This is a genomic window from Streptomyces sp. NPDC046308, from assembly GCF_055588065.1.
In genome coordinates this window covers 431,264-658,525 of record NZ_JBVJFB010000002.1, presented here as the reverse complement: position 1 = coordinate 658,525, position 227,262 = coordinate 431,264, and the positions used below count along the sequence as shown (strand labels likewise).

Below are 227,262 nucleotides of genomic sequence, written 5' to 3'. Positions count from 1 at the left end.
CAGTTGACGAACCTCGCCCGGCAGCTGGGGGTGACCCTGCTGGAGGCCGAGGGCCGGCGGGTCCGCCTCACCGACGCGGCCCATCTCGTACTGCGGCACGCGGAGGCGGTGTTCGCGCAGTTGGAGGCGGCCGACGCGGAGCTGGCCGGATATCTGGCCGGGGACGCGGGCGAGGTACGGGTCGGCGCCTTCTCCACGGCCGTGCCGGCGCTCGTGGTCCCGGCGGTGGCGGCCCTGCGCGAGACCCGTCCGGGGGTGGAGGTACGGGTCCGGGAGGCCGAGGCGGCGGAGTCGTACGAGCTCCTGTCCGCCGGGGGAGTGGACCTGGCCCTGTCGCTGGCCGCGCACGCGCCGACCGCGCGGGACGCCCGGTTCACCCGGGTGACGCTCATGGAGGACCCGCTGGACGTGGCACTCCCGCCGGGGCATCCGCTGGCGGGCGCGGCGGGGCTCCGGCTGGCGGACCTGTCCGGCGACCGGTGGATCTACGGGGGCAGCGGCCCCTGGTCGGAGATCACCCGCAGCGCGTGCGAGGCCGCGGGCTTCGTCCCGGAACAGGCGCACTCGGCGTCCGGGTGGACGGCGATCCTGGCGATGGTGGAGGCGGGGATGGGGGTGGCGCTGGTTCCGCGCATGGTGTCGAGCCGGGCGTCGGGTGTGGCGGTGCGGGTGCTGTCGCGGGACCGGCCGACGCGGCACGTGATCGCCGCGGTGCGGCGGGGCGCCGAGTCCGCGCCCGCGCTGTCCCACGTCCTGGCCGCACTGCGCGCCGTCGCCGCGCAACGCTGACCGCCGCCGCCCGCGCCGCAAACGCCGGCAAATCCAGCCCCTCCGGCGTGTGAGGAGCGGGGTTCGGGGCGGAGCCCCGGTCTTTGAGCCTCTCCGGCGTTTGAGGAGCGGGGTCTGGGGCGGAGCCCCAGCAGGGGTGCCGCACCCGCGGGAGGCGGTGCTTCCGCGGGTGCGGGCGGAGCCCGGAGGCCCTTAGACCTGAGCGGCAGCGGCGTCGGCCGCCTGGGCCTTCAGCGCGCGCTCGACGCCCGCGCGGGACTCCGAGACGAGACGGCGCAGCGCGGCGTTCGGCTCGGCGGAGGTCAGCCACGCGTCCGTCGCGTCCAGCGTGTCCGCGGAGACCTGGAGCGTCGGGTACAGCCCCACGGCGATCTGCTGGGCGATCTCGTGGCTGCGGGTGTCCCAGACCTCCTTGACCGCCGCGAAGTACTTCGCGGTGTACGGGGCCAGCAGCTCGCGCTGGTCGGTCTGGACGAAGCCGCCGATCACGGCCTCCTGCACCGCGTTGGGCAGGTCCGCGGACTCCACGACCGAGGCCCACGCCTGAGCCTTGGCCTCGGCCGTCGGGCGCGCCGCCCGCGCGGTGGCCGCGTGGCGCTCACCGGCCGCGGTGGGGTCGCGCTCCAGCTCCGCCGCGATGGCATCCTCCCCGGCGACGCCCGTCGCGGCGAGCCGCTCCAGGAACGTCCAGCGCAGCTCGGTGTCGACGGCCAGGCCCTCGATCTCCGCCGTGCCGTCGAGCAGGGCCGACAGGTAGCCGAGCTGGTCCTCGGTGCGGGCCGTGGCCGCGAAGGCCCGGGCCCAGGCGAGCTGGTGGTCGCTGCCCGGCGCCGCCGCACGCAGGTGCTCCAGCGTGGCCTCGGTCCAGGCCGCGAGGCCCTGCTCCCGCCACGCCGGGTCGGCGTACAGGTCCACGGCCAGCTTCACCTGGCGGTGCAGCGACTGGACGACGCCGATGTCGGACTCCTTGCCGATGCCCGACAGGACCAGCGCGAGGTAGTCGCGGGTGGCGAGCTCGCCGTCGCGCGTCATGTCCCAGGCGGAGGCCCAGCACAGGGCGCGCGGCAGGGACTCCGAGAAGTCGCCGATGTGCGCCGTGACGGTGGCGAGGGACTCCTCGTCGAGGCGGACCTTCGCGTACGACAGGTCGTCGTCGTTCAGCAGGACGACCGCCGGGCGGGCCCGGCCGGCCAGCTCGGGCACCGTGGTGAGCGCGCCCTCGATGTCCAGCTCGATCCGGTCGGTGCGCACCAGGGCGCCGTCCTGGAGCTCGTACAGGCCGACCGCGATGCGGTGCGGGCGCAGGGTGGACTCGCCCTTGGCGCCGGCGGGCAGCGCGGGCGCCTCCTGGCGGATGCCGAAGGTGGTGATCAGGCCGTCCGCGTCGGTGGTGATCTCCGGGCGCAGGATGTTGATGCCGGCGGTCTCCAGCCACGCCTTCGACCAGGCGGTCAGGTCGCGGCCGGAGGTCTCCTCCAGGGCGCCCAGCAGGTCGGAAAGGCGCGTGTTGCCGAAGGCGTGCGCCTTGAAGTACGCCTGCACGCCCTTGAAGAAGGCGTCCTGGCCGACGTAGGCGACGAGCTGCTTGAGCACCGAGGCGCCCTTGGCGTACGTGATGCCGTCGAAGTTGACGAGGACGTCGTCCAGGTCACGGATGTCGGCCATGATCGGGTGCGTGGAGGGCAGCTGGTCCTGCCGGTACGCCCACGTCTTCATGGAGTTGGCGAAGGTCGTCCACGCGTGCGGCCACTTCGAGCCCTCGGCGTAGGCCTGGCAGGCGATCGACGTGTAGGTGGCGAACGACTCGTTCAGCCACAGGTCGTTCCACCACTCCATGGTGACCAGGTCACCGAACCACATGTGCGCGAGCTCGTGGAGGATCGTCTCCGCGCGCACCTCGTACGCCGCGTCCGTCACCTTCGAGCGGAAGACGTACTGGTCACGGATGGTGACCGCGCCCGCGTTCTCCATCGCGCCCGCGTTGAACTCCGGGACGAAGAGCTGGTCGTACTTGGCGAAGGGGTAGTCGTAGGCGAACTTCTCCTGGAACCAGTCGAAGCCCTGCCGGGTCACGTCGAAGATCGCGTCCGCGTCGAGGAACTCGGCGAGCGAGGGCCGGCAGTAGATGCCGAGCGGCACGGACTGGCCGTCCTTGCCCTCGTACGAGCTGTGCACCGCGTGGTACGGGCCGACGATGAGCGCCGTGATGTACGTGGAGATGCGCGGGGTCGGCTCGAAGCGCCAGACGTTGTCCTTGACGTCCGCGGCTGCGGGCGTCGGGGAGTTCGAGATGACCGTCCAGCCCTCGGGAGCCGTCACGGTGAACTGGAACGTGGCCTTCAGGTCGGGCTGCTCGAAGCTGGCGAAGACCCGCCGCGCGTCCGGCACCTCGAACTGGGTGTAGAGGTAGGCCTGCTGGTCGACCGGGTCGACGAAGCGGTGGAGGCCCTCACCGGTGTTGGTGTACGCGCAGTCCGCGACGACCCGCAGCTCGTTGGCTCCGGGGGCGAGGTGCGTCAGGGCGATCCGCGAGTCGCGGAAGACGGCCGCGACGTCGAGCGACTTGCCGTTGAGGACGACCTCGTGCACCGCGGGGGCGACCAGGTCGATGAAGGTCTCCGCCCCGGCCTCGGCCGACTGGAAGCGCACGGTGGTCACGGACGGGTAGGTGCCACCTTCCTGCGCTCCGCTGAGATCGAGTTCGACCTCGTAGGAGTCGACGGTGAGCAGCTTTGCCCGCTGCTGAGCCTCTTCACGGGTGAGATTCGTGCCTGGCACGCGGTCATCTCCTTTGATGGTGACGTTGCCCCGTCATCCTTCCACGAGGCGGGCGTCACCGGCGCGGAGTAATCCACCGGCGAACACGACGTCGGAAACCTGCCGGATTGCGGCGGTCGACTGCGCCATGCTGAGGGGCATGAACAGCGCATACCGGGCGATGCCCATTGCAGAGACGGCGCTCAAGGAGCTCCGCGACCGCGACGACGCAGGGCGGGACTGCGTCCCGTTCACCGACGACGAGGGCGGGGCACCGCTGCGGTGCTGCCTGCGCCCCGGCACGGCCGGTGAGCTGATCGCGCTCGTCTCGTACGCACCGCTGCGGCGCTGGGCCGCCGCCACGGGGGTGGATCCGGGTGCCTACGACGAGCAGGGGCCCGTCTTCGTCCACGCCGAGGACTGCGGCGGACCGTCGGACGGGCCGGGCCACCCGTTCGCCCGCCCCGGCGTGCGGCGCACCCTGCGGCGGTACGACGCCCGCGGGCACATCCTCGGCGGTCAGGTCCTGGAACTGGGCACGGATCCCGATGGGATGATCGAGCGGGCCCTCGACGAGGCCTTCGCGGACCCCGCCGTGGTCCTCGTGCACGTGCGCGCCGCCGAGTTCGGCTGCTTCCTGTTCGAGGTCCGCAGGCCGTGACGTGCGGGAGGGGCGGGCGCCGTCGGGCACCCGCCCCTCAGTCGTACGCACGCCGTGATCAGCCCTGGCGGAGCTCCTCCGCGACGAGCTCCGCGATCTGGACCGCGTTCAGGGCCGCGCCCTTGCGGAGGTTGTCGTTCGAGACGAACAGCGCGAGGCCGTTCTCCACCGTCTCGTCGACGCGGATGCGGCCCACGTACGAGGCGTCCTTGCCGGCGGCCTGCAGGGGGGTCGGGATCTCCGAGAGCTCGACGCCCGGGGCGTCCTTCAGCAGCTCGTACGCGCGCTCTACGCTGATCGGGTTCGCGAACCGGGCGTTGACCTGGAGGGAGTGGCCGGAGAAGACGGGCACGCGCACGCAGGTGCCGGAGACCTTGAGGTCCGGGATCTCCAGGATCTTGCGGGACTCGTTGCGCAGCTTCTGCTCCTCGTCGGTCTCGAAGGAGCCGTCATCGACGATCGAGCCCGCGAGGGGGAGCACGTTGAAGGCGATCGGACGCTTGTAGACACCCGGCTCGGGGTACGCCACGGCCTCGCCGTCGTGGACGAGCGCGGTCGCCTCGCCGGCGACGGCCTTGATCTGGCCGTCGAGCTCCGCGACGCCGGCCAGGCCCGAGCCGGACACGGCCTGGTAGGTGGTGGCGACCAGCGCGGACAGGCCGGCCTCCTCGTGCAGCGGACGCAGCACGGGCATGGCGGCCATGGTGGTGCAGTTCGGGTTCGCGATGATGCCCTTCGGGCGGTTCTTGATCGCGTGCGGGTTGACCTCGGAGACGACCAGGGGGACCTCGGGGTCCCTGCGCCAGGCGGAGGAGTTGTCGATCACGACGGCGCCCTGGGCGGCGACCTTCTCGGCGAGGGCCTTGGAGGTCGCGCCGCCCGCGGAGAAGAGGACGATGTCCAGCCCGGAGTAGTCGGCCGTGGAGGCGTCCTCGATGGTGATCTCCTTGCCCCCCCACTCCAGGGTCGAGCCCGCGGAACGGGCCGAGGCGAACAGCCGCAGCTCGTCCACCGGGAACTTCCGCTCGGCGAGGATGCCGCGCATGACTCCGCCGACCTGTCCGGTGGCTCCGACGATTCCGACCCTCACGGTGACTCCTTTGGTACGTACGACGCGGGCGCGCGTGGAGCCATCATGCGTTCGACCCCACGAGCCTTGTCCAATCCATTGTCCGAGGAACGGACGGTGTCCTGATCGTGAACGCGTGTGACGAGTGCGTGGCGGGCCTGTTGCAGAGCCTCTGAACATCCGTTTTGCCAGGTCAGAGCGGGTTAGCGTCCGATCTGCCATGACCCGCATTCCGGACGTGGCCGACCGCAGAACGAACATCCGACTCGGGGAGATCCACCGTGCGCGCCATCCGCCACCGCCGCCGGTCCATACCGGCGCTCGCCGCCCTCGCGGCCGCCGCCGTCGCCGCACCCGTCCTGCTGACCGCCACTCCGGCGGCCGCCCACCCGCGGGAGGGCAGGCTGGCCAAGGAGCTGGTGGAGGAGGTCACCGCCCGCGGCGCCTACCGCCACCTGGCGAGGTTCCAGCAGATCGCCGACGCCAACGGCGGCAACCGCGCCGCCGGCACGCCCGGCCACGCCGCCTCCGCCGCCTACGTGCACGACACGCTGAAGAAGGCCGGGTACCAGGTCTCGTACCAGGACTTCGACATCCACGAGGCGCACACCAAGACCGAGAGGACCACGGTCCTCGGAGCGGAGGGCCGCGAGCTGGCCACCGCCGCCTTCACCTTCACCAAGTCCACCCCGACAGGCGGCCTGGCCGCCCCGCTCGCCCTCGCACGCGTCGACGAGACCCCCGGCTGCACGGCGGACGATTACCAGCCCGGCGCCTTCACCGGGAAGATCGCCCTGGTCAAGCGCGGTGCCTGCACCTTCGTCGAGAAGCAGCGGGCGGCCGCCGCGGCGGGCGCCGTCGGCGTCATCGTCTACAACCACAGCGGCACCACCCCGGTGCGCGGCGGGTTCTCCTCGCCCGACGAGGGCGTCATCCCCAGCGCCGGCATCTCGCTCGCCGACGGCGAGGCGCTCACCGCGGCCGCGGCCCGGGGCGAGGTGAGCGTACGCCTGGACCTGGACCAGGAGCACGTGAAGAAGACCACCCGCAACGTGATCGCCGAGACCCGCGGCGGGCGTTCCGACCGTGTGGTGAGCCTCGGCGCGCACCTGGACTCGGTCCCCGAGGGCCCGGGCATCAACGACAACGGTTCCGGCTCGGCCGGTCTGCTGGAGGTGGCGCTGAAGCTGGCCGACGAGGGCGCCAACAAGAAGGGCAAGGGGCCCGCCAACAAGGTCCGCTTCGCCTGGTGGTCGGCGGAGGAGCTGGGCCTGCTGGGCTCGGAGCACTACGTCGCGCAGCTGTCGGAGCAGCAGAAGAAGGACATCGCGCTCTACCTGAACTTCGACATGATCGCCTCGCCGAACCCGGTGCAGTTCGTCTACGACGGCGACGACTCCGACAAGACGGGCGCGGGCGCCGGCCCGGCGGGCTCGGCGCAGATCGAGGCGCTGATCAACGGCTTCCTCGACAAGAAGGGCAAGCCGCACGAGGGCAGTGACTTCGACGGCCGCTCCGACTACGGCCCCTTCATCGCGAACGGCATCCCGGCCGGCGGCACCTTCACCGGCGCCGAGGGCGTCAAGACCGCCGAGCAGGCCGGGCGTTACGGCGGCACCGCGGGGGCCCCGTACGACCCGAACTACCACGGCGCGGGCGACACCCTGAAGAACCTGGACCTCAAGGTCTTCGACACCAACCTGGACGTGATCGCCCACGCGGTCGGCACCTACGCCGAGTCGCTGCGCTCGCTGGGCAGGTAGGCCTCTCGCGCGGCCGGGGGAAACAGGCGGGGGCGGTGCTCGTACGAGCACCGCCCCCGCTGTCGTCTCAGGTGCCTACCGGGTTACGGGAGGACCTTCTCGATCTGCACGCTGCCGGTGCCGGCGGCGGTGCCGCGGGCGTTGAGCAGCTGGACCTGGCCGAAGAACTGACGGCCCTCGGGGGCCGCGCTGTTGACCAGGACGTTCGCCGAGACGGACGCGGAGGCGCCGTTGGCGAGGTTCACCGAGGCGCTCTCGTCGACCTGGACGGAGCCCAGGGCGGCGGAGAAGAACACGTCGCGGTAGTCGTACGTGGTGGTGCCGGCCGGGATCGCGTAGCCGATGACCTTGACGCTGTAGGTGCCCGCGGCCGGGTTGAGCAGGCTCACGGCCTCCTCGGAGTCGCCGTCGGCGGAGGAGCCGACCTTGACGCCGTCCTTGTAGACCTCGAGGTCGAGGTCCGCACCGGTGTCGGAGACCTTGCCGATGGCGACGTCGAGGCGGGAGACGCCCTCGCCGATGGTGACCTCGGAGGTCTGGGTCTCACCGTTCGCGATGGTCGGCTTGGCGACCTTCGCGGAGCCGAGCGGGCCACCCTTGAGCTTGCCGCCGGAGATGGCCGCGGCGTCGTTCTTGACGGTCCACTGGACCGGCGCCGGGGTGCCCTGCTTGACCTCGGGGAGGACCTTGACCGCCGGGTCGAAGCCCGCGCCGAGGACGGAGACGTCCAGCTTGAACGGGTTGTCGAGCAGCGGCGACGTACGGCGCGACTCGACCTCGATCTCCCAGACGCCCGGCTGCGGCTCGGCGTACGACCGCAGGTCGGGGCGGCACTTGTTCGCCGGGTTGTCGTAGTTCGGGTAGCACTGGGTGGTCGCGCTGTCCTCGACGCCCACACCGTACGGGTGGATCGAGATGAAGCGCGTCTGGCTGCCCGCCGCGAGACCACCCAGGGCGACCTCGAGGGTCTTCGCGCCCTGCGGCACGGTGACGAAGTACGACTTGTGGCTGTTGCGCTGCACCGAGGAGGTGTCCGAGAACGTGAACGACGGCTTCGCCAGCGGGGCGGAGGCGACGACGGTCGTCAGGATCTGCTTGTCGATGCCCTCGGTGGTCTCGTCGTCCAGCTGCAGGATGCCGCTGTGGACGCCGGCCGACTTGACGTTGGCCTCGACCTTGATGGTGACGGGCTTGTTCAGCGGCAGGGTGACGTAGTCGTAGCCGCCGACGACCTTGAAGGTGCCGTCGTTGTTGCGCCAGCTCAGGTCGTGCCGGGTGCCGTACTTGACGCCCGTGGTGCGGGTGACGACGACGTCGTAGACCTTCTTCTGGCCGACCTTCAGGCCGCCCTCGCGGTCGTAGAGGCCGGTGCCGAAGCCCGGGGTCTTCAGGAACTGGTCGATCGCGGTGTCGACCGGCGCCTTGACGGTGAACTCGTTGGCCTTCGCGTCGCGCTGGATGGACTCCCACGCGGCGGGGACGTTGATCAGACCGGCGCCCTGGGCGTGCGCCGGGACGTCGTCGATCTTCTTCGCGGTGCTGGTGAGCGCCACGCGCAGGCTCGCCGGGGTCAGCTTGATGTTCTGCTGCTTGGCGGCAGAGATCAGCAGGGCGCCGGCGCCCGCCGCCTGCGGCGAGGACATCGAGGTGCCCTGGAGCATGCCGTAACCGGCCGGCAGGGTGTAGCCGGCCTCCTTCACGGGCGCGCCGGGCAGCCAGGTCTGGATGGTGTTGATGGCCGCGCCGGGGGCGGTGATGGTCGGCGTGAACCCGCCGTCCTCACGCGGACCGCGCGAGGAGAAGGGGAACATGTTGTACTTCTTGGTCACGCCGGAGCCGTAGTTGGCGGCCCAGGTCTCCTTGGAGACCGCGGCACCCACGGAGATGACCTTGTCCGCGAGACCGGGGTCGCCGATGGTGTTGACACCGGGGCCCTCGTTGCCCGCCGAGATGACGAGCTGGACACCGTAGGTGTCGATGAGGTTCTTGTAGAGCTCCGAGCGGGCGTTGTTGCCGTCGTTCAGCGCCGGCAGACCGCCGATGGACATGTTGACGATGTCCACGCCGCGGTTGACGACCAGGTCGATCATGCCCTCGGTCAGCGCGATGTTGGTGCAGCCGCCGGACCAGGAGCAGGCGCGCGAGGAGACGAGCTTCGCGCCGGGCGCCTCGCCGTTCATCGCGCCGCCGAAGAGGCCGTTGGCGGAGGTGATGCCGGCGACGTGCGTGCCGTGCTCGGACTCGATGATGCCGACGTTGACGAAGTCGGCCTTCTTGCCGACCCAATCACCGCCCAGCGGGTCCATCGGGACGTCCTTGCGGATCTCGATCACGAACGGGATGCGCTCGGCGACCTCGGTCGCCGGGTTGTCCGTGCCGAACCAGCCGATCTGGTAGCCGTCCTTGTACGGCTTCATCGGCTCGTTGTTCGTGAAGTCGCCGTCCTGGTCGGTGTCGACGCGGACGGTGCCGGCGGCGACGTCGTAGAGCAGGCCGAACCGGTCGGTGGTGTCCCCGTCCCGGTTGACGTCGCCCTTCATGTCGCCGTTGGCGGTGATCGACTCGCTGAACCGGCTCCACTGGAAGGCGCCCTCGGGGGCCTTCCAGCTCTGGCCGCCCGCGGTGAAGGTGCCGCCGGAGGAGGTGACCGGGGTGATCTGGGCGCGCCAGGTGGCGTCGCCGTCGGTGATCGGGTCGGTCGCCGTGACCCAGTCGACGATCTTGCGCTCGCCGGTGGTGGTCTTCTGCAGGGCCGGGTGACCGAGGTCGACGCCCGAGTCCATGATGCCGATGGTCACGCCGCGGCCGTCGGCCTGCGGGTTCTGCTGCACGAATTCAACGGCGCCCGTCTCGAAGGACGGGTTGTACGGGTTCTTCGCCGGGGTGTTCTTGTCCGGCGCCGGGTAGGTCTCGGCGGCGGTCTTCTTGACCTGGCCCGCCTCGCCCTTGGCGTCGGGACGGGGGTCCGGCAGCTGGATCTCGTGCCGCAGGTCGATTCCGTGCACCGAGGACAGCTTGGCGGCCGCCTTCAGCGCGGCCTCCGCCTTGCCGGTGGGCACGGTGGCCCGCACGTAACCGAGGTTGTCGTACGTCCGGCCCACCGAGGCGCCCTGGACGGCGCCCAGCTGGTCGGAGACCTGCTTGGTCTGCCCGGGGGCGGTCGCGACCATGACGGTGACGTTCGCGTCACCCTTGGCCTTGGCCTCCTGGAGCAGCTCGGCGTCGGCCGAACCGAGCTTCTGGTCGGCGGACTTGACCGCGGGCGTGGTGCCCGGGGTGTCGGCGCCGGTGGCCGCGAACACGGGCCCGGCGCCGGTGGCCGCGAGGGCGGCGACCAGGCCGGCCGCGGCCGCGACGCGTGCGACGCGTCTGGCCCCGGGTATGGAGCTGGGGGATTCGAGGGTCATCAGCATCCCTGGTAAGTGAAAGATACGGTCCGGATTTCGGTGCCGGATGACCGGTCAGCTTTCCTCACGCGACAGCTCTTTGGGGAGAGTTGTCATTGACCGAGACCTGACATGGCGGACTCTCGCCAGTGCGGAGAAAGCGCCAGCGCGGCCGTACCGGGGCACAGTGGGGCGAACCAAGGGTGCTGAAGAGTAGATTTGTAGACTTTCCCGCCTTGCCGTGAGGAACGGCCCCAGAGCGGGTGTGACAGATTCGGGCGTCTCAGCGCTCGCGCGTGCGCGCGTAGTGGCGCGAGGCCTTCGCCCGGTTTCCGCAGGCGGCCATGGAGCACCAGCGCCGGGTGCCGTTGCGCGAGGTGTCCTGGAAGTGCAGGACGCACGTCCCGGAGGCGCACTTGCGGATCCGGCCGGGCGGACCGGCGAGCAGTTCCAGGTAGTCCCGGGCCGCGGTCCAGGCCGGACCCCAGGTCGGATCGTCGAATTCGGTGCGCTCGCCCGGGCCCTCGGCGGTCAGGGTGGCACGGATCCGTCCGTGTTCCAGCACGGCGTCGACCAGCGCACGGGCGCTCTCGTCGGCCGGGTCCGCGACCGCGCGGGCCAGTGCCTCGCGCGCGGTCAGCAGGTGCACGAGGGTCGCCGCGTCGGCGCGGAAGCGCGCCGCGAGACCGGTGCTCTCCAGCCAGACGGCGAGTCCCTGGACCCGGGTCAGCCCGGCCGCCCCGGCGAAGAGGTCCTGCGGTTCCCCGTCGGCCATCCAGCGGGTGTTGAGCAGGTCGAGGGAGACCGGCTCCCCGGTCAGGGGGCGTGGGTCCGCCACCGTCATGTCCGTCTCGTCTCCTGGGCGCGGGTCACTAACCCCTCAAGAGTACGTGAACGGTTGACGCCTCTCGATCTAACCCTTAACGTCAATTTAGAAGGTTAGAAATCTTCGTACGCCTCTTCGGGGAAGGACCCCTCATGACGACCCCCATCAGCACGCTCCGCACCGGACACGTGGGCCTCAACGTCACCGATCTCGACCGCTCGCTCGCCTTCTACCGGGACGCCCTCGACTTCCGGGTGCTGGGCGAGGGCAAGGAGCAGGACCGCCGCTTCGCCTTCCTGGGCCGGGACGGCGAGCTCGTCCTCACCCTGTGGCAGCAGGCCGACGGGGCGTACGCACCGACCGCGGCCGGACTGCACCACCTGGCGTTCTCCGCCGGCGCGATCGAGGAGGTACGGGCGTACGAGACGCGGTTGCGCGACCTGGGCGTCGAGTTCGCCTACGAGGGAGTCGTCGCCCACCGCGAGGGAGCGGCCTCCGGCGGGATCTTCTTCCACGACCCCGACGGGACCCGCCTGGAGATCTCCGTACCGGCCGGGGTCGAGGGCGCGCCCGCCCCCGTGGAGTCCGCGCCGACCTGCGGGTTCTTCTGATGTCCGGGGCCTACCACGCGGGCGCGCTGGCCGTGCAGGAGCGGGTCGGCGTACGGGAGCTCGCCGAGCACGTCGGCCGCTCGATCGGCTCGGGGATCCGGGACGTCGCCGCGGCCTTCCTCGGACTCCAGCCGCACCTCGTCGTCGGCGCGGCCGACGGCTCCGGGCGGATGTGGGCCTCCCTGCTCACCGGTCCGCCGGGCTTCGTACGGGCCACCGGGCCGGACCGGATCGCGGTCACCGGCGGACTGCCGACGGGCGATCCGCTCGCCGGCGCGCTGGCCACGGACGGGACCCGGGTCGGCACCATCGCGCTCGACCCGCGCACCCGGCGCCGGATGCGGCTGAACGGGACCCTGGAGCCGACCGGGCGGGGGTTCGCGGTCCGGGCCGAGCAGGTCTTCGCCAACTGCCCCAAGTACCTCCAGCAACGGCAGCCCCTGGAGCTCGCCGCGCAAGGAGCCGGTGTCGTGCGGCGCGGGCACGCGCTCACCCCCGGCCAGGAACGGGCCGTCCGCGCCGCCGACACCTTCTTCGTCGCCACCACCGCAGACGCGGACGGGGTCGACGCCAGTCACCGGGGTGGGCTCCCCGGCTTCGTCGAGGTGCTGTCGCCGACCGAGCTGGCCTGGCCGGACTACGCCGGCAACGCGATGTTCCTGACCCTGGGGAACCTGACGGCCGATCCCCGGGCGGGGCTGCTCTTCCCGGACTGGGAGAGCGGGGCGGTCCTCCAGCTGAGCGGCCGGGCCGAGACGGAGTTCGGGGCCGACGGGAGCCGCCGCACCCGCTTCCGGGTCGAGTCGGTGGTGGAGGGACTGCATCCGGGGCGGCTGCTCTGGAGCACCCCGGAGTACTCGCCTCACCTGGGGAGCACCACCAGATAAGCGGCGGGCTCGCGGTCGCCGGACGCCGTCAGGGCCGTGCGGACCACCGCGGCCTGCTGCTCGGGCCAGTCACGGAGCTTGCGCGGGGTGATGTGGATGACGGTCACCCCGAGCCGCTCCAGCGTCTCCCGCTTGCGGACGGACTCCGACCACTCCTCGTCCTCGCCCTGGCGCGGGGCGCGCGTGTCGATCTCCAGGGCCACGGACTGCTCGGGCCAGAACGCGTCCACCCCGCCGAGGTGCGGGCCGCCGGGCAGCCGCAGGTCCACGTTCCACACGGGCTCGGGCAGCTCGTAGCCCCGTACGAGGTGGTACAGCCGGTCCTCGGCGATGGCGCGGCCCTCGGCGAGGAGCGACTCGACCGCGTCGACCACGTGCGGGCGGTTCAGCAGCCGGGCCACCGTCAGCTCCCGGACGACGGCGGCCGGTTCGCAGTGCCCGCCGCGCACGGCCTCGCTGAGCAGGCGGCGTACGGTGCCGGCGTCGGAGAGCTGGGAGACCGCGTCGGCGACGGCCCGCGCCACGGGCGCCACCGGCAGGCCGGTCACCTCCTGCGATCGGGGCGGGGTGTGCGTCCGCACGATCCGCACGTCCCCGGTGGAGCGCAGCCGCCGGGTGCCGGGCACCAGGACGTCGATGTGCGAGAGGGCGAGCAGCGCGGGCGCGGAGGCGAACCGGTACAGGGCGAGCGCCGCCAGTCCGGTGATCATGGCCTCGCCCGCGCCGCGCCGTCCCGCGTACAGCAGCGCGGCGTGCAGCCGCTCCTCGCTGGTCGCGGGCCCCGAGTGGAGCAGGAACACCCCCGGCAGGATCTGCTGCCAGGGCCGCTCGGCGGCGTCGGAGGCGGTGACGCCGTGCTCGCGCAGCTGGGCGAGGGTGAGCACGCGGGGGCGGCTGCCGGTGAGGTGGGCGAGGGGGAGGGGTGCGTTGTGGTTCATGACGCGGTGATTCCCTCAGGCCATGGCCTTGCTAACCCCTGTTACACGCTCGTCGACAAATCCGGACAAGGTGGGGCTAAAGTACGGGCGTTCGACTGCCGATGGGCTCCGCCGGTCAGGGGGCGCGGTGCGGCCCTGCCGCGGGTGCCCGGGCGCGGCGCCGTTGCGGAGGCGCTGCCCCCGGGCCCCCGCGCCTCACACGCCGGCGGGGCTGTACTTCGCCGGCGTGTGAGGGGCGGGGTCTGGGGCGGAGCCCCGGCAGCGGCGCCGCGGGCTAGTTGCCGGCCGCCGCGTCGCAGGCCTGGGCGCGCAGGGCCCTGGCCAGGTCGTCGCGGGACTCCAGCACCAGGCGCCGCAGCGCCGGCGGAGCCGAGACGTGCGCGGCGAGCCACGCGTCAGTGGCGTCGAGCGTGGCCGAGTCGCCCTGCAGCGACGGGTACAGCCCCTTCACCACGTCCATCGCGATCTGGATCGACCGGTCCGCCCACACCCGCTCGATCACCTCGAAGTAGCGCCCCGCGTAGGCCGCCAGCAGGCTCCGCTGCGAGGGCTGCTGCATGCCCGAGATCGTCGCCTCCACCAGCGCGTTGGACAGCGCGTCCGATTCGACGACCGCCACCCACGCCTGGTCCTTCACGGCCTCCGACGGCCGCGCCGCCAGGCACCGCACCTGGTGCCGCTTGCCCGACGCCGTGTCGTCGCGCGCCAGTTCGGCGGTGAGCACGGCCTCGTCCACCGCCCCGTGCGCGGCCAGCGGCAGCAGGAAGTCCCAGCGCAGCTCCTGGTCCACGTCCAGCCCGTCGATCCGGGCCGAGCCCTCCAGCAGCCCCAGCAGGAGCTGGAAGTCGCCCTCCGTGGCCGCGCTCGCGGCGAAGAAGCGGGCCCAGGTCAGCTGGTGCTCCGACCCCGGCGCCGCCAGCCGCAGCTCGCGCAGCGCGCCCGCCGCCAGGTCCCGGCCGCCCTGCTCGCGCCAGTCCGGTGCCGCGTAGTGGGTGACCGAGGTCAGGGCCTGCGCGTGCAACTGCTGCAGGACGCCGACGTCCGTCTCCCGGCCCGCGTGCGCCAGGACCAGCTGGACGAAGTCGCGCGCCGGCATCAGGCCGTCCCGCGTCAGGTTCCACAGCGCCGACCAGCTGAGCGCGCGGGCGAGCGGGTCGGTCAGGTCGCCCAGGTGGGCCCGCAGCGTGACCAGCGAACCCTCGTCGAAGCGGATCTTGCAGTAGGTGAGGTCCTCGTCGTTGACCAGGACCAGGTCGGGCCGCTCCGCGCCCGCCAGCTCGGTGATCACGGTCCGCGCGCCCGAGACGTCCGCGTCGGCCCGCGCGGAGCGGACCAGGGACCCGTCGGACTCCAGCCGGTACAGGCCCACCGCGACCCGGTGCGGGCGCAGCTCCTCGCCCTCCTGCACGACCGCCAGCTCCGTTACGCGCCCGCCGGCGTCGTACGTCACCACCGGGGTGAGCGCGTTCACGCCCGCCGTCTGCAGCCAGGCCCGCGACCACTCGGCCATGTCCCGCCCGGAGACCTCGGCGAGCACCGACAGCAGGTCGGCGAGGGTGGTGTTCCCGTACGCGTTGGCCTTGAAGTAGCGGCGCGCGCCCTCCAGGAACGCCTCCCGGCCCACGTACGCCACGAGCTGCTTCAGCACCGCCGCGCCCTTGGCGTAGGTGATGCCGTCGAAGTTCAGCTTGGCGTCCTCCAGGTCACGGATGTCGGCCGTGATCGGGTGCGTGGACGGCAGCTGGTCGGCGCGGTAGGCCCACGCCTTGCGGTTGTTGGCGAAGGTGACCCACGCCTGGTCGAAGCGGGTGGCCTCGACGAGCCCGAAGGAGCCCATGAAGTCCGCGAAGGACTCCTTCAGCCACAGGTCGTCCCACCACTTCATGGTGACGAGGTCGCCGAACCACATGTGCGCCATCTCGTGCAGGATGACGTTCGCGCGCCGCTCGTACGAGGCCTGCGTGACCTTGCCGCGGAAGATGTACTCCTCCCGGAAGGTCACCATCCCCGGGTTCTCCATCGCGCCCAGGTTGTACTCCGGGACGAAGGCCTGGTCGTACTTCCCGAAGGGGTACGGGTAGTCGAAGATCTCGTGGAAGAGGTCGAAGCCCTGCTTGGTGACCAGGAAGACGTCGTCCGCGTCGAAGTGCTTCGCCAGGCCCTTGCGGCACATCGCGCCCAGCGGGATGGTCAGGTCCCCGCGCGTGTAGGTGTCCGTGACGTAGTGGTAGGGGCCCGCCACCACGCACGTGATGTACGTGGAGATCGGCCGGGTCTCGGCGAACCGCCAGACCCCGGCCTCGCACGACTCCTGCGCGCCGTTGCTCCACACCTGCCAGCCCTCGGGGGCGGCCACCTCGAAGCGGTAGGGCGCCTTCAGGTCGGGCTGTTCGAAGTTCGCGTACACCCGCCGGGCGTCGGCCGGCTCGTACTGGGTGTAGAGGTAGACCTCGCCGTCCTCCGGGTCCACGAAACGGTGGAGGCCCTCGCCGGTCCGGCTGTACGCGCAGTTCGCGTCGACCACCAGGACGTTCTCGGCGGCCAGGTCGTCCAGGGCGATCCGCGCGCCGTCGAAGACGGTGGCCACGTCCAGCGCCCGCCCGTTCAGGGTGACGGAGTTCACCGAGGGGGCGATGAGGTCCGCGAAGGTGGAGCTGCCGGTGGCCGCGGCCCGGAAGCGGATCGTCGTCACCGAACGGAAGGTCCGTGGGCCCTCGGCCGGTTCGGCCTCGTCCACCGCGGAGGTGATGTCGAGGACCACCTCGTACCCGTCGACGGACAGCAGTTCGGCCCGCTCACGGGCCTCGTCGCGGGACAGATTCTCACCGGGCACGTGCACTCCTTCGTGCGTGATCGCGTTCTTGAGTCGAATCCTCGCACGAGGGGAATGCGGGCGGAGGCGTCCTGGTTGGCCACGGTGAACATGCGCCAGTGATGCCCTTTTTCCGACTGAGACGAGACCGAGGAGAGACATGACCGAGACCCAGGTGCGCGAGAAGACCCCGGTCGACTTCTGGTTCGACCCGCTCTGCCCTTGGGCCTGGATGACGTCCCGCTGGATGGTCGAGGTCGAGAAGGTTCGCGACGTCGAGGTCCGCTGGCACGTGATGAGCCTTGCCGTTCTCAACGAGAACAAGCTCGACGAGCTGCCCGAGACCTACCGCGAGCTGCTCGGCCCCAAGGGCTGGGCTCCGGTGCGCGTGGTCGTGGCCGCCCAGCAGAAGCACGGTGACGAGGTCACCGGCAAGCTGTACACCGCGCTCGGCACCCGTATACACAACGAGGAGAAGGGCCCGACCCGCGAGGTGATCGCCGAGGCGCTGGCCGAGGTCGGCCTGCCGGCCGAGCTGCTCGCGTACGCCGACTCCGACGAGTACGACGAGGTGCTGCGGGCCTCCCACAACGACGGCATCGACCGCGTGGGCCAGGAGGTCGGCACCCCGGTGATCTCCGTTCCGGGCGCCGAGGGAGACGTGGCCTTCTTCGGCCCGGTCGTCACCCCGACCCCGCGCGGCGACGCCGCCGCCCGGCTGTGGGACGGCACCCTGCTCGTCGCCTCCACGCCCGGCTTCTACGAGATCAAGCGGACCCGCACCAAGGGCCCGTCCTTCGAGTAGCCCGTACGGCCGGAACACACAGAAGACCCCCGTGAGTCACGTCCTCACGGGGGTCTTCCGCTCTACATGCCCCGCAGGTGATGTGTGAGAAGACGATCACGAGGCAGGGGCCACCTCCCGGCCGAAGGCTGGGGGAGGGCTCGGGTGCGATCAGCCCTTGGCGGGGATCAGCAGCGGGGTGTTCGCCTTGGCGTCGGCGTAGCGCCTGGCCACGTCCTGCCAGTTGACGACGTTCCACATCGCCTCGATGAAGTCCACCTTCTGGTTCTTGTACTGCAGGTAGAAGGCGTGCTCCCAGGCGTCGAAGACCAGGATCGGGGTGCTGGCCACGCCCACGTTGCCCTGGTGGTCGTAGACCTGCTCGACGACCAGGCGGCCGCTGACGGGCTCGTACGCGAGCACGCCCCAGCCGGAGCCCTGGGTGGCGGAGGCGGCGAAGGTCAGCTGCTTCTTGAACTTCGCGAACGAGCCGAAGGACTCGGTGATGGCGTCGGTCAGGTCGCCCAGGCCGTCGGCCGCGCTGGGCTCGCCGCCGCCCTCACCGGTCTTCGGGCTGGCCATGTTGTGCCAATAGATGCTGTGCAGGATGTGGCCGGAGAGGTGGAACGCGAGGTTCTTCTCGAGGCCGTTGAGGGCGCCCCAGTTCTCCTTGTCGCGCGCCTCCGCCAGCTGCTCCAGCGTGTTGTTCGCGCCGGTGACGTAGGCCGCGTGGTGCTTGTCGTGGTGCAGCTCGATGATCTGCGGGTTGATCACCGGCTCCAGCGCCGCGTAGTCGTACGGAAGCTCAGGAAGCGTGTAGATGGCCATGCGTGTTATCCGGTCCCCTCAGCGTGCCAACTGCTTATTGCAATCAATGCGCAACTGCACGCTAGCAGTATCTATTCCACCGCACACGTAAGGGTTACCTCTGTAAAAACAGGTCGGCCCCGTGCGAACGCACGGGGCCGACCTGGGGCGCAGCGGGTGTCAGCGGGCGGCCGCCGTCCGGCGCTGCATCACGCAGCCGGTCACCGCGAGGGCGACGGTCAGGCCGCCGGTGAAGACGACCTGGACCCGGGTGTCCTCGCCCAGGGCCATCAGGACCAGTACCCCGGCCACCCCGGCCAGGGCCACCCAGGTCAGGTACGGGAAGCCCCACATCTTCACGACGAGCTTCTCGGGGGCCTCCCGCTCCAGCCGCCGGCGCAGCACGAACTGCGAGACGGCGATGAAGCCCCAGACGATGAGGATGACCCCGCCGACCATGTTCAGCAGCCAGGCGAACAGGGTGTCCGGGTACCAGTACGACAGCAGCACGGTGACGAAGCCGAAGCCGCAGGAGGCGAGCACCGCCCGGCGCGGCACCCCGCCGGAGACCTTGCCCAGCGCCTTGGGGCCCTGGCCGCGGGAGACCAGCGAGTGGGCCATGCGCGAGGAGCCGTAGATGTTGGCGTTCATCGCGGACATCAGGGCGATCAGGATGACCACGTTCATGATCTCGCCGGCGGCCGGGATGCCCAGGTGGTGCAGGGTGGCGGCGTACGGGCCGTCCTGGGTGACGGCCGGGTCGTTCCACGGCAGCAGGGTGACGATGACCAGCATCGAGCCGACGTAGACGATCGCGATCCGCCACATGGTGGTCCTGACGGCCTTGGCCACGCCCGCCACGGGGTTCTCGGACTCGGCGGCCGCGATGGTCACCGTCTCCAGGCCGCCGTACGCGACGACCGAGGCCAGCAGTCCGACCAGCAGGCCGTCCACCCCGTTGGGCAGGAACCCGCCGTCGTCCAGCAGGTTGCCGGTGCCGGGGGAGGAGGTGCCGGGCAGCACGCCGAGGACGGCGAGGACGCCCAGGCCCAGGAAGAGCGCGATGGCGCCGATCTTGAGGGCGGCGAACCAGAACTCGAACTCGCCGAAGTGCGACACGGCGGCCAGATTGGCGCCGCAGAACAGCGCCATGAAGGCCAGCACCCACATCCAGGAGGGTGTGCCCGGGAACCAGCCGGTCATGATGTGCGCCGCGCCGATGGCCTCGATGGCCACGCCCACGCACAGCAGGATCCAGAACATCCAGCCGGCAGTGAACCCCGCCCAGGGGCCGATCGCCCGCTCCGCGTGGACGGAGAAGGACCCGGAGGCGGGGTTGGCGGCGGACATCTCGCCGAGCATCCGCATCACGAACATCACGAGCAGCCCGGACGCGGCGTACGCGAGCACGATGGAGGGGCCGGCGGCGGCGATGCCGGCTCCGGAGCCGACGAAGAGTCCGGCGCCGATGACCCCGCCGAGGGCGATCATCGAGAGGTGGCGCTGCTTGAGTCCGTTGCCGAGGGGGGATCCGGATCCGGCGTCGGTCCGCGGCGGTTCGGGGGGTGCGACGGTGCTGGCGTGGCTCATGGAGGGGGGGCCTGTCAGGTGCGGGGCTGGAGCGGGCCCCAGTGTGCCGAGTGTCCGATCACCGGATATTTGATGTCCGATATTCGGACGTCACCCTGACCGGCCGTGATCACCCCCGTACGCTGCCCGGAACTGGCCGCCACGGGCCGGGGCGGGTCAGGCCTTCGGGGTGCGCCGCTCCCGGACGAAGGCCACCACGAGGACGAGGACCGCCGCACCGGTGGACCACAGCAGCTGCGGCCGGGCCGAGTCGTCGAACAGCATCAGGACCAGCACCGCCGCCATCCCGATCAGCGCCGCCCAGGTCGCGTACGGGAACAGCCACATCGGCAGGGTCAGCCGCTCCGGCATGTCCCGCTCGATGATCCGGCGCAGCCTCAGCTGGGAGACCGCGATCAGCGCCCACACGAACAACAGCACCGCGCCGACCGCGTTGAGCATGTAGAGGAAGATCGTGTCCGGCCACAGCAGGTTCAGCACCACCGACACGAAGCCGAAGGCCACCGAGGCGAACACCGCGCGCTGCGGCACGCCGCCGCCCGACACCTTCAGCAGCGACTTCGGCGCCTCGCCGCGTTCGGCCAGCGAGAACACCATGCGCGAGGACCCGTACAGGTTCGCGTTCAGCGCCGACAGCAGGGCCACGAACACCACGACGTTCATGATCTGCCCGGCCCCCGGGATGCCGATCGAGTCGAGGACGGCCACGTACGGGCTCTGGCCCGGCTCCAGCGAGTCCCACGGCAGCAGGGTGACGATGACCAGCATCGAGCCGACGTAGAAGAAGAGGATGCGCCACACCGCGCTGCGCACCGCCCGGGACACCGAGCGCGCCGGGTCGTCGGACTCCGCGGCCGCGATGGTGACGACCTCCAGGCCGCCGAAGGCGAAGATGACGGCGAGCATGCCGGCGACGACTCCGCCGAAGCCCTCGGGGAAGAAGCCGCCGTGTCCGGTGAGGTTGGCCATGCCGACCGGCTCCGTGTCCGGGAGGACGCCGAAGATCGCGAGGGTGGCGAGGACCAGGAAGAGGACGATCGCGCCGACCTTGAGCGCGGCGAACCAGAACTCGAACTCGCCGAAGTTCTTCACCGCGGCCAGGTTGCTCACGGTGAAGACCACCATGAAGAGCAGCACCCAGACCCACTGGTCGACGGCGGGCACCCAGCCGTTGGCGATCTTCGCCGCGCCGGTGGCCTCCACGGCCAGCACCACGACCAGCAGGAACCAGTACAGCCAGCCCGCCGAGAAACCGGCCCAGCGGCCGAGCGCCTTCTCCGCGTAGACCGAGAAGGAGCCGGAGGCGGGCATCGCGGCCGACATCTCGCCCAGCGCCCGCATCACGAGCATCGCGAGGACGCCCGCGAGCAGGTAGGAGCAGATGATCGCGGGGCCGGCGATGCCGATGCCGGCCCCGGAACCGACGAAGAGGCCGGCGCCGATCACGCCGCCCAGCCCCAGCATGGTCAGGTGGCGCTGCTTGAGGCTGTGGCTGAGGGGTTCCGCGGGCAGGTCGCCCGTCGTGGGAGGTGCTTCTGGCAGGCGCTCACGCATGAGGAGTGCTCGTACTCTCGTTCGGCCCAGCGGTGATGGGACTCCGCCTTTGGCTTGGCGGGATCCAACAGTCTCGCTGAGCGGCGGGCGTCCGTGCAAAACGGACGTGTTGTCGGATGTTGCTCGTGACGAGGATCACGTCGACCCGGCGGGGGGAGTGGGCTTTGTCCGGTCCCCACCAATGGGGGGAGCGGGGCTTTGTTCCGGGCGGCGGTGGGGCGGCCCCGGGCCGCGCACTAACGTCGGTGATCGTCCCCACCCCCACCACCTCGCGGAGCCCCCTCATGAGCACTGCTTCCGTCTCCCTCCGGCCCGGCGCCGTCCTCGCCGACCTGCTGCCCGCGAGCCGCGTGCGCGACATCGCGCTCGTCGTCGGCGGCGCCGCCCTGACCGGGATCGCCGCGCAGATCGCGGTGCCCGTCCCCGGCTCCCCGGTCCCCGTCACGGGCCAGACCTTCGCCGCGCTGCTCGTCGGCACCGCATTCGGCGCCCGCCGCGGCTTCCTCTCGCTGGCGCTGTACGCCCTCGTCGGGATGGCAGGCGTGCCGTGGTTCGCGGGCGGCACCTCCGGCGCCGGCGGCGCCTCCTTCGGCTACGTCCTCGGCATGCTGCTCGCCGCCACGGTCGTCGGCGCCCTCGCGCGGCGCGGCGCCGACCGCTCGGTCCTGCGTACGGCCGGCACGATGGTGCTCGGCTCCGCGGTGATCTACGCGGTGGGCGTGCCGTACCTCATGGCCGCCACCGGGATGTCCCTGAGCGCCGCCGTCGCGGCGGGCCTGACCCCGTTCCTGATCGGCGACGCCCTCAAGGCGGCCCTCGCGATGGGCGCCCTGCCGGCCGCCTGGAAGCTGGTGGGCCGCCGCGGCTGACGCCGCCCCCCCGTATCGGCCGGAGCCCGGCCCGCCTGACGAGGCGGGCCGGGCTCCGGCGTGCGTACGGGGTTTCTCCGGGCTGTCAGCCCTGGACGGCGGCGCGCTTGCGGCGGAAGTCCAGGACCACACCGACGAGCACGACGACACCGGCGACCAGCGTGGACAGGGTGACGACCTCGCGGTTGGCGTCGTCCACGAACATGTAGCCGATCACGAACATGATCAGTGCGGCGGTGGCCCAGGTCAGCCACGGGAAGAGCCACATCTTCACGGTCAGCTTCTCCGGGGCCTCGCGGACCAGGATCCCGCGCATCCGCAGCTGGGTGAAGCAGATCACCAGCCAGACGAAGAGCGCGATGGCACCCGAGGAGTTCAGGAGGAAGTTGAAGACCGTGTCCTTGAACGCGTAGTTGAAGTAGACGGCGACGAAGCCGAAGACCGTGGAGCCGAGGATCGCGGCCACCGGGACGCCCCGGGAGTTGACCTTGGCGAACGCCTTGGGGGCGTCGCCGCGCTCACCGAGCGAGAAGGCCATGCGGGAGGCGGTGTAGAGGCCCGAGTTCAGGCAGGACAGCACGGCGGTCAGGACGATGACCTCCATGATCGTGCCGGCGTGCGCGATGCCGATCGAGTCCAGGGCGGCGACGTACGAGCCCTTCTCGGTGATCGACTTGTCGTTCCACGGGAGCAGGGTCAGCACGATGAAGATCGAGCCCAGGTAGAAGACGCCGATCCGCCAGATGACGGAGTTGGTGGCCTGCGTGACCGCCTTGCGGGGGTTCTCCGACTCGCCGGCCGCCAGGGTGACGATCTCGCTGCCCATGAAGGAGAAGACGACCATCAGCACACCGGTGAGGACCGCGCCGTAGCCGTTGGGGAAGAAGCCCCCGGCGTCGGTCAGGTGCGCGAAGCCCGCGCCCGGGTTGTCCGAGCCCGGCAGCAGGCCGAAGACGGCCAGCATGCCGACGATCACGAAGGCGCCGATGGCGACGACCTTGATGCCCGCGAACCAGAACTCGAACTCACCGTAGGAGGCGACCGAGCCGAGGTTGGTGGCGGTCAGGACCGCCATCACGATCAGCGCCCAGCCCCACTGCGGGACGGCCGGGATCCAGCTCTCCAGGATGGCGGCACCGGCGGTGGCCTCCACGGCGAGCACGACGACCCAGAAGAACCAGTAGAGCCAGCCGATGGAGAAGCCGGCCCAGCGGCCGAGCGCGCGGTCGGCGTAGGCGGAGAAGGAGCCCGAGTTCGGACTGGCGGCCGCCATCTCGCCCAGCATCCGCATCACGAAGACGACCATCGCGCCGACCAGCGCGTAGGAGATCAGGATGGCGGGACCGGCCTTGGCGATACCGCCACCGGAGCCGACGAAGAGACCGGCGCCGATGACGCCGCCGATGGCGATCATGGACAGGTGGCGGTTCTTGAGACCGGCCTTCAGACCGTCGGAGGGCTGGCCCTCACCGGAGTTACCGGTGGGGTTGCCTTCCTTCTGGAGGGTCGTCGTGGAGCTCATGGACGGATCCTTAGGTTCTCGGGTTGCGAGCCCCGGCATTCAAACCTGAGATGAACGCAGGACGGAAGACCTCAATCCGGATCGTTGCCTTTGGAGGAACGTCCGGGACCGACGTCCCGCCGTGTCCCATCTGCGCTCTTTGGGTTTACTTGAGCTTTAGAAGTGACTTACGCGACACCCCCTGCGGGCCGTCGGAGCCCTTCGTGCCACACTCGTCCCATGCGCGTGTACCTCGGATCCGACCATGCCGGCTTTGAGCTCAAGAACCACCTGGTGGACTGGCTCAAGAACAACGGCCACGAGCCCGTCGACTGCGGGCCCCACATCTACGACGAGGTCGACGACTACCCGCCGTTCTGCCTGCGTGCCGCCGAGCGGACCGCCGCGGACGAGGGCAGCCTCGGCATCGTGATCGGCGGCTCCGGCAACGGCGAGCAGATCGCCGCCAACAAGGTCAAGGGCATCCGCGCCATCCTCGCGTGGAGCGTCCAGACCGCCGAGCTGGGCCGCGAGCACAACAACGCCAACGTCATCTCCGTCGGCGGCCGCATGCACACCCAGGACGAGGTCGTCAGCTTCATCGACACCTTCCTGAAGACCCCGTACTCCGGGGCGGAGCGGCACACCCGCCGCATCGACATGCTCACCGCCTACGAGCAGACCGGCGAGCTGCCCCCCATCCCGGCCCACCACCCGCAGGGCTGATCCCGCTTCCGGCCGTGCCGCTCCCTGCGGGGGTGGCACGGCCGTTTCGTTCTTCTCAGGAGTCCGCCGTGCCCGAGGGGCATACGATCCACCGCCTCGCCCAGGACCACACCGAGCGGTTCGCCGCCCGCCCGGTCCGCGTGAGCAGCCCCCAGGGCCGCTTCGCCGAGAGCGCGGCCCTGCTCGACGGGCGCGCACTGGAGGGCGCGGAGGCGCACGGCAAGCACCTCTTCCTCGAACTGGGCGACGCCTGGATCCACATCCACCTCGGACTCTTCGGCAAGCTCGGCTTCGGCCCCGCCCCGGCCCCGCCCGCGACCGACACGGTCCGGCTGCGCCTGGTGAACGAGGAGCACTACGCCGACCTGCGCGGACCCACCGCCTGCGCACTGATCGGCGAGGGCGAGAAGAAGGCGATACACGAACGGCTCGGCCCCGACCCGCTGCGCCCGGACGACGACCCCGAGCGGGCCTGGAAGCGGATCTCCCGCTCCCGCACCACCGTCGCCGCCCTGCTGATGGACCAGAGGATCGTCGCGGGCGTCGGCAACGTCTACCGCGCCGAGGTCCTCTTCCGGCACGGCATCGACCCGTACCGCGCGGGCAGGGACCTCACCCGCGCCGAATGGGACGCCATGTGGACGGACCTGGCCGCCCTGATGCGCGAGGGCGTACGGAACAACCGCATCGACACCGTCCGCGACGAGCACCTGCCCGAGGCGATGGGCCGGCCGCCGCGCGTGGACGACCACGGCGGCGAGGTCTACGTCTACCGCAGGGCCCACCTGCCCTGCCACATCTGCGGAAGCGAGATCCGCACCGCCGATCTCGCCGCCCGCAACCTCTTCTGGTGCCCGACCTGCCAGCAGCGCTAGAGCCGCCCCGGTACTAGAACCCGTGCGGGAGCCAGGGGGCCACGTCCCCGGCGAAGGCGCGCGAGGCCTCCGTCAGCGGGCCCGGACGCAGCTCGCGCACGAAGCCGGCCGCGGCGAGCGAGGCGAGGGTGAACCCGCCCAGGTACGCCGACCCGAGCTCCCGGACCGACAGCTCCAGGTCCGCCGGCTCCCCGGTCCGCGTGCAGCGGGCGGCGCCCTTGGCGTCGGCGACCAGCCGCCACCGCCCCGCGTTCCACGGGCAGAAGGCGTCCCCGACCTCCAGGACCACGTCCATCGGAGCCCCGTACGTCCGCGCCTCCAACGCCGCCGCCAGGTCCACCAGCCGCAGGTGCAGCGAGTCCCGGACCCGCGCCTGCGACCGACGCACGTCCGTGACCAGGTGCAGCACCGGATCGTCCACCGGCCGCCGCGACGCCCGTACGCTCCAGGTCAGGTCGATCGAGAAGAGGTAGCGCCACAACGCCGCGTACGCCGCCGGATCCAGCGCGTCGAGGTCGCTCACCTCGACCTTGCCGTCCGAACCGGACCGGCTCCAGTCGGCCCTCACCCGGTAGCGCGCGTACCCGACCACCTCGCCGTCCGCCCGCTCGGCGACCACGCACTTCAGCGGTGACGCGCCGGAACGCGAGTCGGCCGGGTCCAGCAGCGGCTGCGCCTCCCAGCCCGGCTGCCGGGCCGGCATGCCCGGCCGCCGCGGGACCAGCGCCGCGTACACCCGCTCGCAGTCGGCCAGCGCCGCCGACGGGTCGACGAGGCGCAGCCGCACCTCGTCCGTGCCCGGCGGCACGGAAAGCCGTACCCGGGTCGTGTCGACGTCCACGTCCAGGGCGTACGTCGCGGTGCCGTAGCCGAACCGTCCGTAGATCGCCGGATCCGAGGCCGTCAGCACGGCGATCGGCTCGCCACCCGCCCGTATGTCGTCCAGCTGCCGCCGCATCAGGGAGCCGAGCACCCCGCGCCGGCGGTGGGTGGGGGAGACGCCCACCATCGTCACCCCGGCCGCGGGGACGACCGCCCCGCCCGGCACCGAGACGCGGAAGCTGAACGCACCGGCCGAGCCGACGCACGTGGCGCCGTCCCAGACACCGAGCGAGCGCTCCGCCTCCGTCAGCGACTTGTAGAGGTTCCGCTCTTCGGGGGACTCGGGCACACCGCCGAACGCCAGTTCCAGGTGGTCGTACCAGACATCCCACTCATCAGCCTGTAATACGCGCATCTCAAGAGCCATACGGCCATCCCTATCAGGGCGATCCGTCCCGGTCGAAGTGTTTTCCGGCGCCGACGGGCCCCCGGTCCGGGGGTACCCCTGCGCATCCACAGCCAGGATGGATAAGGTCCCGAAGCAATGGCCGGAGCACGCGTGGAATCCCTCATGGCCCGGATGCGCATGCTGTCGCACCGGGGCCGCACCGCCCTGCGCAAATCCGCGGTCGACTACTTCCGCGGCGACGCCTCGGACTGGCTCGCCTTCGCCATGCTGCTCCTCACCGTCCCCGCCATCGCCTGCGGCACGATGATGCTGCCCGTCTGGTTCTCGCCCTCGGCGCTCGTCCTGCCGATCGTGGCCGGCGGACTGCTGCTGCGCCCCGCCAGCCTCCTCGGCCTGTACGCCGCCTCCGCGGCCGCCCTGATCGTCGAGGCCCTCGTACTCGGCCCCTACACCCAGGGCCCGGCCCGCGTCACCCCCGGAACCGTCCTCGTCGTCGCCGCCTGCGGGTTCTTCGGACTGGTCATCGCCCAGTTCCGCAGCCGCGTCGGCGTGCCCTGGCGACGCGGCGGCACCATGCTCTTCGACCTGCGCGAACGGATCCGCGTCCAGAGCAAACTGCCCGCCCTGCCGCGCGGCTGGCACCGCGAGATGGCCCTGCGCCCCGCCGGCGGCCAGTCCTTCTCCGGCGACTTCGTCGTCGCCGCCCGCACCAACGGCGGCCGCACCCTGGAAGTCGTCCTCACCGACGTCTCCGGCAAGGGCATGGAGGCCGGCTCCCGCGCCCTCCTCCTCTCCGGTGCCTTCGGCGGACTCCTCGGCGCCCTGCCCCCGCACGGCTTCCTGCCCGCCGCCAACGGCTACCTGCTCCGCCAGGACTGGGACGAGGGCTTCGCCACCTCCATCCACCTCGTCCTCGACCTGCAGACCGGCGACTACGAACTCCTCTCGGCCGGCCACCTCCCCGCCCTCCAGCTCTGCGCCGGCACCGGCCGCTGGCAGGAGAAGTCCGGCGAGGGCCCGCTGCTCGGCGTCTACGACGGCGCCGAATTCACCCCCGCCCGCGGCAACCTCCGCCCCGGCGACGTCCTCATGCTCTTCACCGACGGCCTCGTCGAGACCTCCGACCGCGAGATCAGCGAGGGCATCGACCGCCTCACCGGCGAGGCCGACCGCTACGTCGCCGCCGGCTGGGAGGGCGCCGCCTGGCACCTCATCGAGAAGGTCGCCAAGGACGTCAACGACGACCGCGCCCTGCTCCTCATCCGCCGCTCCGCCTGAACGGGGTGGGGTTTGCGCCGGGTGGGGTTTGCCCCACCCCCGGTGCGCCGGGCCGCGCCATGGCCGGCCTCCCCTGGTCGTCCGTAGCGTCGCAACCACGATCAAGGCGAGGCGACGACGAAGGGCGGCACGGCATGGGACTGCGACGGAGCGGGCGGCGGCGACACGACAGCACGCGGAGCGGCTACGGCGAACCGGCCGTGGAACTGCGCGGCGTACGACGCGCGTACGGCCGGGGAGCCGCCACCGTCCACGCACTGCGCGGGATCGACCTCAGCCTGCCGCGCGGCAGCTTCACCGCCGTGATGGGCCCCTCCGGCTCCGGCAAGTCCACCTTCCTGCAGTGCGCCGCCGGACTCGACCTGCCCACCGAGGGCTCCGTCCGCCTCGGCGGCACCGAGATCACCGGCATGAACGAGAACGAGCTCACCGAGCTCCGCCGCAGCCGCCTCGGCTTCGTCTTCCAGGCCTTCAACCTGCTGCCGTCGCTGACCGTCGAGCAGAACGTGCTGCTCCCGATGCGTCTCGCCGGCGGCCGGTCCGCACACCAGGGCCGGGCCCGCGCCGCCGACCTGCTCGCCCGCGTAGGCCTGGAGGGCAAGGGCGGTCGGCGCCCCGCCGAACTGTCCGGCGGCCAACAGCAGCGCGTGGCCCTCGCCCGGGCCCTCGTCACCCGGCCCGACGTGATCTTCGCCGACGAACCCACCGGAGCCCTCGACCCCACCACCGCGGCGGAGGTCCTGGGGCTGCTGCGGACCTTCGTCGACTCCCTCGACGCCACCGTCGTCATGGTCACCCACGACCCGGCCGCCGCCGCCCACGCCGACCAGGTGCTCTTCCTGGCCGACGGCCTCATCGCAGCCCACCTCCCCCGCAGCCCCGCCACCACGATCGCCGCCCGCATGACGACCCTCACGCGGGCCGGTGCCGTTGCTCCTGCGGCGGCCTAGCCGATCGGCTGCGCCGGTCGGCTGCGCCGCTTGGGCGGGGTCGGGGTGGGGGTCGGTTGGGCCGGGGCGTCTCCTCGGGCGCCGGACGTGACGAGGGATCGGAAAGCTCGGCCCCGATGCGTTCGGCCCCCTGCGGGGATCACCCCGACACCCACCCACCCCCACCCCAACCGCCCCGGCTCGCCGCACAAATTCACCCTCGCCGGCGTTTGAGGCGCGGGGCCCGGGGCGGAGCCCCGATCTTCAAGCCGCACGCTCCAGCTGCGCCGCACCACTCCAGCCTCCGCCGCAGCAATCCAGCCCCTCCGGCGTTTGAGGAGCGGGGTGCGGGGCGGAGCCCCGGTCTTTGAGCCGCACGCTCCAGCTGGCCCGCACCACTCCGGCCTCCGCCGCACCAATTCAGCCTCGCCGGCGTTTGAGGCGCGGGGCGGAGCCCCGATCCCACGGCCCCGCCGCGACACCGGCAAACAGACGACCTAGTCGAAGCGGATGTGCCGCACCCCGATCACCGCACGCCGAATCCGCCCCCGCAACACCCCATCGGTGTTCGCGACCAGCTCCAGCCCCGCCGAGGCGGCAACCCGCTCGGCGACCTCCGACACGGCCAGCCGGTCGGTGGTCACGTGCTGCGCGAACTCGGGCGCCCGCAGCGCCTCCAGGCACCCGTCCAGCCGCGCCACCGCGAAGCTGTCCCGCTTCAGCCCGCGCCCGCGCCCCAGCCCCCGCTCCCGCAACCGCCGCAGCACCGTCTCCCGCTGGGCCAGCAGCGCGAAATGCCGTACGTCGTGCCCCTGTTCGCGCAGCCGCCCCACCGTCTGCGCGAAATAGGCCGGCTCCGTGACCGTCATCGGCACCAGCACCACGCCCGGATGCCGCCGCGCCGCGAGATCCAGCACCTCGAACACCCCCTGGCGCCAAGCCGGAAGGTCCTGGAAGTCGCCGCGCAGCGCGGGCGGCAGCATCCGGTGCAGCCCGAACCCGACGTGCTCGGGATCGCACACGACGCTTCCCGGTAGCCGCCGGTGCACCTCGTACGCCGTCTGCGTCTTGCCGCCCCCGAAGGGCCCGTTCAGCCAGATGATCACCGGGCCGCCGCCGTCCACGGTCCGATCCCCAGCTTGCCGGTGTTCCCGAGGTCGAACGGCCGGGCCAGCCGGAGCCACAACCGGGGCGCTCCGGGGCGAGGCGCGATCTCGAGCACCGGCACCGTCGTGGCCGTCACCGTCGCGTCGGTGACGAGGTTGCGCCACACCACCCACCACGACGCGGCCTGGCCCGGCGCCAGCGTCACCCGTGCCGGCGCCGCGTCGACGTTCGGCACGCCCGTGGTGATCCCCTCCGCGCCGTGCTCCACCGTGACCTCCAGCGGATCGTTGCGGCTGTCCCGCAGCGACACCTCCGGGTAGCCCTCCAGCACGTAGGGCTCCGTACCGCAGTTGACCAGCTGGAAGCCCTCCACCCGGAGGCCCATCGCCGCGTCCCCGCCCGTCTCGACGAGCCGCACCCCGCCCTCGGGGCACTTGTCGTCAGGCGCGGGGGAGTTCCGGTTCGGCCGCGCCTCCGTTCCCTGCGGCGTGGGCCTGACCTGCGGCCCGGAGGTCGGCCCCGGTGCCGCCGATGGCGCCGGCGGCGTACTGCACCCCGCCAACACCCCCGCGACGACCACGCCCCCGACAACGCCACCCACCCACCGCTTCGCGACCATCCGCCGACCCTACGACGCCCCACCCCCCAATCCGGCCTGCTCGGCCCGGCCCCCCCGGCCCCCCGGCCAGCCCGGCCAGCCCCCCCCCCCCCCCCCGCGGGGCCGGCGCGCGGGCCGGGGCCCGCAGTTCGGGCGGCGGGGGCCCGGTGCGGCGGTGGGTGGGCCAATGCGTGCGGATTGGCCCGCCCCGGCAGGGGCGCGGCGCGCCTACCGTGCCCCCATGGACCGCACGCTCGCCGCCGATCTCGCCCGGCTCCCCGACCTGCTCGACGCCACCCGCCGCGCCGCCGCCGAGGCCCTCGGGTCCCTGGACGTGCGTCCCGTCGTACCGCCCGTCGTACCGCCCGGCGGTCAGCCCCTCGGCCCCGGCTCCGGCCCCGCGCCCCTCCCCGAGCAGGGGACCGGCACGGGCGCCGCCCTCGCGGCCTTCCGTGCGCGCTGGGAGCCGCGGCTCTCGGCCTCCGCCGGCCCCCGCTACCTCGGCTTCGTCACCGGCGGAGCCACCCCCGCCGCCCTCGCCGGGGACTGGCTCACCGCCGCCTACGACCAGAACTCCAACTCCGCCCTCGACGGCGCCGGCCAGGACCTCGAACGCGAGACCGTCGGCTGGCTGCGCGAGCTCTTCCACCTCTCCGCCGTCCACACCGGCACCTTCGTCAGCGGCGCCACCATGTCCAACACCACCGGCCTCGCCATCGCCCGCGAATGGCTCGGCGAACGCCTCGGCGTCTCCCCGGCCGATGACGGCGCCGCCGCCCTCGGCCCGGTCCGCGTGCTCTCCGGCGCCCCGCACTCCTCGATCGGCAAGGCCCTCTCGGTCCTCGGCCTGGGCCGCCGCTCCCTCGTCACGGTCCCGACCCTGCCCGGCCGCGAGGCCGTGGACCCGGCCGCCCTGGACCGCGCGCTCGCCGACACCCCCGGCCCGGCCGTGGTCGTCGCCAACGCGGGCACCGTCAACACCGTCGACTTCGATGACCTCCCCGCCATCGCCGCCCTGCGCGAACGCCACGACTTCTGGTTGCACACCGACGCCGCGTTCGGCGCCTTCGCCGCCCTGTCCCCGGACCACGCGCACCTCGCCGCCGGCCTCGACGCCTCCGACTCCCTCTGCGTCGACCTGCACAAGTGGCTCAACGTCCCCTACGACAGCGCCGTCCAGTTCACCCGCCGCCAAGACCTCCAGGCCCGCGTCTTCCAGAACTCCGCCGCCTACCTCGGCCCCCTCGGCGACCACCCCGACCTCGTCCACCTCACCCCCGAGAACTCCCACCGGCTGCGCGCCCTCGCCGCCTGGTTCACGCTCCGCGCGTACGGCCGCCAAGGCCACCGCGAGATCGTCGAACGCGACATCGCCTGCGCCCGCGCCCTGGGCGCCGCGCTGGAGGAGGACCCGGCCTTCACCCTCCTCGCCCCGGTCCGCCTCAACGTCGTCTGCTTCACCCTCGCCGCCGATCCCACCCCCGCCCGGCTGACCGCCCTGCGCGAGGCCGCGGCCGCCGAGGTCTTCGTCACCCCGACCGTCTACGGTGGAACTCCCGCCCTGCGCGCCGCGTTCTCCAACTGGCGTACCACGCAGGCGGACGTACGCCGGGCCGTCGAGGCCCTCGGCACAGCAGCGAGGGAGATCGCATGACCAGCCGTCCCCTGACACTCGTGGAGGTCGAGGCCCTGGCGCGCACGGCGCACGAGGGCCAGACCGACAAGGCCGGCCGGCCGTACGCCGAGCACCTCGCGGCCGTCGCCGAGGGGGTCCGCCTGCGCGGCGGCACCCCCGAACAGCAGGCGGCGGCCTGGCTCCACGACGCGATCGAGGACGAGGCCCTCAGCCTCACCTGGCTTGCTTCCGCCGCCCTGCCGCAGCACGTGAAGGACATGGTCCTCGCGGTCACCAAGCGCCCCGGCGAACCGGTCGAGCAGTACACGGCCCGGATCCTCGCCACCCCCGGCGCCCTCCTCGTCAAGGAGGCCGACCTGGCGCACAACGCCGACCCCGTACGTCTCTCCGTACTGGACGGCCCCACGCGCGAGCGGCTGTCCGCGAAGTACGCGTATGTCCGGTCCTTGCTCGGTCTCACCACCCCTTGACCCGGGCCCCGCGCCCGAAACATGCCCCGCGCACATGTGGTTGGCGGAAACGGAACCACGGCGATTCGCCACGGGGCGGATAGCCGGGGCCGGTTGGTGGGAGGATGGTCCATGTGGGGGTGTGCGCGGCCGTGCGCCCCGGGCCGACCAGGGGACGACCGAAGGTGTGATCAGTAGTGGCCATTTCGCTGTCAGTGGTGGTTCTGTTGGCGGTCATCCTGGTGGTGCTGATCCGCGGCAACCACATCAAGACGGGCCCCGCCATCGTCGCGGCCCTCTTCGGTTTCTTCCTGGCGTCCAGCTCGATCGCGGACGACGTGAACCGTTTCCTCAACTCCCTCGCGACGATGATCGCCAACATCAAGCTCTGAGCCGCCCGGCCACCCCTGCCCGTCCCCCGCCGCGATGGCCGGGGCTCAGCAGCGTGGCAGCCGCGGTGATGAAGGCGGCGGACGCTTCCTTGGCCTCGCGCCGCCGCGCGTCCAGCTCGGCCCTGTCGGTGGCCTTCCGCAGCGCGTACGTGGCATCCGCGGCCACCTGGGCGGGGCCGGCCAGCTCGGGGACCAGGACCTGAAGACGGACGTGGGGCGCGGTGATCGCCGCCCGGGTGTCGTGGGACCTCGTCTGAGCCTCCAGCCGGTGTTCGGCGCCGGCCTCGGTCATGGTCAGCCGCTCCCGATGGAACATAGCCGAGCGGTGCGCGTCCAGGGCGGCCGCGAAGTCGGTGACGGCGCCGAGCTGGTCCCGGCGGTGGCTGACGGCGCGCTCCTCGGCGCGCGCGGTGCGTGCCGAACGGTGCTGGAGGAGTCCGGCGGTCAGGGCGCCGGCGAGGGTACCGAGTACGGCGACGACGGAAGGCCATAGGGACATCGGGTGCGGGATCCTCTCGGGTGGTCTGTTCCGGCGGTGAGGCCGCTGGAGGAGGTCGGCACAGGAAGCCGATCGAACCTCAGGGCCACGCCAGCCGGCACAGTCGATTCCCCAGTTCGCCGATCGGATGGACGGCCAAGGGCACGGCATCCCGGTCCGTCACGGATCGGCATCGTCGCACATGGCTCAACTCGCCTTGCAAAAACGGCACTTGACCGATCCGACAGCCGGGGCGGGCACCGGCACCGCGCGGCTGCTCCACGACCCGCTCCCCAAGCCCCGCCCGGAGCCGCCCTCTCGCCCGGAGCCCCCGGGAAAGACGAAGGGCCAGGTCGAGGAAACCTCCTCTGACCTGGCCCTTCGTACCTCTGAGCGGGTGACGGGAATCGAACCCGCGTAGCTAGTTTGGAAGACTAGTGCTCTACCATTGAGCTACACCCGCAAGCGCGCGCCGGCAGTACGGGACTGCGGCACGGACAGCATCCTAGCGGGTCGCGCAGGGGGAGCGCACACCACATTTCGCGCCCGCGCGCCGGACGAGCCCGAAACATTTCGCGCCCGCGCGCCGGACGAGCCCGAAACGCATCGTGAAACCCCGCACATCAGAGGGTCTCCGGGCATGTACCCTACGTGTCGCACCGACGGGGTGTGGCGCAGCTTGGTAGCGCGTCCGCTTTGGGAGCGGAAGGTCGTCGGTTCGAATCCGGCCACCCCGACCAACAGCAGTGTCTCCACAAGATCGCGTTGTGGGCTGATTGCCGCTTGCGGCTACTATGCAAGCTGCGTGCCCGTGTGTCTGATGTACCGGGCCGAAGTCCGCTGAACCGCTGAATCGCAGCGAGACGGCAGATCCCCCAGAAGTCAGCCACAAGGAGACCGAACCGTGAAGAGCGCCGTGGAGACCCTGAACCCGACTCGGGTTCGGCTCACTGTTGAGGTGCCCTTCGAGGAGCTCAAGGACAGCCTCGACGCGGCGTACAAGAAGATCAACCAGCAGGTCACGGTGAAGGGCTTCCGCAAGGGCAAGATCCCGGCCCGCGTCATCGACCAGCGCTTCGGCCGCGGTGCGGTGCTGGAGGAGGCCGTCAACGACGCCCTCCCGAAGTTCTACACCGAGGCCGTCAACGAGGCCGACCTGAACCCGCTGGGCCAGCCCGAGGTGGACATCACGGAGCTGAAGGACGGCGAGCTGCTGGCCTTCACCGCCGAGGTCGACGTCCGTCCCGAGATCGAGATCCCGGACTACTCCGGCATCGAGGTCGAGGTCGACGCCATCGAGGTCTCCGACGAGGACGTCGAGAAGTCCGTCGAGCAGCTGCGCGGCCGTTTCGGCTCCACCAAGGACGTCGAGCGCGCCGCCGCCGAGGGTGACCTCGTCACCATCGACCTGGAGGCCAAGGTCGACGGCGAGGTGCTGCCCGACGGCGTCGCCTCCGACGTCTCGTACACCATCGGCTCGGGCGAGCTGCTCGAGGGCATCGACGAGGCCGTCACGGGCCTGGAGGCCGGTGGCGAGGCCACCTTCACCTCCCAGCTGAAGGGCGGCTCCGCCGAGGGCAAGGACGCCGAGGTCACCGTCAAGGTCACCAAGGTCTCCGCCAAGGAGCTCCCGGAGCTGGACGACGAGTTCGCGCAGATGGCGAGCGAGTTCGACACCCTCGAGGAGCTCAAGGCGGACAGCCGCAAGCGCCTCGAGAACATGAAGCAGTACGACCAGGCCACGCAGGCCCAGGAGCGCGTCCTGGAGAAGCTGCTGGAGCTCGTCGAGGTCCCGATCCCCGAGAAGCTCCTCGCGGACGAGGTCCAGACCCGCAAGCACAACCTGGAGCACCACCAGCTCGGCCAGATGGGTCTGACCCTCGAGAAGTACCTGGAGTTCCAGGGCAAGACGGTCGAGGAGTTCGACGCCGAGACCTCCGAGCAGGCGATCAAGGGCATCAAGACCCAGTTCGTCCTCGACGCGCTGGTCAACAAGGAGAAGCTGGGCGTCAACCAGGAGGAGCTCACCGAGCACCTCATGCGCCGTGCCCAGTCCTCCGGCATGTCCCCCGACCAGTTCGCCCAGGCGGTCGTCGAGGGTGGCCAGGTTCCGATGCTCGTCGGCGAGGTCGCCCGCGGCAAGGCCCTCGCGGTCGTCGTCGAGGCCGCCAAGGTCGTCGACACCAACGGTGACGTCGTGGACCTGTCCGACGAGGACGAGGAGACGGCCGTCGAGACCGCCGAGGCCGCCGTCGACGGTGACGACGAGGTCAAGGCCGACGAGGCCGAGTAACACCCCGGGCCAAGCCCACTGAGCAGTGCCCCGAAGGGCCCGGACGCAGCCGCGTCCGGGCCCTTCGCCATGGCGCCCGGACAGCCCCGGTACCTTGCGCTCCGAGCGAACAGTTCGGGAAGCGGGATGGCGTTGTCCGACCTGCGCGTTAGGGTCCATGAATACGAGGGCACGTGAGTACCCGGACGCCGGCGGACTCGTCCGCACCGGCCGGACCGCGCCCCAGAACGAGACGCTGAGACGGCACATGGCCGTCGGAGACGAGCAGGTGGATACGTGACGAATCTGAAGCCTTACGCCGCGGGTGAGCCGTCCATCGGTGGCGGCCTCGGCGACCATGTCTACAACCGGCTGCTCGGCGAGCGCATCATCTTCCTCGGCCAGCAGGTTGACGACGACATCGCGAACAAGATCACCGCGCAGCTCCTGCTCCTGGCCGCCGAGCCGGAGAAGGACATCTACCTCTACATCAACAGCCCCGGTGGCTCCGTGACGGCCGGTATGGCCGTCTACGACACCATGCAGTACATCCCCAACGACGTCGTGACCATCGGCATGGGCATGGCGGCCTCGATGGGGCAGTTCCTGCTCACCGGTGGCGCCAAGGGCAAGCGCTTCGCCCTGCCGAACACCGACATCCTGATGCACCAGGGCTCCGCCGGCATCGGTGGCACCGCGTCGGACATCAAGATCCAGGCCCAGTACCTGCTGCGCACCAAGCAGCGGATGGCCGAGATCACCGCGTTCCACTCGGGCCAGACCGTCGAGGCGATCATCCGCGACGGTGACCGTGACCGCTGGTTCACGTCCGAGGAGGCCAAGGAGTACGGCCTCATCGACGAGATCATCTCGGCCGCGTCCAACGTTCCGGGCGGCGGCGGCACCGGGGCCTGATCCCGGCACCACCGTCAGTACCCCGCAGCCGACAGCCCGCAGAACGCCACCAGGATGGTGAACACCCAGATGCAGAACAACTTCTCCGCGAGCGGCCTCTACACCGGCCCGCAGGTGGACAACCGCTACGTGATCCCGCGCTTCGTCGAGCGCACCTCGCAGGGCGTGCGCGAGTACGACCCGTACGCGAAGCTCTTCGAGGAGCGCGTGATCTTCCTCGGCGTGCAGATCGACGACGCCTCCGCCAACGACGTCATGGCGCAGCTGCTGTGCCTGGAGTCGATGGACCCCGACCGCGACATCTCGATCTACATCAACAGCCCCGGTGGCTCCTTCACCGCGCTGACGGCGATCTACGACACGATGCAGTTCGTGAAGCCGGACATCCAGACGGTCTGCATGGGCCAGGCGGCCTCCGCCGCCGCGGTCCTGCTCGCCGCCGGCACCCCCGGCAAGCGCATGGCCCTGCCGAACGCCCGCGTGCTGATCCACCAGCCCTCCGGCGGCACCGGCCGTGAGCAGCTCTCGGACCTCGAGATCGCGGCCAACGAGATCCTGCGCATGCGCGACCAGCTGGAGACCATGCTGGCCAAGCACTCGACGACGCCGATCGAGAAGATCCGCGACGACATCGAGCGCGACAAGATCCTGACGGCCGAGGACGCGCTCGCGTACGGCCTGATCGACCAGATCATCTCCACCCGCAAGAGTTCCCACTGATCCTTGCCGCCAGTTGGCGTGGAACCGCAGCCGGATTCGGCGATGTGAACCACGTCAAGGGGGCCCCGCACGGGGCCCCCGGCAAGGTACCGTCGGATATGAGGCACCAGGAGCGCTGAACCAGGCGTCTCCCAGGCGAAGGGGAAGCACCTCGTGGCACGCATCGGTGACGGCGGCGACCTGCTCAAGTGCTCGTTCTGCGGAAAGAGCCAGAAGCAGGTGAAGAAGCTCATCGCAGGACCCGGTGTGTACATCTGCGACGAGTGCATCGACCTCTGCAACGAGATCATCGAAGAAGAACTCGCGGAGACCTCCGAGGTCCGGTGGGAGGAACTCCCCAAGCCCCGTGAGATCTACGAGTTCCTGGAGAGCTACGTCGTCGGCCAGGAGCCGGCGAAGAAGGCCCTCTCCGTGGCGGTCTACAACCACTACAAGCGGGTCCAGGCCGGCGAGAACGGCGGCGCGCAGGGCCGGGACGACGCGATCGAGCTCGCGAAGTCCAACATCCTGCTGCTGGGACCCACCGGTTCCGGCAAGACGCTGCTCGCGCAGACCCTCGCCCGCATGCTGAACGTCCCGTTCGCCATCGCCGACGCGACGGCGCTGACGGAGGCCGGGTACGTCGGCGAGGACGTCGAGAACATCCTGCTCAAGCTGATCCAGGCCGCCGACTACGACGTCAAGAAGGCCGAGACCGGGATCATCTACATCGACGAGATCGACAAGGTGGCCCGCAAGAGCGAGAACCCGTCGATCACGCGCGACGTGAGCGGTGAGGGCGTACAGCAGGCCCTCCTGAAGATCCTCGAAGGCACCACCGCCTCCGTCCCGCCGCAGGGCGGCCGCAAGCACCCGCACCAGGAGTTCATCCAGATCGACACGACGAACGTGCTCTTCATCGTGGGCGGCGCCTTCGCCGGCCTGGAGAAGATCATCGAGTCGCGTGCGGGCGCCAAGGGCATCGGCTTCGGGGCGACGATCCGCTCGAAGCGCGAGATCGAGGCCAGCGACCAGTTCCAGGAGGTCATGCCGGAGGACCTGGTGAAGTTCGGGATGATCCCCGAGTTCATCGGCCGCCTCCCCGTGCTGACCTCCGTGCACAACCTGGACCGCGAGGCCCTGCTCCAGATCCTGATCGAGCCGCGCAACGCCCTGGTGAAGCAGTACCAGCGGCTGTTCGAACTCGACGGCGTCGAGCTGGACTTCGAGCGCGAGGCCCTCGAGGCCATCGCCGACCAGGCGATCCTCCGCCAGACCGGCGCGCGCGGCCTGCGCGCCATCATGGAAGAGGTCCTCATGTCGGTGATGTACGAGGTCCCGTCCCGCAAGGACGTGGCCCGTGTGGTCATCACCGCCGACGTGGTCCGCTCCAACGTCAACCCGACGCTGGTCCCGAGGATCGTCCCGAAGGACCAGGGCCCGCACGAGAAGTCCGCGTAGCCCGCGAAGCGGCAAGCGGCAAGCAGAAGGGGCGCCCCCGGCCGGGGGCGCCCCTTCTGCATGTCCTGCCGCGCCGCTACTTCTTGACGCGCGCGGTGTTGTAGAGCTTCACGGCGAGCTCCGCGGCCTGCTCCTGGGTGTAGCCCGGCTTGCCGGCGAGGATGGACGCCACGTCCGAGGCGCTGACCATGGCCAGGGTGCTGTAGTCACCCCAGATGCAGAGCGGCAGGGTGGCCTCCTTGGGCCCCTTGGTGCTGGTGTCCTTCGAGGTGAACTTGATGTCCTGGCACTTCATGACGGCGCCCTTGAACCCCGCGGGGTTCATCGTCTTGGGGCTGCCGACGAGTTGCACCTCCGACTTGCCGTCCTTGGAGGCGTTCAGCTTGGCCATGGCGAAGTATCCGTCCACCGCCTTCTCCGGGTCGCTGATCTCGCCGTAGACACCGGAGAAGTTGAGGCCCTTGGCCGACAGCGGGTTCTTCGGGTCGCCGGCCTGGTAGTTCATGCCCACCTGGGTCGCGTCCTTGACGCCGACCGCCTCGGCTTCCTTCTTGTCCTTGTCGGTGAAGGACTTCTCCTGGAACTTCGGGTCCTTCTTGAAGTCGTCCACCGATTCCGGGGCGACCAGCTTGTAGCCCTTGGTGTCGGCCGCGATGGCGCCGCCCGCGCCGCCGCCCTTCGTGAAGTACCACCCGGCGCCCGCGACGACCGCGACCGCGACGACCACGGCGATGATCACCCCGGCCTTGGACTTCTTCGGCGGCTGCCCGCCGTACGGGGCCTGCTGGGGGTAGCCGTACGCCGGCGTCGGGGGCTGCTGGGGGTAGCCCTGCGGGGGAACGCCCGGCTGCTGCGGGTAGCCGTAGCCCGGCTGCGGGGCGGGCTGGCCGTACGGTCCGGGCTGGGGGGCGGGCTGGCCGTAGGGACCCGGCTGCGGCGGCTGCTGCCCGTACGGTCCCGGCTGCTGCGGCTGCTGCCCGTAGGGCCCTGGCTGGTTGTAACTCATCCCGCGTCCCCCAATGAGGTTGGCTATCCGTTTTGCTTATCCGTTCCACACATCCTGGCGGAAGCGGATGGCGCCCGGGGCGGCGGGCCCCCTCATTACCGGTTTCATGACTGGACTGTTACGGCCGTAAACTGTGGCCCGTGACCGAGAACACGCAGACACCCAGCAGCCCCAACTCCGAATTGCCGACCGCGTACACGCCGGCCGAGGTAGAGGGGAAGCTCTACGAGCGCTGGGTAGAGCGTGGGTATTTCGAGGCCGACGCGAAGAGCGAGAAGCCGCCCTACACCATCGTCATCCCGCCGCCGAACGTCACGGGCTCGCTCCACCTGGGCCACGCCTTCGAGCACACGCTCATCGACGCCCTGACCCGCCGCAAGCGCATGCAGGGCTTCGAGACGCTGTGGCAGCCCGGCATGGACCACGCCGGCATCGCCACCCAGAACGTCGTCGAGCGCGAGCTCGCCAAGGAGGGCAAGTCCCGCCACGACCTGGGCCGTGAGGCGTTCGTCGAGCGCGTCTGGCAGTGGAAGGGCGAGTCCGGCGGGCAGATCTCCGGCCAGATGCGCCGCCTCGGTGACGGTGTCGACTGGTCGCGCGAGCGCTTCACCATGGACGAGGGCCTCTCCGAGGCCGTCCAGACCATCTTCAAGAAGCTCTACGACGACGAGCTCATCTACCGGGCCGAGCGCATCATCAACTGGTGTCCGCGCTGCCTCACCGCGATCTCCGACATCGAGGTCGAGTACCAGGACGACGAGGGCGAGCTCGTCTCCATCCGGTACGGGGACGGCGACGCCTCCATCGTCGTGGCGACCACCCGCGCCGAGACGATGCTCGGCGACACCGCCGTCGCCGTCCACCCCGAGGACGAGCGCTACAAGCACCTCGTCGGCACCGAGATCGAGCTGCCGCTGACCGGCCGCCGCATCCCGGTCGTCGCGGACGAGCACGTCGACCCGGAGTTCGGCACCGGCGCCGTCAAGGTGACCCCGGCGCACGACCCGAACGACTTCGAGATCGGCCAGCGCCACGGCCTGCCGAACCTCGCCGTCATGGACGAGCACGCCATCATCACGGCCCACGGCCCCTTCCAGGGCCTGGACCGGCTGGAGGCCCGCTCCGCCATCGTCGCCGCGCTGCGCGCCGAGGGCCGGATCGTCGCCGAGAAGCGCCCGTACACCCACTCCGTCGGCCACTGCTCGCGCTGCAAGACCACCATCGAGCCGCGTCTGTCCATGCAGTGGTGGGTCAAGGTCGGCCCGCTCGCGAAGGCCGCCGGTGACGCGGTCCGCGACGGCCGGGTCAAGATCCACCCGCAGGAGATGGAGAAGCGCTACTTCGACTGGGTCGACAACCTCCACGACTGGTGCATCTCGCGCCAGCTGTGGTGGGGCCACCGCATCCCCGTCTGGTACGGCCCGAACGGCGAGGTCGTCTGCGTCGGACCGGACGAGCAGCCGCCCGCGGGCGAGGGCTGGACCCAGGACACCGACGTCCTCGACACGTGGTTCTCGTCGGGCCTGTGGCCCTTCTCCACCCTCGGCTGGCCGCACCAGACCGAGAGCCTGGCGAAGTTCTACCCGAACTCCGTCCTGGTCACCGGCTACGACATCCTCTTCTTCTGGGTCGCCCGGATGATGATGTTCGGCCTGTACGCGATGGACGGCACCCCGCCGTTCCACACCATCGCCCTGCACGGCATGGTCCGTGACGAACGCGGCAAGAAGATGTCGAAGTCGTTCGGCAACGCGGTGAACCCGCTGGACTGGATGGACCGGTACGGCTCCGACGCCGTCCGCTTCACCCTGGCCCGCGGCGCCAACCCGGGCGTCGACGTCCCGATCGGCGAGGACTGGGTCCAGGCCTCCAGCAAGTTCGCCAACAAGATCTGGAACGCCACGCGCTTCGCGCTGATGAACGGCGCCACGATCGAGGGCGAGCTGCCGGCCGTCGAGGAGATGTCGGCGACCGACCGCTGGATCCTGTCGCGGCTCAACAAGACCGTGGCCGAGGTCGACGCGTTCTACGACGACTACCAGTTCTCGAAGCTGTCGGACTCCCTCTACCACTTCGCGTGGGACGAGGTCTTCGACTGGTACGTGGAGCTGTCGAAGACGACCTTCTTCGCGGGCGGCGAGCAGGCCAAGGCCTCCGCGCGGGTCCTCGGCGAGGTCCTCGACGTCATGCTGCGCCTGCTGCACCCGGTGGTCCCGTTCGTCACCGAGACCCTGTGGACCACGCTGACCGGGGGCGAGTCCCTCGTGATCGCCGACTGGCCGAAGGACAGCGGCTTCCGCGACGCGGCCGCCGAGGCCGAGATCGAGGCCGTCCAGAGCCTGGTCCGTGAGGTCCGCCGGTTCCGCAGGGAGCAGAACCTCGACGACAAGCAGAAGGTCCCGGGCCGCCTGGACCTGTCGGGTACGACGCTGGGCCTGCACGAGGCCGCCATCCGCCAGCTGCTGCGCCTGCAGCCGGAGGGCGAGGGCTTCGAGGCCACCGCGAGCCTGCCGGTGGGCGGCGCCACCGTCGAGCTGGACCTGTCGGGCACGATCGACATCCCGGCCGAGCGCAAGCGGCTGAGCAAGGACCTGGCCGCCGCCGAGAAGGAGAAGCAGCAGGCCGAGGCGAAGCTGGGGAACGAGGCGTTCATCGCCAAGGCCCCCGACAACGTCGTGGACAAGATCAAGGGCCGGCTGGCCAAGGCCGAGGCGGACATCGCGCGCCTCCAGGCCCAGCTGGCCGCGCTGCCCGCCGCCTGACGGTCCGCAGGCAACAGGCACAGGGCGAAGGCCCCCGCACCGTCGGTCGACGCGGGGGCCTTCGCCTTACGTGTTCCCCGTCCGGGGGACGGTCTCACAGGAGGCGGGTGCGGCAGGGCCCGCAGCCGGACCTCCGGCCTGTCCGAAGTGCCCTAGATCACTGCGTTTTCGGTCTCCGTCGATCCGATCCGATCCGCTGACCACGGATGATGGAGGGCATGCGCGTCCAGCCCCTCGTCTCGGTGTACCACCGGTGCGTGGCCTCCGGCCGCCGGCTCACCGAGAGCTGGGCCGGGTCACCGCGCGCGCTGGACGTGCTCACGGCACTGAGCTGTCTCGGCCTGATGGCGCTCGACCTGCCGGGACTGGCCGCCGCCGACAACTCGCTGAGCGGGCCCGCCGCAGCCGTCGTGCTCGCCGTGGGGTGCACGAGCCTGCTGGTGCGCCGCCGGACGCCCTGGATCTCGTACGCGGCCGCGCTGCTGTTCATCGGATGGCTGCACGAGCTGACCCTGATCCAGTTCGCGCTGTACTCGGTGGGCCGCTACCGGGGCCGGCGGGCCGCGGTCCTGGCCACGACCGGGTACGTCGGCTTCGCGCTGCTCCTGTTCTCCTGCGTGCCGGGCTGGGCGGCGGACAAGGCGGAGACGCTCAGCGGCTTCCTCGGCCTGTTCGTGCCCATCGGGGTGCTGGCGGCGGCGGTGGGCATCGCCGCCTACCGGCACGACCTGGTGGGGGAGCTCACCGCCCGGCGGGCCGAGTCCGCCGTGCTGCAGGCCGTCCAGCAGGAGCGCACCTCCGTCGCCCGTGACGTCCACGACTTCGTCGGGCGGGAGCTGACCCTGCTGACGGTGCGCTCCGAGGTGCTGTCGGTGCGGGCGCGGGAGACCACGCACGCGAAGGACTTCGAGGAGCTGGCCGACACCGCGCGCCGCGCCCACCTGGTGCTCAACGAGATCATCGTGCAGCGCGGGGAGCGGGCCGCCACGCCGGGCGTGGACGGGCTGCCCGCGCTGGCCGAGGAGAGCGGGCGGGCGGGATCGCCCGTGCGGCTTGCCATGGACCGGGAGGTGCACGGGCTGTCGCCGCTGCGGCAGGCGGCGGTCTACCGGGTGGTGCAGGAGTGCCTGACCAACGCCGCCAAGCACGCGCGCGGGGAGACCATCGACGTGTCGATCGCGGCCGACGGACCGCGGCTGCGGATCGCCGTGAGCAACGCGCTGCCGACCCGCACCCCGGGCCGGGCCCCCGTCTCGGCGGGCTCCGGCACGGCGAGCATGGCCGAGCGCGTGCGCAGCCTGGGCGGGACCCTGACGGCGCGCCGCACGCAGGACGCGTACGAGGTCGTGGCCACGCTGCCGCGCGGCTGACGCGGGCCCTCCCGGGGCGGCGCCTCAGGCCTTCGCGGGGACCAGCAGGCTGCCGAGCGCGTCCAGGTCCTCCACGCACCGGCCGGAGCCGAGCGCCACGCAGTCCAGCGGGTTGTCCGCCACGAAGACGGGGATGCCGGTCGCGGAGGCCATCCGCAGGTCCAGGCCGGGGAGCAGGGCGCCGCCGCCGGTCAGGACGATGCCGTGCTCCATCACGTCGCCGGACAGTTCGGGCGGGCACTCCTCCAGGGTGGTGCGCACGGCGGCGATGATCGCCTCGACCGGCTCGTCGAGGGCCGCTCGGACGTCCGCGGCGCCCAGCTCCAGCGTCCTGGGCATGCCGCCGACCTTCTCGCGGCCGCGGACGGTGAAGGTGCGCGTCTCCAGTTCCGGCCGGTCCGGCACCGGCCAGGCCGAGCCGATGGCGAGCTTGACGTCCTCGGCGGTGCGCTCCCCGATGAGCAGCGCGTGCCGCTTGCGCACGTGGTCGGTGATCGCCGCGTCGAGCCGGTCCCCGCCGACGCGCAACGACCGGGAGGTGACGATGCCTCCCAGGGAGATGACGGCGACCTCGCAGGTCCCGCCGCCGATGTCCACGACCATGGAGCCGCGCGGTTCGGCCACGGGCAGTCCGGCGCCGATCGCCGCCGCCATCGGTTCCTCGATCAGGTGGACGGCCTTGGCGCCGGCCCGGGTGGAGGCGTGGACGATGGCCCGCCGCTCGACGGGGGTGACCCCGGACGGTACGCAGATCACCATCCGGGTGCGGGGTCGGCGTCCGGGGACGGCCTTGCGCACGAAGTGCCGGATCATCTCCTCGGCGGCCTCGTAGTCGCAGATCACGCCGCCCCTGAGGGGGCGGATCGCGGTGATGGAGCCGGGGGTGCGGCCGATGGTCTCCTTGGCGTCCGCCCCGACGGCCAGGGCGTTGGTGGTGCCGGCTCTGACGGCCACCACGGACGGCTCATTGAGGACGATCCCGTGGCCCCGTGCGTAGACGAGGGTGTTCGCGGTCCCCAGGTCCATCCCTATGTCCCGGCTGGAACCCGTCTTGCTGGTGCTGCCCTGCGGCATTTGTTCCCCTATCTGCTGCCCGCAAGGCTTGCATAACGATCCGGTCGCCCTCGCCGCCGAAGGTCCTCAGACGGCCGGGCCGAAAGTCCTCGGGGTCCCCGTCCGTAGACTGGCCCTGTGAGTGAGCAGCAGCCCGAGAGCCACGACCGCGACGACAACGACGACCTCGCCGGTACCTTCGACGAGTTCGACCAGATCGTGGCGGAAGAGTCCGACCGCGACCCCGACCTGGCGGTGATCGAGGCCGGCAGCCGCACCCTGCGCGCCCAGGCCGGACCGCCCCAGGGCGACCCGGTACCCGCCCCGCCCGTCGACCCCGAGGTCGCGAAGGCGCTGCTGGAGGTGGAACAGGAGCTTTCCACCCGCTGGGGCGAGACCAAGCTGGAACCGTCGGTGTCGCGCATCGCGGCGCTGATGGACGTCCTGGGCGAGCCGCAGCGGGCGTACCCCTCCATCCACATCACCGGCACCAACGGCAAGACGAGCACGGCCCGCATGATCGAGTGCCTGCTGAACGCCTTCGAGCTGCGCACCGGGCGCTACACCAGCCCGCACGTGCAGTCGATCACCGAGCGGATCAGCCTCGACGGGGCGCCGATCGGCGCCGAGCGGTTCGTCGAGACGTACCACGACATCAAGCCGTACGTGGAGATGGTCGACGCCGCCGAGGAGTACCGGCTGTCGTTCTTCGAGGTGCTCACCGGAATGGCCTACGCGGCCTTCGCGGACGCGCCCGTGGATGTGGCGGTGGTCGAGGTCGGCATGGGCGGCAGCTGGGACGCGACGAACGTCATCGACGCCTCGGTCGCGGTGGTCACCCCGATCAGCCTGGACCACACCGACAGGCTCGGCTCCACGCCCGGCGAGATCGCCGTGGAGAAGGGCGGCATCATCAAGCAGGACGCGACCGTGATCCTGGCACAGCAGCCGGTGGACGCGGCGCAGGTGCTGCTGAAGAAGGCCGTGGAGGTCGACGCCACGGTGGCCCGCGAGGGCATGGAGTTCGGCGTCGTCTCGCGCGAGGTCGCCGTCGGCGGCCAGCACCTGACGCTGCGCGGTGTGGGCGGGGAGTACGACGGCATCTTCCTGCCCCTGTACGGCGCCCACATGGCGCACAACGCGGCGGTGGCGCTGGCGGCGGTCGAGGCGTTCTTCGGGATCGGCCAGGAGCACGCGCGGGTGCTGGACCTGGAGACCGTGCGGCGGGCCTTCGCCTCGGTGACCTCGCCGGGCCGCATGGAGGTCGTGCGGCGCAGTCCGACGGTGGTCCTGGACGCGGCGCACAACCCGGCGGGCGCCGCGGCCACGGCGGGCGCGGTGACCGAGTCCTTCGGCTTCAGCCGGCTGATCGGGGTCGTGGCCGCGAGCGAGGGCAAGGACGTCCGCGGGGTGCTGGAGGCCTTCGAGCCGATCTTCGCGGAGGTGGTGGTCACGGAGAACTCCAGCCACCGCTCGATGGGCGCGGACGAGCTGGCGGCCGTCGCGGTCGAGGTCTTCGGTGTGGACCGGGTGCAGGTGGAGCCGCGGCTGGACGACGCGCTGGAGGCGGCGATCACCCTGGCGGAGGAAGAGGCCGAGTACGGAGGGGCCGGGGTCCTGGTGACCGGTTCCGTGATCACGGTGGGCGAGGCCCGCCTGCTGCTGAAGAGGGGCTGAGGGATGCGCACGCTGTGTGCGAGCACGCTGATCGGCGAGTTCTTCGTGATCGGCTTCGCGGGGCTGGTGGCGATGAAGGACCCCGACCTGACCCAGGCCACGGTCTGGACGGTCTGCGGTGTCGCGATGCTGCTGTCGGTGCTGCTGTGCGGGATGCTGTCGCGTCCCGGGGCGGTCCAGCTGGGCTGGGCGCTGCAGGTCGGCCTGGTCGTGAGCGGCTTCGTCGTCCCGACGATGTTCTTCCTCGGCGCGGTGTTCGCGGGCCTGTGGTGGTGCTCGGTGCACTACGGCCGGAAGATCGACACGATCAAGGCGAGGTGGGCGGCGGCGCAGGAGGCGTCCGGAGCGTCCGGGGCGTCCGCGGCGCCCGACACCGCGTGACGGGTCCCCTCCGGGTCCGGCCGGGCACCGGCCGGACCGCCCCTGACGGCCCTGTAGATTCGTCCCACCGCACCCGTTTGCCGCAAGGAGCCCGAACATGACCCAGCGCACCCTCGTCCTGCTCAAGCCCGACGCCGTACGTCGTGGTCTGGTCGGCGAGATCATCGGCCGCATCGAGCGGAAGGCCGGCTGGACGATTCCCGCACTGGAGCTGCGCACGCTGGACCAGGAGACCCTGGAGACGCACTACGGGGAGCACAAGGGCAAGCCGTTCTACGAGCCCCTGATGGGCTTCATGGCGAGCGGTCCCGTGGTCGCCCTGGTCGTCGAAGGGGAACGCGTGATCGAGGGTGTCCGCCAGCTGGCCGGACCCACCGACCCGATCGCCGCGGCGCCGGGCTCCATCCGGGGCGACTTCGGCACCGTCACCCGGGAGAACCTGATCCACGCCTCGGACTCCGAGGAGTCCGCGGAGCGCGAGCTGAAGCTGTTCTTTCCCGCTCTCTGACACTTTCGGAGCACTCTTTCCTGACGAGACATCAGCCAAATAGCGCTCATGACCTGGGGCGACCGAAGTAATTTCGGTCGCCCTTCGGTATTTCCGGCCGCGAGCGGGAACGCCTGGGCAGGACACGTCGTCACCACTAAGGGGGCGGGTATCCATTCCGGCGGGATTGCCGGAGTCCCGTCGCGCGGTCTGCGTACAACCGTGACTACGATGGGGCCTCCACCCACACACCCACCTCGCCGACCTGACAGCAGCCGCTATCAACTGGAAGGCCAGACGCTCCTCATGGGGAACAAGGGGAACAACATGTCGTTCATCGGCCGTGACATGGCGATCGACCTCGGGACCGCCAACACGCTGGTGTACGTGAGGGGCCGGGGGATCGTCCTGAACGAGCCGTCCGTGGTCGCCATCAACACGAACACCGGCGGCATTCTGGCGGTCGGCTCCGAGGCGAAGAAGATGATCGGGCGCACGCCCGGCAACATCGTCGCCGTACGACCCCTCAAGGACGGCGTCATCGCCGACTTCGAGATCACCGAGCGTATGCTCCGGTACTTCATCCTCAAGATCCACAAGCGCCGCTACCTGGCACGCCCGCGCGTCGTGGTCTGTGTTCCCTCCGGCATCACCGGGGTGGAGCGACGCGCCGTCATCGAGGCGTCCACGCAGGCCGGCGCCCGGCAGGTGCACATCATCGAGGAGCCCATGGCCGCCGCCATCGGCTCGGGCCTGCCCGTCCACGAGGCCACCGGCAACATGGTCGTGGACATCGGCGGCGGCACCACGGAGGTCGCCGTCATCTCCCTCGGCGGAATCGTCACGGCACAGTCCATCCGGGTGGCCGGCGACGAGCTCGACAACGCGATCATCCAGCACATCAAGAAGGAGTACTCGCTCCTCCTCGGTGAGCGGACGGCCGAGCAGATCAAGATCACCATCGGTTCGGCGTACGACCTCGACAAGGACGAGCACACCGAGATCCGAGGACGCGACCTGGTCTCCGGCCTGCCCAAGACGGTCGTCATCTCGGCCGCCGAGGTCCGCAAGGCCATCGAGGAGCCGGTCAACGCCATCGTCGACGCGGTCAAGACCACGCTCGACAAGTGTCCTCCGGAGCTCTCCGGCGACATCATGGACCGCGGCATCGTCCTGACCGGTGGCGGCGCCCTGCTGCGCGGCCTCGACGAGCGGCTGCGCCGGGAGACCGGCATGCCGATCCACATCGCCGAGGACCCGCTCGACTCCGTGGCGCTCGGCTCCGGCAAGTGCGTCGAGGAGTTCGAGGCGCTCCAGCAGGTCCTGGACGCCCAGCCCCGTCGCTGACAGACACCCCTCCCTGCCGGAGGGGCCATGCGGACACACAAGGATCCGCCGTACGGGTGCTACCGGGCCCGTGCGGCGGATCGTTGATATACAGGCAAAAGAGAATTCCGACGAGGAAGGCACGGCCGCCGCACGTGAGGGACACACGAGAAAGCCGGCTGCTCCTGGTGCTTCTGATCGCCATCGCGTTCGCGTTGATCACGGTGGACATCAGGGCAGGCGAGGAGTCGCCGGTCGACGGTGCCCGGCAGGCCGCGGCAGCGGTCTTCGGGCCGGTCGAGGAGGGTGTGGCGACCGCTGTCGATCCGGTCGCCAACGCCATAGGGGCGGTAAGGGACTCGGGCGAGCGGCACAACCGCATCGCCGCGCTGGAGCGCGAGAACGCCGCCCTGAAGGCCAAACTGGGCAGCGACGAGCAGACCCGCAGCCGCATCCACGAGCTCGACGAGATGCTCAAGCGGGCGGGCGCCGGCCAGTACGGCATCAAGGGCGCCGAGGTCATCGCGATAGGAGCGGCCCAGGGCTTCTCCTGGACCGTCACCATCGACGCCGGCAGCAAGGACGGCATCGAACGCGACATGACCGTCCTCAACGGGGACGGCCTCGTCGGCCGGGTCAGCACCGTCGGCCCGGACACCGCCACCGTCGTCCTCGCCAACGACCCCGACTTCACCGTCGGCACCCGGCTGGAGAAGACCGGCGAACTCGGCTTCGCCACCGGCCAGGGCGACCGCCCGATGTCCGTGCAGATGCTCAACGGCAAGGCCAAGATCAACCCCGGGGACCGGCTCGTCACCTTCGGCTCGCGCGGCAACAAGCCGTTCGTGCCCGGCGTGCCGATCGGCGAGGTCGTCAAGGTCGACCCCTCGCGCGGAGACCTGACCCGCACCGTATGGGTCAACCCGGCCGTCGCGTTCTCCCGCCTCGACATCGTCGGCGTCGTCGTGATGCCGCCGCGCGAGGACCCGCGCGACGCCGTCCTGCCGCCCAAGCCCGAGGCCCCCAAGCCCACGCCGACGGTCACCGTCACGGTGACTCCGTCCGGGTCCGCCAGCGTGCCCGGCAAGCCGGCCGACGAGTAGGAGCAGACCGCCCATGCGCTTCAACCGGATCCTGCTCTCGGCCACGCTCGTCGTGGTCGCCCTCGTCATCCAGGTCACCGTCCTGGGCCGGCTCCAACTGCCCGGCGCCGTCCCCGACCTGCTGCTCCTCACCGTCGTCGCCCTCGCACTCGTGTACGGGCACGTCAGCGGAGCCCTGATCGGCTTCGCCGCCGGTCTGCTCGCCGACCTGGCGCCGCCCGCCGACCACGCCGCCGGCCGGTACGCGCTCGTGCTGTGCGTCATCGGCTACGTCTGCGGGCTGGTCCGTCCCGACGGCGGGCGGTTCCGCTCCGCCTGGGGCCCCATGCTCACCGTCGTCGCCGCCGCGATCGGCTCCACCCTGCTCTACGCCGGTGTCGGCGCCCTCGTCGGCGACACCGCCGCCCGCCACGTGGGCCTGGCCGGGCTGCTGTTCACGGCGACCCTCTACGACCTGCTGCTCGCGCCCTTCACGGTGCCGTTCATCATGGCCCTCGCCCGGCGCGCCGAGAACGACCCGATGGCCGTCGAGGCCGGCGGCGGCCCCACGAACAAGGCCGCCGACGTCTCCGCCGGCTGGCTCGCCGGCGGCACGGGTCTGCGCATCGGCAGCCAGCGCGGCGGCCTGCGACTGAGGACCGCGCGCTCGCGCGCCAACAAGGCCGTCCGCATAAAGGGCGTCAAGGCAGTCAAGGGTGTGAAGAGCGTCAAGAAGCTGTGAGGGAGGAGCAGGCGTGACGAACGTTCCGGAGACCGGCCGCACCTCCCGGGTGCAGATCAGGCTCGTCATCATGCAGGTGCTCATCATCTCGATGCTGGTCACCCTCGGCGGCCGGCTCTGGTTCCTCCAGATCCGCAACGGCGCGGAGTACTACCACGAGGCCAAGAGCAACCACGTGCAGCGGGTGGTCCAGCCGGCCGTGCGCGGCTCGATCCTCGACGCCCGCGGAGTCCCCCTCGCCGACAACGAGACCCGGCTCGTCGTCTCCGCCAGCCGCACCGCGCTGATGAAGATGAAGGACCGGGGCAAGGGCGTCATGACCCGCCTCGCCGACGTCCTGGACATGACCCCCAAGGAGGTCATGGAGAAGGTCCGGCTCTGTGACTCCCAGACCCCCGCGCCCTGCTGGAACGGCTCCCCGTACCAGCCGATCCCGGTCACCATGGAGGCCACCACGCAGCAGGCGCTCCAGCTGCGCGAACGCCCCGAGGACTTCCCCGGCATCACCGCGGAGCCCACCGCCGTCCGCCGCTACCCGGCCCCCGGCGGGGCCCGTACCGCGCAGGTGCTCGGCTACCTCTCGCCGGTCACCGACGACGAGATCCAGAAGGCCAAGGACACCGACTCCCCGCACCTGCGCTCCGACCAGGTCGGCCGCTCCGGCATCGAACGGACCTATGACCGGCAGCTGCGCGGCAAGGCGGAGGTCACCTCGTACGAGGTCGACAACCTCGGCCGGGTCATGGGCCAGACCAAGTCCGACCCGGGCGTGGCCGGGTCCACCCTCATCACGAGCATCGACGCCCGGGTCCAGGCCGTGGCCGAGTTCGAGCTCCAGCAGGCGATGAAGGTCGTCCGCAACGAGACCGACAACATCACGGGCCGCAAGTACGAGGCCGACTCCGGCGCCGTCGTCGTCATGGAGGCCAAGACCGGCCGCGTCGTCGCGATGGCATCCCAGCCCGACTACGACCCCAACGCCTGGGTCGGCGGCATCTCCGGCAAGGACTACGCCAGGCTCACCAGCAAGAACTCCAACTACCCGCTGCTCAACCGGGCGATCCAGGGCCAGGCCCCCGCGGGCTCCATCTTCAAGGTGGTCTCCGCGAGCGCGGCCGTGCGGGCCGGCTACGACTTCGACGACAAGTACAACTGCAGCGCCTCCTACAACATGGGCGGCCGGAGCTTCGCGAACTTCGAGTCCAAGGGGCACGGCCCCATCACCCTCGGCGACGCGCTCAAGTTCTCCTGCAACACCGTCTTCTACGCCCTCGGCCACAAGGAGTGGCAGCGCGACGGCGGACTCAAGCCCAAGAAGAACGCCCACGACTGGTTCTACCGGACCGCCCGCGAGTTCGGCCTCGGCTCCGAGACCCACATCGACCTGCCGAACGAGGTCAAAGGCCGCATCCCCGACCGCAAATGGAAGCAGAGCTTCTGGGCGGCCAACAAGGACTCCTGGTGCAAGCAGGGCAAGCGGGGCGGCAGCTACGTCGAGCAGATCGCCTATGAGAGCTGCCTCGAAGGCAACCAGCTGAAGGCCTACGACAGCATCAACTTCGCCATCGGCCAGGGGGACGTCCTCGTCACCCCCATCCAGATGGCCACCGCGTACTCCGCCATCAGCAACGGCGGCACGCTCTTCAACCCCACGGTCGGCAAGGCCCTGGTCAGCCCCGACGGCAAGCACATCGAGATGATCAAGCCGCAGTCCCACGGCCGGCTGCCGATCGACGCCAAGACCATCGGCGACCTCGACAAGGGCCTGCGCTCGGTCGCCGAGCCCGGCGGCACCGCCGCCTGGCGGTTCATCGGCTGGCCGATGGACAAGATCCCGATGCACGCGAAGACCGGTACCGCCCAGGTGTACGGCAAGCAGACCACGTCCTGGCTGGCGACCTACACCAAGGACTTCACGATCGTCATGACGATCTCCCAGGGCGGCACCGGCTCCGGAGCCTCGGGCCCCGCCGTCCGCAACCTCTACAACGCCATCTACGGTCTCGACATGGCCGGCAAGCAGGACCTGAAGAAGGCCCTGCTGCTGCGGCCCGAGGCGAACCTGCCCAAGATCCGCCCCGACGGTTCCATCGACTCCCCGGAGATCCGGCCGTACGTGCCGCCGTCCCCGGAGGAGCTCGAACCGCCCGCCCTCGCCGGGCCGCCCGCCCCGCCTCCCGCACGGCACGACTGAGGACCGAAAGACATGCAGACCGCCAACAAGTTCTCCGTCTCCCGGTACGCGCCCGAGCGCGGGGCGATGGCCAGGCTCACCGCCCGCGACTCCGTGGTGCGCCGGCTCGACTGGCCGATACTCCTCTCCGCGCTCGCCCTGTCCTTCATCGGCTCCCTGCTCGTGTGGTCGGCGACCCGCAACAGGACCCAGCTGAACCAGGGGGACCCGTACTACTTCCTGGCCCGGCACGCCCTGAACACCGGCATCGGGCTCGTCCTGATGATCGGCACCGTCTGGCTCGGCCACCGCACCCTGCGCGGCGCCGTGCCGGTCCTCTACGGGCTCTCGCTGGTGCTCATCCTGGCCGTGCTCACCCCACTCGGCGCCACGATCAACGGCGCCCACGCGTGGATCGTGATCGGCGGCGGATTCTCCCTCCAGCCCTCCGAGTTCGTGAAGATCACGATCATCCTGGTCATGGCGATGCTGCTGGCCACCCGGGTGGACGCGGGCGACCTCACCCATCCGGACCACCGCACGGTCGTCAAGGCGCTCTGCCTGGCCGCCGCCCCGATGGGCATCGTCATGCTGATGCCCGACCTCGGGTCCGTCATGGTCATGATCGTCATCGTGTTGGGCGTGCTGCTGGCCTCCGGCGCCTCCAACCGCTGGGTGCTCGGACTCCTCGGCACCGGCGCCGGCGGCGCCGTCCTGATCTGGCAGCTCGGCGTCCTCGACGAGTACCAGATCAACCGCTTCGCGGCCTTCGCCAACCCGGAGCTGGACCCCGCGGGCGTCGGCTACAACACCAACCAGGCGCGCATCGCGATCGGCTCCGGCGGCCTCACCGGCTCCGGGCTGTTCAAGGGGTCGCAGACCACCGGCCAGTTCGTGCCGGAGCAGCAGACCGACTTCGTCTTCACCGTGGCGGGGGAGGAGCTGGGCTTCCTCGGGGCCGGGCTGATCCTGTTCCTGCTGGCCGTCATCCTGTGGCGGGCCTGCATGATCGCCCGGGAGACCACCGAGCTGTACGGGACGATCGTGTGCGCCGGGATCATCGCCTGGTTCGCCTTCCAGTCCTTCGAGAACATCGGGATGACCCTCGGGATCATGCCGGTGGCCGGGCTGCCACTGCCGTTCGTCTCGTACGGAGGCTCGTCGATGTTCGCGGTGTGGGTGGCGATCGGACTGCTGCAGTCGATCAAGGTGCAGCGGCCATTGTCAGCCTGATCCCCTGTTCACCCTGACGCCGTGATCCGTTCAGGACTAAGTTCGGTCTATGGCGGACACAAAGCGTGAAATCGAGCGGAAATTCGAGTTCTCCAAGGCCAAATCTGCCCGGCGAGGGGTGCCGGACCTGACGGGCACGGCCGCGATCGCGGCCGTCTCCGACCAGGGCACCGTCGACCTCGACGCCGTCTACTGGGACACCCCCGACTTCCGGCTGGCCGCCGACGGTCTCACCCTGCGGCGCAGAACGGGCGGCGCGGACGCGGGCTGGCACCTCAAACTGCCCGTTTCCCCCGGAGTACGGGACGAGGTCCAGGCCGCGCTCAGTGACACCGTCCCGCCCTCCCTCGCCGCCCTCGTCCGCTCCCGGGTGCGCGGCGCCGGACTCCAGCCACAGGTCAGGCTGGTCTCCTCGCGCCGTGTCAGCCACCTGCTCGACGCCGACGGGGCCCTCCTCGCCGAGCTGAGCACCGACGAGGTCCTCGCCGAGCGGGGCCAGGCCGGCGCCTCCTGGACCGAGGTCGAGGTGGAACTCGCCGACGGCGTGGACCCCGACGTGCTCGACGCCGTCGAGAAGACCTTCCGCAAGGCCGGCCTCCGCGTCAGCGACTCCCCCTCGAAGCTCGCCCGGGCCCTCGCCGAGACCGACGCCGCGCCCCCGGCCCGGCTCGAGAGCGGCGGCCCCGAGGGCGCCGCGGGCGCGTACGTGCTGGCGTACCTGCGGGAGCAGCGCGACGCCCTGGTCGCGCAGGACCCCGCCGTCCGGCGCGGTCTGCCGGACTCCGTCCACCAGATGCGGGTCGCCTGCCGCCGGCTGCGCAGCGCCCTCAAGACCTACCGCAAGGTCCTGGACCGCGACGTCACCGACCCGATCGGGGAGGAACTGCGCTGGCTCGCCGCGGAACTCGGCGTCGACCGCGACCGGGAGGTCCTGCTGGAGCGGATCCAGGGCCACCTCGGCGAGCTCCCGCGCACCCTGCAGCTCGGACCCGTCCGGGCCCGGCTGAAGATCTGGAACGCCGCCCGCCGCACGGATGCGCGGCGCCGGTCGCTCGGCGCGCTCGACAGCGCGCGCCACCTGGCCCTGCTGGACTCCCTCGACGCCCTGCTGGAGCGGCCGCCGCTGCTGAAGGCCGCGGACGGGCGGCCCGAACGCGTCCTGCCGAAGGCGGTGCTCCACGACTACCGACGCCTCGCCGACCGGATCGACGCCGCGCTCTCCCTCGACGCGGGCCACGAGCGCGACCTGGCCCTGCACGAGGCCCGGAAGGCGGCCAAGCGCTCCCGGTACGCGGCGGAAGCAGCCGTACCAGCCCTCGGGAAACCGGCGAAACGCCTGGCCGAGGCCGTGAAGAAGGTCCAATCCCTGCTCGGCGACCACCAGGACGGTGTCGTCGCCCGCGATGCCCTGCGCGGTCTCGCCGTGCAGGCGGCCGGGGCGGGGGAGTCGTCCTTCACCTGGGGCGTGCTCTACGCCCGCGAGGAGGCCCTGGCCGAGCGGAACGAAAGGGAGCTTCCGGATGTCTGGGCGAAGGTCTCCGACCCGGCGGTGCGGTCCGGACTGGAATGATCATGTGGATGGGGGCGGCTGAGCCGCGAGGTACGCTTGAGAGCTGCCCCCTGCCCGCTTCACGAAAGTCGCGTGATGACCGAGTCGGTCTTCCCTCAGCTTGAGGCCCTGCTTCCGCATGTGCAGAAGCCCATCCAGTACGTCGGCGGTGAACTCAACTCCACGGTCAAGGAGTGGGAGAGCTGCGACGTCCGGTGGGCGCTCATGTACCCGGACGCGTACGAAGTCGGGCTGCCCAACCAGGGCGTCATGATCCTGTACGAGGTGCTGAACGAGCGTGAGGGCGTCCTCGCCGAGCGCACCTACAGCGTGTGGCCGGACCTCGAAGAGCTGATGCGCGAGCACAACGTGCCGCAGTTCACCGTGGACAGCCACCGCCCGGTCTCCGCCTTCGACGTGTTCGGCCTGTCCTTCTCCACGGAGCTGGGCTACACCAACATGCTCACGGCGCTGGACCTCGCGGGCATCCCGCTGGAGGCCCGCAACCGTACGGTCGACCACCCGATCGTCCTCGCGGGCGGCCACGCGGCCTTCAACCCCGAGCCGATCGCTGAGTTCATCGACTGCGCGGTCATCGGCGACGGCGAGCAGGCCGTCCTCGACATGACCGAGATCATCCGCACCTGGAAGGCCGAGGGGCGGCCGGGCGGGCGCGAGGAAGTCCTGCTCCGCCTGGCGAAGACCGGCAACGTCTACGTGCCGGGCTTCTACGACGTGGAGTACCTGCCGGACGGCCGCATCGGCCGTGTCGTGCCCAACCGCTCCGGCGTGCCGTGGCGCGTGTCCAAGCACACCGTGATGGACCTCGACGAGTGGCCCTACCCCAAGCAGCCGCTGGTCCCGCTCGCCGAGACCGTCCACGAGCGGATGTCGGTGGAGATCTTCCGCGGCTGCACCCGCGGCTGCCGTTTCTGCCAGGCCGGCATGATCACGCGCCCCGTGCGGGAGCGAAGCATCACCGGCATCGGCGAGATGGTGGAGAAGGGCCTGAAGGCCACCGGCTTCGAGGAGGTGGGTCTCCTCTCCCTGTCCTCGGCGGACCACACGGAGATCGCCGACATCGCCAAGGGACTCGCCGACCGCTACACGGACGACAAGGTGGGCCTGTCCCTGCCGTCGACCCGTGTGGACGCCTTCAACGTGGACCTGGCCAACGAGCTGACCCGCAACGGGCGCCGCTCCGGCCTGACCTTCGCCCCCGAGGGCGGCTCCGAGCGCATGCGCAAGGTCATCAACAAGATGGTCTCGGAAGAGGACCTGATCCGGACCGTCGCCACGGCCTACGGCAACGGCTGGCGCCAGGTGAAGCTGTACTTCATGTGCGGCCTGCCGACCGAGACCGACGAGGACGTCCTCCAGATCGGCGACATGGCGGTCAACGTCATCGCCAAGGGCCGCGAGGTCTCGGGCCAGAACGACATCCGCTGCACGGTCTCGATCGGCGGCTTCGTCCCCAAGCCGCACACCCCGTTCCAGTGGGCCCCGCAGCTGTCGGCCGAGGAGACGGACGCCCGCCTGGGCAAGCTCCGCGACAAGATCCGCGGCGACAAGAAGTACGGCCGCTCCATCGGCTTCCGCTACCACGACGGCAAGCCGGGCATCGTCGAGGGCCTCCTCTCCCGCGGCGACCGCCGCATCGGCGACGTCATCCGCGCCGTGTACGAGTCGGGCGGCCGCTTCGACGGCTGGCGCGAGCACTTCTCGTACGACCGCTGGATGGAGGCCGCGGAGAAGACGCTGCCGGCCTACGGCGTGGACGTGGCCTGGTACACGACGCGCGAGCGCACGTACGAGGAGGTCCTGCCCTGGGACCACCTGGACTCCGGTCTCGACAAGGACTGGCTCTGGGAGGACTGGCAGGACGCCCTCGACGAGACCGAGGTCGACGACTGCCGCTGGACCCCCTGCTTCGACTGCGGTGTGTGTCCTCAGATGCAGACCGAGATCCAGATCGGTCCGACGGGCAAGAAGCTGCTGCCGCTGACCGTCGTGAAGTAACCCTTGGGTCACGAGAGGCCCCCGCCCGCAACGGGTGGGGGCCTCTGGCGTGTCCTTGACTGCATGGAACTGGACGAACGGCCTCCGGGCGGCGGTGGCGACGGATGCCTGGTGGGAGTCATCAGGGTCCCCGTCAAGATCGTCGCCGTACTCGTCGTACTGCCCGTACGAGTGGTCTGGGAACTGCTCGTCGCCCTGGGCCGGGCCGCGCACCGGCACGTCCTCGGGCCGCTGTACGTCCACGTCCTCGAGCCGGCGCTGCGGATCCTCGGCCGGATCCTGGTCACCCTGCTCAAGCTGGTCTTCGTCTGGCCGTGGGTCGGTCTGTGGCGGTATGTGCTCGCTCCGGTGGGGCGGGGCCTCGCGTGGCTGGGCCGCGGCACGTACGCGCACCTGCTCGCGCCGGCCGGTCGGTTCCTGGGCACCTACCTGTTCCGGCCGCTCGGGGCAGCGCTGGCCTGGGTCGGCCGGGGCGGGCTGCGGTACCTGCTCGCCCCGCTCGGCAAGGGGGTGGCGTGGATCGTGTGGGTCCTGGCCATGGCGCTGTTCGTGTGGCCGTGGGTCGGTCTGTGGCGGTACGTGCTCGCGCCCGTCGGCCGGGCCCTCGCCCGGCTGGCCGAGGCGGCCTACCGGTACGTGCTCACCCCGCTCGGGCACGGCCTCGCGTGGCTGGCCGCCGCGGTCTACCGGTACCTGCTGCGGCCGGTGGGGCTGGGCCTCGCATGGCTGGTGGCGGCGGTGTACCGGTACCTGCTGCGGCCCGTCGGGCTCGGCCTCGCGTGGCTGGCCGTCGCCCTGTACCGGTACGTGCTCACCCCGCTCGGACAGGTCCTCCTGTGGGCCTGGCACGTGGCCGGCCGGATCGCCGCGGCCCTGTGGCGCGGGCTCAAGTGGGTCGGCTGGGTACTGGTCGGCTGGCCCGCGTCCCGGGTGTACCGGCACGTGCTGACCCCCGCCGGCCACGCCGTCCGCGAGGTCTGGCGCACGGGCCGCGCCGCGGTCCGGGAGGCGCGCGCCGCGGTGCGCAAGGCGCTGTTCGGTACTCCTCCCGTGGAACCGGCGAGGTCACGGGCGCGTACTCTGGGTAGTACGACAGCCGCAGGCAACACGCCCGCTCCCGAGATCTCCCTCCACGAACGGCAGGGGTGAGCCGGAAGCAGGGCGGCGCCGGCCGGTCCCACAGACACTCAGGGCGACGCGCGAGCCGCGGAGCCCCGCACAAGGAGAAGAACCACTGGGCAAGCGACAGCCCGAAGGCCCGCCTCCCGCACCGGTGGTGCAGCGCATCCGACTGCGCTACACCAAGCGCGGCCGCCTCCGGTTCACCAGCCACCGCGACTTCCAGCGCGCCTTCGAGCGGGCCCTGCGCCGCGCCGAGGTGCCGATGGCGTACTCGGCCGGCTTCACCCCGCACCCGCGGGTCTCATACGCGAACGCCGCCCCCACCGGGACCGGCAGCGAGGCCGAATACCTGGAGATCGCCCTCGCCGAGCCCCGCGACCCCGAGAAGCTCCGCGAGCTGCTCGACGAGTCGATGCCGAGCGGGCTCGACATCATCGACGCCGTCGAGGCCCGCACCTCGGGCCTCGCCGACCGGCTGACCGCCTCCGTGTGGGAGCTGCGCCTGGACGGCGTGGAGCCCGCCGAGGCCGAGCGGGCCGTGACGGCCTTCCTCGCCGCCGAGACCGTGGAGGTGCAGCGCAAGACCAAGAACGGGATGCGGACCTTCGACACGCGCGGCGCCGTCGTCTCCCTCGAAGCTCTTCCCGCCCCGGCTGATAGGCCGCTGGACAATGCCTGTGCGATACTGCGGCTGGTTGTTCGGCATCTGACACCTGCCGTGCGACCCGACGACGTCCTGTCCGGTCTCCGAGCTGTGGCCGACCTGGCGCCGCCGGTCCCCTCAGCGGTGACCAGGCTGGCGCAGGGGCTCTTCGACGAGGAGTCCGGCACGGTGACCGACCCGCTCGCGCCCGACCGCGAGGCTGATACGGCCGCTCCACCCACGGCCGCCGTAGCCGCCGACGCGAAGGCGCCGGAAGGTCCCGCCGCGTAGGGATCGTCGTCGTCGCGCAGCCCTGGCACTCGGGAGCCACCTGGGTCGGGCCGCGCACTGACCTGAAGACTTCCGCCAGGCCGTACGGACAACACGTACGGAACCGGCGGCCATGGACTACAGCTCCCGTGTGGCGAACGCGCCCCGGAGGCCGGTTCCGCGCTCATTACGCGGCAGCCGTGCCGGACCGGAAGTCAGCCGCGGCGCCCGGGAGCGTGACGGGAGAACCGCCCGCAATGCTCAACAACGAAAACGACACCACCGCAGGTAACGCCGACAGCGGCAGCCCCAGCGACAACCTGCCCCCGCGCAGGCGTCGCCGCGCCGCTTCCCGGCCCGCCGGGCCGCCCGGCGGGGCCACCGCAGAGGTGACCCCGGTGACGGAGGCCGCCCCGGCCGCCCCCGTCGAGGAGGCCGCTCCGGCCGCCGCACCCGCACGTACCCGCCGCCGCGCGACCCGCGCCGTCGCCGCTCCCGAGACGCCGGCCGAGGCCGTCGTCGTCGAGGCCCCCGCCGCCGCGGCTCCCGCCGCGGCCCCGGCCGCCGAGGAGCCCGCCGCTCCCGCTCCGCGTGCCCGTCGTCGTGCGACCCGTGCCGTGACCGCTCCGGAGGCTCCGGCCGCCGAGGCGCCCGTGGTCGAGGCCGCGCCCGTGGTCGAGGAGGAGGCTCCGGCCGCTCCGGCTCCGCGTGCCCGTCGTCGTGCGACCCGCGCCGCGGCCGCTCCGGCCGCCGAGAGCGCCGCCGCCGAGGCCCCCGTGGTCGAGGCCGCGCCCGTGGTCGAGGAGGAGGCTCCGGCCGCTCCGGCCCCGCGTGCCCGCCGTCGTGCGACCCGCGCCGTGGCCGCCCCGGCCGCTCCCGCCGCCGAGACCGCCGCCGTCGTCGAGACCCCGGCCGCCGAGGCCGAGCCGGTCGCGGAGGAGGCCCCCAAGGCCACCACCCGCACCTTCACCGTGGCCGACGCCCTGGACTCCCCGAAGCGCGGCGGCCGCCGCCGCGCCACCCGCTCCACCACCGCGCCGGCCGCCCCCGCGCAGCCCGCCGCCGAGCCCGAGGCGCCCGCCGCCCCGGCCCGCGCCCGCCGCGCCGCGCGCCCCGCCGTGCCCGTCTTCCAGGCCCCGGTCTTCGCCGAGCCGATGTTCCAGACCCCCGAGACCGCCGCCATGGCCGCCGCGGCCGCCCGCGCCGCCGCCCCGGCCGAAGAGGTCGAGGAGGAGGAGACGGAGGTCGAGGCCGAGGTCGTCCAGACCCCCGCCCCGCAGCCGGCGGGCCGCCGCCGTCGCCGTGGGCGCGGCGCCGCCGAGTCCGCTCCGGCCGCCGAGTCCGCGCCGGTCTCCCTCCCCGAGGTGCTCGCCGAGGAGGAGCCCGAGGCCGAGCTCGAAGAGGAGTCCGCCGAGTTCGACGAGGGCGACGAGTCGGGCGAGCGCCCGTCGCGCCGCCGTCGTCGCGGTGGCCGTCGCCGCCGCCGCGGTGAGGCCGCCGACCTCGACGAGTCCGCCGAGGAGGAGACCGAGGCGGCCGAGGCCGAGGCCCCCGGGCAGGAGGCCGACGAGGACGAAGAGGACGAGTCCGAGGAGGCCCTCGGCTCCAGCTCCAGCCGCCGTCGCCGCCGTCGCCGTCGCCGCAGTGGCGACACCGCCGCCGAGGCCGCCGAAGCGGGTGACGAGGACGGCGTGCGCACCGTCGTCAAGGTCCGCGAGCCGCGCCCGGCCCGCGAGAAGGCCGAGCCGTCCGACGAGGTCCAGTCCATCAAGGGCTCGACCCGTCTGGAGGCGAAGAAGCAGCGCCGCCGCGAGGGCCGTGAGCAGGGCCGCCGCCGCGTGCCGATCATCACGGAGGCCGAGTTCCTGGCCCGCCGTGAGGCCGTCGAGCGCGTGATGGTCGTCCGCCAGTCCGGTGAGCGCACCCAGATCGGCGTCCTCGAGGACAACGTGCTCGTCGAGCACTACGTCAACAAGGAAGAGGCCACCTCGTACGTCGGCAACGTCTACCTGGGCAAGGTCCAGAACGTGCTGCCGTCGATGGAGGCCGCGTTCATCGACATCGGCAAGGGCCGCAACGCGGTCCTGTACGCCGGTGAGGTCAACTTCGAGGCGCTCGGCATGGCCAACGGGCCGCGCCGCATCGAGTCCGCCCTCAAGTCCGGCCAGTCGGTCCTGGTGCAGGTCACCAAGGACCCGATCGGCCACAAGGGCGCCCGCCTGACCAGCCAGGTCTCGCTGCCCGGCCGCTACCTGGTCTACGTGCCCGAGGGCTCGATGACCGGCATCAGCCGCAAGCTGCCCGACACCGAGCGCGCGCGCCTGAAGACCATCCTCAAGAAGATCGTCCCCGAGGACGCGGGCGTCATCGTGCGCACCGCCGCCGAGGGCGCGAGCGAGGACGAGCTGCGCCGCGACGTCGAGCGTCTGCAGGCCCAGTGGGAGGACATCCAGAAGAAGGCGAAGCAGATCTCGACCTCTTCGCCGAGCCTGCTGTACGGCGAGCCGGACATGACCGTCCGCGTCGTGCGCGACATCTTCAACGAGGACTTCTCGAAGGTCATCGTCAGCGGTGACGGCGCGTGGGAGACCATCCACGGCTACGTGAACCACGTGGCCCCGGACCTCGCCGACCGGCTGTCGCGCTGGACCTCCGAGGTCGACGTCTTCGCGACGTACCGGATCGACGAGCAGCTCGCCAAGGCGCTCGACCGCAAGGTGTGGCTGCCCTCGGGCGGCTCGCTTGTGATCGACAAGACCGAGGCGATGATCGTCATCGACGTCAACACCGGCAAGTTCACCGGTCAGGGCGGCAACCTCGAGGAGACCGTCACCAGGAACAACCTGGAGGCGGCCGAGGAGATCGTGCGCCAGCTGCGGCTGCGCGACCTGGGCGGCATCGTCGTCATCGACTTCATCGACATGGTCCTGGAGTCCAACCGCGACCTGGTCCTGCGCCGGATGCTGGAGTGCCTGGGCCGCGACCGTACGAAGCACCAGGTGGCCGAGGTCACCTCGCTGGGCCTCGTCCAGATGACCCGCAAGCGGGTGGGCCAGGGCCTGCTGGAGTCCTTCTCCGAGACCTGTGTCCACTGCAACGGCCGCGGTGTCATCGTCCACATGGAGACGCCGACCGCGATCGGCGGCGGTGGCAACGGCAAGCGCTCCAAGCGCCGCGGTGGCCGTGGCGAGTTCGACCAGCACGACCACGAGGTCGAGACGGTCGAGGCGATCGAGGCGGTCGAGACGGACTTCGAGTCCGAGGCGGAGGTGGCTGCCGAGGCCGCTGCTCCGCGGGCGCTGCCCGAGCCGGAGTTCGTCGCGGACGAGGAGCTCTACAGCAGCCCGGCCGAGGCCGAGGCCGCCGCGGGTCTGAGCAGCCGTCGCAACCGCCGCCGCGCCACCCGCAAGGCGACCGCTCCGGCGGGCGCCCCGCGCGGTGCGGCCGCTCCGGCTCAGGCCCCGGCCCTGGCCCCGGTGGTCGAGGCCGAGCCGGTGACCGAGGCCGCCGACACGGTGCTGGAGCCGGCCGCCGAGGTCGTCGCCGAGGCCGTGGAGGCTTCGGAGGTCGTCGCGGAGGTCGTGGCCGAGGCGGTGACGGAGGACGCCGCGCCGAAGGGCCGTACCCGTCGCCGTGCGACCCGTAAGGCCACCGCCCCGGCGGGCGCCCCGGCCCCCGCGGCCGAGGTGCCCTCGGAGCCGGTCGTCGAGCCGGAGCCCGTCGTCGAGCCCGAGCCCGAGCGGCTCCTCGAGCCGGAGCCCGTGGCCGTGGTCGAGGAGGCCCCCGTCGCGGAGGCCGCACCGGCCCGTCCGCGCCGGCGTGCCACCCGTAAGGCCACCGCACCCGCCGGCTCCCCGGCGGGCGCGGCGGAGGCCGCCGTGGTGGTCGTCGAGGCCCCGGTGACCGAGGCCCCGGCGGCCGCCGAGGAGGCCGCTCCCGCCGAGGAGGCCGCGCCGGCCGAGGAGGCCGCGCCGGCGAAGAAGGCCGCCAAGAAGGCTCCGGCCAAGAAGGCGACCACGGCGAAGAAGGCCCCGGCCAAGAAGGCGGCGGCCGCCAAGAAGACCGTGGCCAAGAAGGCGGCCACGACCAAGAAGACCGCGGCGAAGCGGGCGACGAAGAAGACCGCGGCGGCGGAGCAGCAGAGCGCCCCGTCCGTCTCGGCTCCGGCCGAAGCCTGATCCGCACGTGACCGTGGGCCCCGCCGCTCGGCGGGGCCCACGGTCGTGCGGGGCCCGGTTTGACCCTCCGGAACCGGCCCCGTAACCTAGACCGTCGGCGTGTCTTGGACGAATCCGTCCAGTGTGCGCCGCGCTCCTGAGCACCTTCCTCCCGTTCCGCACGCGCGAGCGTCGTTCGAGAGAGGCCGCTCGTCCAATCCGGATCAGAGCCGTCCCCGTCCGTACGAGGGGCCTGCCTGAGCGGCTGGCTTCAGGAGCATCCGTCCCGAGTGAGAGAGAGATCCGCGTGTACGCCATCGTGCGCAGCGGTGGTCGCCAGCACAAGGTTGCTGTCGGCGACATCGTTGAGGTTGACAAGATTTCCACTGCCAAGGTTGGCGACACGGTCGAGCTCTCGACCCTGCTCGTTGTCGACGGCGAAGCCGTGACCAGCGACCCGTGGGTGCTGGCCGGTATCAAGGTCACGGCCGAGGTCGTGGACCACCACAAGGGCGCCAAGATCGACATCCTGCGCTACAAGAACAAGACCGGCTACCGCCGTCGCCAGGGTCACCGCCAGCAGTACACGGCGATCAAGGTCACCGGTATCCCCGCGGCTGCGAAGTAAGAGGGACTGAGACATGGCACACAAGAAGGGCGCATCGTCCACCCGGAACGGGCGCGACTCCAATGCCCAGCGGCTCGGCGTGAAGCGCTTCGGCGGTCAGGTCGTCTCCGCCGGCGAGATCCTCGTCCGCCAGCGTGGCACCCACTTCCACCCGGGTTCGGGTGTCGGTCGTGGTGGCGACGACACGCTGTTCGCGCTGCAGGCGGGTGCCGTGCAGTTCGGCACGCACCGTGGCCGCAAGGTCGTCAACATCGTTCCGGCCGCCTGATCCAGCTTCGGCTGATCGAGCGTTCGTAACTTCCCGAGGGCGGATCTCAGCTCTTCCCGGCACTGGCCGGGAAGAGAGGTCCGCCCTCGGCGCGTTGGTACGTACAGACGTTTTAATGGACAGCAAGGCCTGTCCGGGACATTCCCGTATGTAACTGGAGGAACAACCATGACCACCTTCGTGGACCGCGTCGAGCTGCACGTCGCCGCGGGTAACGGGGGCCACGGCTGCGCCTCCGTTCACCGGGAGAAGTTCAAGCCGCTCGGCGGCCCCGACGGCGGCAACGGCGGCCGTGGCGGCGACGTCATCCTGGTGGTGGAGCAGGCGATCACCACCCTGCTGGACTACCACCACAGCCCCCACCGCAAGGCCACCAACGGCAAGCCCGGCGAGGGCGGCAACCGTTCCGGCAAGGACGGCCAGGACCTGATCCTGCCCGTGCCGGACGGCACCGTCGTCCTCGACAAGCAGGGCAACGTCCTCGCCGACCTCGTCGGCCAGGGCACCACCTACGTGGCCGCCGAGGGCGGCCGCGGCGGTCTCGGCAACGCCGCGCTCTCCTCCGCCCGCCGCAAGGCGCCCGGCTTCGCGCTCCTCGGCGTCCCCGGCACCACCGGCGACATCGTCCTGGAGCTCAAGACCGTCGCCGACGTGGCGCTGGTCGGCTTCCCGAGCGCCGGCAAGTCCTCGCTGATCTCGGTGCTGTCCTCGGCCAAGCCGAAGATCGCGGACTACCCCTTCACCACCCTCGTCCCGAACCTGGGCGTCGTCACGGCCGGCTCGACGGTCTACACGATCGCCGACGTCCCCGGCCTGATCCCCGGCGCCAGCCAGGGCCGTGGCCTGGGCCTGGAGTTCCTGCGCCACGTCGAGCGCTGCTCCGTGCTCGTGCACGTCCTGGACACCGCCACCCTGGAGTCCGACCGCGACCCGATCGCCGACCTCGACGTCATCGAGGAGGAGCTCAAGCTCTACGGCGGCGGCCTGGAGAAGCGCCCGCGCCTCGTCGTCCTGAACAAGGTCGACATCCCGGACGGACAGGAGCTCGCCGACATGGTCCGCCCGGACCTCGAGGCGCGCGGCTACAAGGTCTTCGAGGTCTCCGCGGTCGCCCGTACGGGCCTGAAGGAGCTCTCCTTCTTCCTCGCCGAGGTCATCGCCAAGGCCCGCGCCCGCAAGCCGAAGGAGGAGGCGACCCGCATCGTCATCCGGCCGAAGGCCGTGGACGACGCCGGCTTCACCGTCACCTACGACGAGGTCGAGGACGTCTACACCGTGCGCGGCGAGAAGCCGGAGCGCTGGGTCCGCCAGACCGACTTCAACAACGACGAGGCCGTCGGTTACCTCGCCGACCGCCTCAACCGCCTCGGTGTCGAGGACGCGCTGAAGAAGGCCGGCGCCCGCGCCGGCGACGGCGTGGCGATCGGCTCCGACGACAACGCGGTCGTCTTCGACTGGGAGCCGACCGTGATGGCCGGCGCCGAGATGCTGGGCCGCCGCGGCGAGGACCACCGTCTGGACGCCCCGCGTCCGGCGACCACCCGCCGCAAGGACAAGGAAGCCCAGCGCGGGGACTCCGCGCAGAAGGAGTACGACGAATTCCGGCCGTTCTAGTCCCCTCCCGAGGGAATCTGCCCCGGAGGGTTTGAAGGCGTCTTTATGTGGGTCGCCTAGGATCCTTCGGGTGAACAGCAGCAACCTCCCCACGGTCTCCGTCGTGGTCATCGCGTACAACGACGCCGGGCTCGTGGGCGAGGCCGTCTCCTCGGCCCTCGCCCAGGGCCCGGTGGTCGCCGAGGTCATCGCGGTGAACGACGCCTCGTCCGACGACACCGCGCGGGTCCTGGACGAGCTGGCGGCCGCGCACCCCCGCCTGAAGGTCGTGCACCGCACGGAGAACAGCGGCGGGTGCGGCACCCCGCGCAACGACGGGATCGCGGCCGCGTCCGGCCGGTACGTCCTCTTCCTCGACAGTGACGACGTCCTGCCGCCGGGCGCGGCCGACGCCCTGGTGCGCACCGCCGAACGGCACGGCGCCCCCGTCACCGTCGGCGCGGCGGTCCGGCGCGAGCTGCCCCAGCGCCACGACGTGCCGTGGATGCCCGGGCTGTACACGCCGGGCGACGTCATCGAGCGGCCGGCGGACCGGCCCGAGCTCGTCCGCGACACCCTCTGCGTCAACAAGCTGTACGAGCGCGCCTTCCTGGACGAGCACGGCCTGCGCTTCCCCGACGGCCGCTTCGTCTACGAGGACTTCGTCTTCACCTCGCGCGTGCTGGCCGCGGCCCCGCGCGTCGCCGTCACGGGCGACCTCGTCTACGTCTGGCACGTGCGCCGCGGCGCCGCCCAGGTGTCGATCTCCCTGGACCGCAAGGACGTCGGGAACTGGCGCGCCCGCATCGAGGCCCACCGGACGGCCGCCCGGACCCTCGCCGCCGCCTCCCCGGTGCTGGGCAGCGCCTGCCAGGTGAAGTTCCTCGAGTACGACCTGCCCATGTACCTGCGCGAGCTCGGCAAGGACCCCGAGTACCAGGCCGCCTGGTGGACCCTCACCCGCGAGTACCTCGAGACCTTCGCCGAGGCCGACATCGAGTCGGCCGCCGCCCACGCCCGCTGGATCGTGGGGGTGCTGCGCGCCACCGAGACCCCGCCCGCCGACGTCGGCCGGCTCACCCGGCTGGCCGCGGAACCGCCGCGGCTGCTGCCCCCGTACGCGGTCGGGCCCACCGGTGCCCCGGTGTGGAGCGAGGAGCTCCCGGTGGCGCTGGACGGCCTGGCCGGGCTGCCGGTCGCCGAACTGCCCGTCACCGTCGACGCCGAACCGGCCGGCCGCGGCGCCGTCCGGGTCCGCCTGCACGAGCTGTACGGGCGCCTCGCCGAGGCCGGGCCCCGGACCGTGCAGCTGAGCTTCATCCCGCGCGCGGGAGCCGAGCCGGTCCTCGCCCAGCCGGTCGAGCTGCGCCCGGACCGCACCGGCGGCTGGATCGCCGTACTGCCCTTCCGGCTGGCCGACCTGGCCGTCACGGGCCGCCGCCAGGGGCTGCGCCGGATGCAGGCCTGGAACGTCGGGGTGCGCGTGGAGTGCGCCGACGGGAGCTCGGTGTTCACCTCCCTGCGCCCCGGTGGCCGGCTGCTCCGCCGTCGGGCCCTGCCCAGCAGCCGGTACGGTGTGCTGCTGGCGCAGCCCTACCGGACGGGGGCCGGCGCCCTCGCGCTGCGCCTCGCGCCCGGCGCGGAGGGAGCGCTGTACCTCGTGCGCAACCGCCTCCACCGGGCCCGGGCGGGCCGCGGGGCGGGCTGACGCCTCCTTGCACACCGTTGCGCTTTCCCCACCGAAGTCGGACAGGACCAAGGAGATACACATGACGTTTCTGATCACCGGTGGCGCCGGTTACATCGGCGCGCACGTCGTCCGCGCGATGCTGCTCGCGGGGGAGAAGGTCGTCGTGCTCGACGACCTGTCCACGGGCAACGAGGACCGCGTCCCGGAGGGCGTCCCGCTGGTGGTCGGCTCCGTCCTGGACCGGCTGGTCCTGGACGAGACCATCCGCGAGCACAAGATCACCGGCGTGGTGCACCTGGCGGGCAAGAAGCAGGTCGGCGAGTCCGTCGAGAAGCCGCTGTACTACTACCACGAGAACGTGCAGGGCCTCACGGTCCTGCTCCAGGCCGTGGCCGAGGCGGGCATCCGCAACTTCCTCTTCTCCTCCTCCGCCTCCGTCTACGGCATGCCCGACGTGGACCTGGTCACCGAGGACACCCCCTGCGCCCCCCTCAGCCCCTACGGCGAGACGAAGCTGGCCGGCGAGTGGCTGGTCCGCGCCGCGGGCAAGGCGCACGGCATCTCCACCGCCTGCCTGCGCTACTTCAACGTGGCCGGCGCGGCGACCCCGGAGCTCGCCGACACCGGCGTCTTCAACCTCGTCCCCATGGTCTTCGAGCGCTACGACGCCGGCCAGGGCGCCAAGATCTTCGGTGACGACTACCCGACCCCGGACGGTACCTGCATCCGCGACTACATCCACGTCGAGGACCTCGCCGAGGCCCACGTGGCGGCGGCCCGCAAGCTCGCCGAGTGGGGTGCGGCCGGGGAGTACAAGGACCTCACCGTCAACATCGGGCGCGGCGAGGGCGTCTCGGTCGCCGAGATGGTGGCGCTCCTGAACAAGAACACCGGACACGACTACCCGCCGGTGATCAGCCCGCGCCGCGCCGGAGACCCGGCGAAGGTCGTGGCCTCGGCCGACAAGATCACCAGCGAGCTGGGCTGGAAGGCCCGGCACGACGTCCGCGAGATGGTCACCTCCGCCTGGGCGGGCTGGGAGGCCAACAAGGCCGCCCGCACGGACCGCCACAAGGACGTCCACAAGGCCTGACCGGAGTCTGACCGGCCTGACCGGCCGACGCACACCGGACGACTCCGGACACGCAACCGCCCGCCCCGGGTACGTCCGGGGCGGGCGGCCGTATGTGGTGCGCGGTGTGCGCGTTCAGCGCTCCAGGAAGGAGAACAGCTTCTCCCACCGGTCGGTGATGTCGGCGCTGGAGTACCGCCTCACCGCGTGGAAGGCGTTGTCCCCGAGCCGGTCGCGCAGCTCGCGGTCGGACATCAGCTCGCGCAGGTGCCCGGCCAGCTCCATCGTGTTGCCCAGCCGGGCCAGCAGCCCGTCCTCGCCGTGCTCGACGATCTCCCGCACGCCCGGCGCGCAGTCGAAGGCGACCGGCGCGACACCCGCCGCCATCGCCTCCAGCAGCGTGATCGGGAAGCCCTCGGCCCGCGAGGCCTGCGCGAAGACCGAGGCCCCGCGCAAGGCGCCCAGCACGTCGCCGGTGCTGCCCATCCACTGCACGGAGTCGTCCAGCCCGAGCGAGGTGCAGTGCGCCCGCAGCGCCTCCTCCTCCGCGCCCGCCCCGTAGATCCGCAGGACCCAGTCGGGGTGGTGCGGCGCGGCGTCCGCCCACGCGTCGAGCAGCAGGTCGACGCCCTTCTCGAAGGCGAGGCGGCCCACGCACGCCACGACCTTCTCGGTGCGCGGGGCAGGGGTTTCGGGCATGAAGGGCAGCGGGTTCGGCATGCTGGCGACGTTCTCCATGCCCGCCCGGATCCACAGGTCCGCGTCCTCGGCGGTCAGCACCAGCAGCCGGTCGACCTCGGAGTAGTAGCGGCGGACCCGCTCGCCGCGCGTGGACTTGTGGCTGGCCTCGAAGGACTCGTGGCTCATGCCGATGACGCTGAGCCCCTTGGTGTCGGCGAGCGCCACCCACTCCATCGCCCAGACCTGCGTGACGATGACCACACCGCCCGGACGGGCCGTGCGCAGCAGCTCGCTCAGCTGCTCCGCCTTGACCCGCATCTTCGCCCGCCGCGCCGCCTGGCGGCGCCGCTCCGGGGCGTTCAGCCGGCCCTTGATGCCGCGCAGCCGGCGGGCCGACGGCGGGTGGGCGTCGTAGAGCGTGGTCATCGCGTACGGCAGGTCCTGCGGCAGCTTCTGCCGGATCTCCTCGGCGACCGGGGCGATGCCGACGATGTGCACCCGGTGGCCGCGCTCCGTGAACTGCCGGGCCATCTGGTGCGACCAGGTGGTCACGCCGCCGAGCTCGTCGACGTTGTTGGAGACGATGAAGATGTCACGGCCGCCCGGGGTGGTGGTCTCCTGGCTCACTTGCCGCTCCTGGTGAAGAACTTCTCGACGATCTGGCGGGCCGCGTCCCCGCGGTCGTACTCGCCGAACTCGGCGAGGAAGCGCTGGCGCGCCTGGGCGTACTTGACGTCCGCCTCCTCGAAGGCGGCGACCGCCTGCAGGAGTTCGTCCGCGGTCGCCACCACCGGGCCCGGGGCCTTCTCCTTCAGGTCGAAGTACGTGCCGCGGATGTCGGTGGCGTACTTCTCGTAGTCGTACGCGAAGAACAGCATCGGCCGGTCCAGGACCGCGTAGTCGAACATCACGGACGAGTAGTCGGTGATCAGTCCGTCGGCGAGGGCCAGCAGCGGGGTGATGTCGTGGTGCCGGGACACGTCGATGACGCGGCCGGCGACCGACGGCGGCAGCGAGACGCTGTTGAGGTAGTGCGTGCGCACCAGCAGCGTGAAGCGGTCACCGAGCCGGTCCGCGAACTCCTCCACGTCGAAGGGGAAGGTGAAGCCCTCCACCGCGCCGTCCGCGCCCGCCCGGAAGGTCGGCGCGTACAGCAGCACCTTCTTGTCCGGGTCGATGCCGAGCTCGGTCGCCAGGGGGCCGCGGACCCGCTCACCGCTGTCGGCCTCGGTCCGGTACGCCTCGACGAGGGCGTCGTTGCGCGGGTAGCCCGTGCGCAGCAGCACCTCGTCGCGCAGCCGGAAGCCCTTGGCGAGGGTGCGGGTGTCGTGCTCCGAGCGGATCAGGAAGTGGTCGAAGCGGTCGACGGCCTCCTGGAAGCGCTTCTGGCCGGCCCTGCCCTGCGCCTTGGTCCGGGGCTCGTGGAAGCCCATGCGCTTGAGCGCGGAGCCGTGCCAGGTCTGGATGTACGTGGTGCCCGGGCGCTTGGCCAGCGCCAGCGGGAAGCCCTGGTTGTCGACCCAGAACTCGGCCTGGGCGAGGGCCCGCAGGTAGGGCCAGCTCCACCGCCGCACCAGGGTGGCCTCCTTGGGGAAGCCGGTGGGCTTGCCGCCCGCGTACGACCAGATCGCCTCGAACGGCACGCCCTGGCGCACCATCTCCTCGTAGATCGCCTTGGGGCTGTCGCTGTACTGCTTGCCCATGTGGCTCTCGAAGACGACCGTGCCCTTCTTGATCGGCAGCTTCGAGAAGACCTCGTGGTAGAGCTTCACCTTCTGCTCGCCGGAGCCCATGTTCCGGCGGGCCCGCAGTGCCTTGCGCAGGCCCCGCTTGACCACGCCGGCCGCCTTGCCCTGTATGGCGTTGTTGATCAGCGACTGGGTGCGTACGGCGGCGGCGCCCTCGGCGGTCAGGACGTAGCTGAGGTTGCCCTTCTTGGTCATCTCCGGGCCGAAGCGGTCGGAGACCAGCCGGGTCAGGCGCGGCCGCACGCGCAGCCGGGCCGCCGAGTCCAGGTCCACGCCGCCCACCGAGACGCGGGTGGTCAGCCGCTCGCCCCCGGCGGTCAGCTTCAGGCGGACGTCCCAGACGGCGTCGATGATGCCGAGGGGGCGGACCGTTCCGGCGACGTCGGCGGTGGCGGTCCACTCGATCGTGTCACCGGCGTGGCGCACGCTTGCCGCCGGGAAGCCGAAGGAGCGCACGCCGACCTGCCGGCGGGCCCGGAACTCGAGCGTGGCCTTCAGCTCCGCGTCGGCCGGGATCCGGCCCAGCGGGTTCACGAGGGAGCCCGACATGGTGACGATGCCGCGCCCGTCGTCCGCGTAGGAGGTGAGGCGGTTGCCGAGCGTGAGGGAGGTGAGCGGGGTGGTGTGGAAGCCCTGCTCGGTGACGTCCAGTATCCGGCGGGCCTCGGCGGCCTCGACGGGGTCGGGACTGTCGATGTGCCGCCCGCACCAGTAGACGCGGCCGTCGCGCTCGGCGAGGGGGGAGGTGAGCCGGCCCTTGTTGGTCATGGCGTCGGCCGCCGGGAGCAGGTTGTCCCAGTCCTCCTTGCCGAGCAGGTAGGCGCAGATCGCCTGGAGGTGGGTGACGTTCTCGTAGGCGGCCGGGTCGATCCCCGCGAGGTAGCCGTTGGCCAGCCGGGCGAACTCCTGGCGGTACTCGTCGCTCAGCAGGCGCAGGTCACGCAGGTGCAGCACCAGGTCGTGCTTGACGAACTTGGCGTCCTTCGCGGACTTGATGTCCGCGTGGCCCTTCGCCGCCAGCAGGTCGTCGACGCGGCGGTGGATCTCCATCCGGTGGACGAAGTTCTCGATCTCGTGGCGCCGGTTGCTGATCGACAGGGCGGCGGCCTTCTCGACCACGTTCCAGAAGTAGACGTGGTTGGGGATCAGCGTGATGCGGGAGGCCGCGACGTAGGCCTGCGCCGAGAACAGCAGGTCTTCGTAGTGGATGCCGACCGGGAACTCCAGGCCCTGCTCCAGCAGGAACGCGCGCCGGTAGCACTTGTTCGTGGAGAGGGTGTCGTAGACCAGCAGGTCGGGGAACTCGGTGATCGATTCCAGCGTGCGCGTGCGCGAGTAGATCCAGGGGTACCACTCGGTGGTCTTGCCCCACCGGTTGTCGAGGTGCACGCGTACGCACATGCCCGAGACCAGGTCGGAGCCGGTCCGCTCGGCGGCCTGCAGCATGTTCCGGCAGGCGTTGCGCTCCAGCACGTCGTCACTGTCGAGGAACATCACGTACGTTCCGGTGGCCTGCAGGATGCCGTGGTTGCGCGGCGCGCCGCAGCCACCGCTGTTCTCCGGCAGCCGGAAAGCGCGCACTCTCCCCGGATGCGCGGCCTCCAGTTCCTGGGCGACCGCGTAGGAACGGTCCTTGCTGCAGTCGTCGACGATCACGACTTCGACCCCGTGCAGGGTCTGGTCCAGAACGGACTGGACTGCTGTCGACAGACGCTCTGCGTCGTTGTAGACGATGACGACCACGGAGACGTCGGGCACGTGCACCTCGATCCCTTCGTTTCGTTGCGTTTCGTTCAGCTCATTCCGCTTATCTCGTCAAAGCTACCGTGTACCGCTCTCGGCTCAGGCAGGCCGACCGACGCTCCACCCTCGCCGTGCATACTTCTAAGGAAGAGGTGAGAGGCCGGTCCGGTCGCCGACAATCACCCGTTCGGACCCAGCAGGAAGTGTTCATGACGAAGCTGTCCGTAGTTGTCCCTTGCTACAACGAAGAGGCCGTCATCGACAGCTTCGACACGGAGGTCCGCAGGGTCCTGGACGCCCTCCCCGTCGAGTACGAGATCTGCTACGTCGACGACGGCAGCCGCGACGGCACCCTCGGGAAACTGCGCAAGATCGCCGCGGACCACGGCGACCAGACGCGCTACGTCTCCTTCAGCCGCAACTTCGGCAAGGAGGCCGGCATGCTCGCCGGTCTGCGCGAGGCCACCGGCGACGCCGTCGTGATCATGGACGCCGACCTCCAGCACCCGCCGGAGCTCATCGAGCGCATGCTGGAGCTCTACCGGCAGGGCCACGACCAGATCATCGCCCGCCGCACCCGCGAGGGCGACAAGAAGCTCCGCACCGCCCTCAGCCGCCTCTACTACCGGGGCGTCAACCGCTGGGTCGACGTCGAGCTCACCGACGGCGTCGGAGACTTCCGCATGCTGTCGCGCCCGGCCGTGGACGCCCTGCTCTCGCTGCCGGAGTACAACCGCTTCTCCAAGGGCCTCTTCTCCTGGATCGGCTTCGACACCGTCCACTTCGACTACCGCAACGCGCAGCGCGAGGCCGGCGAGACGAAGTGGAAGTTCGGCTCCCTGCTGAACTACGGCATGGACGGCCTGATCTCCTTCAACAACCGGCCGCTGCGCATCGGCATCTGGTTCGGCGTGTCGCTGGTCGCCCTGACCGGCCTGTACGCGCTCTGGATCACCATCACGGCGATCACCAACGGCGTCGAGTCCCCGGGCTACGTCACCCTCGTGGCCATCATCACGGGCCTGGGCGGCGTCCAGCTGATCATGCTCGGCCTCATCGGCGAGTACATCGGCCGCATCTACTACGAGACCAAGCGCCGGCCGCACTTCCTGGTGAAGGAGTCCCACGGCGCCGAGCAGCCCCCGCGCGACGGCCGGACCAAGCCGGCGACGGAGCCCGCCGTCGTGGAGCGCAGCGCACGATGAGCCGCAGGGACCAGCTCGGCCAGATCTTCCGCTTCGCCCTCGTCGGCGGGGTCAACACCGGCACCTTCTTCGGCATCTACCTCCTGCTGCACCCGTGGATGCCGTACTTCGCCGCCTACTCCCTCGCCTTCGTCCTGGCGATGGTCGGCTCGTTCTTCATGAACACCTACTTCACCTACCGGACCCGGCCGACCTGGAAGAAGTTCTTCCTCTTCCCGCTGACAAACGTGACCAACTACGTCATCCAGTCGGCCGGCCTCTACGCCCTGGTGACCTGGGCCGGTATGGACACCCGGATCGCCCCGCTGGTCGCGGCGATCGTGGCCATCCCCTTCACCTTCCTCCTCTCCCGCAAGATCCTCGTCCCGGGCGCGGCGCGGACCCCCGAGCCGGAGCACGCGCACGACGGCCCGTCCAGGGTCTGAAACCCCCGAGCAGCCCCTCGCGCCCACCCCGTAGATTGAGGTGGCAGGCATTTCGGCAAGGGGCAAGGGGACAGACGTGTCAGCGGCTAGGCAAGGTGTCGTGGACGCCCGCAGGATCGTGGTCAAGGTCGGCTCCTCCTCCCTGACCACCGCGGCGGGCGGACTCGACGCCGACCGGGTGGACGCCCTCGTCGACGTCCTGGCCAAGGCCCGCAGCGGCGGCGAGAAGGAGATCGTCCTCGTCTCCAGCGGAGCCATCGCCGCCGGACTCTCCCCGCTCGGCCTGCGCCGGCGCCCCAAGGACCTGGCCCGCCAGCAGGCCGCCGCCAGCGTCGGCCAGGGCCTGCTCGTCGCCCGCTACACCGCCTCCTTCGCCCGCTACGGCCTCCGCGTCGGCCAGGTGCTGCTCACCACCGACGACACCAGCCGCCGCGCGCACTACCGCAACGCGTACCGCACCCTCGACCAGCTCCTCGCCATGGGCGCCCTCCCGGTCGTCAACGAGAACGACACCGTCGCCACGGACGAGATCCGCTTCGGCGACAACGACCGGCTGGCCGCCCTCGTCGCCCACCTCGTCCGCGCCGACCTCCTGGTCCTCCTGTCCGACGTGGACGGCCTCTACGACGGCGACCCGTCCCAGCCCGGCGCCACCCGCATCGACGAGGTCCGCGGCCCCGAGGACATCGCGCACGTCTCGATCGGCAGCGCCGGCAAGGCGGGCGTGGGCACCGGCGGCATGGTCACCAAGGTCGAGGCGGCCCGGATCGCGGCCGCCGCCGGGATCCCCGTCGTGCTGACCTCCGCCAGCCAGGCCGCCGACGCCCTCGCCGGGCGGGGGACCGGGACGTTCTTCCACGCCACCGGGCGCCGCTCCGCCGACCGGCTGCTCTGGCTCCAGCACGCGTCGACCCCGCAGGGCCACCTGGTCCTCGACGACGGCGCGGTACGCGCCGTGACCGAACGCGGCAGCTCCCTCCTCCCGGCCGGCATCGCCGCGGTCGAGGGCGACTTCGTCGCCGGGGACCCCGTGGAACTGCGCGCCGCCGACGGCCGCGCGGTGGCGAGGGGCCTCGTCAACTTCGACGCCAAGGAGCTCCCGCAGCTCCTCGGCCGCTCCACTCGCGAGCTCGCGCGGGAACTCGGACCCGCGTACGAGCGGGAGGTCGTCCACCGGGACGATCTGGTCCTGCTGCAGGGCTGAGGTTCGGCAAAAGCGCAGCGCGGCGGGCCGGGGACTGGTCAACTGTGAGGGGCGGGCGGACACGCGCAGCGGAGACAGGAGGCGGCTGGTGAGACGAGCGCTGACCAGCGTCGGTCCGGGGGACGGTGACGGCGGCGGTGGCGGGGAGGAGCAGGACCACGCCTCGCGCCTGTGGCACGTGACCCTGAGCGTCTCCGGCAGGCCGGCCCCACTGTCCGAGGTCCGGCGCGGACTGGAGCAACTGGCCCACGACCACCCCTTCCTGCTCACCAGCCGGTACGCCGACGACCACGCGGAGATCCGCTACTGGGAAGAGGCCCGCGACCTCCACGACGCGGCGGCCGTCGCCCTGCGGCTGTGGGGCGAACACCGCTCCTCGGCGCAGCTTCCGCCCTGGGAGATCGTCGGCCTGGAGGTCATCGACCGCGCCACCTACCACCAACGAGTGGCCGAAGGCTACGGCCCGCCCCCGGCCCACCCGGTGGGAGTCCACCCCTACTGAAGCGCCCCCACCCGGCGCGTTCCCTGGGCCCGGGCCGCATTTCAGCCCCGCCGGCGTTTGAGGCGCGGGGTGCGGGGCGGAGCCCCGTTCCTGTGCCCGCACACGGCAACGGACCGGTACCGACCCACCGGGGCCCGGGGCGGAGCCCCGGCCCCACCCCGCCGACCCGGCCGGAGGCCGTCTCGCGGGGTGGAACCCCATCGGCCGGGCACCGGCGGGGGATTACCCTGGGCGGCATGACCTCGCTCGATGCCGCCACCGCCACCTCGCCCGTCATCGCCACCGCGCAGGCGGCCCGCACCGCCGCCGCCACCATCGCGCCACTGCCGCGGTCCGCCAAGGACACGGCCCTGCTGGCCATCGCGGACGCGCTGGAGGCCCGTACGGCCGAGATCATCACCGCCAACGCCGTGGACACGGACAAGGCCCGCGCCGCCGGCACCAGCGAGACCGTCATCGACCGCCTCACGCTGACCGCGGAGCGCGTCGCCGCCATCGCCTCCGACGTGCGTGACGTCGCCGCCCTCCCCGACCCCGTCGGTGAGGTCGTCCGCGGCGGCACCCTCCCCAACGGCATCGACCTCCGGCAGATCCGCGTCCCGCTCGGCGTCGTCGGGATCATCTACGAGGCCCGCCCCAACGTCACCGTCGACGCCGCCGCGCTCTGCCTCAAGTCCGGCAACGCGGTCCTCCTGCGCGGCAGCTCCTCCGCCTACGCGTCCAACACCGCGCTCGTCGCCATCCTGCGGGACGCCATCACGGGGGCCGGCCTGCCCGCCGACGCGATCCAGCTCGTCCCCGGCGAGTCCCGCGACTCCGTCCGCGAGCTGATGCGCGCCCGCGGCCTCGTCGACGTGCTCATCCCGCGCGGCGGCGCCTCCCTCATCAAGACCGTGGTCGAGGAGTCCACCGTGCCGGTCATCGAGACCGGTACCGGCAACTGCCACGTCTACGTCGACGCCCAGGCCGACCTGGACACGGCCGTGGACATCCTCGTCAACTCCAAGGCCAGCCGGCCCTCCGTCTGCAACTCCGCCGAGACCCTCCTCGTCCACCGCGACATCGCCGACGCCTTCCTGCCCCGCGCCCTCGACGCGCTCGCCGACGCCGGCGTCACCGTGCACGGCGACGCCCGGGTCCTGGCCGCGGCCGAGGGCGGCAAGGTCACCGCGCTGCCCGCCACCGACGAGGACTGGGCCGCCGAGTACCTCTCCTACGACATCGCCGCGGGCGTCGTGGACTCGCTCGACGAGGCCGTCGCCCACATCCGGCGCTGGACCTCCGGCCACACCGAGGCGATCGTCACCACCTCCCAGGCCGCCGCCCGCCGCTTCACCCAGCTGGTCGACTCGACCACGGTCGCCGTGAATGCATCCACCCGGTTCACGGACGGTGGTCAGTTCGGATTCGGCGCCGAGATCGGCATCTCCACCCAGAAGCTGCACGCCCGGGGCCCGATGGGCCTTCCCGAGCTCACCTCCACCAAGTACATCGTCACCGGCGACGGTCACGTTCGGTAGTCGACCCCTGGACACGGTGTGGCCGGAATTCGGCTGACACCCTGCCCAAAGGCGCCCCCCAGGTCTAGGCTGGTCCTGTGCCGGACGACGTGGGGGGCAAGCCGTTCCCGGACGACGGGACCCCCGAAGACGATGCAGACGACCGCGGAGGCGCGGATCAGGACTTCGCCTCCGTGGTGTTCGACGAGGCCTTCGTCCGGAACGCCGAGATCCATGAACCGAGTGCCGCCGAACGCCAGCGGGCGGCCGACCGGGCGCGCGCGGAGGCGGAAGCCGCCCGCGCCGTGGCCGGAGGCTGGACGGGCGACGACGACTACGACGGATACGGATACGGCCACCCCGACGGGTACGAGGTCGACGACCACGGCTGGGACGACCGCGGCCACGGCTACCCCGACGGCCCATACGGCGCCTACGGCGGCAGCCTGCGCCCGTACCGCGGCCGCGCACCCTGGCTGCGCCCCGTCGCCTGGGTACTGGCCTTCGTGATGGGCCTCGGCATGGTCGCGCTCGCCTTCAGCGCCGTCTACCGCAGTGCCGCGGGCGAGGCGGACCCGGCCCCGGCCCCCGCCAGCACCCCCCGGCGCGAAGTCACCGGCGTCGGCGCGTTTACGTACCCCTCCGTCCGCCAACCCTGAAGGTACGACCCCACTCGCGTACGTCGGAGCTGGGGGCTTCTCTGAAGCGGGGACAGCGGGGAGAAGCGATGGCCGTACCAGGAGATCCGCCCAACGGCACCCCCGAAGGCATGGGCGGGGGCGACGACGAGTTCCGGTCGGACGAGTACCGGTCGGTGGTGTTCGACGAGGACTTCGTCCGGGCTGCCCGACTCCAGGAGTACTCGGCACAGGAACGCATGGGTGAACACGCCCGGGCCGTGCGCAGCCGCTCCATCTGGTCGGGCGGCGGAGCCGGGTCCCGGACGGGCACCCCCGGCCGCGGCGCCCGCCAGGGCATGCTGCTCGTGCTGCTCATCGCCACGGCCTTCGCCACCGCCGTCTACATGGGGCTGCGCAACCCCTACGTCCCCCCGCCCCGGGGACCCGCCCAGCCACTCAGCAGCACCGTGGTCCCGCTCGCGCCGACGACCGCCGTGCCCGGCGGGCGCCCCGCCGACCTGTACGCGAAGAGCCCCGCCGCCGACTACCGCGTCGGGGCGGCCGGGATCACCCTGCCCGCCGTGCGCCGCACGGACCACTTCACCGACGTCCAGATCCTCACCGCGCTGTCCATCGCCAAGGACTACCTGGTGAACTCCTCGCTGGACCCCGACGTCCTGGCCGGAGCCGCGAACCGGCCGGTGCGCGTCCTGCTCGACCCCGACCAGCTGGCGCAGTTCGACCACAGCACGACCTCGCCCGCCGGCGACGGCCGGCACGCGGTGACCGGCTGGCTGGTCCGCTTCGACCCGGCCGTCGCCGTCGTGGCCGACCCCCGGGTCCGGGTGAGCGGGAGCCTCGCCTACGCGGAGGTCGCCCCGGAGGTGCTGGAGGTGATGACCGACCACACCTTCGTGTACGCCGTGCGGCCGGCCACCGGGGTCCCGGCCGCGGCCGACGGCGCGTCCCTCTTCACCGTCCGGCGGGAGCTGCGGCTGCGCTTCGACCGGGACGACCTGAACGCCCGGCGGCTGGAGCTGGCCGCGGCCTACGTGATGGCCGGGCCCCAGGACTGCTCCAGCGACCCGGCGGGGGGCTTCCGCCCGGTGCCGGCCGGAGCCGGCCCGACCACGGTCGGCCCGCCCGCGAGCGACCCGTACGCCACCGGCCAGCCGCGGCGCACGGCCGGGCTGTGCGGCGTACTGGCGCCCTCCGCGACCCCCGGGGAGACCCGGGTCAGCCCTGCTCCGTAGCCCCGCCCTTGGCCGCCGGCCCGGTGCCCCCGGCGGATCCGCCGCCGGCGCCGGTGAACCTGTCGCGGAGCTTGCCGCCCATGTCGGCCGCGCCGCCCGCGATGTCTCCGACCAGCTTGAACAGCGGGTCCTTGCTGGTGCGCACCGAGTCGGCATAGTGCGAGGCCGACTCCCGGAAGGAGTCGGTGACCGAGGCGTCCTTGTCCTCCTCGCGGCGCGGGTAGTGGCCGTCCATGATCCGCTGGAAGTCCCGGCTCTCCGACCACTTCTTCAGCTCGGCCGCCCGGACCGTGGTGAAGGGGTGCGTGCGCGGCAGCATGTTGAGGATCTTCAGGACGGAATCGCGCAGGTCGCCGCCCTTCTCGTACTCGTCGGCCTGCTCCAGGAAGGCGTCCACGTTCATCTCGTGGAGGTGGTTGCCGCCCGCGAGCTTCATCAGCCCCCGCATCGAGGCCGTCACGTCCTGCCCCACCAGCAGGCCGGCCCGGTCCGCCGAGAGCTCGGACTTGCGGAACCACTCGCGCAGCGCGGTCACGAGCGCCGTGACCGCGACGTTGCCCAGCGGGATCCACGCGACCTTCATCGCCAGGTTCGTCAGGAACAGCAGGATCGTGCGGTACACGGAGTGCCCCGACAGGGCGTGACCCACCTCGTGGCCCACCACCGCCCGCATCTCCTCCTCGTCGAGCAGCTCGACGAGGCTCGTGGTCACCACGATGATCGGCTCGTCCAGTCCGATGCACATGGCATTGGGCCTCGGGTCCTGCTGCACGTACATCTGCGGGACCTTCTCCAGGTCCAGGATGTAACAGGCGTCGCGCAGCATCGCGTACAGGTGGGGGAACTGCGTCTCGCCCACCCGCACCGAGTCCGACAGGAACAGCAGCCGCAGGCTCCGCTCCGGGAGCAGCCCGCTCAGGGCCTTGAACACGGTGTCGAACCCGGTCAGCTTGCGCAGCGCCACCAGCGCCGAGCGGTCCGCCGGATGCTCGTACGCCCGCGAGGAGATACCGGGGAACCTCCTGCGGTCCCGCGCCGGTGCCTTCTCGAAACCCGTCTCCGTCATAGCGCCCTCCCCTGGATGGACCTGCCTGGCCGTGCGTCTATCCTCTCCAACGCCTGAGTCGGCGTGAGCGTGCCCCAGGCCCCCGCATACGATGTGAGCGAAGTCTCCGCCCGCTCCCCGACTCGATAGGTACCTGCCTGATGAGCCTCGCCTCCACCGCCCACAACCTGGTCGTCCTCGCCTCGGAGGGGGCCGAACAGCACGGCGGCAACCACGACAGCCTGAACCCGTACCTCACCGGCGGCGGTGCCTTCGTCGTCCTGATGCTCATGCTCTGGGTCACCACGCGCCTGAACCGCGACCGCTAGGCCGACCGGTCCACCGGGCCAGTAGGCTTCGCGCTCATGGGAGAGCAGGAGATGCCTACCGGTCCGGTCAAGCGCCGGCTCGGCGTGATGGGCGGGACATTCGACCCGATCCACCACGGACACCTGGTGGCCGCCAGCGAGGTGGCCGCCCTTTTCCACCTCGACGAGGTGGTGTTCGTGCCGACCGGCGAGCCGTGGCAGAAGTCGCAGCGGGCCGTGTCGCCCGCCGAGGACCGCTACCTGATGACGGTCATCGCCACGGCCTCCAACCCCCAGTTCTCGGTGAGCCGCATCGACATCGACCGCGGCGGGCCGACGTACACGATCGACACCCTGCGGGACCTCAAGGCGCTGAACGACGACGCCGACCTGTTCTTCATCACCGGTGCCGACGCGCTCGCACAGATCCTGACCTGGCGGAACGCCGACGAGCTCTTCTCGCTCTCCCATTTCATCGGCGTCACCCGCCCGGGCCACGTGCTCACCGACGACGGGCTGCCCGAGGGCGGCGTCTCCCTCGTCGAGGTGCCCGCGCTGGCGATCTCGTCCACGGACTGCCGTGCGAGGGTGGCCCAGGGGGATCCCGTCTGGTACCTGGTGCCCGACGGTGTCGTGCGCTACATCGACAAGCGTGAGCTGTACCGGGGAGCCTGAGCTTCCGGAGAGAGGGGCCCCGCGGTGAACGACCGACAGGATCCGTACGACCCGTACGCCGCCCAGGAGCAGCAGCTCGTCGGCTACGACGCGTACGGACGGCCGGTGTACGGCCAGGTGCCCGCCCAGCCCGTCCAGCCCGCGCCGCCCCAGTACGAGCAGCAGCAGTACGGCTACGACTACCAGGACTACGGCCGGCAGCAGCCGCAGCAGCAGTACTACGGGCAGCAGCCGGCCGCCCAGGAGTACGGGCAGCAGGAGTACGGGCAGCAGGAGTACGTGCAGGCGCCCGGCTACGGGTACGACACGCAGCAGACCCAGCAGTGGATCCCGCAGCAGACGGCCCCGCAGGCCGCTCCGGAGCAGCCCGCCCCGCAGCCGGCCGCCCCCGAGACGCCGGCCCCGGCCGAGCGCCGGTCCGCCCAGGTCCCCGAGCCGCGCCGGCCCGACGGCGAGCCCGAGGCGGGCCGGGACTACCGCACCGAGATGTTCGCCTTCATCGACCAGCCGGACGAGGACTCCGAGGACGTCATCGACTGGCTCAAGTTCACCGAGAGCCGGACCGAGCGCCGTGAGGAGGCCCGCCGCCGCGGCCGCAACCGGGTGGTGGCGCTGATCGTCGTCCTCGCCGTGTTCGTCGTCGGCGGCCTCGGCTACCTCTGGTACGCGGACAAGCTGCCGTTCCTCGACGGCCCCGGCCAGGACAAGACCGGTGCGACCGCCGCAGGGGCGCAGAAGCGCGACATGATCGTCGTCCACCTGCACAACACCAAGAAGGGCGGCACTTCCTCGGCGCTGCTCGTCGACAACGTCACCACCAAGCAGGGCGCCACCGTGCTGCTGCCCAACACCCTCGCCCTCACCGGCCAGGACGGTTCCCCGACGGGCCTCGGCAAGGCGGTCGAGGAGGGCGGCATCGGCACCCGGGAAGCCCTCGACTCGGTGCTCGGCACCCACATCGGCGGCACCTGGCGGCTGGACACCCCCTTCCTCGAGAACCTGGTCGAGCTGGTCGGCGGCATCGAGGTCGACACCGACACCGCGGTCCCGGCCGACGACGCGGCCAAGGCCCCCGCCGTGGCCCAGGGCCAGAAGCAGAGCCTGAGCGGCGCCATGGCCGTCGCGTACGCCACGTACCGCGGCCAGGGCGAACCGGAGGCCAAGCAGCTGGAGCGCGTGGGCAAGGTGCTCCAGGCGGTCCTGCGCAAGGTCCCGAGCGACCCGAAGGCGGCGGCCGTGACCGTCGAGAGCATCGGCCAGATCCTCGACCCGGCGCTGAACGCGCAGACGCTCGGCGCCCTGCTGGCCCGGCTCGGCGAGCACGCCAAGGTGGGCGCGTACCGCACCGACACCCTCACCGTGAAGGCGGACGGCACGCTCACGGACGACGCCAACAAGAAGGTCGTCAAGGAGGTGCTCGGCGGATCCGCCACCGAGGCGCAGCCCGGCGCGACCCCCCGCGTCGGCCTCAAGGACGCCACCGGCGACGAGAAGGCGCAGATCGCGGCGAAGGCGGCGCTGACCAACGGCGGCTACACCTTCGTGGACGGCGGCAAGGCCGACAGGACCGCGGCCGCCTCGCAGATCACCTACCAGGACGACGCGCAGCGGGACCGGGCGATCGACGTCGCCAAGACGCTGGGGCTGCCCGAGACGGTCGTGAAGAAGGCCGAGAACGCCGTGAACGCCGAGGTCGTGGTGATCCTGGGCAAGGACTACAAGGCGTCCTGACCGGGCTCCGGCCCGGTCCCGGAAGGCTTTCGCCCGCGCGGGCCGTTCCGCGCGGGCGGTGTCGGCGGTACATGAGACCCTTGTAAGGATCTGCCCGCCAACCCGAAAGCATGGCCAGTGACCGCCACGGACCGCTCCATCGAGCTCATCACCGCCGCCGCCCAGGCCGCGGCCGACCGGCTCGCGCACGACATCATCGCGTACGACGTCAGCGACGTGCTGTCGATCACCGACGCCTTCCTGCTCGCCTCGGCGCCCAACGACCGCCAGGTCAAGTCGATCGTCGACGAGATCGAGGAGCGCCTCCTCAAGGAGCTCGGCGCCAAGCCGGTGCGCCGCGAGGGCGACCGCGACGCCCGCTGGATCCTGCTCGACTACGTCGACATCGTCGTCCACGTCCAGCACAGCGAGGAGCGGGTCTTCTACGCGCTGGAGCGCCTGTGGAAGGACTGCCCCGAGATCGAGCTCCCCGAGGACGCCAAGCTCACCATCGGCAAGGCCGAGGAGCACGCCAAGCTGCGCGAGGCGGCGGGCGACGACGAACTGGACGGTGATCTGTTCTGAGCGCGACCACCTCGGGCAAGTCCGGACGCAAGATCGTCCTCTGGCGGCACGGCCAGACCGCGTGGAACCTGGAGCGGCGCTTCCAGGGCTCCACGGACATCGAGCTGACCGAGGCGGGTGTGGCGCAGGCGCGCCGCTCCGCGCGGCTGCTCGCCTCGCTGAAGCCGGCCGCCATCGTGGCGTCCGACCTGCGGCGCGCCTCCGCCACGGCGGCCGAACTGGCCTCCGTCACGGGGCTGCCCGTGGCCCACGACGCGGCGCTGCGCGAGACGTACGCCGGCGAGTGGCAGGGCCTCACGCACGACGAGATCATCGAGAAGTACGGCGAGCAGTACGCGGCGTGGAAGCGCGGCGAACCGGTCCGCCGCGGCGGCGGTGAGCTGGAGACCGAGGTCGCCGACCGCGCCGCACCGGTGGTCCTGGCGCACGCCGATCGGCTGCCGCAGGGCGGCACCCTCGTCGTGGTCAGCCACGGCGGCACCATCCGTACGACGATCGGGCGCCTCCTGGGCCTGAACGCCTACGACTGGGAGGGCCTGGGCGGGCTCTCCAACTGTTGCTGGTCCGTCCTCGGCGAGGGCGCGCGCGGCTGGCGCCTGTTGGAGCACAACGCCGGCACCCTGCCGGAACCGGTGCTCGGCGACGACGACTGAGCTGCTCCCTGCCGCTCCTTGCCGCTTCCTGCCGGGGCTGCCGCCCGGATTTCACTTTCCGGCTGGTCACAGGCTAGAGTTCTTCTTGTTCGCAGCGCGGAACACCGGAGACGGGGGGAGCGCGGCGGAGAGCGGGGCTATAGCTCAGTTGGTAGAGCGCCTGCATGGCATGCAGGAGGTCAGGAGTTCAATTCTCCTTAGCTCCACAATCAGGATCCCGTCCCCAATAGGGGGCGGGATCCTTGTTTTTGTACCCTTTGCGTTTGCTGACCTGGCCCGCACCGGCATGGCAGAATCGGACCGCCGGAGGGGGAGACGACGGCCCGACGCGGGAGGGAGTCGCTGACGGATGGGTGCACACCGGCGCCGGTGCGACTGGTGCAACAACGGCACGCCGATCGTGCGGGACATGGACCCGGTCAACCCCGACTACCAGTACTGGTGCGAGGAATGCGCGCGGGCGCTGATCATAAAAGGCGACCCGATCGAGACGTACCGTGAGCTGGAAGGGGAGCCGATCTACGGCCGGCTGCTCGACGAGCACTGCACGCTCAAGCGCTTCTATCAGTTCGCGAGAGCGTGACAAGTTGGTTCAAATCGGACATGGCCCGCAGTCGGTGGAAACCGATTTTTGGACCAGGGCCATGACCGTGTAATGTTTGGGACGTCGCCAAGGGGAACCGGCAAGGGAAACCGAAGCGGCAAGCAGAACAAGGGGCTATAGCTCAGTTGGTAGAGCGCCTGCATGGCATGCAGGAGGTCAGGAGTTCAATTCTCCTTAGCTCCACAGTGAGGAAGCGGGCCACCCGGATCGGGTGGCCCGCTTCTCGTGGTGTGGTCGTCCGAGCGGGCGCCACGGGTGCTGCGGTACCCTGACGCCATGCGTGCCGTACGCCTTCTGCTTACCGAGCCGCGCTGATCAGCGCCGACCCACGCGAGGTCGGCATCGGCGCGGCGTCCCCTCCTGTGCGAGGGGTTTTTTCGTTTGGGCAGGCAGAGACGGCGAAGACGATCGATGGAGCTTCAGAAATCATGAGCGAGACGAACACCCCGGCCCCCGAGGCGGCCGAGGCGCACCGCTACACGGCTGCCATGGCCGCCGACATCGAGGCACGCTGGCAGGACGTATGGGACGCGCAGGGCACCTACGAGGCCCCGAACCCGACCGGTGACCTGGCCGGCGACCCCGCGGTGGTCGCGCGGCCCAAGAAGTTCATCATGGACATGTTCCCGTACCCCTCCGGTGCGGGCCTGCACGTCGGTCACCCGCTCGGCTACATCGCCACCGACGTCTTCGCCCGCCACCAGCGGATGACGGGCCACAACGTCCTGCACACCCTGGGCTTCGACGCCTTCGGCCTGCCGGCCGAGCAGTACGCCGTGCAGACCGGCACGCACCCGCGGGTCTCGACCGAGGCGAACATCGAGAACATGAAGGTCCAGCTGCGCCGACTGGGCCTGGGCCACGACAAGCGCCGGTCCTTCGCGACGATCGACCCGGACTACTACAAGTGGACCCAGTGGATCTTCCTGCAGATCTACAACTCCTGGTACGACGCCGACGCGGGCAAGGCCCGGCCGATCACCGAGCTGGTCGCCGCCTTCGAGGACGGCTCCCGCGAGGTCCCCGGGGGCCGCGCCTGGGCCGAGCTGACCGCGGGCGAGCGGGCCGACGTACTGAACGGGTACCGGCTGGCGTACTCCTCGGACGCGCCGGTGAACTGGTGCCCCGGGCTGGGCACCGTACTGGCCAACGAGGAGGTCACCGCGGACGGCCGGTCCGAGCGCGGCAACTTCCCGGTCTTCAAGTCCCGCCTGAGCCAGTGGAACATGCGGATCACCGCGTACGCCGACCGCCTGCTGGACGACCTGGACGCGCTGGACTGGCCCGAGGCCATCAAGCTGCAGCAGCGCAACTGGATCGGCCGCAGCGAGGGCGCGCGCGTCGACTTCGCGCTGGGCGACGAGGCGATCACCGTCTTCACCACCCGTCCGGACACCCTGTTCGGCGCCACCTACATGGTGCTGGCCCCCGAGCACCCGCTGGTCGAGAAGTTCGTCCCGGCCGCCTGGCCCGAGGGCACGCACCAGGTGTGGACCGGCGGTCACGCCACCCCGGCAGAGGCCGTCGCCGCGTACCGCAAGCAGGCCGCGGCCAAGTCGGACGTCGAGCGGCAGGCCGAGGCCAAGGACAAGACCGGTGTCTTCACCGGCGAGTACGCGGTCAACCCGGTCAGCGGCCAGAAGGTCCCGGTCTTCATCGCCGACTACGTGCTGATGGGCTACGGCACCGGCGCGATCATGGCGGTCCCGGCGCACGACGCCCGCGACTTCGAGTTCGCGCGCGCCTTCGAGCTGCCCGTCCGCTGCGTGGTCGAGCCGACCGACGGCCGCGACATCGACCCCGCCGAGTGGGACGACGCCTTCGTCGCGTACGACGCGAAGCTGATCAACTCCACGGGCGAGGGCATCTCGCTGGACGGCCTGGGCGTCGTCGAGGCCAAGGCCGCGATCACCGACTGGCTGACCGAGCGCGGCATCGGCGAGGGGACGGTCAACTTCCGCCTGCGCGACTGGCTGTTCAGCCGGCAGCGCTACTGGGGCGAGCCCTTCCCGATCGTCTACGACGAGGACGGCGTCGCGCACCCGCTGCCCGAGTCGATGCTGCCGCTGGAGCTGCCGGAGGTCGAGGACTACTCGCCGCGCACCTTCGAGCCGGACGACGCGACCTCGAAGCCGGAGACCCCGCTGTCGCGGAACGAAGAGTGGGTCAACGTCGAGCTGGACCTGGGCGACGGCCGCGGCGTGCGCTCCTTCCGCCGCGAGACCAACACCATGCCCAACTGGGCCGGTTCCTGCTGGTACGAGCTGCGCTACCTGGACCCGAACAACACGTCGGCCCTGGTGGACCCGGAGATCGAGCAGTACTGGATGGGCCCGCGCGAGGGCGCGCCGCACGGCGGCGTCGACCTGTACGTCGGCGGCGCCGAGCACGCGGTGCTGCACCTGCTGTACGCGCGCTTCTGGTCCAAGGTGCTGTTCGACCTGGGCCACGTGTCGTCGGCGGAGCCGTTCCACAAGCTGTTCAACCAGGGCATGATCCAGGCGTACGCCTACACCGACGAGCGCGGTGTGTACGTCCCGGCGGCCGAGGTCGAGGAGCGCGACGGCGGCTACTTCCACGAGGGCAAGCAGGTCAAGCGCGAGCACGGCAAGATGGGCAAGTCCCTGAAGAACGCCGTCACGCCCGACGAGATCTGCGAGGAGTACGGCGCGGACACCCTGCGCCTGTACGAGATGGCGATGGGCCCCCTGGACGTCTCGCGTCCGTGGGACACCCGCGCCGTGGTCGGCCAGTACCGCCTGCTGCAGCGCCTGTGGCGCAACATCGTCGACGAGGAGACCGGCCGGGTCACCGTCGTCGACGGGGAGCCCGGCGAGGACACGCTGCGCGCCCTGCACAAGGCGATCGACGGCGCCGGCGCGGACATGGCGGGGCTGCGCTTCAACACCGCCATCGCGAAGATCACCGAGCTGAACAACGCCCTGACGAAGGCGGGCCGCCCGCTGGAGCGCTCGGTCGCCGAGCGGCTGGTGCTGCTGATCGCCCCGCTGGCCCCGCACATCGCCGAGGAACTGTGGAGCCGCCTGGGCCACGCGGAATCGGTCGTCCACCAGGACTTCCCGGTCGCGGACCCGGCGTACGTCGTGGACGAGAGCGTGACGTGCGTGGTGCAGGTCAAGGGCAAGGTCAAGGCGCGGCTGGAGGTGTCGCCGACGATCTCGGAGGCGGAGCTGGAGCAGCTGGCCGTGACCGACGAGGGTGTCGTGGCGGCGCTGGGCGGTGCGGAGATCCGCAAGGTGATCGTCCGCGCGCCGAAGCTGGTGAACATCGTCATCTGACGGCGCCCCCGCATAGGGGTGATCCCGTACGGGCAGGTTGGGGGTTCGATGGGAACCCCTGGCCTGCCCGTGGCGTTTACCGTGGAGGGGAAGAGCGACGCTTGGGGAAAGGGGCCGTCATGGAGGTCGCGTTGATCATCTTCGCGCTGATGCTGCTGGCTTTCGTCGGCCTCGGCGCGTACCTCACGGTCAAGGCGGTGGGCGCGGCCAAGCGGGGCGTGGAGCGTACGGTCGTGCAGGCACGGCGGACGGTCGAGGACACCACGCTGCGGGCCAAGAGCTTCGGCCAGGTCGGAGTGGTGGGGGCGCTGGCACAGGTGCGGCTGGACCTGCGGACCTCGATGCGCGCCACCCAGCAGGCGCTGGCCGACGGGGTCCGGGTGGATGCCTCGCTGCGGGAGTCCCTCGGGCTGTTCGAGCAGCTGAGCGCGCACGGGCACGAGCTCGACGGTGAGCTGAAGCGGCTGGAGCAGGAGCCCGACCGGCGGCGTACCGCCGAGCTCCTCCCGGACCTGCGCGAACGCGCGGCACAGATCACCAAGGCCGCAGACTCCCTGCGGTGGGCGGCCCGTGACCGGGCCCGGCGGTTCGCGGCGGACGACCTGTCCCTCTTGTCGGAGCAGATCGAGATGGAGTCGGGTGCGCTGCGCGACTGGTCCCGCGAACCGGCGGACGACCTGGCGGCCGCAGCCGCCGAGTGGGACGCCGCCCAGTCCGCCCAGGCTGCGCCTGCTGCACCGGCGCCGAAGCCGACCCCCGCGGCGCCGCCCGCCGCCTTGAACCCGCCGACCCCGACCGTGCAGTACCCGTGGCAGAAGGCGCCGCGCCCGGAGAGCGCCGGCTGACACCCCTCCGCGGCCATGACCCGCGCCGGGACCCGGGCTTTCCGGGTCCCGGGCTTTCCGGGACTCGGCCGCCGCGCGCACCGGAGGCTCGGCCACCACCGCGGCAGAGCCCGCCCGGACCGCCCCCGCCAGGACCGCACCCGCCCGGGTCCGGGGGCCCAGGCTGCCGTCACGCCCCCACTGGCGGTAACCTCCGCCTCATGTCCCGCCTTGTCGCCATCGTCACCGATTCCACGGCCTACCTGCCCCAACCGGCCATGGCGCGGCACGGAATCACCTCCGTCCCGCTGACCGTGGTGCTCGGGGGCGAAGCGCTCGAGGAAGGCACCGAGATCTCGGCGCGCAGCCTGGCCGTGGCCCTGCAGAAGCGCCGATCGGTGACCACCTCGCGCCCCAGCCCGGAGGAGTTCGTCCGGGCCTACCGGGCGGCCGCCGACGCCGGGGCGAGCGGCATCGTCAGCCTGCACCTGTCCGCCGAGCTCTCCGGCACCTACGACGCCGCCGTGCTCGCCGCGAAGACCGCACCCGTGCCGGTCCGCGTCGTGGACACCGGCATGATCGCGATGGCGCTGGGCTTCTGCGCGCTGGCCGCCGCCGAGGTGGCCGAGGGGGGCGGTTCCGTGGACGAGGCCGTGGCGGCCGCCGAGAAGCGGGCGGCGGACATGACCGCGTACTTCTACGTCGACACCCTCGACTACCTGCGCCGCGGCGGCCGGATCGGGGCCGCGCAGGCCCTCTTCGGCTCGGCGCTGGCGGTCAAGCCCCTGCTGACGCTGGAGGGCGGGCGGATCGAGCCGCTGGAGAAGGTGCGTACGGCTTCCAAGGCCATCGCCCGCCTGGAGGAGCTGGCCGTGGAGCGCGCCGGGTCGGCGGCCGTCGACGTGGCGGTGCACCACCTGGCGGCTCCGGAGCGGGCCGACAAGCTCGCCCAGCGGCTGCGCGAGCGCATCCCCGGGCTGGTCGAGCTGCACGTCAGCGAGGTCGGAGCGGTGATCGGCGCGCACACCGGGCCGGGGCTGCTGGCGGCGGTCGTCTCCCCTCGCTGATCACCGGAACGAGTGGCCCGGTTATCCACAACGGGCTTGCCGTCCACCGGAATTGAGGGCTCCGAACGGGGGTCGGGGCGGGCCCCTACCGTCGTGGCATGACTCTTCGAACGCGTACTTCGCATCCGTCGGGCGGCGCCACCAGTGGTCCGGGGCGCCTCCGTCCCTCCGACAACCGTTTCTCGGACGGTCGGCTTTCCGACGGCCGATTCTCCGGTGGCCGTTCAGCGGGCAGCCGGCTCCGCCACCGGCCTGGCCGCCGCGGGCGTCCGGTGCACCGGGTTCCCTCTCCGGAGCCGGAGGCGGTGCGTCGGCGGGCCGAGGCCCTGCTCGGCGGCAGCGGTCCGCCGCAGGCGTCGGCGGGGGCGTTGCCGGGGGCCGAGGCGGATCCCAGGACCGGTACGGATACCGGTACCGGTTCCGCGGCCCTTTCCGGGGACCGGCCCGACGAGGCGGTCGGGCTCGGGACGGCCGGGCTGTCACCCGGAGCCGCGCGGAGACTGGCCGTGCGGGAGCGGCTGCCACTGTGGCTGCAGGCCCGCTGCGGGGTGGAGCCGCGCACGGTGGCCGCCGTCTCGGTGGTGCTGGTCGCCGCCGTCGGCTTCGCCGGGCAGCAGTACTGGTCGGCCCGGCCGCGGGCGGTGACCGTCCCGGCGCTGGTCGCCCCGGGGGTGGTCCCGGCGGCAGCCACGGCGGACGCGGGACCGGCTGCCGCGCCGGCCGGCGGCGGTGGTGCCGCGGCCGGCGCGCGGATCGTCGTGGACGTCAGCGGCAAGGTCAGGGATCCCGGGGTGCGCCGGCTGCCCGCGGGTTCCCGGGTGGAGGACGCGCTGGCCGCCGCCGGGGGAGTGCGTCCGGGCACCGACACCACCGGGCTGAACCGGGCCCGGGTGCTCGTGGACGGCGAGCAGGTGCTGGTGGGCGCTCCGGCGCAGCCACCGCCGGGCGGGGCCGTCGCCGGAGCCGGTCCGGGACCCGCCGGTCCGGGTCCGGGACCGCTCAGTCTGGGCTCGGCCACGGTCGCCCAGCTGGACGGTCTGCCGGGGGTCGGGCCGGTGCTGGCCCAGCACATCGTCGACTTCCGCACCGCACGCGGTGGCTTCCGGTCCGTGGAGGAGCTCCGCCAGGTCGACGGCATCGGCGAGCGGCGCTTCGCCGACCTGCGCACGCGGGTGCGGCCGTGAACCGCCCCGAGGGGCCGGGCCCGGTGGATCTGCGCCTCGCGGTGCCGGCCGTGGCCGCCTGGGCGGCGGCCGCCCTCGCGCTGGACGCGCCCGCGAGCCGGACCGCGCTCGGGGTGGGGCTGGGGGTGGTCGGAGCGGGCCTGCTGGTCCTCGCCGGGTACCTGCGTCCGGGCTCGCTGTGGCGGGTCGCCCCGGCCCTGGCCGCGGCCCTGCTCTGCGCGGCCGCCGGGGCCGGGGTGGCGGGGCTCCAGCGGGCCGAGGCGCGGGCCGGACCGGTCGCCGGGCTCGCGCGGGAGCACGCCCGCGTACTCGCCGAGCTCACCGTCGGCTCCGACCCGAGGACCGCCCGCGGCGGGAGCGGGCCGCCGTTGGTGGTGCTGGACGCGGTGGTGACCCGGGTGACCGGGCCCGACGGGACGGGCACCCGGGTGGAGACCCCCGTGCGGGTGCTGGCCGGGCATGCGGGATGGGCCGGGCTGCAGCCGTCCACCCGGGTGAGGGTGGTCGCCCGGCTGGCGCCCGCGCGGGACGGTGAGCGGGCCGTGGCGCTGCTGCGGCCCGCCGCTGACACCCCGCCCCGGGTGACCGGTGGCCCGGACACCGCGCAGCGGCTCGCGGGGCGGCTGAGGGCCGGGCTGCGCGAGGCCACCGAGGGGCTCGCACCGGACGCCAGGGCCCTGCTGCCGGGGCTCGTCGTCGGGGACACGTCCCGGGTTCCGCCCGACCTGTACGAGGCCTTCCGGGCCACGGACCTGCTGCACCTGCTGGCCGTCTCCGGGTCCAACCTGACCGTGGTGCTGTTCCTGCTCATCGGGCCCCCGGCCCGCGCGCAGCAGGCCGAGCGGCGCGGGCTGGCGCCCCGGCTCGGGCTCTCGCTGCGGGTGACCGCGCTGTGCGGGACGGCCCTGACGCTGGCGTTCGTGGTGGTGTGCCGGCCGGAGCCCAGCGTGCTGCGCGCCGCCGCCTGCGGGGCGGTCACCCTGCTGGCCATCGCCACCGGGCGGCGCAGGTCCCTGATCCCGGCCCTGGGCGCGGCCGTGCTGCTGCTCGTGCTCTACGACCCGTGGCTGGCCCGGAGCTACGGCTTCCTGCTCTCCGTGCTCGCCACCGGGGCGCTGCTGACCCTCGCTCCGCGGTGGAGCGAAGCCCTGCGGCGGCGCGGGACGGGCCCGCGGCTCGCCGATGCGCTCGGGGCCGCCGCGGCCGCCCAGGCGGTGTGCGCGCCGGTGGTGGCGGTGCTGGCGGCCCGGGTCAGCCTGGTGGCGGTGCCGTGCAACCTGCTGGCCGAGCTCGCGGCGGGTCCGGCGACGGTCCTCGGCTTCGCCTCGCTCGCCGCGGCCCCGCTGTGGCTGCCCGCCGCACGGGTGCTCGCCTGGTGCGCGGGGGTGCCGGCCGGGTGGATCGCGGCCGTGGCCCGGACCGGGGCGGGGGTGCCGGGGGCGGAGCTCCCCTGGCCGGGCGGGTTCACCGGGGGCCTGCTGCTGGCCGGGGCCGTGCTGGCCACCGCGGCCGTCGTGACCGTGGGCGGAAGGTTCGGGTGGCGGTGGCGGTGGATCTGCTCCGCGCTGGCGATGCTGCTGCTCCTCGCCGTGCTGCGGCCGCCGCAGCTGACCCGTACGCTCACCGGCTGGCCGCCGCCCGACTGGAGCTACGTCCAGTGCGCCGTGGGGCAGGGGGACGCCGCCGTCCTCGCGGTCGGCCCGGGTGAGGCTCTGGTCGTGGACGCCGGACCGGAGCCCGGCCCGGTGGACCGCTGCCTGCGCGCGCTGGGCGTGCACCGGGTGCCGATGCTGCTGCTGACGCACTTTCACGCCGACCACGTCGGAGGACTGTCCGGGGTGCTGAAGGACCGATCGGTGGGTGTGATCGAGGCCACCATGCTGGAAGAGCCCGCGGCTCAGGCCGAGTTCGTCCGCCGCACCGCGGCGGCCGCCGGTGTGCCCGTCGTACGGGCGGCCCAGGGGGAGCGGCGCCGGGCCGGCCCGCTGGAGTGGCAGGTGCTCTGGCCGCCCGCGGCCGGAGCGCCGCCCGACGGGCCCAACGACGCCAGTGTCGCCCTGCTGGTGCGGGGCGCGGGTCTGACCTTGCTCCTGCTCGGCGATCTCGAACCACCCGCACAGCAGGCGCTCCTGAGGGAGCATCCGCGACTGGGGCCGGTGGACGTCCTCAAGGTCGCCCACCACGGCTCCGCACACCAGGACCCCGAACTGACCGCCCGGGTCCGGCCGAGGCTCGCGATTGTTCCCGTCGGCACAAAAAACCGCTACGGGCATCCCGCGCCGGGTACGCTCGCACGCCTGCGGGCGGTGGGGGCGACGGTGCTGCGCACCGACACCGACGGCTCGATCGCCGTCAGCGGAGCGGGCGTTCGGATGCGTGCGTTTCCGGCCAACCGACGCCGGATCCGGCGTGGTCATACCGGGCGTCACCGCTCTGTTTGCCCACAACCCGACAGCATGATCGAATGCGTCTTCGCCAGAACGGTCCAAGTCCACAGAGCACGGGGGTGCATCAGTCATGTTCGGTCGCCGACGGGGGATGGAGTCGGCCGGAACTTCCAGCCCACACACATCCGCGACGCTGACGCTGCCGCCGACGGCGCGTCTGCTCAGCTGCCGGGTTCTCGACACGGTCCACCAGCCGGTCCGGCAGGCCACGTTCGAGGTGACCGACCCGATCGGGCGCCGGATCGTCAGCGGGGAGACCGACCCGTACGGCGGTTTCACGGCAGCCGTTCCGGAGGGGGAGTACCGGCTGTCCGTCACCGCCGAGGGGTACGCGCCGTTCCACGGGGCGACGCTCGTGGGGGACCCGGCGCAGCCGGGCACCGGGGAGATCGTCCTCGACGCGGTGGAGCCGCCGCTGCTGCCGCAGCCCGGTCACTGGGAGCTCGACCCGACGCACTCGTCCATCGCCTTCACCGCCCGGCACATCGGGATGGCCCGGATCCGAGGCCGGTTCAACACCCTCGCCGGGGCGGTACGGATCGCCGAGCGCATGGAGGACTCCTCCATGCACGTGATCATCGATGCGGCGAGCATCGACACCGGGTTGCGGCTGCGGGACGACCACCTGCGGTCGGCGGACTTCCTGGACGCGGTCCGGCATCCCACGGTGGAGTTCTACAGCGAACGGTTCATCCACCGCAGCGGCAGCCGCTGGACCGTGGCCGGCGCCCTGACCCTCCACGGGGTCAGCCGGTCCGTGACCCTGGACACCCGGTACCTGGGTCTCGGCACGGGCCTGGAGGGCGAGCCGAGGGCCGCCTGCCGGGCCGCCACCGAACTGCACCGCGAGGACTTCGCCCTGAACTGGCAGTCGGTGCTGGCGCAGGGGATCGCGGCGATCGGTCCGAGCGTGGACGTGACGCTGGACGTCCAGATCGTGCACAAGGCCTGATCCCGGACGCTCCCCTACGGGGCTTCCAGCCAGCCTTCGTACTCGGCGGCGAGATCGTCCAGCGTGGTGGCGTCGAGCCGTTCCTGCGGATCCTCGACGACCACGAGCCACTGGGCGTCCTCGGCGTCGTCCTCCCCGGCCAGCGCGTCGCGGACCAACTGCGGTTCCTCCGGGAGGCCGAAGCGGTCGACGGCTTCCTGCGCCACCTCCTCGGCGGCGTCGCGGTCGGGCAGGACGAGTACATGTCGCACGTTCACGCGACCATTCTCAAGGATCCGGCGAGAGGGGCCGCGGGGCGGGGGACTGTCAGTGCGGCGTGGGATGCTGGAGGCGATGGCCACCAGGAAGAACCCCACCGACGATCCGCTTGCCCCGCTCACCCTCGCGGTGGGGCAGGAGGAGCTGCTGCTCGACCGCGCCGTACGGGAGGTGGTGGCGGCCGCCCGAGCCGCCGACGCCGACACGGACGTCCGCGACCTCGCGTCCGAGCAGCTCCAGCCCGGCACGCTGGCCGAGCTGACGAGCCCCTCGCTCTTCTCCGAGCGCAAGGTGCTGGTCGTACGCAATGCGCAGGACCTGTCCGCGGAATCGGTCAAGGAGGTCAAGGCCTACCTCGACGCGCCCTACGAGGAGATCATCCTGGTCCTCCTGCACGCGGGCGGGGCCAAGGGCAAGGGTCTGCTCGACGCGGCGCGGAAGGCCGGCGCGCGGGAGATCGCCTGCCCGAAGATGACCAAGCCCGCGGACCGGCTGTCGTTCGTGCGGGGCGAATTCCGCGCGCTGGGCCGGGCGGCGACCCCGGAGGCCTGCCAGGCCCTGGTCGACGCGATCGGGAGCGACCTGCGGGAGCTGGCCAGCGCGGCCGCGCAACTGTGCGCGGACGTCGAGGGCACCATCGACGAGGCCGTGGTCGGCCGCTACTACACGGGCCGGGCCGAGGCCTCCAGCTTCACGGTCGCCGACAAGGCGGTCGAGGGGCGTGCGGCCGAGGCCCTGGAGGCCCTGCGCTGGTCCCTGTCCACCGGGGTGGCGCCGGTCCTCATCACCAGTGCCCTGGCCCAGGCGGTCCGCGCCATCGGCAAGCTGGCGTCCGCCCCGCGCGGGGCCCGCCCCGGCGACCTCGCCCGGGACCTGGGCATGCCGCCGTGGAAGATCGACCGCGTCCGCCAGCAGATGCGGGGCTGGTCCGCGGACGGCGTCGCCGACGCGCTGCGCGCCGTGGCCGCCGCCGACGCGGGGGTCAAGGGCGGCGGCGACGATCCCGAGTACGCCCTGGAGAAAGCGGTCGTGGCAGTGGCCCGCGCGGCCCGCCCACAGCGCCGCTAGGCCGTCTCCCCCGGTCCCGTCGGGGCCCCGTGGATCCGGCCGGCCGGATCCACGCCGACGCGTGGGTCCGCCGGCGCAGGGTTAGCCTGGACACGGGGGATGCGCCGGCCAGGCCGCCTTCACCACCGGACGGCAAGGGTGTCCCGGTGGGCGAGAGGGAGGTTCCGTGGCCGGCAGAGTGCGCGTGACGACGGTGGACGCCGGGCCCTTCACCATGCCGATGAGCGGTCTCCTGTACGGGGCCTCCGGCACCATCACCGTGCCCTCGACCGTGGCCGTCATCGAACACGCCACCCACGGGCTGATCCTCTTCGACACCGGGATCAACCACCGCGTGGCAGACCCCGAGGCCGCCGAGGCCCACTGGGGTCCGGGACGGCGGGCGGAGTACGGGGCCGAGGGCTTCACCCGGGCCCACGCCGTCGACGCACAGCTGAAGCGCCTCGGCTACCGGCTGGAAGAGGTCAGGTACGTCCTCTACTCCCACCTGCACCTCGACCACGCCGGAGGGATGACCTACTTCCCGCACGCCGTGCACGTCGTCCAGCACGAGGAGCTGCGCCACGCCTGGTGGCCGGACCGCTGGACCGCGCGGGGGTACGCGTTCAACGACTACGCGGGCAGCCGGGACTACGAATTCCTCGAACTCCGGGGCGACACCGACCTGTTCCAGGACGGCACGCTCACCCTCCTGCACACCGCCGGCCACACGCCCGGCCATCAGGGCGTCGTCCTGGACCTCGTCCACCACGGACGGATCGGCCTGATGGGCGACGCCGCGCACCTGCAACAGGGACTGGACCGCAACGCCCCCATGCCCAGCGATTGGAACATCGAGGAGAAGCTGCTCACCTACGGGCGACTGCGCGCACTGTCCAGGGCCGGCATCCCCGTGTTCCTCTCCCACGACCCCGGCCACTTCGCCGAGCTGCCGCACGACGGCGAGTTCTGGGACTAGCACCCGCCGCCCCCGAGGTCCTGACCTCGACGGGCATCGCCGCCCTTCGCGGGTAACGCGAAGGCCCCGGCCGCCACCCTGGGGAAGGGGGGAGGCCGGGGCCTTCGGTCACTGCGTTGGTGCGCCGCACCCGCGTGGCGAACGCAGGCCGCGTGCGGCGCGGTGTGCCGGTGAAGGAGCGGAAGAGAGGGCCCGCTGGGTCCTTACCGGCGATTCACATCGAGAGCTCAGCCCTGGAGGGAGGCAACCTTGGTGGCCAGCGCCGACTTCTTGTTGGCGGCGGCGTTCTTGTGGATGACACCCTTCGAGACAGCCTTGTCGAGCGCACGCGCGGCGGCGCGAGAAGCCACGGTGGCCTTCTCGACGTCACCGGCGACGACGGCCTCGCGGGCCTTGCGGATCGCGGTCTTGAGCGACGACTTGACGGCCTTGTTGCGCAGGCGCGCCTTCTCGTTGGTCTTGTTCCGCTTGATCTGGGACTTGATGTTCGCCACGAAAGAGCCTTTTCAGGTTCAGAGTTTTGTTCTTCGGATTGTGCCTCGACAGCTGAGAGGGCATACGAGACACAGCTGCCCAGGCTACCAGGCACGCTCGGGGCGGCCCAAACCGAGCGCACTGCCCCATCCATGGGACCATGGGAGCACTCAGACTTCGTTCCGAGATCCGACTGCGACCGAGAATCAGGACACTGCGTGCCCGCGATCCCCAGCCACGTGCCCGAGCCGAGCCGTACCGACTCGGCGCTGATCCGCAATTTCTGCATCATCGCGCACATCGACCACGGCAAGTCGACGCTTGCCGACCGGATGCTCCAGATCACCGGTGTGGTCGACCAGCGGCAGATGCGCGCCCAGTACCTCGACCGCATGGACATCGAGCGTGAGCGCGGCATCACGATCAAGTCCCAGGCGGTCCGGCTGCCCTGGGCGCCCACCACGGGCGAGGGTCAGGGCAACACCCACATCCTCAACATGATCGACACCCCCGGGCACGTCGACTTCACCTACGAGGTCTCGCGCTCGCTCGCCGCGTGCGAGGGCACGGTCCTCCTGGTGGACGCCGCGCAGGGCATCGAGGCGCAGACCCTCGCCAACCTGTACCTGGCGATGGAGAACGACCTCGCGATCGTCCCCGTCCTGAACAAGATCGACCTGCCGGCGGCCCAGCCGGAGAAGTTCGCCGAGGAGCTCGCGAACCTGATCGGCTGCCAGCCGGAGGACGTGCTGCGCGTCTCGGCGAAGACCGGTCTCGGCGTCGAGGCGCTGCTCGACAAGGTCGTCGCCACCGTCCCGGCCCCGGTCGGCGTCAAGGACGCCCCGGCCCGCGCGATGATCTTCGACTCGGTCTACGACTCGTACCGCGGCGTCGTGACGTACGTCCGTGTGGTCGACGGCCAGCTCAACAAGCGCGAGCGCATCCGGATGATGTCCACCGGCGCCACCCACGAGCTGCTGGAGATCGGCGTCTCCTCGCCGGAGATGACCCCCTCCGACGGCATCGGCGTCGGCGAGGTGGGCTACATCATCACCGGCGTGAAGGACGTCCGTCAGTCCAAGGTCGGTGACACCATCACCAGCCTGACCAACGGCGCCACCGAGGCCCTCGGCGGCTACAAGGACCCGCGGCCGATGGTCTTCTCGGGCCTGTACCCGCTCGACGGCTCGGACTACCCGGACCTGCGCGAGGCCCTCGACAAGCTGCAGCTCAACGACGCCGCGCTCGTCTACGAGCCGGAGACCTCGGCGGCGCTCGGCTTCGGCTTCCGCGTCGGCTTCCTCGGCCTGCTCCACCTGGACGTGGTCCGCGAGCGCCTCGAGCGCGAGTTCGGCCTCGACCTGATCGCCACCGCGCCCAACGTGGTCTACCGAGTGGTCATGGAGGACGGCAAGGAAGTCACCGTCACCAACCCGAGCGAGTTCCCCGAGGGCAAGATCTCGGACGTGTTCGAGCCGGTGGTCAAGGCCACCGTGCTCGCGCCCACCGAGTTCATCGGCGCGATCATGGAGCTGTGCCAGCAGCGCCGCGGCACCCTCCTCGGCATGGACTACCTCTCCGAGGACCGCGTCGAGATCCGCTACACGCTCCCGCTCGCGGAGATCGTCTTCGACTTCTTCGACCAGCTGAAGTCCAAGACGCGCGGCTACGCCTCCCTCGACTACGAGCCCACCGGCGAGCAGTCCGGCAGCCTGGTCAAGGTCGACATCCTGCTGCACGGCGACAAGGTCGACGCCTTCTCCGCCGTCACGCACAAGGACGCCGCCTACGCCTACGGCGTGCGCCTGGTCGCCAAGCTGCGCGAGCTCATCCCGCGGCAGGCCTTCGAGGTGCCGATCCAGGCCGCGATCGGCTCCCGCGTCATCGCCCGCGAGACCATCCGCGCCATCCGCAAGGACGTCCTCGCCAAGTGCTACGGCGGTGACATCTCCCGCAAGCGGAAGCTGCTGGAGAAGCAGAAGGAAGGCAAGAAGCGGATGAAGATGGTCGGCTCCGTGGAGGTCCCGCAGGAGGCCTTCATCGCCGTCCTGTCCAGCGACGAGTCCGGCGGCAAGAAGAAGTAGCCGTCCGCCGCCGCCACCCGGCGGAACCAGGCCCCCACGCTCCGGCGCGGGGGCCTGTTTCGTTATGAACCGGCCGCTCGCGGGCCCTTACGCAGGCGCCGGACGGGCTCTACTCTGATCACTGCTCGATGGTTACTCGCCAGTCACTAGCTGGCAACGTCTCAAACCCGCCAGTCCCCAGCGCCCCCAAGCGCCCCACGCCCACGCACTGCCGCGTGGATCGGTCCGGAGGATGTCGTGAGCGACACACAGACCTATCTCGAGAACCGCCCGCCCACCGTGGCGGTGCTCTTCCTTGAGCGCGTCGCAGCGACGCCGAACGCGGAGGCCTACCGGTTCCCGGTGCCCGCGGCCGACGGCCGGGGCGACGACTGGAAGTCGCTCAGCTGGGGCCAGGCGGCCGAGCGGGTCTTCGCCATCGCCGCCGGGCTGATCGCCCTCGGCCTGCAGACCGAGGAGCGCGTCGCGCTCGCCTCCAACACCCGGGTCGAGTGGATCCTCTCCGACCTCGGCGTGATGTGCGCGGGCGGCGCGGTCACCACCGTCTACCCCAGCACCAACGCGGACGAGTCGGCGTTCATCCTCGCCGACTCCGAGAGCCGGGTGCTCATCGCCGAGGACGCCAAGCAGCTGGCGAAGGCGCGCGAGCGGCGCGCCGACCTGCCGAAGCTGGAGCACGTCGTGGTCCTCGACGCCGCGGACGCGGTCGCCGCCGACGGCGACCCCGAGGGCTGGGTGCTCTCGCTCGCCGAACTTGAGGCGCGCGGCAGGGACCACCTCGCCAAGCACCCCGCGGCGGTCAAGGAGCGGGTCTCGGCGATCACCTCCGACCAGCTCGCCACCCTCATCTACACCTCCGGCACCACCGGCCGCCCCAAGGGCGTGCGGCTGCCGCACGACAACTGGTCGTACATGGCCAAGGCCATGGTCGCCACCGGCCTGATCGGCCGCGAGGACGTCCAGTACCTCTGGCTGCCGCTGGCGCACGTCTTCGGCAAGGTGCTGACCTCGGGGCAGATCGAGGCCGGGCACGTGACCGCCGTCGACGGCCGGATCGACAAGATCATCGAGAACCTGCCGATCGTGCAGCCCACCTACATGGCCGCCGTCCCGCGCATCTTCGAGAAGGTATACAACGGCGTGGCCGCCAAGGCCCGCGCCGCCGGCGGTGCCAAGTACAAGATCTTCCAGTGGTCGGTCGGCGTCGCCCGCGAGTACGCCAAGGTCACCCAGGACAACTTCCGCCGCACCGGGCAGGCGACCGCGCCCTTCGGCCTCGCCACCAAGCACAAGATCGCCGACGCGCTCGTCTACTCCAAGCTCCGCGAGGCCTTCGGCGGCAACCTGCGCGCCGCCGTCTCCGGCGCCTCCGCGCTGGCGCCCGAGATCGGCTACTTCTTCTCCGGCGCGGGCATCCACATCCTGGAGGGCTACGGCCTGACGGAGTCCAGCGCGGCCTCCTTCGTCAACCCGGGCGAGGCCTACCGCACCGGCACGGTCGGCAAGCCGCTCCCCGGCACCGAGGTCCGCATCGCCGACGACGGCGAGGTCCTGCTGCGCGGCCCCGGCATCATGCAGGGCTACCACCGGCAGCCGGACAAGACCGCCGAGGTCCTGGAGTCCGACGGCTGGCTGCACACGGGCGACATCGGCGAGCTGTCGGCCGACGGCTACCTGCGCATCACCGACCGCAAGAAGGACCTGATCAAGACCTCGGGCGGCAAGTACGTCGCCCCGGCGGAGATCGAGGGCCAGTTCAAGGCGATCTGCCCGTACGTGTCGACCATCGTCGTGCACGGCGCCGACCGGAACTTCTGCTCGGCCCTCATCGCCCTCGACGAGCCGTCGATCCTCACCTGGGCGGCCGACAACGGGCTGGAGGGCAAGACGTACGGACAGGTCCTGGCCGCGCCGGAGACCGAGCGCCTGATCGAGACGTACGTACAGACCCTGAACGAGGGCCTCCAGCGCTGGCAGACGATCAAGAAGTTCCGGCTGCTGCCGCGGGACCTCGACGTCGAGCACGGGGACCTGACGCCCAGCCTGAAGCTGAAGCGGCCGGTGGTCGAGCGTGAGTTCAAGCACCTGATCGAGGAGATGTACGAGGGGTCGCGCGAGGCGTAGCGCCTGCCGCGGGCTCGGCCGGGCGGGGCGGCCGGGCCGCCCCGCGGTCCCCGCCGCCTCCCCGGCGGGCCCGGGGAGGGGGCCTCCGGTCCGTGCGCGCTTCCCGGGGCTCCGCCCCGGATCCTCCCCCGGACTTCGTCCGGGGGCCCCGCGCCTCAGACGCCGGCGGGGCCGGGTCGGGTGCCGGGCGGGGCTGACCATGCGCGGGGTGCGGGATGATGGGGGTATGCCTTCCGCACTGCCCGACGGTGAACCCATGCCCGAAGACGGCTCGCTGCCGTCGCATGCCCTGGTGGGCGCGGGGGAGCGGCCGCTCGGTTTCTACCTGCATGTCCCCTACTGCGCCACGCGCTGCGGGTACTGCGACTTCAACACCTACACGGCCACCGAGCTGCGGGGCACCGGAGGCGTGCTCGCCTCCCGGGAGAACTACGCCGACACCCTGATCGACGAGGTCCGCCTCGCGCGGAAGGTACTCGGGGACGACCCGCGGGCCGTACGGACCGTGTTCGTCGGCGGCGGTACCCCCACGCTGCTGCCGGCCGGGGACCTCGTCCGGATGCTCGCCGCGATCCGCGACGAGTTCGGCCTGGCCGAGGACGCGGAGATCACCACGGAGGCCAACCCGGAGTCCGTGAACCCGGAGTACCTGGCCGAGCTGCGCGCCGGCGGCTTCAACCGGATCTCCTTCGGCATGCAGAGCGCGAAGCAGCACGTCCTGAAGGTGCTGGACCGCACCCACACCCCCGGCCGCCCGGAGGCCTGCGTCGCCGAGGCGCGCGCGGCGGGCTTCGACCACGTCAACCTCGACCTGATCTACGGCACGCCCGGCGAGAGCGACCAGGACTGGCGGGACTCCCTCGCCGCCGCCCTCGGAGCCGGCCCGGACCACATCAGCGCCTACGCGCTGATCGTGGAGGAGGGCACACAGCTGGCCCGCCGGATCCGCCGGGGCGAGGTCCCGATGACGGACGACGACGTGCACGCCGACCGCTACCTGATCGCGGACGAGGTGATGGCCGGGGCCGGGTACTCCTGGTACGAGGTCTCGAACTGGGCCACCTCGGAGGCCGGGCGCTGCCTGCACAACGAGCTGTACTGGCGCGGCGCCGACTGGTGGGGCGCCGGGCCGGGCGCGCACTCGCACGTGGGCGGGGTCCGCTGGTGGAACGTGAAGCACCCCGGAGCGTACGCCGCCGCGCTGGCGGAGGGCCGCTCCCCGGGCGCGGGACGCGAACTCCTCTCCGAGGAGGACCGGCGCGTCGAGCGGATCCTGCTGGAGCTGAGGCTCGTGGACGGCGTCCCGCTGTCCCTGCTCGCCCCGGCCGGGCTCGCCGCGTCCCGCAGGGCCCTCGCGGACGGGCTGCTGGACGCCGGTCCGTACGAGGCCGGGCGGGCCGTCCTGACCCTGCGCGGCCGGCTGCTCGCCGACGCGGTGGTCCGGGACCTGGTCGACTGATCGCCGACTTCGGCACCTCCAGGGGCGTCAGGCCTCACCGCCACCCGTGACGAAGTCGATCAGTTCCTCCACGCGGCCCAGCAGCGTCGGCTCCAGGTCCTTCCAGGACGTCACCCGGGACAGGATGTGCTGCCACGCGGCGCCCGTGTTCTCCGGCCAGCCCAGCGCCCGGCAGACGCCCGTCTTCCAGTCCTGGCCGCGCGGGATGACCGGCCACGCGGCGATGCCCAGCGCGGACGGCTTCACCGCCTGCCAGACGTCGACGTACGGGTGGCCCACGATCAGGACGTCCGGCGAGGTCACCGACGCCGCGATGCGGGACTCCTTCGAGCCGGGCACCAGGTGGTCCACCAGCACGCCCAGGCGGGCGTCCGGGCCCGGGTCGAAGTCGGCGACGACGGCCCGCAGGTCGTCGACGCCCTCCAGGTACTCCACCACCACGCCCTCGACGCGCAGGTCGTCGCCCCAGACCTTCTCGACCAGTTCCGCGTCGTGGCGGCCCTCCACGTAGATGCGCCCGGCCCGCGCCACCCGTGCCCGGGCCCCGGGGACGGCGATCGAACCCGAGGCCGTACGGGAGGGCGCCGACGGGCCCCGGGGCGGGCGGACCAGCGTGACGACCGCGCCCTCCAGCAGGAAGCCCCGCGGCTCCATGGGGAACACCCGCCGCCTGCCGAAGCGGTCCTCCAGGGTCACCGTGCCCGCCTCGCAGGCCACCACCGCGCCGCAGAAGTCCGTACCCGCCACCTCGACCACCAGATCGGGCTCGGCCGCCACCTCGGGCACCGCCCGGGGGCGCTTCCACTGCGGGGTCAGGTCGGGGGAGTACTCGCGCATCCGGCCGACAGTAGGAGAGCGGCCCGCGTCATGTCTCCGACACGCCGAAACGGGCTGCCAGTGTGGCGCGTTGCGCACGGACGAAGGCTCCCGAGACCACCGCTCCGTGACCCGGCACGTACAGTGCGTCGTCCCCGCCGAGCGCGAGCAGCCGGTCCAGGGCGGCCGGCCACTGCCGGGGCGTCGCGTCCGGACCCGCCAGGGGCTCGCCCGACTCCTCGACCAGGTCCCCGCAGAACACGGTCTCGCGCTCGCCCGGCACGAAGACGGCCAGGTCGTGCCGGGTGTGCCCGGGCCCGACATTGGCCAGCAGCACCTGCAGCCCGCCCAGTTCCAGCGTCCACTCGCCCGACACCAGGTGCTTCGGCACCACCAGCAGGTCCACCGCCTCGGCCGCCTCCGCCTCCGCCAGGCCGTGGCGCACCGCGTCCCCGCGCAGCTCCTCACGGCCCGTGGAGAGCAGCGCGTCCAGCCCGACCGCGCCGAAGACCTCGGCCCCGGAGAAGGCGGCACCGCCCAGCACGTGATCGAAATGGCCGTGCGTGAATGCGATATGGGTCACGCGCCGACCCGTCAGCCGCTCCGCCTCGGCCCGCACCTGCGCGCCCTCCCGGAGACAGGAACCGGGGTCGATCAGGAGCACCGACTCGTTGCCCACCACCAGTCCCACGGTGCAGTCCCACACCGGCAGGCGTCGCCGGCCGGCCCGTCCGGTCAGCCGTTCCCAGCCTTCCTCTTCCCAACGCACGTCCATGCCGCGACGCTACCCTGGCGGGCCTCCCTTGCCAGGGTCTCACTACCCGGCCGTACACTGAGCGGGGGATCTCTGGCACTCGAACGGACAGAGTGCCAACGAACCCGGCAGAACACGGCAACGGACCAGAGCTGGAGGTGTGCACGCGATGCTCAGCGAACGCAGACTCGAAGTGCTGCGCGCCATCGTCCAGGACTACGTGGGGACGGAGGAGCCGGTCGGCTCCAAGGCGCTCACCGAGCGGCACCGGCTCGGCGTCTCGCCCGCGACCGTGCGCAACGACATGGCCGTGCTGGAGGACGAGGGCTACATCGCCCAGCCCCACACCAGCGCCGGCCGGATCCCCACCGACAAGGGCTACCGGCTCTTCGTCGACAAGCTGGCGGGGGTCAAACCGCTGTCGACGCCCGAGCGCCGGGCCATCCAGAACTTCCTCGACGGCGCCGTCGACCTCGACGACGTCGTCGGACGCACGGTGCGGCTGCTCGCGCAGCTCACCCGGCAGGTCGCGGTCGTGCAGTACCCGAGCCTGACCCGGTCGACCGTCCGGCACGTGGAGCTGCTCTCGCTCGCTCCCGCGCGCCTGATGCTCGTACTGATCACGGACACCGGACGGGTCGAGCAGCGGCTCATCGACTGCCCGAGTCCCTTCGGCGAGGCCTCGCTCGCCGACCTGCGGGCCCGGCTCAACAGCCGGGTCGTCGGACGGCGCTTCACCGATGTGCCCCCGCTCGTCCAGGACCTCCCCGAGTCCTTCGAGGCCGAGGACCGCGGCACGGTCTCCACCGTGCTCACGACACTCCTCGAAACCCTGGTCGAGGAAGCCGAGGAACGGCTGATGATCGGCGGCACCGCCAATCTCACCCGCTTCGGCCACGATTTTCCCCTGACGATCAGGCCGGTGCTGGAGGCGCTGGAGGAGCAGGTCGTGCTCCTCAAGCTGCTCGGCGAGGCCAGCGAGTCGGGAATGGCCGTACGGATCGGGCATGAGAATGCCTACGAGGGACTGAACTCCACGTCCGTCGTCTCGGTCGGTTACGGTTCGGGCGGCGAAACAGTCGCCAAACTCGGCGTGGTCGGACCGACCCGCATGGACTACCCCGGAACGATGGGAGCGGTACGCGCAGTGGCACGTTACGTCGGACAGATCCTGGCGGAGTCGTAAGTGGCCACGGACTACTACGCCGTTCTCGGCGTGCGCCGCGACGCATCGCAGGACGAGATCAAGAAGGCCTTCCGGCGGCTCGCGCGCGAGCTGCACCCGGACGTGAACCCCGATCCCAAGACGCAAGAGCGTTTCAAGGAGATCAACGCCGCCTACGAGGTCCTCTCGGACCCGCAGAAGAAGCAGGTCTACGACCTCGGCGGGGACCCGCTGTCCTCCTCGGGCGGCGGCGGTGCGGGCGGCTTCGGAGCCGGTGGCTTCGGCAACTTCTCCGACATCATGGACGCCTTCTTCGGCCAGAGTCAGCAGCGCGGCCCGCGCTCGCGGACCCGGCGCGGCCAGGACGCCATGATCCGCCTGGACCTGGAGCTGGACGAGGCGGCCTTCGGGACGACCAAGGACATCCAGGTCGACACGGCCGTCGTCTGCACCACCTGCTCCGGTGAGGGCGCCGCTCCCGGCACCTCCGCGCAGACGTGTGACATGTGCCGCGGCCGCGGTGAGGTCTCGCAGGTCACCCGGTCCTTCCTGGGCCAGGTCATGACCTCGCGCCCCTGCCCGCAGTGCCAGGGCTTCGGCACCGTGGTCCCGACCCCGTGCCCCGAGTGCGCGGGCGACGGCCGGGTCCGCTCCCGCCGCAGCCTCACGGTCAAGATCCCGGCCGGTGTCGAGAACGGCACCCGGATCCAGCTCGCGGGCGAGGGCGAGGTCGGCCCCGGCGGCGGCCCCGCCGGCGACCTGTACGTGGAGATCCACGAGCTGGCGCACCCGACCTTCCAGCGGCGCGGGGACGACCTGCACTGCACGGTGACGATCCCGATGACGGCGGCCGCACTGGGCACCAAGTGTCCGCTGGAGACGCTGGACGGCCTGGAGGAGATCGACATCCGGCCCGGCACCGGCTCCGGGCAGGCGATCCCGCTGCACGGGCGGGGCGTCACCCACCTGCGCGGCGGCGGGCGCGGCGACCTGATCGTCCACGTCGAGGTCACCACCCCGGGCAAGCTGGACGCCCAGCAGGAGGAGCTGCTGCGCCAGCTGGCGAAGCTGCGCGGCGAGGAGCGGCCGATGGGCCAGTTCGCGCCAGGCCAGCAGGGGCTGTTCAGCCGCCTGAAGGACGCGTTCAACGGTCGCTGAGCGGCCGGCGGACACCGCCGAGAGCCCGGCCAGGGGATTCCCCGCCGGGCTCTTCGCATGGGCCCGGCGGCGGCCGGGGAGCGGGGCCGGAAGCGGACTATGCCAGGCGAATGCCATGATTCGGCCCCATGAGCGGGACATGGCACGATGCAGTGCATGTCCTCCGCGCCGAACGGTCTCTCTCCTTACCCGATCGTGCAGGCTCCCATGGCGGGCGGCGCCTCCTGTCCGCCGCTCGCCGCCGCCGTGTGCGAGGCGGGCGGGCTGGGCTTCCTGGCGGGCGGCTACAAGACCGCCGACGGGATGTACCAGGAGATCAAGCAGGTGCGTGCGCTGACCCGGCGCCGCTTCGGCGTCAACCTCTACATGCCGCAGACCGGCTACGTGGACCCGGCCGCCGTGGAGGCGTACCGCGGGCAGCTGGCCGGTGAGGCGAGCTGGTACGCGGTCTCGCTCGCCGAGGAGGACGTCATCGGCACCAGCGACGACGGCTACGACGCCAAGCTCGCCATCCTCCTCGAAGACCCGGTCCCGGTCGTCTCCTTCACCTTCGGCTGCCCCTCCTCCTCCGCCCTCGCCGCCCTGCGCAAGGCCGGTACGTACACGGTCGTCACGGCGACCTCCGTCGAGGAGGCCCGTACGGCCCAGCAGGCGGGCGCCGACGCCGTGTGCATCCAGGGCGCCGAGGCGGGCGGCCACCAGGGCACCCACCGCGACGACCCGCAGGTCGACGGCACGGCGGCCGTGGGGCTGCTCGCGCTGGTGGCCCAGGTGCGGGAGGCCGTGGCCCTGCCGATCATCGCGGCCGGCGGCCTGATGCGGGGCTCGCAGATCGCGGCGCTGCTGGCGGCGGGCGCCGAGGCGGCGCAGTTCGGGACGGCCTTCCTGGCCTGCCCGGAGTCGGGTGCGGACCCCGCGCACAAGAAGGCCCTGACCGACCCGCTGTTCGTCCGGACCGAGCTGACCCGGGCGTTCTCCGGGCGGCCGGCGCGCGGGCTGGTGAACCGCTTCGTGCGCGAGCACGGCCCGTACGCCCCGGCCGCCTACCCCCAGGTCCACCACCTGACCTCGGGGCTGCGCAAGGCGGCCGCCGCGGCCGGGGACCCGCAGGGCATGGCCCTGTGGGCGGGCCAGGGGCACCGGCTGGCGCGGGCACTGCCGGCGGCGGAGCTGGTGGAGGTGCTGGCGGCCGAACTGACCGAGGCACAGAGCACGTTGAAGGCAATGCAGATGAGGAGTGCGTCATGACCGCCCCGGTGTTCGTGGTCGAAGAGGTCCCCGCGGGGGCGGAGTTCGTCCTGGAGGGCCCGGAGGGCCGGCACGCGGTGTCCGTGAAACGGCTGAACCCGGGCGAGGCGCTGGTCCTGACCGACGGCCGGGGCGGCTGGGCGGAGGCCGTCGTCAAGGCGGCGGAGGGCAAGGACCGGCTGGTCGTGGCCGTGTCCTCGGCCGGACTGGAACCGGAACCGGCCGTCCGCATCACCGTGGTCCAGGCCCTGCCCAAGGGCGACCGCGGCGAGCTGGCCGTCGAGACCATGACCGAGACCGGCGTGGACGCGATCGTGCCCTGGCAGGCCTCGCGCTGCATCACGCAGTGGCGCGGGGACCGGGGGGCCAAGTCCCTCGCGAAGTGGCGGGCCACCGCGCGCGAGGCGGGCAAGCAGTCCCGCCGGGTGCGGTTCCCGGAGGTGGCCGAGGCCATGTCCACCAAGCAGGTGGCGGCGCTGCTCGCCGAGGCCGACCTGGGGATGGTCCTGCACGAGGACCGCGACACCCCCTCCCAGGCCCTGGCCACGGCCGCGCTGCCCACCTCGGGTTCCGTCGTCCTGGTCGTCGGCCCGGAGGGCGGCGTCTCCCCGGAGGAGCTGGCGGCCTTCGCCGCGGCGGGGGCCCACCCCTACCGCCTGGGCCGCTCCGTCCTGCGGACCTCCACGGCCGGCACCGCGGCCACGGCGGTCCTGCTGGCCCGCACCGGCCGCTGGGCCTGAGGGGCCGGCCGGTCCCGACGGACCGCCCCGCCTCCCCGTCCCGGGCCCGAAGGGCCGAAACGGCCGCCCGCGGCGGCCGCCCGGCTGGATACGATGCCCGGACCGATCACCATCACGGGAGGCTCAGCAATGGCCGGGGAACCGCAGGCGGACTGCCTGTTCTGCAAGATCGTCGAGGGGCACATCCCCGCGACCGTGGTCCGCGAGACCGAGACCACGGTCGCCTTCCGGGACATCAACCCGCAGGCGCCCACGCACGTGCTCGTCATCCCCAAGGCGCACTACCCCGACGCGGCCTCCCTCGCCGCCGCCGAGCCGGCCGTCGCCGCCGACATACTGCGCGAGGCCGGCCAGATCGCCCTCGACGAGAAGATCGTCGACCACGGCTACCGCGTGGTCTTCAACACCGGCTCCGGCGCCGGGCAGACCGTCTTCCACGCGCACGCGCACGTCATCGGCGGCCGCGGCCTCCAGTGGCCCCCCGGATAGCACGTGTCCGTACGAGAGTTCGTCGTGCTGGGCACCGCCAGCCAGGTGCCCACCCGACACCGCAACCACAACGGATACCTGCTGCGCTGGGACGGCGAGGGCATCCTCTTCGACCCGGGCGAGGGCACGCAGCGGCAGATGCTGCGGGCCGGGGTCGCCGCGCACGACATCAACCGGATCTGTATCACCCACTTCCACGGTGACCACAGCCTCGGACTGGCCGGGGTGATCCAGCGGATCAACCTCGACCAGGTCCCGCACCCCGTCACCGCCCACTACCCGGCCTCCGGACAGAAGTTCTTCGACCGGCTGCGGTACGCCACGGCCTACCGCGAGAGCGTCCCGCTGCGCGAGGAGCCGGTGGCCGCGGACGGGACGCTGGCCCAGGGATCCCCGTACGTCCTGGAGGCCCGGCTGCTCTCGCACCCCGTGGAGTCCTTCGGCTACCGGATCACCGAGCCCGACGGGCGCCGCATGGTGCCGCAGCTGCTCGCGCGGCACGGCATCAAGGGGCCCGACGTCGGCCGGATCCAGCGCGACGGGCGGCTCGGCGAGGTCACCCTCGACGAGGTCAGCGAGCACCGGCCCGGCCAGCGGTTCGCCTTCGTCATGGACACCCGGCTCTGCCCCGGCGTGGACGCGCTCGCCGAGGGCTGCGACATGCTGGTGATCGAGTCGACCTTCCTCGACGAGGACGAGCGGCTGGCCACCGACCACGGGCACCTCACGGCGGGCCAGGCGGGGCGGGTGGCCCGGGACGCGGGCGTACGGCACCTGGTGCTGACGCACTTCTCGCAGCGGTACACGGACCCCTCCGCGTTCGAACGGCAGGCGCGGGCCGCGGGCTTCGAGGGCGAGCTGACGGTGGCGGAGGACCTGGTGCGCGTGCCGCTCCCCAAGCGGGGCTGAGCGGGCGGGTGATCTGCGCCACACTGGGGTTTGGCCCTGCCCCGGGCGGGCAGGGCTGGCAGCTTTCCGCCGGAAACTCATCGGGGAGTACACCGTGACCAGTAGGGACCTCGACAGCCGCGCAGCCGCAGTGGACCCGCTCGGTCCGGTGCGCGATCCGCAGGAACCGGGCTGTGACGTCTTCCTGACCGGGACGGTCTTCCTCGACATCATCTTCACGGGCCTGGACTCGGCACCCGTGCGCGGTACGGAGTCCTGGGCGCGCGGCATGGGCTCCAGCCCCGGCGGCGTCGCCAACATGGCCACCGCCCTGGCCCGGCTGGGCCTGCGCACCTCGCTGGCCGCGGCCTTCGGGGACGACCACTACGGCGAGTACTGCTGGGACGCCCTGGAGCAGGGCGAGGGCATCGACCTGTCCATGTCGCGCACGATCCCCGGCTGGCACAGCCCCGTCACCGTCTCCATGGCCTACGAGGGCGAGCGCACCATGGTCTCGCACGGCCACGAGGCACCCCCGCCCGCCGACGCGGGCCCCTTCCCGCACTGCCCGCCGCGGGCCCGCGCGGCCGTGGCCGCGCTCGGTGCCGGCCGGGGCGAGGAGTGGATCGGCGAGGCCGCCCGGAACGGCTCGCGGATCTTCGCGGACGTGGGATGGGACGAGAGCGGACGGTGGGACCTGGGGGCCCTGGCCGACTTGGAGCACTGCGAGGCCTTCCTGCCGAACGCGGGCGAGGCCATGCGGTACACCCGCACCGACTGCCCCCGCGCCGCCGCCCGGGCGCTCGCGGAGAAGGTGCCGATCGCCGTGGTCACGATGGGCGCGGAGGGCTCGTACGCGGTGGACGGGCGCACCGGCGAGACGGCCCAGGTCCCCGGGATCACGGTGGACGAACTCGACCCGACGGGGGCGGGGGACGTGTACGTGGCGGGCTTCCTCACCGGCACCCTGGCGGGCTGGCCCCTCGCGGACCGCCTCGCCTTCGCCGGGCTGACGGCCGCCCTGTCCGTCCAGGAGTTCGGCGGCTCCCTGTCGGCCCCCGGCTGGCCGGAGGTGGCCCACTGGTGGCGGACCGCCCCGCCCGCGCTCCGCGGCCGCTACGGCTTCCTGGACGACCTGATCCCGCCCGTCTCCGGCCCGGCGGCCCGGCGCAGAGCCGTGCCCACGATCGGCTTCCGGCACTCCGCGTGAGCGGACGGGCACGGGGCCGTGGCACCCCGGGGGCCACGCGGAGAGGGCGTAAAACCTCTCGGGGAAGCAGCGGCGGCGACGTACGCTTGGTATTCCGGAGGTCGTCGATCGGCGAGGCCCCTCAGCGGGAGGTATGTGCAGGCCACAGTGCCGGCCCATGACTCAGACACCCACAGCCCACATTCCAGTGCCGGGGCAGGCGCGAGCCCACTTCACCGTCCCGGCCAGGCACCCGATGGTCACGGTGCTCGGATCCGGTGACGCCCTGTTGCGCGTGATCGAGAAGGCCTTCCCGAAGGCCGACATCCATGTTCGGGGCAATCAGGTCAGCGCGATCGGCGACGCGGCGGAAGTCGCGCTGATCCAGCGCCTGTTCGACGAGATGATGCTGGTGCTCCGCACCGGGCAGCCGATGACGGAGGACGCAGTGGAACGCTCGATCGCCATGCTCAAGGCGAGCGGCAACGGCAACGGGAGCGGTCCCGAGGAAACGCCCGCCGAGGTGCTCACCCAGAACATCCTCTCCAGCCGCGGCCGCACCATCAGACCCAAGACCCTCAACCAGAAGCGGTACGTCGACGCGATCGACAAGAACACGATCGTCTTCGGCATCGGCCCCGCCGGTACCGGCAAGACCTACCTGGCCATGGCCAAGGCGGTCCAGGCCCTGCAGTCGAAGCAGGTCAGCCGGATCATCCTGACCCGGCCCGCCGTCGAGGCGGGGGAGCGGCTCGGCTTCCTGCCGGGCACCCTCTTCGACAAGATCGACCCGTACCTGCGCCCGCTCTACGACGCGCTGCACGACATGCTCGACCCCGACTCGATCCCGCGGCTCATGGCCGCCGGGACCATCGAGGTCGCGCCGCTGGCGTACATGAGGGGCAGAGCCCAGCCGATCTTCACGAAGGTCCTGACGCCGGACGGTTGGCGCCCGATCGGTGACCTCCAGGTCGGTGACCTCGTCGTCGGCTCCAACGGCGAGCCGACGCCCGTACTCGGCGTATATCCGCAGGGCGAGAAGGACATCTACCGGGTCACCGCGCAGGACGGCTCATGGACCCTGTGCTGCGGCGAGCACCTGTGGACGGTCCGCACGGCCTCGGACAAGCGAGGTGACAAGCCGTGGCGGGTCCTTGAGACCCAGGACATGATCGGCAACCTCCGGGCGGCACACGCTCGTCGCTACGAGCTGCCGATGCTCACCGCGCCCGTGGCTTTTCCCGAGCGCGAGATCCCGATGGACCCGTACGCGCTGGGTCTGCTGCTGGGTGACGGCTGCATCACGGGTTCCACGACGCCGTCCTTCGCCACGGAGGACGCGGAGCTGGTCCGGTCCCTGGAAGCAGCGCTCCCCGGGGTCACGGCCCGGCACAAGAGCGGTCCCGACTACGTCCTGAACCGGGTGAAGGCACCCGGTGACGTGGTCACGTTGGAGAACCCCGTGACCAGGGCCATGCGTGAGCTCGACCTGCTCGGCAGCCGCTCGCACTCCAAGCACGTGCCGGACGACTACCTGTTCAACACGGCGGAAGTCCGCCTCGCCGTGCTCCAGGGCCTGCTCGACTCCGACGGCGGCCCGGTCACGCAGCGGGACCGTTCCTGCCGCATCCAGTACTCCACCACGTCGATCGTCCTGCGGGACGACGTGATCGCCCTGGTCCAGTCGCTCGGCGGCGTGGCCTACACCCGGCGTCGCGCGGCCGAGGGGCGCAAGCAGGGCACCGCACCGGCCGCTCACCGGTACGACGCGCACGTCGTCGACATCCGGCTCCCCGAAGGCATCGAGCCCTTCCGTCTTGCCCGCAAGCGGGACGCCTACCTTGCGGCCGGTGGCGGCGGGCGCCCGATGCGCTTCATCGACTCCATCGAACCCGCCGGCCGCGAGGAGGCCGTGTGCATCCAGGTGGCCGCCGAGGACTCGCTGTACGTCACCCAGGACTACCTGCTGACGCACAACACGCTCAACGACGCCTTCGTCGTCCTCGACGAGGCGCAGAACACCACCGCCGAGCAGATGAAGATGTTCCTGACCCGGCTCGGGTTCGACTCGAAGATCGTCGTCACCGGTGACATCACGCAGATCGACCTGCCGGGTGGCGCGAAGAGCGGTCTGCGCGAGGTCCAGCAGATCCTGGACGGGGTGCCGGACATCCACTTCGCGCGGCTCACGTCCGAGGATGTCGTCCGCCACAAGCTGGTCGGCCGTATCGTCGACGCGTACGAGAAGTACGACGACGGCCAGCAGGCCGCGAACGGCCACCAGCGGAAGTAGACCCCAGCGCACCATGTCGATCGACGTCAACAACGAGTCCGGAACCGAGGTCGACGAGCAGGCGATCCTCGACATCGCCCGCTACGCGCTCACCCGGATGCGGATCCACCCGCTCTCGGAGCTCTCCGTCATCGTCATCGACGAGGACGCCATGGAGCAGCTGCACATCCAGTGGATGGACCTGCCCGGCCCCACCGACGTCATGTCCTTCCCGATGGACGAGCTCCGTCCGCCGGCGAAGGACGACGAGGAGCCCCCGCAGGGGCTCCTCGGCGACATCGTGCTGTGCCCCGAGGTCGCGAAGAAGCAGGGCGAGGAAGCCCCGACGCAGCACTCCATGGACGAGGAGCTCCAGCTCCTGACCGTCCACGGAGTGCTGCACCTGCTCGGCTACGACCACGAGGAACCGGACGAGAAGGCCGAGATGTTCGGCCTCCAGGCGGCCATCGTCGACGGCTGGCGCGCCGAGCGCGGCATCACCGGTCCGTCCCCGGCGCCCACCGTCTCGTGAACGCCGCACAGCTGATCACCGGCGCGGTACTGCTGGTGGTGGTGGCCTGGTTCGCGGCGTGCGCCGAGTCCGGGATCGCCCGCATCTCGATCTTCCGCGCCGAGCAGGCCGTACGGGAGGGCCGGCGCGGCAGCGAGAAGCTCGCCCAGGTCGCCGGCGACCCCACCCGCTACCTCAACGTGGCGCTGCTGGTCCGCGTCACCTGCGAGATGGCGGCCGGGGTGCTCGTCACCTACGTCTGCCTCGACGAGTTCGGCGACAACTGGACCGCGCTGCTCGTGGCCATCGCCGTGATGGTGCTCGTCTCCTTCGTCGCCGTCGGGGTCTCCCCGCGCACGATCGGCCGCCAGCACCCGCTGAACACCTCGACGGCGGCCGCGTACGTCCTCGTCCCCCTCGCCCGCGTGATGGGGCCGATCCCGCAGCTGCTGATCCTCGTCGGCAACGCGCTCACGCCCGGAAAGGGCTTCCGCAAGGGGCCGTTCGCCTCCGAGGCGGAGCTGCGCGCGATGGTGGACCTCGCGGAGCGGGAATCGCTGATCGAGGACGACGAGCGCCGGATGGTGCACCAGGTCTTCGAGCTCGGCGACACCCTGGTGCGCGAGGTGATGGTGCCCCGTACCGACCTGGTCTGCATCGAGCGGTACAAGACGGTCCGTCAGGCCACCACGCTCGCGCTGCGGTCCGGCTTCTCGCGCATCCCCGTGACCGGGGAGAACGAGGACGACATCGTCGGGATCGTCTATCTGAAGGACCTCGTCCGCAAGACCCACATCAGCCGCGAGGCCGAGTCCGACCTGGTCTCCACGGCGATGCGGGCGGCCGTCTTCGTGCCCGACACCAAGAACGCGGGCGACCTGCTGCGCGAGATGCAGCAGGTGCGCAACCACGTCGCCGTCGTCATCGACGAGTACGGCGGCACGGCCGGCATCGTCACCATCGAGGACATCCTCGAGGAGATCGTCGGCGAGATCACGGACGAGTACGACCGCGAGCTCCCGCCGGTCGAGGACCTGGGCGAGGACCGCTACCGGGTCACGGCGCGCCTCGACATCACCGACCTCGGTGAGCTGTTCAAGGTCGACGCCTTCGACGACGAGGACGTGGAGACGGTCGGCGGCCTGCTGGCGAAGGCGCTGGGCCGGGTGCCGATCGCGGGTGCCTCGGCGCTGGTGGAACTGCCCGACGGGCGTCCGCTGCGGATGACGGCCGAGTCCCCGGCGGGGCGGCGGAACAAGATCGTGACGGTGCTGGTGGAACCGGTGGCCGCGGCGGAGACCGTGGGGGAGGAGGGCGAATGACCCCGGCGGAGCTGCGGGAACTGTGTCTGGGCTTCAACGCGTCGGTGGAGGAGTTCCCCTTCACGCCGGAGACCTCGGTGTTCAAGGTGCTGGGCAAGGTGTTCGCGCTCTCCGCGCTGGACGCGGAGCCGCTGAAGGTCAACCTCAAGTGCGAACCGGAGCTGGCGGTGCGGCTGCGGGAGGAGCACGAGGCGATCGTGCCGGGCTATCACATGAACAAGCGGCACTGGAACACGGTGACGGTCGGCGGGATCCCCGACGCGCTGCTGCGCGAGCTCGTCGAGGACTCGTACGACCTGGTCGTCGCGGGGCTCCCGCGGGCGGAGCGGCTGAGGCTCGACCGGCCGTGAGCCGGGCCGGGGCCGGGGCGTCGCGGCGGGGTCGTTGCGCGGCCCGGCCGGGGCGCTCCCTATGCTTTCGACCATGACCGAGAGCACCGGGATCGACCCCGAGGACAGCAAGATCATCACGCTGGCGCGCAGCGCCCGGGCCCGTAACGCGGTGCCCGAGGGGGCGGCGGTGCGCGACGAGACGGGCCGCACGTACGTCGCCGGGACGGTGGAGCTCGACTCCCTGAAGCTGAGCGCGCTGCAGACCGCGGTCGCGATGGCCGTGGCGAGCGGGGCGCGGTCCCTGGAGGCCGCGGCCGTCGTCAGCGCGGCCGACGCCCCCGCCGAGGCCGACCGCGCGGCCGTCCGCGACCTGGGCGGCCCGGACACCCCGGTGCTGCTGGCCGCCCCGGACGGCACCCTGAAGTCCACCACCCCGGCAGGCCCCTAGCCTCCCGGCGGGGTCGCCACCGATCTGTGTGCCCGCGCTTGGTCACCGGAGCCGGCCCACATCAGCCCGGCCCGAGCCACGTCCGGCCCGGCCCGAGCCACGTCCGGCCCCGCCGGGCCGATCCAGCTCTGCCGGCACAACCCAGCCCCTCCGGCGTTTGAGTGGGGGTTCCCCCAGACTTCGTCCGGGGGGACCCCCACGCCTCAAACGCCGGCGAGGCTGGATTTGTCGGCTGCCCCGCCGGGAGGCTGGTGGCGGCGGCGGATGATCATCGCCATCAGGGCGGCCATCGCGCACAGCGCGCCCGAGGCGTACCAGACGAGGTCGTACGAGCCGGTCAGGTCCCGGGCCAGGCCTCCCAGGAACGCCACCACCGCCGCGCCGACCTGGTGCGAGGCCAGTACCCAGCCGAAGACGATCGCGCTGTCCTCCCCGTAGTGCTCACGGCAGAGCGCGATGGTCGGCGGGACGGTCGCGACCCAGTCCAGCCCGTAGAAGACGATGAAGAAGACCATCGGCGGGTGCACCGAAGGCGCCAGCAGCATCGGCAGGAAGAGCAGCGAGACCCCGCGCAGCGCGTAGTACACGGCCAGCAGGCGGCGCGCCTCGAAGCGGTCCGTGAACCAGCCGGAGGCGATGGTGCCGACGACGTCGAACACGCCGATCACCGCGAGCAGCCCCGCGGCCGCCGTCACCGGCATCCCGTGGTCGTGCGCCGCCGGTACGAAGTGCGTCTTGACCAGCCCGTTGGTCGAGGCCCCGCAGATCGCGAAGGTGCCCGCGAGCAGCCAGAAGGGGCCGGTCCGAGCCGCCTTGAACAGCACCGTCACCGTCCGCCGGGCCGCGCCCGTCACCGGGGCGGGCTTTTCCGCGTACGTGCCTCCGTACGGCGCGAGCCCCACGTCCGCCGGGTGGTCGCGCAGCAGCAGCCAGACGAACGGGACGACGACCAGGGCCGCCAGCGACACCGTCACCGCCGCCGGACGCCAGCCGTGGTGCTCCACCAGCCAGGACAGCAGCGGCAGGAAGACCAGCTGACCGGAGGCGCCGGCCGCGGTCAGGATGCCGGTGACCAGGCCGCGCCGGGCGGTGAACCAGCGGTTGGTCACCGTGGCGGCGAAGGCCAGTGCCATGGAACCGCTGCCCAGGCCCACCAGCACGCCCCAGAACAGCACCAGCTGCCAGGACGCCGTCATCCACACGGTGGCCGCGGTGCCGCCGGATATGACCAGAAGGGCCAGGGCCACCACCCTGCGGATGCCGAAGCGGTCCATCAGCGCCGCGGCGAAGGGGGCGGTGAGCCCGTACAGCGCGAGGTTCACCGAGACGGCGACGCCGATGGTGCCGCGCGACCAGTCGAACTCCTCGTGCAGCGGCTCGATGAGCAGTCCGGGCAGCGAGGCGAAGGCGGCGGCGCCGATGATCGTCACGAAGGCGACGGCCGCGACGAACCAGGCGCGGTGGACGCGTCCCTGGACGGCCGGCGGCGTGGTCGTGGTCGTGGGGGCGGGGGTGGGGGCTGTCTGCGTCACGCCGACAGCTTCCGGCCGGGAGGGACCCCGACGATAGTGGCCTGACCGACACCCTTCGATACGATTGGGCCATGGCCCTTCACCGTGTCGTCGTCCTCGCGCTCACCGGGCTGCTGCCCTTCGAGCTCGGCATCCCGCACCGGATCTTCGGCCGCGCCAAGGACTCCGCCGGCGAGCCGCTGTACGAGATCCTGACCTGCGCCCTGGCCCCCGGGCCGGTGCGCACGGACGCCGACTTCGCGGTCCAGGTCGAGCACGGCCCCGAGCTGCTGGCCACGGCCGACACGGTGGTGGTGCCCGCCTCGTACGAGCTGGGGCCGGTGTACGAGGAGGGCCGGCTGGGCGCCGAGCTCGCCGCGGCGCTCGCGCACATCCGGCCCGGAACCCGGCTCGTCTCCATCTGCACGGGCGGGTACGTGCTGGCCGCCGCGGGTTTCCTGGACGGCCGCCCGGCCACCACGCACTGGTTCCACGCCGAGCACTTCCAGCGGCTCTTCCCGGCCGTGCGGGTGGACGCCGGCGTGCTCTACACCGACGACGGGGACGTGCTGACCTCGGCCGGGGTCGCCGCCGGCATCGACCTGTGCCTGCACATCGTGCGCCGTGACCACGGCGCGGCCGTCGCCAACGACGTGGCCCGGCGGACCGTCGTACCGCCGCACCGGGACGGCGGACAGGCCCAGTTCATCGAACGCCCGGTGCCGCAGCCGCAGCTGGCCAGCACCGCGGCGGCCCGCGCGTGGGTGCTCGACCGGCTGCACGAGCCGGTGCGGCTGGTCGACCTGGCCCGGCAGGAGGCCATGTCGGTACGGACGTTCACGCGCAGGTTCCGTGAGGAGGCCGGGATCAGCCCCGGCGAGTGGATCGTCGGACAGCGGGTGGAACGGGCCCGGAGGCTGCTGGAGCGGACCGATCTGCCGATGGAACAGGTGGCGCGGGAGACGGGCTTCGGGACGGCCCAGTCACTGCGCAAACACGTGCAGGCGGCGCTAGGGGTGAGCCCGACGGCCTACCGGCGCACGTTCCGCGCGTCCGGCGGGGACGCGGGCGAAGAGGGACGGGAGACCGGGGCCGGGGAGCGGGAACCTGCCATCTCCTGATGGGCCATCAGTTGACGCCGGATCCGTGCATTGACTTCTTCCGCCGCCCGCTCGTGAATGGCCCCCTGCGCAGGGGCCAGGTCGTGGGAACCCAGGGGGCGGGCAGTGCGAACACGGGCGCGGAAGCGGAGATGGTCGGCCGCCGTCGGCCTGGCGGTGCTCGCCGCCACGGCCGGGAGCGCCCTGGGCCCACCGGCCGCGGCCGAGGGGGAGACGCCCCCCGGCCAGGTGGAGTTCCCGACGCACTGCCTGCCGCCCCAGGAGGCGGGACTCCCGCCCGCCGACGGGCCCACCACCGCCCGGATCGCCGTCGACAACCCGGCTCCGCAGGTCGGCGACACCGTCACCGTGACCTACCAGGTGGTCCGGACCCCCGCCGCCAACCCGGCCGGCGGCGAACTCCCCGCCGACGTGCTGACCCCCACCGGCCGGATCCTGCTGGCGGGAGCGCAGAGCGGTGAGGTCACCGTCGTCGGGGGCAAGCGCAACGACCCCGTCCGGGCCGGCGAACCCCTCCCCGCCGTCACCATGACCGGCACGTTCACCGTCACGGCGCCCGGCGAGACCACCCTCGCCCCGGGCGGCTACACCCTGCACACCAGCCACCCGCTGGACCTCGACACCACCTGCACCGCCGCGGAACCGTCCGGCACCCCCGTCTCCGCACGCCTGACCGCGACTCCGCTGCCCACGGCCAACCTGCGCAGCGTCTTCCTCGCCGCCGCCTCCGGAAAGCCGGGTGCCAAGGTCAAGGTCACCGCCGCCGGATTCCCCCCGGGCACGGCCCTGACCGTGGCCGGACGGGCCGGCGCCGCCGAGACCGCGGACCGGGTGAGCGCCACCGCCGACGAACGGGGCACGGCCGCGGTGGAGCTGCCCGTCACGGACGGGGCCACCACCGCGGTGATCGCCTACGAGGGCCCGGCCTGGTCCGCGAGCCGGGGCTCCGGCCCGGCCGCGTACACCGTCATCGACGCCGCCCCGATGACGGCGGGCACCCGCAAGGTCACGGCCACCGTCGAACCGGGGGCCCTCGGCATGACCCAGGCCGGCGAGGACATCACCCTCGGCGCGGTCCCGTACGGCGACGGTGGCGCCGCCCCCGGCCGGATCGGCACCGTCACCGTCACCGACGCCCGCGGCGGCCCGGCCGGCTGGTCCCTGACGGGCAAGGTCACCGACTTCACGGGACCGGGCGGGGTGCGCATCCCGGGCGCGTCCCTGTCCTGGACCCCGACCTGCGTGGCGGCCGCCGGCAGCCCGAGCGCGTGTACGCCGGGCAGTGCGGGCGTGGTCGGCCCGGAGGGCGCCCTCCTGGCCTCCACCGCCAACGCCCCGCTGGTCGGCGGGACCTTCACCATCGACGCCACGGTGACGCTGCGGGTCCCGCCGTACACCCCGCCGGGGGCGTACACGGCGGTCCTGACCCTGACCTTGTCGTGACGCCCCGGCGAGGCGGGATCTCTCAGCCCCTTCGGCGTGTGAGGAGGGGGTCCGGGCGGAGCCCGGTTCCGGGAAGGGGCGGGGCGGGGGAAAGGCTCCGCGCAGCGGTGGCCCGCGCCGGGGTGGCGCTGCTGCTCGGCGGCGTCGTTCTCACCGGGCCCGCCGGAGCGGCCGAGGCGTCGGACAACGGTCAGTGGTCCGTGCAGCCCGCCGCGACGGGCGTCGGCCGGCGGCCGTACCTCTACCTCGCCGCCGCGCCCGGCCAGGCCGTCAGCGACGCCGTCACCGTCACCAACCGCACCGACCGCCCCCGCACCTTCCGGCTCTACGCCGCCGACGCCCACAACACCGCCCGCGACGGCGGCTTCGCCCTGCGCGGCCCCGACGAGCCGCGCCGGGCCACCGCCGCCTGGGCGAGGCTCGACCAGGAGCGGGTGACCGTACCGGCCCGGGGCGAGGTCCGCGTCGGCTTCACCCTCGCCGTCCCCGAGCGGGCGGAGCCCGGGGACCACCCCGGTGCCATCGTGGCCGTGGAGGACCGGCCCGCCGCCACCGCCGACCGGGGGATCGGCGTCCAGCAGGCCGTCGCCGCCCGGGTGTACCTGCGGGTGACCGGACCGACCGCCGCCGCCCTCGCCGTCGAGCGGGTGGCCGTGCACCGACGCGGCGCGGGCGCGGAGATCTCGTACACGCTCCACAACACCGGCAACGTCACCCTCCGCCCGCGCGCCTCCCTCACCGCCTCCGGCGCCCTCGGCCGCACGCTGCTGCGGCGCGAGCTCACCGGCCTGCCCGCCGAACTGCTGCCGGGTCAGGAAGTGCGCCTCGGCACCCGCTGGGAGGGTCCGCCCGGCGCGGAATGGGCCGAGCTGACCGTGCGCGCCCGGGCCGAAGGAACCACAGCTCAGGGCCGCGCCGCAGCCGCCGCGCATCCCATGCTGACGACCGTGCTGGCCCTCACTGCGGTGATCTGGTCGGCGCTGGGAGCGGCATCGGGGAGAATGGCCCGTATGAGCGATCGTTCCCCCGAGTCCACCAGCCCGCACCGTGCGGGCTTCGCCTGCTTCGTCGGCCGCCCCAACGCGGGCAAGTCGACCCTCACCAACGCACTCGTGGGCACCAAGGTCGCGATCACCTCCAACCGGCCGCAGACCACCCGCCACACCGTCCGCGGCATCGTGCACCGCCCCGACGCGCAGCTCGTCCTCGTCGACACGCCCGGCCTGCACAAGCCGCGCACGCTCCTCGGCGAGCGCCTCAACGACGTCGTACGGACCACCTGGGCCGAGGTCGACGTCATCGGCTTCTGCCTGCCGGCCGACCAGAAGCTCGGCCCCGGCGACAAGTTCATCGCCAAGGAGCTCGCGGGGATCAAGAAGACCCCCAAGATCGCCATCATCACCAAGACCGACCTGGTCGAGTCCAAGCAGGTGGGCGAGCAGCTCATCGCCGTCCACCAGCTCGCCGAGGAGCTGGGCTTCGAGTGGACCGAGATCGTCCCCGTCTCGGCGGTCGGCGACACCCAGGTCCAGCTGCTGGCCGACCTGATCGCGCCGCTGCTGCCGGAGAGCCCGCCGCTGTACCCGGAGGGCGACCTCACCGACGAGCCCGAGATGGTGATGGTCGCGGAACTGATCCGCGAGGCCGCGCTCGAAGGCGTACGGGACGAGCTCCCGCACTCCATCGCCGTGGTCGTCGAGGAGATGATCCCGCGCGAGAACCGCCCGGCCGACCGCCCGCTGCTCGACATCCACGCCAACGTCTACATCGAGCGGCCGAGCCAGAAGGGCATCATCATCGGCCCGAAGGGCTCCCGCCTGAAGGAGGTCGGGATGAAGTCGCGCAAGCACATCGAGGCGCTGCTCGGGACCCCGGTCTTCCTCGACCTGCACGTGAAGGTCGCCAAGGACTGGCAGCGGGACCCCAAGCAGCTCCGCAAGCTCGGTTTCTGAGGCGCGCACGCAACGACACGACGACGACGCACGGACGTGGCCCCCGCCAGGGGACCGCGTCCGTGCGTCCTGTCGTTCGTCCGGCTACGCGGGCCGGCGCACCCGCACCACGTTGTCCGTACGGGTCCCCGGCGTACCGTCGGGCTGCGCCTGGATCCGCTCGGTCTCCTCGGCCCGCAGCACCTCCCAGCCCACCGTGACCGGCTCCAGCTGTGCGAGGACCTCCTCGGGCGTGGGGAAGTGGGCCTCCTCGCGCTCCTCCTGCCACGGCGCCCAGCCCGCGTGGCCGACGACCAGCAGGGTGCCGCCGGGGGCCACGGCCGCGGCAGCCGTGCGCAGGACGGCATCGCGGGGGAAGTCCCCGTAGTTGTGCAGGAAACAGGCCGACACGAGGTCGAACTCCCCCTGGGGGAAGGACTCCGTCAGGTCGTGGCGCGCGAAGGAGATCCGGTCCGCGACCCCGGCGTCCGCGGCGTGCTCGGCGGCCCGGCGGAGGGCCACCCCGGAGATGTCGGTCCCGGTGACGGTCCACCCGCGGCGGGCCAGCCAGACGGCGTCGCCGCCCTCTCCGCAGCCGAGGTCCAGGGCCCGCCCCGGAGCGAGGTCGGACACCTCGCGCACCAGCATGGCGTTGGGCTCGCCGCTCCAGATCCGCTCGCTCTCCCCGTAGCGGCCGTCCCAGAACTCCTCGCCCGCCGGGGGCCCGGTCACGGGGTAGTGGTGGGAGTGCGCGTGGGCGTCCGTGTGCGCGTGCTCGGTCATGGGTCCCTCTTCCAGTACGGGTGCCGGTACGGCCGATGCTGCGCCCGACCCGCCCGTACGGGCAAACCTCGTTGCCGTTTCGGCAAACCGCGCCCGGGCGGGGCCGGACGCGCGCCCCGGCTCCGGCCGCCCGAGCGGGCGCGTCACCCCTGCGGTTCGGCGATCAGCGCCGTGCCCACCCGGCGGAAGCCGATGCGGGAGTAGACGCGGGCCACGTCCTCGTCGCCGGCCGAGAGGAAGACCGTACGGGCCCCGCGCGCGAGGGCCTCCGCGACCAGCGCGGCCGTCACCCCGAGGGCCAGGCCCTGCCGGCGGGCCGACGGGAGGGTGCCGACGCCCACCACCTCGGCGACGTCCCCGATCGGGGTGTACATGCCGGAGCAGAGCACGACGCCGTCGCGTACGGCCGCCGCCATGGCAGAGGTGCCCGCCGCCAGCTTTCCGGACACCCGGGCCCGGCCCTCCTCGGCCGAGGGGTCCTCCGTCGCCGCCGCGAGTTCCGCGGGCCCGGCCTCGCCCACCGCCGTGCCCGGGGCCGCGAAGGCCAGGGCCGGGACGGTCACCGCGGCGGTCAGCAGCGGGTCGTCCGCGCCGAGCAGACGGACCTCCGGATGCGGGGGGAGGACTTCCGCCGAGGGGTCCAGCACCATCAGCGGATGCGCGTGGACGGACAGTCCCGCCTCTTCCGCCGCGGCCCGCAGCGAGGGGCTGGTTTCGGCCACCCACTCGAAGGCCTCGGGGACCCCGAGCTCCCGTTGACGGGACAGCACGCGCCGGACGTCCGCCGCGCTCACCCCGCCGGAGCCGCCGAGGGCGGGCCGCGCGTAGTACGGCCAGCCGGAGCCCTCCTGGACGAACAGGGTCAGCGGGCCGAAGTCCTCGGCCCGCGCCCCGCCCGCCCGCGGCGCCGTGTCGTAGTACCGCTCCAGCTCGGACAGTGTGGAATCGATCATGTGGTCGGTCATCCGGACATCCAAGCAAAGCGGTGCTGCTCAGGCACCTTCTTTCAGGACCCGCGAGATCAGCGCCCGTTGGGCCTCCGAGAGCCGCGGCTCGGCGCAGGTGACCGTCCGGCCGTCGACCGTGATCCGGTACGAGAACCCGTCCCGCACCCGGTCCGCCGGATCGCCCGGCGGACCGGGCCGCAGCGCCAGCTGAGCCAGGGCCTGCCACTCGTCCTCGTCGGGCCGGCCCGAGGTGTCCACCTCGGCCCGGCGCTCGATGCCCGCGAAACCGCCCGTCCTTACCACCTGGATGCGCATGGGGGCGGTCTACCCCGCGAGCGGGACGCCCACCGCGGACCAGGCCTTCTGCAGGGCCTGGTGCTCGGCGCCGCCGTCGCCGTAGCGGGTCACGGCCGCCGCCGTCGAGAGCCGCGCGAAGTCCCCGAAGTCGGCGTTCGAGGCGAGCTCCCCGCCGGTCAGGGTGTCGTACCAGATCTGCCCGGCCCGCTCCCAGGCCTTGCCGCCCAGCTCGGTCGCCACGATGTAGAAGGCGTGGTTGGGGATGCCGGAGTTGATGTGGACCCCGCCGTTGTCGCTGTGGGTGTTGACGTAGTCGTCCATCGTGGCCGGCTGCGGGTCCTTGCCGAGCTCGTCGTCGTCGTACGCGGTCCCCGGCGCCTTCATCGAGCGCAGCGCGACCCCGGTCACGTTCGGGCCGAGCAGACCGGCCCCGATGAGCCAGTCGGCCTGGTCGGCCGTCTGCTCCAGCGAGTACTGCTTGATCAGCGAGCCGAAGACGTCGGACATCGACTCGTTCAGGGCGCCGGACTGGCCGCGGTACCTCAGGTTCGCCGTGTACTGGGTGACCCCGTGGGTCAGCTCGTGCCCGATGACGTCCACCGACACGGTGAAGTCGAGGAAGAGGTCCCCGTCGCCGTCCCCGAAGACCATCTGCTGCCCGTCCCAGAAGGCGTTGTTGTAGTCCTCGTCGTAGTGGACGGTCGCGTCCAGCGGGAGCCCGGCATCGTCGATCGAGCGCCGCCCGAAGCCCTTCAGGAACAGTTCGTACGTCGCCCCGAGCCCCGCGTAGGCGCGGTTCACGGTGGCGTCCTTGCTCAGCGGGTCGCCCTCCCCCCGGACCTTCTTCCCCGGCAGCTGCGTGCGGTGCTGGGCGTCGTAGAGGGTCCGGTCCGGTTCGTCGGAGGCGGGCGCGCCGAGCGTCGGCGCGATCCCGCGCACGGCGGTGACGCGGCGCCGGGTGCGCAGCAGGGAGTCGCGTTCGAGGGTGCGCTGGGCGAGATCGGCGCGCCGCGAGTCCCCGGACAGGGCGGCCTTGTCGAGGAGGTGGGGCGGCACCACGGTGCAGAAGACGGGGTGGCGGCGAGCGTGGGAGGCATCCATGCCCGGCAATGTGGCAGTGGGTCATGGCGGTGTCACTACCTGCGACCATGATTCATTCGCTTGTCTGAAAGCGGGGGCGCCGGATTGACGGATCGCCCTGACCCCGGCGCTTTGAAAGAGGCTTAGCTCACATTTGGTGCAAATCGGACGCTCGGGTCTTGCATACTGAAACAGGTCCTCGCGTCACCGCGCGGCTCGGCTAGGCTCGGCCCATCATGCGTTTCGGGCTGCTTCTCCTTAGCTGCCGCGGCGAGGGTCTGTAGTCGTAGGCCGGCCCCCTCCCCGCGGAGTTTGGTGTTGCGGTTTTTACGACCGCCGTCGGCCGTTCAGCGAACTACACGCGGACACGCGAGGAGCCCAACGCCATGAGCCAGCAGCCTTTTGTCGGTCGCCCCACGCCCATCACCAACGCGACCCACACCCAGCAGCCCTCCGGGATGCCGATCCACAAGTACGGCTTCTACGAGCAGGTGGAGATCCCGGACCGCACCTGGCCCGACGCCCGCGTCACCAAGGCCCCCCGCTGGCTGTCCACCGACCTGCGTGACGGCAACCAGTCGCTGATCGACCCGATGACCCCCGCCCGCAAGCGCGAGATGTTCGACCTGCTGGTGCGCATGGGCTACAAGGAGATCGAGGTCGGCTTCCCCTCCTCCGGCGAGACCGACTTCGCCTTCGTGCGCTCCATCATCGAAGAGGGCGCGATCCCGGACGACGTCACGATCTCCGTACTGACCCAGGCCCGCGAGGACCTGATCGAGCGGACCGTGGAGTCCCTGATCGGCGCCAGGCGCGCCACCGTGCACCTGTACAACGCGACCGCCCCCACCTTCCGCCGCGTGGTCTTCCGCGGCTCGAAGGAGCAGATCAAGCAGATCGCCGTCGACGGCACCCGCCTGGTCATGGAGTACGCGGAGAAGCTGCTGGGCCCGGAGACCACCTTCGGCTACCAGTACAGCCCGGAGATCTTCACCGACACCGAGCTGGACTTCGCCCTGGAGGTCTGCGAGGCCGTCTGCGACGTCTGGCAGCCGGCCGAGGGCCGCGAGATCATCCTGAACCTGCCCGCGACCGTGGAGCGCTCCACGCCCTCCACCCACGCGGACCGCTTCGAGTGGATGGCCCGCAACCTGACCCGCCGCGAGCACATCTGCATCTCCGTGCACCCGCACAACGACCGCGGCACCGCCGTCGCCGCCGCCGAGCTGGCCCTGATGGCCGGCGCCGACCGCATCGAGGGCTGCCTGTTCGGGCAGGGCGAGCGCACCGGCAACGTCGACCTGATCACGCTGGGCATGAACCTGTTCTCGCAGGGCATCGACCCGCAGATCGACTTCTCGCAGATCGACGAGATCCGTCGCACCAGCGAGTACTGCAACCAGATGGAGGTCCACCCGCGCCACCCCTACGCGGGCGACCTGGTCTACACCGCCTTCTCCGGCTCCCACCAGGACGCCATCAAGAAGGGCTTCGACGCCATGGAGGCCGACGCGGCCGCCCAGGGCAAGACCGTCGACGACATCGAGTGGGCGGTCCCGTACCTGCCCATCGACCCGAAGGACGTCGGACGCTCCTACGAGGCCGTCATCCGGGTCAACTCGCAGTCCGGCAAGGGCGGCATCGCGTACGTCCTGAAGAACGACCACAAGCTGGACCTGCCGCGCCGCATGCAGATCGAGTTCTCCCGGATCATCCAGGCCAAGACCGACGCCGAGGGCGGCGAGGTCACGCCCAAGGCGATCTGGTCGATCTTCGAGGACGAGTACCTGCCCAACCCCGAGAACCCGTGGGGCCGCATCCAGCTGCGCTCCGGCTCGACGGCCACCGACAAGGACGGCACGGACACCCTGACCGTCGAGGCGGTCGTGGACGGCGTGGAGACCGTACTGAACGGCACCGGCAACGGTCCGATCTCGGCCTTCTTCGACGCGCTGGCCGGCATCGGCATCGACGCCCGCCTGCTGGACTACACCGAGCACACCATGAGCGAGGGCGCCTCCGCCGTGGCCGCCTCGTACATCGAGTGCGTGATCGACGGCCGCGTCCTGTGGGGCATCGGCATCGACGCCAACACCACCCGCGCCTCCCTGAAGGCGGTCATCTCCGCCGTCAACCGCGCGGGCCGCTGATCCCCCGGGAGCCCATCGCCCGTACGTGTGCCCCGTCCCTCCTCCCGGAGGGGCGGGGCCGCGTCGTTCCCGGTCTCAGCGGGCCAGGTAGCCGCCGTCCACCGGCAGCACCGCGCCCGTCACGAACGAGGCCGCGTCGGAGGCCAGGAAGGCGATGACCCGGGCCACCTCCTCCGGCTCGCCCAGCCGGCCCATCGGGTGCGCCCCGGCGATCTCCTCCAGGTACTCCGGCCCGCCCGGCTCGTCCTTCAGCGCGATCACCCGCTCCGTACGGATGGTGCCCGGTGCCACCGCGTTGACCCGGATCCCGCGCGCGGCCCACTCCACCGCGAGGTGCTTGGTCAGCCCCGACGCCACGAACTTCGCCGGTCCGTACGCCGCCTGGCGCGCCTGCCCGGCCACCCCCGAGATCGAGGACACGCAGACCAGCGCCCCGCCGGGCCGAGGCTGCGCCGTCATCGCCTCGATGGCGTACTTGCAGGTCAGGAACATCCCCCGGCCGTCGACCGCCATGACGTGGTCCCAGTCCTCCGGGGTGGTCTCCCGTACGTCCGAAAGGGGGAGCACCCCGGCGTTCGCCACGGCCACGTCCAGGCGTCCGTACGCCCGGACGGCGGCGGCGACCATCGCGTGATTGGCCTGCGGATCGGCGACGTCACCGGCGACCGCGGTGATCTCGTACCCCTCGGCGGCCAGTTCCGTACGCAGGGACTCCACCCCGGGGCCGTTGATATCGGCCGCGGTGACCCGGGCTCCCGAGCGGGCCAGCAGCAGCGCGGTGGCCCGGCCGATCCCGCTCGCGGCGCCGGTCACCAGACAGGACTTGTCTTCCATGCGGCCGACCTTAGGGGGAGCGCAACGGGGGCGCGGGGGAGGACAGGGGCGGACGCGGGGGCGCAGATCGGCCAAGTGCGCGCCCCGGCACATGTTGTCTTGTCACACGGCTGACGCATCCTCACCGATGTGGCTAACATCACGCCAACCCGGCGATGCTGCCGTGGGGGTCCCTCCCGTGCCCGCGGGGCGACGGGGGAGTTACGGAGGTGCGACGTGCTGCCAGTTCGGGGTGGGGACGGCCGGAAGCTGACGGTCTGGGGCATCCGCACCACCTGGAGCACCGTGGGCGACGGGGAGTTCTTCTGCCCGGCCTGCGGTGGAGACCGCAACTACCGCAGGCGCACCGGGCGACGCCGGTTCACCGTCGTCGGGGTGCCGGTGCTGCCGCGCGGACACGAGGGGCCCGTCGTCGAGTGCCAGGGCTGCCGCGCCCGCTTCGACACCGACGTCCTGGACCACCTCACCACCACCCGCTTCACGGCGCTGCTGCGCGACGCCGTGCACACCGTCGCGCTCGCCGTGCTGACCGCGGGCGGGACGGCCTCGCGCAGCGCGCTGGAGGCCGCGGTGGGCGCCGTACGGGCCGCGGGCTTCCCGGACTGCACGGAGGAGCAGCTGGAGTCCCTCGTGGAGGCCCTCTCCACCGACGAGGGCCGGCTCGGGCTGTACGACGTCCCGGAGTGCTGCGGGGCCGCGCTGTCGATAGAGCTCCACGAGGCCCTGGAGCCGCTGGCCCCGCACCTGGCGGGCCCGGGCCGCGAGTCGATCCTGCTGCAGGGCGCCCGGATCGCGCTCGCGGACGGCCCGTACATCCCGGCCGAGCGCGAGGTGCTCGCCACCGTCGGCGCGGCGCTGCGGATCGACGCGGACGAGGTGGCGCGCCTGCTCTCGGCGGTACGCGCTCCCTAGCGGTGCCCTGGGCCCCGGCCGGCGGCGTCTGCGCGAGGAAACGGCGCGGCGCCGCGACCGTGTCGGCGGCGCTCCGGTATTGCCCCCTTCTCCTCGCGCGGGGCGGGCCTGTCCCGGAAAACGTACAAGGCATACCGGAATGCGTACGAACCGCGGCGAATTCAGGTAACGATCCGGCCTCACGGATGTGAACCGCGTTCCGCCGGTGGTCGTGCAATCGGTGGAGGGGCACCCTCCGCGCTGGGTGCATCACCCCGTCCCGTGGCCGGAATCATGCGCTCATGTTTGCGCCACGGAATGAGGCGAACCCTGCCCCCGCTGGTCACCACGGATGGTATTCGCAGTCGCGCAGCGGGAACGGACATCCCGGCGAAATCTGGCCTTACTCCGCCCAAGCGCTGGACGCCATGGGAGAACCCTCCAAAGTGAAGATCGCCAAGGGTCAACACTTTGTGGAAGTCGACGATATCTGTGAGCGGCCCCACAGGCGTTCAATTCCGGTCACACGGGGAGACGCGGCCGGTAACACAGGCGGGCTTCGATTCACGTGAACGCACTGACAACCCTGGCGGAAAACGGGATAGCGACCCACTCCGGCCAGGGATAACCAGAGATTCCTCTCAGTTACCTACCTCTTGAAGGGCAAGGCAGAGATGGCACGTGTCGCCGCCCGGCTTTCCGAAAACGGAGAGCGGAGCACGCACCCGGTCGACGAGGTGCTCCCCCTCCCCAAGCTCGCGCTGTACGGCTTCCAGCACGTACTCGCCTTCTACGCCGGCGCGGTGATCGTCCCGATCATCGTCGGCAACGCGCTGAAGCTGAGCCCTGAACAGCTGGTCTACCTGATCAACGCGGACCTCTTCACCTGCGGTATCGCGTCGATCATCCAGGCCTGGGGCATCGGCCGGATCGGTGCCCGACTGCCGCTGATCCAGGGCGTGACCTTCACCGCCGTGTCCCCGATGATCGCCATCGGCCTCGGCGCGGGCGGTGGAACCGCCGCCCTGCTGGTCATCTACGGCGCGGTCATCACCGCCGGCATCGCGACCTTCGCCTTCGCCTGGCTGCCGGCCAAGGCGTTCCGGGCGGTCATGCGGTTGTTCCCGCCGGTCGTCACCGGCACGGTGATCACGGTGCTCGGCATCGTCCTGATCCCGGTCGGCCTCAACGACGCGGCCGGCGGCCTCGGCAGCCCGGACTTCGGCGACCCGAAGAACTTCGCCTACGCCGGCGGCACCATGCTCTTCATCCTCGTCCTGATGAAGATCGGCAAGCCGTTCCTCTCCAGCATCTCGATCCTCCTGGGCCTGGTCGTCGGCACCATCACGGCCTTCCTCCTCGGGGATGCGAAGTTCGGCGACGTGAGCAAGTCCGACTGGGTCGGTGTCAGCACCCCGTTCCACTTCGGCGTCCCGAAGTTCGAGTGGTTCCCGATCGTCCTGATGCTCATCGTCATGCTGATCACCATGGTCGAGACGACCGGTGACACCTACGCCGTCGGCGACATCGTCGGCAAGGAGGTCGACAGCGAGACCGTGGCCCGCGCCCTGCGTGCCGACGGCGCCGCGACCGCCCTCGGCGGTGTCCTCAACTCCTTCCCGTACGTCGCCTTCGCCGAGAACGTCGGCCTGGTGCGGATGACGAAGGTGAAGAGCCGGTTCGTGGTCGTCGCCGCCGGCGTGTTCATGATCATCCTGGGTCTGCTGCCCAAGGCCGCGGCGATCGTCGCCGCCGTCCCGCACGGAGTCCTCGGCGGCGCCGCGACCGTCATGTTCGCCATGGTCGCCCTGGCCGGCATCCAGACCCTGGCCAAGGTGGACCTCAAGGAGGAGAAGAACGCGCTGATCGTCGGCGTCTCCCTCGCCTTCGCCCTGCTCCCCGCGACCGTCCCGGTCTTCTTCACCAAGCACATGGACGCGGACCTGTCCTCGCTCCTCAACAGCGGTGTCACCCTCGGTGCCACGGCCGCCATCGTCCTCAACCTCGTCTTCAACGGCCCGGCCAAGGACGGCGCCCACGACGCCCCGGAGGCGGGGGCCCAGGCCCTCGCCGACGCCGAGGTCGACACGGCGCCCGGCTCGGAGGCCGCCGCCCCCGAGGCCGTTCCCGCCAAGCCCGGGCTGCCCGCCCAGCCGGTGGCCGCGCCGGCCGGCGCCGAGAAGGCGGACGACGCGCAGACGTCCTCCGCCGGCTGATCCTCCCAAGGGGTGGTGGCCCCTCGCCCGGACCGACGTCCGGGCGAGGGGCCATCGCTGTCTCCGGGCGGGTCCCCGTACGGGACAATGGGCGCATGAGTCTGTTCCGCGACGACGGCATCGTGCTGCGCACCCAGAAGCTGGGTGAGGCGGACCGCATCATCACACTGCTGACCCGGGGCCACGGCCGGGTGCGGGCCGTGGCCCGCGGGGTCCGGCGTACGAAGTCCAAGTTCGGCGCCGGGCTGGAACCTTTCTCCCACGCCGACGTGCAGTTCTTCGCCCGCGGCAGCGAACTGATCGGCCGCAGCCTGCCGCTCTGCACCCAGACCCAGATCATCGCCCCGTACGGCAACGGCATCGTCACCGACTACGCCCGCTACACCGCCGGCACCGCCATGCTGGAGACCGCCGAGCGGTTCACCGAGAACGAGGGCGAGCCCTCCGTCCAGCAGTACCTGCTGCTCGTCGGCGCCCTGCGCACGCTCTCGCGCGGCGAACACGAACCGAACCTCATCCTCGACGCCTTCCTGCTGCGCTCCCTCGCCGTCAACGGGTACGCCCCCAGCTTCGACGACTGCGCGAAGTGCGGGATCCACGGCCCCAACCGGCACTTCTCCGTGGCCGCGGGCGGAGTGATATGCGGGGACTGCCGGGTGCCCGGCAGCGTCGTACCCTCGTCTGAGGCCATCGCCCTGCTCAGCGCCCTGCTGACGGGCGACTGGGGGCATGCCGACGGGTGCGAGGCGCGTCACGTGCGGGAGGGCAGCGGGCTGGTCTCCGCCTATTTGCACTGGCATCTGGAGCGCGGGCTACGCTCCCTGCGATACGTCGAGAAATAGGAGCTGGACACATGGCACGACGCGGGATTCTGGGGCGCTCTCGCCGCGAGTACAAGGTTCCCGAGCCGCACCCGTCCGGCGCGGTCCCGCCGAAGATCCCCGGCGAGCTCGTCCCGAACCACGTCGCGGTCGTCATGGACGGCAACGGCCGCTGGGCCAAGGAGCGCGGTCTGCCGCGCACCGAGGGCCACAAGGTCGGCGAGGGCGTCGTGCTCGACGTCCTCAAGGGCTGCCTGGAGATGGGCGTCAAGAACCTCTCCCTGTACGCCTTCTCGACGGAGAACTGGAAGCGCTCGCCCGACGAGGTCCGCTTCCTGATGAACTTCAACCGTGACGTCATCCGCCGCCGCCGCGACGAGATGAACGAGCTGGGCATCCGCATCCGCTGGGTCGGCCGCATGCCGAAGATGTGGAAGTCGGTCGTCCAGGAGCTCCAGGTCGCCCAGGAGCAGACCGTCGACAACGACGCCATGACCCTGTACTTCTGCGTGAACTACGGCGGCCGCGCGGAGATCGCCGACGCGGCGCAGGCGATCGCCCGCGACGTCGCGGCCGGCAGGCTCGACCCGTCGAAGGTCAACGAGAAGACCTTCGCGAAGTACATGTACTACCCAGACATGCCGGACGTGGACCTGTTCCTGCGCCCGAGCGGCGAGCAGCGCACCTCCAACTACCTGCTCTGGCAGAGCGCGTACGCCGAGATGGTCTTCCAGGACGTCCTGTGGCCGGACTTCGACCGTCGCAACCTGTGGGCGGCCTGCCTGGAGTACGCCCAGCGCGACCGCCGCTTCGGCGGCGCGGTCCCGAACCAGCCTGAGGGCTCCGCCGGCTGATCGTGTCGTTAGGCTCTGCCCCCATGAACACGACAGGTGGGGCGGAGCCGGCCCTCGGTACGCAGGTGGAGGCGTACTTCAGCCCCCGGCAGGCAGACGCCCGCGAGGCACTGAGATGGCAGAGCCGCAGCACGGCGAGGGGCCGTGTGCGGCTGCTCCTGTGGCTGGGGCTTCCCGTGGTACCGGCCCTGCTGGGGGCGGCCCGGGGCATTCCAGCGGAACACGTTCTGCTGCTGGCCGTGCTCGGGCCGTTCGTCGGCTGGTACGGGGCGCACATGAGCCTGGACCGGCGGGTGTACCGGCTGCACTCGTGGGCGGCCCGGCACCGCGAGTACCGCTGCACCTGCTCCGAGGCAGGGCTGGAGACGCGGCTGCCCGACGGGACCTCGTCGCGGATCCTGTGGAGCGAGTACGAGGCCTTCGCCGAGACCCGGAACCTGTTCCTGCTGCTCCCCAAGGGGAAGGGGTCACCGCTGTGGCTGCCCAAGCGGGCGGCCCTGACGGACGCCGAGCTGGACCGGATCCGCGGCATCCTGGGGCGGAACCTGCGAAGGCACTAGCAGGCCGGGGGCCGGTCAGCCCGCGGCGGCGCAGTCGGCGCAGGTGCCGAAGATCTCCACAGTGTGGGCCACGTTCACGTAGCCGTGCTCGGCCGCGATGGACTCCGCCCACTTCTCCACGGCCGGGCCCTCCACCTCGACCGCCTTGCCGCACTTGCGGCAGACCAGGTGGTGGTGGTGATCGCCGGTGGAGCAGCGGCGGTAGACGGACTCGCCGTCGCTGGTGCGCAGGACGTCGACCTCACCGGCGTCCGCGAGCGACTGGAGGGTGCGGTAGACGGTGGTCAGGCCGACGGAATCGCCACGGTGCTTGAGCATGTCGTGGAGTTCCTGGGCGCTGCGGAACTCGTCCACCTCGTCCAGCGCCGCCGCCACGGCCGCCCGCTGCCGGGTGGATCGCCCTCGTACTGGCGCGGTATTCATCTCGCCAGGCGCAGTCGCCACCGGTTCCTCCTCGTATCGGCCTGCCGCCATTGTGCCAGGCGGCCGAGGGCTCTAGACCTTTACGTCGTCCCGCGTGCACACCTCTTCGGCCGTGCGGGCCGCCCTCGCCCGGCGCCGGGCCAGGGGGGCGGACAGGGCCGTCAGCACCATGAAGACGCCGATGGCCAGCAGGACGATCGTCGCGCCCGAGGGCACGTCCATGTAGTAGGTGGCCGCCGTGCCGGTCAGGGACACGGTCAGGCTGATGGCCATGGCCAGGCCCAGCGTGGTGGCGAAGCTGCGGGTGAGCCGCTGGGCGGCCGCGACCGGGATCACCAGCATCGCGCTGACCAGCAGCAGGCCGACGATGCGCATGGCGACGGTGACGGTGACCGCCGCGGTGACCGCGATCAGCAGGTTCAGCGCGCGCACGGGCAGGCCGGTGACGCGGGCGAACTCCTCGTCCTGGCAGACGGCGAAGAGCTGGCGGCGCAGGCCGATGGCCACGGTGAGGACGAAGGCGGCGAGGATCGCCATCGCGGTCACGTCCTCGGTGGCGACCGTGGTGATCGAGCCGAACATGGAGCCCAGGAGGCTGGCCGTCTGACCGCCCCCGAGGTTGATGATCATGACGCCGCCGGCGAGGCCGCCGTAGAAGAGCATGGCGAGGGCGACGTCCCCGCTGGTCCTGCCGCGGGCGCGGATCAGCTCCATGCCGACGGCGCCGAGGACGGAGACGAGGGTGGCCATCCAGACCGGGCTGGTGTGGAGCACGAGCCCGAGGGCGACGCCGGTCATGGCGACGTGGCCCAGACCGTCGCCCATGAGCGCCTGGCGGCGCTGGACGAGGTACGTGCCGATGGCGGGGGCCGTGATGCCGACCAGGGCGGCCGCGATCAGCGCTCGCTGCATGAAGGCGTAGTCGAGGATGTCCATCAGCTCAGCAGTCCCGTCCGCAGGGGCTCGGCGTCGTGCGCCGCGTGGGGGTGTACGTGGTCGTGGCCGGGCAGGGCGTGCTGGCCGACGGCCTCCGGCGGCGGGCCGTCGTGGACGACGCAGCCGTCGCGCAGGACGACGGCCCGGTCGATCAGGGGCTCCAGCGGGCCCAGCTCGTGCAGGACGAGCAGGACGGTGGAGCCGGCGGCGACCTGCGCGCGCAGGGCGCTCGCCAGGACCTCCTGGTTGGCGAGGTCCACGCCCGCCATCGGCTCGTCCATGATCAGCAGTTCGGGTTCGACGGCGAGTGCCCGGGCTATGAGGACGCGCTGGTGCTGGCCGCCGGAGAGGGCGTCCACCGAGACGTCGGCGTGCCCTTCCATGCCGACCAGGGCCAGGGCGTGCGCTATGGCGACGCGGTCGGCCTTGCGCAGCAGTCCGAAACGGGAGCGGGCGAGCCGGCCGGAGGAGACGACCTCGCGGACGGTGGCCGGGACGCCGCCGGCGGCGGTGGTGCGCTGCGGGACGTACCCGATGCGCGACCAGTCGCGGAAGCGCTTGAAGTCCGTGCCGAACAGGCTGAGGGAGCCGTCGGTCAGCGGGACCTGACCGACCACGGCGCGGACGGCCGTGGACTTGCCGGACCCGTTGGCGCCGAGCAGGGCGACGACCTCCCCGCGGTGGACGGTGAGGTCGACCCCGCGCAGCACGGGGCGCGAGCCGAGCGAGGCCTTGGCCCCGCGCAGGGATATGACGGGCTGGTCGTCCGCCGGGCGGGGCGTGGACTGCATGGCTCGCGCCTCCGTTGCTGCTGCTGCCATTACTTGCTACCGAGTGCCTTCTGGAGGTTCTTCAGGTTGGACCGCATGACCTCGAAGTAGTCAGCGCCCTGGGACTTGTCGCTGATTCCCTCGAGCGGGTCGAGGACGTCGGTCTGCAGACCGGTGTCCGACGCGAGGACCTTGGCGGTCTTGTCGCTGGCCAGGGTCTCGAAGAACACGGTGGAGACATTCTCCTTCTTCGCGACCTCCTGGAGCTCCTTCATCCGGGCCGGGCTCGGCTCGGACTCGGGGTCGACGCCGGAGATGCCCTCCTGGTCCAGGCCGTAGCGCTCGGCGAGGTACCCGAAGGCGGCGTGGGTGGTGATGAAGGTCCTGGAGGCGGTGTTCTTCAGGCCGTCCTTGAACTCCGTGTCCAGCGCGGTCAGTCGGCCCACCAGCTCGTCGGTGTTCTTCCGGTAGTCCGCCGCGTGGGAGGGGTCGGCCTTCTCCAGGGCGGCGCCGACGCCCTTGGCGACCTCCGCGTACTTGGCGGGGTCGAGCCAGATGTGGGGGTCCGTGCCGGCCTCGCCGTGGTCGTGGTCGTGGTCATGGCCCTCGCCCTCGGCGTGGCCCTCCTCGGCGCCGTGGTCGTGGCCGGAGGAGGCGTGGGCCTCCAGCGTGGTGAGGGTCGCGGCGTCGACGACGTTCTTCACGCCGGACTGGGCGACGGCCTTGTCGACGGCGGGCTGCAGGCTCTTGAGGTAGAGGACCACGTCGGCCTCGCCGAGCTGCGCGGTCTGCCGCGGGGTGATCTCCAGGTCGTGCGGTTCGACGCCCGGCTTGGTCAGGCCGTGGACCTTCACGTGGTCCTTGCCGATCTGCTCGGCGAGGAACTGCATCGGATAGAACGACGCCGTCACGGCGAGCTTGCCGTCCTTGTTGCCGGTGGCGCCGCCTCCGGAGCAGGCGGTGAGGGCCGTGGCGCCGAGGGCGACGGCTCCGGCGAGGGCGGCGGTGGGTATGAGGCGTCGTACGTTCATGACATCCATTTTCATCAAAAATGGAAACGATTGTCAAAAACCCTGGTGGGGAGGCCGGGCGGGCGGCCGTGGAGGGGGATCCGATTTGAAAGGGGGGGTGCGGGCGCCGGTAACCTAAAGACTTCGCCGTTCGTCCTCGTAATGAAGAGAGCACCGTGGCCGCCGACAAGATCGACACCATCGTCAGCCTGAGCAAGCGCCGTGGCTTCGTTTTCCCGTGCAGTGAGATCTACGGCGGCTCCCGGGCTGCCTGGGATTACGGCCCGCTGGGTGTCGAGCTCAAGGAGAACATCAAGCGCCAGTGGTGGAAGGCGATGGTCACCGGGCGTGAGGACATCGTCGGCATCGACTCGTCCGTGATCCTGGCCCCCGAGGTCTGGGTGGCCTCCGGCCACGTCGCGACCTTCTCGGACCCGCTGACCGAGTGCACCGCCTGTCACAAGCGCCACCGCGCGGACCACCTGGAAGAGGCGTACGAGGCCAAGCACGGCCGCCTGCCCGCCAACGGCCTCGCCGACGTCAACTGCCCCCACTGTGGCGTGAAGGGCCAGTTCACCGAGCCCAAGCAGTTCTCCGGCATGCTGGAGACGCACCTCGGCCCGACCCAGGACACCGGCTCCAAGGCGTACCTGCGCCCCGAGACCGCCCAGGGCATCTTCACCAACTTCGCCACCGTGCAGACCACCTCGCGCAAGAAGCCGCCGTTCGGCATCGCGCAGATGGGCAAGTCCTTCCGCAACGAGATCACGCCCGGCAACTTCATCTTCCGCACGCGCGAGTTCGAGCAGATGGAGATGGAGTTCTTCGTCAAGCCGGGCGAGGACGAGCAGTGGCAGGAGTACTGGATGCAGGAGCGCTGGAACTGGTACCGCGACCTCGGCATCCGCGAGGAGAACATCCGCTGGTACGAGCACCCGAAGGAGAAGCTGTCCCACTACTCGAAGCGCACCGCCGACATCGAGTACCGCTTCAACTTCGGTGGCAACGAGTTCTCCGAGCTCGAAGGCGTCGCCAACCGCACCGACTTCGACCTCAAGGCGCACTCCGCCGCCTCCGGTCAGGACCTCGTGTACTTCGACCAGGAGTCCAAGGAGAAGTACACCCCGTACGTCATCGAGCCGGCGGCCGGTGTCAACCGCGCCATGCTCGCCTTCATGCTCGACGCGTACGTCGAGGACGAGGCCCCGAACGCCAAGGGCGTCATGGAGAAGCGCACCGTGATGCGCCTCGACCCGCGCCTGGCCCCGATCAAGGTCGCCGTCCTGCCGCTGTCCCGCAACGCGCAGCTGTCGCCGAAGGCCAAGGGCCTCGCCGCGGACCTCCGCAAGTTCTGGAACATCGAGTTCGACGACGCCGGCGCCATCGGCCGCCGCTACCGTCGCCAGGACGAGATCGGTACGCCGTTCTGCGTCACCGTCGACTTCGACACCCTGGACGACAACGCGGTGACCGTGCGCGAGCGCGACACCATGAAGCAGGAGCGCGTCTCCCTGGACCAGATCCAGACCTACCTCGGCAGCCGCCTGCTCGGCTGCTAGGGCAGGACGCACGCACGAAGACCGGTGGCCCGGTGCGCGGGAAGCGCACCGGGCCACCGGTCTTTCGTCTTCCGGGCGGGTCAGGCCGCGGAACCCCCGGCCGCCCCCGCCGCCTCGGCTTCGGCGGCCTCGGCGGCGCGGCGCTCGCCCTCCGCCTGGGAGCGCTTGCCGTACAGGGCGGTCCACACGCCCAGCGCGGCGAGCACCGTGTAGATCATGATCGGGCTGAGGGTCACCATGGTCTTGGTGCTCAGCGTGTACGCGAGGACGACGCGGACGACGGCCTCGATGACGTAGGCGACGCCCCAGACCAGGGTCATCCGGGTCATCGTGGTCCGGAAGCCCTCGTACTGCCACAGGCCGTTCCACCAGGCGGTGCTCTCGGGCGTGCCGTCGGTAGCGAACTTGCGGCCGAAGTAGAACATCAGCGGGCGCTTCGCCAGCAGGGTGGACAGGCAGAGCAGCCCGAACAGCCCGGTCACGGCGGAGTCCTTGACCAGCAGGGCCCGCGCCGAGGGGTCACCGACGAGCGAGACCCCGGCCGTGATCACTATGAACACGAGGGTGACCACGGCGAACTCGTCGAGCTTGCGGTGCCAGGCCACGCTGATGGCGCTGTCGAGCACGGGCCAGGCGCTGCTGAGGAGCAGCGCCGAGAACTCGCTCCAGCCGTGGTCGTCCACGAGCGTGTTGTACGTGATGATCGGCGCGACCACGTTGAGGCCGATGGTCAGGATCCAGCCGATGGCGGTCGCGGCCCCCGAGCGGGCGGGAGGCGCGGGTCGTGCTGCTTGGGCGGACAAGGTTCCCCCTGGGACGTGCCTGATGGAGTGCGGTAGGGGGACCGTAGGGACCGGAGGATGGCAGGGACAAGACAAGCGCGCCCAAAATGATCATCAAGTTCTCCGGACCGGCAGCTTCCGGACACCGCCGGCCCGGATCAGGCGCGCAGACCCCGGATGATCAGCGTGGTGACCGCCTCGAACTCCGTGAAGATCGTGGGCGAGAGCCAGTCGGCCGCGTACTGCGGATCGTGGAAGCGGCCGGTGGCGTCGAAGACCGCCCGGGCGGCGGCCGGCACGTCCTCGGCGGCGAGCGTCCCGGCGGCGACGCCCTCCGCGATGATCCGGGCCAGCTGGTCGATCAGCTGGGCCAGATGCGCGTCCACCACGCCGCTGTTCTCGGCGAGCAGCACGGTGTAGGTCGCGAACAGTTCCGGATCCGCGCCCGCCTTGTGGCGCTTGGCCTCGAACAGGGCCGCGAGCCACGCCTCCAGCTTGGTGGGGGCGCTCCCGGTGGGTGCCGAGGTGATCTCCTCCAGCAGGACCACGCTCTTGGCCAGCCAGCGGTCCGTGACGGCCTCCCGCAGCGCCGCCTTGGACGGGAAGTGCCGGTACACACTGCCGTGGCTGACGCCGAGGGCGCGCGCCACGTCCACCACGGTCGCCTTGGTGGGGCCGAAGCGGCGCAGCACCTCCTCGGTGGTCTCGAGGATGCGCTCGGGGGTCAGGGGCTCGGCGGCAGCGGGGGGCATGGGTACGACCGTACCGTCAGCTCAGCGCTCGCTGTCCAGGTGGGCCATCTGGGCCTGCGGGTACCGCTCGCCGGCCGCCGCACCGGCGGGCACGGCCTCCTCGATGGCCGCCAGGTCCGCGGCGCTGAACGTTATGTCCATGGCACCCAGTGCCTCGGCGAGCCGGTCCCGGCGCCGGGCGCCGACCAGCGGCACGAGGTCCACACCCTGCCGGGGGCCCTGCGCCAGCACCCAGGCGATGGCCGTCTGGGCGACGCTGACCCCCTTGCTCTCGGCGACCTTGCGCAGCGCCTCGACCAGGTCGAGGTTCCGGTCGAGGTTGTCGCCCTGGAAGCGCGGGCTCATCCCGCGGAAGTCGCCCGGGGCCAGCGCGCGGTCGCGGGTGAAGTGGCCGCTGATCAGGCCGCGGGACAGCACTCCGTACGCCGTGATGCCGATCCCGAGCTCGCGGGCGGTCGGCAGGATCTCCTCCTCGATGCCGCGGGAGATCAGCGAGTACTCGATCTGGAGGTCGGAGATCGGGGCCACGGCGGCGGCCCGGCGCATGGTGTCCGCGCCGACCTCCGACAGGCCGATGTGGCGCACGTGTCCGGCCCGGACCGCCTCGGCGATGGCCCCGACCGTCTCCTCGATCGGCACGTCCGGGTCGACGCGGGCGATGCGGTAGATGTCGATGTGGTCCCGGCCGAGCCGCTGGAGCGAGTAGGCCAGGAAGTTCCTGACGGCCGCGGGCCGCCCGTCATATCCGGTGAATCCGCCCTCGACCGTGCGCAGCGCGCCGAACTTGACGCTGGTCAGCGCGCGCTCGCGGGCCGCTGCGGGCGCCGTGCGCAGGGCTTCGTTGATCAGCAGCTCGTTGTGGCCCATGCCGTAGAAGTCGCCGGTGTCGAGCAGCGTGACGCCCGCGTCCAGGGCGGCGTGGATGGTCGCGAGGGACTCGGCGCGGTCGGCCTCGCCGTAGAGGGCGGACATCCCCATGCAGCCCAGCCCCAGCGGGAAGACGGAGGGGCCGGTGCTGCCGAGGGTGGTCGTCTGGATCTTCTCGTTCTTCGTCATGAAACGAGAATGGCATGACGACTGACAGATTTCAATATCTGTCAGTCGTCAGTGTCACGCGAGGATACGCAGGGCCAGCGCCGCCGCCGCGACCACCGTGAGGACGGCCGCCGGTGCGAGGTCGTAGTCCTTGACGCGCAGGTGGCTGATGACCGCGCCGAGGAAGTAGAGGGTCACGCCGACGGCGGCGGCCACGCCGATCGGCGCCACCCACAGGCCGGCGACCAGGCCGATCGCCCCGGCTGCCTTGAGGGCGGCGAGTCGTGGCAGCCACGAGGCCGGGAGCTGGACCTTCTGCATGTTCGCCATGATCCGGTCGCTGCGCTGGAGGGAGAAGGTGGCGGAGGCGGCGAGGACGAGGGCGAGCAGGCCGCCGACGACGGCGTAGGCGACGAACATGACGATCTCCAATGGTCGGTAATGTCAAACCATTGAATAGCATCAACGATAGAGCCAATGCAATCATTTCTCGATTGCTACGATGTGGACCATGACGGCAGATCAGGACGGATCGCACCCCCCGCAGCGGCTGGGCCTGCTGCTCGCCTGGCACGGAGCGGCCACCCAGACCCGGATGAGGAGGGCGCTCGGCGCCGCCGGGCTCACCCCCCGGCACGCCATGACGCTGATGCACCTGGAGGGCGGCCCCATCAGCCAGCGGGCGCTGGCCGAACGGCTGGAGGTGGACCCGAGCGTGCTCGTGGGGATCCTGAACGACCTGGAGGGCGACGACCTGGTCGAACGCCGCCGGGACCCGGCCGACCGGCGCCGTCACAACGTGGCCATCACCGCCGCCGGCGAGGCAGCCCTGCGCAAGACGAACGCCGCCCTCGACGAGGTCGAAAGCGGCATGTTCGCGGGGCTCTCGGAGCAGGAGCGCCAGCTCCTGCGCGGCCTCCTCGACCGGGTCAACACCTCGGCCGAGGACTTCGAGTGCGGCGAGTAGCCGGCGCCCGGGCCTGCCGCCCGGCCAAGGCCGGGCCGGCGCTCAGCCGCGCGGCGAACCCGCCGTCGCGGACGGGCTGACGGGCTCCTCCAGGGTGCGGGCCGTGCGCTCCGCCGTCGCCCGGGCCCAGCTGCCGCTCGTCACGGCACCCACCACCAGCACCGCCAGCCCGCAGAGCGTGATGATCCACCAGGCCGGCTGGGCCGCCCCGGAGAAGTCCGAGCCGCCGGCCAGCCCCGCGGCCAGGACCGAGCCGATGACCGCGACGCCCAGCGTGCCGCCGGTCTGACGGCTGGTCGAGGCGATGGCGGCCGCGACGCCCGCCTGGGAGCGCGGCATCCCGGACACCGCCGTATTGGTGATCGGCGCGTTCACCATGCCGAAGCCCAGCCCGAAGAGCACGTACCCGGTGAACAGCAGCGGGTTGGAGGTCTCGGCCTCGAACAGGGCGAACAGCAGCCCGCTCGACGCCATCGCCACGCCCGCGATCAGCAGGCAGATCCGCGGCCCCCGGCTGCCCACCAGCCGCCCCGCCAGCGGCGCGAAGACCACGGTCAGCGCCGCCATCGGCAGCATGTAGAGCCCGGCGTGCAGGGCGCTGAGGCCCCGTACGTCCTGGAGGTAGAGCGTGTTCAGGAAGAGGAAGCCGGCCAGACCGGCGAAGGCGCTGATCGCGATCACGGTCGACCCGCTGAAGGGCGCGCTCCGGAAGAACCGGAGGTCGATCAGCGGCTCCTCGCGCCGGGGCTCGTAGAACAGCAGCCCCACCAGCGAGGCCACGGCCACCACCGCACACCCCATGATCAGTGGCGAGCGCCAGCCGGCGGCCGGGGCCTCGATGATCCCGTACGTCAGGCTGCCGAGCAGGGCGATGACCAGCACCTGGCCCACCGGGTCCGGACGCCGCGGCCGGGCGGCCCGGGACTCGGGGATGTGGCGCAGGGTCAGCACGAGCGCCGCCAGTCCGATCGGCAGGTTGATCAGGAAGATCGAGCGCCAGCCCACCGAGTCCACCAGCACCCCGCCGATCAGCGGCCCCGCCGCCATGGAGACGCCGCCGACCGCGCCCCACACGCCGATGGCCCGGGCCCGCTCGGCCGGATCGGTGAAGGTGTTGGTGATGATCGACATCGCCACCGGGTTGAGCATCGCGCCGCCGACCGCCTGCACCATCCGGAAGACGATGAGCCAGCCGAGGCTGGGGGCGAGCGAGCACAGCAGGGAGCCCAGGCCGAAGGCCAGCAGGCCGGCGACGAACACCTTGCGGCGGCCGATCCGGTCGGCCGTGGAGCCCATGAGCATCAGCAGCGAGGCCAGGACCAGGGTGTACGCGTCGATGGTCCACTGCAGCCCCGCGACCGAGGCGTCGAGTTCCCGGCGCATCGAGGGCAGGGCGACGTTGAGCACGGTGTTGTCGAGGCTGACGATCAGCAGGCTCATGCAGCAGATCGCCAGGACGAGCATGCGCTGCCGGGGACTCGACTCGATCATGCCGCCGATGCTACGTCTGCCGTACCTCCTCGGCATGCGGGACAATGGGCGGATGACCACGCTCCCTCCGCCTCTCGCGATCGGCCCGCACACCGTGCAGCCCCCGGTGGTGCTCGCGCCCATGGCCGGCATCACCAATGCTCCGTTCCGTACCCTCTGCCGCGAGTTCTCGGGCGGCAAGGGGCTGTTCGTGAGCGAGATGATCACGACCCGCGCCCTGGTCGAGCGCAACGAGAAGACCATGCAGCTGATCCACTTCGACGAGACCGAGAAGCCCCGCTCGATTCAGCTGTACGGGGTCGATCCGGCGACGGTCGGCAAGGCCGTCCGGATGATCGTCGAAGAGGACCGCGCCGACCACATCGACCTCAACTTCGGCTGCCCGGTCCCCAAGGTCACCCGCAAGGGTGGCGGCTCGGCCCTCCCGTACAAGCGCAACCTGCTCCGCGCGATCCTCCGGGAGGCCGTCGCCGGCGCCGGCGACCTGCCGGTCACCATGAAGATGCGCAAGGGCATCAACGACGACCACCTCACCTACCTCGACGCCGGCCGGATCGCCGTCGAGGAGGGGGTCACCGCGATAGCCCTGCACGGACGGACCACGGCCCAGCACTACGGTGGCACCGCCGACTGGGACGCCATCGCCCGGCTCAAGGAGCACGTGCCGGAGATCCCCGTGCTCGGCAACGGCGACATCTGGTGCGCCGAGGACGCCCTGCGCATGGTCCGCGAGACCGGCTGCGACGGCGTGGTCGTGGGCCGCGGCTGCCTGGGGCGGCCGTGGCTGTTCAACGACCTGGTGGCGGCCTTCGAGGGCCGCCCGGAGGACTTCCACAAGCCGACGCTGCGCGAGGTCGCGGCGACCATGCACCGGCACGCACAGCTGCTGGGGGAGTGGATCGGCGACGAGGCGCGAGGGGTGATCGACTTCCGTAAGCACGTGGCCTGGTACCTGAAGGGCTTCTCGGTGGGGTCCGAGATGCGCAAGAAGCTCGCGGTCACCTCGTCCCTGGCCGAGCTGGACGCTCATCTGAGCGAGCTGGACCTGGACCAGGCGTGGCCCGAGAGTGCGGACGGCCCTCGCGGCCGGACGTCCGGAAACAACCGAGTTGTCCTGCCGGACGGCTGGCTGAAGGACCCGTACGACTGCGCGGGTGTGAGCGAGGACGCTGAACTGGACACCTCCGGAGGCTGACAAATCGCCCTCCGTGGCGCGTGATATACGCCACGCATGGGAAGGGTTTCGCTCAGATGAGCACTGAAGTCACGGGTAAGACTTTCAAAGGGTGGCACTGGGTGCCACCCTTTGTGCGTTCAACTCTTGAACACAAAGGGATCGATGATCGCTCATCCGAGCGTGATCAAGCCCCACGAGCCCCCTTCTCCTTCGAGAGGTGAACGCTGTTCGTACTTTCTGATTACCCATGAGTTACTTTCGATCTGCTGGCGCACGGGTGGTTACAGCCGCATGACGACCAAGTGGACGTACCCAGAAGCCTTCGATCTGGGTATGTTCCTGGCCGTCAGGGCAGCCACCGAGCCTCGAGGAGTCGAGACCCGTGTCGGAAAACAAAGATCAGAAGTTCGTCTACGACTTCACCGAGGGCAACCGCGACCTCAAGGACCTTCTCGGCGGCAAGGGAGCCAACCTCGCCGAGATGACCAACCTGGGTCTGCCGGTCCCTCCCGGCTTCACCATCACCACCGAGGCCTGCAAGGTCTACCTCGAGAGCGGCACGGCCCCGGCCGCCCTGCGCGAAGAGGTCAGCGCGCACCTTGCGGCCCTCGAGGCGAAGATGGGCAAGAAGCTCGGACAGTCGGACGACCCGCTGCTGGTCTCCGTCCGCTCCGGCGCCAAGTTCTCGATGCCCGGCATGATGGACACCGTCCTGAACATCGGCCTCTCCGACGAGTCCGTGACCGGCCTTGCCTCCCAGGCCGGTGACGAGCGCTTCGCGTGGGACTCGTACCGCCGCCTCATCCAGATGTTCGGCAAGACCGTCCTCGGCGTCGAGGGCGAGCTCTTCGAGGACGCCCTCGACGAGGCCAAGGCCGCCAAGAAGGTCACCGTCGACACCGACCTCGACGCCGCCGACCTGAAGAAGCTGGTCAAGCACTTCAAGAAGATCGTGGCGAAGGAAGCCGGCCGCGAGTTCCCGCAGGACGCCCGCGAGCAGATGGACCTCGCCGTCGAGGCCGTCTTCAACTCGTGGAACACCGACCGCGCCAAGCTCTACCGCCGCCAGGAGCGCATCCCGAGCGACCTGGGCACCGCGGTCAACATCTGCTCCATGGTCTTCGGCAACCTGGGCCCCGACTCCGGCACCGGCGTCGCCTTCACCCGCGACCCCGCCAGCGGCCACGCGGGCGTCTACGGCGACTACCTCCAGAACGCCCAGGGCGAGGACGTGGTGGCGGGCATCCGCAACACCGTGCCGCTCGCGGACCTGGAGGGCATCGACAAGACCTCGTACGACCAGCTCATGACGATCATGACGACGCTGGAGACCCACTACAAGGATCTCTGCGACATCGAGTTCACCATCGAGCGCGGCCAGCTGTGGATGCTCCAGACCCGTGTCGGCAAGCGCACCGCCGGCGCCGCCTTCCGCATCGCCACGCAGCTCGTGGACCAGGGCCTGATCGACGAGGCCGAGGCCCTCCAGCGCGTCACCGGTCACCAGCTCGCGCAGCTGATGTTCCCGCGCTTCGACGAGGGCGCGAAGACCACCCTGCTCGGCCGCGGCATCGCCGCCTCCCCGGGCGCGGCCGTCGGCAAGGCCGTCTTCGACTCCTACACCGCCGTCAAGTGGTCCCGCTCGGGCGAGAAGGTCATCCTGATCCGCCGCGAGACCAACCCGGACGACCTGGACGGCATGATCGCCTCCGAGGCCATCCTGACCTCGCGCGGCGGCAAGACCTCGCACGCCGCCGTCGTCGCCCGCGGCATGGGCAAGACCTGTGTCTGCGGCGCCGAGGAGCTCGACGTCGACACCAAGCGCCGCCGCATGACGGTCGGCGAGACCGTCATCGAAGAGGGCGACGTCGTCTCCATCGACGGCTCCACCGGCAAGGTGTACCTGGGTGAGGTACCCGTCGTACCCTCCCCGGTCGTCGAGTACTTCGAGGGCCGCATGCACGCCGGCGCCGACGACGCCGACGAGCTCGTCGCCGCCGTGCACCGGATCATGGCCTACGCCGACCGCGTCCGCCGCCTGCGGGTGCGCGCCAACGCCGACAACGCCGAGGACGCGCTGCGCGCCCGCCGCTTCGGCGCCCAGGGCATCGGCCTGTGCCGCACCGAGCACATGTTCCTCGGCGAGCGCCGCGAACTGGTGGAGCGACTGATCCTCGCGGACACCGACGGCGAGCGCGAGGAGGCACTCAGTGCCCTCCTGCCGCTGCAGAAGAAGGACTTCGTCGAGCTGTTCGAGGCGATGGACGGCCTGCCCGTCACCGTCCGCCTGCTCGACCCGCCGCTGCACGAGTTCCTGCCCGACATCACCGAGCTGTCGGTGCGCGTCGCCCTCGCCGAGTCCCGCCAGGACGCCAACGAGAACGACCTGCGCCTGCTGCAGGCCGTGCACAAGCTGCACGAGCAGAACCCGATGCTGGGTCTGCGCGGTGTCCGCCTCGGCCTGGTCATCCCCGGCCTGTTCAAGATGCAGGTCCGGGCGATCGCCGAGGCCGCGGCCGAGCGCAAGAACGCCAAGGGCGACCCGCGCGCCGAGATCATGGTCCCGCTCGTGGGCACCGTCCAGGAGCTGGAGATCGTCCGCGAGGAGGCCGATCAGGTCATCGCCGAGGTCGAGGCCGCCACCGGCACCAGCCTCAAGCTGTCCATCGGCACCATGATCGAGCTGCCGCGCGCCGCGCTGACCGCCGCCCAGATCGCCGAGGCCGCGCAGTTCTTCTCCTTCGGTACGAACGACCTGACCCAGACGGTGTGGGGCTTCTCCCGCGACGACGTCGAGGCCAGCTTCTTCACCGCGTACCTGGAGAAGGGCATCTTCGGGGTCTCGCCCTTCGAGACCATCGACAAGGACGGCGTCGGCTCGCTCGTGCGCCACGCGGTCGAGCAGGGCCGGGCCACCCGCCCCGACCTCAAGCTCGGCGTCTGCGGTGAGCACGGCGGCGACCCCGAGTCCGTCCACTTCTTCCACGAGGTCGGCCTCGACTACGTCTCCTGCTCGCCCTTCCGGATTCCGGTGGCGCGTCTGGAGGCCGGTCGTGCGGCCGCCGAGGCGAAGGGCAGCGACAGCCGCTGACCCCCCGGCCCTGCCCAGGGCCCCATGGACCGCGCCTGCCCCCGGGTTCCCTGACTGCCCGGTGGCGGGCGCGCCTATTTTCCGTTGTTCAACAAATCTTTACGCCAGCAGGCGGTGGACGGATCCCCACCCGTCCACCGCCGCTGTCATTCTGCCGGGCACGTCGGCGCTTCCCGGTGCGACCGACCGCCAGGCCCCGCAAAGCCCCCCACGGCCTTCACGGAGCGTTTCGGTCGCATCGGAGTGTGCCCGGCGGAGTACAGGATTTCGGTTGTCACGCCCCTGCCGAAAGGGGTTTCAACTGTGGCCGAAAGGGCGTGGTGACCACGTGTGACGGCATGCATACTCATGGGGCGGGGGGATTGCGGTTGCACAGGTGGGGGTTCGGTGCTGCGTATCCATTTCACTGGAGTGGACCTGGCACGCGTACGGATGGCAGGGCGTCCCGATGCGTTGTGGGAAACGATTCTCAGCTTTCACCGCTTAAGAGACCGGCGCGATGCCCGGTTGTTCGGTGAATGGCGTACGGAAACCCGGAGCAGGTTGAATAGTGAAACACGCACGCTCGGTATGCTCATACCGAGCCGTGGTTATTTCCCCGATTTCCTGACCCCTGTGGAGGGGCAGTACGGGTGGGACGTGGGCCTCGACGCGCTGCGCGGGATCCGTCCCGAGCGCATGCGGCGCGAGCTCCAGCTGCTGGCCGCCGGTGCGCCGATGACGCCGAGGCTACGGGAGTTCATGGACGGCGGCGACAAGCAGCTGCCGCGGTTCATGGGCGAGCTCCGCGCGTACCACCGAGCCGCCGTGGAGCCGTACTGGACGCACATCCAGGCCCAGATCGAGGCCGAGCGGGCCGCGCGCGGCCGGGCCCTGCTCGACGGGGGCGCGGACGAGCTGCTGGACTCGCTGCCGCCGATGCTGCGCTGGCGGGCGCCGGTGCTGGAGTGCGACTACCCGGTGGACCGGGACGTACGGCTGCGGGGGCGCGGGCTGCTGCTCCAGCCGTCCTTCTTCTGCCGCCGCACCGCGGTGACCCTGCACGATCCGGAGCTGCCGCCGGTGCTGGTCTATCCGGCGGCGGCGCAGTTGGCCTCGGCGCCGGCGGGGGGTGAGGCGGCGCGGCCGGTGGAGGACCAGCGCCAGCGCACCCTGGGCAAGCTGGTGGGGCACACCCGGTCGGTGGTGCTGCGGGCCATAGGGGACGGGGCGACCACCAGTGAGCTGGCCCGCCGGGCCGGGGTCTCGCTGGCGTCCGCGAGCCAGCACGCGTGTGTGATGCGGGAGGCGGGGCTGGTGACCACGTTGCGGCGGGGGAACGCGGTGCTGCACACCGTGACGCCGCTGGGCGCCGCGCTGCTCAAGGGCGGGGCCGTGGCGTCGTGACGTGCCGCCGCACCCCTGCGGGGTTGCCCGTGGGGGTGCGGCCGGTGGTGCGGGTGCCGGTCCGTTGCGGGGGCGCTGCCCCCGGGCCCTCCCCCAGCTACCGCTGGGGGTACCCCCAGCGCCTCAAACGCCGGCGGGGCTCTAAAGGCGGAACGGGCCCGTTACCTCGTAGGTGATGCCGGCGGAGGAGCTGCCGGTGGTGCCGCGCTGGCTGGAGAAGTAGAGGCGGTTGCCGGCCGGGGAGAAGGCCGGGCCGGTGATCTCCGAGGAGGACTGGCCGGTGATCCGCAGGAAGGGGGCCACCACGTCGTCCGGGGTGATCAGGCAGATCTCCATGTTGCCGCCGTCCTCGGCGACGTACAGGTCGCCGAACGCGGACCCGGTGACGTTGTCCACGCCCGTCAGCGGGGCCGCGCCGCCGGGCACGAGGGAGTCGTCGTAGGCCAGTTCGTACGTGTTGCTGCTGAGGTTGACCTGCCAGACGCGGTTGTCGCCCTTGGTGGTGAACCAGACCGTGTCGTTGGCGTAGTGGCAGCCCTCGCCGCCGTTGAACTTCTTCGAGCCGGACACCTGGCTGCGGGTCGCGGTCGGGGAGCCGTCCGGGTCGGGGACGTCGGCCCAGGTGAAGGAGCCCGAGGTGGCGGTGCCGGCCTTGAGGACCTGGAGGGTGCCGGAGGAGAGACTGCCCCAGGTGGTCGGGACGAACCGGTAGAAGCAGCCGCTCGTCTCGTCCTCGGTCAGGTAGATCACCCGGCGCACCGGGTCGGCGGCGGCCGCCTCGTGCTTGAAGCGGCCCATCGCGGGCCGCTGCACGGCCGCGTTCACGCCGTACGGGTCGGTCTCGTAGACGAAGCCGCGGTCGACCTCCTCACAGGACAGCCAGGTGTTCCACGGGGTCTTGCCGCCCGCGCAGTTCTGGCGGGTGTTGGAGAGGATCCGGTAGGCGCCCGTGACGGTGCCGGAGGAGTCGAACTTCACCGCGCTCGCCCCGCCGGAGGGGTTGATCTCCGAGTTGGAGACGTAGATCCAGCCCGCGCCGTCGGCGAAACACGCGCCGCCGTCGGGGGCGCTGTGCCAGGTGTACGAGGTGCCGGCGACGGTCCGGCCCGAGCGGGCGATCACCCGGCTGCTGAAGCCGCTGGGGAGCATGATGCCGTTGGCGTCCGCCGCGCCGAGGGCCCCATAGGGTCCGGCGCCGGGCTGGGCGGGCGCCGCGTAGGCGGCCCCGTGCAGCAACGTGCCGCCGAAGGCGGCGGCCGACGAGCCGATGACGGCGCCGCGCAGGAAGGTACGACGTTCCACGGTCACTCCTGTGGGAGGAAGGCCCCCGCACCCGGTCGAGTGCGGGGTCGCACGCGTCGAGGAACCTAGGAGGCGCCAGTTGCCGGAGCGCCAACTCCTCATGACGCACGAGCGACCGCTCGACGTTCAATCCTCCGGACGTGCCGGGCCGTGCCGTGGCGGGCGTACGAAAAAAACTTCGCGGGGAGCGATGAGTTTCTCCCGGCCCCCCGGTCTACCTCCCGAAAGCACCGAGCGGCACGCACCGCGCGCCGCACCCCGAGAGAAGAGGGACCTCGATGTCCGCCACCATGATCTTCGTCAACCTGCCGGTCAAGGACCTGGAGGCCAGCAAGACCTTCTGGGGCAAGCTGGGCTACACCTTCAACGCCCAGTTCACGGACGAGAACTGCGCCTCGATGGTCATCAGCGACACCATCGTCGCGATGCTCCTGACCGAGGACCGCTACAAGGACTTCACCCACAAGGAGATCGCGGACGCGACGAAGACCTCCGAGGTGCTGCTCTGTCTGAGCGCCCCCAGCCGCACCGCCGTCGACGAGCTGGTGGACGGGGCCCTGGCGGCCGGCGCCACCGAGCCCCGCCCCGCCCAGGACCACGGCGTCATGTACGGCCGCGCCTTCGACGACCTCGACGGCCACACCTGGGAGATCATGTGGATGGATCCGGCCATGATCCAGGACCAGGGCTGACCGTCCGCCCGGTGATCACGAGGTCGCGGCGGTCCGCACCGGATAGGTCCGGACCGCCACCTCCTCGTCGTCCAGGCAGCGTCCCGACTCCAGGTCGAAGCGCTGCTTCAGCAGCGGCGAGGCGACGAAGGGCCGGCCCGCCACGGCCCCCACCAGCCCGCGCGAGAGCACGTGCGCCCCGGTGAAGGGGTCCTGGTTGCCGATCGCGTACGGGCGCCCCGCGCGGTCGACGAACACCGCGGCCTGGCTGCCGTCGGGCAGCAGCGCCGCGACCCCGCGCCCGGGGATGAGCGCCGACAGCTCGCACACCGTCAGCCAGCCCTGCGCCACTTGCAGTTCCACGGTCATCGGACGGCACCTCCTATGGTCAGGACGGCCAGGTCGGGCTTGACCTGGTCGCGCTCGGGGACGAACCTCACGGTCGGGTCGGGCGCGCCGGGCGCGTTCACGAAGGACACGAACCGGCGCAGCCGCTCCGGGTCCTGGAGCGTCTCGGCCCACTCGTCCCGGTAGTGCGCCACGTGGTCGGCCATCAGGGACTCCAGCTCCGCGCACAGCCCGAGCGAGTCGTGCACGACGACGTCCCGCAGGTGCGCCAGGCCCCCCTCCAGCCGCTCCAGCCAGGTGGAGGTCCGCTCCAGCCGGTCGGCGGTGCGGATGTAGAACATCAGGAACCGGTCGATCAGCCGCACCAGTTCCGCGTCCGAGAGGTCCTGGGCGAGGAGGTCGGCGTGGCGCGGGGTGGCCCCGCCGTTGCCGCCGACGTACAGGTTCCAGCCGCTCGCCGTCGCGATGACCCCGAAGTCCTTGCTCTGCGCCTCCGCGCACTCGCGGGCGCAGCCGGACACCGCCGACTTCAGCTTGTGCGGGGCGCGGAGCCCGCGGTAGCGCAGCTCCAGGTCGATGGCCATCCGCACGCTGTCCTGGACCCCGTACCGGCACCAGGTCTGCCCCACGCAGGACTTCACCGTCCGCAGGGCCTTCCCGTACGCGTGCCCTGACTCGAAGCCCGCGTCGACGAGCCGGGCCCAGATCCGGGGGAGCTGGTCCACGCTCGCCCCGAAGAGGTCGATCCGCTGGCCGCCCGTGATCTTCGTGTAGAGGCCGAAGTCGCGGGCCACCTCGCCGATCACGATCAGCTTGTCGGGGGTGATCTCACCGCCCGGGATGCGCGGGACGACCGAGTACGAGCCGTTGCGCTGCATGTTCGCCAGGAAGTGGTCATTGGTGTCCTGGAGGGCGGCCTGCTCCCCGTCCAGGACGTAGCCGCTGGCGCCGAGGGTCGGGGCGAGCGAGGCGATGATCGAGCCGACGGTGGGCTTGCAGACCTCGCAGCCGTCGCCGCCGCGGGCCTCCGGGCGGCCGTGGCCGTCGAGGAGCTGCTCGTACGAGGCCAGCCGCCGGGTGCGGACGATCTCGTACAGCTCGGAGCGGGTGTAGGGGAAGCAGCCGCACAGCCCCTTGTCGGCGGCGGCCGGCAGCAACTGGCCTATCACCTTGACGCAACTGCCGCAGCCGGTGCCCGCCTTGGTGCACTTCTTGACCTCGGCGAGGGTGGCGCAGGCGGCGATGGCCTTCTTCGTGACGTTGTGGCAGGAGCAGATCACGGCGTGGTCGGGGAGCGAGGACGGGCCGAGTGCGACCGGCGCGCCCACCCCGGCGGGCAGCACCAGCTGTTCGGGGGCGACGGGCGGGACGCTGCCGGTGAGCGGGCGCAGCAGCCCGTACGAGTCCGCGTCGCCGACCAGGACGCCGCCGAGGAGGACACCGTCGGGGGAGACGACCAGCTTCTTGTAGACGCCGGAACGGGAGTCCGACCAGACGACGTCGAGGCTGCCGGGGGCGGTGCCGTGGGCGTCGCCGAAGGAGGCCACGTCCACGCCGAGCAGCTTGAGCTTGGTGGAGAGGTCGGCCCCGGTGAACTCCTTCTCCCGGCCCAGCAGGTCCTCGGCGGCCGTCTCGGCCATCTCGTAGCCGGGGGCGACCAGGCCGTAGACCCGGCCGTCCACGGCGAGGGCGCACTCGCCGATGGCGTAGACGTGCGGATCGGAGGTGCGGCAGCGGGCGTCGACCGCGATGCCGCCGCGCTCGCCGACGTCCAGCCCGCAGTCACGGGCCAGCTGGTCGCGGGGGCGGACGCCCGCGGAGAAGACCACGAGGTCGGTGTCGACGGTCGAGCCGTCGGAGAGCCGCATGCCGCTGACGCGGCCGTCCTCGCCGGTCACCACCTCTTGGGTGCCGACCCCGGTGTGGACGGTCAGGCCCATGGACTCGATGGTGCGCAGCAGGGCCGCGCCGCCGCCCTCGTCGACCTGGACGGGCATCAGGCGCGGGGCGAACTCGACGACGCGGGTGGTGAGGCCGAGTCCCTGGAGGGCGCCGGCGGCCTCCAGCCCGAGCAGCCCGCCGCCGACGACCGCGCCGCTGGTCCGGGTCTTGGCGTACTCCTCGATCGCGAGGAGGTCCTCGATCGTGCGGTAGACGAAGCAGCCGGGGGCGTCCTTGCCGGGGACGGGTGGCACGAAGGGGTAACTGCCGGTGGCCAGGACCAGCACGTCGTACGGGAACACCCGCCCGGAGCGGGAGGTGACGGTGCGGGCGGCCCGGTCGATGTGCTCGGCGGGGTCGTCGAGGTGGAGGGCGATGCCGTGCTCCGCCATGAACCCGGCGGGGGTCATGGACAGGTCCTCGGCGGTGCTGCCGGAGAAGTACGAGGTCAGGTGCACGCGGTCGTAGGCGGGCCGGGGCTCTTCGCAGAGCACGGTGATCCGGTGCGTGGCGGTGACCCCGCGCTCGGCGAGCGCTTCGAGGTAGCGCTGGCCGACCATGCCGTGCCCGATGAGCACGATCGTGGGCAGGGGCTCGGTCATCTCAGTGGCCTCCGTCGTCGGTGAGCAGGTGGAACAGGTCGTGCGGGGACTCGCCGCCCTCCCAGGTGCGGGCGAGGGCGCCCACGGTGGAGAGCTCGCCGAGCAGTACGCCGCCCACGAGCTGGTCGTCGCGGAGGACGACCTTGCGGTAGGTCCGGCGGGTGGCGTCGGCGAGGCGGACCACGTCGTCGCCGGGGCGGGGGGTGGTCTCGCCGAAGGCGGCGAGGTCCAGGGAGCCGTTCTCGGCTCCGCCGAGGGTGAGGCGGGTGAGGGCGCGGGTGCCGGTGTAGCGCGCGGGGGTTCCGGTGAGGACCGCGGCGAGGGTGTCGGCCTGCTCCAGGGCGGCGCCCGCCAGGCCGTACACCTGGCCGGCGTGCTCGGCGCAGTCGCCGATGGCGTGGACGCGGGGGTCGCCGGTGCGGAGGTGGTCGTCGACCACGATGCCCTTGCGGACGGTGAGGCCGGCGGCCTGGGCGAGGCCGGTGCGGGGGCGTACGCCGCAGGCGAGCACGACCACGTCGGCGTCGAGCCGGTAGCCGTCGGCGAGCTCGACGCCGGTGACGCGGCGGTTGCCCGTTGCGGCTGCGCCGCCGGGGCTCCGCCCCGGACCCCGCTCCTCAAACGCCGGAGGGGCTGGATGTGCACCGGCGTTCGAGGCGCGGGGGGCGGGGGGCGGAGCCCCCGGGAGCGGACGCGCAGTGGTCAGGCCGCGGACCCGGCATTCCGTGTGGATCTCCACGCCGAGGTCGGTCAGGTGGGTGGCCAGCAGGGCCGAGGACTCGGCGTCCAGCTGGCGTTCCATCAGGCGCTCGCCCTGCTGGGCCAGGACGACCAGCGCCCCCCGCGCGGCGAGCGCACGGGCCGCGGAGACGCCCAGCAAACCCCCGCCGATCACCACCGCCCGCACCCCGGGGCGTACGGCCGCCGAGAGGGCCAGGCAGTCGTCCATCGTGCGGAAGGCGTGGACCCCGTCGGGGAGGTCCCGCCCGTCGGGCTCGAACAGCCCGCGCAGCGGCGGGAGCACCGCGTTCGAGCCCGTCGCCAGCACCAGGGTGTCGTACTCCGCCACCGTGCCGTCGTCACACCGTACGGTCCGGTCCGCGCGGTCGATCCGTACCGCCCGGACCCCCCGGCGCAAGGCCGGGCCGGGCGTCGGGAGGGCGGTGACCTCCGGTGCGTAGCGGCCGGCGAGGACCTCCGCGAGCAGGACGCGGTTGTAGGGGACGTGCGGTTCCTCGCCGAGGACGGTCACCGCCGCCGCACCGGTCAGGCGTGCGGCCAGTCGCAGTCCCGCGAGGCCGCCGCCGATCACCACCACACGCTGGTCCGAGGTCATGGCACGAGCGTGCGCGGCCGCTGTTTCCCCTCGGCATCGCCCCTGTTACCCGGACGGAACGCCCACCTCAGCGGCGGGGTCAAGGGTCGGTGAGGCCTGGCGGCACAGGTGAGACGGTGGCTCCGGACCGGGCGGCGGCCCGGTGAAGCTCAACCTTTGCGCAACTTTCCGGGGATTGAATGGTGCCTGCACCTGACAGCTCCATAGGGTCAGGTCGTGCCTGACATATCAACGACCATGATCATTGTCCTGTGCGTGGCAGCGGCCGCGGCCGGCTGGATCGACGCCGTGGTGGGCGGCGGCGGCCTGCTGCTCCTGCCCGCACTCCTGCTCGGCCTGCCGAACGCCCACCCCGCCACCGTCCTCGGCACCAACAAGGCCGTGGCCATCGTCGGCACGGCGGGCGCCGCGGTCACCTACGTCCGCAAGGCGCCGGTGGACGTGAAGCTCGCCGTCCGCATCGGCCTGGCCGCGCTCGCCGGCTCCATGGGCGGCGCCGCGCTCGCCGGCGGCATCAGCAAGGACGCGCTCCGCCCGCTGATCATGGGCGTGCTCGTGATCGTCGCGGGCGTCGTGATCTTCAAGCCCGGCTTCGGCACCGCCCCCTCGACCGCGCCCGTCAGCCGGCAGCGGGTGCTCCTCGCCATCGCGCTCGCCGGCCTCGGCATCGGCTTCTACGACGGCCTCATCGGGCCCGGCACCGGCACCTTCCTGGTGCTCGCGCTCACGGCGCTGCTCCACCTGGACCTGGTCACCGCCTCCGCCACCGCCAAGATCGTCAACTGCTGCACCAACGCGGGGGCGCTCGCGATGTTCGCCTACCAGGGCATGGTGCTGTGGCAGCTCGCCGCGCTCATGGCGGTCTTCAACCTGGCCGGTGGCATGATCGGCGCCCGCATGGCGCTGAAGAAGGGCAGCGGCTTCGTCCGCGGCGTGCTGCTCACCGTCGTGGGCGCGCTGGTGGTCAAGCTCGGTTTCGAACAGTGGGGATGACCCCGCCTCAGTACGTCCCGGTGAGGTGCGCGAAGACGACCACGTTGCCCCGGTAGCCGGTGCGCGGCGAGAAACCGCCGCCGCAGGTGATCACCCGCAGCTCGGCCCGCGCCGAAGGGCCGTACACGCGGGTGTCCGGGAAGGCCTTGGCGTCGTAGACCTCGACCGCGTGGACCGTGAACACCGCCGTACGGCCGTCCGCGCGCGGGATCTCGATCGCCGCCCCCCGGCGCAGCGCGCCCAGGTGGTAGAAGACCCCCGGCCCGGCGGCGTCGTCCACGTGCCCGGCGATGACGGCCGTGCCGGTGGCGCCCGGGGTGGTGCCCTCGCGGTACCAGCCGGCCAGGTCGCGCCGGTCCGGCGGTGGCACTTCGAGGCTGCCGTCCGGCTCGAGACCCAGTCCGGTCAGCGGCGCGTCGACCCGGATGGAGGGGATCCGGATCCTGCCGGGCGGGGACCCGGGGAGCGGGGCGATGCCCGGGCCCATGATGCCGGCGGCGGTCAGGGCCTCGGCGGGGGAGGGCAGCGGCGGCCCGACCGGCTCCCGGGAACCGCTCGTGACGAGCCAGATGCCGATGCAGGCGGCGAGCGCGACGAGCCCCCCGTGACGGGCGGTCGGGCGGATGCCCCGGGCCGGTGTGCGCGCGGTGGGTGCGGGGCGGCCGGGCGGGGGCCAGGGCTGCCGGCCGGGGCCGCGGACACCACCGAATTCGCCACCCATGCGTACCCCCTCGGCTTCCGTTTCGGGGTGACTGGCCGTCGCCCGGCCCCGCGAACGGGGGGACCTCGCGGGGCGGGCGACGGGGGACGGTACCGGTCGGACCGCGGCCGGAGCCGCGGTGGGCGTCCGTCAGCTCCGCGTGCCGCTCGCCCGGCGACGCAGGAGCCAGGTACCGCCGACGGCGGCAGCGGCCAGTACGGCAGCTCCCGCCGCGATCTTGGCGGGGTCGGTGGTGGTGGTCGTGCCACCGCCCACCCCGGTGTTGACGTGACCCTGCGGGCCGCGTTCGGTGACGACCAGGTCGCCGGTGGCGAACTTGCCGTTCGCGCAGGTCGCGCCGATGCCGTAGGTGCCGGGCCGGGTGCCGGGGGCCACCTGGAACTGCCCCACGACCACCTCCTTGTGGGTGCCCGGGACCAGCTTGAACCGGCCACCGCCGACCGTGGTGGCATCGCCCTCCGCGTGACTGCCGGACCCGCAGGCGGTGGTGTTCACGGTCACGGTGGCGCCGGGGGCGGCGGACTTGGGCCACACCTCCAGCCGGGCGAAGTCCCCGGGCGCGAAGCCCACCATGCCCAGGTCCACGGCGGCGACCGCGCCGGCGACCGGCCCGGTGAACGCGGCGGCGGTCAGCGCGGTCGCGGTCAGCACGTGTGCGGTACGTCGGCGCATGGGGGCTCTCCTGAAGACACGGGGTCGTGCTTCCGAGATAACCCGGCCGGGCCGCCGCGCGCCTGCTGATGTCCCGTCAGGTATGCCCGTACGCGGTCCGGGCGCGAGCCGTGTCCGCAGGTCAGGGACGCCCGTGCCGCCATCCGCGCGGTCCACGCGGCCCGCGCCGTCCGGGTGACCACGGGTGACCCCGGGCGACTCCCACCCTGCGCGGGCGACGGTCAGGCCGGGGGGAGCGAGATCGTGTCACAGCGGTGCGTACGGTGGTGGGGCGCAGGGAGGTCGGGACTTTCGGGCCCGGCCGGCGGACGCTGCGCCCTATCCCGAGGGAGGGCCCCGTGACATCGGTCGAACGGCCACAAGACCCGACCGCCCCGCTCCCGTTCTTCGTCTACGGGACCCTGCGGCCCGGCGAGGTCAACCACGCCCTGTTCCTGCGCGGCCGCACGGCCTCGGAGGAGCCCGCCACCCTCCCGGACGCGGTGCTCTACGACGGCCCCGGATATCCGTACGCGGTGCACCGGCCCGGTTCGGCCGTCGTCGGCGAGCTGATCACCGCGGCGCCGGGCGCGTACGGGGAGCTGCTGGCCGCGCTGGACGTGCTGGAGGAGTACGGGGGCCCGGACCGCCCGGGGAACGTCTACGACCGGACCGCCCGCCGGGCCCTGCGCCCTGACGGCAGCCCGGTGCGGGCCTGGGTCTACCTGGCGGCCCCGCTGCTCGCCCGCGACCTGCGGGAATCGGGGACCGAGATACCGGGCGGCGACTGGTTCGGGCGCCGGGGCGGGGCCTGGAGGGGGTAGCGGCGGTCAGAGGCCCTCGGCGCCGCGGTTGCGCAGGCGCTGGCCGTACTGCTGGAGCACCCACAGCTCCTCCTGGACCGCCGCGTGCTGCTCCGGCGGGGCCTGCGGGCTCAGGCGGGTCAGGGCGCCCTGGATCTCCAGGACCCGGCGGTCGACGGCGCGCAGGCGGACCTGGACCAGCTGGACCCCGGCGTATACCTCGTCCACCGTCTTGGCGTGGATGGCCTCCACCGCAAGCTCCGTGACCATCGCGCGGACGGTGTCGTTCGGGGCGGCGTCGCGGACGCGGGCCAGGTAGTCGTCGCCGGCCTGCGAGACGCCGCCCGCGTCCTGGATGGCCTGGCGGACCGCCGCGTAGGGCGGGGCGGTGAACTCGTCGATGCCGTACGCGTCGAACGCGGGGGAGACCAGCGCGGGCCGCTGGAGCGCCAGCTTGAGCAGCTCCCGCTCGGTGCGGTGGGCGGGGCTGCGCAGGTTCAGGGCGGGCCCGCCACCGACCGGCGCCGGCGGCGCGGCGGGGGCCGGCGCCTGGGGGCGCCCGCGGCCCTGCTGCTGGGGCTGGTTGCCGCGCTCGCGCGCCCACCGCGCCAGCTGCGCGACCCGCTTGACGACGAACTGCTCGTCGAGGATGCCCAGCATTCCGGCCAGCTGGACGGCGGACTCGTGCTGGATCGAGAGGTCCTTGATGCTCGCGACGACCGGCGCGGCCTCGGCCAGCGCGGCGGCGCGGCCCGCCGGGTTCTCCAGGTTGTGCCGGGAGACGATGTGCCGCAGCGCGAACTCGAACAGCGGGGTGCGGGACTCCACCAGCCCCGAGACGGCGGCGTCGCCCTGGGCGAGCCGCAGGTCACAGGGGTCCATCCCACCCGGGGCGATGGTGATGGAGGTCTCGGCGGCGAACTTCTGGTCGTCCTCGAAGGCACGCAGCGCCGCCTTCTGGCCCGCCGCGTCACCGTCGAAGGTGAAGATCACCTCGGCGGTCGCGTTGTCCATCAGCAACCGGCGCAGGATCTTGATGTGGTCCCCGCCGAAGGCGGTGCCGCAGGTGGCGATGGCGGTGGTGACACCGGCGAGGTGGCAGGCCATCACGTCGGTGTAGCCCTCGACGACGACCGCCCGGGAGGTCTTCGCGATCTCCTTCTTGGCCAGGTCGATGCCGTAGAGCACCTGGGACTTCTTGTAGATCGCCGTCTCGGGGGTGTTCAGGTACTTGGGACCGTTGTCGTCCTCGCGCAGCTTGCGCGCGCCGAAGCCGACGACCTCGCCGCTGATGTCGCGGATCGGCCACATCAGCCGACCGCGGAAACGGTCGATGGGCTTGCCGCTGCGGCTGTCCTGGGCGAGCCCGGAGGTGATCAGTTCCTTGTCGGTGAAGCCCTTGCCGCGCAGGAAGCGGGTCAGGTGGTCCCAGCCGGCCGGGCTGTAGCCCACGCTGAAGTGGGCGGCCGCGGCCTGGTCGAAGCCGCGCTCGGCCAGGAACTTGCGGCCGATCTCCGCCTCGGGGCTGCCGAGCTGGTCGACGTAGAACTGGGCGGCGGCCTTGTGGGCCTCGACCAGCCGGATGCGGTCGCCGCGGCCGCTGGTGCCGGAGGTGTAGCCGCCCTCCTCGTACCGCAGGGTGATGCCGGCCAGGCCGGCCAGGCGCTCGACCGCCTCCGAGAAGGAGAGGTGGTCGATCTTCATGACGAAGTCGAGGGTGTCCCCGCCCGCCTGGCAGCCGAAGCAGTGGTACAGGCCCTTGCTGGGACTGACCTGGAAGGACGGGGACTTCTCGTCGTGGAAGGGGCACAGGCCCTTGAGGTTGCCGCCGCCGGCGTTGCGCAGCTGGAGGTATTCGGAGACGACGGCGTCGATCGGGACCGCGTCCCGTACCGCCTTCACGTCGTCGTCATTGATCCGTCCAGCCACCCGTGAAGTCTACGGCCGGGCGCGGACAATCCTGTCAGGCACCCTCCGCCGTGACCAGCGACTCAAGCGGAACGGACGGATCCGCGAGGGCCTCCCGGTCCACCGGCGCCTTCGCCCTGATCAGGGCCTGGATCTGGTCGGTGACGTCCCACACGTTCACGTTCATCCCGGCCAGCACCCGCCCCTCGGAGAGCCAGAAGGCGATGAACTCCCGCTTGCCCGCGTCCCCGCGGATCAGCACCTGGTCGTAGCCGCCGGGCGGCGCGTACCCCGAGTACTCCAGCCCCACGTCGTACTGGTCCGAGAAGAAGTACGGCACCCGGTCGTAGGCGACCTCCCGGCCCAGCATCGCCCGCGCCGCGGCCGGACCGCCGTTGAGCGCGTTGGCCCAGTGCTCCACCCGCAGCCGGGTCCCGAGCACCGGGTGGTGGGCGGCGGCCACGTCCCCGGCCGCGTAGACGTCCGGGTCGGAGGTGCGCAGGTACTCGTCCACGGCGATCCCGCCGCCGTGCTCCCGGTCGACCAGGGCCAGCCCGGAGGTCTCGGCGAGCGCGGTCCGCGGCGCGGCCCCGATCGCGGCGAGCACCGCGTGCGCCGGGTGCTCCTCCCCGTCGTCCGTACGGGCGGCCAGCACCATGCCGTCGTGACCCACGATCTCGGTCAGCCGCGCCCCGAAGTGGAAGCGCACCCCGTGGTCGGTGTGCAGGTCGCCGAAGAGCCGGCCGATCTCCGGGCCGAGCACCGCGTGCAGCGGCGTGGCCTCCGGCTCGACGACGGTGACCTCCGCGCCGTACCCGCGGGCCGCGGCGGCGACCTCCAGGCCGATCCATCCGGCGCCCGCGATGAGCAGGTGCCCGTTGTCGCGGCCGAGCCCGGCGAGGACCCCCTTCAGCCGCTCGGCGTGCGCGAGGCGCCGCAGGTGGTGCACCCCGGCGAGACCCGTCCCGGGGATGTCCAGGCGGCGCGGTTCGGCGCCGGTGGCCAGCAGCAGCTTGTCGTAGTGCAGGGCCGTGCCGTCGCCGAGGACCACCTTCTTGGCGTCCCGGTCGAGCTGGACGGCCGGCTGGCCGAGGTGCAGCTCGATGTCGGAGGCCGCGTACCAGGACGGCTCGTGGACGAAGACGCTGTCGCGGTCCTCCTTGCCCATCAGGTAGCCCTTGGAGAGCGGGGGCCGTTCGTACGGGTGGTCGCGCTCGTCGCCGATCAGGATCACCCGCCCCGTGAACCCCTCGGACCTCAGCGTTTCGGCCGCCTTCGCCCCGGCGAGCCCTGCGCCGACGATGACGAACGTCCGGTGTGCGTCGACCACCTGATGCCTCCTCATAACCTCTCCGCCACATGCGACCACATGCGAGCGTCCCGCACTGAGCCTGCCGCGTGATGGGGGAGTGGCGCGATCGGCTCACCCATCGGCGCGTCGGGTGCGCCGCGTGAGGCGTGCGTGCAGGGAACGGGCGGCTGCGTCGGTGAGACACGCGATCTGGTCGATGACCGCCCGTTTCCTGGCCCGGTCGTCCGGCGCGGCGTCGAAGATCGCCCGGAACTGCGGGTCCAGCCCCTCGGGGGCCCGGGCGCTGAGCGCCTCGGCGAGTTCGGCCAGGACGATGCGCTGGTCGGCGCGGATCCGCTCCTGCTCGTCGCGCTGCATGACGTACAGGTCGGCCACCGCCTTGAGCACCGCGCACTCGTTGCGCGCCTCGCGCGGGACCACCAGTTCGGCGCCGTACCGGGTGAGGCGGCCGGAACCGTACGCCTCACGGGTGGCGCCCTCGGCGGCCAGGCAGAACCGGCCGATCAGCTGGCTCGTCGCGTCCTTCAGCCGGGCCTGGGCGACGGCCGAACCGTCGTACCCGTGCGGCCACCACTCCTCCTCCATCAGCCGGTCCAGCGCGGCCCGCAGCTCCTCCGGCTCGGTGTCGGCGGGCACGTAGCGGCCGATGGCGACCCGCCAGATCGCGGTGCGCTCGGGCTCGGCGAAGAGCAGATTGGGATCGAGGTGGCCGGCGTGCAGGCCGTCCTCGAAGTCGTGGACGGAGTACGCGACGTCGTCCGCCCAGTCCATGACCTGCGCCTCGAAGCACTTGCGGTCCGCGGGCGCGCCGCGGCGCAGCCAGGCGAAGACCGGCAGGTCGTCCTCGTACGCCCCGAACTTCACCGAGCCGGGGTCGGTGGGGTGGTCCCCGCGGGCCCACGGGTACTTGGTGGCGGCGTCCAGGCAGGCCCGGGTGAGGTTGAGGCCGACGCTGACGAGCTCGCCGCTCGCCGGGTCGGGCACGAACCGCTTGGGCTCCAGCCGGGTCAGCAGGCGCAGCGACTGGGCGTTGCCCTCGAAGCCCCCGCAGTCCTTGGCGAACTCGTTGAGCGCCTCCTCGCCGTTGTGGCCGAAGGGCGGGTGGCCCATGTCGTGCGAGAGGCACGCGGCTTCGACCAGGTCGGGATCGCAGCCGAGCGCGGCGCCGAGCTCCCGCCCGACCTGGGCGCACTCCAGGGAGTGGGTGAGGCGGGTACGGGGACTCGCGTCCCAGTCGTACGAGCGGGTGCCCGGCGTGACGACCTGGGTCTTCCCGGCGAGGCGGCGCAGCGCGGCGGAGTGGAGCACACGGGCGCGGTCGCGCTGGAAGGCGGTCCGGCCGGGCCGTTTGTCGGGTTCGGCTGCCCAGCGCTCGGTGTCGGCTGCGTCGTAGAGGTCGTCGTGGTCGTCTGCGGGGGCCTGCGTGGTGCCTTCCATGGAAGAGACGGTAACCGGAATGACTGACAAACCGGGATCAGGCGGAGACGAGTTCCGGCCGTGCGGGCCGGGCGGGGCGGGCGAGCGCCTCGTCGTAGCGGTGCAGCAGCAGACGGGCCAGGGCCGGGTGGTCGCCCAGCGGGGCGGCGGCGAGCGCGGGCGCCGCCGCGGCGCTCTGCGCGGCGAACCGGCCGGGAGCGGCGAAGTACGAGGCCACGGCGATCCGGTGGTGGCCGCGGGCGGCCAGCGCGCGGACCGCCTCGGGGGCGCTCGGCGCGGCGGCGGAGGCGTAGGCCGGGACCACCGGGACACCATCGAGGCGCTCGGCGAGCAGGGCCGCGGTGCGGCGGGTGTCGGCCGCCGAGTCGGGGTCGCGGGAACCGGCGGCGGCGAGCACGACCGGGGTGCCGGCGCTCCAGCCGGCCTCCACGAGCCGCTCGTACAGGGCCTCGACGAGCAGCGGGTGCGGGCCCAGCGGGTCGGCGACGCGGACGCTCAGGTGCGCGGCCCGGGCGGCGGCCGCGGGAAGGTCGCGCTTGACGTGGTACCCCCGGCCGAGCAGCAGCGGGACGAGCACGGCCGCGCCGCGCAGTTCCCCGAGGACGGAGCCGAGCAGCGGCTCGTTCAGCTCGATGTGGCCGAGCCGGACGTCGAGCCGGGGACGGAGCTCGCGGACCCGTTCGAGGAGGGCGAGGGCGGTGTGCGGGGCGCGCGGGTCGCGACTGCCGTGGGCCACGGCGACGAGGGTGGGCTGCATGGGCGGACTCCGGGTCGGCGCAGGCCGCTGAGCTGGGTGCCCAGCTGGAGGGTGATACGGCCGAGGAGTTCGGCCGCGCTGTCGAAGGGGAGGGCGGGAAACGCGGGAGGGTGCACCGGCTCCGTCATGAACCGATCCTGCGCGCCCGACGTTGCCGGTGCGTTGCGCGGGGGTGACGGGTCTTTGCCGTGTGCTCACAGGCCCCTCCGCCCGCCTGTCGGGGCCCGCTTCGGCCGCCCCCGGGGCCGCGCGCCTGCGGCGGGGAGGGCCGGCGAACCAAGCGGGCCCCCGGCGACGTCCTGACCAGGGAACCAGCAGTCGAGACACCAGGGGATGGATGATGCGCGGACCGCGCCTGCCGAGAGTCACGTGGAGCCGGACGGCGGCCGCGCTGCGCACCGTACGGGCCCGGAGGCTGGCGGTGCAGACCGTCATGGCGGGCTGCGTGCTGGCGCTGCTGCCCTCGGCGTGGATGCACGCGGCGGCCGCCGACCGGTTGCGGACCACGGCCGACGCGCCGGCCTCCGAGGTGGCCGTGGTGTTCGGGGCGGGCCTGCTGGGAAGCCGGCCCACCCCCTACCTGGCGGACCGGCTCGACGCCGCCGCCGAGCTGTACCGCACCGGGAAGGTCAAGGTCGTACTGGTCACCGGGGACAACAGCCGCACCGAGTACGACGAGCCGAACGCGATGCGGACCTACCTCACGCGCAAGGGGGTGCCGGACACGCGGATCGTCAGCGACTACGCCGGCTTCGACACCTGGGACTCCTGCGTGCGCGCCAAGAAGATCTTCGGGGTCGAGCGGGCCGTGCTGGTCACCCAGGGCTTCCACATCCGCCGGGCCGTCGCCCTGTGCCAGGCGGCGGGCCTGGACTCGTACGGCGTCGGGGTCGCCGACGTGCACGACGCCACCTGGTACTACGGCGAGACGCGCGAGGTGTTCGCGGCCGGCAAGGCGGCGCTGGACGCGGCCCTCAAGCCGGCCCCGCGGTTCCTCGGACCGAAGGAGGAGGGGGTGTCGCGGGCCCTGGCCGCTCTGGCAGACTGACGCGCGCACCGGCTATTTCTAATAGTCATATACGGGAGCCGGTCCGGGCCGTCCGTTCGAGCAACAGGGGTGGGGAACCGTGGCTGTCGTGGATCTCAGCGACAAGGTCGTCGTCATCACCGGCGGAGCCCGCGGCCTGGGCGCCGCGGCCGCGCGGGCCGTCGTGGACGGCGGCGGCACGGTGCTGATCACCGACATCCTGGAGGCGGAGGGCGCCGAGACGGCCGCCCAGCTCGGCGACGCCGCCCGCTTCCTGCGGCACGACGTGACGAGCGAGGCGGACTGGCGGGCGGCGCTGGAGTACGCGGTCGCCGAGTTCGGCCGCGTGGACGGCCTGGTGAACAACGCGGGCATCGCCACCGGCCAGTTCCTCGAGCACGAGAGCGTCGAGCACTTCCGCCAGGTCGTCGAGGTCAACCTGGTCGGCGTGTTCATCGGCATCAAGACCGCGATCCCGCTGCTGCGCGCGAACGGCGGCGGCTCCATCGTCAACATCTCCTCGGCCGCCGGCCTGACCGGCCTCGCCCTCACCGCCGGGTACGGGGCCTCCAAATGGGGCGTGCGCGGACTGTCGAAGATCGGCGCGGTCGAGCTCGCCGAGGCGGGGATCCGCGTGAACTCCGTCCATCCCGGCATGACGCTGACCCCCATGACCGCCCCCGTCGGCATCCGGGCGGGCGAGGGCAACTACCCCGGCGCCCCGCTGGGCCGCGTCGGCGTCCCCGACGAGATCGCCGCCGCCGTCGCCTTCCTCCTCTCGGACGCCGCCGGCTACATGACGGGCGCCGAGCTGGCGGTGGACGGCGGCTGGACCGCGGGCCTGACGGTGAAGTACCTGACCGGCCGACAACCGGCCGCCGGTCCGGTCCCCCGCCCGTCGGCCGCGGCTTCCTCACCGGCGCCGCCGGGCCGCGCTGAGGCAGAGCATCCCGGCCCGTAACGCGGTGCTGCGGTCCGCGTAACACCGGCGCCGCAGCCTGGTCGCATGCACATCTCGGAGCCGGTCACCGCCACGCACTGCCCGTACTGCGCGCTGCAGTGCGGCATGAACCTGCGCCCCGCGGACGGCGGCGCGGGCGTGACGGTGGAGGAGCGGACCGACTTCCCCGTGAACCGGGGCGCGCTGTGCGGCAAGGGCCGCACCGCCCCCGCCGTGCTCTCCTCCCGGGTGCGCCTGACCGGCCCGCTCGTCCGCACCCACGCCGGGCGGCTGGAGCCGGCCACCTGGGAGGAGGCCCTCGACGCCGTCGCCGAGGGCCTCGCCCGCACGGGCCGCGCGCACGGTCCGGACGCGGTCGGGGTCTTCGGCGGCGGCGGGCTCACCAACGAGAAGGCGTACGCGCTCGGCAAGTTCGCCCGCGTCGCCCTGCGCACCTCGCAGATCGACTACAACGGCCGGTTCTGCATGTCCTCGGCCGCCGCGGCGCACCAGCGGGCCTTCGGGCTCGACCGCGGGCTGCCCTTCCCGCTGGAGGACATCCCGCGCACCGGCTGCGTGATCCTCGTCGGCTCCAACCTGGCCGAGACCATGCCGCCCGCCCTGCGCTACCTCACCGAGCTCAAGGCGCGCGGCGGCACCCTGATCGTCATCGATCCGCGCCGCACCCGCACCGCCGAACAGGCCGACCTGCACCTCGCGCCCCGCCCGGGCACCGACCTCGCGCTCGCCCTCGGCCTGCTGCATCTGATCGTCGCGCAGGGGCGCACCGACGAGGAGTTCATCGCCGCCCGCACCACCGGCTGGGAGGAAGCCCGGGCGGCGGCCATGGCCCACTGGCCCGAGCTGGTGGAACGCATCACCGGCGTCCCCGTGCCCAAGCTCCGCGAGGCCGTCGCCCTGTTCTGCGCCCCCGAATCCGCCATGGTCCTCACCGCACGCGGCCCCGAGCAGCAGTCCAAGGGCACCGACACCGTCGGCGCCTGGATCAACCTGTGCCTCGCCACCGGCCGGGCCGGCCGCCCGCTCTCCGGCTACGGCTGCCTCACCGGCCAGGGCAACGGTCAGGGCGGCCGCGAGCACGGCCAGAAGGCCGACCAGCTCCCCGGCTACCGCAAGCTCACCGACCCGGCGGCCCGCGCGCACGTGGCGGAGGTCTGGGGCGTCGACCCCGACGACCTCCCCGGCCCCGGCCGCAGCGCCTACGAACTCCTCGACGCCCTCGGCACGGACGTCCGGGCCCTGCTGCTGATGGGCTCCAACCCGGTGGTCTCGGCCCCCCGCGCCGCCCACGTCGAGGACCGCATCCGCTCCCTGGACTTCCTCGCGGTCGCCGACGTAGTCCTCTCCGAGACCGCGGCCCTCGCCGACGTGGTCCTCCCCGTCACCCAGTGGGCCGAGGAGACCGGCACCACCACCAACCTCGAAGGCCGCGTCCTGCTCCGCCGCCGCGCCCTGACCCCGCCCCCGGGCGTCCGCACCGACCTGGACGTCCTCCACGGACTCGCCGCCCGCATGGGCATCGAGAAGGGCTTCCCGACCGAGCCGGAGGAGGTCTTCGAGGAACTGCGCCGCGCCTCCGCCGGCGGCCCGGCCGACTACTCGGGCATCACCTACGCCCGCATCGAGGCCGAACAGGGCGTGTTCTGGCCCTGCCCCGAGGGCTCGGCGGGCACCGAGCGCCTCTTCCTGGACCGCTTCGCCACCGACGACGGCCGGGCCCGCTTCGTCCCCGTCTCCCACCGCGACGCCGACGAGGTCCCCGACGCCGAGTACCCGGTGCTGCTCACCACCGGACGCGTGGTCGCCCAGTACCAGTCCGGCGCTCAGACCCGGCGGGTGGACGAGCTCAACTCGGCCGCCCCCGGCCCCTTCGTGGAACTCCACCCGCGCCTCGCCGCCCGCATCGGCGCGGTCGACGGCAGCCCCCTCGCCGTGACCTCCCGGCGCGGCCGCGCGGTGGCCCCGGCCCGGATCACCGACACCATCCGCGCGGACACCGTCTTCATGCCCTTCCACTGGCCGGGCGAGGGCCGCGCCAACACCCTGACCAACCCGGCCCTCGACCCGGTCTCCCGGATGCCGGAGTTCAAGGTCTGCGCGGTCCGCGTCGAGCCCGCCTGATCAGGGGGCGTCGGGGAAGGTCGGGCGCAGCCTCCCCTGCCGAGCCGGGTCCGGCGGGTCATGGAATCGATCATCTCGGACATGCGTCCGATCCGCATCGGGGTTCTCCCCGGGGGGTAACCATCCGGTCACGCACCGGACTCAGAAAGTGCTCGCACGCCCCTCGTGGCCGCCATGTGTCGTACCCCACACTGAAGGCGGTGCCCCCGTCCTCGGAGCCCTGGAGGTCGCCCCCGTGCAGACCCGGACCCTGACCGTGAACGTGAGCGAGTCCTCGGAGGCCAAGGCCGTGGACGAAGAGCCCGAGGTACCGGAGCTGATCGATCCGGTGCCCGCGCCGCGCAGGCGCGGCAACAGCGACGGCGGGGGCGGAGCGGGTCCCTCCGCCGATCTGTTCCGGCAGTACCTCCGCGAGATAGGCAGGATCCCCCTGCTGACCGCCGCCGAGGAGGTGGACCTCGCGCGGCGCGTCGAAGCCGGGCTGTTCGCCGAGGAGAAGCTCGGCAACACCCCCGATCTCGACTCCCGGCTCGCCCTGGACCTCGACAAGCTCGTCGTCATGGGGCGGATGGCCAAACGCCGGCTCATCGAGTCGAACCTGCGGCTCGTCGTCTCCGTCGCCAAGCGCTACGTCGGCCGCGGGCTCACCATGCTCGACCTCGTGCAGGAGGGGAACCTCGGGCTCATCCGGGCCGTCGAGAAGTTCGACTACGCCCGCGGGTACAAGTTCTCCACCTACGCCACCTGGTGGATCCGGCAGGCGATGTCCCGGGCCCTCGCCGACCAGGCCCGGACCATCCGCGTCCCCGTCCACGTCGTCGAGCTGATCAACCGCGTCGTGCGCGTCCAGCGCCGCATGCTCCAGGAGCGCGGGTACGAGCCCACCGCCGAAGAGGTCGCCGTCCAACTGGAGTTGACCCCCGAGCGGGTCATGGAAGTGCTCCGCCTCGCCCAGGAACCGGTCTCGCTGCACGCGCCGGTCGGCGAGGAGGACGACGTCGCCCTCGGCGACCTCATCGAGGACGGCGACGCCGCCTCCCCCGTGGAGTCGGCCGCCTTCTTCCTGCTACGCGAGCACCTGGAAGCGGTCCTGTCGACCCTCGGCGAACGCGAACGCAAGGTCGTGCAGCTGCGCTACGGGCTCGCCGACGGGCGGCCGCGCACCCTGGAGGAGATCGGCCGGATCTTCGGCGTGACCCGCGAGCGGATCCGCCAGATCGAGTCGAAGACCCTCAACAAGCTCCGCGACCACGCCTTCGCCGATCAGCTCAGGGGCTACCTGGACTGACGGCCGACGGGAAAGGGGGGCGCCCCGCCAGGCGCCCCCACCCCGTTCCCGACTACGGCTGCGCGGGCCCGTGGCCGTGGCCGTCGGTCAGGCTCCGGCTCATCCAGACGTCGTCGACATAGATATCGTCCAGCAGGAACTCCTCGGGCAGCACGCCGACCACCGCGAAGCCGCACCGCCGATAGAGCCGCTGCGCCGGCCCGTTGTGGCCGAGCACGCGCAGGGTCATGCGGCGGGCACCACCGGCCCGGGCGGCGGCGCAGGCCGCCTCGACGAGGGCCTGCCCGACTCCGCCGCCACGGGCGGACTCGCTGACGGCCAGCCCCTGGATGTGACGGACGTGCCGGTTGGACGCCAGGGGACTGGCCGGGGCCTGGGCGACGTATCCGACGACCCTGCGCCCGTGTTCCGCGACGAGGAAGCTCTCCACGGGGTGGCGCTCGTCGAAGAGCGCCGCGTCCGGCGGGCGCTTGGGGCCGGGTTCGCTCACGCGCGACCACGCCGCGCGGTGCAGCTCCAGGATCTCGTGCTCGTCCTCCGCCCGGGCCGGGCGTATCACCACGTCCAATGCCATGCCGTCATGCTAGCCACCGCGGACCCGGGTGCCGGGGCGCCCGGGTACGCCTCGTACCCGAGCACCCCTCCGCCCCGCGCCGCACCCGGGCGACGGCCTGGTCGGCTATTCGACCTCGACGACCGCCTGCGCGAACTGCGCCGCGTACAGCCGCGCGTACGCACCCTCCGAGGCCAGCAGCTCCTCGTGCGTTCCCTGCTCCACGATCGAGCCGCTCTCCATCACCAGGATCACGTCCGCGTCGCGGATCGTGGAGAGCCGGTGCGCGATCACGAAGGACGTACGGCCGTGCGCGAGCCGCGCCATCGCCTTCTGGATCAGCACCTCGGTACGGGTGTCCACCGAGCTCGTCGCCTCGTCGAGCACCAGGATCACCGGGTCCGACAGGAACGCCCGGGCGATGGTGATCAGTTGCTTCTCGCCCGCGCTGACGCCCGCGCCCTCGTCGTCCAGGACGGTGTCGTAGCCGTCCGGCAGGGTGCGGATGAAACGGTCCGCGTGCGCGGCCCGCGCCGCCTCCTCGATCTCGGCGCGAGTGACCCTGCGCGAGGCGCCGTACGCGATGTTCTCCGCGATGGTGCCGCCGAACAGCCAGGTGTCCTGGAGCACCATGCCGATGCCCGTGCGCAGTTCCTCGCGCGTCATCTTCGCGATGTCCACCCCGTCGAGGGCGATCTCCCCGCCGGTGACCTCGTAGAACCTCATCAGCAGGTTCACGAGCGTCGTCTTGCCGGCGCCCGTCGGGCCGACGATCGCGACCGTCTGGCCCGGCTCGACCGACAGCGAGAGGTTGTCGATCAGCGGCTTGTCCGGCTCGTAGCGGAAGGCCACCTTGTCGAAGGTGACCTGGCCCCGCAGCTCCTCCGGACGCTCCGGAACCTCGGCGTCCGCCTCCTGCTCCGACGCGTCCAGCAACTCGTAGACCCGCTCCGCCGAGGCGACACCGGACTGCACGAGGTTCGCCATCGAGGCGACCTGCGTCAGCGGCATCGAGAACTGCCGCGAGTACTGGATGAAGGCCTGCACGTCACCGATCGACAGGGTGCCGGAGGCGACCCGCAGCCCGCCGACGACGGCTATCAGCACGTAGTTGATGTTCGAGATGAAGAACATCACCGGCTGCATGATGCCGCTGACCAGCTGCGCCTTGAAGGAGGCCCGGTAGAGCGCCTCGTTCTGCTCGGCGAAGACGGCCGCGGACTCCTTCTGCCGGCCGAAGACCTTCACCAGGTTGTGCCCCGAGTACATCTCCTCGATGTGGGCGTTGAGCGCTCCGGTCGACTTCCACTGCGCCACGAACTGCGGCTGCGACTTCTTGCCGATCTTCGCCGCGACGAAGACCGACAGCGGCACCGTCAGCAGCGCGACCAGTGCCAGCAGCGGCGAGATCCAGAACATCATGGCGAGCACGCCGACGATCGTCAGCAGCGAGTTCAGCAGCTGACCCATCGTCTGCTGGAGCGTCTGGCCGATGTTGTCGATGTCGTTGGTGGCCCGGCTCAGCACCTCGCCGCGCTTCTGCTGGTCGAAGTACGACAGCGGCAGCCGCGACAGCTTCGCCTGGAGCTCCTCGCGCATCCGGTAGACGGTGCCGTTCATGACGTGGTTCGACAGCCGGGTCGCGACCAGCATCAGCAGGCCGGCCAGGGTGAAGACCACCAGCGCCCAGATCGCCACGACCCCGACGGCACCGAAGTCGATGCCCTGCCCCGGGGTGAAGTCGGTCCCGGACAGCATGTCCGCCATGCCGTCCTGGCCCTTGGCGCGCAGCCCGTCCAGGGCCTGCTGCTTCGTGATCCCCGCCGGCATCTGCCGGCCCACGATCCCGGCGAACACCAGGTCGGTGGCCTCACCGAGGATCTTCGGGCCGACCACCGCACAGCCGACGCTGCCGACGACGGCCGCGACCATGCCCCAGATCTTGGCGCGGTCGTGCGCGAGCTGGCCGAGCAGCCGCTTGCCCGAGCCCTTGAAGTCCATGGACCGAGCGGCCGGCCCCATCATCATCCGTCCTCCGGGCCCGCTCATGCGGCCTCCGCCTCCGTCAGCTGGGAGAGCACGATCTCCCGATAGGTCTCGTTGCCGGCCATCAGCTCGTGGTGGCGCCCCTCGCCCACGACCCGGCCCTCGTCCAGGACGACGATCCGGTCGGCGTCACGGATCGTGGAGACCCGCTGGGCGACGATGACCACCGTCGCGTCCTCGGTCTCGCGGGCGAGCGCCGCGCGCAGCGCCGCGTCCGTCGCGTAGTCCAGGGCCGAGAAGGAGTCGTCGAACAGGTAGATCTCCGGGCGCTGCACGAGGGTGCGCGCGATGGCCAGACGCTGGCGCTGACCGCCGGAGACATTGGTTCCGCCCTGGGTGACGGGGGCCTCCAGGCCACCCTCCAGCGCGGCCACGAACTCCTTGGCCTGCGCCACTTCCAGCGCTTGCCACAGCTCTTCGTCACTCGCGTCCGGGCGCCCGTAGCGCAGGTTGGAGGCGATCGTCCCGGAGAACAGGTAGGGCTTCTGCGGGACCATGCCGACCGTCCTGGCCAACAGCTCGGGATCGAGCCGGCGTACGTCCTCCCCGTCGACCAGCACGTCGCCGCCGGTCGCGTCGAACAGCCGCGGGACCAGGCCCAGCAGCGTGGACTTGCCGCTTCCGGTGGAGCCGATCACCGCCGTGGTCTCGCCGGGGCGGGCCACCAGGCTCACCCCGCGCAGCACCGGGGACTCGGCACCCGGGTAGCCGAAGTCGGCGCCCCGCAGCTCCAATACGCCCCTGCGCAGCAGCTTGCGCACCGGCTCGGCGGGCGGGACCACGCTCGACTCGGTGTCCAGGACCTCCTGGATGCGCTCGGCGCAGACCTCGGCGCGCGGCACCATCATGAACATGAAGGTGGCCATCATCACGGACATGACGATCTGCATCAGGTAGGCGAGGAAGGCCGTCAGCTGGCCGATCTCCATGCCGCCGCTGTCGACGCGCATCGCGCCGAACCAGATGACGGCGACGCTGGAGATGTTCACGACCACGATGACCGTGGGGAACATGTACGCCAGGAGCTTGCCGGAGGCCAGCGAGACGCCGGTCAGGTCGGCGTTGGCCTCGCGGAAACGGTCCTTCTCGTAGTCGTCGCGGACGAACGCCCGGATCACCCGGTTGCCGGTGATCTGCTCGCGCAGCACCCGGTTCACGGTGTCCAGGCGGTCCTGCATCTGGCGGAACAGCGGCCGCGTCCTGTAGACGATGGTGCCGACCGCGATCCCCAGCACCGGGACCACGGCGAGCAGCACGCCCGACAGCCGCACGTCCAGCGAGAGCGCCATGGCGATGCCGCCGACGCACATGATCGGGGCCGAGACCATCAGGGTGAAGGTCATCAGCACCAGCATCTGGACCTGCTGGACGTCGTTCGTCGTACGGGTGATCAGGGACGGGGCGCCGAACTGGCCGAGCTCCCGTGCGGAGAAGCTCTGCACGCGGTCGAAGACGGCCGCGCGGACGTCCCGCCCGAAGGCCGCCGCCGTCCGGGCGCCGTAGTAGACCGCTCCGACGTTGCAGACGAGCTGGACGAGCGAGACGCCGAGCATCAGGGCGCCGAAGCGCAGGATGTAGCCGGTGTCGCCGTTGACCACACCCGTGTCGATGATGTCGGCGTTGAGGGTGGGCAGGTAGAGGCTGGCGCTGGTCTGCAGCAGCTGCAGCAGGACCAGCACCGCGATGGGTTTCCGGTACGGACCCAGATGGGTCCGCAGAAGTCGTATGAGCACGCGCAGGCTCCGGTCGGCAAGATCGAGGGGGTTCACCCCATCTTGGGCCAACCGGCCCATCGATCCCCAGCGGATTTCGCAAAGGCCGGTCAAAAGGAGTAGGCCACCGGGCACGGCGGCCCTAGGCCTTCAAGGAGCCGGACCCGGCCGAGCCCCCTCACGCCCCCTGGAACGCCCCGGGATGGATCTGCTCCCGCGTCGCGATGTACTGCTGGCGCACCCCCTGCCACGCCGGGAACTCCTCACCCGGCTCGAAGACCTGCGCCGCCGGGGCCGGCCAGACCGGCGGGGTGTGCGGGGACAGCGTGCCCCGCGCCACACCCAGCGCCCAGGCCGCCTGCCGCGCCGCGCCCAGCGCCGCGTAGTCCGCCGGCGCCGGGACCACGACCTGCGTCCCGAACAGCCCGGGAGCCGCGGTCTGTACGGCGGGCAGCTCGGCCGCCGCGCCCAGCAGGAACACCCGGCGGATCTCGACCCCGCGCGAGCGCAGCACGTCGAGCGCGTCCACCAGCCCGCAGAGCATGCCCTCGAACGCGGCCCGGGCCAGGTGCTCCGGCTTCATCGAGTCCCGGCGCAGCCCGGCCAGGGTCCCGGCGGCGTGCGGCAGGCTCGGCGTCCGCTCACCCTCCAGGTACGGCAGGAGTACGAGGCCGTGCGCGCCCGGCGTCGACTTCAGCGCGAGCTCGGACAGCCCCTCCAGGTCGGTGCCGAGCAGCTCGGCGGTGCCGCGCAGGGCCCGTACGGCATTGGAGGTGTTCACCACGGGCAGGTGCATGCCGGTGGCGTCGGCCAGGGAGGTGATCAGTCCGCCCGGCTCCGACAGCGCCTCGTGGTGCACCGCCATCACCGAACCGGAAGCGCCGAGCGAGACCACCGCGTCGCCGGGACCCAGCCCCAGCCCGAGCGCGGCGGCCATCGTCTCGCCGGTGCCGGCGGAAATGAGGAGCCCCTCGGGCGTGGTCCCGGCGGTGTCGGCCGGGCCGAGCACCTCGGGCAGCAGCGCCCGGTGCCCCAGCGCCAGCTCCACCAGGTCGGGCCGCCAGGCTCCGGAGGCCGCCGACCAGTACCCGGTGCCCGAGGCGCCGCCCCGGTCCGTGGTCCGCCGGGCCGGCCGGCCCAGCAGCTGCCAGACCAGCCAGTCGTGCGGGGACATCAGCACGGCCACCCGGCGGGCCGCCTCGGGTTCGTTGCGCGCCAGCCAGGCGAGCTTCGCGACGGGCTGCGCGGCGTGCGGGACCGAGCCCACGGCCTCGGTCCAGGCCTGCCGGCCGCCGAGGGCCTCGGTGAGGTCGACGGCGGCGACCTGGGGGCGCTTGTCGTTGCCGACGAGGGCGGGGCGGACCAGGCCGCCCTGCGGGTCCAGCGGCAGCAGACCGTGCTGCTGCGCGGAGACCCCTATGGCCTGGACCCCTTCGAGGAGCCCGCCGCCGGCGGCCTCGCCGAGGGACAGCAGCCAGGCCTGCGGATCGGTCTCGTGGGGGCTGGCGCCGTCGGGTTCGCCCGTGGGCTGCGGATGGGGCGCGTACCCCTGGCGCAGCACGGCGCCGGTCTCGGTGTCACAGACGACGATGCGTGTGAAGGCGGAAGAGCTGTCCAGCCCGGCGACTATCCCCATGTGGAGGATTCTGCCGCACGCGGGGCCGGTCTCGACCGCTGCGGAGCCCCCGGAACCTCACCGGTCCCGGGAACCCCGCGCGGCGGACGCCGGACGCCTCAGGTGTTGCTCGTGCCCCAGTCGTCCTCGCCGCCGCCGGACCGGTCGCGCAGTCCCCGTACCCGCCCGGCCAGCGAGGCGGGCACGGCGTCGCCGACCTTCTCGCTCACCGCGGTGAAGGCCTTGCCGGCGTACTGGCGCCCGGTGTGGCCCGCGGTCTCGGCGGCGTTGCGCACCGCCGGGTTCTGCGCGATCTCGCGTGCGGACTTCTTCAGCTGCTCGTAGCGCTCGCGTCCGGCCCGGGTTCCGAGCACGTACCCGAGGGCCAGTCCGACCACGAACGTGACCTTGTACCGCATGCCTGCCACCCTTCGTCGTGTGGTGCCCGGCCTGCTGTCGATACCGATTGGCGGAGCACCCCCCTGCTTGCGCTAATCTATGACTCGCAACGGGCACTCGCCCCCCGGCAAGGCCGGAGGTGGGCTGTTCGATGTACCGCAGCAATCCCCTGTAGCTCAATTGGCAGAGCAGCCGGCTGTTAACCGGCAGGTTACTGGTTCGAGTCCAGTCGGGGGAGCGCGGTCCCCTGTAGCTCAATTGGCAGAGCATTCGGCTGTTAACCGGAGGGTTGCTGGTTCGAGTCCAGCCGGGGGAGCAAGGAAGAAGAAGAGGGCCCCACGGGGTCCTCTTCTTTTCTTTGTCACCCCGTTCCGGGAACCGGGCAGCCCTCAGCGCGGTCTCTCTGAACAGGCGAAGCCGATCATGCGAGGCATCCGAGGCAGGAGATCGTATGAGCGGCTATGCTGCGGCAGACGGCGCGCACACGTGTACGCGCCACGCCGTGAAGGGGCGGTAGCTCAGCCGGTTAGAGCAGCGGACTCATAATCCGTCGGCCGTGGGTTCGAGTCCCACCCGCCCCACTGCGAGCCGCAGGTGCAGAAACGATCGCACCTGCGGCTTCGGCGTTTTCAGGAACGGGCGGTGCCGGACCCGGCGCACGCGGGCGGCGGCTACGGCTCCGACGAGCGCGGCTGCGCCGACGGGATCCGGTGGACGAAGAACAGGGAGACGAGCGCGGCGAACGCCAGGATGGCGAGCGCCGCGCGCAGGGCGTCGAGCCTGGCGTCGGCGTTCGCGTCCAGGGCCGCCCGCGACACCTCCGGGCTCGTGCCCGCTTCGTCGAGGGCGGTCTCCAGCTGGGCGTCGGACAGGAACGGTGCGCCGCTCTGGAGCTGGACGGTCGCCTGGCTCGTGACGCTGTCCGGGATCGCCGGATTCGCCGCGACGTTGGTCAGGAACGAGGTGGTGAGCGCGGCGATCATGATCGATCCGGCGAGAGCCGTACCGATCGAGGCGCCGAGGTTGGTGACGGCGTTCTGCACGCCGCCGACTTCCGCACTCTGCGCCTGCGGCACCGCGGACACGGTGACCGACCCCAGCTGGGACGCCAGCGCCCCCATGCCGAGCCCGATCAGCAGCAGGGGAACGGTGACGACTTCCGCGCCCGCGTCCAGGTCGAGCGCGGCCATCAGGACCACCGCTCCCGCGAGCAGCGCGAGGATCCCGAGCCGCACCACGCGCCGCGGCGAGACGTCCGGGAGGAAGCGCGGGATCAGGACCGCGGCCGCCAGCAGGCTCACCGACAGCGGCAGCAGGCGGACCCCGGTGTCCAGTGCCGACAGGCCCAGGACGACTGACAGGTAGAGCGGGACGAGGAAGAACACGCCCATCTGCACGAGGTACTGGAAGAAGAACATCGTCAGGCCGCCGGTGAGCTGCCTGTTCCGCAACATCCCGGGATCGACGAGGGGATCCCCGCCCCGCTCGACGACCCGGGCCTCCCAACGGAGGAAGAGCCAGAGCAGCGCCAGACCCGCCAGCACCAGCCACGTCGTCAGGGACACGCCGATCCACGCGGGGGCGTCGGACTTCGGCTGGAACCAGCCCCATTCGTCCGATCGGAGCACGCCGTAGACGAAGGTGCCGAGCCCGAGCGCGGAGAGGACGGCGCCGACGAAGTCGATGCCCCGGCGTTCACCGGGCGGGGCGTCCGCGATGCGGCGCGCGAGCACGAGAATGGCGAGCACTACCAGGACCTCTCCGGCGAAGACCCACCGCCAGGAGAAGTACGTCGTCGCGATGCCGCCGATGAGAGGCCCGAGCGCGATCGCGATGGCCCCGGCCGCCACGACGAGTCCGTAGGCGGCGGGGCGGCGTTCGACGGCGAAGTTGCCGGCGACGAGCGCGACGATCGCGGGCAGGATGAGCGAGGCTCCGACTCCCTCCAGGAACGCCCAGCCCAGGAGCAGCACGGTGAGGTTCGGTGCGAGTGCCGTGGTGAGGGAGCCGGCCCCGTAGACGCAGCAGCCGATCACGAACGCGCGTCTGCGGCCGATCAGCGCACCGACCTTGCCACCCGGGATCATGAACATCGCCATCACGAGGGTGTAGGCCGTGATCGCGCCTTGGATGCCCGTCACCGTCGTGCCCACGTCCTCGGCCACCGTGACGATGGAGACGTTCATGACGGAGCTGTCGAGCGCCATCAGGAACTGACCGGACGCGAGCGTCAACAGGACGACGCGCGCTTTCGCCGAACTCTCGGTCGTGCCTGCCCGGGATGACATGGACGCATGCTCCCAGCGGCCCGAGGGCCCGCAGGGCCGACCCGCCGCGCTGTCGACCGGACAGCGGCTGCGCCGTGCCGGGCGGCGCGCCCGGACCCGGGCCCGCCCGTCCTCCTGCGGGCCGCAGGTGCGGAAACCGATCGCACCTGCGGCCCGGGCGTCTCCGGGGGCTTCCGGCGCCGGCTAGAAGTCCTCCGTTTCGTCCGCGAGGTGGCGCAGTACGTCCGTCAGGTCCTGGCGGCGGGCGAAGGCCACGCGTTGGCGGTGGGCGCCCGAGCCGTCGCGCAGGAGGCCCGCCAGGGCCTTCGCCGCGTGGTCGAGGTCGCCGGCGGCGGCCAGGTCCGGCGCCACCAGGTCCAGCAGGGCCTCCGCCAGGTCGGCCGCGGGCAGTTCCGTCCCCGTGTACGGGTCGAGCCCGAAGCCCTCCAGCCCGTCGTGCGCCGCCCGCCAGCGGGCGAGGCGCAGTACGTCGTCCCGTACGGCCGGCTCGGGGCGCCGCTCCTCGATCTCGCGCAGGGCCGTGGAGACCAGCGCACGGGCCAGTTCCGCCTGGAGGATCGCCGAATCGATGTTCGGGGACATGTCGGGCGCCCGGATCTCCAGCGTCGGCCAGTGCCCGGACGGACGGAGGTCCCAGTAGACCATCTTGATGTCCAGGGCCGCCCCGGAGCCGAGCAGCGTCTGCACCGAACGCCGGAAGTGGGCGGTCGACGTGAAGTGCGGCGGCAGCCCCGCCGAAGGCCAGCCGGACCAGGCCATCGCCCGCCAGCTGGCATGCCCCGTGTCCCGGCCGCCCCAGAACGGCGAGTTGGCCGCCAGGGCGATCAGCGTGGGCAGCCACGGTCTGATCCGGTTGGACACCGCCACGGCGGTGTCCACGTCGAGCGTGCCGATGTGGATGTGCCGGCCGCAGCTGACCAGGGTGTCGGTGAGCGCGCCGAAGCGGCGGTGCTGCTCGCGCTGGCGCGGCTCGTCGTCGGTCAGGTGCAGCGGCCCCTCCACGGCGACCACCGGCGAGGGCGCGGCCAGCAGCCGGCAGCCGTGGGCGCGGGCCGCCCGGCCGAGGGTGCGCCGCAGGGCGGCCAGTTCGGTGCGCAGCGCGGCCGCGGAATGGGCTATCGGGGTGGAGATCTCCACCTGGTAGCGGGTGCCCTCGGGGTGCAGCTCGCCCGGCAGCCCGCCGGCCGTCGCGAGGACCAGCGGGGCGGCGGGAACCACCCGGAAGGTGCGGGCGTCGACGAGCAGGAACTCCTCCTCGACGCCGACGGTGAGGGGAACGGTGGGGCGCACCGCCTTCTGCGTCGTGCCGGTGCTCGTGGTGCTGTTGCCAGGTTCGATCACTACGCCTCCCTGGACATACGAGTCTTTTCATCATGAGCTGAACACGAGGGGAGGAGCGCACGTCGATTCAGTCAAATGTCCGGTGATAGTGGCGAGTTACCGGCAAGAGGCCATCCGAGGCGGGACCGCGGGGCCGGATGGGACGACTGTTGCCGGTGTGTGAAGCCACGCAATAACCCCTCGGGGCGCCGAACCGCCGCCGGTTAGGATCCCCTGTGCCCCCGACGACCGCTCCCACCCGCCCCAGGCGGCGAATATTCGCCGACCTCACCCCGCTGCGCACGTCCGCGGACTACCGACGGCTGTGGGTCGGCGGCACGATCTCCTGGGTCGGCCAGGCCATGACGGCCCTCGCGATCTCGCTCCAGGTCTACGACATCACCCGGTCCAGCTTCTCCGTCGGGCTCGTCGGTCTCTTCTCGCTCGTCCCGCTCGTCGTCTTCGGGCTCTACGGCGGCGCCATCGCCGACACCGTGGACCGGCGCAAGCTCGGCCTCTACAGCTCCCTCGGCGCCGCCGCCCTGTCGGTCGCCCTCGCCGGGGCCGCGCTGCTCGACTACCACCGGGTCTGGTTCCTGTACGGGGTCGTCGCCCTCCAGGCGGTGTGCGGGGCGCTCACCGGACCGGCACGGTCCGCGATGATCCCGAGGCTGCTGCCGGACGAGCAGCTGCCCGCCGCCAATGCCCTGAACTCCGTGACCATGACCTTCGGCACGATGGTCGGGCCCGCGCTCGGCGGCCTGATCGTCGCCGCCGGCGGCTACGAGACGGCGTACCTGATCGACGCCGTGACCTTCACCGCCGCGCTCTACGCGATGTGGCGGCTGCCGTCGATGAAGCCCGACCGCGCCGAGGAGGCCCGGGGCCGGGCCTCGGTGGTCGACGGACTGCGCTTCCTCGGGACCCGGCCCAACATCCGGATGACCTTCTTCACCGACATGTCCGCCATGGTGCTGGCGCAGCCGAAGGCGCTGTTCCCGGCCGCCGCCGTGCTCTGGTACGGGGGCGACGCGAAGACGGTCGGCCTGATGGTGGCCGCGATCGCGGCCGGGGCGCTGCTGGGCGGGCTGTTCTCCGGCTGGCAGGGCCGCATCCGGCGGCACGGGCTGGCGATCCTGCTCTCCGTCGCCGGCTGGGGACTGGCCATCGCCGCGTTCGGACTCACCCGGAACCTGTGGCTCGGGCTGTTCTTCCTGGCCCTCGCCGGAGCCGCCGACACCGTCTCGATGGTGTTCCGCAGCACGATGCTCCAGGCCGCCACGCCCGACGAGATGCGGGGCCGCCTCCAGGGCGTCTTCATCGTGGTCGTCGCGGGCGGGCCCAGGCTCGGTGACTTCATCGCCGGCAGCACCGCCGACCTGACCTCCCCGGCCCTCGCCGTGACGGGCGGGGGGCTGGCGTGCGTGCTCGTACTGGGACTGCTCGCGCTGCGGTGGCGCAACTTCGCCCGGTACGACGCGAGGTCCCCCGAGGCGTAGCCGCTGGGACCGCTGGGCGGTACGGGGGGCGGGTCGGCTGCCGGTCGGCTGCGCCGCTCGTGCGGGTACGGGGCTTGGCGCACCGGAGCCCGGCGGGGAGCGGGAGCCGGTGGACTGCGCCGCGGGTTGGCTGCGCCGCTCGGGCGGGCTACGGGGGCCGGTTGCACCGGGGCCTGGTCGGGTGTGGGGGTCGGTTGGGGTGGGGGCGGGCGCGCGCCGGGGCGTCTCCTCGGGCGCCAAACGTGTCGGGGCGTCGGAAAGCTGGGCGGAAGTGCGTTTGGCACCCTGCGGGGATCGCCCCGACACACACCCACCCCCGCCCCAACCGACCCGGCTGCTACCCCCAACCCCTGCACCCCTCGGCTACGCCGCACAAATTCAGCCTCGCCGGCGTTTGAGGCGCGGGGCCCGGGGCGGAGCCCCGATCTTGGAGCCGCACCCTCAGCTGGGCCTTGCCGCGCAAATCCAGCCCCTCCGGCGTTTGAGGAGCGGGGTGCGGGGCGGAGCCCCGGGCCTTGAGCCGCACCGGTCAGCTCCGCCGCACCGTCCGGTCTTGCCGCACCGATTCAGCCTCGCCGGCCTTCACATAGGGCCGGATCGGGCGAACCGCGCCGGGCTGATCCCCACGTGCCGCACGAAGTGCCGGGTCAGGTGCGCCTGGTCGTAGAACCCCGCGGCCGTCGCCGCCTCGGCCGGCCGCATGCCCGCCAGCAGCAGCCGCCGTGCCAGCGCCACCCGCCGCCCCGTCAGGTACGCGTGCGGCGGCAGCCCGTACGCCGTCCGGAAGCCCCGGATCAGGTGGGTGGGGTGGACGTGGCCCAGCTCCGCCGAGGCCTCCTCCAGGCTGATCCCCTCGGTCACCCGCGCGTCGATCAGCTCGCGCAGCCGTACGGCGAGCCCCGCGCCCGGCGCCCCGTACGCCGCCGGCGCGCGCCCCGCGAGCCACCGGTGCAGCCGCTCCCGTACGAAGACCAGCCGCGACTCCGCCTCCAGCCGCTCGACGGCCCCGGCCGGCAGCTCCCGCGTACCGAGCGCCCGGTGCAGCCCGTGGACGTGCTCCCGCAGGGCCGGGTCGAGCAGCAACGGGGCGTCGACGGCGGCCCCGGTGAGGCTTTCGGGCAGGACGGAGGCATCGAGGTAGAGGACCCGCTTGCGGAAACCGGCCTCGGTGACGGTCCGCCCGTCGTGGACCACCCCGGGCGGCAGCAGGATCACGGAGTCCCCGAGCCCGACGCCGTGCCGCTCGCGGTCCAGCGCGAAGTCGACCCGTCCGCCGTCCAGGATCATCAGCGCCCAGGTGTCGTGCACGTGCGCCGGGTAGGCGTGGTCGGTGAACCGGGCGTGGAAGACCTCGGCGATCCCCGCGACCGGCGGCTGCCAGGCGGAGACCGTGCTGCGCGGACGTATCGCGGCCATGTCAGGAACGTACAAGACCGCCCGCGCCCGCTCCGTGAGGCTGTCCGCATGACGACACACAAGGTCAACATCGCCGAGAAGCTGGCCGGCTTCACCGAGCAGTGGGCCCCGCACCGCATCGCCCGCTTCAACGACTACGAGGTCAAGACCGCGAAGGTCCAGGGCGAGTTCGTGTGGCACAGCCACGAGGACACCGACGAGCTCTTCCTCGTGATCAGCGGCACCCTGACGATCCGTCTGCGCGACGGGGACGTGGTGCTGGGGCCGGGCGAGATGTACGTCGTCCCGCGCGGGGTGGAGCACTGTCCGGCGGCGGACGAGGAGACGGCGATCCTGCTGTTCGAACCGGCGGGCACCACCAACACCGGCACCGCCGGCGGCCCCCGCACCCGCCCCCCAGTCGACGCCTAGCCCCGCGCCACGCGGCCGGGTCGTGGGGCGCAGCTGGCCGGTGCGGCTCAAGGCCCGGGGCTCCGCCCCGCACCCCGCTCCTCAAACGCCGGAGGGGCTGGGTTTGTGCAGCGGCGGCTGGAGTGGTGCGGCACCGCTGGCGGGTGCGGCTCCAAGATCGGGGCTCCGCCCCGGGCCCCGCGCCTCAAACGCCGGAGGGGCTGGATTTGGTGCGGCGGGGCTGAATTTGTGAGGGGAGGCCGAATGTGGGCCAGCACCGGAAGGTTGGCGGCCGGGTCGGTTGGGGTGGGGGTGGGTGTGTGTCGGGGTGATCCCCGCAGGGTGCCAAACGCACTGCCGCCCAGCTCTCCGACACCCCGACACGTTTGGCGCCCGAGGAGACGCCCCGGCGCGCGCCCGCCCCCACCCCAACCGACCCCGTAGCCAACTTGGCCGCGCCGCGGCAGGCCCCCACACCCGCCCGAGCGGCGCAGCCGACCCGCGGCGCAGCCGACCGGCCCGCGCAGGGGAGCGGTGGTGAGCTAGCTCGACTCGTTGGCGACGATGCCGCGGGCCACCCCCAGGGCGACCAGGTCCTGGGGGCGGATGTGGAGTTGGTCCGCGGTGGGCGGGGCGGCCGATGGGGGGCGTTTGAGGATGGCCGCCGCCAGTTCCGGGGCGATGACCGAGAAGTAGCTGTCCGGGGTGACCCAGGTGTTGCCCGGCGCGGCCAGCGCGAGGGCGCCGCCCGAGCCGCCCTCGCCGATCAGCAGGGTCGTGACCGGGACCGAGGCGCCCGCCACCGCGGCGAAGGTGTCGGCGATGGCCGCGCCCGCGCCGGCGTGTTCGGCGGCGGCGTCGTTGGCCGCGCCCGGGGTGTCCACCAGGGTGAGCACGGGGATGCCGAGCCGGTCCGCGAGGCGGATGACACGGGCCGCCGTACGGTAGCCCGCCGGGCGGGTGGCGGTGCCGCACTGGGCGGCGTAGGCCACGGCCCGGCCCTCCCGCAGCCCGAATCCGCACAGCATGCCGGGGTCGGTGCCGCCGGCCCGGTCCCCGGAGAGGGGCAGGCGGAGTTCGAAGTACGCGTCCAGGTACGCCGGCGCGTGCGGGCGGTCCGGGTGACGGGCCTGGCGGACGGCGTCCCAGCCGGTGGCCGGCGGCGCCGTGTCGGCCAGCGCGGCCGGCGGCTCCACGGGCCCGGCGGGGCGGGGCGCGGCCAGCACGCGCAGCCAGTCGGCGAGGGCGCCGGGCAGCGCGGCGGCGGGCACCACGGCGTCCCCGTGCCCGGCGGCGTACTGCCCCTCGGCGCAGTAGGCCGCTGGATCCGCGTCCGCCGGGCGCACCCGGGAGCCGGCGAAGCCGACCTGCGCGCCGGGCAGCGCGAGGATCACGTCGGCCCCGGCCCCGAGCGTGGCCCAGCCGCCACCGGTGGTCGGATCGCGCAGGACGGCCAGCTGGGGGAGGCCCGCCGCCCGGGTCAGGACGCTCTGCCGGGCCACGCGCTGGAGCTGGGTCAGCGCGAGCATGCCCTCCTGCATGCGGGAGCCGCCGGTGGCGATGAGCGAGACGAGGGGGAGGCGGTGCTCGCGGGCGTGGGAGTACGCGGCTTCGAGCCGGTCCCCGGTGCGTTCGCCGAGGGACCCGCCGAGGAAGCCGAACTCGAAGGAGAGGACGGTGGCTTCGCTGCCGCCGATGCGGGCGGTGCCGACGACGACGGACTCCTGCTCGCCCGTGCGGTCGGCGGCGCGGGCGCGGGAGTCGTCGTAGCCGGTCCAGGCCAGCGGCCCGTCGGCGGGGGACTCCCGTCGGGGGACGGGGAGTTCGGCGAAGCTGCCGGGGTCGGTCACGGAGGCGATGGCCGCGCGGGCCGAGAGCCGGGTCGTCGTCACGGGGTCACCCTAGGGGGTGTCCTGCCGATCGGGGCGGGGTGACGAGTGCCGCGGCGAAGAGGAGGGCGGCGGGCGGCAGCAGGTCGAGGCTCACGGCCGCGGTGGCCGTGCCCGGCACCACCGTGACGGGGCGTCGGGGCTGACGCGGCGCCGGACGAGGCCGGCGTGGAAGAGGACCGGGCCGCTGCCCCTCGACGAGCCGGCGCCGCCGGTACGCGGACTCGGGCGGGTGCTCCTGGCGCTCCGTGCGCGAGCGCTGGTTGCCGGCCGCCGGCCTGCGCAGCGGCTGCGCGGGCATGGTGACGCGCCCGGCGCTCTCCGCGTCCCGCGGGTCGGCGGAGACCGGAAGGGCGGAGCCGAGGGTCAGGCCCGCCCGGCGGGCCGGCGAGACCGAGCGGGGGGCGGCGGACGCGCTCAGCCGGCCCGCCCGGGTGGGGGGCCCGGCCGTCCGGCGCAGGGCCGGGAAGACCACGGTGGACAGTGACACGCCGGCGAGGCGAGCAGTGCGATGTGGCCCGCCGTCCAGGCGGGGGCGGACCGGGGCCGGGGGCGCTGAGCCTGATAAGCCCGTAGGCCGGCATGCACGGGGGCGCGGCCGGGGGGCGGGCCCCATCGCCGTATCCGGCATCACGCCAGCGCACCCCGAGGCGGCCCCCGGTGGTCCCTGACCGCCTCACCCGAGGGACGGGAGGGGGAAGGCGATCTTCAGGGCGTAGGCGGCGACCAGGCCGTAGCCGAGACGGAAGGTCCAGACGCGGGCGGTGGCGGAGATGCGGGTGCCGGCGAGCGCGCCGAGCACGACGAGGGTCTGCTGCCAGAGGAGCGAGGCGGCGCCGACCCCGAGGAGGAAGGCGGCTCCGGCCGGGCCGGTGTCGAGGGTGGCGCCCTGGGCGGTGGTGAGGGCGGCGAAGTAGAGGGCGGTGGTGGGGTTGAGGGCGGTGAGGCCGACGTAGCGGGCGAAGGCCGTTGCCGCGGGGCGCGTACCGGTGCGGGTTTCCGTGCCGGGTCCGGCGCCGTTGCCGGGGGTGCTGCCCCCGGACCCTCCTCCAGCTACCGCTGGGGGTACCCCCAGCGCCTCGAACGCCGGCGGGGCCGGATCGGGCGGCAGCGGGCGGGGCGAGCGGCTGAGGCCGTGGGCCGCGATGGTCAGGAGGACGGCGGCGGAGGCCAGGCGGACCCAGGCTTCGATCGGGGAGACGTGGGAGGCCACCCAGGGGCCGACGGCCGCGGCCAGGGCCGCGTAGCCCAGATCGACCACGGCGATGCCCGCGGCCGCGGCCATCGCCGTCCGGCGGTGCCGCATGGCCTCCTGGAGCAGCAGTACGCTCATCGCCCCCATCGGCATCGCCACGCCCAGGCCCGCGACCGCGCCCGCCAGGGCCGGTGTCATCAGTTCGCTCATAGGGCGAGGGTCGGCCCCGGCACCCGGGGGATGCGCGCGAATACCGGCCCCCACTGCGAGAATCGCGGTATGGACCGACTGGACAGGGAAATCCTCGGCATCCTCCAGGAGGATGCGCGGATCTCGTACCGGGACCTCGGGGTCCGCGTCGGCCTCAGCGCCAACGCCACCGCCGACCGGGTGCGGAGGATGCGCCGGGAGGGGGTGATCCGCGGGTTCACCGTCGTGGTGGACCCGGCCGCCGACACCTCCGGCGGGCTCGTCGTCTTCATCGACGTCACCCTGCGCCAGGACACCACCAACGAGGAGTTCGAGCGGAAGGTCGCCAAGCTCCCCGGGATCACCGAGGCCGTGCACGTGACCGGCGAGCACGACTATCTCCTGCGCGCCCGCGCCGCCGACCCCGCCGCCCTCGACGGGCTGCTCCGCCGGCTGAAACGGGAGGCGGGCGTCGCCCAGTCCAACACCCGGCTCGCCCTCCGCGCCGCCAACCGCCCGGTCTGAGGCGGGCGGGAGCGGTTCCTCCTGCGCCTGGTGCCCGACGCGGTGCCGCTCTCCGCCGGCGCGGTCCGCTCTCCGGCGGCCGGGGTCTGCCGGGCCCCGGCCTCCTACAGCGCCGACTCCCACGTCGCCGACGTGCCCCGCCTGCCCGACTCCGTGCGGCCGTCGTCCGCCACCGTCAGGCGGACGTAGGACGGGGTCGCGTCCACCTTCACCTCGATGGAGGTGACCCCGCTGCGCCGGTGCGCCGCGGCCAGGGCGGTGCGCAGGGCGGCCAGCAGGTCGCCCGCGACCGGGTCCGGCAGCAGGGCGTCCACCGCGCCCGTGAAGTGCACCGACGGCTGGAAGCCGAGCAGGACGGCCGCGCCGCCCGTCTCGCGCAGGACCCGACCGCGGAAGGTCGTCGGGGCGTCGGTCGGCGGCTGCTGGAGGGCGAAGATGGCCGTGCGGACCTCCTGGATGGTGGAGTCCAGTTCGTCGACGGCGCGGCCGAGTTCGTCGCCGACCGTGTCTGCGGAGGGGGCGTTCGCGGCGCGCCGGCGGGTGCTCTCCAGCATCATCTCGGTGGCGAAGAGCCGCTGGACCACCAGGTCGTGCAGGTCGCGCGCGATCCGGTCGCGGTCCTCGTACACGGCGAGCTGTTCCCGGTCGTGCTGGGCGTCCGCGAGGACGAGGGCCAGCGCGGCCTGGGAGGCGAACTGCGAGGCGAGCAGCCGGTCCACCGCGTCGTACGGGGGGCCGCCCCGGGCGCGCGGCAGGGCCAGGGTGCCGATCAGCTGGCCGCCGCTCTGGAGGGGCAGCATCATGCTCGGGCCGAATCGTTCCCGCACGTGCGTGGTCATCCGCGGGTCCGTCGCCGAGTCCTCTATGAAGACCGGCTCGCCGCCGAGCAGTTGCGTGAGGACCGGGCTGCCGGGGGCGATGGCGGTGCCGACCAGGTCGCCGGGGTCCCCGGGGGTGGAGGCGGCGACGATCTCCATGCCGCCCTCGGGGGTCGGCTGGAGCACCACGCCGGCCGCGGCGTCCGCGAGCAGCCGGGCCCGTTCGGCCACGCACATCAGGGCGTCGGCCGCCGGGCGGCCGGCCAGCAGGGTCGTGGTCACGGCGGCGGCGCCGTCGATCCAGCGCTCCCGGCGGCGCGCGGTCTCGTACAGCCGGGCGTTGCCGATCGCTATGCCCGCCTGCGAGGCCAGGACGCGCACCAGGGCGAGGTCCTCGTCGGTGAACGGGCCGCCGCCCCGCTTCTCGGTGAGGTAGAGGTTGCCGAAGACCTCCGTGTGGACCCGGATCGGGACGCCCAGGAAGCTGCGCATGTGGGGGTCGTCCCCCCGGACGAAGTCCGGGGGAGGGTGGCCCGGCGGGAAGCCGGTGGCCCGCGGGTCCTGGGTGAGGTCGTCCGGCAGGAGCGGGCGCGGGTCGCCGATGAGGGCGCCGAGCAGTCCGTCGCGCCCGTCCGGGAGGCGGGGGATCGCGGCCCGCTCCGCCTCGGTGAGCCCGGCCGTGAACAGTCCGGTCAGCCGGGCGCGCTCGGGGTCGACGACCCCGAGCGCGCAGTACCGCGCCGAGCACAGCTCGGCGGCCGAGTCCACGATGTGCTGGAGGGTGGTGTGCAGCTCCAGTTCGGAGCCGACGCTGAGGACGGCCTCCAGCAGCACCGGGAGGCTCGGCCCTTCCTCCTCGGGCTCCTGCCCGGAGCGCGTCATTCGGCCAGCGGGTTGAGGACCATGGGGGCGATCTTCCCTTCGAGCATCGCGCCGAGACCGAGTACGGCGCACACGTCCGGCCGTTCCGCGATGGCGACGGGCATTCCGGTGGCGTCCCGCAGCATCTGGTCCAGGCCCGGCAGCAGGGCGCTGCCGCCCACCATCATGATCCCCCGGTCCGTCAGGTCCGCGACCAGGTCCGGCGGGCAGTCCCGCAGCACCTTGCCGATGCCGTCGAGGACGGCGGTCAGCGGCGTGTGGATGGCGTCCCGTACGGCCGCGGTGTCCACGTGGACGGAGCGGGCCAGTCCGGTGGCCACGTCGCGGCCGTGGATGAGGGTGGAGGCCGGCCCCTCGGCGGTGATGCCGTTCCCGTGCAGGGCCAGTTGGAGCGGCCGGACGGCCTGGCTGGGCAGCATCAGCTCGTGCGCGTGCCGCAGGTGCTGGACGACCGCGTGGTCGATGGCCTCGCCGCCGACCGGGATCCGTTCGGCGGTCACGATCGAGCCGAGGGAGAGGACGGCGACCTGGGTGGCCGCGGCCCCGCACACCATGATCATCGTGGCGGTCGGCTGCTCCACGGGCAGTCCGCAGCCGACGGCCGCGGCGATCAGGGTGTCGACCAGTTCGACGCGGCGGGCGCCGAGCCCGACGAGGGTCTCCACGGTGGCCCGCTGGGCCAGCGGGTCCGCGTCGTGCGGGGTGCAGGCGGCGGCCCGCAGCCGGGGCTTGCGGCGCAGGGCGCGCCGCAGCTTCTCCCCGAGGAGGTGACGCAGCATCCGCTGGGCCATCTCGATGTCGACGACGGTGCCGCCGGAGACGGGGCGCACGACCCGGATGTAGTCGGGGGTGCGGCCGGTCATCCGTTCGGCGAAGGTTCCGACGGCGATGAGTGCGCCGGTGCGCGTGTTGACCGCGGCGACGCTGGGTTCGTCGACCACGAGGCCGGCGCCCTTGACGTACACGCGGGTCCTTGCCGCCCCCAGGTCGACGGCGACGTGGCAGCGGCGCAACTGCTCAAGACTGACGGTCACGGCAGATCCTCCCGAGAGCGCTGACGCAAGAAGACCGGCGGAAATGCCGGCACTTTTCATATCATCTCGGACATTTGGGTCTAACCGCCCGTTGGGCTGCTCCGGCCGGGGGTGCGCCGCGCCTGCATGGGGGTGGATTTCTGTACCGACAGGCAGCACCATGCCCGCACCGCACGCGCTACTCACCCGTAACAAGGTAAGGGGGACCCGATGCTGACGGCCCGACAGAGACTGCTGGCAGTCCTGACGCTCTGCCTGGCGCTGCCGGCGCCCTTCCCGGCCCATGCCGCCGACCGGGTCCAGGTCCCCGCCCCTGATCGGGCGTCATCGCGCAATCCGGTGATCTTCGTGCACGGCTACAACGCCGATCCGGGAGTCTGGGGAGCCCTGCGAGGGGACCTGCGCTCCGCCGGGTACGCCGACTCCGAGCTCTTCTCCTGGGGCTACGACACCCACCAGTCCGTCAACGAGGTCCTCGCCGGGCGGCTCGGCGCGTACGTCGACCAGGTCCGCCGGGACACCGGGGCCGCCCGCGTCGACGTCGTCGCGCACTCCTTCGGCTCGCTCGTGAGCCGCTGGTACGTGAAGTTCGGCGGCGGCACCGCCACCGTGGACCACTGGGTCTCGCTGGCCGGCCCCAACCGGGGCACGTCCACCGCGTGGGCCTGCGCCCTGTGGGACCAGGCCTGCCGGGACATGACCCCCGGGTCGTACGTGGTGAAGAACCTGAACGGCGGGGACGAGACTCCGGGCGCGGTGAAGTACGCGACGTTCTGGTCCCACTGCGACGAAGTGGTCAACCCGGACGACAGCGTCCCCCTCGCCGGGGCCGCCAACACGCCCGTCGGCTGCCTCAAGCACAACGACCTGCTCGGCGACGACGGCGCCTCCGCGGGCGTCCGCGCCTTCCTCGCCTCCTAGGCCGCGTCCACCGCGACCCGCTGGAGCAGGCCGTACGTGAACTCCGCCACGCACGGCCTGCCCCGCGCGGCGAAGGCGAGGCGCCAGCGGGTCGGGGCGGTGCCCTCCATCGGCCGGACCGGCGCGAAGGCCCGCGCCACCTCGTCCACCGTGGCCGACCAGGGCAGCAGGTCGTCCGGCGACTCCAGTACGGGCCCCGGCGCGCCCGGGGCGCGCACCAGCCACTCGTTCCACACCGCCCCGTCCGGCGCGGCCAGCACCTCGAAGCGCAGGTCGGGCCAGAGCGGCAGCGGCCACAGCAGGGCCTCGCACTCCAGGTCGCCGATCGTGCGGCGCTCGGCGGACTCCGGCGGGCCGAGCACCGAGCGGTACCGGGCCAGGGCGCCGCGGGAGCGGGGCGACCTGACCATCGCCTGCCAGTGCTTGTTGGCCTCCCGCTGGTCCGCGAGCGAAGCGCCGAGCCGGCGGCGGGCCTCGTCGGCGAGTTCCGGCTGGAAATCCGACATCCGCCGCAACAGCACCAACTGGAAGGCGGCGGGACCGAAGGAAGTCATGGAAGGAACGATTCCACACAGGATCCTTACGTTCTCGGAATACGGATGTTGCCGCCGACCACGTAGCCTGCGGGCGCCATGAACTACTGCCACGCATGCCGGAGGCACCTCAACGGCGCACTGGCGTGCGCCGGCTGCGGAACCCCCGCCGAGTACCTGGTACCCGCCGCGCCCGTAGCCGTGCCCGCCCCCCAGGCGCCGGCCCCGGAGCCGCCGCCGGTCCTGGCCGACGTGTTCGCGGACTCGCTGGTCGTCCTGTCCGCCCCGAACGAGCGCAGGCAGGGCGCGCGCCGCCGGGCCACGCACCGCAGACGCCGCCGGACCGTGCTGACCATCGGCCTCGGCCTGGTGATCGCGCTCGGGGGCTCGCTGGCGGTGGCCCGCTTGGCCACCGACGGGGAGCGCACCGACCGGGCCGCCAACGTGGTGCTGACCGACGACGGCCCGCAGCAGCCCGCGCCGCTGCCGGACGGGCCGACGGTCGCGGCGCCCACGGGGCCCGGGAAGGCCACCGCCAAGGCCCCCGCGGGCACGAAGAAGTCGGGGGCCGCGGCGCCCTCCGGGGACGCCGCCCAGCCGGGTCCGAGCTCGTCCGCCGTCGAGCCCGCCCCCATGACCTCGGGGCCGCCGACCGGCACCCCCGGCCCGGTGGGATCCGTACGGCCCAGTTCGTCGGGCCAGCCCTCCCGCAGCATCACCGGCTCCGCGCAGACGCCGACGCCGACCCCGGCCCCGCCGACGCCCAGCCCCAAGCCGCCCAAGAACTGCGGCTTCCTGGGCATGCTCTGCTGGGGCGACTGACCGGAGCGCCGGCCCGGCCGGGACGGCCCGCCCGCCCGAGCGGCAGGGGCCCCGCTACCCGCCGAGCATCCGCTTGAGCAGGTCCCGCAGCACCGCCCGCTCCGCCGGGGACAGCCCGGCCAGCGGTTCGCGGGCGAAGTCCAGCGACTCGCGCAGCCGCTCCGCGGTCTGCAGCCCCTCCTCGGTGGGCGCGGCCAGCTTGACCCGGCGGTCGGCCGGGTCCGGACGCCGCTCGACCAGCCCGCGGGTCTCCAGCCGGTCGACGATCCCGGTCACGTTCGAGGGCTCGCACCGCAGCTTCTGCGCGATGCGGCGCATCGGCGTCGGCTCGAGGGAGAGCATGGTGAGCACCCGGGCCTGCGCACCGGTCAGCTGGTGGCTGGCGGCCGCGTGCTCGTACTCCATGTGATAGCGGGCCACGACGTCGCCGATGAGTTCGACGACCTCGACGGTCACTGGGTCTACGCGACGACTGGGCATGGATCCAGCTTACCCATTTACTTGACAACATGAAATATCCAGGCGCATGGTTGTTTCACCTAGTGAACCAATTCGTTCTTACCAGGAGCGCACCATGTCTGAGATCCCCGCCGTGAGCCGCGAGTGGCACCTCGTCCGTCGCCCGCAGGGCTGGCCCGTAGCCGAGGACTTCGCCCTGCGCGAGGCCCCCGTGTCCGCCGAGCCCGCCGCCGGCCGGATCCTCGTGCGCAACCTCCACATGTCCGTGGACCCCTACATGCGCGGCCGGATGAACGACGTGAAGTCCTACGTCCCGCCCTTCCAGCTGGACGAGCCGATGCAGGGCGGCGCCGTGGGCGAAGTCGTCGCCTCCGCCGCCGAGGGCTTCGCCGTCGGTGACCACGTGCTGCACCACCTGGGCTGGCGCGAGTACGCCGAGCTCGACGCGAAGTTCGCCACCAAGGTGGACGCCTCGCTCGCCCCGCTCTCCGCCTACCTCGGCGTCCTCGGCATGCCGGGCCTGACCGCCTACGCCGGCCTCTTCGAGGTCGCCTCCTTCAAGGAGGGCGACGCCGTCTTCGTCTCCGGCGCAGCCGGCGCCGTCGGCAGCCTCGTGGGCCAGTTCGCCAAGATCAAGGGCGCCTCCCGGGTCATCGGCTCCGCCGGCTCGGACGAGAAGGTGACGCTGCTCACGGAGAAGTACGGCTTCGACGCCGCCTTCAACTACAAGAACGGCCCCGTCGCCGAGCAGCTGCCGGCCGCCGCCCCCGAGGGCATCGACGTCTACTTCGACAACGTCGGCGGCGACCACCTGGAGGCCGCCATCTCCTCGATGAAGGTGAACGGCCGCGCCACCCTGTGCGGCGCCATCGCCGGTTACAACGACACCGAGGCCGCCCCCGGCCCGCGCAACCTCATGCAGGTCATCGGCAAGCGCCTGCGCCTGCAGGGCATCCTCGTCAACGACCACGCCGGACTGCAGCAGCAGTTCGTCCAGGACGTCGCCGGATGGCTGCGTTCCGGTGAGCTCCGGTACGACGAGACGGTCGTCGAGGGCGTCGAGAACGCGGCGTCCGCCTTCCTCGGCATGCTGCGCGGCGAGAACACCGGAAAGATGATCGTTTCCTTCACCGGTTAGGCTCACTGCACACCGTCGTGACCGTGGGCGCGAGTCGCGGCGATTACCAGGAGGATTTCCTTACATGTCCATCCAGCAGTCCGACGTCGCGTACACCGCCGTGGCCACCGCCGAGAACGGCCGTGACGGCCGCGTCGCGACCAACGACGGCCAGCTCGACGTCGTCGTGAACCCGCCGAAGGAGCTCGGCGGCAGCGGCGCCGGCACCAACCCGGAGCAGCTGTTCGCCGCCGGCTACAGCGCCTGCTTCCAGGGCGCCCTGGGCGTCGTCGCCAAGAACGTGAACGCCGACATCTCCGGCTCCACGGTCACCGCCGAGGTCGGCATCGGCAAGAACGACGAGGGCTTCGGTCTGATCGTCAAGATCTCCGCCGTGATCCCGAACGTGGACGCCGCCACCGCCAAGGACCTCATCGAGAAGGCCCACGAGGTCTGCCCGTACTCCAAGGCGACCCGCGGCAACATCACCGTCGAGCTCGCCGTCTGATCCGGCACCGCTCGGCGAAGGCCGCCCCCCGGTCCGGGGGGCGGCCTTCGCCGTGTGCGGCCGCCTAAACTGGCCCCATGCGTGATCTTGCGGGGGGTTTCCGGTATCTGCTGGCCGGCCAGCGATGGGTGTTCCGGCACGGCCGGTGGCTGGGATTCGGGCTGCTGCCCGGGCTCGTCTCGCTGGTCCTCTACGCCGGCGCGCTGATCGGCCTCGGCTACGGGGCCGACGACCTGAGCGCCTGGGCCACCCCCTTCGCCGACGACTGGTCCGCGCCGTGGACCGGGCTCCTGCGCACCTTCCTGACCGCGCTGGTCTTCGGCCTCGGGCTCTTCCTTGCGGTGATCACCTTCACCGCCGTGACCCTGTTGATCGGCCAGCCCTTCTACGAGTCCCTCTCGGAGCAGGTCGACCGCAACGAGGGCGGCGAGGTCCCGCAGTCGGGGCTCCCGCTCTGGCAGGAGCTGTGGATCTCGGCCCGCGACAGCGTGAAAGTGCTCGGACGGGTCCTGCTGTACGGGATCCTGCTCTTCGCCCTCGGCTTCGTCCCGGTGATCGGGCAGACCGTGGTCCCCGCGCTCGGGTTCTGCGTCTCCGGGTACTTCCTGACCCAGGAGCTCACCGCCGTGGCCCTGCAGCGGCGCAAGGTGGACCTGACCGACCGGCTGGCCCTGCTGCGCTCGCGGCGCATGCTGGTGCTCGGCTTCGGGGTGCCGCTCGTGCTGGCGTTCGTGGTCCCGCTGGTCGCGGTGTTCCTGATGCCGGGCGCGGTGGCCGGCGCCACGCTGATGGCGCGCGACCTCATGGCCGTCGACCAGGCCCCGTCCGCCGGGGCGGCGCCGGGTGGCCCGGCCGCACCGCAGGACCCCTCCGCCCCGGCCGGCTTCGGGCCGCCGCCGCCCGCCTACTCGTAACCGCGGCGTCCGCCCGCCCGGCTACCGCTTCAGCAGCAGGAGGGCCCCGACCGTGTCCTCCGCGCCGTGGGCCGCCGGGTCCGCGGCCAGCCGGCGCCGCAGCAGGTCGACGTACGGGAGGATCAGCTCGGCGCTGACGCCCTGCTCCTCGGAGGTGCGCAGCATGGTGCCGGTCGCCGCGACCTGCATGGCCAGGTTGGACACCACCCCCGTGGTGAAGTCCCGCGACGTCAGCCGCTCGGCGGCGTTGCCGACGAAGAAGCCCATCGCGCCGAGCCACTCGGACAGCAGCGGAGCCAGGTCCTTGGGGGCGATGTCCTCGCCCTCGATCAGGGCGTAGGCGTGCGAGATGCCGGCGAACATCCCCCACATCGCGCTGAGCAGGGCCACGTCGTGCAGGGCGGCGTGCCCGGCATCCTCGCCGACGAAGCGGGCCCCGGCCGGGACCTCCAGGACCGCCCGATGGGTGTCGAAGAGCGCGCGTGAGCCGCTGTAGAAGACGTACCCGCCGGCGTCGGGGACGCCGATCATCGTCGGCGTGGCCATGATCCCGCCGTCCACGAACCGGGCCCCGCGCTCCTCGGCCCAGACGGCCCGCGCCCGGCCCTCGGCCGGCGTGCCGGTGGTCAGGTTCACCACGTCCTTGCCGGTCAGGTCGATGCCGTCCAGGGCGGATCCGACGGAGGCGTCGTCCAGCAGGCAGACCACGACGAGCCCGTTCGCGGCGACGGCCTCGGCGGGGCTCTCCGCGACGAGGGCCCCTTCGGCGGCCAGTGCCCCGGCCTTGGCGGCGGTGCGGTTCCAGACGGTGAGGCGGTGCCCGGCGGCGAGCCAGGTCCGGGCGAGGGCCGTGCCCATGTCCCCGAGTCCGAGCAGGGTGAGCGCGTGCCGAGGTGTGTTGTCAGTCATGGCGTTTAGCCTGCTGGCAGGCTGTGAGGCGCTCAAGTACGCACTTTGGAGTGGGTGGTTACCCCAGGGTGAGCGAACAGGTGGGGAGGGGTGCGCGATGGCGGTGACACGAAGGCCCGGCGCCGATCACTGCGGGATCGCCGCGGCGATGTCGGTGATCGACGGCAAATGGAAGGTTTCGCTCCTGTGGGAGCTGGAGCGGAGCCCACGACGTCGTTTCGGTGAACTGCGCAGGCTCGTCCCCGGCGTCTCCGAGAAGGTCCTCGCCGCGCAGCTGCGCGAGCTGGAGCAGGACGGCATCGTCCACCGCGAGGTCCACGAGGAGGTCCCGCCGCGCGTCGAGTACTCCCTGACCCCGCTGGGACAGGGACTGAACGAGGCCCTGGAGTCCCTGGGGGAGTGGGGTGCGAAACACCTGCTGACGGACTCCGCGTAGCCGACCCGTGATCGGCCGGCGGCCTCCGGCACCCGTCGGTGGGCCCGTAGTATGCATGGCGGCAGCAAGTGCCGAGGCCGTCTCTCACTGCCTTCGAGTCCGCCCTGGCCGGGTCTCCGGGAGAACCCCGCAGCCGGGCAGCGGCTTGCCGAGCCACGACCGGCCGCCGGGCCGAGGACCGACCAGCAGTAGGGACACAGCAGTGACAGTCAGTACCGAGGGCACGGTCGCCGTGCTGCCCCCGGGCGGACCGGCCGCGCCCGCCCGCCCGATACCCGCCGTCCGGCGCGGTCCCGGCTCGCGCGGAACGCTCCTGCTCCTCGAAGCCGTCGTCGCGTTCGGCGCGGCGCTCGTGCTCCCGCTGCTGGCCGTCCGCTTCCGGCTCGACCCGCTGGACCGGATCGCGCAGGTCAGCGGCCTCGCCGCGATCCAGCTGCGGTTCGCGCTCGTCGGTCTGCTCTTCATCGGCGCGGTGGCGCTGGCCGTGCGGCTGCGGGGAGGCCGGCACTTCGACCTGGCCGCCCGGATCGCCGCCGCCGCCCTCGCGGGCCTGGCCAGCGGTTTCGTCGCCGCCGGCGCGGTCGTCGCCCTCCACGGGACGCCCTGGCCGATGTTCGGCCTCAACGGCGACAGCGGCCGCATCGTCGAGTGGGCCCACGCGGTGGCCAACGGCCGCCCCTCGGGCTCGCCGGTCTATCCGCCGGCCCCCCTCTACACCCTCGGCTACTACGCCGAGTGGTTCCGCGGCGGCAACACCGCCTACGCGTTCAAGGACCTCCAGATCCTGGGCGCCGCCGCCTTCGGACCGCTCGTCTACCTCTGCTGGCGCATGCTGCTCGGCCCGGTCCGGGCCCTCGCCTTCGGCGTGGCCCCGGCCTTCGCGCTGATCGACGCGTACAAGCCGTACAGCCAGACCGTGCTCGTCGTGCTCGTCCCGGTCCTGGTGGCGATGGTGGTCTCGCTCAGCCGCACCGGCACCCAGGGCTGGCGGTCCCTCCTGCTCAAGGGCGCCGGGTTCGGCGCGCTCCTCGGCGTGCTGTTCCTCACCTACTCGGGCTGGTTCCTGTGGAGCGCGGCGGGGGTGCTGTTCGCCGCCCTGCTGTACTTCCCGTGGCGGACCGGCCGGCTCGGCCGGCTCAAGGGCGCGGCCTTCCTCGGCGCGTCCCTGGCGGCCTTCCTCGTGGTCGCCGGGCGCTACCTCGTGGTCATGCTGACCGAGGGGCAGACCACCAAGGACTACAACTTCCGGTTCGACAACTTCACCGACCCGGCGTACTACCTCATGTGGCGCACCGACATGCCCGGCAAGGTCGGCGAATGGCCGCCGCCCGGCGAGTACGGCGGGGTCGGCCTGTTCGCCCTCGTCACCTTCGTCTGCCTCGGCGCCGCGATCTGGCTGGGCATCCGCAAGCCGATGGTGGTCACCGTCGCCGCGATGTTCATCAGCGCGTGGGTGATGCGCATGTACATCGCCTCGCACATGTACGAGACGCAGACCGTCCAGCTCTACACCCGCACCAACAACCAGCTCCTCTACTGCGGGCTGCTGCTGTGCGCGCTGGTCGTCCACCTGGTCTCGCAGCGGATGGCCGCGCGCCGGGCCGAGTCCGCGAGCACCGGCGAAGGCGCCGGACTCCCCGGCCGCGAAGGCGCGGTGATCGGCACCCTGTGCGCCCTGCTGCTGCTCCTCGGCACCGTCTCCTCCTCGATGGCCGACCGCTACATGCCGGCCAAGGAGAACACCTACCGGATCCTGCCGTGGGTCTCGCACACCATCACGGAGCAGGACGGCAGCTGCCCGAAGTACGCGCCCGGCGGTACCTGTTCCAAAGACGGCGACCAGAGCTGGCTGAGCTTCATCCGATGACCCGGGGGAACCGATGATCTCCGCACTGACGCGGCTGGCCGACTGGTCCGCCGGCACACCCAGGCGGCTCTGGCTGATCTCGTTCGCGCTGTTCTTCGCGCTCGCGGGCTCCTGGTCCGCCGCCAGCCCCATCGGCGGCTCTCCCGACGAACACGCGCACTTCGTCCGCGCCGCGGCCGCCGCCCGGGGCCAGATCAGCGGACCCCTGGTGATGGTCCCGCACCGGGTGGCGGGCATCGACGGACAGTTCGCCGAGGCCGGGATGCAGCTCCCGCAGTGGTACGGGAACCTGGCCACGGTGCACGAGTGCTATGCGTGGCGCCAGTCCCAGCCCGCGTCCTGCGCACCCTCGCTGGGCGACTCCGAGAAGATCGTCCAGGTCCCCACGGCGGCCGGCCGCTACCACCCGGCCTACTACCTGGCCACCGGCTGGCCGAGCCTGCTCGTCGACGGCCCCAAGGGGCTGTACCTGATGCGCTTCGTATCGGCGCTGCTGTGCTCGGCGCTGCTGGCGAGCGCGGTGGTCACGGCCGCCGAGTGGCGGCGGCGCTCGCTCGCGGTGCTCGGCGTGCTCGCCGCGGCCACTCCGATGACGCTCTACATGTCCGGCATGGTCAACCCCAGCGGCGGCGAGATCGCCGCCGGAATCCTGGTGTGGACCGCCCTGCTGTCGATCGTCCTGTCACCCGACCCGGTGCTCCTCAACCGCCGGCTGGCCCGACTGGGCGTCGGCGGCCTGGTGCTGATCAACATCCGGCCGCTGGGGCTGATCTGGTTCGGCGGCGCCGTGGTCTTCTGCCTGCTGCTGACGCAGCGGCGCGGAGTGCTGGGACCGGTGCTGCGCCGCAAGGCCCTGTGGCTGTGGACGGCCCTGCTGGGCCTGGCGACGGCCGGCGCGCTGCTGTGGGCGGCGAGGCACCCGGACCGGTCGAAGATAGACATCCCCGACTCGCTCACCGCGGGCGTGGCCGCCAAGCGCACCCTCGGCAACACCGACTGGTACATCAAGCAGATGGTCGGCTTCTTCGGCTGGCTGGACACCCCGGGCCCGGCCCTGCTGTACCTGGTGTGGATGGGGGTGCTCGCGACGCTCGTCGTACTGGCGCTGGTCTACGGCCACAAGCGCGACGTGGTGGCATTGCTCGGCATGCTGGCGGCCGTCGTGATGGTGCCGGTGGCCGCGCAGGCCTCCGAGGCGGAGCGGATCGGCATGGTGTGGCAGGGCCGCTACCTGCTGCCCTTCGCCGTCGGCCTGCCGCTGATGGCCGTACTGATCTGCGCCACCCGGGTCCCCGAGCGAGGGTTCCCCCTGCGACGACTCGTCGGCCTCTGCGCCGGCGGCTTCGCGGTGGCCGACGTGGCGGCCTTCTACTGGACGCTGCGCCGGTTCGCCGTCGGCAACAAGGCCTCGTGGGTGCCGACCTCGGCGCACTGGGCCCCGCCCGGCGGCTGGGTCATCTGGACCGGGGTGTACGCGGTGGCGGCCCTCGCCATCGTCGTACCCGCCCTGGTCTCGGACCGCAAGGCCGCCCCGCCGCGGCTCCCGGACCTCGACACCCCGCAGCCGGACCGCCCCGCGCGCGTGCCCGAGCCCGCCTGACGCACCCCGCCGACGCCCCGCCCGACGCACCCGTCAGGCGGCCGGGCCGATCTCGGCGGTCACCACCGACGGCGTACGGTCGTCCGCCTCGGCGAGCAGGGCGCCGCCCGGGGCCCACACGGCCGCCCGGCCGCAGCCCGTCCACGGGCCCGCCGGGCCGACGTGGTTGGCGAGGACGACGTACAGGCCGTGGTCCCTCGCGATGCCCGGGTACACGGTGGCGCGCTCGCCGATGCCGTCGCCCGTCCCGTACAGGGAGCTCGCCAGGTGCACCCGGCAGCCGTCGGCGGCGCCCCGGCCGGGCAGTTCGGGGAAGTGGTTGTCGTAGCAGACGCCCAGGGAGAAGCGGATCCCGCCGAGTTCGAAGCGTCCGTCGCCCGTGCCGGGTACGAACAGGTCCCGCTCGTGCCGGAAGAGGTGCTGCTTCGCGTACGTCGTCACGTGCGCGCCGTCCGCGTCGTGGACCAGCGTCGCGATGGCGGGGCGCGGGGATGCGGTGGGCAGGGCGACGTTGACGGCGGTGGCGATCCCGGCGGAGCGCAGCGGGTCCAGGCGCGGGTCGTCGGCGGCGGTCCACAGGCCGGGATCGGCCGCCAGGGCCTCCGGTTCGTATCCGGTGAGCGTGAACTCGGGGAACACCACCAGCTCGGCGCCCTGTGCGCGGGCCGCGGCGGCGAGCGCGGCGGCCCGCGCGGCGTTGGCTTGGACGTCGGCGGGGACGCAGGTCATCTGGGCTGCGGAGATCTTCACCTGACCGAGGATGCCGGACCGACGGAGTCCGGTGCACAGGGGGCCTTGGGGGGTGTTGCCCCCTAGGCGTCGGCGGAGCCCCGTAGCAGGGTCAGGAAGGAGCGGAAGGCGGCGGGCATGTCCACCGACTCGGGGGCGAGCAGCCACTGGTACTGGAGGCCGTCCATGACGGCCGTCAGCAGGGGGGCGGCCTGTTCCGGGGTGAGACCCGAGGGCAGGCGGTCGCCGAACTCGGCGCGGAGCACGGCCGCCATCTCGGCGCGGACCTGTGCGTAGCGCTCGGTGAAGAACTCCCGCGCGGGGTGCCCGTCGGTGACGCTCTCGCCCAGCAGCGCCGAGAAGGTCTGCACGATGCCCGGGCGCATCGCGTTGTACTCCACCAGCGAGGCCAGCAGGTCCAGGCGCCAGGTGTCGGCCGAGGCGCGCGAGCCGCCGCCGGTGTCCCAGCGGTCGCGCTCCTCCAGCACCGCGACGAGCAGCGCCTCCTTGGTCGGGAAGTAGTGCAGCAGCCCCTGCTGGGTCAGCCCCACGCGTTCGGCGACCGCGCCCAGGGACGCCCCCCGGTAGCCGCGCTCCGCGATCACCTCGAGGGCCGCGCGGACGATCTCCCCGCGGCGCTCCTCGCTCCTCGCCCTGACCATCGCCCCGGCACCCCTTTTCGTCCGACTCCTGCCAGGAGGACCGTACGACATCCCAAAGATTACGAACGGGTCACGAACCCTACCGTTCAACAGGTAACAGGTCCACGATGGGGGCACCGCACCGCACTCACTGAGGAGGCACGGCCGTGACCGACGCCGAGCAGGTCCGCACCAGCGTCGTCGAGGTGGCGCTCGGGAAGCTCGATCTCGACACCAAGGCCCGGCTGCTGGCGGGGCAGGACATGTGGTCGCTGCCCGCGATCCCCGAGATCGGGCTGCGGTCCCTGGTCATGTCCGACGGGCCCATCGGGGTCCGCGGCGTGCGCTGGACCGCCGACGACCCGTCGATCGCCCTGCCCTCCCCGACCGCGCTCGCCGCCGCCTGGGACCCCGAGCTCGCCCGCCGCGCCGGCCGGCTCCTCGCCCAGGAGGCCCGCCGCAAGGGCGTCCACGTCCTGCTCGCACCCACCGTCAACCTGCACCGCTCCCCGCTCGGCGGCCGGCACTTCGAGTGCTACTCCGAGGACCCGTACCTCACCGGCGTCATCGGCAGCGGCTACGTGAACGGCGTCCAGGACGGTGGGGTCGGCACCACCGTCAAGCACTTCGTCGGCAACGACGCCGAGACCGACCGCTTCACCGTCGACAGTGTCATCGCCCCCCGCCCGCTGCGCGAGCTGTACCTGGCGCCCTTCGAGGCCATCGTCGAGGGCGCCCACCCGTGGGGCATCATGACCGCATACAACCAGGTCAACGGCACCACGATGACCGAGCACCGGTACCTGGTGAACGAGGTCCTGCGCGGCGAATGGGGCTTCGACGGCTGCAACGTCTCCGACTGGATGGCCGCCCGCTCCACCACCGGCGACATCGAGGGCGGCATGGACGTGGCCATGCCCGGCCCGACCACCGTCTACGGGCCCGCCCTCGCCGAGGCCGTCCGCGCGGGGGAGGTCCCCGAGGCCGCCGTCGACGACGCCGTGCGCAACGTCCTGCGCCTCGCCGCCCGCGTCGGCGCCCTGGAGGGCGCGCCCGCCGTCGTCGAGAGCGCCCCGGCTCCCGTCGACGGCCGGGCGCTGGCCCGCGAGCTCGCCGCCCGCGGCTTCGTCCTCGTGCGCAACGAGGCCGCCCCCGACGGCGGCGCGGCCCTGCCCCTCGACGTCTCCGCCTGCCGCACCGTGGCCCTCTCCGGCGCCGCCGCCCGCGACGCCCGCGTCCTCGGCGGCGGCAGCGCCACCGTCTTCCCCGAGCGGATCGTCTCCCCGCTCGACGGCCTCACCGCCGCCCTCCCGGAAGGGGCCCTGACCTTCACCGTCGGCGCCGACCCGGCCGACGAACTCGTCCCCGCCGACAAGGGCTTCGAGCTCCGCGCCGTCTGCCGCGACGCCTCCGGCGCCGTCATCGGCGAGGGCGGCCTGCCGACCGGCCAGGTCCAGTGGATCGGCGACGACCTGCCCGCCGGCGCCTCGTACGAGACCATGGCGAGCATCGAGGTCCGCGGCACGTTCCTCCCGCGCGAGAGCGGCGAGCACGCCTTCGGCACCCGGGGACTGGGTGCCTTCAGCCTCGCGGTCGACGGGCACACCCTCTGGGAGGGCGTCCAGGAGATGGGCGACGAGGCCGACCCCTTCGAGGCCTTCTTCGGCGCCCCCAGCGAGCGGGCCCGCGTCACCGTCACCGAGGGCGAGCCCGTCGAGGTGTCGCTGACCTACCAGGTCCCCGACGTGACCGCACTGCCGCTCAAGGCGATCATGTTCTCGCTGCTCCACCTCGGCCCGCGGCGCGACGCCGACGAGCTGATCGCCGAGGCCGTGGAAGCCGCCCGCGCCGCCGACACCGCCGTCGTGGTCGTCGCCACCACCGAGCGCGTGGAGTCCGAGGGATTCGACCGGCGGGACCTCGCCCTCCCGGGCCGCCAGGACGACCTGGTGCGTGCCGTCGCCGCCGTCAACCCGAACACCGTGGTCGTCGTCAACGCCGGCGCCCCGGTGGAGCTGCCGTGGCGCGAGGAGGTCGCCGCCGTGCTGCTGGCCTGGTTCCCCGGGCAGGAGGGCGGGGCCGCGCTGGCCGACGTGCTCCTCGGTGACGCGGAGCCCGGCGGGCGGCTGCCCACCACCTGGCCCGCGCGGTTCGCGGACGCGCCCGTCACCGAGGTCGTCCCCACCGAGGGCCGCCTGGAGTACGGCGAGGGGCTCTTCATCGGCTACCGGGCCTACGAGAAGCACGGCGTGGCCCCCGTCTTCCCCTTCGGGCACGGCCTCGGCTACACCGACTGGGCGTACGAGTCCCTGGAGGCCACCGCCGACACCGTCCGGGTCCGCCTCACCAACACCGGTGCCCGGCCCGGCCGCGAGGTCGTCCAGGTCTACCTCGCCCCCGTCGGCGAGGACACCGTGGAGCGCCCGGCGAGCTGGCTGGCGGCGTTCGCGGGCGTCTCGGCGGGCCCCGGCGAGACCGTCGAGGCCGTGATCACCCTGCCCGCCCGGGCCTTCGAGATCTGGGACCAGGAGGCCTCCGGCTGGCAGCGGATCGGCGGCGCCTACGAGGTCCGCGCGAGCCACTCGCACGCTGACACGCGGCTGATGGCCACGCTCGAGATCGCGTAACACACCGTAACCATCGGAAATGGCCGGAAATCACCCCTGAAACATCCCTGAAAGCCGGTCCGAGGGCGAGTCCTGGCTCCCTCCCGGCCACCGCTGGGAGGCGCCCCCGGCCCCCGGCCCCCGGCCCCTCCGTACGCCCCGGCGTCAACGCGGCGGTTCGGCGGCCGTCACCTGGCGGTGCGCCAGTTCCGCCAGCCGTGCCTGCCCGTCCTTGCCCGGATGGAACCAGTCCCAGCGGCTCAACTGGTCCGCGGCGAAGGGGTACTGGAACACCGCCCCGCCGTCGTAGCGGCACAGCTCGTCCTTCGCGCAGACCTCGCGCAGCACCTCGTTGTACTCGACGACCCGCGCCCGCACCTGCTCGCGCCGGGCGGTCGCCCCCGTCGCCGCCGACAGCGGATCGGCGAGCATCGACTGACAGATCCCCAGCTTCCAGACCTGCCGCACCATCGGGAGGTCCTTGCCCTGCTCCCACAGCCGTTGGAGGTCCGGCACGCTGGAGACGTACACCTGGGAGGTGGGGGACGCGGCCCGGAGCCCGGCGAGGGCCTTCTCGAATCCGTCCCGGAACTCCGCCACCGGCGTCATCGACGAAGCCGTGGGCCGGCAGGCGTCGTTCGAGCCCACCATGACCGTGACCAGGTCGGGCTTGTGCGCGGCGGCCTCCGCCAGCTGCCCCGGCAGGTCCGCCATCCGGGCGCCGGTCACCGCGTAGTTCCAGCTGCGGGTGGGCACCTCGGCGTCCCCGAGCAGCCGGGCGGCGAGGGAGCGGACCGCGGGGTCGTTCCCGGTGGCCCAGGAGACCTCCGGGCAGTCGGCCAGCACCGAACAGGCGTCGAAACCGCGTGTGATGGAGTCGCCCACCGCCGCGACCGAGGCGGGCGCCGTGTTCCAGCGCGGAGCGGCTCGCTCCGCGCGCCCGCCCCCGTCGCCCGACCCGCCCGGGCCGCACCCCGTCACCGCGCCCGCCAGCAGCACGGCCGACGCGCCCGCTGCCGCGAGGATCCGGCGCGCGCGGGGGCGCGGAGCGGTGGTGCGCATGGGAAGGGCTCCTCCTTGTCGCCCCCGCATCGTTCGGGGGGTCCTGCTGAGTGAAAGCTCTGTGATTACGGGCTTCGGAGCGACCGTACGTCACACCATGACCCCTGGCGCACGGTAGCTTTTTCCCGTGGCGTTTCGGCCGCAGGTCCCGTTGCGCAATGTCAAATAATTTCCGTTACATTACATCACGTCACATACTGTCCGTTTTCTGGAGTTTATTCCCGACCTCGTCCACCACTGGAGGTCCCGGTGACGACACGTGGAGTTCTGTACGTGCATTCCGCACCGCGCGCGCTCTGCCCGCATGTGGAATGGGCTGTTGCGGGCGTGCTCGGGGTGCGGGTGAACCTCGACTGGATCAGGCAGCCCGCCTCGCCGGGCACCTGGAGAGCCGAGTTCTCCTGGCAGGCCGAAGCGGGCACCGCCTCGAAACTCGCCTCCGCGCTGCGCGGCTGGCACCTGCTGCGCTTCGAGGTGACCGCGGAGCCCTGTCCGAACGCCGAGGGCGAGCGCTACAGCTCCACCCCGGAGCTCGGCATCTTCCACGCCGTCACCGGCATCCACGGCGACATCCTGATCCCGGAGGACCGGCTGCGCGCCGCCCTCGCCCGCTCCGCGCGCGGCGAGACCGACCTGGAGGCGGAGATCTCCAAATTGCTCGGCAAGCCCTGGGACGACGAACTGGAGCCCTTCCGCTACGCGGGCGAGGGCGCGCCCGTCCGCTGGCTCCACCAGGTGGTCTGAGCAGTCGTACGACGCGAAGGGCCCCGCACAGCAGTCGCTGTGCGGGGCCCTTCGTCGTGCCGTGGCGGATCAGACGCTGCGGAACGCGAGCGTCACGTTGTGGCCGCCGAAGCCGAAGGAGTTGTTGATCGCGGAGATCGGGCCGTCGGCCGGCAGCTTGCGGGGCTCGCCGCGCACGATGTCCGCGTCGATGTCCTCGTCGAGGTCGTCGACGTTGATCGTCGGCGGCGCCAGCCGGTTGTAGAGCGCCAGCACGGTCGCGACGGTCTCGATACCGCCCGCGCCGCCCAGCAGGTGACCGGTCATCGACTTGGTCGCGGAGATCGCGATGTGGTCGAGGTCGTCGCCCAGCACCTTGCGCAGGGCCTTCAGCTCGGCCGTGTCACCCTGCGGGGTCGACGTGGCGTGCGCGTTCAGGTGGACCAGCTCGGCCGGGTCGAGACCCGTGTTGTCGAGCAGGTTCTGCACCGCGGCCGCGACACCGCGGCCCGTCGGCTCCGGCTGCGCGATGTGGTGGCTGTCCGCGGACAGACCCTGGCCCAGCACCTCGCAGTAGACCCGGGCGCCGCGCGCGGCGGCGTGCTCGGCGGACTCCAGGATGACGACGCCCGCGCCCTCGCCCAGGACGAAGCCGTCGCGGGCCTTGTCGTACGGACGGGAGGCCTGCTCGGGGTTCTCGTTGTTCTTGGACATCGCCATCATGTTGGCGAACGCGGCGATGGGCAGCGGGTGGATCGCCGCCTCGGTGCCGCCCGCGACGACCACGTCGGCACGGCCGGTACGGATCATCTCGACGGCGTAGCCGATGGCCTCCGCCCCGGAGGCGCAGGCGCTGACCGGAGTGTGCACGCCCGCCTGGGCGTTGACCTCCAGGCCGACGTTGGCCGACGGGCCGTTCGGCATGAGCATGGGGACGGTGTGCGGGGAGACCCGGCGCACACCCTTTTCCTTCAGTACGTCGTACTGGTCGAGCAGCGTGGTGACACCGCCGATACCGGAGGCGATCACCGTGCCCAGGCGCTCGGGCGCGATCTGCGCGTCCTCGCCGGCCGGGGCGTTGTAGCCGGCGTCGGCCCAGGCCTCGCGGGCCGCGATGAGGGCGAACTGCGCCGAGCGGTCGAGCTTGCGGGCCAGCGGCCGGGGCAGGACCTCGCTCGGGTCCACGGCGGCACGGGCGGCGATGCGTACCGGGAGTTCGGCGAAGCGCTCGCCCTCCAGGGGCGTCACGCCGGAACGGCCGGCAAGCAGACCTTCCCAGGTCGAAGCGCTGTCGCCACCCAGCGGAGTGGTTGCGCCGATACCGGTGACGACCACGGTGCGATTGGTCGGGCTCACAGGAATTCTTTCTCCACGTCTCAGGGGGTGCTGAATTGTCACGGCGCCACCGCCAGGTGGCGACAAACGCTCGTCAGGCTCAGGCAGCCTGGTGCTTCGCGATGTAGTCGGCGGCGTCGCCGACCGTCTTGAGGTTCTTGACGTCCTCGTCCGGGATCTTGACGTCGAAGCGCTCTTCGGCGGCGACGACGACCTCGACCATGGACAGCGAGTCGACGTCGAGGTCGTCGGTGAAGGACTTGTCGATCTCGACGTCCTCGACCGGGATGCCCGCGATCTCGTTGACGATCTCCGCGAGACCCGCGACGATCTCTTCCTGCGTGGCGGCCATGTGGCGCTCCTTCTCTGGGTAACTGGGTAGGACGGACCGGAATGTGATCCGGGCCCTAGGGGAGGGTAACGACCGTCGCGGCGTAGACGAGTCCCGCCCCGAAGCCGATGACGAGCGCGGTGTCGCCGCTCTTCGCCGCTCCGGTCGCCAGGAGCCGCTCCATAGCGAGCGGGATCGAGGCGGCCGAGGTGTTGCCGGTGGTCTCCACGTCACGGGCGACCGTGACGTGCTCCGGCAGCTTCAGAGTCTTCACCATCGAGTCGATGATCCGCATGTTCGCCTGGTGCGGAATGAAGACGTCCAGGTCGTCCGCGGTGATCCCGGCGGCGTCGAGCGCCTGCTGGGCCACCTTGGCCATCTCGAAGACGGCCCAGCGGAAGACCGCCTGACCCTCCTGCGTGATGGCCGGGAACTTCTCGGCGGCGTCGTTGGCGCGGAACTCGTCCCACGGCACGGTCTGCTTGATCGTGTCGGACTTGTCGCCCTCCGAACCCCACACCGTGGGGCCGATGGCCGGCTCGGCCGAGGGGCCGACGACCACGGCGCCGGCGCCGTCGCCGAACAGGAAGGCCGTCGCGCGGTCCTCGAGGTCCGTCAGGTCCGAGAGCCGCTCCACGCCGATGACGAGGACGTACTCCGCGGACCCCTCGACCACCATGCCCTTGGCCAGGGTCAGACCGTAGCCGAAACCGGCACAGCCCGCGGAGATGTCGAAGGCGGCCGGCTTGACCGCGCCGATCCGGTGCGCGATCTCGGTCGCGACGGCCGGGGTCTGCTTGAAGTGCGAGACCGTCGAGACGATCACGGCACCGATCTGCTCGGGGGCGACACCGGCGTCGGCCAGTGCCTTCCCCGAGGCCTCCACCGACATCGCCGCGACCGTCTCCTCGGGCGAGGCCCAGTGACGGGTCGCGATGCCCGAGCGGGATCGGATCCACTCGTCGGACGAGTCGATGGTCTCGAGGATGACCTCGTTGGGCACCACGCGGGTCGGGCGGTAGCCGCCGACACCGAGGATGCGGGCGTACGGGGAGCCCTTGGCCGGCTTGATCTTGGACATGCTGTGTGGGCTCCTTCTCTCAGGCCGTCAGTTCGGCGGCGAGCGCCGCGGCCTTGTCGAGATCGTCCGGGGTCTTCAGCGCCACGCTCGGTACGCCCTTCAGCGCGCGCTTGGCCAGACCCGTCAGGGTGCCACCGGGGCAGAGCTCGATGATCCCCGTGACGCCCAGTTCGGCGAACGTCTCCATGCACAGGTCCCAGCGGACCGGGTTCGCGACCTGGCCGACCAGGCGGGCGACGACGTCGGCGCCCGTGGTGACGACGAGGCCGTCCTTGTTCGAGACGTACTTCAGCACCGGGTCCGCCGGGGAGAGGGCCTCGGCGGCCTTCTCCAGGGTGGCCACCGCGGGGGCCATGTGATGCGTGTGGAAGGCGCCCGCGACCTTGAGGGCGACGACCTTCATGGAGCCTTCGGGCTTGTCGGCCTGCAGGGCTTCGATCTGCTCGATCGTGCCGGCGGCCACGATCTGGCCCGCGCCGTTGATGTTGGCCGGGGTCAGACCCAGCTTCTCCAAGTGGGCGAGGACCACGGCCTGGTCGCCGCCGAGCACCGCGGCCATGCCGGTCTCGGTGACGGCGGAGGCCTCGGCCATGCCGAGACCGCGGGTCCGGACGAACGACAGCGCGTCGGCCTCGGACAGGACGCCGGCGTAGGCGGCGGCGGTGATCTCACCGACGCTGTGGCCCGCGACGGCACCGAAGGTCAGGGAAGCGGGCAGCGCCGAGGCGGACAGCAGGCCCGCGGCGACCAGCAGGGGCTGGGCCACGGCCGTGTCGCGGATCTCTTCGGCGTCTGCGTTCGTGCCGTAGTGGGCAAGGTCCAGCCCGATGGCGTCCGACCAGGCGGCGACGCGGTCAGCGGCACCGGGGAGGTCGAGCCAGGGGGTCAGGAAGCCGGGCGTCTGAGCGCCTTGGCCGGGAGCGACGAGTACGAGCACCCTCACACTCTCTCTTGTGGATGGTCCCTGCCGCCCGTGGGGACAGGGACGAAGAACCGTCGGGGTAATTGTTGATGTCCGACAAAAGTCTAGGACTGGAGATCGCCGTCGGCCAGACGCCCCAGAATCAGGGCGATTCGCAGGGTGAACGCCGAGCGGACATCCGAAGGCGACCATCCGGTGACGTCGGTCACACGTCGCAGCCGGTAGCGCACCGTGTTGGGGTGCACGAACAGCATCCGCGCCGCCCCTTCGAGGCTGCTCGCCTGCTCCAGGTAGACGCTCAGCGTCTCCAGCAGCGCCGACCCGGCCTCTTCCAGTGGTCTGTAGATCTCCTCCACCAGCTGTTCCCGGGCAGCGGGATCGGAGGCGATCGCGCGTTCCGGCAGGAGATCGTCCGCCAGGACCGGACGCGGGGCGTCCTGCCACGCCGTACAGGCCTTCAGTCCGGCCGCCGCGGCCTGCGCCGACTTCGTCGCGTTCAGCAGGTCGGACACCACCGGGCCCGCCACCACCGGACCGGCCGCGAACGGACCGATCAGCGACTTCGCCACCTGCATCGGGTTGTCGCTGCCGCCCGCGATGACGACCAGCCGGTCACCGAGCACCCCGGTGAGGACCTGCAGCTTGTGGTGGCGGGCCGCGCGGCGGATCGCCTCCACCGTCAGCTCGCTGTCCCCCTCCGGCGCGGTGCCCAGCACCACGCACACGTGCTCGGGGGAGTTCCAGCCCAGCGCCGCCGCCCGGGACAGCGCCCCCTCGTCGGCCTCGCCGGACAGCACCGCGTTGACGACCAGGGACTCCAGCCGGGCGTCCCACGCCCCGCGCGCCTCGGCGGCCTGCGCGTACACCTGCGCCGTCGCGAACGCGATCTCCCGGGCGTACACCAGCAGCGCCTCGCGCAGGATCGACTCGTCGCCGGGGGCCGCCACCTCCTCGATCGCGGTCTCCATGACCTCGATCGTGGTGCGGACCATCTCCACGGTCTGGCGCAGGGTGATCGCCCGGGTCAGCTCGCGCGGGGCCGTGCCGAACACGTCGGTCGAGATCGCCTGCGGGGTCTCCGGGTGCCGGAACCACTCGGTGAACGCGGCGATGCCGGCCTGTGCCACCAGGCCGATCCAGGACCGGTTCTCGGGTGGCATCGCCCGGTACCACGGCAGGGTCTCGTCCATGCGCGCGATCGCGTTGGCGGCGAGCCGGCCGGAGGACTTCTCCAGTCGGCGCAGCGTCGCGGTGTGGGGATGGGCGGGAGCGGGATGCGCGGGGTGTGTGGCGGGCGAATGCTCACGTTCGGGTTGAGGCACGTGACAAGACTGCCTTATCGGGACGGCTGCGCCGAGTCCGGTCCCGCCCCGTGACCGCGCCCCCGTCCCGTGATCGGGTCTACCGTGGCCCCCATGATTGATGTACGCCGCGGCTCCGACCGGTACGAGGGCGGGGACCCGGCCGCCGGGATCACCACCCGGCACGCCTTCTCCTTCGGGTCCTTCTACGACCCAGACAACCTGCGCTTCGGGTCCGTCCTGGCCTGCAACGAGGAGGTCCTCGCCGCGGGCGCCGGATTCGACGAGCACCCGCACAGCCACACCGAGATCGTGACCTGGGTCGTCGAGGGCGAGCTCACCCACCAGGACAGCACCGGCGAGAAGGGCCTGGTCCGGGCCGGGGACGTACAGCGGCTGAGCGCCGGATCGGGTGCGCGGCACGTGGAGCGCAACGACGGCGACGGGCGGCTGCGCTTCGTGCAGATGTGGCTCGCCCCCCTGGCCGCGGGCGGCGAACCCTCGTACGAGGTGGTCCGGGGCATCGCCGACGGCACGCCCTACGAGGTCCCCGCGGCCGGCGCCGTCCTGCACGTGCGGCGGCCCGGCGCGGGCGAACGGGTGGCCGTGCCGGCGGCGGAGCGGGTGTACCTGCACGTGGTGCGCGGCGACCTGCGCCTGGACGGCGAGGAGCTGGGCCCCGGGGACTCGGTGCGGATCACCGCGGAACGGGACCTGGAGATCACCGCCGGGTCCCCGGGGGAACTGCTGATCTGGGAACTGGCCTAGGTCAGGCGGCGCGGGCCTGGGGGCACCTCCCAGCGGTAGCTGGGGGAGCAAGATCCGGAAGAGACGGCCTAGGCGGAGCGCAGTTCGGCCAGGACCGCGTCCGTGAACGGGGTCCAGGCGGCCACGGCCCACGGGCCGAAGGCCCGGTCCGCCAGCGCCACGCACGCGGCGCGCGCGTCCGGGTCCACCCACAGGAAGGTGCCGGCCTGGCCGAAGTGGCCGAACGTGCGGGGCGAGGACGACAGGCCGGTCCAGTGCGGGGACTTGCCGTCGCGGATCTCCATGCCGAGCCCCCAGTCGTTGGGGGACTGGTGTCCGTACCCCGGCAGGACGCCCTTGAGCCCGGGGTGCACGACGGAGGTCGCCGCGGCGACCGTACGGACGTCGAGCAGCCGGGGCGCCTGCAGCTCGGCGGCGAAACGCACCAGGTCGGACACGGTGGAGACGCCGTCCTTGGCCGGCGAGCCCTCCAGGGTGGTCCGCGTCATGCCGAGCGGCTCGAAGACCGCCTGGTGCACGTACTCCGCGAAGGGGATCCCGGTGGCCTTGGCGATGTGGTCGCCGAGCTCCTCGAAGCCGGCGTTGGAGTACAGCCGGCGCTGCCCGGGCGGGGCCGACACCCGGTGCTCGTCGAACGCCAGGCCGCTGGTGTGCGTGAGGAGGTGACGGACCGTCGACCCCTCGGGCCCGGCCGGCTCGTCCAGCTCGATCGCCCCTTCCTCGTACGCGACGAGGGCGGCGTACGCGGCGAGCGGCTTGGTCACGGAGGCCAGCGCGAAACGGTGGTCGACGGGCCCGTGGGCGCCGGCGATGCTCCCGTCGGCGCGTACGACGGCCGCCGCGGCCGTGTCCACCGGCCAGGTGTCGATGATCCGCAGGCTTTCCATGCCGTTGACGGCCTCCATGCTCTCCATGCGGCCGAGCCTACTTGCTTGGAGTGCACTCCAGGGTTTTAGCGTGGGGCCATGAGCCAGAGCCTGACGCAGACGCGGTACACGATCAGCGAGGTCGAGGCCCGGACCGGTCTGACCCAGCACACCCTGCGCTGGTACGAGCGGATCGGCCTGATGCCGCACGTGGACCGCTCCCACTCGGGACAGCGGCGCTTCACCGACAAGGACCTCGACTGGCTGGCCTTCGTGGGCAAGCTGCGGACCACGGGGATGTCGGTGGCGGACATGGTCCGGTACGCCGAACTGGTCCGCGAGGGCGGACACACCGTCGGGGAGCGCCGCGCACTGCTGGAGCGGACGCGGCACGAGGTGCGGGAACGCATCTCGGAGCTCACGGACGCGCTGGCCGTACTGGACTACAAGATCGGCATCTACTCGGGGAAGGCACAGCCATGACGGAACCCACGAAGATCGACCAGGTCGAGCTCGGCAAGGGCGGCCCGCTGGTCGGCGTGCAGGGCCTCGGCTGCATGGGCATGAGCGAGTTCTACGGGGACACCGACGAGGGGGCCGCCCGCGAGACCCTGGACGCGGCGCTGGCCGCCGGGGTCACCCTCTTCGACACCGCGGACGTCTACGGGCGGGGGAGGAACGAGAAGTTCCTCGCCCCGTTCGTGGCCGCGCACCGCGACGAGATCACCCTGGCCACGAAGTTCGCCATCGAGCGCAACGACGACCCCGCCTACCGGGGTGTCCGCAACGACCGCCCCTACCTCCGCCGGGCCGTCGAGGACAGCCTGCGCCGCCTCGGCGTGGACGTCATCGACCTCTACTACATGCACCGGCGCGACCCCGCCGTGCCGTTCGCCGAGTCGGTCGGCGCCATGGCGGAGCTGGTGCAGGAGGGGAAGGTGCGCCACCTCGGGCTCAGCGAGGTCACCGGCCCCGAACTGCGCGAGGCGCACGCCGTGCACCCCATCACGGCCCTCCAGTCGGAGTGGTCGCTCTTCAGCCGGAACGTGGAGCGCAGCGCGGTGGGCGCGGCGGCGGAGCTGGGCGTGGCACTGGTGCCGTACTCCCCGCTGGGCCGGGGCTTCCTGACCGGGTCCTTCGCGGACGCCGCCGCAGAGCTGTCGCAGAACGACTTCCGCCGCCACCAGCCGCGGTTCACCGGCGAGAACGCGAAGAGGAACACGGCGCTGCTGGCCCCGGTCCGGGAGATCGCCGAGGAGCTGGGGGCGACCCCGGCGCAGATCGCCCTGGCCTGGGTGCAGCAGCGCGCGGCGGTCCACGGGCTGACCGTGGTCCCCATCCCCGGCACCCGCAAGCCGGACCGGCTGCGCGAGAACACCGCCGCGACCCGGATCGCGCTCACGCCGGCGCAGCTGGCCCGTCTGGAGCCCATCGCCGACCAGGTCGCGGGCGACCGCTACCCCGACATGAGCGCGACCTCGGAAGCCCGCGAGGGCTAGGCCCGCCCGTGGGCCTCAGCGGTGACGGGCCCGCAGGACCGCGAAGGCGGCCCGGAGGGCGAGGGCGGCCAGGGCCAGGACCACCGCCGTCTCGATGGACTGGGTCGGCCAGTAGTGCCCGGCCGGGTGGTAGTCGACGTACCACCCGGCCACGTTGAGGTCTTCAGGGCACACGCGGAGGCTTCCGGAGCGTGCGAAGCAGGTCCACTCGGGCAGGCGCCCGCCCGAGGCCGTGACGAGTCCGGTGTCCATCATGAGGCTGTCGCCCGGAGGCATCGGCACCCCGTTCTCGACCACCGAGGTGGTGAGGGTGCGTACGGGCAGGAAGGACCACCGCAGCGCGCCCAGCAGCGCCATCACCAGGCCGGTGACGAGCCCGGTGACCGCCATGGCGGCGAGCGTGCGCCGTACGAGCTGGCCGACGAGGGCTCCGAACGAGCAGGGTCGACTTGCCCGCTCCGTTGGGGCCGACGAGCGCGCAGACCCGCCGTGCGGGTAACCGGAAGGAGCAGTCGCGCAGGGCCCATCCGCGCCTGCGTCCGTAGCGCACACCGAGCCCCGAGGCTGCTATCACCGGATCGTCCGTCACGCGTCTTCCCCCTTGAAGTGTTGGTCCAGTACGGATGTGAAGAGCGCGGCCACGTCGTCCCGTTCCAGCCCGGCGGCGTGCGCCCGCCGCGCCCAGTCGGCCAGTTCCACCCGAAGGGGGGAGTCGGCCGGTGCGCTGCCCAGGGACCTGCGAACGAAAGTGCCCATGCCCCGACGCGCCTCCACGAGGCCCTCGCGCTCCAGCTCCCGGTAGGCCTTGAGGACCGTGTTCGGGTTGATGGCCGTCGCCTCGACGACCTCGCGCGCGGTGGGCAGCTGGTCGCCGGGTTCGAGCAGCCCCAGGCGCAGGGCCTGCTTCGTCTGGTGGACGATCTGCAGGTAAGTGGCCATGCCGCTGCGCCGGTCGATGCGGTACTCCAGCACGTGCAGCACCCTTTCACTAGTCAAGTAGTGAAAGGGTGCCGTGCGCGACGGACCGTGTCAACGGCCGTCACTGCCGGGCGTGTTGGAGCGGCCCGTCGCCTCCTATGCCCGGAAGCGGTCCAGCAGGGCCACGTACTCGGCGTCCGTGAGCAGTCCGGCGCTGTGCAGCTCGTCCAGGTGCCGCAGCCGCTCGCCGCCGGTGCGCGCCGCCGGGACGGAGCTCACGGCGGCGACCCGGGCGCGGCCGCGCACCGCGGCCAGGACCGCGGCCGCGAACGGCAGCGACTCGTGCACCGCGCCGTAGCCCACGCCGAAGACGGCCGCCGCGAGGTCGTGGTCCGGGCGCGGATCGGCGGGCGTGTCCCGTACGAGGAGCCGCAGGTGGCCGCCCGGGCCCTCCGGGGAGCACCACTCGACGCCGGTGAGGGAGGCCAGCGGGACGTGCTGGTCGCCCGCCTTCCACTTGGTGCTGGTGGCCCCGGTGCGGGACCAGTGGAAGGTGACCGCGGAGCCGTCGAAGCCCACCCGGGCGTCGTACGCCTTCAGCTGGACCGGCGGCGGCGGTACGTCGACCAGGAAGCGGTCGGCCGGCTCCCCGGCGTCCGGCCCCAGCCGGGAGCGCAGGGCGTCCGCGAACGCGGCCGCGTGCGACGCCCGGTCACCCGGCAGCACCAGCCGGTACGGATCGCAGTTCTCCTTCAGCTGCCCGGCGGCGGCCTCCATCAGCGGATCCGCGCCCGGCCGCGGCACGGCGCGCAGCACCACCGTGTCCCGCTTCCCGGCGCTCACGGTCACCTCGGAGACCGCCTCGAGGGGAATCCGGCGCGAGCCGAGGGCGTGCAGGAGCCTCGGCACCCTCGGCGTTCTGATCCCCCGTGCGAAGCGGATGAGCACCGAGTCCGAGTCGAACTCCCAGACGGCATGATTTCCGGCCAGTACGTCACCCATGCGGCACATCGTAAAGGGCGGCGCCCCCGCACGTCCCCCCCTCGGTGCGGAGCCCGTTTTCCGCCCCTCTACGCGCGTCAGTCCGCCTCTGCCCCGGAAATTCCGCGCCGACAGGCGTCATCCCCGCTCGCACAGACCACGGAACCGAACGCGCCGGTTCCGATCCTCGCGAAGTTCTCCACCGAGTCCGTACCTGGCGCGAAATAGCCGGTGTGCGTCCTGGCCCGGGCCGAGGACAGCAGCCGCGCCCCGAACTCCGGGGACACCGGATCGGCGCCGTGGCCCACCCCGCCCACCTCCAGGTGCGGCACGTCCGCGATCCAGTCGCCCTCGTCCCGCGTCGCCCAGACCCGCGCCGAGGTGTGCAGGCCCTCGACGTTCTCCGCGCGCATCCCCGGGCTGCCCGCCACCACCACGTCCGTCACCCGCTCCGGCAGCTCGTGCGCGGCGACCCCGCACACCACCGATCCGTAGCTGTGGCAGAACAGCGCCACGCCCGAGTTCCCGGGCAGCGCCGTGGTCAGCGCCTTCAGCCGGACCGCGCCGTCGACGGCCATGCGGCCCGTGGCGGCGTCCACGCCGACCCCGGTGGGCGCGGTATAGCCGGCCCAGGCGATGACCGCCGTCCGGCCGCCCGGCGCGGCCGCGCGCTGGGTCTCGTACAAGGACTCCGCCATGCCGACGGGGGAGGTCAGGCGGCGCTGGGTGCGTTCGAAAGTGAGGGCGTCGGTGTCGACACCGGGCACGATCACCGAGACCCGGCGCGCCCGGTCGAGGTCACCGAAGACCTCGGCCACCCGGCCCCCGCCACTGGGATCGAAGGTCAGGATCTGCCGGCCCGGGTCGGCGAGCGAGGCGAAGCGGTGCGAGCGGCGGCCGGCCTCCGCCCGGTCTGCCGGGGTCAGGGCCACATCGCGGCTGCGGGCCTCCTCGACCCGGCGGGCCCGCTCCAGGCCGTGCAGGTTGGCCCGGTAGCGGGTGGTCGCGGGGACCCCGTCGAGATTGCCGACGACGAAGGGGTGGCCGTCGGCGAGCCGGGCCCGCTGGGCCCCGTCCAGGCCCGCGAAGAAACGGGCCACCGTCCGCGCGGGGGCGTCGGCGGGCGGCACCGGACGGCCGTCGATCCGGGCCTTCGCCCAGGCCTGGAGCGCGGCGACCCGCAGGGGGGTGCCCCCCTCGGGCCGGTGCACGGCCGTCCAGCCGGTGGTCGCCAGCATGATGAAGACCACCGCCAGCGCGAGCAGGGCGCGCAGGGCGGCAGGGCGCGGGTCGGCGCCGGGAACGGGGGGGTGGGCGAGGCCGGACAGATTCACTGGGACCAGCGTAGGAGACCTCCACCGGCCGTGGCGCCCCGGGTGACAGGACTCACGGCCAACTGTGGGACCCCTTACGGAACGCGGGTGATCCGCTACAACTCCCCGGTGTGTCCTATCGATCAGGGTCCGCCGCCCGCGTGCGCCAGCTCGCGGCCAGGGACGGGCCGATGTGGTCGAGGTAGCTCTCCGTCAGCCGCCGGATCGCGTCCACGCCGGGGTCCTCGCCGTGCCCCCAGAGCCGCCCGGTGAGCCGCATCACCCCGCAGAACGCGGCGACGGCCACCCGCGGCCGCGGATCGGCGTCCACGTCCAGGCCCTCGCGGGCGGCGATCAGACGGGAGATCCGTTCCTCGAGCTCGGTGGAGCGCCGCAGGTGCACGGCGAGCAGGGCCGGGGTGCACTCGATCAGCCGGTAGCTGCGCATGTAGAGGTCGACGGGGACCACGTCGGCGAGAGCCTCCTCGACGGTCTCCCAGGCGGCGAGCACCGCGCCCCGCATCGCCTCCAGGGGGCCCTCGGCGGCCGGCCGGGCGCGCAGGGAGGCGACGAAGTGCGCCTCGGTCAGGTCCTGGACGGCGAAGACGACCTCCTCCTTGTTGGCGAAGTAGCGGAAGAAGGTGCGCTGGGACACGTTCACGGCGTCGGTGATCTCGTCGACGGTGGTGCGCTCGTACCCCTGGGAGAGGAAGAGCCGGAGCGCGGCGCGCAGCAGCGCGTCCCGGGTGCGGCGCTTCTTGCGCTCGCGCAGGCCGGGTACCGGCGCGGCCGGCGCCGACCGCTCGTCGATCGTCACTCCGGGCTCCCTTCCGACGCCGAGTGGGCGGTCAGAGTACCGGTGACGGACGGGGCGGCGGCCGTCGCGTTGAGCCGTTTGCGAAGGTCCCGCCAGCCTCCCGGGCCGGGGCGCGCGAGCGGCCGCGCATGACACGTTCGGGTCGGCCGCCACCGGGGTGCCCGGCCCCGCAGGGGCGGGCGCGGGCCCGCGCCGATGGCCCCCGGAAGCGTCAACTCCGTACGCATGGCGGCCCTGCCGGACGGTTCCGGCACAGCCGTCGCCTATCCGGGTGGACCCGCCCGCGGCCCCTTCCGCCCGCCCGTCACCGCAGGTCAGCGTGGTGTCAGCGAGGCCCCGGAAACGGTCCGGGTGCCCGCCGTCCACAAGGAGTTGACCCGTCATGCGTACGTGTGGAACCACCCGCGTCACCACCGTCCTCGCCGCGACCGTCCTGGCCCTCACCGCCCTCCTCCCGAGTACGGCCACCACGGCCCAGGCCGCCGGCCCGCCCGCCCTCGGGGCCTGCGCGACGGGGCAGCTGTGCCTGTGGGCGAAACCGGAGTTCAAGGGCACCAAGCGGACCCACGAGCTGAGCACCCTGGACGTCGACAGCTGCACCGCGCTGCCGGCCGGGACCAGCGCCCAGTCGCTCACCAACCGCACCGGGCGGCCGGTGACCACCTACCAGTCGGCGGAGTGCGCGGAGACCGGCGAGTTCCAGACCTACCCGGGCGACGGGGTCTGGCTGCCCCAGTCGCCCTACCAGGTGCGGGCGTTCAAGGTGTGGGAGAGGTAGCTTCCCGCTGCGCCGGGGCGTTCGGCCGGCCGGCCGCGCCCTCGGATGAGGCGGCGGCCGCGTCCTCCGGTGCGGGCGTGGCCGCGTCCTCGGGTGCGGCCGCGTGCGCGGGCCGGGCGGTGTCCCCGGCCGCGTCCCCGGCCGCGTCCCCGGCCGCGTCCCCGCTCGTGGCCGCCGCGCCGCCCAGCCGGGCGACCTCGCCGCGCAGCGCCCGTACCTCCTCCCGCAGCTCCCGCAGGGCCGCCAGCTGCAGCCGCTCCACCTGGTCGTCGCGCTCGAAACGGGAGATGAACCAGGCGGCGATGTTGGCGGTCACCACACCGAGCAGCGCGATCCCCGACAGCATCAGGCCCACCGCCAGGACCCGGCCGAGGCCGGTGGTCGGCGAGTGGTCCCCGTACCCGACCGTCGTCATCGTGGTGAAGGACCACCACACGGCGTCGCCCAGGTTCTTGATGTTCCCGTCGGGGGCGTCCCGCTCCACGCTCAGCACCGCGAGCGAGCCGAACATCAGCAGCCCCACCACCGCCCCGGCCACGTACGTCGTCAGCTGGATCTGCGGGGCCATCCGGGCCCGCCGTCCCACCAGCATCAGCGTGGCGACCAGCCGCAGCAGCCGCAGCGGCTGCACCAGCGGCAGCACCACCGCGGCCAGGTCCAGCCAGTGGGTGCGGACGAAGTGCCCGCGGTCCGCCGACAGACCCAGCCGCACCACGTAGTCGAGCGCGAACGCGCCCCAGACCACCCACTCCACATGGGTGCAGGCCCGGTGCACGTCCGCGGTCGCGTCGGGGGCCACGATCGGCACGGCGTACGCCACGGCGAAGGCAAGGGCGAGGGCGAGCAGCGGGGTCTGGCTCCGCCGCTCCCACACCTGCTGACGGGAGGGTTCCTTCATACGGAGCATCGTAAAGAACGCATAAGGGGCGCTGGGACAGGTGTCCCAGCGCCCCACGCAAGAGTGACGGCCCTGACGGCTAGGCGTCCCCGCCCGCCGCGCCCGGGTCGGCCGCCGCCACGTCCAGCAGCTGGTACCGGTCCACGGCCTGCTTCAGCACCGAACGGTCGACCTGACCGGTCTTCGCGAGCTCGGTGAGCGTCGCCAGGACCACCGACTGCGCGTCGATGTGGAAGAAGCGCCGGGCCGCACCGCGCGTGTCCGCGAAGCCGAAGCCGTCCGCGCCCAGCGAGGTGTACGGGCCGGGCACCCACCGCGCGATCTGGTCCGGGACCGAGCGCATCCAGTCCGAGACCGCCACGAACGGACCCTCCGCACCCGACAGCTTCCGCGTCACGTACGGAACGCGCTGCTCCTCCTCCGGGTGGAGCAGGTTGTGCTCCTCCACCTCGACGGCCTCGCGGCGCAGCTCGTTCCAGGAGGTCGCCGACCAGACGTCCGCCCGGACGTTCCACTCCGCGGCCAGGATCCGCTGCGCCTCCAGCGCCCACGGCACCGCCACGCCCGAGGCCATGAGCTGCGCCCCGACGATGCCCGAGGTGCCCCGCGACACCCGGTGGATGCCCTTGAGGATGCCGTCGACGTCCACGTCGGCCGGCTCGGCCGGGTGCTGGATCGGCTCGTTGTAGACGGTCAGGTAGTAGAAGACGTCCTCCGCCTCCGGCCCGTACATCCGCCGCAGACCGTCCTTGACGATGTGCGCGATCTCGTAGCCGTAGGCCGGGTCGTACGCCACACAGCCCGGGTTCGTCGAGGCCAGCAGCTGGGAGTGGCCGTCGGCGTGCTGGAGGCCCTCACCCGTCAGGGTGGTCCGCCCTGCGGTCGCACCGAGGACGAAACCGCGTGCCAGCTGGTCGGCCATCTGCCAGAACTGGTCACCCGTGCGCTGGAAACCGAACATCGAGTAGAAGACGTAGACGGGGATCAGCGGCTCGCCGTGCGTCGCGTACGCCGAACCCGCGGCGATCAGCGAAGCCGTGCAGCCCGCCTCCGAGATGCCGTCGTGCAGCATCTGCCCGGTCGGCGACTCCTTGTACGCGAGCAGCAGGTCGCGGTCGACCGCCTCGTACTGCTGGCCCAGCGGGTTGTAGATCTTGGCGCTCGGGAAGAAGGCGTCCATGCCGAAGGTGCGGTACTCGTCGGGCGCGATCAGCACGAACCGCTTGCCGATCTCCTTGTCCCGCATCAGGTCCTTCAGGATGCGCACGAAGGCCATCGTGGTGGCGATCGACTGCTGGCCCGAGCCCTTCCTGGCCGCCGCGTACGCCGCGTCGCCCGGCAGCTGCAGCGGCTTGGCGCGCACCACACGGGTCGGCACGTAGCCGCCCAGCGAGCTGCGCTGGTCGTGCATGTACTGGATCTCGGGGGAGTTGCGGCCCGGGTGGTAGTACGGCGGCGCCCCGCCCTCCAGCTGCTGGTCGGTGATCGGGATGCGCAGCCGGTCGCGGAAGCGCTTGAGGTCGTCGACCGTCAGCTTCTTCATCTGGTGCGTCGCGTTGCGGCCCTCGAAGTTCGGACCGAGCGTCCAGCCCTTGACCGTCTGCGCCAGGATCACCGTCGGCTGACCCTTGTGCGCCTTGGCCGCCGCGTACGCCGCGTACACCTTCTTGTGGTCGTGCCCGCCGCGGCCCAGGTGCTGGATCTGGTAGTCGGTCATGTTCTCGACCATCGCGCGCAGCCGCTGGTCACCGCCGAAGAAGTGCTCACGGATGTACGCGCCCGACTCGGTGGCGTACGTCTGGAACTGCCCGTCCGGCGTCGAGTTCATCTTGTTGACCAGGATGCCGTCGCGGTCCTGGGCCAGCAGCGGGTCCCAGGAACGGTCCCAGATCAGCTTGATGACGTTCCAGCCGGCCCCGCGGAACTGCGACTCCAGCTCCTGGATGATCTTGCCGTTGCCTCGCACCGGGCCGTCGAGCCGCTGCAGGTTGCAGTTGACCACGAAGGTCAGGTTGTCCAGGCCCTCGCGGGCGGCGATCGACAGCTGGCCGAGCGACTCCGGCTCGTCCATCTCGCCGTCGCCGAGATACGCCCAAACGTGGGACTTGGAGGTGTCCGCGATCCCGCGCGCCTCCATGTACCGGTTCATCCGCGCCTGGTAGATCGCACCGAGCGGGCCGAGGCCCATCGAGACGGTCGGGAACTCCCAGAAGTCCGGCATCAGCCGCGGGTGCGGGTAGCTGGACAGCCCGTACGGGGCCTTCGACTTCTCCTGGCGGAACGCGTCGAGCTGCTGCTCGGTGAGCCGGTCCAGGAGGTAGGCACGGGCGTAGATGCCGGGGGAGGCGTGCCCCTGGAAGAAGATCTGGTCGCCGCCGTCGCCCTCGTCCTTGCCGCGGAAGAAGTGGTTGAAGCCCACGTCGTAGAGGGAGGCGGAGGAGGCGAACGTGGCGATGTGGCCGCCCACACCGATCCCGGGACGCTGGGCGCGCGAGACCATCACGGCCGCGTTCCACCGGGTGGCGTTGAGGACCTTGCGCTCGATCTCCTCGTTGCCGGGGAAGAACGGCTCGTCCTTGGTGGCGATCGTGTTGACGTAGTCCGTGCTGCGCATCTCGGGCACGGCCACGCGCTTCTCGCGGGCCCGCTCGATCAGCCGCAGCATCAGGTAGCGGGCGCGCTCACGGCCCCGCTCGTCGACGGCTGCGTCCAGGGAGTCGAGCCACTCCTGCGTCTCCTCCGGATCGAAGTCCGGGACCTGACTCGGCAGGCCGCCAATGATGATCGGATTGCGATCGGATGCGGAAGCCACGCTGTTCCTTCGCTGTCGGGGGAGTCGTGCGCTGTCGGGGGAGTCGTGCCTTGGGTTTCGCCGCCTCCCATGGTCTTACGCTCGACCGAAATCGTCATCTTTACCAGCGGGTAATGGCCGGAAGATCGGTGGCGGGTCCGGACGAACCGCGATCCTACGCCCGAGCCGGGCGCTCGCTCCGTGTGGCCGTTCGTCGCTCAAACAGGTAGGAAAGCCGTCGAGGGTCGCCGATGATGCCGAATGAGCTGGAATGGTGTGGGATGAATCACCAGAGGGACACACGGGAAGGCTGAAAGTTGCGGCGAGACGGCCGCAATCGTCACCGTTTCGACGGTCTCGACGGCCGGGTACTTGCGCGATCCGCCGCGCCCGTGTGGACTACGCCCAATGCTGCGCGTACGCGCGCCGCCGAAGACATTCACCGAACATGAGCAGGAGGCACCCCGTGAGCGCGACCGCGGACCACGCGGAGAGCCTGGCCGCCCGGCTGGGTTTCCAGTCCGAACAGGTGGTCCAGGAGATCGGCTACGACGACGACGTCGATCAGGAATTCCGTGAGTCCATTCAGGACCACATCAGCAACGACCTCGTCGACGAGGAGTACGACGACGTTGCCGATGCGGTGCTGCTGTGGTTCCGGGAGGAAGACGGCGATCTGACTGACACGCTGGTCGACGCCACAGAGCTGGTCGAGGACGGCGCACTGATCCTGCTGCTGACCCCCAAGACGGGCCGCCCCGGCTACGTCGAGGCCAGCGACATCAGCGAGGCCGCCGAGACCGCCGGCCTTTCGCAGACCAGGAGCGTCAGTGTCGGCAAGGAGTGGGCCGCCACCAAGCTGGTGACGCCCAAGACCGCCGCCAAGTCCAAGCGCTGAGCCGCGCCCGCTGCCGAGCGGACACGCTTCCACACCCCGCCTGCCAGGTGACACCGGTCGGCGGGGTGTGTGCGTTCACGGCCCGGGGCCACCGGAGGCCCTAGGCTTTGCCTCACCCGAACAGCCCAACGCAGGGATGCGGGAACGAAGGGATGCGACAGATGGCGATCGAGGTCGGCGACAAGGCCCCGGACTTCGAGCTCAAGGACAACCACGGCGCCACCGTGCGGCTCTCCGACTTCCGCGGGGAGAAGGCCGTGGTGCTGCTCTTCTACCCGTTCGCCTTCACCGGTGTCTGCACCGGCGAGCTGTGCGAGCTGCGCGACCAGCTGCCGCGCTTCCAGAACGACGACGTCCAGCTCCTCGCCGTCTCCAACGACTCCGTGCCGACCCTGCGGGTCTTCGGGGAGCAGGAAGGCCTGGAGTACCCGCTGCTCTCGGACTTCTGGCCGCACGGGGAGACCTCCCGCGCCTACGGCGTCTTCGACGAGGCGAAGGGCTGCGCGGTGCGCGGCACCTTCGTCATCGACAAGGACGGCGTGGTGCGCTGGAGCGTGGTCAACGGACTGCCCGACGCACGTGACCTGAACGAGTACATCAAGGCGCTCGACAGTCTCTGAGCGAGCCCGCACGGGCCGTATGCGCAGTTCCCTGCGAAAACCGCTTACGGGCGGGAACCCGTCACTAGGATCGAAACGTTGATCCGGTAGCAACCGCAAGACGGGGCACCGCCCCACACAGAACCCAATGGAGGACCCGTGGGAGTCAGCCTCAGCAAGGGCGGCAACGTCTCGCTGACCAAGGCCGCGCCTAACCTGACGGCGGTCATCGTCGGTCTGGGCTGGGATGCTCGCACCACCACCGGTGTCGACTTCGACCTCGACGCCAGCGCGATCCTGACCAACGACCAGGGCAAGGTCGCCAGCGACGCGAACTTCGTCTTCTTCAACAACCTGAAGAGCCCCGACGGCTCGGTGGAGCACACCGGTGACAACACCACCGGTGAGGGCGAGGGTGACGACGAGGCGATCAAGGTCAACCTCGCCGGCGTCCCGGCCGACGTGGCGAAGATCGTCTTCCCGGTCTCGATCTACGAGGCCGAGAGCCGCCAGCAGAGCTTCGGCCAGGTCCGCAACGCCTACATCCGCGTCGTGAACCAGGCCGACAACAGCGAGCTCGCCCGCTACGACCTCTCCGAGGACGCCTCGACCGAGACCGCCATGGTCTTCGGCGAGCTCTACCGCAACGGCGCGGAGTGGAAGTTCCGCGCCATCGGCCAGGGGTACGCCTCCGGCCTGCGCGGCATCGCGCAGGACTTCGGCGTCAACGTCTGAGCCCGAGCAGTCCATCCGTCCGGCGCCGTGCACTGTGTGTACGGCGCCGGACGCGGTTCACCGCACCACCGGCAGCACCGCTTCAGCCGCATCGCACCACCGCTTCGCCACCGCTCCACCGTTGCACCGCACGGCCGCATCCCACCGGCCGCTCCACCGCCGCTTCGCCACACCGGCACACCGCCACACCGTCGTCCGGGGAGGACCACAACATGGGCGTCACACTCGCCAAGGGGGGCAATGTCTCCCTGTCCAAGGCCGCACCGAACCTCACCAGGGTGCTGATCGGTCTCGGATGGGACGCGCGCTCGACCACGGGAGCCGACTTCGACCTCGACGCCAGCGCGCTGCTGTGCAACAGCGGCCGGGTGCTGGGGGACGAGTACTTCGTCTTCTACAACAACCTGAAGAGCCCCGACGGCTCCGTCGAACACACGGGCGACAACCTCACCGGCGAGGGTGAAGGCGACGACGAGTCGATCCTCATCGACCTCACCAAGGTCCCGGCCCAGGTGGACAAGATCGTCTTCCCGGTCTCCATCCACGAGGCGGACAGCCGCCGGCAGAGCTTCGGCCAGGTGAGCAACGCCTTCATCCGCGTGGTCAACCAGGCCGACGGCCAGGAACTGGCCCGCTACGACCTCTCCGAGGACGCCTCCAACGAGACCGCGATGATCTTCGGCGAGGTCTACCGGTACGGGGGCGAATGGAAGTTCCGCGCGGTGGGGCAGGGGTACGCGTCGGGGCTCCGGGGCATCGCTCTAGACTTCGGGGTCAACGTTTCGTAAAGCCGTACAAGACGATGGGGTGCCAGTGCTTCTCAAAACCTTCGGCTGGTCGTTCGCAATCACTGCGCTCGGTCTGGTCGCAGCGGTGTTCTACGGGGGGTGGCAAGCCTTCGGGATCGTGGCGATCCTGTCGGTCCTCGAGATCTCGCTGTCTTTCGACAACGCGGTGGTCAACGCCGGAATCCTGAAGAAGATGAATGCCTTCTGGCAGAAGATCTTCCTCACCGTCGGTGTCCTCATCGCGGTCTTCGGTATGCGACTGGTCTTCCCCGTTGTGATCGTCGCGATCAGCGCCAAGATCGGGCCCTTCGAGGCCGTGGAACTCGCCCTGAACGACAAGGAGATGTACGAGCAGCTCGTCACCGACGCGCACCCGTCCATCGCCGCGTTCGGTGGCATGTTCCTGCTCATGATCTTCCTCGACTTCATCTTCGAGGACCGTGACATCAAGTGGCTCGCCTGGCTGGAGCGTCCCCTCGCCAAGCTCGGCAAGATCGACATGCTGTCCGCCTGCATCGCGCTGATCGTCCTGGTCGTCTCCTCGATGACCGTCGGAGCCAACGCCCATCAGCACGGTGGCGTCCACGTGGACAAGGCCCAGACCGTCCTGATCTCCGGCATCCTCGGCCTCATCACCTACATGGTCGTCGGCGGCCTCTCCGGTTACTTCGAGAACAAACTGGAGGAAGAGGAGGAGGCCGAACACGAGGCGGAGGAAGAGGCCAAGCGGACCGGCAAGCCCGTCACGGCCGTCGCCATGGCCGGCAAGGCCGCCTTCTTCATGTTCCTCTACCTCGAAGTCCTCGACGCCTCGTTCTCCTTCGACGGGGTCATCGGCGCCTTCGCCATCACCAACGACATCGTGCTCATGGCCCTCGGCCTCGGCATCGGCGCCATGTACGTCCGTTCGCTGACGGTCTACCTGGTCCGCCAGGGCACCCTCGACGACTACGTCTACCTGGAGCACGGCGCGCACTACGCCATCGGCGCCCTCGCCGTGATCCTGCTCGTCACCATCCAGTACGAGATCAACGAGATCATCACCGGTCTCGTCGGCGTGCTGCTCATCGGATGGTCCTTCTGGTCCTCGGTGCGCCGCAACAAGCGCCTGGAACTGGAGGGTTCCACCGCCGAGGCATGACGGCGGCGGTAATGCGGAACGCTCAACTGCGGGGCGGTCCACCGGGTCCACGGACCCGGCGGGCCGCCCCGCTTCCGCAGGCACCACAGGGATCAGGGGACTCAGGGGGGTAGGGGATGGGCTTCTTCGACGGCATCTTGGGCAGCCGCGCCGTGCAGTTCCAGTCGGGCAGCGCCTCGTCGAACGCGATCGAGCTGACCAAGCGGCACTCGACGGTGTCGCTCACCAAACAGGGGGCCGTCCACGGCAATCTGCGCGTCAATCTGTCCTGGCGCATGCGCACCTCGGACATCGGCGGCCGCTCGGGCCAGAGCGGCCAGCTCTTCCGGCACCCGTTCAAGCTGTTCAAGCCGGACATGGTGCAGGCGCACACCCAGGGCATGGTCAACGTCGACCTCGACATGGGCTGCCTGTACGAGCTGACCGACGGCACCCGCGGCGCCGTACAGCCGCTGGGGAACCTGCTGGGCGACCTCAACGACCCGCCGTACGTCAAGCTCAGCGGGGACGACCGGTTCGGTTCGGCCTCGGGGGAGACCCTCTACGTCAACCTCGACCACGCCGACGAGATCAAGCGGCTGCTGGTCTTCGTCTACATCTACGACCAGACCCCGGCCTTCGACCGTACGCACGCCATGGTGACGCTCTTCCCCGTGACGGGACCGCGGATCGAGATCCCGCTGGACGAGCGGCACCCGCAGGCCCGCTCCTGCGCGGTGGTCTCCCTGGAGAAGGTCAAGGGCGAGCTGGTCGTGCGGCGCGAGGTGAAGTTCGTGTACGGCTTCCAGGCCGAGCTGGACCGGCTGTACGGCTGGGGGCTCCAGTGGGGGCGGGGCTACAAGAGCGCCAAGAGCTGACCGGCGCCCCGGGGGGGGGGGGGGGGGGGGGGAGGGGGGGGGGGGAGGGGGGGGAGAGGGGGGGGGGGGGGGGAAACGAGAATAAGAG

Annotated in this window: 197 protein-coding genes, 7 tRNA genes and 2 pseudogenes (1 of these 206 running past the window's edge); 124 read left to right on the top strand and 82 right to left on the bottom strand. The window is 71.9% G+C overall.

Annotation, left to right across the window (positions count from 1 at the left end; translation table 11 throughout):
• Positions 1–789 carry the 3' portion of a LysR family transcriptional regulator gene (locus tag ACZ6JT_RS10430; RefSeq protein WP_469209047.1) on the top strand. The gene continues 111 nt to the left of window position 1, outside the view, so only the last 789 of its 900 coding nucleotides appear in the window; its start codon lies off the left edge, out of view; it ends in the stop codon at positions 787–789.
• Between the two features lie 192 nt (positions 790–981).
• Here ACZ6JT_RS10430 and pepN (ACZ6JT_RS10425) read toward each other — a convergent pair whose 3' ends face one another.
• Positions 982–3,567 carry an aminopeptidase N gene (gene pepN, locus ACZ6JT_RS10425; protein WP_469209046.1) on the bottom strand — a complete coding sequence of 862 codons (2,586 nt, stop codon included), beginning with the start codon at positions 3,565–3,567 and terminating at the stop codon, positions 982–984.
• A gap of 139 nt (positions 3,568–3,706) precedes the next feature.
• On the opposite strand from pepN (ACZ6JT_RS10425), the gene ACZ6JT_RS10420 reads away from it, so the two are divergent.
• Positions 3,707–4,207, top strand: a complete 501-nt coding sequence (locus tag ACZ6JT_RS10420) for a DUF1203 domain-containing protein (protein WP_469209045.1) — start codon at positions 3,707–3,709, stop codon at positions 4,205–4,207.
• A 58-nt stretch (positions 4,208–4,265) separates the two neighbouring features.
• Here ACZ6JT_RS10420 and ACZ6JT_RS10415 read toward each other — a convergent pair whose 3' ends face one another.
• Positions 4,266–5,297: an aspartate-semialdehyde dehydrogenase gene (locus ACZ6JT_RS10415; protein ID WP_469209044.1), complete on the bottom strand. Its 1,032-nt coding sequence runs from the start codon at positions 5,295–5,297 to the stop codon at positions 4,266–4,268.
• 260 nt (positions 5,298–5,557) lie between these two features.
• On the opposite strand from ACZ6JT_RS10415, the gene ACZ6JT_RS10410 reads away from it, so the two are divergent.
• Positions 5,558–7,039, top strand: a complete 1,482-nt coding sequence (locus ACZ6JT_RS10410) for a M28 family metallopeptidase (protein ID WP_469209043.1) — start codon at positions 5,558–5,560, stop codon at positions 7,037–7,039.
• Between the two features lie 83 nt (positions 7,040–7,122).
• Here the strand turns inward: ACZ6JT_RS10410 and ACZ6JT_RS10405 are convergent, their stop codons facing one another.
• Complete coding sequence (locus tag ACZ6JT_RS10405; RefSeq protein WP_469209042.1) at positions 7,123–10,446, bottom strand: S8 family serine peptidase; 3,324 nt, start codon at positions 10,444–10,446, stop codon at positions 7,123–7,125.
• A 262-nt stretch (positions 10,447–10,708) separates the two neighbouring features.
• Positions 10,709–11,269 carry a CGNR zinc finger domain-containing protein gene (locus ACZ6JT_RS10400; RefSeq protein ID WP_469209041.1) on the bottom strand — a complete coding sequence of 187 codons (561 nt, stop codon included), beginning with the start codon at positions 11,267–11,269 and terminating at the stop codon, positions 10,709–10,711.
• A gap of 134 nt (positions 11,270–11,403) precedes the next feature.
• Between ACZ6JT_RS10400 and ACZ6JT_RS10395 the strand changes: the two genes are divergently transcribed.
• On the top strand, positions 11,404–11,862 hold the full coding sequence (locus ACZ6JT_RS10395) for a VOC family protein (RefSeq protein WP_469209040.1): 459 nt from the start codon (positions 11,404–11,406) through the stop codon (positions 11,860–11,862).
• On the top strand, positions 11,862–12,749 hold the full coding sequence (locus ACZ6JT_RS10390; RefSeq protein ID WP_469209039.1) for a pyridoxamine 5'-phosphate oxidase family protein: 888 nt from the start codon (positions 11,862–11,864) through the stop codon (positions 12,747–12,749). The genes ACZ6JT_RS10395 and ACZ6JT_RS10390 overlap by 1 nt, the downstream gene beginning before the upstream one ends.
• Here ACZ6JT_RS10390 and ACZ6JT_RS10385 read toward each other — a convergent pair.
• Together ACZ6JT_RS10385 and pepN (ACZ6JT_RS10380) are read right to left on the bottom strand one after the other, a co-directional pair.
• Positions 12,725–13,687 carry a hypothetical protein gene (locus ACZ6JT_RS10385; protein WP_469209038.1) on the bottom strand — a complete coding sequence of 321 codons (963 nt, stop codon included), beginning with the start codon at positions 13,685–13,687 and terminating at the stop codon, positions 12,725–12,727. The two genes, ACZ6JT_RS10390 and ACZ6JT_RS10385, sit on opposite strands and share 25 nt — an antisense overlap.
• Before the next feature lie 274 nt (positions 13,688–13,961).
• The gene (gene pepN, locus ACZ6JT_RS10380) at positions 13,962–16,520 is read right to left on the bottom strand and encodes an aminopeptidase N (protein ID WP_469209037.1); all 2,559 of its coding nucleotides are present in this window, start codon (positions 16,518–16,520) and stop codon (positions 13,962–13,964) included.
• A 139-nt stretch (positions 16,521–16,659) separates the two neighbouring features.
• On the opposite strand from pepN (ACZ6JT_RS10380), the gene ACZ6JT_RS10375 reads away from it, so the two are divergent.
• Positions 16,660–17,304, top strand: coding sequence for a mycothiol-dependent nitroreductase Rv2466c family protein (locus ACZ6JT_RS10375; protein WP_469209036.1), 645 nt, complete (start codon positions 16,660–16,662; stop codon positions 17,302–17,304).
• A gap of 150 nt (positions 17,305–17,454) precedes the next feature.
• Here ACZ6JT_RS10375 and ACZ6JT_RS10370 read toward each other — a convergent pair whose 3' ends face one another.
• The 3 genes from ACZ6JT_RS10370 to ACZ6JT_RS10360 form a co-directional block, all read right to left on the bottom strand.
• Positions 17,455–18,111 (bottom strand): superoxide dismutase, encoded by a 657-nt coding sequence (locus tag ACZ6JT_RS10370; protein ID WP_469209035.1) that lies wholly within the window; start codon positions 18,109–18,111, stop codon positions 17,455–17,457.
• 159 nt (positions 18,112–18,270) lie between these two features.
• Positions 18,271–19,680, bottom strand: a complete 1,410-nt coding sequence (locus tag ACZ6JT_RS10365; protein ID WP_469209034.1) for an amino acid permease — start codon at positions 19,678–19,680, stop codon at positions 18,271–18,273.
• 156 nt (positions 19,681–19,836) lie between these two features.
• Positions 19,837–21,234, bottom strand: a complete 1,398-nt coding sequence (locus ACZ6JT_RS10360) for an amino acid permease (protein ID WP_469209033.1) — start codon at positions 21,232–21,234, stop codon at positions 19,837–19,839.
• Positions 21,235–21,518: 284 nt separating this feature from the next.
• Between ACZ6JT_RS10360 and ACZ6JT_RS10355 the strand changes: the two genes are divergently transcribed.
• The gene (locus ACZ6JT_RS10355; RefSeq protein ID WP_030650093.1) at positions 21,519–22,103 is read left to right on the top strand and encodes a biotin transporter BioY; all 585 of its coding nucleotides are present in this window, start codon (positions 21,519–21,521) and stop codon (positions 22,101–22,103) included.
• Positions 22,104–22,188: 85 nt separating this feature from the next.
• Here the strand turns inward: ACZ6JT_RS10355 and ACZ6JT_RS10350 are convergent, their stop codons facing one another.
• On the bottom strand, positions 22,189–23,625 hold the full coding sequence (locus ACZ6JT_RS10350; protein WP_469209032.1) for an amino acid permease: 1,437 nt from the start codon (positions 23,623–23,625) through the stop codon (positions 22,189–22,191).
• A gap of 219 nt (positions 23,626–23,844) precedes the next feature.
• Between ACZ6JT_RS10350 and ACZ6JT_RS10345 the strand changes: the two genes are divergently transcribed.
• Complete coding sequence (locus ACZ6JT_RS10345) at positions 23,845–24,330, top strand: ribose-5-phosphate isomerase (protein ID WP_365477135.1); 486 nt, start codon at positions 23,845–23,847, stop codon at positions 24,328–24,330.
• Between the two features lie 68 nt (positions 24,331–24,398).
• On the top strand, positions 24,399–25,205 hold the full coding sequence (locus ACZ6JT_RS10340; protein ID WP_469209031.1) for an Fpg/Nei family DNA glycosylase: 807 nt from the start codon (positions 24,399–24,401) through the stop codon (positions 25,203–25,205).
• A 13-nt stretch (positions 25,206–25,218) separates the two neighbouring features.
• Here the strand turns inward: ACZ6JT_RS10340 and ACZ6JT_RS10335 are convergent, their stop codons facing one another.
• Complete coding sequence (locus tag ACZ6JT_RS10335) at positions 25,219–26,454, bottom strand: GNAT family N-acetyltransferase (protein WP_469209030.1); 1,236 nt, start codon at positions 26,452–26,454, stop codon at positions 25,219–25,221.
• A gap of 117 nt (positions 26,455–26,571) precedes the next feature.
• On the opposite strand from ACZ6JT_RS10335, the gene ACZ6JT_RS10330 reads away from it, so the two are divergent.
• Entirely contained in the window at positions 26,572–27,714 is a 1,143-nt protein-coding gene (locus ACZ6JT_RS10330; protein WP_469209029.1) for a SpoIIE family protein phosphatase, read from the top strand.
• 134 nt (positions 27,715–27,848) lie between these two features.
• Positions 27,849–28,664, top strand: coding sequence for an ABC transporter ATP-binding protein (locus ACZ6JT_RS10325; RefSeq protein WP_469209028.1), 816 nt, complete (start codon positions 27,849–27,851; stop codon positions 28,662–28,664).
• Positions 28,665–29,140: 476 nt separating this feature from the next.
• On the opposite strand, the gene ACZ6JT_RS10320 is transcribed toward ACZ6JT_RS10325, so the two are convergent.
• Complete coding sequence (locus tag ACZ6JT_RS10320) at positions 29,141–29,749, bottom strand: AAA family ATPase (RefSeq protein ID WP_469209620.1); 609 nt, start codon at positions 29,747–29,749, stop codon at positions 29,141–29,143.
• Positions 29,746–30,168, bottom strand: a complete 423-nt coding sequence (locus ACZ6JT_RS10315; protein ID WP_469209027.1) for a DUF4232 domain-containing protein — start codon at positions 30,166–30,168, stop codon at positions 29,746–29,748. The genes ACZ6JT_RS10320 and ACZ6JT_RS10315 overlap by 4 nt, the downstream gene beginning before the upstream one ends.
• 421 nt (positions 30,169–30,589) lie before the next feature.
• On the opposite strand from ACZ6JT_RS10315, the gene ACZ6JT_RS10310 reads away from it, so the two are divergent.
• The 3 genes from ACZ6JT_RS10310 to ACZ6JT_RS10300 all read left to right on the top strand — a co-directional run bounded on the left by ACZ6JT_RS10310 (position 30,590) and on the right by ACZ6JT_RS10300 (position 32,825).
• Complete coding sequence (locus ACZ6JT_RS10310; RefSeq protein ID WP_469209026.1) at positions 30,590–32,002, top strand: pyridoxal phosphate-dependent decarboxylase family protein; 1,413 nt, start codon at positions 30,590–30,592, stop codon at positions 32,000–32,002.
• Positions 31,999–32,454 carry an HD domain-containing protein gene (locus ACZ6JT_RS10305; RefSeq protein ID WP_469209025.1) on the top strand — a complete coding sequence of 152 codons (456 nt, stop codon included), beginning with the start codon at positions 31,999–32,001 and terminating at the stop codon, positions 32,452–32,454. The genes ACZ6JT_RS10310 and ACZ6JT_RS10305 overlap by 4 nt, the downstream gene beginning before the upstream one ends.
• Positions 32,455–32,630: 176 nt before the next feature.
• The gene (locus ACZ6JT_RS10300) at positions 32,631–32,825 is read left to right on the top strand and encodes a membrane protein (RefSeq protein WP_030008564.1); all 195 of its coding nucleotides are present in this window, start codon (positions 32,631–32,633) and stop codon (positions 32,823–32,825) included.
• Here ACZ6JT_RS10300 and ACZ6JT_RS10295 read toward each other — a convergent pair.
• On the bottom strand, positions 32,815–33,324 hold the full coding sequence (locus ACZ6JT_RS10295; RefSeq protein WP_469209024.1) for a hypothetical protein: 510 nt from the start codon (positions 33,322–33,324) through the stop codon (positions 32,815–32,817). The genes ACZ6JT_RS10300 and ACZ6JT_RS10295 overlap by 11 nt on opposite strands.
• 371 nt (positions 33,325–33,695) lie before the next feature.
• A tRNA-Gly gene (locus ACZ6JT_RS10290) sits at positions 33,696–33,766 on the bottom strand.
• 200 nt (positions 33,767–33,966) lie between these two features.
• Here ACZ6JT_RS10290 and ACZ6JT_RS10285 point away from each other — a divergent pair.
• The 5 genes from ACZ6JT_RS10285 to clpX all read left to right on the top strand — a co-directional run bounded on the left by ACZ6JT_RS10285 (position 33,967) and on the right by clpX (position 38,650).
• Positions 33,967–34,043 (top strand) — tRNA-Pro (locus ACZ6JT_RS10285).
• Positions 34,044–34,207: 164 nt separating this feature from the next.
• Positions 34,208–35,596, top strand: coding sequence for a trigger factor (gene tig, locus ACZ6JT_RS10280; RefSeq protein WP_469209023.1), 1,389 nt, complete (start codon positions 34,208–34,210; stop codon positions 35,594–35,596).
• Positions 35,597–35,872: 276 nt separating this feature from the next.
• On the top strand, positions 35,873–36,490 hold the full coding sequence (locus ACZ6JT_RS10275) for an ATP-dependent Clp protease proteolytic subunit (RefSeq protein ID WP_030649990.1): 618 nt from the start codon (positions 35,873–35,875) through the stop codon (positions 36,488–36,490).
• A gap of 54 nt (positions 36,491–36,544) precedes the next feature.
• Positions 36,545–37,210, top strand: coding sequence for an ATP-dependent Clp protease proteolytic subunit (locus ACZ6JT_RS10270; RefSeq protein ID WP_030710839.1), 666 nt, complete (start codon positions 36,545–36,547; stop codon positions 37,208–37,210).
• A gap of 153 nt (positions 37,211–37,363) precedes the next feature.
• The gene (gene clpX, locus ACZ6JT_RS10265) at positions 37,364–38,650 is read left to right on the top strand and encodes an ATP-dependent Clp protease ATP-binding subunit ClpX (RefSeq protein WP_030026955.1); all 1,287 of its coding nucleotides are present in this window, start codon (positions 37,364–37,366) and stop codon (positions 38,648–38,650) included.
• Between the two features lie 76 nt (positions 38,651–38,726).
• Here clpX and ACZ6JT_RS10260 read toward each other — a convergent pair whose 3' ends face one another.
• On the bottom strand, positions 38,727–39,656 hold the full coding sequence (locus ACZ6JT_RS10260) for a hypothetical protein (protein ID WP_469209022.1): 930 nt from the start codon (positions 39,654–39,656) through the stop codon (positions 38,727–38,729).
• A gap of 140 nt (positions 39,657–39,796) precedes the next feature.
• Here ACZ6JT_RS10260 and ACZ6JT_RS10255 point away from each other — a divergent pair, with 140 nt between their 5' ends.
• The gene (locus ACZ6JT_RS10255) at positions 39,797–42,418 is read left to right on the top strand and encodes a valine--tRNA ligase (RefSeq protein ID WP_469209021.1); all 2,622 of its coding nucleotides are present in this window, start codon (positions 39,797–39,799) and stop codon (positions 42,416–42,418) included.
• 218 nt (positions 42,419–42,636) lie between these two features.
• Positions 42,637–43,788: a sensor histidine kinase gene (locus tag ACZ6JT_RS10250; RefSeq protein WP_469209020.1), complete on the top strand. Its 1,152-nt coding sequence runs from the start codon at positions 42,637–42,639 to the stop codon at positions 43,786–43,788.
• A gap of 24 nt (positions 43,789–43,812) precedes the next feature.
• On the opposite strand, the gene ACZ6JT_RS10245 is transcribed toward ACZ6JT_RS10250, so the two are convergent.
• The gene (locus ACZ6JT_RS10245; protein WP_469209019.1) at positions 43,813–44,862 is read right to left on the bottom strand and encodes a rod shape-determining protein; all 1,050 of its coding nucleotides are present in this window, start codon (positions 44,860–44,862) and stop codon (positions 43,813–43,815) included.
• Positions 44,863–44,979: 117 nt separating this feature from the next.
• Here ACZ6JT_RS10245 and folC point away from each other — a divergent pair, with 117 nt between their 5' ends.
• The 18 genes from folC to galE all read left to right on the top strand — a co-directional run bounded on the left by folC (position 44,980) and on the right by galE (position 68,974).
• Positions 44,980–46,518 (top strand): bifunctional tetrahydrofolate synthase/dihydrofolate synthase, encoded by a 1,539-nt coding sequence (gene folC, locus ACZ6JT_RS10240; protein WP_469209018.1) that lies wholly within the window; start codon positions 44,980–44,982, stop codon positions 46,516–46,518.
• Between the two features lie 3 nt (positions 46,519–46,521).
• A complete protein-coding gene (locus tag ACZ6JT_RS10235) occupies positions 46,522–46,899 on the top strand; it encodes a DUF4233 domain-containing protein (protein ID WP_469209017.1) in 378 nt (125 codons plus the stop codon).
• A 97-nt stretch (positions 46,900–46,996) separates the two neighbouring features.
• A complete protein-coding gene (ndk, locus tag ACZ6JT_RS10230) occupies positions 46,997–47,407 on the top strand; it encodes a nucleoside-diphosphate kinase (RefSeq protein WP_030710854.1) in 411 nt (136 codons plus the stop codon).
• A 306-nt stretch (positions 47,408–47,713) separates the two neighbouring features.
• Entirely contained in the window at positions 47,714–48,733 is a 1,020-nt protein-coding gene (locus ACZ6JT_RS10225; protein ID WP_008738981.1) for a rod shape-determining protein, read from the top strand.
• Between the two features lie 134 nt (positions 48,734–48,867).
• Complete coding sequence (gene mreC / locus ACZ6JT_RS10220) at positions 48,868–49,815, top strand: rod shape-determining protein MreC (protein WP_469209016.1); 948 nt, start codon at positions 48,868–48,870, stop codon at positions 49,813–49,815.
• Between the two features lie 13 nt (positions 49,816–49,828).
• A complete protein-coding gene (gene mreD, locus ACZ6JT_RS10215) occupies positions 49,829–50,536 on the top strand; it encodes a rod shape-determining protein MreD (RefSeq protein WP_469209015.1) in 708 nt (235 codons plus the stop codon).
• 13 nt (positions 50,537–50,549) lie between these two features.
• Positions 50,550–52,730: a penicillin-binding protein 2 gene (gene mrdA, locus ACZ6JT_RS10210; RefSeq protein WP_469209014.1), complete on the top strand. Its 2,181-nt coding sequence runs from the start codon at positions 50,550–50,552 to the stop codon at positions 52,728–52,730.
• Positions 52,731–52,742: 12 nt separating this feature from the next.
• Positions 52,743–53,942 carry a rod shape-determining protein RodA gene (gene rodA, locus ACZ6JT_RS10205; protein ID WP_376619758.1) on the top strand — a complete coding sequence of 400 codons (1,200 nt, stop codon included), beginning with the start codon at positions 52,743–52,745 and terminating at the stop codon, positions 53,940–53,942.
• Between the two features lie 49 nt (positions 53,943–53,991).
• A complete protein-coding gene (locus ACZ6JT_RS10200; protein ID WP_469209013.1) occupies positions 53,992–55,512 on the top strand; it encodes a CYTH and CHAD domain-containing protein in 1,521 nt (506 codons plus the stop codon).
• Positions 55,513–55,584: 72 nt separating this feature from the next.
• Positions 55,585–57,510 (top strand): TIGR03960 family B12-binding radical SAM protein, encoded by a 1,926-nt coding sequence (locus ACZ6JT_RS10195; protein ID WP_469209012.1) that lies wholly within the window; start codon positions 55,585–55,587, stop codon positions 57,508–57,510.
• Positions 57,511–57,573: 63 nt separating this feature from the next.
• The gene (locus tag ACZ6JT_RS10190; protein WP_469209011.1) at positions 57,574–58,659 is read left to right on the top strand and encodes a hypothetical protein; all 1,086 of its coding nucleotides are present in this window, start codon (positions 57,574–57,576) and stop codon (positions 58,657–58,659) included.
• 127 nt (positions 58,660–58,786) lie between these two features.
• Positions 58,787–59,566, top strand: coding sequence for a TIGR03936 family radical SAM-associated protein (locus ACZ6JT_RS10185; protein ID WP_469209618.1), 780 nt, complete (start codon positions 58,787–58,789; stop codon positions 59,564–59,566).
• Between the two features lie 236 nt (positions 59,567–59,802).
• Positions 59,803–63,723 carry an Rne/Rng family ribonuclease gene (locus ACZ6JT_RS10180; protein ID WP_469209010.1) on the top strand — a complete coding sequence of 1,307 codons (3,921 nt, stop codon included), beginning with the start codon at positions 59,803–59,805 and terminating at the stop codon, positions 63,721–63,723.
• A gap of 286 nt (positions 63,724–64,009) precedes the next feature.
• Complete coding sequence (gene rplU / locus ACZ6JT_RS10175; RefSeq protein WP_030013082.1) at positions 64,010–64,330, top strand: 50S ribosomal protein L21; 321 nt, start codon at positions 64,010–64,012, stop codon at positions 64,328–64,330.
• A gap of 13 nt (positions 64,331–64,343) precedes the next feature.
• Positions 64,344–64,598, top strand: coding sequence for a 50S ribosomal protein L27 (gene rpmA / locus ACZ6JT_RS10170; protein ID WP_030027134.1), 255 nt, complete (start codon positions 64,344–64,346; stop codon positions 64,596–64,598).
• A 168-nt stretch (positions 64,599–64,766) separates the two neighbouring features.
• Positions 64,767–66,212: a GTPase ObgE gene (obgE, locus tag ACZ6JT_RS10165; RefSeq protein WP_469209009.1), complete on the top strand. Its 1,446-nt coding sequence runs from the start codon at positions 64,767–64,769 to the stop codon at positions 66,210–66,212.
• 70 nt (positions 66,213–66,282) lie between these two features.
• Positions 66,283–67,899, top strand: a complete 1,617-nt coding sequence (locus ACZ6JT_RS10160) for a glycosyltransferase family 2 protein (RefSeq protein WP_469209008.1) — start codon at positions 66,283–66,285, stop codon at positions 67,897–67,899.
• 61 nt (positions 67,900–67,960) lie between these two features.
• Positions 67,961–68,974: a UDP-glucose 4-epimerase GalE gene (galE, locus tag ACZ6JT_RS10155; RefSeq protein ID WP_469209007.1), complete on the top strand. Its 1,014-nt coding sequence runs from the start codon at positions 67,961–67,963 to the stop codon at positions 68,972–68,974.
• Between the two features lie 114 nt (positions 68,975–69,088).
• Here galE and ACZ6JT_RS10150 read toward each other — a convergent pair whose 3' ends face one another.
• Positions 69,089–70,261 (bottom strand): glycosyltransferase, encoded by a 1,173-nt coding sequence (locus ACZ6JT_RS10150; RefSeq protein ID WP_469209006.1) that lies wholly within the window; start codon positions 70,259–70,261, stop codon positions 69,089–69,091.
• Positions 70,258–73,146: a bifunctional glycosyltransferase/CDP-glycerol:glycerophosphate glycerophosphotransferase gene (locus ACZ6JT_RS10145; protein WP_469209005.1), complete on the bottom strand. Its 2,889-nt coding sequence runs from the start codon at positions 73,144–73,146 to the stop codon at positions 70,258–70,260. The genes ACZ6JT_RS10150 and ACZ6JT_RS10145 overlap by 4 nt, the downstream gene beginning before the upstream one ends.
• A 188-nt stretch (positions 73,147–73,334) precedes the next feature.
• Here ACZ6JT_RS10145 and ACZ6JT_RS10140 point away from each other — a divergent pair, with 188 nt between their 5' ends.
• The 7 genes from ACZ6JT_RS10140 (at position 73,335) to ACZ6JT_RS10110 (ending at position 79,833) form a co-directional block, all read left to right on the top strand.
• Complete coding sequence (locus ACZ6JT_RS10140) at positions 73,335–74,330, top strand: glycosyltransferase family 2 protein (RefSeq protein ID WP_469209004.1); 996 nt, start codon at positions 73,335–73,337, stop codon at positions 74,328–74,330.
• Positions 74,327–74,755, top strand: a complete 429-nt coding sequence (locus tag ACZ6JT_RS10135; protein ID WP_469209003.1) for a GtrA family protein — start codon at positions 74,327–74,329, stop codon at positions 74,753–74,755. Before ACZ6JT_RS10140 ends, ACZ6JT_RS10135 begins: the two co-directional genes overlap by 4 nt.
• Positions 74,756–74,831: 76 nt before the next feature.
• Positions 74,832–75,959 carry a glutamate 5-kinase gene (gene proB / locus ACZ6JT_RS10130; RefSeq protein WP_469209002.1) on the top strand — a complete coding sequence of 376 codons (1,128 nt, stop codon included), beginning with the start codon at positions 74,832–74,834 and terminating at the stop codon, positions 75,957–75,959.
• A gap of 34 nt (positions 75,960–75,993) precedes the next feature.
• Positions 75,994–76,461, top strand: a complete 468-nt coding sequence (locus ACZ6JT_RS10125; protein WP_319720729.1) for a hypothetical protein — start codon at positions 75,994–75,996, stop codon at positions 76,459–76,461.
• Between the two features lie 236 nt (positions 76,462–76,697).
• Positions 76,698–77,981, top strand: coding sequence for a glutamate-5-semialdehyde dehydrogenase (locus ACZ6JT_RS10120; RefSeq protein ID WP_469209001.1), 1,284 nt, complete (start codon positions 76,698–76,700; stop codon positions 77,979–77,981).
• Between the two features lie 77 nt (positions 77,982–78,058).
• Positions 78,059–78,619, top strand: a complete 561-nt coding sequence (locus ACZ6JT_RS10115; protein ID WP_469209000.1) for an SCO2584 family spore wall biosynthesis protein — start codon at positions 78,059–78,061, stop codon at positions 78,617–78,619.
• Between the two features lie 68 nt (positions 78,620–78,687).
• The gene (locus ACZ6JT_RS10110; protein ID WP_469208999.1) at positions 78,688–79,833 is read left to right on the top strand and encodes an SCO2583 family membrane protein; all 1,146 of its coding nucleotides are present in this window, start codon (positions 78,688–78,690) and stop codon (positions 79,831–79,833) included.
• Here the strand turns inward: ACZ6JT_RS10110 and ACZ6JT_RS10105 are convergent.
• Positions 79,817–80,899: a M48 family metallopeptidase gene (locus ACZ6JT_RS10105; RefSeq protein ID WP_469208998.1), complete on the bottom strand. Its 1,083-nt coding sequence runs from the start codon at positions 80,897–80,899 to the stop codon at positions 79,817–79,819. The two genes, ACZ6JT_RS10110 and ACZ6JT_RS10105, sit on opposite strands and share 17 nt — an antisense overlap.
• Positions 80,900–81,039: 140 nt before the next feature.
• Between ACZ6JT_RS10105 and ACZ6JT_RS10100 the strand changes: the two genes are divergently transcribed.
• The 14 genes and pseudogenes from ACZ6JT_RS10100 to ACZ6JT_RS10035 all read left to right on the top strand — a co-directional run bounded on the left by ACZ6JT_RS10100 (position 81,040) and on the right by ACZ6JT_RS10035 (position 95,186).
• Entirely contained in the window at positions 81,040–81,207 is a 168-nt protein-coding gene (locus ACZ6JT_RS10100) for a hypothetical protein (protein ID WP_327413986.1), read from the top strand.
• A gap of 36 nt (positions 81,208–81,243) precedes the next feature.
• Positions 81,244–81,861: a nicotinate-nucleotide adenylyltransferase gene (nadD, locus tag ACZ6JT_RS10095; protein ID WP_030649893.1), complete on the top strand. Its 618-nt coding sequence runs from the start codon at positions 81,244–81,246 to the stop codon at positions 81,859–81,861.
• Positions 81,862–81,885: 24 nt separating this feature from the next.
• Positions 81,886–83,592 carry an LCP family protein gene (locus ACZ6JT_RS10090; RefSeq protein WP_469208997.1) on the top strand — a complete coding sequence of 569 codons (1,707 nt, stop codon included), beginning with the start codon at positions 81,886–81,888 and terminating at the stop codon, positions 83,590–83,592.
• 117 nt (positions 83,593–83,709) lie between these two features.
• Positions 83,710–84,156, top strand: a complete 447-nt coding sequence (rsfS, locus tag ACZ6JT_RS10085) for a ribosome silencing factor (RefSeq protein WP_030008628.1) — start codon at positions 83,710–83,712, stop codon at positions 84,154–84,156.
• The gene (locus ACZ6JT_RS10080) at positions 84,153–84,809 is read left to right on the top strand and encodes a histidine phosphatase family protein (protein ID WP_469209616.1); all 657 of its coding nucleotides are present in this window, start codon (positions 84,153–84,155) and stop codon (positions 84,807–84,809) included. Before rsfS ends, ACZ6JT_RS10080 begins: the two co-directional genes overlap by 4 nt.
• 133 nt (positions 84,810–84,942) lie before the next feature.
• Positions 84,943–85,015 (top strand) — tRNA-Ala (locus ACZ6JT_RS10075).
• Between the two features lie 143 nt (positions 85,016–85,158).
• Positions 85,159–85,392, top strand: coding sequence for a hypothetical protein (locus tag ACZ6JT_RS10070; RefSeq protein WP_008738908.1), 234 nt, complete (start codon positions 85,159–85,161; stop codon positions 85,390–85,392).
• Positions 85,393–85,523: 131 nt separating this feature from the next.
• Positions 85,524–85,596, top strand: a tRNA-Ala gene (locus tag ACZ6JT_RS10065).
• 245 nt (positions 85,597–85,841) lie between these two features.
• Entirely contained in the window at positions 85,842–88,712 is a 2,871-nt protein-coding gene (gene leuS, locus ACZ6JT_RS10060; protein ID WP_469208996.1) for a leucine--tRNA ligase, read from the top strand.
• 119 nt (positions 88,713–88,831) lie between these two features.
• Positions 88,832–89,557 (top strand): hypothetical protein, encoded by a 726-nt coding sequence (locus tag ACZ6JT_RS10055; RefSeq protein WP_469208995.1) that lies wholly within the window; start codon positions 88,832–88,834, stop codon positions 89,555–89,557.
• A 200-nt stretch (positions 89,558–89,757) separates the two neighbouring features.
• Positions 89,758–90,603: a DegV family protein gene (locus ACZ6JT_RS10050; protein ID WP_469208994.1), complete on the top strand. Its 846-nt coding sequence runs from the start codon at positions 89,758–89,760 to the stop codon at positions 90,601–90,603.
• 305 nt (positions 90,604–90,908) lie between these two features.
• Complete coding sequence (locus tag ACZ6JT_RS10045; RefSeq protein WP_469208993.1) at positions 90,909–91,787, top strand: ComEA family DNA-binding protein; 879 nt, start codon at positions 90,909–90,911, stop codon at positions 91,785–91,787.
• Positions 91,784–94,168, top strand: a pseudogene (locus tag ACZ6JT_RS10040) (ComEC/Rec2 family competence protein); the annotation flags it as partial. The gene ACZ6JT_RS10045 and the pseudogene ACZ6JT_RS10040, both read left to right, overlap by 4 nt.
• 136 nt (positions 94,169–94,304) lie before the next feature.
• Positions 94,305–95,186: a YceI family protein gene (locus ACZ6JT_RS10035; protein ID WP_469208992.1), complete on the top strand. Its 882-nt coding sequence runs from the start codon at positions 94,305–94,307 to the stop codon at positions 95,184–95,186.
• 14 nt (positions 95,187–95,200) lie between these two features.
• On the opposite strand, the gene ACZ6JT_RS10030 is transcribed toward ACZ6JT_RS10035, so the two are convergent.
• Positions 95,201–95,443 (bottom strand): hypothetical protein, encoded by a 243-nt coding sequence (locus tag ACZ6JT_RS10030; protein WP_376617729.1) that lies wholly within the window; start codon positions 95,441–95,443, stop codon positions 95,201–95,203.
• 76 nt (positions 95,444–95,519) lie between these two features.
• On the opposite strand from ACZ6JT_RS10030, the gene holA reads away from it, so the two are divergent.
• Positions 95,520–96,512 carry a DNA polymerase III subunit delta gene (gene holA / locus ACZ6JT_RS10025; RefSeq protein ID WP_469208991.1) on the top strand — a complete coding sequence of 331 codons (993 nt, stop codon included), beginning with the start codon at positions 95,520–95,522 and terminating at the stop codon, positions 96,510–96,512.
• A gap of 166 nt (positions 96,513–96,678) precedes the next feature.
• Positions 96,679–97,470, top strand: a complete 792-nt coding sequence (locus ACZ6JT_RS10020) for an N-acyl homoserine lactonase family protein (protein ID WP_469208990.1) — start codon at positions 96,679–96,681, stop codon at positions 97,468–97,470.
• 227 nt (positions 97,471–97,697) lie between these two features.
• Here ACZ6JT_RS10020 and rpsT read toward each other — a convergent pair whose 3' ends face one another.
• On the bottom strand, positions 97,698–97,964 hold the full coding sequence (gene rpsT / locus ACZ6JT_RS10015; RefSeq protein ID WP_030384651.1) for a 30S ribosomal protein S20: 267 nt from the start codon (positions 97,962–97,964) through the stop codon (positions 97,698–97,700).
• A gap of 198 nt (positions 97,965–98,162) precedes the next feature.
• On the opposite strand from rpsT, the gene lepA reads away from it, so the two are divergent.
• The 3 genes from lepA (at position 98,163) to hemW (ending at position 103,611) form a co-directional block, all read left to right on the top strand.
• Positions 98,163–100,028, top strand: a complete 1,866-nt coding sequence (gene lepA, locus ACZ6JT_RS10010; RefSeq protein WP_469208989.1) for a translation elongation factor 4 — start codon at positions 98,163–98,165, stop codon at positions 100,026–100,028.
• 237 nt (positions 100,029–100,265) lie between these two features.
• On the top strand, positions 100,266–102,152 hold the full coding sequence (locus ACZ6JT_RS10005) for an AMP-dependent synthetase/ligase (protein ID WP_469208988.1): 1,887 nt from the start codon (positions 100,266–100,268) through the stop codon (positions 102,150–102,152).
• A 226-nt stretch (positions 102,153–102,378) separates the two neighbouring features.
• Complete coding sequence (gene hemW, locus ACZ6JT_RS10000; RefSeq protein WP_469208987.1) at positions 102,379–103,611, top strand: radical SAM family heme chaperone HemW; 1,233 nt, start codon at positions 102,379–102,381, stop codon at positions 103,609–103,611.
• 27 nt (positions 103,612–103,638) lie between these two features.
• Here hemW and ACZ6JT_RS09995 read toward each other — a convergent pair whose 3' ends face one another.
• Together ACZ6JT_RS09995 and ACZ6JT_RS09990 are read right to left on the bottom strand one after the other, a co-directional pair.
• Positions 103,639–104,448, bottom strand: a complete 810-nt coding sequence (locus tag ACZ6JT_RS09995) for a DUF3097 domain-containing protein (RefSeq protein ID WP_469208986.1) — start codon at positions 104,446–104,448, stop codon at positions 103,639–103,641.
• A 28-nt stretch (positions 104,449–104,476) separates the two neighbouring features.
• The gene (locus ACZ6JT_RS09990; protein ID WP_469208985.1) at positions 104,477–105,202 is read right to left on the bottom strand and encodes an MBL fold metallo-hydrolase; all 726 of its coding nucleotides are present in this window, start codon (positions 105,200–105,202) and stop codon (positions 104,477–104,479) included.
• Between the two features lie 148 nt (positions 105,203–105,350).
• Between ACZ6JT_RS09990 and hrcA the strand changes: the two genes are divergently transcribed.
• The 12 genes from hrcA (at position 105,351) to ACZ6JT_RS09930 (ending at position 116,943) form a co-directional block, all read left to right on the top strand.
• Entirely contained in the window at positions 105,351–106,367 is a 1,017-nt protein-coding gene (gene hrcA / locus ACZ6JT_RS09985) for a heat-inducible transcriptional repressor HrcA (protein WP_469208984.1), read from the top strand.
• Positions 106,368–107,504 carry a molecular chaperone DnaJ gene (gene dnaJ, locus ACZ6JT_RS09980; protein ID WP_030710948.1) on the top strand — a complete coding sequence of 379 codons (1,137 nt, stop codon included), beginning with the start codon at positions 106,368–106,370 and terminating at the stop codon, positions 107,502–107,504.
• Positions 107,505–107,660: 156 nt separating this feature from the next.
• Positions 107,661–108,752 carry a nitronate monooxygenase gene (locus ACZ6JT_RS09975; RefSeq protein WP_469208983.1) on the top strand — a complete coding sequence of 364 codons (1,092 nt, stop codon included), beginning with the start codon at positions 107,661–107,663 and terminating at the stop codon, positions 108,750–108,752.
• Positions 108,749–109,492, top strand: a complete 744-nt coding sequence (locus ACZ6JT_RS09970) for a 16S rRNA (uracil(1498)-N(3))-methyltransferase (RefSeq protein WP_469208982.1) — start codon at positions 108,749–108,751, stop codon at positions 109,490–109,492. The genes ACZ6JT_RS09975 and ACZ6JT_RS09970 overlap by 4 nt, the downstream gene beginning before the upstream one ends.
• 129 nt (positions 109,493–109,621) lie before the next feature.
• Complete coding sequence (locus ACZ6JT_RS09965) at positions 109,622–109,981, top strand: histidine triad nucleotide-binding protein (protein ID WP_388837370.1); 360 nt, start codon at positions 109,622–109,624, stop codon at positions 109,979–109,981.
• A gap of 3 nt (positions 109,982–109,984) precedes the next feature.
• On the top strand, positions 109,985–110,890 hold the full coding sequence (locus ACZ6JT_RS09960; protein ID WP_469208981.1) for a ribonuclease Z: 906 nt from the start codon (positions 109,985–109,987) through the stop codon (positions 110,888–110,890).
• A 94-nt stretch (positions 110,891–110,984) separates the two neighbouring features.
• Positions 110,985–112,079: a carbohydrate kinase family protein gene (locus ACZ6JT_RS09955; protein WP_469208980.1), complete on the top strand. Its 1,095-nt coding sequence runs from the start codon at positions 110,985–110,987 to the stop codon at positions 112,077–112,079.
• A gap of 157 nt (positions 112,080–112,236) precedes the next feature.
• Positions 112,237–114,351 (top strand): PhoH family protein, encoded by a 2,115-nt coding sequence (locus ACZ6JT_RS09950; protein WP_469208979.1) that lies wholly within the window; start codon positions 112,237–112,239, stop codon positions 114,349–114,351.
• A gap of 13 nt (positions 114,352–114,364) precedes the next feature.
• Positions 114,365–114,862, top strand: a complete 498-nt coding sequence (ybeY, locus tag ACZ6JT_RS09945; protein WP_469208978.1) for an rRNA maturation RNase YbeY — start codon at positions 114,365–114,367, stop codon at positions 114,860–114,862.
• Positions 114,859–116,163, top strand: coding sequence for a hemolysin family protein (locus ACZ6JT_RS09940; RefSeq protein ID WP_469208977.1), 1,305 nt, complete (start codon positions 114,859–114,861; stop codon positions 116,161–116,163). Before ybeY ends, ACZ6JT_RS09940 begins: the two co-directional genes overlap by 4 nt.
• Positions 116,160–116,513, top strand: a complete 354-nt coding sequence (locus ACZ6JT_RS09935; RefSeq protein WP_469208976.1) for an MmcQ/YjbR family DNA-binding protein — start codon at positions 116,160–116,162, stop codon at positions 116,511–116,513. Before ACZ6JT_RS09940 ends, ACZ6JT_RS09935 begins: the two co-directional genes overlap by 4 nt.
• 61 nt (positions 116,514–116,574) lie before the next feature.
• Entirely contained in the window at positions 116,575–116,943 is a 369-nt protein-coding gene (locus ACZ6JT_RS09930) for a cytidine deaminase (RefSeq protein ID WP_469208975.1), read from the top strand.
• Positions 116,944–117,146: 203 nt separating this feature from the next.
• Here ACZ6JT_RS09930 and ACZ6JT_RS09925 read toward each other — a convergent pair whose 3' ends face one another.
• Positions 117,147–118,475 carry an MFS transporter gene (locus ACZ6JT_RS09925; RefSeq protein ID WP_469208974.1) on the bottom strand — a complete coding sequence of 443 codons (1,329 nt, stop codon included), beginning with the start codon at positions 118,473–118,475 and terminating at the stop codon, positions 117,147–117,149.
• Between the two features lie 71 nt (positions 118,476–118,546).
• Here ACZ6JT_RS09925 and ACZ6JT_RS09920 point away from each other — a divergent pair, with 71 nt between their 5' ends.
• The 3 genes from ACZ6JT_RS09920 (at position 118,547) to era (ending at position 122,970) form a co-directional block, all read left to right on the top strand.
• Positions 118,547–119,575: a GlxA family transcriptional regulator gene (locus tag ACZ6JT_RS09920; RefSeq protein ID WP_469208973.1), complete on the top strand. Its 1,029-nt coding sequence runs from the start codon at positions 118,547–118,549 to the stop codon at positions 119,573–119,575.
• Between the two features lie 105 nt (positions 119,576–119,680).
• Positions 119,681–121,018: a WxL domain-containing protein gene (locus ACZ6JT_RS09915; protein ID WP_469208972.1), complete on the top strand. Its 1,338-nt coding sequence runs from the start codon at positions 119,681–119,683 to the stop codon at positions 121,016–121,018.
• 1,001 nt (positions 121,019–122,019) lie between these two features.
• Positions 122,020–122,970, top strand: coding sequence for a GTPase Era (gene era / locus ACZ6JT_RS09910; RefSeq protein WP_365477165.1), 951 nt, complete (start codon positions 122,020–122,022; stop codon positions 122,968–122,970).
• A gap of 84 nt (positions 122,971–123,054) precedes the next feature.
• Here the strand turns inward: era and ACZ6JT_RS09905 are convergent, their stop codons facing one another.
• The 4 genes from ACZ6JT_RS09905 to ACZ6JT_RS09890 form a co-directional block, all read right to left on the bottom strand.
• Positions 123,055–123,732, bottom strand: coding sequence for an SAM-dependent methyltransferase (locus ACZ6JT_RS09905; protein ID WP_469208971.1), 678 nt, complete (start codon positions 123,730–123,732; stop codon positions 123,055–123,057).
• Positions 123,733–123,875: 143 nt separating this feature from the next.
• The gene (locus tag ACZ6JT_RS09900) at positions 123,876–124,697 is read right to left on the bottom strand and encodes a GNAT family N-acetyltransferase (RefSeq protein ID WP_469208970.1); all 822 of its coding nucleotides are present in this window, start codon (positions 124,695–124,697) and stop codon (positions 123,876–123,878) included.
• A 27-nt stretch (positions 124,698–124,724) separates the two neighbouring features.
• Positions 124,725–124,994, bottom strand: coding sequence for a protealysin inhibitor emfourin (locus ACZ6JT_RS09895; RefSeq protein ID WP_469208969.1), 270 nt, complete (start codon positions 124,992–124,994; stop codon positions 124,725–124,727).
• A gap of 9 nt (positions 124,995–125,003) precedes the next feature.
• The gene (locus tag ACZ6JT_RS09890) at positions 125,004–126,077 is read right to left on the bottom strand and encodes a M4 family metallopeptidase (protein ID WP_469208968.1); all 1,074 of its coding nucleotides are present in this window, start codon (positions 126,075–126,077) and stop codon (positions 125,004–125,006) included.
• Between the two features lie 365 nt (positions 126,078–126,442).
• Here ACZ6JT_RS09890 and leuA point away from each other — a divergent pair, with 365 nt between their 5' ends.
• A complete protein-coding gene (leuA, locus tag ACZ6JT_RS09885; protein WP_469208967.1) occupies positions 126,443–128,206 on the top strand; it encodes a 2-isopropylmalate synthase in 1,764 nt (587 codons plus the stop codon).
• A 75-nt stretch (positions 128,207–128,281) separates the two neighbouring features.
• Here the strand turns inward: leuA and ACZ6JT_RS09880 are convergent, their stop codons facing one another.
• On the bottom strand, positions 128,282–129,040 hold the full coding sequence (locus ACZ6JT_RS09880) for an SDR family NAD(P)-dependent oxidoreductase (protein ID WP_469208966.1): 759 nt from the start codon (positions 129,038–129,040) through the stop codon (positions 128,282–128,284).
• Between the two features lie 216 nt (positions 129,041–129,256).
• On the opposite strand from ACZ6JT_RS09880, the gene ACZ6JT_RS09875 reads away from it, so the two are divergent.
• From ACZ6JT_RS09875 to ACZ6JT_RS09855, 5 genes are all read left to right on the top strand, one after another.
• Positions 129,257–129,952: a TerB family tellurite resistance protein gene (locus ACZ6JT_RS09875; RefSeq protein ID WP_469208965.1), complete on the top strand. Its 696-nt coding sequence runs from the start codon at positions 129,257–129,259 to the stop codon at positions 129,950–129,952.
• A gap of 653 nt (positions 129,953–130,605) precedes the next feature.
• Positions 130,606–132,147, top strand: coding sequence for a nucleobase:cation symporter-2 family protein (locus tag ACZ6JT_RS09870; RefSeq protein WP_469208964.1), 1,542 nt, complete (start codon positions 130,606–130,608; stop codon positions 132,145–132,147).
• 95 nt (positions 132,148–132,242) lie between these two features.
• A complete protein-coding gene (recO, locus tag ACZ6JT_RS09865; RefSeq protein WP_469208963.1) occupies positions 132,243–132,989 on the top strand; it encodes a DNA repair protein RecO in 747 nt (248 codons plus the stop codon).
• An 11-nt stretch (positions 132,990–133,000) separates the two neighbouring features.
• Entirely contained in the window at positions 133,001–133,822 is an 822-nt protein-coding gene (locus tag ACZ6JT_RS09860) for an isoprenyl transferase (protein ID WP_469208962.1), read from the top strand.
• A 23-nt stretch (positions 133,823–133,845) separates the two neighbouring features.
• Positions 133,846–134,382 carry a YcxB family protein gene (locus ACZ6JT_RS09855; protein ID WP_469208961.1) on the top strand — a complete coding sequence of 179 codons (537 nt, stop codon included), beginning with the start codon at positions 133,846–133,848 and terminating at the stop codon, positions 134,380–134,382.
• Between the two features lie 15 nt (positions 134,383–134,397).
• Here ACZ6JT_RS09855 and ACZ6JT_RS09850 read toward each other — a convergent pair whose 3' ends face one another.
• Genes ACZ6JT_RS09850 through ACZ6JT_RS09835 form a run of 4 tightly spaced genes read right to left on the bottom strand, consistent with a single transcriptional unit; the run spans position 134,398 to position 137,542 of the window.
• Complete coding sequence (locus ACZ6JT_RS09850; protein WP_078626133.1) at positions 134,398–134,826, bottom strand: Fur family transcriptional regulator; 429 nt, start codon at positions 134,824–134,826, stop codon at positions 134,398–134,400.
• Between the two features lie 51 nt (positions 134,827–134,877).
• Positions 134,878–135,741 carry a metal ABC transporter permease gene (locus ACZ6JT_RS09845; RefSeq protein WP_469208960.1) on the bottom strand — a complete coding sequence of 288 codons (864 nt, stop codon included), beginning with the start codon at positions 135,739–135,741 and terminating at the stop codon, positions 134,878–134,880.
• Positions 135,741–136,532: a metal ABC transporter ATP-binding protein gene (locus ACZ6JT_RS09840; RefSeq protein WP_469208959.1), complete on the bottom strand. Its 792-nt coding sequence runs from the start codon at positions 136,530–136,532 to the stop codon at positions 135,741–135,743. Before ACZ6JT_RS09840 ends, ACZ6JT_RS09845 begins: the two co-directional genes overlap by 1 nt.
• Before the next feature lie 29 nt (positions 136,533–136,561).
• Positions 136,562–137,542, bottom strand: coding sequence for a metal ABC transporter substrate-binding protein (locus tag ACZ6JT_RS09835; protein ID WP_469208958.1), 981 nt, complete (start codon positions 137,540–137,542; stop codon positions 136,562–136,564).
• A 155-nt stretch (positions 137,543–137,697) separates the two neighbouring features.
• On the opposite strand from ACZ6JT_RS09835, the gene ACZ6JT_RS09830 reads away from it, so the two are divergent.
• Positions 137,698–139,080 carry a glycine--tRNA ligase gene (locus ACZ6JT_RS09830; RefSeq protein ID WP_469208957.1) on the top strand — a complete coding sequence of 461 codons (1,383 nt, stop codon included), beginning with the start codon at positions 137,698–137,700 and terminating at the stop codon, positions 139,078–139,080.
• Positions 139,081–139,160: 80 nt separating this feature from the next.
• Here the strand turns inward: ACZ6JT_RS09830 and ACZ6JT_RS09825 are convergent, their stop codons facing one another.
• The 4 genes from ACZ6JT_RS09825 to ACZ6JT_RS09810 all read right to left on the bottom strand — a co-directional run bounded on the left by ACZ6JT_RS09825 (position 139,161) and on the right by ACZ6JT_RS09810 (position 142,069).
• Positions 139,161–139,883 (bottom strand): VC0807 family protein, encoded by a 723-nt coding sequence (locus ACZ6JT_RS09825; RefSeq protein ID WP_469208956.1) that lies wholly within the window; start codon positions 139,881–139,883, stop codon positions 139,161–139,163.
• A 137-nt stretch (positions 139,884–140,020) separates the two neighbouring features.
• Complete coding sequence (locus ACZ6JT_RS09820; RefSeq protein WP_469208955.1) at positions 140,021–140,614, bottom strand: TetR/AcrR family transcriptional regulator; 594 nt, start codon at positions 140,612–140,614, stop codon at positions 140,021–140,023.
• A 21-nt stretch (positions 140,615–140,635) separates the two neighbouring features.
• Entirely contained in the window at positions 140,636–141,670 is a 1,035-nt protein-coding gene (locus ACZ6JT_RS09815; RefSeq protein WP_469208954.1) for an aldo/keto reductase, read from the bottom strand.
• A 54-nt stretch (positions 141,671–141,724) separates the two neighbouring features.
• Positions 141,725–142,069 (bottom strand): DoxX family protein, encoded by a 345-nt coding sequence (locus ACZ6JT_RS09810; protein WP_469208953.1) that lies wholly within the window; start codon positions 142,067–142,069, stop codon positions 141,725–141,727.
• A gap of 91 nt (positions 142,070–142,160) precedes the next feature.
• On the opposite strand from ACZ6JT_RS09810, the gene ACZ6JT_RS09805 reads away from it, so the two are divergent.
• Positions 142,161–142,616 carry a MarR family winged helix-turn-helix transcriptional regulator gene (locus tag ACZ6JT_RS09805; RefSeq protein ID WP_469208952.1) on the top strand — a complete coding sequence of 152 codons (456 nt, stop codon included), beginning with the start codon at positions 142,161–142,163 and terminating at the stop codon, positions 142,614–142,616.
• Positions 142,617–142,658: 42 nt separating this feature from the next.
• On the opposite strand, the gene ACZ6JT_RS09800 is transcribed toward ACZ6JT_RS09805, so the two are convergent.
• Entirely contained in the window at positions 142,659–144,107 is a 1,449-nt protein-coding gene (locus ACZ6JT_RS09800) for an MFS transporter (protein WP_469208951.1), read from the bottom strand.
• Positions 144,108–144,141: 34 nt separating this feature from the next.
• On the opposite strand from ACZ6JT_RS09800, the gene dusB reads away from it, so the two are divergent.
• From dusB to ACZ6JT_RS09785, 3 genes are all read left to right on the top strand, one after another.
• Positions 144,142–145,302 (top strand): tRNA dihydrouridine synthase DusB, encoded by a 1,161-nt coding sequence (dusB, locus tag ACZ6JT_RS09795; RefSeq protein ID WP_362811827.1) that lies wholly within the window; start codon positions 144,142–144,144, stop codon positions 145,300–145,302.
• A gap of 364 nt (positions 145,303–145,666) precedes the next feature.
• Positions 145,667–148,375, top strand: a complete 2,709-nt coding sequence (ppdK, locus tag ACZ6JT_RS09790; protein ID WP_469208950.1) for a pyruvate, phosphate dikinase — start codon at positions 145,667–145,669, stop codon at positions 148,373–148,375.
• Positions 148,376–148,762: 387 nt separating this feature from the next.
• The gene (locus ACZ6JT_RS09785) at positions 148,763–149,761 is read left to right on the top strand and encodes an ArsR/SmtB family transcription factor (RefSeq protein WP_469208949.1); all 999 of its coding nucleotides are present in this window, start codon (positions 148,763–148,765) and stop codon (positions 149,759–149,761) included.
• Between the two features lie 141 nt (positions 149,762–149,902).
• Here ACZ6JT_RS09785 and ACZ6JT_RS09780 read toward each other — a convergent pair whose 3' ends face one another.
• On the bottom strand, positions 149,903–151,063 hold the full coding sequence (locus tag ACZ6JT_RS09780) for an alkaline phosphatase PhoX (protein ID WP_469208948.1): 1,161 nt from the start codon (positions 151,061–151,063) through the stop codon (positions 149,903–149,905).
• Between the two features lie 278 nt (positions 151,064–151,341).
• Here ACZ6JT_RS09780 and ACZ6JT_RS09775 point away from each other — a divergent pair, with 278 nt between their 5' ends.
• Entirely contained in the window at positions 151,342–151,755 is a 414-nt protein-coding gene (locus ACZ6JT_RS09775; RefSeq protein WP_376618529.1) for a VOC family protein, read from the top strand.
• Positions 151,756–151,770: 15 nt separating this feature from the next.
• Here ACZ6JT_RS09775 and nirD read toward each other — a convergent pair whose 3' ends face one another.
• The 3 genes from nirD to ACZ6JT_RS09760 are packed head-to-tail and all read right to left on the bottom strand — an operon-like array spanning position 151,771 to position 155,961.
• Entirely contained in the window at positions 151,771–152,103 is a 333-nt protein-coding gene (gene nirD / locus ACZ6JT_RS09770) for a nitrite reductase small subunit NirD (RefSeq protein WP_469208947.1), read from the bottom strand.
• A complete protein-coding gene (nirB, locus tag ACZ6JT_RS09765) occupies positions 152,100–154,625 on the bottom strand; it encodes a nitrite reductase large subunit NirB (RefSeq protein ID WP_469208946.1) in 2,526 nt (841 codons plus the stop codon). Before nirB ends, nirD begins: the two co-directional genes overlap by 4 nt.
• A gap of 1 nt (position 154,626) precedes the next feature.
• Positions 154,627–155,961, bottom strand: coding sequence for an NAD(P)/FAD-dependent oxidoreductase (locus ACZ6JT_RS09760; protein WP_469208945.1), 1,335 nt, complete (start codon positions 155,959–155,961; stop codon positions 154,627–154,629).
• A 216-nt stretch (positions 155,962–156,177) separates the two neighbouring features.
• Here ACZ6JT_RS09760 and ACZ6JT_RS09755 point away from each other — a divergent pair, with 216 nt between their 5' ends.
• Entirely contained in the window at positions 156,178–156,954 is a 777-nt protein-coding gene (locus tag ACZ6JT_RS09755; RefSeq protein WP_362852541.1) for a sulfite exporter TauE/SafE family protein, read from the top strand.
• A 7-nt stretch (positions 156,955–156,961) separates the two neighbouring features.
• Here the strand turns inward: ACZ6JT_RS09755 and ACZ6JT_RS09750 are convergent, their stop codons facing one another.
• The gene (locus ACZ6JT_RS09750) at positions 156,962–157,675 is read right to left on the bottom strand and encodes a class F sortase (protein WP_469208944.1); all 714 of its coding nucleotides are present in this window, start codon (positions 157,673–157,675) and stop codon (positions 156,962–156,964) included.
• A 129-nt stretch (positions 157,676–157,804) separates the two neighbouring features.
• On the bottom strand, positions 157,805–158,347 hold the full coding sequence (locus ACZ6JT_RS09745) for a hypothetical protein (protein ID WP_469208943.1): 543 nt from the start codon (positions 158,345–158,347) through the stop codon (positions 157,805–157,807).
• Between the two features lie 338 nt (positions 158,348–158,685).
• On the opposite strand from ACZ6JT_RS09745, the gene ACZ6JT_RS09740 reads away from it, so the two are divergent.
• Positions 158,686–159,150, top strand: a complete 465-nt coding sequence (locus tag ACZ6JT_RS09740; protein ID WP_469208942.1) for a gamma-glutamylcyclotransferase family protein — start codon at positions 158,686–158,688, stop codon at positions 159,148–159,150.
• Between the two features lie 6 nt (positions 159,151–159,156).
• On the opposite strand, the gene dnaG is transcribed toward ACZ6JT_RS09740, so the two are convergent.
• The 4 genes from dnaG to ACZ6JT_RS09720 form a co-directional block, all read right to left on the bottom strand.
• A complete protein-coding gene (dnaG, locus tag ACZ6JT_RS09735; RefSeq protein ID WP_469208941.1) occupies positions 159,157–161,058 on the bottom strand; it encodes a DNA primase in 1,902 nt (633 codons plus the stop codon).
• A 34-nt stretch (positions 161,059–161,092) separates the two neighbouring features.
• Positions 161,093–162,367, bottom strand: coding sequence for an NAD(P)/FAD-dependent oxidoreductase (locus tag ACZ6JT_RS09730; RefSeq protein WP_469208940.1), 1,275 nt, complete (start codon positions 162,365–162,367; stop codon positions 161,093–161,095).
• Between the two features lie 93 nt (positions 162,368–162,460).
• The gene (locus tag ACZ6JT_RS09725) at positions 162,461–163,786 is read right to left on the bottom strand and encodes a deoxyguanosinetriphosphate triphosphohydrolase (protein ID WP_469208939.1); all 1,326 of its coding nucleotides are present in this window, start codon (positions 163,784–163,786) and stop codon (positions 162,461–162,463) included.
• A 37-nt stretch (positions 163,787–163,823) separates the two neighbouring features.
• On the bottom strand, positions 163,824–164,543 hold the full coding sequence (locus ACZ6JT_RS09720) for a sirohydrochlorin chelatase (protein WP_469208938.1): 720 nt from the start codon (positions 164,541–164,543) through the stop codon (positions 163,824–163,826).
• A gap of 340 nt (positions 164,544–164,883) precedes the next feature.
• Here ACZ6JT_RS09720 and ACZ6JT_RS09715 point away from each other — a divergent pair, with 340 nt between their 5' ends.
• The 4 genes from ACZ6JT_RS09715 (at position 164,884) to ACZ6JT_RS09700 (ending at position 169,940) form a co-directional block, all read left to right on the top strand.
• Complete coding sequence (locus tag ACZ6JT_RS09715) at positions 164,884–165,591, top strand: SanA/YdcF family protein (protein WP_469208937.1); 708 nt, start codon at positions 164,884–164,886, stop codon at positions 165,589–165,591.
• A gap of 88 nt (positions 165,592–165,679) precedes the next feature.
• Positions 165,680–166,531 carry a glucose 1-dehydrogenase gene (locus ACZ6JT_RS09710; protein ID WP_469208936.1) on the top strand — a complete coding sequence of 284 codons (852 nt, stop codon included), beginning with the start codon at positions 165,680–165,682 and terminating at the stop codon, positions 166,529–166,531.
• 45 nt (positions 166,532–166,576) lie between these two features.
• Positions 166,577–168,652 carry a molybdopterin oxidoreductase family protein gene (locus tag ACZ6JT_RS09705; RefSeq protein ID WP_469208935.1) on the top strand — a complete coding sequence of 692 codons (2,076 nt, stop codon included), beginning with the start codon at positions 166,577–166,579 and terminating at the stop codon, positions 168,650–168,652.
• 235 nt (positions 168,653–168,887) lie between these two features.
• Positions 168,888–169,940 (top strand): RNA polymerase sigma factor, encoded by a 1,053-nt coding sequence (locus tag ACZ6JT_RS09700; protein ID WP_469208934.1) that lies wholly within the window; start codon positions 168,888–168,890, stop codon positions 169,938–169,940.
• Between the two features lie 52 nt (positions 169,941–169,992).
• Here the strand turns inward: ACZ6JT_RS09700 and ACZ6JT_RS09695 are convergent, their stop codons facing one another.
• The 5 genes from ACZ6JT_RS09695 to ACZ6JT_RS09675 all read right to left on the bottom strand — a co-directional run bounded on the left by ACZ6JT_RS09695 (position 169,993) and on the right by ACZ6JT_RS09675 (position 176,285).
• A complete protein-coding gene (locus ACZ6JT_RS09695; RefSeq protein WP_469208933.1) occupies positions 169,993–170,514 on the bottom strand; it encodes a GNAT family N-acetyltransferase in 522 nt (173 codons plus the stop codon).
• A gap of 105 nt (positions 170,515–170,619) precedes the next feature.
• Positions 170,620–172,542 (bottom strand): ABC transporter ATP-binding protein, encoded by a 1,923-nt coding sequence (locus tag ACZ6JT_RS09690; protein WP_469208932.1) that lies wholly within the window; start codon positions 172,540–172,542, stop codon positions 170,620–170,622.
• Positions 172,539–174,272 (bottom strand): ABC transporter ATP-binding protein, encoded by a 1,734-nt coding sequence (locus ACZ6JT_RS09685; protein WP_469208931.1) that lies wholly within the window; start codon positions 174,270–174,272, stop codon positions 172,539–172,541. Before ACZ6JT_RS09685 ends, ACZ6JT_RS09690 begins: the two co-directional genes overlap by 4 nt.
• Positions 174,273–174,429: 157 nt before the next feature.
• Positions 174,430–175,887, bottom strand: a complete 1,458-nt coding sequence (locus ACZ6JT_RS09680; protein WP_469208930.1) for an FGGY family carbohydrate kinase — start codon at positions 175,885–175,887, stop codon at positions 174,430–174,432.
• A 98-nt stretch (positions 175,888–175,985) separates the two neighbouring features.
• Positions 175,986–176,285: a YtxH domain-containing protein gene (locus ACZ6JT_RS09675; RefSeq protein ID WP_385814058.1), complete on the bottom strand. Its 300-nt coding sequence runs from the start codon at positions 176,283–176,285 to the stop codon at positions 175,986–175,988.
• Positions 176,286–176,430: 145 nt separating this feature from the next.
• On the opposite strand from ACZ6JT_RS09675, the gene ACZ6JT_RS09670 reads away from it, so the two are divergent.
• From ACZ6JT_RS09670 to ACZ6JT_RS09660, 3 genes are all read left to right on the top strand, one after another.
• A tRNA-Asn gene (locus ACZ6JT_RS09670) sits at positions 176,431–176,503 on the top strand.
• A 5-nt stretch (positions 176,504–176,508) separates the two neighbouring features.
• A tRNA-Asn gene (locus ACZ6JT_RS09665) sits at positions 176,509–176,581 on the top strand.
• A gap of 191 nt (positions 176,582–176,772) precedes the next feature.
• A tRNA-Ile gene (locus ACZ6JT_RS09660) sits at positions 176,773–176,846 on the top strand.
• 90 nt (positions 176,847–176,936) lie between these two features.
• On the opposite strand, the gene ACZ6JT_RS09655 is transcribed toward ACZ6JT_RS09660, so the two are convergent.
• Both ACZ6JT_RS09655 and ACZ6JT_RS09650 read right to left on the bottom strand, forming a co-directional pair.
• Positions 176,937–178,553, bottom strand: coding sequence for an MFS transporter (locus ACZ6JT_RS09655; RefSeq protein ID WP_469208929.1), 1,617 nt, complete (start codon positions 178,551–178,553; stop codon positions 176,937–176,939).
• Positions 178,554–178,736: 183 nt separating this feature from the next.
• Positions 178,737–179,894 (bottom strand): carboxylate-amine ligase, encoded by a 1,158-nt coding sequence (locus ACZ6JT_RS09650; RefSeq protein WP_469208928.1) that lies wholly within the window; start codon positions 179,892–179,894, stop codon positions 178,737–178,739.
• 215 nt (positions 179,895–180,109) lie between these two features.
• Between ACZ6JT_RS09650 and ACZ6JT_RS09645 the strand changes: the two genes are divergently transcribed.
• Positions 180,110–181,372 (top strand): MFS transporter, encoded by a 1,263-nt coding sequence (locus ACZ6JT_RS09645; protein ID WP_469208927.1) that lies wholly within the window; start codon positions 180,110–180,112, stop codon positions 181,370–181,372.
• Positions 181,373–181,954: 582 nt separating this feature from the next.
• Here ACZ6JT_RS09645 and ACZ6JT_RS09640 read toward each other — a convergent pair.
• The gene (locus ACZ6JT_RS09640) at positions 181,955–182,788 is read right to left on the bottom strand and encodes an AraC family transcriptional regulator (protein WP_469208926.1); all 834 of its coding nucleotides are present in this window, start codon (positions 182,786–182,788) and stop codon (positions 181,955–181,957) included.
• 48 nt (positions 182,789–182,836) lie between these two features.
• Between ACZ6JT_RS09640 and ACZ6JT_RS09635 the strand changes: the two genes are divergently transcribed.
• Complete coding sequence (locus ACZ6JT_RS09635; RefSeq protein WP_469208925.1) at positions 182,837–183,199, top strand: cupin domain-containing protein; 363 nt, start codon at positions 182,837–182,839, stop codon at positions 183,197–183,199.
• Positions 183,200–183,720: 521 nt separating this feature from the next.
• Here the strand turns inward: ACZ6JT_RS09635 and ACZ6JT_RS09630 are convergent.
• The 3 genes from ACZ6JT_RS09630 to ACZ6JT_RS09620 all read right to left on the bottom strand — a co-directional run bounded on the left by ACZ6JT_RS09630 (position 183,721) and on the right by ACZ6JT_RS09620 (position 186,472).
• The gene (locus ACZ6JT_RS09630; RefSeq protein ID WP_469208924.1) at positions 183,721–185,070 is read right to left on the bottom strand and encodes a carboxyl transferase domain-containing protein; all 1,350 of its coding nucleotides are present in this window, start codon (positions 185,068–185,070) and stop codon (positions 183,721–183,723) included.
• 4 nt (positions 185,071–185,074) lie between these two features.
• Positions 185,075–185,557 carry a hypothetical protein gene (locus ACZ6JT_RS09625; protein WP_469208923.1) on the bottom strand — a complete coding sequence of 161 codons (483 nt, stop codon included), beginning with the start codon at positions 185,555–185,557 and terminating at the stop codon, positions 185,075–185,077.
• A 186-nt stretch (positions 185,558–185,743) separates the two neighbouring features.
• On the bottom strand, positions 185,744–186,472 hold the full coding sequence (locus ACZ6JT_RS09620) for a LysE family transporter (RefSeq protein WP_469208922.1): 729 nt from the start codon (positions 186,470–186,472) through the stop codon (positions 185,744–185,746).
• A gap of 69 nt (positions 186,473–186,541) precedes the next feature.
• Here ACZ6JT_RS09620 and ACZ6JT_RS09615 point away from each other — a divergent pair, with 69 nt between their 5' ends.
• Positions 186,542–186,976 (top strand): Lrp/AsnC family transcriptional regulator, encoded by a 435-nt coding sequence (locus ACZ6JT_RS09615; RefSeq protein WP_469208921.1) that lies wholly within the window; start codon positions 186,542–186,544, stop codon positions 186,974–186,976.
• A gap of 104 nt (positions 186,977–187,080) precedes the next feature.
• On the opposite strand, the gene ACZ6JT_RS09610 is transcribed toward ACZ6JT_RS09615, so the two are convergent.
• The gene (locus ACZ6JT_RS09610) at positions 187,081–188,676 is read right to left on the bottom strand and encodes a sensor histidine kinase (protein ID WP_469208920.1); all 1,596 of its coding nucleotides are present in this window, start codon (positions 188,674–188,676) and stop codon (positions 187,081–187,083) included.
• Positions 188,673–189,710: a rod shape-determining protein gene (locus ACZ6JT_RS09605; protein ID WP_030711274.1), complete on the bottom strand. Its 1,038-nt coding sequence runs from the start codon at positions 189,708–189,710 to the stop codon at positions 188,673–188,675. The genes ACZ6JT_RS09610 and ACZ6JT_RS09605 overlap by 4 nt, the downstream gene beginning before the upstream one ends.
• A gap of 210 nt (positions 189,711–189,920) precedes the next feature.
• Here ACZ6JT_RS09605 and ACZ6JT_RS09600 point away from each other — a divergent pair, with 210 nt between their 5' ends.
• Positions 189,921–190,631 carry an esterase/lipase family protein gene (locus ACZ6JT_RS09600; RefSeq protein WP_469208919.1) on the top strand — a complete coding sequence of 237 codons (711 nt, stop codon included), beginning with the start codon at positions 189,921–189,923 and terminating at the stop codon, positions 190,629–190,631.
• On the opposite strand, the gene ACZ6JT_RS09595 is transcribed toward ACZ6JT_RS09600, so the two are convergent.
• A complete protein-coding gene (locus ACZ6JT_RS09595; protein WP_469208918.1) occupies positions 190,628–191,185 on the bottom strand; it encodes a hypothetical protein in 558 nt (185 codons plus the stop codon). The genes ACZ6JT_RS09600 and ACZ6JT_RS09595 overlap by 4 nt on opposite strands.
• A gap of 78 nt (positions 191,186–191,263) precedes the next feature.
• Here ACZ6JT_RS09595 and ACZ6JT_RS09590 point away from each other — a divergent pair, with 78 nt between their 5' ends.
• Positions 191,264–191,986, top strand: coding sequence for an SCO2400 family protein (locus ACZ6JT_RS09590; RefSeq protein ID WP_469208917.1), 723 nt, complete (start codon positions 191,264–191,266; stop codon positions 191,984–191,986).
• A gap of 54 nt (positions 191,987–192,040) precedes the next feature.
• Here ACZ6JT_RS09590 and ACZ6JT_RS09585 read toward each other — a convergent pair whose 3' ends face one another.
• Positions 192,041–192,466: a MarR family winged helix-turn-helix transcriptional regulator gene (locus ACZ6JT_RS09585; protein ID WP_469208916.1), complete on the bottom strand. Its 426-nt coding sequence runs from the start codon at positions 192,464–192,466 to the stop codon at positions 192,041–192,043.
• A gap of 94 nt (positions 192,467–192,560) precedes the next feature.
• Here ACZ6JT_RS09585 and ACZ6JT_RS09580 point away from each other — a divergent pair, with 94 nt between their 5' ends.
• The 3 genes from ACZ6JT_RS09580 to ACZ6JT_RS09570 all read left to right on the top strand — a co-directional run bounded on the left by ACZ6JT_RS09580 (position 192,561) and on the right by ACZ6JT_RS09570 (position 194,984).
• Positions 192,561–193,583: an NADP-dependent oxidoreductase gene (locus tag ACZ6JT_RS09580; RefSeq protein ID WP_365482568.1), complete on the top strand. Its 1,023-nt coding sequence runs from the start codon at positions 192,561–192,563 to the stop codon at positions 193,581–193,583.
• A gap of 64 nt (positions 193,584–193,647) precedes the next feature.
• Positions 193,648–194,070, top strand: a complete 423-nt coding sequence (locus ACZ6JT_RS09575) for an organic hydroperoxide resistance protein (RefSeq protein WP_030011104.1) — start codon at positions 193,648–193,650, stop codon at positions 194,068–194,070.
• A gap of 77 nt (positions 194,071–194,147) precedes the next feature.
• A complete protein-coding gene (locus ACZ6JT_RS09570; RefSeq protein WP_469208915.1) occupies positions 194,148–194,984 on the top strand; it encodes an EI24 domain-containing protein in 837 nt (278 codons plus the stop codon).
• A gap of 21 nt (positions 194,985–195,005) precedes the next feature.
• Here the strand turns inward: ACZ6JT_RS09570 and ACZ6JT_RS09565 are convergent, their stop codons facing one another.
• Positions 195,006–195,893 (bottom strand): NAD(P)-dependent oxidoreductase, encoded by an 888-nt coding sequence (locus ACZ6JT_RS09565; RefSeq protein ID WP_469208914.1) that lies wholly within the window; start codon positions 195,891–195,893, stop codon positions 195,006–195,008.
• A gap of 97 nt (positions 195,894–195,990) precedes the next feature.
• On the opposite strand from ACZ6JT_RS09565, the gene ACZ6JT_RS09560 reads away from it, so the two are divergent.
• From ACZ6JT_RS09560 to ACZ6JT_RS09550, 3 genes are all read left to right on the top strand, one after another.
• Positions 195,991–196,329 carry a winged helix-turn-helix transcriptional regulator gene (locus tag ACZ6JT_RS09560; RefSeq protein WP_365482560.1) on the top strand — a complete coding sequence of 113 codons (339 nt, stop codon included), beginning with the start codon at positions 195,991–195,993 and terminating at the stop codon, positions 196,327–196,329.
• Between the two features lie 202 nt (positions 196,330–196,531).
• Positions 196,532–198,196, top strand: a complete 1,665-nt coding sequence (locus ACZ6JT_RS09555) for a hypothetical protein (RefSeq protein ID WP_469208913.1) — start codon at positions 196,532–196,534, stop codon at positions 198,194–198,196.
• Positions 198,197–198,209: 13 nt separating this feature from the next.
• Entirely contained in the window at positions 198,210–199,796 is a 1,587-nt protein-coding gene (locus tag ACZ6JT_RS09550; protein WP_469208912.1) for a DUF2142 domain-containing protein, read from the top strand.
• Between the two features lie 33 nt (positions 199,797–199,829).
• Here ACZ6JT_RS09550 and ACZ6JT_RS09545 read toward each other — a convergent pair whose 3' ends face one another.
• The gene (locus ACZ6JT_RS09545) at positions 199,830–200,546 is read right to left on the bottom strand and encodes a carbon-nitrogen hydrolase family protein (protein WP_469208911.1); all 717 of its coding nucleotides are present in this window, start codon (positions 200,544–200,546) and stop codon (positions 199,830–199,832) included.
• Between the two features lie 62 nt (positions 200,547–200,608).
• On the bottom strand, positions 200,609–201,187 hold the full coding sequence (locus ACZ6JT_RS09540) for a TetR/AcrR family transcriptional regulator (protein WP_469208910.1): 579 nt from the start codon (positions 201,185–201,187) through the stop codon (positions 200,609–200,611).
• A gap of 146 nt (positions 201,188–201,333) precedes the next feature.
• On the opposite strand from ACZ6JT_RS09540, the gene ACZ6JT_RS09535 reads away from it, so the two are divergent.
• The gene (locus ACZ6JT_RS09535) at positions 201,334–203,793 is read left to right on the top strand and encodes a beta-glucosidase (RefSeq protein WP_469208909.1); all 2,460 of its coding nucleotides are present in this window, start codon (positions 201,334–201,336) and stop codon (positions 203,791–203,793) included.
• A gap of 144 nt (positions 203,794–203,937) precedes the next feature.
• Here ACZ6JT_RS09535 and ACZ6JT_RS09530 read toward each other — a convergent pair whose 3' ends face one another.
• Complete coding sequence (locus ACZ6JT_RS09530; protein ID WP_469208908.1) at positions 203,938–204,834, bottom strand: SGNH/GDSL hydrolase family protein; 897 nt, start codon at positions 204,832–204,834, stop codon at positions 203,938–203,940.
• Positions 204,835–205,083: 249 nt separating this feature from the next.
• Here ACZ6JT_RS09530 and ACZ6JT_RS09525 point away from each other — a divergent pair, with 249 nt between their 5' ends.
• On the top strand, positions 205,084–205,578 hold the full coding sequence (locus ACZ6JT_RS09525; protein WP_030711304.1) for a DUF3145 domain-containing protein: 495 nt from the start codon (positions 205,084–205,086) through the stop codon (positions 205,576–205,578).
• A gap of 69 nt (positions 205,579–205,647) precedes the next feature.
• Here the strand turns inward: ACZ6JT_RS09525 and fabF are convergent, their stop codons facing one another.
• From fabF to ACZ6JT_RS09500, 5 genes are all read right to left on the bottom strand, one after another.
• A complete protein-coding gene (gene fabF / locus ACZ6JT_RS09520; protein ID WP_469208907.1) occupies positions 205,648–206,913 on the bottom strand; it encodes a beta-ketoacyl-ACP synthase II in 1,266 nt (421 codons plus the stop codon).
• 79 nt (positions 206,914–206,992) lie between these two features.
• Complete coding sequence (locus tag ACZ6JT_RS09515; protein WP_469208906.1) at positions 206,993–207,244, bottom strand: acyl carrier protein; 252 nt, start codon at positions 207,242–207,244, stop codon at positions 206,993–206,995.
• A 55-nt stretch (positions 207,245–207,299) separates the two neighbouring features.
• Positions 207,300–208,304 carry a beta-ketoacyl-ACP synthase 3 gene (locus ACZ6JT_RS09510; RefSeq protein WP_469208905.1) on the bottom strand — a complete coding sequence of 335 codons (1,005 nt, stop codon included), beginning with the start codon at positions 208,302–208,304 and terminating at the stop codon, positions 207,300–207,302.
• Between the two features lie 19 nt (positions 208,305–208,323).
• Entirely contained in the window at positions 208,324–209,241 is a 918-nt protein-coding gene (locus tag ACZ6JT_RS09505; protein WP_469208904.1) for an ACP S-malonyltransferase, read from the bottom strand.
• Positions 209,242–209,330: 89 nt separating this feature from the next.
• Positions 209,331–210,548, bottom strand: a complete 1,218-nt coding sequence (locus ACZ6JT_RS09500; RefSeq protein ID WP_469208903.1) for a PucR family transcriptional regulator — start codon at positions 210,546–210,548, stop codon at positions 209,331–209,333.
• A gap of 93 nt (positions 210,549–210,641) precedes the next feature.
• On the opposite strand from ACZ6JT_RS09500, the gene ACZ6JT_RS09495 reads away from it, so the two are divergent.
• The gene (locus ACZ6JT_RS09495; protein ID WP_469208902.1) at positions 210,642–211,295 is read left to right on the top strand and encodes a pirin family protein; all 654 of its coding nucleotides are present in this window, start codon (positions 210,642–210,644) and stop codon (positions 211,293–211,295) included.
• 68 nt (positions 211,296–211,363) lie between these two features.
• On the opposite strand, the gene ACZ6JT_RS09490 is transcribed toward ACZ6JT_RS09495, so the two are convergent.
• Positions 211,364–212,182: a serine hydrolase domain-containing protein gene (locus tag ACZ6JT_RS09490; protein WP_469209614.1), complete on the bottom strand. Its 819-nt coding sequence runs from the start codon at positions 212,180–212,182 to the stop codon at positions 211,364–211,366.
• A gap of 78 nt (positions 212,183–212,260) precedes the next feature.
• Here ACZ6JT_RS09490 and ACZ6JT_RS09485 point away from each other — a divergent pair, with 78 nt between their 5' ends.
• Together ACZ6JT_RS09485 and ACZ6JT_RS09480 are read left to right on the top strand one after the other, a co-directional pair.
• A complete protein-coding gene (locus tag ACZ6JT_RS09485; RefSeq protein WP_376614730.1) occupies positions 212,261–212,644 on the top strand; it encodes a MerR family transcriptional regulator in 384 nt (127 codons plus the stop codon).
• Positions 212,641–213,660 (top strand): aldo/keto reductase, encoded by a 1,020-nt coding sequence (locus ACZ6JT_RS09480; RefSeq protein ID WP_469208901.1) that lies wholly within the window; start codon positions 212,641–212,643, stop codon positions 213,658–213,660. The genes ACZ6JT_RS09485 and ACZ6JT_RS09480 overlap by 4 nt, the downstream gene beginning before the upstream one ends.
• A gap of 15 nt (positions 213,661–213,675) precedes the next feature.
• Here the strand turns inward: ACZ6JT_RS09480 and ACZ6JT_RS09475 are convergent, their stop codons facing one another.
• The 6 genes and pseudogenes from ACZ6JT_RS09475 to ACZ6JT_RS09450 all read right to left on the bottom strand — a co-directional run bounded on the left by ACZ6JT_RS09475 (position 213,676) and on the right by ACZ6JT_RS09450 (position 217,689).
• Entirely contained in the window at positions 213,676–214,050 is a 375-nt protein-coding gene (locus ACZ6JT_RS09475; protein ID WP_469208900.1) for a hypothetical protein, read from the bottom strand.
• A 46-nt stretch (positions 214,051–214,096) separates the two neighbouring features.
• Positions 214,097–214,285 (bottom strand): annotated as a pseudogene (locus ACZ6JT_RS09470) (ATP-binding cassette domain-containing protein); the annotation flags it as partial.
• Positions 214,246–214,632, bottom strand: coding sequence for a GntR family transcriptional regulator (locus ACZ6JT_RS09465; protein WP_469209612.1), 387 nt, complete (start codon positions 214,630–214,632; stop codon positions 214,246–214,248). The pseudogene ACZ6JT_RS09470 and the gene ACZ6JT_RS09465, both read right to left, overlap by 40 nt.
• Before the next feature lie 102 nt (positions 214,633–214,734).
• Positions 214,735–215,580, bottom strand: a complete 846-nt coding sequence (locus tag ACZ6JT_RS09460) for a DUF4429 domain-containing protein (RefSeq protein ID WP_469208899.1) — start codon at positions 215,578–215,580, stop codon at positions 214,735–214,737.
• Between the two features lie 77 nt (positions 215,581–215,657).
• Positions 215,658–216,797: an alpha/beta hydrolase gene (locus ACZ6JT_RS09455; protein WP_469209610.1), complete on the bottom strand. Its 1,140-nt coding sequence runs from the start codon at positions 216,795–216,797 to the stop codon at positions 215,658–215,660.
• A 211-nt stretch (positions 216,798–217,008) separates the two neighbouring features.
• Positions 217,009–217,689, bottom strand: coding sequence for a TetR/AcrR family transcriptional regulator (locus ACZ6JT_RS09450; protein WP_469208898.1), 681 nt, complete (start codon positions 217,687–217,689; stop codon positions 217,009–217,011).
• A 382-nt stretch (positions 217,690–218,071) separates the two neighbouring features.
• Between ACZ6JT_RS09450 and ACZ6JT_RS09445 the strand changes: the two genes are divergently transcribed.
• A complete protein-coding gene (locus ACZ6JT_RS09445) occupies positions 218,072–218,467 on the top strand; it encodes a peptidase inhibitor family I36 protein (protein ID WP_469208897.1) in 396 nt (131 codons plus the stop codon).
• Here ACZ6JT_RS09445 and ACZ6JT_RS09440 read toward each other — a convergent pair.
• Together ACZ6JT_RS09440 and aceE are read right to left on the bottom strand one after the other, a co-directional pair.
• Positions 218,448–219,365, bottom strand: coding sequence for a potassium channel family protein (locus tag ACZ6JT_RS09440; RefSeq protein WP_469208896.1), 918 nt, complete (start codon positions 219,363–219,365; stop codon positions 218,448–218,450). The two genes, ACZ6JT_RS09445 and ACZ6JT_RS09440, sit on opposite strands and share 20 nt — an antisense overlap.
• A gap of 79 nt (positions 219,366–219,444) precedes the next feature.
• Positions 219,445–222,177 carry a pyruvate dehydrogenase (acetyl-transferring), homodimeric type gene (gene aceE, locus ACZ6JT_RS09435; RefSeq protein ID WP_469208895.1) on the bottom strand — a complete coding sequence of 911 codons (2,733 nt, stop codon included), beginning with the start codon at positions 222,175–222,177 and terminating at the stop codon, positions 219,445–219,447.
• A gap of 445 nt (positions 222,178–222,622) precedes the next feature.
• On the opposite strand from aceE, the gene ACZ6JT_RS09430 reads away from it, so the two are divergent.
• From ACZ6JT_RS09430 to ACZ6JT_RS09405, 6 genes are all read left to right on the top strand, one after another.
• Positions 222,623–223,054, top strand: coding sequence for a DUF3052 domain-containing protein (locus ACZ6JT_RS09430; RefSeq protein WP_361940905.1), 432 nt, complete (start codon positions 222,623–222,625; stop codon positions 223,052–223,054).
• Between the two features lie 161 nt (positions 223,055–223,215).
• Entirely contained in the window at positions 223,216–223,674 is a 459-nt protein-coding gene (locus tag ACZ6JT_RS09425) for a peroxiredoxin (protein ID WP_351587012.1), read from the top strand.
• 138 nt (positions 223,675–223,812) lie between these two features.
• Complete coding sequence (locus ACZ6JT_RS09420) at positions 223,813–224,388, top strand: TerD family protein (protein ID WP_030711348.1); 576 nt, start codon at positions 223,813–223,815, stop codon at positions 224,386–224,388.
• A 212-nt stretch (positions 224,389–224,600) separates the two neighbouring features.
• Entirely contained in the window at positions 224,601–225,176 is a 576-nt protein-coding gene (locus ACZ6JT_RS09415; RefSeq protein WP_469208894.1) for a TerD family protein, read from the top strand.
• 25 nt (positions 225,177–225,201) lie between these two features.
• Positions 225,202–226,317 (top strand): DUF475 domain-containing protein, encoded by a 1,116-nt coding sequence (locus ACZ6JT_RS09410; protein ID WP_469208893.1) that lies wholly within the window; start codon positions 225,202–225,204, stop codon positions 226,315–226,317.
• Between the two features lie 116 nt (positions 226,318–226,433).
• Positions 226,434–227,174: a TerD family protein gene (locus ACZ6JT_RS09405; protein ID WP_365482521.1), complete on the top strand. Its 741-nt coding sequence runs from the start codon at positions 226,434–226,436 to the stop codon at positions 227,172–227,174.
• Positions 227,175–227,262 lie beyond the last annotated feature (88 nt).

Bases quoted from the DNA above. Each gene is read 5' to 3' on its own strand.
- ACZ6JT_RS09860 (WP_469208962.1), top strand. From the start codon at position 133,001: ATGGCACGACGCGGGATTCTGGGGCGCTCTCGCCGCGAGTACAAGGTT.
- nirD (WP_469208947.1), bottom strand. From the start codon at position 152,103: ATGACCGTGGAACTGCAAGTGGCGCAGGGCTGGCTGACGGTGTGCGAG.
- recO (WP_469208963.1), top strand. From the start codon at position 132,243: ATGAGTCTGTTCCGCGACGACGGCATCGTGCTGCGCACCCAGAAGCTG.
- ACZ6JT_RS09870 (WP_469208964.1), top strand. From the start codon at position 130,606: ATGGCACGTGTCGCCGCCCGGCTTTCCGAAAACGGAGAGCGGAGCACG.
- nirB (WP_469208946.1), bottom strand. From the start codon at position 154,625: ATGACCGAGCCCCTGCCCACGATCGTGCTCATCGGGCACGGCATGGTC.
- ACZ6JT_RS09530 (WP_469208908.1), bottom strand. From the start codon at position 204,834: ATGCGCACCACCGCTCCGCGCCCCCGCGCGCGCCGGATCCTCGCGGCA.
- ACZ6JT_RS09975 (WP_469208983.1), top strand. From the start codon at position 107,661: ATGTCCTCCGCGCCGAACGGTCTCTCTCCTTACCCGATCGTGCAGGCT.
- ACZ6JT_RS09815 (WP_469208954.1), bottom strand. From the start codon at position 141,670: ATGACGAAGAACGAGAAGATCCAGACGACCACCCTCGGCAGCACCGGC.
- leuS (WP_469208996.1), top strand. From the start codon at position 85,842: ATGAGCGAGACGAACACCCCGGCCCCCGAGGCGGCCGAGGCGCACCGC.
- ACZ6JT_RS09905 (WP_469208971.1), bottom strand. From the start codon at position 123,732: ATGACCGAGCACGCGCACACGGACGCCCACGCGCACTCCCACCACTAC.
- ACZ6JT_RS10070 (WP_008738908.1), top strand. From the start codon at position 85,159: ATGGGTGCACACCGGCGCCGGTGCGACTGGTGCAACAACGGCACGCCG.
- ACZ6JT_RS10400 (WP_469209041.1), bottom strand. From the start codon at position 11,269: ATGACGGTGGCGGACCCACGCCCCCTGACCGGGGAGCCGGTCTCCCTC.
- ACZ6JT_RS09990 (WP_469208985.1), bottom strand. From the start codon at position 105,202: ATGGACGTGCGTTGGGAAGAGGAAGGCTGGGAACGGCTGACCGGACGG.
- ACZ6JT_RS09445 (WP_469208897.1), top strand. From the start codon at position 218,072: ATGCGTACGTGTGGAACCACCCGCGTCACCACCGTCCTCGCCGCGACC.
- ACZ6JT_RS09855 (WP_469208961.1), top strand. From the start codon at position 133,846: ATGAACACGACAGGTGGGGCGGAGCCGGCCCTCGGTACGCAGGTGGAG.
- ACZ6JT_RS10385 (WP_469209038.1), bottom strand. From the start codon at position 13,687: ATGAACCACAACGCACCCCTCCCCCTCGCCCACCTCACCGGCAGCCGC.
- ACZ6JT_RS09640 (WP_469208926.1), bottom strand. From the start codon at position 182,788: ATGGCCGCGATACGTCCGCGCAGCACGGTCTCCGCCTGGCAGCCGCCG.
- ACZ6JT_RS10355 (WP_030650093.1), top strand. From the start codon at position 21,519: ATGAGCACTGCTTCCGTCTCCCTCCGGCCCGGCGCCGTCCTCGCCGAC.
- ACZ6JT_RS09595 (WP_469208918.1), bottom strand. From the start codon at position 191,185: ATGACTTCCTTCGGTCCCGCCGCCTTCCAGTTGGTGCTGTTGCGGCGG.
- ACZ6JT_RS10345 (WP_365477135.1), top strand. From the start codon at position 23,845: ATGCGCGTGTACCTCGGATCCGACCATGCCGGCTTTGAGCTCAAGAAC.
- ACZ6JT_RS09900 (WP_469208970.1), bottom strand. From the start codon at position 124,697: ATGACCGACCACATGATCGATTCCACACTGTCCGAGCTGGAGCGGTAC.
- ACZ6JT_RS09655 (WP_469208929.1), bottom strand. From the start codon at position 178,553: ATGTCATCCCGGGCAGGCACGACCGAGAGTTCGGCGAAAGCGCGCGTC.
- ACZ6JT_RS09840 (WP_469208959.1), bottom strand. From the start codon at position 136,532: ATGCAGTCCACGCCCCGCCCGGCGGACGACCAGCCCGTCATATCCCTG.
- ACZ6JT_RS10335 (WP_469209030.1), bottom strand. From the start codon at position 26,454: ATGGCTCTTGAGATGCGCGTATTACAGGCTGATGAGTGGGATGTCTGG.
- ACZ6JT_RS10405 (WP_469209042.1), bottom strand. From the start codon at position 10,446: ATGACCCTCGAATCCCCCAGCTCCATACCCGGGGCCAGACGCGTCGCA.
- ACZ6JT_RS10200 (WP_469209013.1), top strand. From the start codon at position 53,992: ATGGCGGACACAAAGCGTGAAATCGAGCGGAAATTCGAGTTCTCCAAG.
- ACZ6JT_RS10235 (WP_469209017.1), top strand. From the start codon at position 46,522: ATGCGCACGCTGTGTGCGAGCACGCTGATCGGCGAGTTCTTCGTGATC.
- rodA (WP_376619758.1), top strand. From the start codon at position 52,743: ATGCAGACCGCCAACAAGTTCTCCGTCTCCCGGTACGCGCCCGAGCGC.
- ACZ6JT_RS09590 (WP_469208917.1), top strand. From the start codon at position 191,264: ATGAACTACTGCCACGCATGCCGGAGGCACCTCAACGGCGCACTGGCG.
- ACZ6JT_RS09805 (WP_469208952.1), top strand. From the start codon at position 142,161: ATGACGGCAGATCAGGACGGATCGCACCCCCCGCAGCGGCTGGGCCTG.
- ACZ6JT_RS10250 (WP_469209020.1), top strand. From the start codon at position 42,637: ATGCGCGTCCAGCCCCTCGTCTCGGTGTACCACCGGTGCGTGGCCTCC.
- ACZ6JT_RS09750 (WP_469208944.1), bottom strand. From the start codon at position 157,675: ATGGGTGGCGAATTCGGTGGTGTCCGCGGCCCCGGCCGGCAGCCCTGG.
- ACZ6JT_RS10105 (WP_469208998.1), bottom strand. From the start codon at position 80,899: ATGACGGAGACGGGTTTCGAGAAGGCACCGGCGCGGGACCGCAGGAGG.
- ACZ6JT_RS09600 (WP_469208919.1), top strand. From the start codon at position 189,921: ATGCTGACGGCCCGACAGAGACTGCTGGCAGTCCTGACGCTCTGCCTG.
- mreD (WP_469209015.1), top strand. From the start codon at position 49,829: ATGCGCTTCAACCGGATCCTGCTCTCGGCCACGCTCGTCGTGGTCGCC.
- ACZ6JT_RS09965 (WP_388837370.1), top strand. From the start codon at position 109,622: ATGGCCGGGGAACCGCAGGCGGACTGCCTGTTCTGCAAGATCGTCGAG.
- ACZ6JT_RS09425 (WP_351587012.1), top strand. From the start codon at position 223,216: ATGGCGATCGAGGTCGGCGACAAGGCCCCGGACTTCGAGCTCAAGGAC.
- ybeY (WP_469208978.1), top strand. From the start codon at position 114,365: ATGTCGATCGACGTCAACAACGAGTCCGGAACCGAGGTCGACGAGCAG.
- ACZ6JT_RS09440 (WP_469208896.1), bottom strand. From the start codon at position 219,365: ATGAAGGAACCCTCCCGTCAGCAGGTGTGGGAGCGGCGGAGCCAGACC.
- ACZ6JT_RS09950 (WP_469208979.1), top strand. From the start codon at position 112,237: ATGACTCAGACACCCACAGCCCACATTCCAGTGCCGGGGCAGGCGCGA.
- nadD (WP_030649893.1), top strand. From the start codon at position 81,244: ATGGGAGAGCAGGAGATGCCTACCGGTCCGGTCAAGCGCCGGCTCGGC.
- ACZ6JT_RS10050 (WP_469208994.1), top strand. From the start codon at position 89,758: ATGTCCCGCCTTGTCGCCATCGTCACCGATTCCACGGCCTACCTGCCC.
- ACZ6JT_RS10270 (WP_030710839.1), top strand. From the start codon at position 36,545: ATGGTGAACACCCAGATGCAGAACAACTTCTCCGCGAGCGGCCTCTAC.
- ACZ6JT_RS09565 (WP_469208914.1), bottom strand. From the start codon at position 195,893: ATGACTGACAACACACCTCGGCACGCGCTCACCCTGCTCGGACTCGGG.
- ACZ6JT_RS10180 (WP_469209010.1), top strand. From the start codon at position 59,803: ATGCTCAACAACGAAAACGACACCACCGCAGGTAACGCCGACAGCGGC.
- ACZ6JT_RS09580 (WP_365482568.1), top strand. From the start codon at position 192,561: ATGTCTGAGATCCCCGCCGTGAGCCGCGAGTGGCACCTCGTCCGTCGC.
- ACZ6JT_RS09745 (WP_469208943.1), bottom strand. From the start codon at position 158,347: ATGCGCCGACGTACCGCACACGTGCTGACCGCGACCGCGCTGACCGCC.
- ACZ6JT_RS09890 (WP_469208968.1), bottom strand. From the start codon at position 126,077: ATGGATGCCTCCCACGCTCGCCGCCACCCCGTCTTCTGCACCGTGGTG.
- ACZ6JT_RS10055 (WP_469208995.1), top strand. From the start codon at position 88,832: ATGGAGGTCGCGTTGATCATCTTCGCGCTGATGCTGCTGGCTTTCGTC.
- ACZ6JT_RS09725 (WP_469208939.1), bottom strand. From the start codon at position 163,786: ATGGAAGGCACCACGCAGGCCCCCGCAGACGACCACGACGACCTCTAC.
- ACZ6JT_RS10395 (WP_469209040.1), top strand. From the start codon at position 11,404: ATGACGACCCCCATCAGCACGCTCCGCACCGGACACGTGGGCCTCAAC.
- ACZ6JT_RS09775 (WP_376618529.1), top strand. From the start codon at position 151,342: ATGTCCGCCACCATGATCTTCGTCAACCTGCCGGTCAAGGACCTGGAG.
- ACZ6JT_RS09480 (WP_469208901.1), top strand. From the start codon at position 212,641: ATGACGGAACCCACGAAGATCGACCAGGTCGAGCTCGGCAAGGGCGGC.
- ACZ6JT_RS09935 (WP_469208976.1), top strand. From the start codon at position 116,160: ATGACCCCGGCGGAGCTGCGGGAACTGTGTCTGGGCTTCAACGCGTCG.
- ACZ6JT_RS09845 (WP_469208960.1), bottom strand. From the start codon at position 135,741: ATGGACATCCTCGACTACGCCTTCATGCAGCGAGCGCTGATCGCGGCC.
- ACZ6JT_RS10245 (WP_469209019.1), bottom strand. From the start codon at position 44,862: ATGCCGCAGGGCAGCACCAGCAAGACGGGTTCCAGCCGGGACATAGGG.
- ACZ6JT_RS10295 (WP_469209024.1), bottom strand. From the start codon at position 33,324: ATGTCCCTATGGCCTTCCGTCGTCGCCGTACTCGGTACCCTCGCCGGC.
- ACZ6JT_RS09405 (WP_365482521.1), top strand. From the start codon at position 226,434: ATGGGCTTCTTCGACGGCATCTTGGGCAGCCGCGCCGTGCAGTTCCAG.
- ACZ6JT_RS09475 (WP_469208900.1), bottom strand. From the start codon at position 214,050: ATGGCGGTCACCGGGCTCGTCACCGGCCTGGTGATGGCGCTGCTGGGC.
- ACZ6JT_RS09680 (WP_469208930.1), bottom strand. From the start codon at position 175,887: ATGGGGATAGTCGCCGGGCTGGACAGCTCTTCCGCCTTCACACGCATC.
- galE (WP_469209007.1), top strand. From the start codon at position 67,961: ATGACGTTTCTGATCACCGGTGGCGCCGGTTACATCGGCGCGCACGTC.
- ACZ6JT_RS09550 (WP_469208912.1), top strand. From the start codon at position 198,210: ATGATCTCCGCACTGACGCGGCTGGCCGACTGGTCCGCCGGCACACCC.
- ACZ6JT_RS09485 (WP_376614730.1), top strand. From the start codon at position 212,261: ATGAGCCAGAGCCTGACGCAGACGCGGTACACGATCAGCGAGGTCGAG.
- ACZ6JT_RS09720 (WP_469208938.1), bottom strand. From the start codon at position 164,543: ATGCAGCCCACCCTCGTCGCCGTGGCCCACGGCAGTCGCGACCCGCGC.
- ACZ6JT_RS09970 (WP_469208982.1), top strand. From the start codon at position 108,749: ATGACCGCCCCGGTGTTCGTGGTCGAAGAGGTCCCCGCGGGGGCGGAG.
- ACZ6JT_RS09695 (WP_469208933.1), bottom strand. From the start codon at position 170,514: ATGGCATTGGACGTGGTGATACGCCCGGCCCGGGCGGAGGACGAGCAC.
- ACZ6JT_RS10370 (WP_469209035.1), bottom strand. From the start codon at position 18,111: ATGGCCATCTACACGCTTCCTGAGCTTCCGTACGACTACGCGGCGCTG.
- ACZ6JT_RS09690 (WP_469208932.1), bottom strand. From the start codon at position 172,542: ATGAGCGGGCCCGGAGGACGGATGATGATGGGGCCGGCCGCTCGGTCC.
- ACZ6JT_RS09820 (WP_469208955.1), bottom strand. From the start codon at position 140,614: ATGCCCCCCGCTGCCGCCGAGCCCCTGACCCCCGAGCGCATCCTCGAG.
- ACZ6JT_RS10375 (WP_469209036.1), top strand. From the start codon at position 16,660: ATGACCGAGACCCAGGTGCGCGAGAAGACCCCGGTCGACTTCTGGTTC.
- ACZ6JT_RS09610 (WP_469208920.1), bottom strand. From the start codon at position 188,676: ATGACGCGCTCCGGGCAGGAGCCCGAGGAGGAAGGGCCGAGCCTCCCG.
- ACZ6JT_RS09705 (WP_469208935.1), top strand. From the start codon at position 166,577: ATGCACATCTCGGAGCCGGTCACCGCCACGCACTGCCCGTACTGCGCG.
- ACZ6JT_RS09920 (WP_469208973.1), top strand. From the start codon at position 118,547: ATGGCCCTTCACCGTGTCGTCGTCCTCGCGCTCACCGGGCTGCTGCCC.
- ACZ6JT_RS09620 (WP_469208922.1), bottom strand. From the start codon at position 186,472: ATGAGCGAACTGATGACACCGGCCCTGGCGGGCGCGGTCGCGGGCCTG.
- ACZ6JT_RS10360 (WP_469209033.1), bottom strand. From the start codon at position 21,234: ATGCGTGAGCGCCTGCCAGAAGCACCTCCCACGACGGGCGACCTGCCC.
- ACZ6JT_RS09760 (WP_469208945.1), bottom strand. From the start codon at position 155,961: ATGACCTCGGACCAGCGTGTGGTGGTGATCGGCGGCGGCCTCGCGGGA.
- ACZ6JT_RS09930 (WP_469208975.1), top strand. From the start codon at position 116,575: ATGCTTTCGACCATGACCGAGAGCACCGGGATCGACCCCGAGGACAGC.
- holA (WP_469208991.1), top strand. From the start codon at position 95,520: ATGGCCACCAGGAAGAACCCCACCGACGATCCGCTTGCCCCGCTCACC.
- ACZ6JT_RS09800 (WP_469208951.1), bottom strand. From the start codon at position 144,107: ATGATCGAGTCGAGTCCCCGGCAGCGCATGCTCGTCCTGGCGATCTGC.
- ACZ6JT_RS10260 (WP_469209022.1), bottom strand. From the start codon at position 39,656: ATGAGTTACAACCAGCCAGGGCCCTACGGGCAGCAGCCGCAGCAGCCG.
- ACZ6JT_RS09575 (WP_030011104.1), top strand. From the start codon at position 193,648: ATGTCCATCCAGCAGTCCGACGTCGCGTACACCGCCGTGGCCACCGCC.
- obgE (WP_469209009.1), top strand. From the start codon at position 64,767: ATGACCACCTTCGTGGACCGCGTCGAGCTGCACGTCGCCGCGGGTAAC.
- ACZ6JT_RS09570 (WP_469208915.1), top strand. From the start codon at position 194,148: ATGCGTGATCTTGCGGGGGGTTTCCGGTATCTGCTGGCCGGCCAGCGA.
- ACZ6JT_RS09880 (WP_469208966.1), bottom strand. From the start codon at position 129,040: ATGGAAGACAAGTCCTGTCTGGTGACCGGCGCCGCGAGCGGGATCGGC.
- ACZ6JT_RS09635 (WP_469208925.1), top strand. From the start codon at position 182,837: ATGACGACACACAAGGTCAACATCGCCGAGAAGCTGGCCGGCTTCACC.
- ACZ6JT_RS09995 (WP_469208986.1), bottom strand. From the start codon at position 104,448: ATGCGCGAGTACTCCCCCGACCTGACCCCGCAGTGGAAGCGCCCCCGG.
- ACZ6JT_RS09460 (WP_469208899.1), bottom strand. From the start codon at position 215,580: ATGGGTGACGTACTGGCCGGAAATCATGCCGTCTGGGAGTTCGACTCG.
- ndk (WP_030710854.1), top strand. From the start codon at position 46,997: ATGACCCAGCGCACCCTCGTCCTGCTCAAGCCCGACGCCGTACGTCGT.
- ACZ6JT_RS09675 (WP_385814058.1), bottom strand. From the start codon at position 176,285: ATGCGGTACAAGGTCACGTTCGTGGTCGGACTGGCCCTCGGGTACGTG.
- ACZ6JT_RS09835 (WP_469208958.1), bottom strand. From the start codon at position 137,542: ATGAACGTACGACGCCTCATACCCACCGCCGCCCTCGCCGGAGCCGTC.
- ACZ6JT_RS10420 (WP_469209045.1), top strand. From the start codon at position 3,707: ATGAACAGCGCATACCGGGCGATGCCCATTGCAGAGACGGCGCTCAAG.
- era (WP_365477165.1), top strand. From the start codon at position 122,020: ATGGCCCGTATGAGCGATCGTTCCCCCGAGTCCACCAGCCCGCACCGT.
- ACZ6JT_RS10365 (WP_469209034.1), bottom strand. From the start codon at position 19,680: ATGAGCCACGCCAGCACCGTCGCACCCCCCGAACCGCCGCGGACCGAC.
- ACZ6JT_RS10325 (WP_469209028.1), top strand. From the start codon at position 27,849: ATGGGACTGCGACGGAGCGGGCGGCGGCGACACGACAGCACGCGGAGC.
- hemW (WP_469208987.1), top strand. From the start codon at position 102,379: ATGCCTTCCGCACTGCCCGACGGTGAACCCATGCCCGAAGACGGCTCG.
- rpmA (WP_030027134.1), top strand. From the start codon at position 64,344: ATGGCACACAAGAAGGGCGCATCGTCCACCCGGAACGGGCGCGACTCC.
- ACZ6JT_RS10310 (WP_469209026.1), top strand. From the start codon at position 30,590: ATGGACCGCACGCTCGCCGCCGATCTCGCCCGGCTCCCCGACCTGCTC.
- ACZ6JT_RS10120 (WP_469209001.1), top strand. From the start codon at position 76,698: ATGACCTCGCTCGATGCCGCCACCGCCACCTCGCCCGTCATCGCCACC.
- ACZ6JT_RS09895 (WP_469208969.1), bottom strand. From the start codon at position 124,994: ATGCGCATCCAGGTGGTAAGGACGGGCGGTTTCGCGGGCATCGAGCGC.
- ACZ6JT_RS10390 (WP_469209039.1), top strand. From the start codon at position 11,862: ATGTCCGGGGCCTACCACGCGGGCGCGCTGGCCGTGCAGGAGCGGGTC.
- ACZ6JT_RS09415 (WP_469208894.1), top strand. From the start codon at position 224,601: ATGGGCGTCACACTCGCCAAGGGGGGCAATGTCTCCCTGTCCAAGGCC.
- ACZ6JT_RS10190 (WP_469209011.1), top strand. From the start codon at position 57,574: ATGGAACTGGACGAACGGCCTCCGGGCGGCGGTGGCGACGGATGCCTG.
- ACZ6JT_RS09540 (WP_469208910.1), bottom strand. From the start codon at position 201,187: ATGGTCAGGGCGAGGAGCGAGGAGCGCCGCGGGGAGATCGTCCGCGCG.
- ACZ6JT_RS10140 (WP_469209004.1), top strand. From the start codon at position 73,335: ATGACGAAGCTGTCCGTAGTTGTCCCTTGCTACAACGAAGAGGCCGTC.
- ACZ6JT_RS10035 (WP_469208992.1), top strand. From the start codon at position 94,305: ATGTTCGGTCGCCGACGGGGGATGGAGTCGGCCGGAACTTCCAGCCCA.
- ACZ6JT_RS10330 (WP_469209029.1), top strand. From the start codon at position 26,572: ATGGCCGGAGCACGCGTGGAATCCCTCATGGCCCGGATGCGCATGCTG.
- ACZ6JT_RS10350 (WP_469209032.1), bottom strand. From the start codon at position 23,625: ATGAGCTCCACGACGACCCTCCAGAAGGAAGGCAACCCCACCGGTAAC.
- ACZ6JT_RS09455 (WP_469209610.1), bottom strand. From the start codon at position 216,797: ATGCTGGCGACCACCGGCTGGACGGCCGTGCACCGGCCCGAGGGGGGC.
- ACZ6JT_RS09560 (WP_365482560.1), top strand. From the start codon at position 195,991: ATGGCGGTGACACGAAGGCCCGGCGCCGATCACTGCGGGATCGCCGCG.
- ACZ6JT_RS10110 (WP_469208999.1), top strand. From the start codon at position 78,688: ATGGCCGTACCAGGAGATCCGCCCAACGGCACCCCCGAAGGCATGGGC.
- ACZ6JT_RS09615 (WP_469208921.1), top strand. From the start codon at position 186,542: ATGGACCGACTGGACAGGGAAATCCTCGGCATCCTCCAGGAGGATGCG.
- ACZ6JT_RS10100 (WP_327413986.1), top strand. From the start codon at position 81,040: ATGAGCCTCGCCTCCACCGCCCACAACCTGGTCGTCCTCGCCTCGGAG.
- ACZ6JT_RS10225 (WP_008738981.1), top strand. From the start codon at position 47,714: ATGTCGTTCATCGGCCGTGACATGGCGATCGACCTCGGGACCGCCAAC.
- ACZ6JT_RS10305 (WP_469209025.1), top strand. From the start codon at position 31,999: ATGACCAGCCGTCCCCTGACACTCGTGGAGGTCGAGGCCCTGGCGCGC.
- ACZ6JT_RS09495 (WP_469208902.1), top strand. From the start codon at position 210,642: ATGATTGATGTACGCCGCGGCTCCGACCGGTACGAGGGCGGGGACCCG.
- ACZ6JT_RS09585 (WP_469208916.1), bottom strand. From the start codon at position 192,466: ATGCCCAGTCGTCGCGTAGACCCAGTGACCGTCGAGGTCGTCGAACTC.
- ACZ6JT_RS09715 (WP_469208937.1), top strand. From the start codon at position 164,884: ATGCGCGGACCGCGCCTGCCGAGAGTCACGTGGAGCCGGACGGCGGCC.
- dusB (WP_362811827.1), top strand. From the start codon at position 144,142: ATGCGGGACAATGGGCGGATGACCACGCTCCCTCCGCCTCTCGCGATC.
- leuA (WP_469208967.1), top strand. From the start codon at position 126,443: ATGAGCCAGCAGCCTTTTGTCGGTCGCCCCACGCCCATCACCAACGCG.
- ACZ6JT_RS09810 (WP_469208953.1), bottom strand. From the start codon at position 142,069: ATGTTCGTCGCCTACGCCGTCGTCGGCGGCCTGCTCGCCCTCGTCCTC.
- ACZ6JT_RS09490 (WP_469209614.1), bottom strand. From the start codon at position 212,182: ATGGAAAGCCTGCGGATCATCGACACCTGGCCGGTGGACACGGCCGCG.
- hrcA (WP_469208984.1), top strand. From the start codon at position 105,351: ATGCTCAGCGAACGCAGACTCGAAGTGCTGCGCGCCATCGTCCAGGAC.
- ACZ6JT_RS09515 (WP_469208906.1), bottom strand. From the start codon at position 207,244: ATGGCCGCCACGCAGGAAGAGATCGTCGCGGGTCTCGCGGAGATCGTC.
- ACZ6JT_RS09510 (WP_469208905.1), bottom strand. From the start codon at position 208,304: ATGTCCAAGATCAAGCCGGCCAAGGGCTCCCCGTACGCCCGCATCCTC.
- ACZ6JT_RS10135 (WP_469209003.1), top strand. From the start codon at position 74,327: ATGAGCCGCAGGGACCAGCTCGGCCAGATCTTCCGCTTCGCCCTCGTC.